178 protein-coding genes, 2 tRNA genes and 5 pseudogenes (1 of these 185 cut by a window edge) are annotated in these 230,686 nt (G+C 69.4%); 116 read left to right on the top strand and 69 right to left on the bottom strand.

Going from position 1 to position 230,686, the window contains the following annotated elements:
- From BLW75_RS00430 to BLW75_RS00455, 6 genes are all read left to right on the top strand, one after another.
- The coding region (locus tag BLW75_RS00430; protein ID WP_091596388.1) for an MCE family protein at window positions 1-756 on the top strand (756 nt) is incomplete at its 5' end.
- Complete coding sequence (locus BLW75_RS00435; protein ID WP_034315119.1) at window positions 756-1,760, top strand: MCE family protein; 1,005 nt, start codon at window positions 756-758, stop codon at window positions 1,758-1,760. The genes BLW75_RS00430 and BLW75_RS00435, both read left to right, overlap by 1 nt.
- A complete protein-coding gene (locus BLW75_RS00440; RefSeq protein ID WP_034315117.1) occupies window positions 1,757-2,734 on the top strand; it encodes an MCE family protein in 978 nt (325 codons plus the stop codon). The genes BLW75_RS00435 and BLW75_RS00440 overlap by 4 nt, the downstream gene beginning before the upstream one ends.
- Window positions 2,734-3,834, top strand: coding sequence for an MCE family protein (locus BLW75_RS00445; protein WP_034315115.1), 1,101 nt, complete (start codon window positions 2,734-2,736; stop codon window positions 3,832-3,834). The genes BLW75_RS00440 and BLW75_RS00445 overlap by 1 nt, the downstream gene beginning before the upstream one ends.
- Window positions 3,835-3,839: 5 nt before the next feature.
- Complete coding sequence (locus BLW75_RS00450) at window positions 3,840-4,343, top strand: hypothetical protein (protein ID WP_034315210.1); 504 nt, start codon at window positions 3,840-3,842, stop codon at window positions 4,341-4,343.
- A gap of 11 nt (window positions 4,344-4,354) precedes the next feature.
- Complete coding sequence (locus BLW75_RS00455) at window positions 4,355-4,996, top strand: hypothetical protein (RefSeq protein WP_034315112.1); 642 nt, start codon at window positions 4,355-4,357, stop codon at window positions 4,994-4,996.
- Between the two features lie 253 nt (window positions 4,997-5,249).
- On the opposite strand, the gene BLW75_RS00460 is transcribed toward BLW75_RS00455, so the two are convergent.
- The 4 genes from BLW75_RS00460 to BLW75_RS00475 all read right to left on the bottom strand — a co-directional run bounded on the left by BLW75_RS00460 (window position 5,250) and on the right by BLW75_RS00475 (window position 10,606).
- Complete coding sequence (locus tag BLW75_RS00460) at window positions 5,250-6,494, bottom strand: PucR family transcriptional regulator (RefSeq protein WP_034315110.1); 1,245 nt, start codon at window positions 6,492-6,494, stop codon at window positions 5,250-5,252.
- Between the two features lie 36 nt (window positions 6,495-6,530).
- Window positions 6,531-7,721: a PucR-like N-terminal domain-containing protein gene (locus BLW75_RS00465; protein ID WP_034315108.1), complete on the bottom strand. Its 1,191-nt coding sequence runs from the start codon at window positions 7,719-7,721 to the stop codon at window positions 6,531-6,533.
- Window positions 7,722-8,061: 340 nt separating this feature from the next.
- Entirely contained in the window at window positions 8,062-9,051 is a 990-nt protein-coding gene (locus BLW75_RS00470; RefSeq protein WP_034315104.1) for an alpha/beta fold hydrolase, read from the bottom strand.
- Window positions 9,052-9,388: 337 nt separating this feature from the next.
- Window positions 9,389-10,606 carry a PucR-like N-terminal domain-containing protein gene (locus tag BLW75_RS00475; protein ID WP_091596394.1) on the bottom strand — a complete coding sequence of 406 codons (1,218 nt, stop codon included), beginning with the start codon at window positions 10,604-10,606 and terminating at the stop codon, window positions 9,389-9,391.
- 314 nt (window positions 10,607-10,920) lie between these two features.
- Between BLW75_RS00475 and BLW75_RS00480 the strand changes: the two genes are divergently transcribed.
- A complete protein-coding gene (locus tag BLW75_RS00480) occupies window positions 10,921-12,117 on the top strand; it encodes a PucR family transcriptional regulator (RefSeq protein ID WP_034315101.1) in 1,197 nt (398 codons plus the stop codon).
- A 186-nt stretch (window positions 12,118-12,303) separates the two neighbouring features.
- Here BLW75_RS00480 and BLW75_RS44055 read toward each other — a convergent pair.
- From BLW75_RS44055 to BLW75_RS00495, 3 genes and pseudogenes are all read right to left on the bottom strand, one after another.
- A pseudogene (locus BLW75_RS44055) lies at window positions 12,304-12,591 on the bottom strand (GtrA family protein); the annotation flags it as partial.
- 7 nt (window positions 12,592-12,598) lie between these two features.
- A complete protein-coding gene (locus BLW75_RS00490; protein ID WP_034315095.1) occupies window positions 12,599-13,813 on the bottom strand; it encodes a lipase family protein in 1,215 nt (404 codons plus the stop codon).
- Between the two features lie 155 nt (window positions 13,814-13,968).
- Window positions 13,969-14,541, bottom strand: a complete 573-nt coding sequence (locus BLW75_RS00495; protein WP_034315092.1) for a hypothetical protein — start codon at window positions 14,539-14,541, stop codon at window positions 13,969-13,971.
- A 488-nt stretch (window positions 14,542-15,029) separates the two neighbouring features.
- Between BLW75_RS00495 and BLW75_RS00500 the strand changes: the two genes are divergently transcribed.
- The 7 genes and pseudogenes from BLW75_RS00500 to BLW75_RS00530 all read left to right on the top strand — a co-directional run bounded on the left by BLW75_RS00500 (window position 15,030) and on the right by BLW75_RS00530 (window position 24,097).
- Window positions 15,030-16,259, top strand: coding sequence for a DUF6801 domain-containing protein (locus BLW75_RS00500; protein ID WP_034315089.1), 1,230 nt, complete (start codon window positions 15,030-15,032; stop codon window positions 16,257-16,259).
- A gap of 73 nt (window positions 16,260-16,332) precedes the next feature.
- Window positions 16,333-17,448: a DUF6801 domain-containing protein gene (locus BLW75_RS00505; RefSeq protein WP_034315086.1), complete on the top strand. Its 1,116-nt coding sequence runs from the start codon at window positions 16,333-16,335 to the stop codon at window positions 17,446-17,448.
- Window positions 17,449-17,820: 372 nt separating this feature from the next.
- Window positions 17,821-20,048 (top strand): annotated as a pseudogene (locus BLW75_RS00510) (heavy metal translocating P-type ATPase).
- 50 nt (window positions 20,049-20,098) lie between these two features.
- Window positions 20,099-21,982 carry a serine/threonine-protein kinase gene (locus BLW75_RS00515; RefSeq protein ID WP_034315082.1) on the top strand — a complete coding sequence of 628 codons (1,884 nt, stop codon included), beginning with the start codon at window positions 20,099-20,101 and terminating at the stop codon, window positions 21,980-21,982.
- Window positions 21,983-21,991: 9 nt separating this feature from the next.
- The gene (locus BLW75_RS00520) at window positions 21,992-23,836 is read left to right on the top strand and encodes a serine/threonine-protein kinase (protein WP_034315079.1); all 1,845 of its coding nucleotides are present in this window, start codon (window positions 21,992-21,994) and stop codon (window positions 23,834-23,836) included.
- 79 nt (window positions 23,837-23,915) lie between these two features.
- A tRNA-Val gene (locus BLW75_RS00525) sits at window positions 23,916-23,990 on the top strand.
- Window positions 23,991-24,025: 35 nt separating this feature from the next.
- Window positions 24,026-24,097 (top strand) — tRNA-Val (locus BLW75_RS00530).
- Between the two features lie 153 nt (window positions 24,098-24,250).
- Here the strand turns inward: BLW75_RS00530 and BLW75_RS00535 are convergent.
- The gene (locus BLW75_RS00535; protein WP_034315205.1) at window positions 24,251-24,856 is read right to left on the bottom strand and encodes a TetR/AcrR family transcriptional regulator; all 606 of its coding nucleotides are present in this window, start codon (window positions 24,854-24,856) and stop codon (window positions 24,251-24,253) included.
- Window positions 24,857-24,944: 88 nt separating this feature from the next.
- On the opposite strand from BLW75_RS00535, the gene BLW75_RS43300 reads away from it, so the two are divergent.
- Together BLW75_RS43300 and BLW75_RS43305 are read left to right on the top strand one after the other, a co-directional pair.
- Window positions 24,945-25,154 carry a VOC family protein gene (locus BLW75_RS43300; protein WP_241783738.1) on the top strand — a complete coding sequence of 70 codons (210 nt, stop codon included), beginning with the start codon at window positions 24,945-24,947 and terminating at the stop codon, window positions 25,152-25,154.
- Window positions 25,136-25,363 (top strand): VOC family protein, encoded by a 228-nt coding sequence (locus tag BLW75_RS43305; protein ID WP_241783736.1) that lies wholly within the window; start codon window positions 25,136-25,138, stop codon window positions 25,361-25,363. The genes BLW75_RS43300 and BLW75_RS43305 overlap by 19 nt, the downstream gene beginning before the upstream one ends.
- Here BLW75_RS43305 and BLW75_RS00545 read toward each other — a convergent pair.
- The 4 genes from BLW75_RS00545 to BLW75_RS00560 are packed head-to-tail and all read right to left on the bottom strand — an operon-like array spanning window position 25,338 to window position 33,460.
- The gene (locus tag BLW75_RS00545; RefSeq protein ID WP_034315076.1) at window positions 25,338-26,828 is read right to left on the bottom strand and encodes an MFS transporter; all 1,491 of its coding nucleotides are present in this window, start codon (window positions 26,826-26,828) and stop codon (window positions 25,338-25,340) included. The two genes, BLW75_RS43305 and BLW75_RS00545, sit on opposite strands and share 26 nt — an antisense overlap.
- Window positions 26,825-31,021 (bottom strand): type I polyketide synthase, encoded by a 4,197-nt coding sequence (locus BLW75_RS00550; protein WP_034315074.1) that lies wholly within the window; start codon window positions 31,019-31,021, stop codon window positions 26,825-26,827. The genes BLW75_RS00545 and BLW75_RS00550 overlap by 4 nt, the downstream gene beginning before the upstream one ends.
- Entirely contained in the window at window positions 31,018-32,760 is a 1,743-nt protein-coding gene (locus BLW75_RS00555; RefSeq protein WP_034315072.1) for a fatty acyl-AMP ligase, read from the bottom strand. The genes BLW75_RS00550 and BLW75_RS00555 overlap by 4 nt, the downstream gene beginning before the upstream one ends.
- Before the next feature lie 37 nt (window positions 32,761-32,797).
- Window positions 32,798-33,460 carry a hypothetical protein gene (locus tag BLW75_RS00560; RefSeq protein ID WP_034315069.1) on the bottom strand — a complete coding sequence of 221 codons (663 nt, stop codon included), beginning with the start codon at window positions 33,458-33,460 and terminating at the stop codon, window positions 32,798-32,800.
- Window positions 33,461-33,905: 445 nt separating this feature from the next.
- On the opposite strand from BLW75_RS00560, the gene BLW75_RS00565 reads away from it, so the two are divergent.
- From BLW75_RS00565 to BLW75_RS00575, 3 genes are read left to right on the top strand one after another with little or no spacing between them, the layout of a single operon-like run.
- Window positions 33,906-34,952, top strand: a complete 1,047-nt coding sequence (locus tag BLW75_RS00565; RefSeq protein WP_198935772.1) for an alpha/beta hydrolase — start codon at window positions 33,906-33,908, stop codon at window positions 34,950-34,952.
- The gene (locus tag BLW75_RS00570; RefSeq protein WP_034315067.1) at window positions 34,949-35,782 is read left to right on the top strand and encodes an SDR family NAD(P)-dependent oxidoreductase; all 834 of its coding nucleotides are present in this window, start codon (window positions 34,949-34,951) and stop codon (window positions 35,780-35,782) included. Before BLW75_RS00565 ends, BLW75_RS00570 begins: the two co-directional genes overlap by 4 nt.
- Window positions 35,779-37,005, top strand: a complete 1,227-nt coding sequence (locus BLW75_RS00575; protein ID WP_034315064.1) for a glycosyltransferase — start codon at window positions 35,779-35,781, stop codon at window positions 37,003-37,005. The genes BLW75_RS00570 and BLW75_RS00575 overlap by 4 nt, the downstream gene beginning before the upstream one ends.
- Here the strand turns inward: BLW75_RS00575 and BLW75_RS00580 are convergent.
- Window positions 37,002-37,436: an SRPBCC family protein gene (locus tag BLW75_RS00580; RefSeq protein ID WP_034315062.1), complete on the bottom strand. Its 435-nt coding sequence runs from the start codon at window positions 37,434-37,436 to the stop codon at window positions 37,002-37,004. The two genes, BLW75_RS00575 and BLW75_RS00580, sit on opposite strands and share 4 nt — an antisense overlap.
- A gap of 254 nt (window positions 37,437-37,690) precedes the next feature.
- On the opposite strand from BLW75_RS00580, the gene BLW75_RS00585 reads away from it, so the two are divergent.
- The 5 genes from BLW75_RS00585 to BLW75_RS00605 all read left to right on the top strand — a co-directional run bounded on the left by BLW75_RS00585 (window position 37,691) and on the right by BLW75_RS00605 (window position 43,074).
- A complete protein-coding gene (locus tag BLW75_RS00585) occupies window positions 37,691-38,494 on the top strand; it encodes an LLM class flavin-dependent oxidoreductase (RefSeq protein ID WP_034315201.1) in 804 nt (267 codons plus the stop codon).
- 159 nt (window positions 38,495-38,653) lie between these two features.
- A complete protein-coding gene (locus BLW75_RS00590) occupies window positions 38,654-39,637 on the top strand; it encodes a TerC/Alx family metal homeostasis membrane protein (RefSeq protein ID WP_034315059.1) in 984 nt (327 codons plus the stop codon).
- A gap of 256 nt (window positions 39,638-39,893) precedes the next feature.
- Window positions 39,894-41,120 carry a PP2C family protein-serine/threonine phosphatase gene (locus BLW75_RS00595; protein WP_034315056.1) on the top strand — a complete coding sequence of 409 codons (1,227 nt, stop codon included), beginning with the start codon at window positions 39,894-39,896 and terminating at the stop codon, window positions 41,118-41,120.
- The gene (locus tag BLW75_RS00600) at window positions 41,117-42,640 is read left to right on the top strand and encodes a sensor histidine kinase (RefSeq protein ID WP_034315053.1); all 1,524 of its coding nucleotides are present in this window, start codon (window positions 41,117-41,119) and stop codon (window positions 42,638-42,640) included. The genes BLW75_RS00595 and BLW75_RS00600 overlap by 4 nt, the downstream gene beginning before the upstream one ends.
- Entirely contained in the window at window positions 42,637-43,074 is a 438-nt protein-coding gene (locus BLW75_RS00605) for a response regulator (RefSeq protein WP_034315049.1), read from the top strand. The genes BLW75_RS00600 and BLW75_RS00605 overlap by 4 nt, the downstream gene beginning before the upstream one ends.
- Window position 43,075: 1 nt before the next feature.
- Here the strand turns inward: BLW75_RS00605 and BLW75_RS00610 are convergent, their stop codons facing one another.
- On the bottom strand, window positions 43,076-43,378 hold the full coding sequence (locus BLW75_RS00610) for a hypothetical protein (RefSeq protein ID WP_198935771.1): 303 nt from the start codon (window positions 43,376-43,378) through the stop codon (window positions 43,076-43,078).
- An 88-nt stretch (window positions 43,379-43,466) separates the two neighbouring features.
- Here BLW75_RS00610 and BLW75_RS43310 point away from each other — a divergent pair, with 88 nt between their 5' ends.
- The 4 genes from BLW75_RS43310 (at window position 43,467) to BLW75_RS00625 (ending at window position 46,486) form a co-directional block, all read left to right on the top strand.
- Window positions 43,467-43,649, top strand: coding sequence for a hypothetical protein (locus tag BLW75_RS43310; protein ID WP_241783735.1), 183 nt, complete (start codon window positions 43,467-43,469; stop codon window positions 43,647-43,649).
- A gap of 27 nt (window positions 43,650-43,676) precedes the next feature.
- Window positions 43,677-43,871 carry a hypothetical protein gene (locus tag BLW75_RS43315; protein ID WP_167373456.1) on the top strand — a complete coding sequence of 65 codons (195 nt, stop codon included), beginning with the start codon at window positions 43,677-43,679 and terminating at the stop codon, window positions 43,869-43,871.
- Window positions 43,872-44,042: 171 nt separating this feature from the next.
- A complete protein-coding gene (locus BLW75_RS00620) occupies window positions 44,043-44,822 on the top strand; it encodes a hypothetical protein (RefSeq protein ID WP_091596565.1) in 780 nt (259 codons plus the stop codon).
- Window positions 44,819-46,486 carry a serine/threonine-protein kinase gene (locus BLW75_RS00625; protein ID WP_034315047.1) on the top strand — a complete coding sequence of 556 codons (1,668 nt, stop codon included), beginning with the start codon at window positions 44,819-44,821 and terminating at the stop codon, window positions 46,484-46,486. The genes BLW75_RS00620 and BLW75_RS00625 overlap by 4 nt, the downstream gene beginning before the upstream one ends.
- A gap of 28 nt (window positions 46,487-46,514) precedes the next feature.
- Here the strand turns inward: BLW75_RS00625 and BLW75_RS00630 are convergent, their stop codons facing one another.
- The gene (locus tag BLW75_RS00630) at window positions 46,515-47,306 is read right to left on the bottom strand and encodes a DUF2382 domain-containing protein (RefSeq protein ID WP_034315192.1); all 792 of its coding nucleotides are present in this window, start codon (window positions 47,304-47,306) and stop codon (window positions 46,515-46,517) included.
- Between the two features lie 371 nt (window positions 47,307-47,677).
- Here BLW75_RS00630 and BLW75_RS00635 point away from each other — a divergent pair, with 371 nt between their 5' ends.
- Entirely contained in the window at window positions 47,678-49,279 is a 1,602-nt protein-coding gene (locus BLW75_RS00635) for an ABC-F family ATP-binding cassette domain-containing protein (RefSeq protein ID WP_091596397.1), read from the top strand.
- 4 nt (window positions 49,280-49,283) lie between these two features.
- On the opposite strand, the gene BLW75_RS00640 is transcribed toward BLW75_RS00635, so the two are convergent.
- The 3 genes from BLW75_RS00640 to BLW75_RS00650 all read right to left on the bottom strand — a co-directional run bounded on the left by BLW75_RS00640 (window position 49,284) and on the right by BLW75_RS00650 (window position 53,152).
- Entirely contained in the window at window positions 49,284-50,105 is an 822-nt protein-coding gene (locus tag BLW75_RS00640) for a class I SAM-dependent methyltransferase (protein WP_034315187.1), read from the bottom strand.
- Between the two features lie 286 nt (window positions 50,106-50,391).
- Window positions 50,392-51,405: a YdcF family protein gene (locus tag BLW75_RS00645; protein WP_091596400.1), complete on the bottom strand. Its 1,014-nt coding sequence runs from the start codon at window positions 51,403-51,405 to the stop codon at window positions 50,392-50,394.
- Window positions 51,406-51,532: 127 nt separating this feature from the next.
- A complete protein-coding gene (locus BLW75_RS00650; RefSeq protein WP_034315044.1) occupies window positions 51,533-53,152 on the bottom strand; it encodes an ABC-F family ATP-binding cassette domain-containing protein in 1,620 nt (539 codons plus the stop codon).
- Window positions 53,153-53,215: 63 nt separating this feature from the next.
- Between BLW75_RS00650 and BLW75_RS00655 the strand changes: the two genes are divergently transcribed.
- The gene (locus BLW75_RS00655; protein WP_034315041.1) at window positions 53,216-53,572 is read left to right on the top strand and encodes a DUF6412 domain-containing protein; all 357 of its coding nucleotides are present in this window, start codon (window positions 53,216-53,218) and stop codon (window positions 53,570-53,572) included.
- A 66-nt stretch (window positions 53,573-53,638) separates the two neighbouring features.
- Complete coding sequence (gene yidC / locus BLW75_RS00660) at window positions 53,639-54,439, top strand: membrane protein insertase YidC (RefSeq protein ID WP_034315039.1); 801 nt, start codon at window positions 53,639-53,641, stop codon at window positions 54,437-54,439.
- A gap of 78 nt (window positions 54,440-54,517) precedes the next feature.
- Here the strand turns inward: yidC and BLW75_RS00665 are convergent, their stop codons facing one another.
- Complete coding sequence (locus BLW75_RS00665) at window positions 54,518-56,866, bottom strand: excinuclease ABC subunit UvrA (protein ID WP_241783733.1); 2,349 nt, start codon at window positions 56,864-56,866, stop codon at window positions 54,518-54,520.
- A 57-nt stretch (window positions 56,867-56,923) separates the two neighbouring features.
- Here BLW75_RS00665 and BLW75_RS00670 point away from each other — a divergent pair, with 57 nt between their 5' ends.
- On the top strand, window positions 56,924-57,892 hold the full coding sequence (locus BLW75_RS00670) for a helix-turn-helix transcriptional regulator (protein WP_241783731.1): 969 nt from the start codon (window positions 56,924-56,926) through the stop codon (window positions 57,890-57,892).
- 25 nt (window positions 57,893-57,917) lie between these two features.
- Here BLW75_RS00670 and BLW75_RS00675 read toward each other — a convergent pair whose 3' ends face one another.
- Window positions 57,918-58,382, bottom strand: coding sequence for an Lrp/AsnC family transcriptional regulator (locus tag BLW75_RS00675; RefSeq protein WP_034315034.1), 465 nt, complete (start codon window positions 58,380-58,382; stop codon window positions 57,918-57,920).
- 160 nt (window positions 58,383-58,542) lie between these two features.
- On the opposite strand from BLW75_RS00675, the gene BLW75_RS00680 reads away from it, so the two are divergent.
- The 6 genes from BLW75_RS00680 (at window position 58,543) to BLW75_RS00705 (ending at window position 71,114) form a co-directional block, all read left to right on the top strand.
- Window positions 58,543-61,992, top strand: a complete 3,450-nt coding sequence (locus BLW75_RS00680) for an indolepyruvate ferredoxin oxidoreductase family protein (RefSeq protein WP_034315032.1) — start codon at window positions 58,543-58,545, stop codon at window positions 61,990-61,992.
- Between the two features lie 146 nt (window positions 61,993-62,138).
- Window positions 62,139-63,296 (top strand): HAF repeat-containing protein, encoded by a 1,158-nt coding sequence (locus BLW75_RS00685; protein ID WP_091596403.1) that lies wholly within the window; start codon window positions 62,139-62,141, stop codon window positions 63,294-63,296.
- 82 nt (window positions 63,297-63,378) lie between these two features.
- Window positions 63,379-64,287 carry an aminoglycoside phosphotransferase family protein gene (locus tag BLW75_RS00690; RefSeq protein WP_034315180.1) on the top strand — a complete coding sequence of 303 codons (909 nt, stop codon included), beginning with the start codon at window positions 63,379-63,381 and terminating at the stop codon, window positions 64,285-64,287.
- Between the two features lie 33 nt (window positions 64,288-64,320).
- Complete coding sequence (locus BLW75_RS00695) at window positions 64,321-64,848, top strand: hypothetical protein (RefSeq protein WP_034315027.1); 528 nt, start codon at window positions 64,321-64,323, stop codon at window positions 64,846-64,848.
- Between the two features lie 367 nt (window positions 64,849-65,215).
- Window positions 65,216-68,512 (top strand): fibronectin type III domain-containing protein, encoded by a 3,297-nt coding sequence (locus BLW75_RS00700; RefSeq protein WP_034315024.1) that lies wholly within the window; start codon window positions 65,216-65,218, stop codon window positions 68,510-68,512.
- Window positions 68,513-68,690: 178 nt separating this feature from the next.
- On the top strand, window positions 68,691-71,114 hold the full coding sequence (locus tag BLW75_RS00705; RefSeq protein WP_034315178.1) for a glucan 1,4-alpha-glucosidase: 2,424 nt from the start codon (window positions 68,691-68,693) through the stop codon (window positions 71,112-71,114).
- A gap of 134 nt (window positions 71,115-71,248) precedes the next feature.
- Here BLW75_RS00705 and BLW75_RS42070 read toward each other — a convergent pair whose 3' ends face one another.
- Window positions 71,249-71,527 carry a hypothetical protein gene (locus BLW75_RS42070; RefSeq protein WP_143055277.1) on the bottom strand — a complete coding sequence of 93 codons (279 nt, stop codon included), beginning with the start codon at window positions 71,525-71,527 and terminating at the stop codon, window positions 71,249-71,251.
- Window positions 71,528-71,709: 182 nt separating this feature from the next.
- Here BLW75_RS42070 and BLW75_RS44135 point away from each other — a divergent pair.
- Window positions 71,710-71,838, top strand: a pseudogene (locus BLW75_RS44135) (helix-turn-helix domain-containing protein); the annotation flags it as partial.
- A gap of 58 nt (window positions 71,839-71,896) precedes the next feature.
- Window positions 71,897-72,250 (top strand): hypothetical protein, encoded by a 354-nt coding sequence (locus BLW75_RS00710; protein WP_034315021.1) that lies wholly within the window; start codon window positions 71,897-71,899, stop codon window positions 72,248-72,250.
- A 4-nt stretch (window positions 72,251-72,254) separates the two neighbouring features.
- On the opposite strand, the gene BLW75_RS00715 is transcribed toward BLW75_RS00710, so the two are convergent.
- Complete coding sequence (locus BLW75_RS00715; protein ID WP_091596406.1) at window positions 72,255-72,890, bottom strand: DUF1345 domain-containing protein; 636 nt, start codon at window positions 72,888-72,890, stop codon at window positions 72,255-72,257.
- Window positions 72,891-73,072: 182 nt separating this feature from the next.
- Between BLW75_RS00715 and BLW75_RS00720 the strand changes: the two genes are divergently transcribed.
- Both BLW75_RS00720 and BLW75_RS00725 read left to right on the top strand, forming a co-directional pair.
- Complete coding sequence (locus BLW75_RS00720) at window positions 73,073-74,296, top strand: hypothetical protein (protein ID WP_034315015.1); 1,224 nt, start codon at window positions 73,073-73,075, stop codon at window positions 74,294-74,296.
- The gene (locus BLW75_RS00725; protein ID WP_241783727.1) at window positions 74,293-74,715 is read left to right on the top strand and encodes a hypothetical protein; all 423 of its coding nucleotides are present in this window, start codon (window positions 74,293-74,295) and stop codon (window positions 74,713-74,715) included. Before BLW75_RS00720 ends, BLW75_RS00725 begins: the two co-directional genes overlap by 4 nt.
- On the opposite strand, the gene BLW75_RS00730 is transcribed toward BLW75_RS00725, so the two are convergent.
- Window positions 74,697-75,095, bottom strand: coding sequence for a winged helix-turn-helix transcriptional regulator (locus BLW75_RS00730; protein WP_034315013.1), 399 nt, complete (start codon window positions 75,093-75,095; stop codon window positions 74,697-74,699). The two genes, BLW75_RS00725 and BLW75_RS00730, sit on opposite strands and share 19 nt — an antisense overlap.
- 98 nt (window positions 75,096-75,193) lie before the next feature.
- Between BLW75_RS00730 and BLW75_RS00735 the strand changes: the two genes are divergently transcribed.
- On the top strand, window positions 75,194-76,057 hold the full coding sequence (locus BLW75_RS00735) for an alpha/beta fold hydrolase (RefSeq protein ID WP_034315010.1): 864 nt from the start codon (window positions 75,194-75,196) through the stop codon (window positions 76,055-76,057).
- Window positions 76,047-76,694 (top strand): 5,6-dimethylbenzimidazole synthase, encoded by a 648-nt coding sequence (gene bluB, locus BLW75_RS00740; protein WP_034315007.1) that lies wholly within the window; start codon window positions 76,047-76,049, stop codon window positions 76,692-76,694. The genes BLW75_RS00735 and bluB overlap by 11 nt, the downstream gene beginning before the upstream one ends.
- A 332-nt stretch (window positions 76,695-77,026) precedes the next feature.
- Here bluB and BLW75_RS00745 read toward each other — a convergent pair whose 3' ends face one another.
- The 3 genes from BLW75_RS00745 to BLW75_RS00755 all read right to left on the bottom strand — a co-directional run bounded on the left by BLW75_RS00745 (window position 77,027) and on the right by BLW75_RS00755 (window position 79,264).
- On the bottom strand, window positions 77,027-78,037 hold the full coding sequence (locus BLW75_RS00745) for a HEAT repeat domain-containing protein (protein WP_034315005.1): 1,011 nt from the start codon (window positions 78,035-78,037) through the stop codon (window positions 77,027-77,029).
- Window positions 78,031-78,696, bottom strand: coding sequence for a HEAT repeat domain-containing protein (locus BLW75_RS00750; RefSeq protein ID WP_034315003.1), 666 nt, complete (start codon window positions 78,694-78,696; stop codon window positions 78,031-78,033). Before BLW75_RS00750 ends, BLW75_RS00745 begins: the two co-directional genes overlap by 7 nt.
- A gap of 67 nt (window positions 78,697-78,763) precedes the next feature.
- A complete protein-coding gene (locus BLW75_RS00755; RefSeq protein ID WP_034315001.1) occupies window positions 78,764-79,264 on the bottom strand; it encodes a MarR family winged helix-turn-helix transcriptional regulator in 501 nt (166 codons plus the stop codon).
- A gap of 196 nt (window positions 79,265-79,460) precedes the next feature.
- Here BLW75_RS00755 and BLW75_RS00760 point away from each other — a divergent pair, with 196 nt between their 5' ends.
- From BLW75_RS00760 to BLW75_RS00800, 9 genes are read left to right on the top strand one after another with little or no spacing between them, the layout of a single operon-like run.
- On the top strand, window positions 79,461-80,507 hold the full coding sequence (locus BLW75_RS00760; RefSeq protein ID WP_034314998.1) for a 2,5-dihydroxypyridine 5,6-dioxygenase NicX family protein: 1,047 nt from the start codon (window positions 79,461-79,463) through the stop codon (window positions 80,505-80,507).
- Window positions 80,504-81,301: a maleate cis-trans isomerase family protein gene (locus BLW75_RS00765; protein ID WP_034314996.1), complete on the top strand. Its 798-nt coding sequence runs from the start codon at window positions 80,504-80,506 to the stop codon at window positions 81,299-81,301. The genes BLW75_RS00760 and BLW75_RS00765 overlap by 4 nt, the downstream gene beginning before the upstream one ends.
- Entirely contained in the window at window positions 81,279-82,550 is a 1,272-nt protein-coding gene (locus tag BLW75_RS00770) for an FAD-dependent oxidoreductase (RefSeq protein WP_034314994.1), read from the top strand. Before BLW75_RS00765 ends, BLW75_RS00770 begins: the two co-directional genes overlap by 23 nt.
- Before the next feature lie 34 nt (window positions 82,551-82,584).
- Window positions 82,585-83,973, top strand: coding sequence for an MFS transporter (locus BLW75_RS00775; RefSeq protein ID WP_034314991.1), 1,389 nt, complete (start codon window positions 82,585-82,587; stop codon window positions 83,971-83,973).
- Window positions 83,970-84,836 carry an FAD binding domain-containing protein gene (locus tag BLW75_RS00780; protein WP_034314988.1) on the top strand — a complete coding sequence of 289 codons (867 nt, stop codon included), beginning with the start codon at window positions 83,970-83,972 and terminating at the stop codon, window positions 84,834-84,836. The genes BLW75_RS00775 and BLW75_RS00780 overlap by 4 nt, the downstream gene beginning before the upstream one ends.
- Window positions 84,833-87,238, top strand: coding sequence for a xanthine dehydrogenase family protein molybdopterin-binding subunit (locus tag BLW75_RS00785; RefSeq protein ID WP_034314986.1), 2,406 nt, complete (start codon window positions 84,833-84,835; stop codon window positions 87,236-87,238). Before BLW75_RS00780 ends, BLW75_RS00785 begins: the two co-directional genes overlap by 4 nt.
- A complete protein-coding gene (locus BLW75_RS00790; RefSeq protein WP_034314984.1) occupies window positions 87,235-87,735 on the top strand; it encodes a (2Fe-2S)-binding protein in 501 nt (166 codons plus the stop codon). Before BLW75_RS00785 ends, BLW75_RS00790 begins: the two co-directional genes overlap by 4 nt.
- Window positions 87,732-88,373 carry an SRPBCC family protein gene (locus BLW75_RS00795; RefSeq protein WP_034314982.1) on the top strand — a complete coding sequence of 214 codons (642 nt, stop codon included), beginning with the start codon at window positions 87,732-87,734 and terminating at the stop codon, window positions 88,371-88,373. Before BLW75_RS00790 ends, BLW75_RS00795 begins: the two co-directional genes overlap by 4 nt.
- Window positions 88,360-89,829, top strand: coding sequence for an isochorismatase family protein (locus BLW75_RS00800; protein ID WP_091596409.1), 1,470 nt, complete (start codon window positions 88,360-88,362; stop codon window positions 89,827-89,829). The genes BLW75_RS00795 and BLW75_RS00800 overlap by 14 nt, the downstream gene beginning before the upstream one ends.
- 60 nt (window positions 89,830-89,889) lie before the next feature.
- Here BLW75_RS00800 and BLW75_RS00805 read toward each other — a convergent pair whose 3' ends face one another.
- Window positions 89,890-90,600 carry a sulfite exporter TauE/SafE family protein gene (locus BLW75_RS00805; RefSeq protein WP_241783725.1) on the bottom strand — a complete coding sequence of 237 codons (711 nt, stop codon included), beginning with the start codon at window positions 90,598-90,600 and terminating at the stop codon, window positions 89,890-89,892.
- Between the two features lie 178 nt (window positions 90,601-90,778).
- Between BLW75_RS00805 and ald the strand changes: the two genes are divergently transcribed.
- The 5 genes from ald to BLW75_RS00830 all read left to right on the top strand — a co-directional run bounded on the left by ald (window position 90,779) and on the right by BLW75_RS00830 (window position 96,830).
- Window positions 90,779-91,894 (top strand): alanine dehydrogenase, encoded by a 1,116-nt coding sequence (gene ald, locus BLW75_RS00810; RefSeq protein ID WP_034314976.1) that lies wholly within the window; start codon window positions 90,779-90,781, stop codon window positions 91,892-91,894.
- Between the two features lie 65 nt (window positions 91,895-91,959).
- Window positions 91,960-93,423 (top strand): MocR-like pyridoxine biosynthesis transcription factor PdxR, encoded by a 1,464-nt coding sequence (pdxR, locus tag BLW75_RS00815; protein ID WP_034315168.1) that lies wholly within the window; start codon window positions 91,960-91,962, stop codon window positions 93,421-93,423.
- 100 nt (window positions 93,424-93,523) lie between these two features.
- A complete protein-coding gene (locus BLW75_RS00820) occupies window positions 93,524-95,182 on the top strand; it encodes an amidohydrolase (RefSeq protein ID WP_034314974.1) in 1,659 nt (552 codons plus the stop codon).
- Window positions 95,179-95,391 carry a DUF3311 domain-containing protein gene (locus BLW75_RS00825; RefSeq protein ID WP_034314972.1) on the top strand — a complete coding sequence of 71 codons (213 nt, stop codon included), beginning with the start codon at window positions 95,179-95,181 and terminating at the stop codon, window positions 95,389-95,391. The genes BLW75_RS00820 and BLW75_RS00825 overlap by 4 nt, the downstream gene beginning before the upstream one ends.
- Window positions 95,391-96,830: a sodium:solute symporter family protein gene (locus BLW75_RS00830; protein WP_034314970.1), complete on the top strand. Its 1,440-nt coding sequence runs from the start codon at window positions 95,391-95,393 to the stop codon at window positions 96,828-96,830. The genes BLW75_RS00825 and BLW75_RS00830 overlap by 1 nt, the downstream gene beginning before the upstream one ends.
- Before the next feature lie 187 nt (window positions 96,831-97,017).
- On the opposite strand, the gene BLW75_RS00835 is transcribed toward BLW75_RS00830, so the two are convergent.
- A complete protein-coding gene (locus BLW75_RS00835; RefSeq protein WP_241783723.1) occupies window positions 97,018-97,614 on the bottom strand; it encodes an OmpA family protein in 597 nt (198 codons plus the stop codon).
- A gap of 241 nt (window positions 97,615-97,855) precedes the next feature.
- Between BLW75_RS00835 and BLW75_RS00840 the strand changes: the two genes are divergently transcribed.
- Entirely contained in the window at window positions 97,856-98,053 is a 198-nt protein-coding gene (locus tag BLW75_RS00840) for an Rv0909 family putative TA system antitoxin (RefSeq protein WP_034314965.1), read from the top strand.
- Here the strand turns inward: BLW75_RS00840 and BLW75_RS00845 are convergent.
- The 3 genes from BLW75_RS00845 to BLW75_RS00855 are packed head-to-tail and all read right to left on the bottom strand — an operon-like array spanning window position 98,036 to window position 101,472.
- The gene (locus BLW75_RS00845; RefSeq protein WP_034314963.1) at window positions 98,036-99,733 is read right to left on the bottom strand and encodes a cobaltochelatase CobT-related protein; all 1,698 of its coding nucleotides are present in this window, start codon (window positions 99,731-99,733) and stop codon (window positions 98,036-98,038) included. The genes BLW75_RS00840 and BLW75_RS00845 overlap by 18 nt on opposite strands.
- Entirely contained in the window at window positions 99,730-100,662 is a 933-nt protein-coding gene (locus BLW75_RS00850; RefSeq protein ID WP_034314960.1) for an AAA family ATPase, read from the bottom strand. Before BLW75_RS00850 ends, BLW75_RS00845 begins: the two co-directional genes overlap by 4 nt.
- Before the next feature lie 9 nt (window positions 100,663-100,671).
- Entirely contained in the window at window positions 100,672-101,472 is an 801-nt protein-coding gene (locus BLW75_RS00855) for an IclR family transcriptional regulator (protein WP_034314957.1), read from the bottom strand.
- A 143-nt stretch (window positions 101,473-101,615) separates the two neighbouring features.
- Here BLW75_RS00855 and xsc point away from each other — a divergent pair, with 143 nt between their 5' ends.
- The 3 genes from xsc to BLW75_RS00870 all read left to right on the top strand — a co-directional run bounded on the left by xsc (window position 101,616) and on the right by BLW75_RS00870 (window position 106,184).
- Window positions 101,616-103,424: a sulfoacetaldehyde acetyltransferase gene (xsc, locus tag BLW75_RS00860; RefSeq protein ID WP_034314954.1), complete on the top strand. Its 1,809-nt coding sequence runs from the start codon at window positions 101,616-101,618 to the stop codon at window positions 103,422-103,424.
- Window positions 103,425-103,760: 336 nt separating this feature from the next.
- A complete protein-coding gene (locus BLW75_RS00865) occupies window positions 103,761-105,125 on the top strand; it encodes an aspartate aminotransferase family protein (RefSeq protein WP_034314952.1) in 1,365 nt (454 codons plus the stop codon).
- A gap of 66 nt (window positions 105,126-105,191) precedes the next feature.
- Window positions 105,192-106,184, top strand: a complete 993-nt coding sequence (locus BLW75_RS00870; protein ID WP_034314949.1) for a phosphotransacetylase — start codon at window positions 105,192-105,194, stop codon at window positions 106,182-106,184.
- Here the strand turns inward: BLW75_RS00870 and BLW75_RS00875 are convergent.
- Window positions 106,162-107,157 (bottom strand): YeiH family protein, encoded by a 996-nt coding sequence (locus BLW75_RS00875; protein ID WP_034314945.1) that lies wholly within the window; start codon window positions 107,155-107,157, stop codon window positions 106,162-106,164. The genes BLW75_RS00870 and BLW75_RS00875 overlap by 23 nt on opposite strands.
- A gap of 72 nt (window positions 107,158-107,229) precedes the next feature.
- On the opposite strand from BLW75_RS00875, the gene BLW75_RS00880 reads away from it, so the two are divergent.
- The 3 genes from BLW75_RS00880 (at window position 107,230) to BLW75_RS00890 (ending at window position 111,111) form a co-directional block, all read left to right on the top strand.
- Window positions 107,230-108,117, top strand: coding sequence for a LysR family transcriptional regulator (locus tag BLW75_RS00880; RefSeq protein WP_034314940.1), 888 nt, complete (start codon window positions 107,230-107,232; stop codon window positions 108,115-108,117).
- Window positions 108,118-108,310: 193 nt separating this feature from the next.
- Entirely contained in the window at window positions 108,311-109,690 is a 1,380-nt protein-coding gene (locus BLW75_RS00885) for an amino acid permease (protein WP_034314937.1), read from the top strand.
- Between the two features lie 185 nt (window positions 109,691-109,875).
- The gene (locus tag BLW75_RS00890) at window positions 109,876-111,111 is read left to right on the top strand and encodes an acetyl-CoA hydrolase/transferase family protein (RefSeq protein WP_034314934.1); all 1,236 of its coding nucleotides are present in this window, start codon (window positions 109,876-109,878) and stop codon (window positions 111,109-111,111) included.
- A gap of 60 nt (window positions 111,112-111,171) precedes the next feature.
- Here the strand turns inward: BLW75_RS00890 and BLW75_RS00895 are convergent, their stop codons facing one another.
- The 6 genes and pseudogenes from BLW75_RS00895 to BLW75_RS00920 all read right to left on the bottom strand — a co-directional run bounded on the left by BLW75_RS00895 (window position 111,172) and on the right by BLW75_RS00920 (window position 118,247).
- Window positions 111,172-112,710, bottom strand: a complete 1,539-nt coding sequence (locus tag BLW75_RS00895) for a hypothetical protein (RefSeq protein WP_143055278.1) — start codon at window positions 112,708-112,710, stop codon at window positions 111,172-111,174.
- 112 nt (window positions 112,711-112,822) lie between these two features.
- Window positions 112,823-112,918: pseudogene (locus tag BLW75_RS00900) on the bottom strand (ANTAR domain-containing protein); the annotation flags it as partial.
- A gap of 117 nt (window positions 112,919-113,035) precedes the next feature.
- Window positions 113,036-114,040: an aldo/keto reductase gene (locus BLW75_RS00905; RefSeq protein ID WP_241783721.1), complete on the bottom strand. Its 1,005-nt coding sequence runs from the start codon at window positions 114,038-114,040 to the stop codon at window positions 113,036-113,038.
- A gap of 426 nt (window positions 114,041-114,466) precedes the next feature.
- Window positions 114,467-116,035 carry a tyrosine 2,3-aminomutase gene (gene cmdF, locus BLW75_RS00910; protein ID WP_241783719.1) on the bottom strand — a complete coding sequence of 523 codons (1,569 nt, stop codon included), beginning with the start codon at window positions 116,033-116,035 and terminating at the stop codon, window positions 114,467-114,469.
- Window positions 116,036-116,052: 17 nt separating this feature from the next.
- Window positions 116,053-117,513 (bottom strand): MFS transporter, encoded by a 1,461-nt coding sequence (locus BLW75_RS00915; RefSeq protein ID WP_241783717.1) that lies wholly within the window; start codon window positions 117,511-117,513, stop codon window positions 116,053-116,055.
- An 8-nt stretch (window positions 117,514-117,521) separates the two neighbouring features.
- Entirely contained in the window at window positions 117,522-118,247 is a 726-nt protein-coding gene (locus BLW75_RS00920; protein ID WP_034314926.1) for an SDR family NAD(P)-dependent oxidoreductase, read from the bottom strand.
- 94 nt (window positions 118,248-118,341) lie between these two features.
- Between BLW75_RS00920 and BLW75_RS00925 the strand changes: the two genes are divergently transcribed.
- Complete coding sequence (locus BLW75_RS00925) at window positions 118,342-118,905, top strand: MarR family winged helix-turn-helix transcriptional regulator (protein ID WP_034314923.1); 564 nt, start codon at window positions 118,342-118,344, stop codon at window positions 118,903-118,905.
- Window positions 118,906-118,923: 18 nt separating this feature from the next.
- On the opposite strand, the gene BLW75_RS00930 is transcribed toward BLW75_RS00925, so the two are convergent.
- The 7 genes from BLW75_RS00930 to BLW75_RS00960 are packed head-to-tail and all read right to left on the bottom strand — an operon-like array spanning window position 118,924 to window position 126,474.
- Window positions 118,924-120,123 carry a 3-deoxy-7-phosphoheptulonate synthase gene (locus tag BLW75_RS00930; RefSeq protein ID WP_091596418.1) on the bottom strand — a complete coding sequence of 400 codons (1,200 nt, stop codon included), beginning with the start codon at window positions 120,121-120,123 and terminating at the stop codon, window positions 118,924-118,926.
- A 28-nt stretch (window positions 120,124-120,151) separates the two neighbouring features.
- Window positions 120,152-121,561: an amidase family protein gene (locus BLW75_RS00935; RefSeq protein WP_091596421.1), complete on the bottom strand. Its 1,410-nt coding sequence runs from the start codon at window positions 121,559-121,561 to the stop codon at window positions 120,152-120,154.
- A complete protein-coding gene (locus BLW75_RS00940; protein WP_091596424.1) occupies window positions 121,558-122,574 on the bottom strand; it encodes a class I adenylate-forming enzyme family protein in 1,017 nt (338 codons plus the stop codon). The genes BLW75_RS00935 and BLW75_RS00940 overlap by 4 nt, the downstream gene beginning before the upstream one ends.
- Entirely contained in the window at window positions 122,571-122,873 is a 303-nt protein-coding gene (locus tag BLW75_RS00945; RefSeq protein ID WP_034314918.1) for an acyl carrier protein, read from the bottom strand. The genes BLW75_RS00940 and BLW75_RS00945 overlap by 4 nt, the downstream gene beginning before the upstream one ends.
- Window positions 122,870-123,277: a hypothetical protein gene (locus BLW75_RS00950; RefSeq protein ID WP_034314916.1), complete on the bottom strand. Its 408-nt coding sequence runs from the start codon at window positions 123,275-123,277 to the stop codon at window positions 122,870-122,872. Before BLW75_RS00950 ends, BLW75_RS00945 begins: the two co-directional genes overlap by 4 nt.
- 27 nt (window positions 123,278-123,304) lie before the next feature.
- Window positions 123,305-125,041: a prenyltransferase/squalene oxidase repeat-containing protein gene (locus tag BLW75_RS00955; RefSeq protein ID WP_034314913.1), complete on the bottom strand. Its 1,737-nt coding sequence runs from the start codon at window positions 125,039-125,041 to the stop codon at window positions 123,305-123,307.
- The gene (locus tag BLW75_RS00960; RefSeq protein WP_244175770.1) at window positions 125,038-126,474 is read right to left on the bottom strand and encodes a phenylacetate--CoA ligase family protein; all 1,437 of its coding nucleotides are present in this window, start codon (window positions 126,472-126,474) and stop codon (window positions 125,038-125,040) included. The genes BLW75_RS00955 and BLW75_RS00960 overlap by 4 nt, the downstream gene beginning before the upstream one ends.
- A 267-nt stretch (window positions 126,475-126,741) precedes the next feature.
- Here BLW75_RS00960 and asnB point away from each other — a divergent pair, with 267 nt between their 5' ends.
- The 8 genes from asnB to BLW75_RS01000 all read left to right on the top strand — a co-directional run bounded on the left by asnB (window position 126,742) and on the right by BLW75_RS01000 (window position 133,883).
- Window positions 126,742-128,571, top strand: coding sequence for an asparagine synthase (glutamine-hydrolyzing) (gene asnB, locus BLW75_RS00965; protein WP_034314907.1), 1,830 nt, complete (start codon window positions 126,742-126,744; stop codon window positions 128,569-128,571).
- A 20-nt stretch (window positions 128,572-128,591) separates the two neighbouring features.
- Window positions 128,592-129,656, top strand: a complete 1,065-nt coding sequence (locus BLW75_RS00970) for an ornithine cyclodeaminase family protein (RefSeq protein WP_034315154.1) — start codon at window positions 128,592-128,594, stop codon at window positions 129,654-129,656.
- Between the two features lie 85 nt (window positions 129,657-129,741).
- A complete protein-coding gene (locus tag BLW75_RS00975) occupies window positions 129,742-130,728 on the top strand; it encodes an iron-containing redox enzyme family protein (protein WP_034314905.1) in 987 nt (328 codons plus the stop codon).
- Entirely contained in the window at window positions 130,728-130,964 is a 237-nt protein-coding gene (locus tag BLW75_RS00980; protein WP_091596430.1) for a CDGSH iron-sulfur domain-containing protein, read from the top strand. Before BLW75_RS00975 ends, BLW75_RS00980 begins: the two co-directional genes overlap by 1 nt.
- 28 nt (window positions 130,965-130,992) lie before the next feature.
- Window positions 130,993-132,009 carry a pyridoxal-phosphate dependent enzyme gene (locus BLW75_RS00985; protein WP_091596433.1) on the top strand — a complete coding sequence of 339 codons (1,017 nt, stop codon included), beginning with the start codon at window positions 130,993-130,995 and terminating at the stop codon, window positions 132,007-132,009.
- A 17-nt stretch (window positions 132,010-132,026) separates the two neighbouring features.
- On the top strand, window positions 132,027-132,962 hold the full coding sequence (locus tag BLW75_RS00990; RefSeq protein WP_034314901.1) for an ornithine carbamoyltransferase: 936 nt from the start codon (window positions 132,027-132,029) through the stop codon (window positions 132,960-132,962).
- 32 nt (window positions 132,963-132,994) lie between these two features.
- Entirely contained in the window at window positions 132,995-133,615 is a 621-nt protein-coding gene (locus BLW75_RS00995) for a LysE family translocator (protein ID WP_241783713.1), read from the top strand.
- 73 nt (window positions 133,616-133,688) lie between these two features.
- Entirely contained in the window at window positions 133,689-133,883 is a 195-nt protein-coding gene (locus tag BLW75_RS01000; RefSeq protein WP_034314900.1) for a hypothetical protein, read from the top strand.
- Here BLW75_RS01000 and BLW75_RS01005 read toward each other — a convergent pair.
- The 4 genes from BLW75_RS01005 to BLW75_RS01020 are packed head-to-tail and all read right to left on the bottom strand — an operon-like array spanning window position 133,856 to window position 137,213.
- Entirely contained in the window at window positions 133,856-134,650 is a 795-nt protein-coding gene (locus tag BLW75_RS01005) for a MerR family transcriptional regulator (protein ID WP_034314898.1), read from the bottom strand. The genes BLW75_RS01000 and BLW75_RS01005 overlap by 28 nt on opposite strands.
- Window positions 134,651-134,679: 29 nt before the next feature.
- On the bottom strand, window positions 134,680-135,468 hold the full coding sequence (locus tag BLW75_RS01010) for an alpha/beta fold hydrolase (RefSeq protein WP_034314896.1): 789 nt from the start codon (window positions 135,466-135,468) through the stop codon (window positions 134,680-134,682).
- A 57-nt stretch (window positions 135,469-135,525) separates the two neighbouring features.
- Window positions 135,526-136,686 carry a cytochrome P450 gene (locus BLW75_RS01015; protein WP_034314893.1) on the bottom strand — a complete coding sequence of 387 codons (1,161 nt, stop codon included), beginning with the start codon at window positions 136,684-136,686 and terminating at the stop codon, window positions 135,526-135,528.
- Window positions 136,683-137,213 (bottom strand): MarR family transcriptional regulator, encoded by a 531-nt coding sequence (locus BLW75_RS01020; RefSeq protein WP_034314890.1) that lies wholly within the window; start codon window positions 137,211-137,213, stop codon window positions 136,683-136,685. Before BLW75_RS01020 ends, BLW75_RS01015 begins: the two co-directional genes overlap by 4 nt.
- 121 nt (window positions 137,214-137,334) lie before the next feature.
- Here BLW75_RS01020 and BLW75_RS01025 point away from each other — a divergent pair, with 121 nt between their 5' ends.
- A complete protein-coding gene (locus BLW75_RS01025) occupies window positions 137,335-137,745 on the top strand; it encodes a hypothetical protein (RefSeq protein WP_034314888.1) in 411 nt (136 codons plus the stop codon).
- A gap of 105 nt (window positions 137,746-137,850) precedes the next feature.
- A complete protein-coding gene (locus BLW75_RS01030) occupies window positions 137,851-138,651 on the top strand; it encodes an SAM-dependent methyltransferase (protein ID WP_034314885.1) in 801 nt (266 codons plus the stop codon).
- Window positions 138,652-138,755: 104 nt separating this feature from the next.
- Here BLW75_RS01030 and BLW75_RS01035 read toward each other — a convergent pair whose 3' ends face one another.
- Window positions 138,756-139,196, bottom strand: a complete 441-nt coding sequence (locus BLW75_RS01035) for a hypothetical protein (protein ID WP_034314882.1) — start codon at window positions 139,194-139,196, stop codon at window positions 138,756-138,758.
- A gap of 296 nt (window positions 139,197-139,492) precedes the next feature.
- Entirely contained in the window at window positions 139,493-139,903 is a 411-nt protein-coding gene (locus tag BLW75_RS01040) for an ArsR/SmtB family transcription factor (RefSeq protein WP_091596436.1), read from the bottom strand.
- 127 nt (window positions 139,904-140,030) lie between these two features.
- Here BLW75_RS01040 and BLW75_RS01045 point away from each other — a divergent pair, with 127 nt between their 5' ends.
- The 11 genes from BLW75_RS01045 to BLW75_RS01095 all read left to right on the top strand — a co-directional run bounded on the left by BLW75_RS01045 (window position 140,031) and on the right by BLW75_RS01095 (window position 167,248).
- The gene (locus BLW75_RS01045; protein ID WP_034314879.1) at window positions 140,031-140,435 is read left to right on the top strand and encodes an arsenate reductase ArsC; all 405 of its coding nucleotides are present in this window, start codon (window positions 140,031-140,033) and stop codon (window positions 140,433-140,435) included.
- A 33-nt stretch (window positions 140,436-140,468) separates the two neighbouring features.
- Complete coding sequence (arsB, locus tag BLW75_RS01050; RefSeq protein WP_034314877.1) at window positions 140,469-141,536, top strand: ACR3 family arsenite efflux transporter; 1,068 nt, start codon at window positions 140,469-140,471, stop codon at window positions 141,534-141,536.
- Window positions 141,533-142,597: an ArsO family NAD(P)H-dependent flavin-containing monooxygenase gene (locus BLW75_RS01055; RefSeq protein ID WP_034314874.1), complete on the top strand. Its 1,065-nt coding sequence runs from the start codon at window positions 141,533-141,535 to the stop codon at window positions 142,595-142,597. Before arsB ends, BLW75_RS01055 begins: the two co-directional genes overlap by 4 nt.
- 397 nt (window positions 142,598-142,994) lie before the next feature.
- A complete protein-coding gene (locus BLW75_RS01060; RefSeq protein ID WP_091596439.1) occupies window positions 142,995-146,423 on the top strand; it encodes an amino acid adenylation domain-containing protein in 3,429 nt (1,142 codons plus the stop codon).
- On the top strand, window positions 146,420-149,872 hold the full coding sequence (locus BLW75_RS01065) for a non-ribosomal peptide synthetase (RefSeq protein WP_034307990.1): 3,453 nt from the start codon (window positions 146,420-146,422) through the stop codon (window positions 149,870-149,872). The genes BLW75_RS01060 and BLW75_RS01065 overlap by 4 nt, the downstream gene beginning before the upstream one ends.
- Before the next feature lie 13 nt (window positions 149,873-149,885).
- Window positions 149,886-155,207 (top strand): type I polyketide synthase, encoded by a 5,322-nt coding sequence (locus BLW75_RS01070; protein WP_034307986.1) that lies wholly within the window; start codon window positions 149,886-149,888, stop codon window positions 155,205-155,207.
- Between the two features lie 111 nt (window positions 155,208-155,318).
- The gene (locus BLW75_RS01075; protein WP_034307985.1) at window positions 155,319-158,351 is read left to right on the top strand and encodes a non-ribosomal peptide synthetase; all 3,033 of its coding nucleotides are present in this window, start codon (window positions 155,319-155,321) and stop codon (window positions 158,349-158,351) included.
- Window positions 158,348-163,774, top strand: a complete 5,427-nt coding sequence (locus BLW75_RS01080; RefSeq protein ID WP_034307984.1) for a non-ribosomal peptide synthetase/MFS transporter — start codon at window positions 158,348-158,350, stop codon at window positions 163,772-163,774. The genes BLW75_RS01075 and BLW75_RS01080 overlap by 4 nt, the downstream gene beginning before the upstream one ends.
- Entirely contained in the window at window positions 163,771-165,042 is a 1,272-nt protein-coding gene (locus BLW75_RS01085) for an ATP-grasp domain-containing protein (protein ID WP_034307982.1), read from the top strand. The genes BLW75_RS01080 and BLW75_RS01085 overlap by 4 nt, the downstream gene beginning before the upstream one ends.
- A complete protein-coding gene (locus BLW75_RS01090) occupies window positions 165,039-166,316 on the top strand; it encodes an ATP-grasp domain-containing protein (protein WP_034307980.1) in 1,278 nt (425 codons plus the stop codon). Before BLW75_RS01085 ends, BLW75_RS01090 begins: the two co-directional genes overlap by 4 nt.
- A complete protein-coding gene (locus BLW75_RS01095; protein ID WP_034307978.1) occupies window positions 166,313-167,248 on the top strand; it encodes a TauD/TfdA family dioxygenase in 936 nt (311 codons plus the stop codon). Before BLW75_RS01090 ends, BLW75_RS01095 begins: the two co-directional genes overlap by 4 nt.
- Before the next feature lie 242 nt (window positions 167,249-167,490).
- Here the strand turns inward: BLW75_RS01095 and BLW75_RS01100 are convergent, their stop codons facing one another.
- Window positions 167,491-168,837 (bottom strand): MFS transporter, encoded by a 1,347-nt coding sequence (locus BLW75_RS01100; protein WP_034307976.1) that lies wholly within the window; start codon window positions 168,835-168,837, stop codon window positions 167,491-167,493.
- A 46-nt stretch (window positions 168,838-168,883) separates the two neighbouring features.
- Here BLW75_RS01100 and BLW75_RS01105 point away from each other — a divergent pair, with 46 nt between their 5' ends.
- From BLW75_RS01105 to BLW75_RS01125, 5 genes are all read left to right on the top strand, one after another.
- On the top strand, window positions 168,884-169,234 hold the full coding sequence (locus tag BLW75_RS01105; protein WP_034307973.1) for an ArsR/SmtB family transcription factor: 351 nt from the start codon (window positions 168,884-168,886) through the stop codon (window positions 169,232-169,234).
- 133 nt (window positions 169,235-169,367) lie between these two features.
- Window positions 169,368-170,279 carry a trypsin-like serine peptidase gene (locus BLW75_RS01110; protein ID WP_241783409.1) on the top strand — a complete coding sequence of 304 codons (912 nt, stop codon included), beginning with the start codon at window positions 169,368-169,370 and terminating at the stop codon, window positions 170,277-170,279.
- 106 nt (window positions 170,280-170,385) lie between these two features.
- Window positions 170,386-171,042 carry a helix-turn-helix domain-containing protein gene (locus BLW75_RS01115; RefSeq protein ID WP_198935686.1) on the top strand — a complete coding sequence of 219 codons (657 nt, stop codon included), beginning with the start codon at window positions 170,386-170,388 and terminating at the stop codon, window positions 171,040-171,042.
- Between the two features lie 119 nt (window positions 171,043-171,161).
- Complete coding sequence (locus BLW75_RS01120) at window positions 171,162-182,108, top strand: calcium-binding protein (protein WP_091596447.1); 10,947 nt, start codon at window positions 171,162-171,164, stop codon at window positions 182,106-182,108.
- A 31-nt stretch (window positions 182,109-182,139) separates the two neighbouring features.
- On the top strand, window positions 182,140-182,343 hold the full coding sequence (locus tag BLW75_RS01125; protein ID WP_034307971.1) for a hypothetical protein: 204 nt from the start codon (window positions 182,140-182,142) through the stop codon (window positions 182,341-182,343).
- Here BLW75_RS01125 and BLW75_RS01130 read toward each other — a convergent pair.
- Window positions 182,318-183,055: an alpha/beta fold hydrolase gene (locus tag BLW75_RS01130; RefSeq protein ID WP_091596450.1), complete on the bottom strand. Its 738-nt coding sequence runs from the start codon at window positions 183,053-183,055 to the stop codon at window positions 182,318-182,320. The two genes, BLW75_RS01125 and BLW75_RS01130, sit on opposite strands and share 26 nt — an antisense overlap.
- A 118-nt stretch (window positions 183,056-183,173) precedes the next feature.
- On the opposite strand from BLW75_RS01130, the gene BLW75_RS01135 reads away from it, so the two are divergent.
- Entirely contained in the window at window positions 183,174-183,512 is a 339-nt protein-coding gene (locus tag BLW75_RS01135) for a winged helix-turn-helix transcriptional regulator (protein WP_034307969.1), read from the top strand.
- 109 nt (window positions 183,513-183,621) lie between these two features.
- Window positions 183,622-184,572 (top strand): DMT family transporter, encoded by a 951-nt coding sequence (locus BLW75_RS01140; RefSeq protein WP_241783407.1) that lies wholly within the window; start codon window positions 183,622-183,624, stop codon window positions 184,570-184,572.
- 36 nt (window positions 184,573-184,608) lie between these two features.
- Here BLW75_RS01140 and BLW75_RS01145 read toward each other — a convergent pair whose 3' ends face one another.
- From BLW75_RS01145 to BLW75_RS01155, 3 genes and pseudogenes are all read right to left on the bottom strand, one after another.
- Entirely contained in the window at window positions 184,609-186,078 is a 1,470-nt protein-coding gene (locus BLW75_RS01145) for a pentapeptide repeat-containing protein (protein ID WP_143055279.1), read from the bottom strand.
- 870 nt (window positions 186,079-186,948) lie between these two features.
- Window positions 186,949-188,022: a family 43 glycosylhydrolase gene (locus tag BLW75_RS01150; protein WP_241783405.1), complete on the bottom strand. Its 1,074-nt coding sequence runs from the start codon at window positions 188,020-188,022 to the stop codon at window positions 186,949-186,951.
- A gap of 299 nt (window positions 188,023-188,321) precedes the next feature.
- A pseudogene (locus BLW75_RS01155) lies at window positions 188,322-188,570 on the bottom strand (lycopene cyclase domain-containing protein); the annotation flags it as partial.
- Between the two features lie 339 nt (window positions 188,571-188,909).
- Between BLW75_RS01155 and BLW75_RS01160 the strand changes: the two are divergent.
- On the top strand, window positions 188,910-189,878 hold the full coding sequence (locus BLW75_RS01160; RefSeq protein WP_034307966.1) for a hypothetical protein: 969 nt from the start codon (window positions 188,910-188,912) through the stop codon (window positions 189,876-189,878).
- A 183-nt stretch (window positions 189,879-190,061) separates the two neighbouring features.
- Here BLW75_RS01160 and BLW75_RS01165 read toward each other — a convergent pair whose 3' ends face one another.
- Together BLW75_RS01165 and BLW75_RS01170 are read right to left on the bottom strand one after the other, a co-directional pair.
- Complete coding sequence (locus BLW75_RS01165; protein ID WP_241783403.1) at window positions 190,062-190,361, bottom strand: hypothetical protein; 300 nt, start codon at window positions 190,359-190,361, stop codon at window positions 190,062-190,064.
- 180 nt (window positions 190,362-190,541) lie between these two features.
- Window positions 190,542-193,328, bottom strand: coding sequence for an ATP-binding protein (locus tag BLW75_RS01170; protein ID WP_091596459.1), 2,787 nt, complete (start codon window positions 193,326-193,328; stop codon window positions 190,542-190,544).
- Between the two features lie 237 nt (window positions 193,329-193,565).
- Here BLW75_RS01170 and BLW75_RS01175 point away from each other — a divergent pair, with 237 nt between their 5' ends.
- The 3 genes from BLW75_RS01175 (at window position 193,566) to BLW75_RS01185 (ending at window position 197,769) form a co-directional block, all read left to right on the top strand.
- Window positions 193,566-195,086 (top strand): S8 family serine peptidase, encoded by a 1,521-nt coding sequence (locus BLW75_RS01175; protein ID WP_034307962.1) that lies wholly within the window; start codon window positions 193,566-193,568, stop codon window positions 195,084-195,086.
- Between the two features lie 43 nt (window positions 195,087-195,129).
- Window positions 195,130-196,587, top strand: a complete 1,458-nt coding sequence (locus BLW75_RS01180; RefSeq protein WP_034307961.1) for a trypsin-like serine protease — start codon at window positions 195,130-195,132, stop codon at window positions 196,585-196,587.
- A 330-nt stretch (window positions 196,588-196,917) separates the two neighbouring features.
- Window positions 196,918-197,769 carry an alpha/beta fold hydrolase gene (locus BLW75_RS01185; RefSeq protein ID WP_034307960.1) on the top strand — a complete coding sequence of 284 codons (852 nt, stop codon included), beginning with the start codon at window positions 196,918-196,920 and terminating at the stop codon, window positions 197,767-197,769.
- Window positions 197,770-197,982: 213 nt separating this feature from the next.
- Here BLW75_RS01185 and BLW75_RS01195 read toward each other — a convergent pair whose 3' ends face one another.
- The 5 genes from BLW75_RS01195 to BLW75_RS01215 all read right to left on the bottom strand — a co-directional run bounded on the left by BLW75_RS01195 (window position 197,983) and on the right by BLW75_RS01215 (window position 204,050).
- The gene (locus BLW75_RS01195; RefSeq protein WP_034307957.1) at window positions 197,983-199,128 is read right to left on the bottom strand and encodes a cytochrome P450; all 1,146 of its coding nucleotides are present in this window, start codon (window positions 199,126-199,128) and stop codon (window positions 197,983-197,985) included.
- Window positions 199,129-199,141: 13 nt separating this feature from the next.
- Window positions 199,142-200,734 carry a hypothetical protein gene (locus BLW75_RS01200; RefSeq protein WP_034307956.1) on the bottom strand — a complete coding sequence of 531 codons (1,593 nt, stop codon included), beginning with the start codon at window positions 200,732-200,734 and terminating at the stop codon, window positions 199,142-199,144.
- Between the two features lie 86 nt (window positions 200,735-200,820).
- Window positions 200,821-201,861 (bottom strand): polyprenyl synthetase family protein, encoded by a 1,041-nt coding sequence (locus BLW75_RS01205; protein WP_034307955.1) that lies wholly within the window; start codon window positions 201,859-201,861, stop codon window positions 200,821-200,823.
- Between the two features lie 264 nt (window positions 201,862-202,125).
- The gene (locus BLW75_RS01210) at window positions 202,126-202,569 is read right to left on the bottom strand and encodes a hypothetical protein (protein WP_091596462.1); all 444 of its coding nucleotides are present in this window, start codon (window positions 202,567-202,569) and stop codon (window positions 202,126-202,128) included.
- A gap of 746 nt (window positions 202,570-203,315) precedes the next feature.
- Window positions 203,316-204,050: a hypothetical protein gene (locus BLW75_RS01215; protein ID WP_034307952.1), complete on the bottom strand. Its 735-nt coding sequence runs from the start codon at window positions 204,048-204,050 to the stop codon at window positions 203,316-203,318.
- Window positions 204,051-204,231: 181 nt separating this feature from the next.
- Here BLW75_RS01215 and BLW75_RS01220 point away from each other — a divergent pair, with 181 nt between their 5' ends.
- The 6 genes from BLW75_RS01220 (at window position 204,232) to BLW75_RS01245 (ending at window position 209,563) form a co-directional block, all read left to right on the top strand.
- Complete coding sequence (locus BLW75_RS01220) at window positions 204,232-204,969, top strand: helix-turn-helix domain-containing protein (protein WP_091596465.1); 738 nt, start codon at window positions 204,232-204,234, stop codon at window positions 204,967-204,969.
- Between the two features lie 106 nt (window positions 204,970-205,075).
- The gene (locus tag BLW75_RS01225; protein ID WP_034307947.1) at window positions 205,076-205,936 is read left to right on the top strand and encodes an NAD(P)-dependent oxidoreductase; all 861 of its coding nucleotides are present in this window, start codon (window positions 205,076-205,078) and stop codon (window positions 205,934-205,936) included.
- A complete protein-coding gene (locus BLW75_RS01230; RefSeq protein ID WP_034307945.1) occupies window positions 205,933-206,331 on the top strand; it encodes a nuclear transport factor 2 family protein in 399 nt (132 codons plus the stop codon). Before BLW75_RS01225 ends, BLW75_RS01230 begins: the two co-directional genes overlap by 4 nt.
- Complete coding sequence (locus BLW75_RS01235) at window positions 206,331-207,401, top strand: maleylacetate reductase (RefSeq protein WP_034307943.1); 1,071 nt, start codon at window positions 206,331-206,333, stop codon at window positions 207,399-207,401. Before BLW75_RS01230 ends, BLW75_RS01235 begins: the two co-directional genes overlap by 1 nt.
- The gene (locus tag BLW75_RS01240) at window positions 207,398-208,264 is read left to right on the top strand and encodes an intradiol ring-cleavage dioxygenase (RefSeq protein ID WP_034307940.1); all 867 of its coding nucleotides are present in this window, start codon (window positions 207,398-207,400) and stop codon (window positions 208,262-208,264) included. The genes BLW75_RS01235 and BLW75_RS01240 overlap by 4 nt, the downstream gene beginning before the upstream one ends.
- A gap of 81 nt (window positions 208,265-208,345) precedes the next feature.
- Window positions 208,346-209,563, top strand: coding sequence for an MFS transporter (locus BLW75_RS01245; RefSeq protein WP_034307938.1), 1,218 nt, complete (start codon window positions 208,346-208,348; stop codon window positions 209,561-209,563).
- A gap of 468 nt (window positions 209,564-210,031) precedes the next feature.
- Here the strand turns inward: BLW75_RS01245 and BLW75_RS01250 are convergent, their stop codons facing one another.
- Window positions 210,032-210,541 (bottom strand): GNAT family N-acetyltransferase, encoded by a 510-nt coding sequence (locus BLW75_RS01250; RefSeq protein ID WP_091596468.1) that lies wholly within the window; start codon window positions 210,539-210,541, stop codon window positions 210,032-210,034.
- A gap of 418 nt (window positions 210,542-210,959) precedes the next feature.
- On the opposite strand from BLW75_RS01250, the gene BLW75_RS01255 reads away from it, so the two are divergent.
- The 7 genes from BLW75_RS01255 to BLW75_RS01280 all read left to right on the top strand — a co-directional run bounded on the left by BLW75_RS01255 (window position 210,960) and on the right by BLW75_RS01280 (window position 217,452).
- Window positions 210,960-211,406 (top strand): SRPBCC family protein, encoded by a 447-nt coding sequence (locus BLW75_RS01255; RefSeq protein ID WP_034307931.1) that lies wholly within the window; start codon window positions 210,960-210,962, stop codon window positions 211,404-211,406.
- A 356-nt stretch (window positions 211,407-211,762) separates the two neighbouring features.
- The gene (locus BLW75_RS42085; RefSeq protein WP_143055280.1) at window positions 211,763-212,041 is read left to right on the top strand and encodes a hypothetical protein; all 279 of its coding nucleotides are present in this window, start codon (window positions 211,763-211,765) and stop codon (window positions 212,039-212,041) included.
- A gap of 153 nt (window positions 212,042-212,194) precedes the next feature.
- Complete coding sequence (locus BLW75_RS01260; protein WP_091596471.1) at window positions 212,195-214,366, top strand: DUF6461 domain-containing protein; 2,172 nt, start codon at window positions 212,195-212,197, stop codon at window positions 214,364-214,366.
- Between the two features lie 252 nt (window positions 214,367-214,618).
- Window positions 214,619-214,933 (top strand): type VII secretion target, encoded by a 315-nt coding sequence (locus BLW75_RS01265; RefSeq protein WP_034307929.1) that lies wholly within the window; start codon window positions 214,619-214,621, stop codon window positions 214,931-214,933.
- A complete protein-coding gene (locus tag BLW75_RS01270) occupies window positions 214,933-216,300 on the top strand; it encodes a WXG100 family type VII secretion target (protein ID WP_034307927.1) in 1,368 nt (455 codons plus the stop codon). Before BLW75_RS01265 ends, BLW75_RS01270 begins: the two co-directional genes overlap by 1 nt.
- Entirely contained in the window at window positions 216,297-216,596 is a 300-nt protein-coding gene (locus BLW75_RS01275; RefSeq protein ID WP_034307925.1) for a hypothetical protein, read from the top strand. The genes BLW75_RS01270 and BLW75_RS01275 overlap by 4 nt, the downstream gene beginning before the upstream one ends.
- 109 nt (window positions 216,597-216,705) lie before the next feature.
- Entirely contained in the window at window positions 216,706-217,452 is a 747-nt protein-coding gene (locus BLW75_RS01280) for a polysaccharide deacetylase family protein (protein WP_091596474.1), read from the top strand.
- Here BLW75_RS01280 and BLW75_RS01285 read toward each other — a convergent pair.
- Window positions 217,415-218,491 carry a sensor histidine kinase gene (locus BLW75_RS01285; RefSeq protein WP_241783401.1) on the bottom strand — a complete coding sequence of 359 codons (1,077 nt, stop codon included), beginning with the start codon at window positions 218,489-218,491 and terminating at the stop codon, window positions 217,415-217,417. The genes BLW75_RS01280 and BLW75_RS01285 overlap by 38 nt on opposite strands.
- Before the next feature lie 37 nt (window positions 218,492-218,528).
- Here BLW75_RS01285 and BLW75_RS01290 point away from each other — a divergent pair, with 37 nt between their 5' ends.
- Window positions 218,529-219,152 (top strand): response regulator, encoded by a 624-nt coding sequence (locus BLW75_RS01290; RefSeq protein ID WP_034307923.1) that lies wholly within the window; start codon window positions 218,529-218,531, stop codon window positions 219,150-219,152.
- Here the strand turns inward: BLW75_RS01290 and BLW75_RS01295 are convergent.
- Window positions 219,147-222,122, bottom strand: coding sequence for an AfsR/SARP family transcriptional regulator (locus tag BLW75_RS01295; RefSeq protein ID WP_158005368.1), 2,976 nt, complete (start codon window positions 222,120-222,122; stop codon window positions 219,147-219,149). The genes BLW75_RS01290 and BLW75_RS01295 overlap by 6 nt on opposite strands.
- A 256-nt stretch (window positions 222,123-222,378) precedes the next feature.
- On the bottom strand, window positions 222,379-223,176 hold the full coding sequence (locus BLW75_RS01300) for a hypothetical protein (protein ID WP_241783399.1): 798 nt from the start codon (window positions 223,174-223,176) through the stop codon (window positions 222,379-222,381).
- Window positions 223,177-223,488: 312 nt separating this feature from the next.
- Here BLW75_RS01300 and BLW75_RS01305 point away from each other — a divergent pair, with 312 nt between their 5' ends.
- On the top strand, window positions 223,489-223,866 hold the full coding sequence (locus tag BLW75_RS01305) for a hypothetical protein (protein WP_034307917.1): 378 nt from the start codon (window positions 223,489-223,491) through the stop codon (window positions 223,864-223,866).
- Window positions 223,867-224,019: 153 nt separating this feature from the next.
- Here BLW75_RS01305 and BLW75_RS01310 read toward each other — a convergent pair whose 3' ends face one another.
- The gene (locus BLW75_RS01310; RefSeq protein WP_034307915.1) at window positions 224,020-224,835 is read right to left on the bottom strand and encodes a serine hydrolase; all 816 of its coding nucleotides are present in this window, start codon (window positions 224,833-224,835) and stop codon (window positions 224,020-224,022) included.
- A 210-nt stretch (window positions 224,836-225,045) separates the two neighbouring features.
- On the opposite strand from BLW75_RS01310, the gene BLW75_RS42090 reads away from it, so the two are divergent.
- A complete protein-coding gene (locus tag BLW75_RS42090) occupies window positions 225,046-225,249 on the top strand; it encodes a hypothetical protein (RefSeq protein WP_143055281.1) in 204 nt (67 codons plus the stop codon).
- A gap of 760 nt (window positions 225,250-226,009) precedes the next feature.
- Here the strand turns inward: BLW75_RS42090 and BLW75_RS42650 are convergent.
- Entirely contained in the window at window positions 226,010-226,246 is a 237-nt protein-coding gene (locus BLW75_RS42650) for a hypothetical protein (RefSeq protein WP_034307912.1), read from the bottom strand.
- A gap of 1,087 nt (window positions 226,247-227,333) precedes the next feature.
- Between BLW75_RS42650 and BLW75_RS01320 the strand changes: the two genes are divergently transcribed.
- Together BLW75_RS01320 and BLW75_RS01325 are read left to right on the top strand one after the other, a co-directional pair.
- On the top strand, window positions 227,334-228,632 hold the full coding sequence (locus BLW75_RS01320) for a serine hydrolase domain-containing protein (RefSeq protein ID WP_241783397.1): 1,299 nt from the start codon (window positions 227,334-227,336) through the stop codon (window positions 228,630-228,632).
- Window positions 228,633-228,682: 50 nt separating this feature from the next.
- On the top strand, window positions 228,683-230,686 hold the 5' end (the start) of the coding sequence (locus BLW75_RS01325; RefSeq protein ID WP_422108414.1) for a non-ribosomal peptide synthetase. Its footprint extends 15,585 nt past the window's final position; 2,004 of the gene's 17,589 nt are visible here — the first part of the coding sequence; its start codon is at window positions 228,683-228,685; the stop codon falls past the right edge of the window.

Genomic DNA, 230,686 nt, shown 5'->3' on the forward strand with positions numbered 1-230,686 from the left:
CTGTTCCGGGTCGAGGACACCTGGATCGGCAACCGCACGACCGCCGCGATCAAGATCAAGACCCTGCTGGGGCAGAAGAATCTGGTCCTCGACCCGGTCGGCAACGCGGAACTGGATCCGGACGAGCCGATCCCGGTGCAGCGAACGAGCTCCCCCTACGACGTCACCACGGTGTTCAACGACCTCGCGAACACGGTGGGCGCGATCGACACCGACCAGCTGGCGAAGGCGTTCGGGACCCTGTCGGAAACGCTCGGCGCCTCCACCCCGCAAGAGGTCCGGACCGCGTTCGACGGCATCACCGCACTGTCCAAGACGCTCGCTTCCCGTGACGAGGAGCTGGTGAAGCTGTTCGAGAACACGAACAAGGTGTCGAAGACGCTCGGGGACCGCTCGCAGCAGATCGAGGCGTTGATCCGCGACGGCAACACCCTGCTGACGGAGCTGAACGCGCGCAAGGACGCCATCGCGAAGCTGTTCAGCGGGGTGAAGAACCTGTCGATCCAGCTCAAGGGCCTGGTGGCGGACAACCAGAAGACGCTCGGCCCGGCGCTCGACCAGCTCGATCGCGTCGCCACCGTGCTGCTGCGGAACCAGGACAAGCTCGACGAAAGCCTGCGGCTTGCCGGTCCCTTCTACCGCCTGCTCGGCAACGCGGTCGGCAACGGCCGTTGGATCGACACCTACATCTGCGGGCTCGTCCCGACCGGCGGCACGCCGGGCAGCTGCATGCCTTCGAGGAAGGGGGGACGCTGATGGGGCGCCACTTCACATTGTCGGATCTCGGGGCGCAGGCCCGGCGGCGGGCCTGGGTACGGCGGCTCGCGCTCGCCGTCGTCGCCGGGCTCCTCGTGACGGCCGCCTGGCCGCTGCTGACCAGGCAGGCCGACCGCGTCCTGACCGGGTTCTTCACCGCGACCGTCGGGGTGTACCCGAACACCGAGGTGCGGGTGCTCGGCGTCCCGATCGGCTCGGTGACCAAGGTCGAACCGCGCGGCACGAACGTCGAGGTGACCATGACGGTCCGGCCCGACGTCAAGCTGCCCGCCGATGTCGGCGCCGTGGTGATCACGCCGAGCCTGGTCGCCGACCGGTACGTGCAGCTCACCCCGGTGTACGTCGGCGGGCCGGAGCTGGGCGACGACGGGCGGATCCCGCCCGAGCGCACCGTCACCCCGGTCGAGGTCGACGAACTGCTGGGCAGCCTCAACCAGCTGATGACCGCACTGGGGCCGAAGGGTGCCAACCGGGACGGCGCGGTCAGCGACGTCCTGACCAAGGCCGCCGCGTACCTCGACGGCAACGGCGGCAAACTCGGCGAGGCGATCAAGAACCTCGGCGAGTTCGCCAGGACGGCGAGCGATTCCAAGGACGACCTGTTCAACTCGATCGACAACATCGGCAAGTTCACCGCGATGCTCGCGTCGAACGACGACAAGGTGAAACAGGCGATCCAGCAGATCTCCTCGCTCAGCAAGATCCTGGCCGATCAGCGCGACCAGTTCTCCGGCGCGATGACCGAACTCACCGAGGCGCTCAGCGTGGTGCAGGGCTTCATCAAGGACAACCGGGGCAAGGTCAAGTCCGATGTGGACAAACTGGCCGAGATCACCAAGCTGCTCAGCCGGCAGAAGGCGTCGCTGAGCGAAGCGCTCGACGCCGCGCCGAACGCGCTGGCGAACGTGCTCGGCGCGTACAACCAGGGCGCGGGCACGCTGGACGGCCGAGGGAACCTCACCGAATTCTCGGGGGCGAAATGAAAATCCGGCTCGCCGCGGTCCTGGTTCTCGTGCTGGCCGCCACCGGGTGCAGCGGCGGTGTCGACGTCTACGACATCCCGCTGCCGGGCGGAGCCGCGCTGGGTGAGCGCCCGATCCACGTCACGGCGAGTTTCACGAACGTGCTGGATCTCGTGCCCCAGTCCGGGGTGAAGGTCAACGACGTCCCGGTCGGCCAGGTGCGGACCGTCGAGCTGGCGCCGGACGGCCGCAGCGCGGTGGTCGGCCTGCTCATCAACGGGGACGTGAACCTGCCTGCCAACTCCGTCGCACGGCTGCGTCAGGCGAGCATCCTCGGCGAGAAGTTCGTCGAGCTCGCGCCGCCGCCCGAGGGGACGCCGAGCGGGCGGCTGGTCGACGGCGCGGTGATCCCGCTGGCCAGTTCTTCGCTGACGCCGGAGATCGAGGAGGTGTTCGGCGCGCTTTCCCTGCTGCTCAACGGTGGCGGCGTCGCTCAGGTGCAGAACATCACCCGCGAACTCAACGACGCGCTCGGCGGCAAGGAAAGCGCGGCGCGCAGTCTGCTGTCCAATTTGGACAAGTTCGTGCGCGGTCTCGACGAACACAAGGCCGAGATCACTCGCGCCATCGAGAGCGTCAACAAGCTCGCGGCGACGCTGAACGCGAACACCGAGGAGATCAAGGCGACGCTGAACGGGCTCACTCCCGGGATCGAGGTGCTGAACCAGCAGCGTCAGGCGCTGGTCGGGATGCTCAAGTCGCTGGACGGGCTCACCTCGGTCGCGGTCGACACGGTGAACCGCAGCAAGGACGACCTCGTCGCCGACCTCAAGGCGCTCGAACCATTGCTGCGGAAACTGGCCGATTCCGGGGACAAGCTGCCGAAGGCGATGGAGATGATCTTCACCTTCCCGTTCCCCGACGCCGCGCTGGAGGCCATCCGCGGCGACTACCTGAACACGTTCCTGACCTTCAAGAACAGTGGTGGCCGCTGATGCTGACCAAGTTCGTCCGCGTGCAGCTGGTGGTCTTCGTGACCATCGCGGTCCTCGGCGTCGCGTACGTCGGCGCGACGTACGCGGGCCTGGACAAGCTGGTGCTCGATCGCGGGTACACCGTCAAAGTGCGGCTCGCCACCGGTGGCGGCATCTTCAGCAACGCCGAAGTCACCTATCGGGGCGTCCCGATCGGCCGGGTCGGCGAACTGCGGCTGACGGCCTCCGGGATGGAGGTCGACCTCGAGCTCGAGCCAGGCGGCCCGGAAGTGCCCGCGGACACCGAAGCCGTGGTCGCCAACCGATCCGCCGTCGGCGAGCAGTACGTCGATCTGCGGCCACGGCGTGGCGACGGCGCCATGCTGCAGGACGGTTCGGTGATCAGCGAGGCGGACACGAAGATCCCGCTACCGGTGGACATCGTCCTGTCCAGCGTGGACTCTTTCGCCAATTCGGTGCCGAAGCCCGCCCTGCGGACCGTGGTCGACGAGCTGTACAAGGCGACGTCCGACGCAGGCCCGGCGCTGGACCAGCTCGTCGGGCGGGGGATCGAGTTCGTGCAAGAGGCGAGCGCGCATGTCGGACCGGTGACCAGGTTCGTGACCGACGCGCAGACCGTGCTCGACACCCAGGTCTCGCAGGCGGACGCGATCCGCTCGTTCGGTGCCAACGCGAAACTGCTCGCCGCGACGTTGAGAAGCTCCGACGGTGATCTGCGGCGGTTGATCCCGGCCGTCCCGGCGGCCGCGAACGAGGTCAGCACGCTCCTGCGGGAGTCCGGCCCGAGCCTCGGCATCCTGCTGGCGAATCTGCTGACCACCGCGGACGTGCTGGAAACGCGTCAGGACGGTATCGAGCAACTGCTGGTCACGGCGCCGAAAGCGGTCGCCGCGGGACACGCGATCATGGGACCGGACGGCGCGCGTGTCGGCCTCTCGCTGACGTTCTTCGATCCGCCGCCGTGCGTCACCGGTTACGGGACCGCCTACCGCGACGGACTCGACACGTCGCCGCGCCCGTTGAACACCGCGGCGCGCTGTGCCCTGCCCAAGGGCAACCCCACGAACGTGCGCGGCTCGCAGAACGTGCCGGGAAGGTGAAGGCCATGACTCGAATCGCCGCGTTCCTCGCCGCCGTTGCCACGGCTTCGGCGGCTTGGTTCGGTTACTCGTGGTGGGACGCGAGCAACGACGACGGCGTCGCGCGCGCGACGGTCCGTGAGGAGGCGTTGCAGGTGGGCAGGCAGGCCGTCGCCGCTCTGACCACTTTGGACTATCGGCAGGCCGAGCAGGGCTACCAGAACTGGCTGAACCTGTCCGGCGGTGCGTTGCACGACGAACTGGCGCGGGACCGCGAAGGCGGGCTCGGCCGGATCGGCCAGGCGAAAACCGTCACCACCGGCCGGGTCGTCGACGCCGCGGTGACCGAAGTGGACAGTGGCGGCGGAACGGCCGAGGTGATCGCTTCGGTCGAACTCGAGGTGCGGCCCGAAGGCGGGGAAGCGGTGACCAAGCACAACCGGTTCCGCGCCGGCCTGAACCGGACACCGGACGGGTGGCGCGTCACGTCGCTCGGCCAGGTGCCGGTGACCGACACCGGAAAGCGCTGACGGAGGACGGGATGACCACGAAACGAGCCGTCAAACCGGCGCGGCGCGCGGTGAAGGTCGCCGGGAAGATGGGTGGGAGCACAAAGGTTCTCGAAGTGCCCGCCGAGGACGTTCCCGAGGAAGTTCTCGAGGAGGCCCCGGCCGTTGTCGCTCCGGTGCGGCGGCGGGGCGCGATGGTGTTCGGCGCGGTCGCGCTGGTGATGGCGGGCTTCGCGGGGTGGTTCGCCATCGAGGCGAGGGACGCCACGGCGGTGCTGGCGCACAACACGGCGCTGACCGACGTCGCCACCACCGCGGAGGTGAGCGACCAGATCGGCAAAGCGCTCGGCACGGTCTTCTCCTACCGCTACGACGATCCCGCCAAGAGCGAGCAAGCCGCGAAAGAAGTCCTCACCGGGCCGGCGCTGGGGCAGTACGACCAGCTGTTCGCGCAAGTCCGTGGGCTCGCGGCGGAGCAGAAACTGGTCGTGACCTCGACCGCGGTGGTCTCGGGGGTGAAGGTACTCGACGGGGACCGGGCGTCGCTGCTGGTGTTCCTGGACCAGACCGGCGTGCGCGGGGACGGGCAGCGCAGTTCCGGTGCGGCTCAGTTGAGCGTCAGCGCGGAACGAGCCGAGGGTAAGTGGCGGGTGACCGCGCTGGCCGCCGCCTGACTGGTGCGTTCTGCGAGGGGTGTGGGGGAATAGGGACACTCGACGTCCCTGTTTCCCCACACCCCTCACTCAATGTCACTAAGGCCCCGCGAGGGAGACCGAGCGTGACGCGCGGCCCCCGGGAAGGTTCCCAATGTCGCCTTTGAGACGCTCAGCGTCTCAAAGGCGACATTGGGAACACGCGGGTCGGCTTGGCCACTTCGCCGAGCGCCTCCAATGTGGCATTGGGGGCACCCCGAGCAGCCCGCAAATCTCACGAAGGGGCGGCCCGCAGGGCCAGGATCATCTCGAACCGCCGCTCAGGATCCCGCAGCCCGTCCGAGAACAACGCCTCCAGTTCCTGGGCGCGAGACCGCACGGTCTGCGGGTGCACCGCCAGCCGTTCCGCCACCTCGCGGACGTTCCCGCAAGTCTCCAGCCACGCCAGCAGCGTCCCCGCCAGCCGCGAATGCTGCTTCCCGGTCAACCCGGCCAGCGGCCCGAGGCGTTCCCGGACGAGTTCGGTGGCCAGAAACGGTTCCTTGTGCAGCCACAGACGCGAAAGATGATCGACGCACCACGTCACGGGCTCGTCGGCGAGCGCGCCGGAGCCGACGAGCCGCACTGCCTCGCGCGCGGCGCGCAACGAACGTGCCGCGAAAACGGGTGGGACGGCGGGGCCGATCGCGGCCCGCCAGCCGGTCAGTTCTTCGGCGAATCGGTCCCGTTCGTCCGGTTCCGGGGCAGGGAGCAGGAGACAGGGGGAGGCACTCTCGAAATCGGCCAGCGCGCTCGGCGCGGCTGCCGGCGCTTCGTCCGACGGCCGGTCGAGGGCGACGGCGACGAGCAGGTCCGGTAGTTGCCAGCGGGCCAGGTCGGCGGCGTGTTTGACGGCCTCGGGCGGCGACGGCGGCTCGGCGAGCAGGAGTTCCATCAACCGGTGCCGCCGGCGCTCCAGTGCGCCGGCGGCCTTTTCCCGTGCCTCGGCATGACCCTCGACCGAGAGCGCCGACAGTTCGTCGATGTAGGCGAAGATGGCTTCCGCGAGCAGGCACAGCGTCGCCGAAGGAACTCCCGCGCGACGGCCCGCTTCGGCCACCCGGCGCCACGTCACCCTGGCACCGACGCGGTACGCCGCCTGGAGGACGTCGACGTTGCGGCCCTGCTGGAATTCCTGGACGCCCAGGCTCAGGAACACGCTCCGGCGGTCCTCGGACGGCGCTTCCGGGTTCCCGATCCGTTCCACGAACTGCAGGAACGCCATCTGGACGCCGGTCTTGAGCGCTTTCCCGAACGCGCCGTCCAAAGGCCGCGCGTAGTCGGGGATGGTCCGCTGGATCTCGCGGACCACCTCCCCGGCCACGTCTGCCAGCACCGGTCTGAACACCGTCGCCAGTTCTCTCGGCAGCAACGCCCAGAGCTGCACCGAGCGCCCGCTCGGCCCACCCGGCCGGGCAGGCGTGAGCAGCGGACCGTACGTCGCTTCGACCCCGCTGCGGGCGTCCTGCGGTCGGGTCACCTCGTCACCTCGTTGTGAGTGGGAAACGCTGATCTGTCAGTCCTCGGCGAGCAAGGCCTCCGCCCGCAGGGCGATCTCCATGTCGAGCCGGTCGTCGGCGTTGTTCAACCGGTCGCCGAAGAGATCGATGAGCTGGTGCATGCGGTACCGGACGGTCTGGGGGTGGACCTTGAGTTTCTTCGCGATCTCCGGAGCGCTGCCCCGGGATTGCAGCCAGATCAGCAACGTCTCGCCGAGCCGCGCCCGCTGTTTGGGGGTGAGGTCGTCGAACGGGGCGAGGCTGCGCGTGCACAGTTCACGGACCAGGAACTCGTCCGCGAGCAGCCACAGGGTGGACAGGTGATCGCTGTACCGCGTGACCGGATTGTCCGGAAGAACCCCCCGCTGGATCAGCCGCAGTGTGCGACGGGCCCACAGCAGGGAGCGCGGCGCTTCGGTGAGCCGCACGGCCGGTCCGATCACCGCGCGCCAGCCGGGGAGCCGTTCGGCGAGATCCTTCAAGTGCTTGTCCGGGTCTCCGGTGACCAGGCAGGGTTTGGGGCCTTCGAAGTCGACGAGGACGTCGGCGTCCAGGTCTGCGCTGTCGGGGTCCAGCGGGCCGAGCCGTCGCTCCAGTGCGACGACCGTGATCTCGGTGGGCAGCGCCCACTGCGCGTTGGCGGCGTGGGACGCGATGGACTGTGGTGAGGACGGGGGATCGGAGAGCATCAGTTCGAGCAGCCTGCGCCTGCGTCTGGCCCTGGTGCCCGCGGCCCGCTCCTGCGCGGCCGTGTAGCCCTCGATGGACAGTGCGGAAATCTCGTCCACGTAAGCGAAAATCGCTTCGGCCGCGGTGCACAGGAGATCGGCGTCCGCTCCGATCGCCTGCCCGAATTCCGAAACGTGCCGCCATGCGACGCGGCCGCCGACCCGGTAGGCCGTCTGCAGGCAGTCGAGGCTGCGGCCCTCGTTGAATTCGACCTTCCCGAGGTTGCGGAACACCGCCGACCACTTGTCGAGCGGCGCTGTCCCCTGACCGACGGTATCGAGGCAGTGCAGGATCGCCTGCCGGATACCCTGCGTGATGATCTGTCCGAACGCGCCTTCCAACGGCTGCGCGTACTCGGGAACGGCTCGTTGCACCTCCTGCAGGATGGCTCGTGCCAAGGGGTCGGCCCGCGGCCGGAACCGCTCGCCAAGGTCTCTGGGCAGTGACGCCCACAGTCCGTTCGCACCGGTGCTGCGCACAGGTCGGTTCTCCACTGGGGTTCTCGGTGCCGGCGTGAAGGCGCGCGGTCGCTGGACCGGACCCGGTGGCTGGCGGAGCGGGGTGGCGGGGTGACGCACGCCGGGTTCGGGCCGTGCGGACCGCAGATCGTGCCGCGAGAATCCGGTATCCAAGTCGGTCATGTTTTTTATCCTTGCTGGCAACAAAATCAGCCTCTTCAACGGTGAAGCCGATCCAGATTTTGTGGCTCACGCAACATAAAATCCGGCCGAGAGGACTGTCAACGGCTGGCGGGAGCTTGATCGGCCACCTGGATGGACTACACCCGAACGGGTGGTCCGATCCGATGGTGGGTGACATTTAGGCAGGCCTGAGATGGCGTCCGGATGACAATTTTTCCGGGACGTTTCCGGGCGCTTCCGCCGCCTCGCTGGCGCGGATGAGCACCTCGACGACCTCGTCCAGGGTCAACCGGGCCGGCGCGGTCCCGGTGAGGAAGCGTTCGAGCTCGTCACCGAACCGGGCCGGGGCGGCCACATGTGGAAAGTGTTTCGCATTTTCGAACACCGTCAATCGGCTGTCCGGCAGCACTTCGGCGGTCGCACGGCCGTGGGCGACCGGGATGAGCGGGTCGCGCGCGCCCCAGACGACGAGGGTGGGCACCTCCCGGGCGAGATAGAGCTTGTCGATCGCGCTCGCGCGCTGACCCCTGAGGTCGATCAGGCTGCGCGCGATGGACAGGAATGCCCGCCGCCTGCCCGGGGCGGCCAGTGACGCGAAGTGACGGATCAGCTCCCGGGTCTCGGGAGAGAGCTTTCCGCCGCACGAGCGGCAGGCGGCGGCGATCCCGCGGGCGATCGCGACGGTGGCCGGGTTGACCGCGAGGGTGAGTGCCGCGTTCGCCCCAGGCAGCGCCGTCGCGCGCAGTACCGGGGACACCTGCGGGCCGAGCCCGCCGCTGTCCACGAGCACCAGCCGGGCACACATCTCGGGGAACTGGTAGGCGAACTGCATGGCGATCCCGCCGCCGAGGGAATGCCCGACGATGGTCGCGTGCCGGTTCCGGGTGAGCGCGAGGACGTCGCGGACCACGCTGGCCATCGCGCCGAGGCCGTAATCGGCCCGAGGGGCGGCGGAATCGCCGTGGCCCGGCAGGTCGGGAGCGAGGACGTGGCGCCCGAACCCGGTTCGCTCGAAGTGGTCGAGCAGCGGGACCCAGGTCTCGCTGCTGCCCGAGATCCCGTGCAGCAGCACGAGCGGTTCGCCCGCAGCGTCCTTTGTGGACGGAACGTATTCCCGTAGCCGGATTTCCCGTCCGTGCAGGGTCAGTGTGCGCGCTTCGAGGGCCATGTCCCGCCTTCCGTTGTCAGGCGTCAAAATAACGTGTAGAACGCCGGGTGCGTCAGCGTGTCGCCGAACACGTCCGGCAATTGCGACCCGGGTGACAAGAATGCCGGGACCGACCCCGAGCCGGATGCCAAAACCGTGCGGGCGGGGCAATTGCGCGTCGACTTTCTCCCACTGTCCCGGTATTCAGGAAAGCGTCGGTAAACACCCGTAACGACGGAGAACGCGATGGCCTGCCGGGCGGACTTCCACGTCGATCAGCCGAGGGCGAAGCGTGCCCGTCGCGGCCTCCGCTGGGTGCTCCCCACCGTCCGGGCACCGGAACGCCGGGTCCGGCGGGTCAGTTCCCTGGCGTCTCTTCGGCGCGGTGGGCGCGCATGAGCTGCCGCGCACGGAGCGCGAGTTGCATGTTCAGCCGGTCGTCGGCGTCTTTGAGGCGGTCGCCGAACAGGTCCTCCAGTTGGCGGAGGCGGTTCCGCACGGTCTGCGGATGCACGCCGAGCCGCTGCGCGATCTCCGGTGCCCCGCCGCGCGTTTCCAGCCACGCCAGCAGGGTCTCGCTGAGTCGCTCCTGCTGTTTTCCGCTGAGCGAGGTGAACGGGTCAAGGCTCTGCTTGGCGAGTTCGGCGCCGAGGAAGTCCTCGGCGAGCAGCCACAGCGTGGCGAGGTGATCCCGGCACCAGATGATCGGCCCGGGCGCGTCCTCCCTGTTCAGCAGTAGCGCACGGCGGGCGGTGCGGAGGGCGGCCGGGGCGTCGGCGAGCGGCACGACGGGGGAGACCGCCACCCGCCAACCGTCCAGCGTGTCCTTCAGCGGGGCGAGATCGGTGTCCGGATCCGCGGTGAGCAGGTACGGCTCGGCCGTGTCGAGGTCGGCCAGCACGGTGGTGTCCAGGAGATGGACAGGGAAGGCGGGCGCGCCGGGAGCGCGCTGCAGCGCCACCATGGCCGCGGCCCCCGGAACCCGCCAGCCGGCGCCGTCGGCGAGGCTGGCGATGCTGCACGCGGACCCTTCCGGCGCCTGAGAGATCAGTTCGAGCAGACGCCGTCGCCGGAGCGGAATCGCGCCCGCAGCTCTGGCTTCCGCCTCCTGGTATCCCTCGATCGTCGTGGCGCACAGTTCGTCGACGTAGACGAAGACGGATTCGGCCGCGAGCGCGATGACGTCGAGTCCGACGCTGAGCCCGCGCACGATGGGCCGCATCGCCCGCCATGCCGCCCGTGCGCCGATGGTCACGCTGTCGTGCAACGGTTCCAGGCTGCGGCCCTCGGTGAATTCGATCCGCCCGCGCATGCGGTAGAAGTCGATCCAGCGGTCGTGGGGCACGTCCGGATCGCCGATGCACTCGACGTAGTGCCGCACCGCCCGTTCACAGGAGACGACCAGGACACGGCCGAAGACACCGCGCAACGGTCGCGAATACGCGGTGACCGAGTGCTGCACCTGCTTGACCATGGCGGCCGCGGCGTGACCGGTATACGGACGCAGTTCTTCGCCGAGCGAACGCGGTAGCGCCGCCAGCATGCCGAAACCGCGGTACTGGACCACCAAGACCACCCTTTGATTTTCCTCGAAACAGCGACGGGAAACATGAATCCGTTTGCATAACCACGTCGGATCGACGGGAACGGTGCGGGCCGTTTGTACTGGATCGGCGGACGGCGTGTACCCCGAATGTGACGTTGAATTTGCCACGGAAAGTCGCGACGCTCAGCCATGTGACAACGAGCGGGCGTTTCGGTGTGATGTCTTTTGACACGGATGTGGCAACGGTTCTACGCTCCGTGCATTCGAGTGCGCCGGTGGCGCGCGGACGAAAGGGAATGGGTGCCCGTAATCGTCGGTCTACTTCACAGCGGGGGATCGCACACGTGAGCTGGCAGCCCGTCGGCGTGTTGTGGGAACGCCTGCCGAGGGAACTCGGTGACGCCATCCGCCCGCGGATCCCGGCGATCGCCCGGCACTGTGTCGAAGGCGTGGTGTCCGAGGTGGGCGAATGCGCCGAAGTGTTCAGCGACGGCGAGGCCCGTGCCGCGGCCGTCGAGCTGACCAGGCGCGGTATCGAACGCGCCATCGACCGGGTCGGCGTCCCCGAACTCCTGCAGAACGACCTCCTGGCGGATTTCCGCGCGCAGGGCCGGATCGCGTTCCAGCAAGGCCTCAGCCGGGAGGCCGCGCAGGCGGCGTTCCGGGTCTCGAGCCGGGTGCTGTGGCGCTCGATCGCCTCGATCGGCCGCCAGCTCCAGCTGCCCGGCGACGTCCTCTACGGCGCGGCGGAATGCCTGTTCGGTGACGTCGTCGAAGTGACGATGGCGTTGACGGACGGGTACAACGCCGCGCAAGCCGAGGCGACGGGGCCCGCCGAGCAGCGGGCCCGGCTGTTCCGGCTGCTGACCGGTGGCTCCGGGTACAGCCAGGCCGACGCCGGCGCGCTCGCCGTCGCCATCGGCTGGCGGATCCCCGAACGGATCACCGCGATCGTCTTCACCGCGGCGCCCGGTGCGCCCTCGTTCCCGCCGGGCCTGCTGCCCCCGGCGGTTCCGGTGGACCTGGTCTCCGACGCGCCCGGCGCGCTCGTGGCCTGCCCGGAAGCCGACCTCGGCGGGCTGCGAAACCTGCCGTCCGGCTGGTCGGCGACGGTCGGGGTGTCCGTCCCGGTCGCGCAGGCCGCAGAGTCGTTCCGGATCGCGCGGCGCGCGTCCGAACTCACCCAGCGGGGGATGATCACGACGGTCGGCCCGGTGCTGTGGTGTGAGGAGCACATCACCACGCTGCTGATGCTCGCCGACGAGTTCCTGCTCGACCGGCTGGCCGGAGAGGCGCTCGAACCGTTGTCGGGGCTGGCGCCGCGTCAGCACGACGAACTGGCGGCGACCCTGCTCACGCAGGTGCAGACGCGGGGGAGCGCCCCCGAGATCGCCCGCAGGCTCGCCGTGCATCCGCAGACGGTGCGGGCGCGGCTGCGGCGGCTCACGGAGCTGTTCGGCGAACGTCTGGAGGATCCGGATCAGCGGCTGCGGATCGAACTGGCGCTGCGCGCGGAACGGCTGCGCCCCGCCGACGTCTGACGCACCACCGGGAACACCCAGCGGCGGTAGCCCCACCAGCGGAACGCCGAACCCCGCCGCGGTGCCCAGCAGCATCCCGCTGACGAAGTCGGCGATCTCCTGGACGAGAAAGCTGACTTCGGGCACCTCGAGCCGCAGGACGTAGCGTGAGATCAGCGGCGGGCACAGGGTGATCGTCACGGCGATCGCGTTCACGACGAGGAACAGCATCGCTTCCGGGAAGCCGCGTCTGCCGCCGCGGGTGCGGAACGCCCAGTGCCGGGACAGCAGGTACGCGAAGGCGGTCGCCACGACGGTCGCGATCGCGAGCGCCGTCACCGGTTTCTCTTGCAGGACGGTGAGTTTCAGCCCGTAGCCGACCACGAGCGTGAGCCCGAACGCGGCGAGGCCGACGGTGGCGAACCGGAGCAGCTCACGCTGCTTCCCGGCTCGCGCACCGTCGTCCACAAAGGATCGCGGAGCGGTTCTGAGCACCGCCCGCTCAGCAGTTCGACGTCGCCGGGGCGCCCGCGACCCGGTCCTTGAGGAAGGCGAGCACGTCGGCGTTGCCGGTGTAGACCGCCGTGATGTGGTCGGTGTCGAAGGTCTTCCAGGTCGTCTTGACGCCGGCGGCGCAGTAGGCCTTGCGCAGCGCCTCGGCCTGGGCGAACTGCACGAGCTGGTCCTGGGTGGCGTGGTAGAGGAACACCGGGACCTTCGGCGGAGTGCCGCCGAGCTTGTTCTCGTTGAGCCGCTTCACCCATTCCGGCCGCACGTAACCAGCGCTGGTCGTGTAGTCGGCGATCTTCTGGTTGGCGTACGTGGTGAGCAACTCGAACGTGCACGCGCTCTTCTGCATCTCCGCCAGCTTCACCCGGCCGTTGTCGCTGAGGAACGAGTCCAGTTTCAGTTCGGGATAGGCGTGGTCGAGGCCGACCAGCGCGTAGGCGAAGACGCCGAAACCGAACTTCCCGTCGAGTTGCAGGGTGACCTGGACGAGGTCCGCGGGCACACCACCGGCGGCGACGCCGACGAGGTTCAGCTCCGGCGCGTAGGCCGGTTGCAGTTCGCCCGCCCAGGCCGCTGCCCCGCCGCCCTGCGAGTACCCGCGGAAGAGCACCTTCGCGTCGGTGGACAGCTTCGCCTCCGGCAAACGCTGCGCGGCCCGGACCGCGTCGATCATCGCCGGCCCTTCCGAACGCCCGACCACGTACGTCGTCTTCGGATCCTGGCGGTAGCCCTCGTAGTCGGTGAGCGCGACGGCGAATCCGGCGTCGAGCGCGTCGTCGAGGCCGGACTGCTCGTAGAAGGCGCCGATGTCGATCATCTTCGACGGCGTGCAGTGGAACGCCGGACCGTGCGTACCGGCGCCGAACGAGACGATCGGCGCCTTGGCCGGGTCCACGTTCTTCGGCACCAGCACGGTCCCGGTCACCGCGTCCGGCCGTCCGAGGGCGTCGGTCGACAGGTACATCACCTGCCACGCGTTGACGGAATCCTTACGCGGACCGGCTTTCGAGACACGCGAGCGGATGATGTCACCCGGTTTGCCCGCCGGGAGCGGGGATGGCGGGGTGTAGAACGAGTCGTCGGTAAGCGCCGGGGCGGCGGAACTCGCCGGGCTCCCGCTCAGCACGGTCAGAAGGCCGGCGGACAGGACGATCGCGAGTGCGACGGCGAGCGTCCGGCGGGACGGGCGGGGGAACGGGGTCGGCACGACCGGGCCTCCAGGGCGGATGGACTGAATGTCGGATTCGGGTTGTTCGCGAGCGGGACGGCCCCGGACATCGGCGCGTCGCGAAAGCCACTTTCGCAACCTTGATGGTTGTGAAAGTGGCTTTCGCGACACCGCTTCCGCGCCGGGCACGGTACTCAGGCGCTGCCGCCGTAGACTTGGCGGCAGGTCGTGGACTCGGCGAACGCGAGCTCCAGCTCGGGGTTGGCGCGCAGATGCTTGATGGGGCCTTCCGGCTCGCTCAACCCGCTCATCGTGCTGTCGGCGTCGGCGACCACCTTCTGCAGACTCGCCTGGTCGGTGACCTTCGCGTCCTGCATCCGCGTCAGGGTGGCGGACACCTTCGACTTGGTTTCGCCGAGCGTGGTGGTGGCCTTGTCCACAGCGGACTGCCCATCCGGGACCGGTGGCACACCGGCGTTCCGGATCCCGCCCGCCATGTCGTCGAGCGCGGCGGAAAGCGAGTTCAGGAAACCCACCATGGCGGTCTTGGTTCCCTGCGGGTCGGCGGGGTCGAACGCGGGCGGCTTGGACAGCTTCGCCGAGCCCGTCGCGACGCCGGAGCACACCTTGTCCACCCAAGCGAGCGCGGCCGGGTCGGCGTGCCTGCCGGCGTCGGCGGGTTCGTCGGACCCGCAGGCGCTCAACAGGACCGCCGCGGCGGTCGTGGAGACGGCGGTGATCGCGATTCGCGCTGCCGTGCGGCGCATTCTTTTCATGGTTTCCCCGTCGAATTCGGCGAAAGAGGGCCTGCCCCGCCCGCGACGAGCGGGATTCCGCGATGGTCGGCGGTGACCGGCTTGGTGAACCGCGAGGTTACTCACGAAAGATTCCGGCAAGCAAGGCGGCGGGGACCTCGAAAAGGCTGATTGGCACGCGCGAGATAGTTTTCAGTCGTGCGATTGTCACTCGCGTCAGCGGTTCCGCGGGCGGCCTGACCTGGCTCTGAACTGGGGAAACCCATGTGCCGCTTCTAGGAACCATCCGGTCGTACCGTGCCTGCGTGACAATTTACCCGCGACCGGCGAACTTTTCCGGTGAAGCACTTGATAGCAGTGTGGAAGCGTCGTTAGTTTACTGTTCGGTTGCGATCCGTCAGACATCGTCGCTACCCGGAGAATTCTCTCGGGCCGATATTCATTGCTCTGGGGAATTGTACGCCGTTTCGTATCATCGTTGATACCACGGAAGGACGATCGTGAGTCACCGTAGAGGAACCAAGAAGGCGGTCGCCGCCGCCGCTGCCGGTGCCGTGGGGCTTGCCGCCGCGGTACTCGTGGTCGGGGCGCAGTCCAGTGTCGCCGATCCGATCTCGCTCCCGCTCAACTACCACTGCGACCTGCCGCTCGTGGGGTCGCAGTCGCTGAAGGTGGTGATCAACACCGATCTTCCGCTGTCGGTCAAGACCGGTCAGCCGACCGGCACGTTCGACATCAAGGCCGTTTCCACGATCAACGCGGACACGGTCAGCGGGCTCAACCTGATCGGTGCGACCACGCTGGAAGGCCAGGCCATCGCGGCGGCGACCGTGGCGGCACCGGGGCTCAACCTCCCGGTCAGCGTCCCGAACGACATCGCCAAGCAGAACATCCCCACCTCGGGCGAGATGACGGTCAACGCGTCGGGCAAGACGCCTTCGCTGACCTTCAACCAGCCCGGCGAGGCGAAGATCACCGTGGGCGACCTGCGGCTGAAGGTCACCCCGCGCAAGGCCGACGGTTCGGTCACCGGCATCACGCCGGACGGCACGATCGACGCGCCGTGCAAGCAGGATCCCGGCCAGAACAACACCCTGGCCACGATCAAGATCGGTGACGGCGGTGGCGGCACGACCACGCCCACCACCCCGACCACGCCCACCACCACCCCCACGACGCCGACCACGACGCCGACCACGCCCACTACCACCACCCCCGGTGGCGGCGGGATCAAGTACGCGTTCGGTATCAAGGGACAGACGGCGCTGAAGTCGCTCGGCAGCACCGCGGCGATCAACGGTGGTTTCGACGCGGACGTGGACCTCGCGTCGAAGACGTTCACCGGTGACCTGAAGCTCGACCCGTCGTCCACCCAGTTCAAGCTGTTCGGGTTCATCGACGGCCGCTCGGAGATCAAGGTCGAGCAGGTCGGCAAGCAGACCGGTGAGCTCGTCGGCACCGGGTTCAAGGCGCACATCAAGTTCAACGTGTTCCTGCCGAGCGTGCAGATCTTCGGGATCCCCATCAGCAACGACCCGAAGTGCGGCACGGTCAGCCCGTCCACCAGCGAGATGACCACCGGTCCGGACTTCGACCTGCTCAAGGGTGGGAAGCTCACCGGTACCTACTCGCTGTCCGCCCTGCAGAACTGCGGTCAGCTGAACGACTGGGTCAGCGCGTTCGCCAAGAGCGACGGCAACACGCTCGATCTGAACCTCACCAAGAAGTAAGTCAGGCAGCCGGTCCCCGTCGCGTTCCGTGACGGGGACCGGTGCCGTTTCCGTGCCGTCCAGGAAGGCGACCATGCCCCTTCGCATCAACGTCCGGATGCTGCTCGCGGCGGGCCTCACCGTCCTGCTCACGGCGGGCTGCCTGCTGTTCGTCGCCGTCCGCAGCGCGGCGGCCGGTACACCCGTCGACAAGAAACTGTCGTTCACCTGCCCGTTTCCGCTGATCGGACTGCAGAAGCTCGAGGTGAACATCACGGCCGACTTCGAGGTGCCGACGGCGCCTGGCGGCACGCTCACCACCTCAGGACTGACCATCACCGTGACCGTGCCGGACAAGGCGGCGCGCGGGCTCAACCTCGTCGGCGCCACCACCATCGAGGGCACCGCGGCGGCCGGCGTGACCCTGGTCAACGGCGACGCGACCCCGCTTCCGGTGCGCCTCCCGCTGAACGTCGCCAAGACGGACATTCCGCCGTCCGGCACGTTCAGCCCAGTGGCGACCGGCTCCGTGCCCACCATCACGCTGGCGAAACCGGGGAAGACGACGCTGACCGTCGGCGACTTCACCACCCGCCTCACACCGAAGAAGGCCGATGGCTCCTTCACCGGGCTCGGTTCCTTCACCTCGGACTGCACGCTCGACCCCGGCCAGGATCCGGTCCTGCTCGCCTTCGAACTCGGCGAGAAGCCCGCCGGGCACCGGTTCGCGATCGCCGGGAAGACCGGGATCAAGGCACTCGGTGCCGACGCGACGCTGACCGGCACCTTCGAGCTGAGCCCGACTGCGGCGACGGTGTTCAGCGGCGGCCCGGTGTTCGACAAGGCGCACACCGACTTCCGGCTGTTCGGCTTCCTTCCGGGCTCGGCCGATCTGGAGTTCGTCGCCGACGGGCCGCAAGGCGGCGACCTCGCCGGGACCGGTTTCGTCTCACGACCCCGTTTCACCACCGTCCTCCCGCTGGTGACGCTCGTCGGCATGCCGGTCAGCACCGGACCCGGCTGCCGGACGTCGGCCCCCTCGACGGCGGAACTGCGCACCGGCGACGGCTTCACCATGGCGAAGGGTGGCGCACTTCGCGGCACCTACTCGCTGGCGCCGCTGACCGGCTGCGGCGCCTTCAACTCCTACGTGAGTACGCTCGTCCAGGGGGACGGCAACACCTTCGAACTCGCGCTGACCCCGCGCTGATCCCGCACCTGCGCTCGCGTGAAGTACATGAAGGACCCCTTCATGTACTGGGGAGAGACCTCGCGTACAGAGGTTTCGCGTGATCCCACGGACGACACGCGTGACTGGACGGACGACACGCGTGATCCGACGGACGACACACGCGCGGCCAGGGTTCCGCCGTGAGTCGTCCGTCCAATCACGCGTGTCGTCCCTTCAATCACGTGTGTCGTCCATCCAGACACGCGAGACCGGCACCTGTTTCCACCACCACCGCAGTAGTCGGGCCGACGGCGGCTCCGGTTCCCAGCGGCGGTAATCTCCCTCGTGACACGACCCGGACACCTGGTCCACCACCGAGGAACCGCTGGTGAATCCTGGGAGTGCCACGAAATGACGATTTCCGCGCCGGAGTCCGCCGTCCGCACGGTGGAACTGACCGTGTCGGGGATGACCTGCGCCGCCTGTTCGGCGCGGGTGGAACGCACGCTGAACAAGCTGGACGGGGTCCGCGCGTCGGTGAACTACGCGACCGAGCGCGCCACCGTGCAGGTGCCCGAAGCGCTGGCCGACGACGTGCTCATCGAGCGGGTTCGCAAATCCGGCTACACGGCGGAGATCCGCGGCGAAGAGGATCCGGACATCGGCTTCGCCCGCGTCCGGGATCTCCGTCGACGGCTGGTGGTCGCCGCGTTGCTGGCGATCCCGCTGGGCAACCTCTCGATCACCCTCGCGCTGGTGCCGCGGCTGCGGTTCCCCGGCTGGGAACTGCTGTGCCTCGCCCTGGCCGTTCCCGTGGTGTTCTGGTCCGCGCTGCCGTTCCACCGTGCCACGCTGCGGAACCTTCGCCATCGTTCGTCCAGTATGGACACTTTGGTGTCACTGGGCGTGCTCTCGTCCTTCGCGTGGTCGGCGTGGTCGGCCTTCGCCGGCGGTGCGGAGCCCGGGTATTGGATCGGCTTCGGTCCGACGGCGGCCGGTGCCGACGCGATCTACCTCGACGTCGCCGCCGGCGTGACCACCTTCCTGCTGGCAGGCAGGTACTTCGAGAGCCGGTCCAGGCGCAGTGCCGCCGGGCTCCTGGCCGCGCTGGACGCCCTGGCGGCCAAGGACGTCCGGGTGCTGCGGGAAGGTGCCGAGCGCATGGTCCCCGTCGGCGAACTGGCCGTCGGGGACCTGTTCGTGGTCAAGCCGGGGGAATCGATCGCGGCCGACGGTGTCGTCCACAGCGGACTGTCCACTGTGGATGTCAGTGCGGTGACGGGTGAGCCGGTGCCCGCGGAAGCCGCCACCGGAGACCGGGTCGTCGGCGCTTCGGTGAACCGGGACGGCAGGCTCGTCGTCCGCGCGACCGCGGTCGGCGCGCACACCCAGCTGGCCCAGATGACCGCGCTGGCCGAACGCGCGCAGGCCCGCAAGGCCGCGGTGCAACGGCTGGTCGACCGGATCTGCGCGGTGTTCGTCCCCGCCGTGCTCGGCGTGGCCGCGCTGACGCTCGCGGCCTGGCTGCTCGGTGGGGCACCCGCCCGCGAAGGATTCGCGGCGGCCGTCGCCGTCCTCATCATCGCCTGCCCGTGCGCCCTCGGGCTGGCGACGCCGACCGCGCTGATGGCCGGGGTCGGCCGCGGCGCCCAGCTCGGCATCCTCATCAAGGGGCCGGACGCGCTCGAGGCGAGCCGCACGGTGGACACCGTCGTACTCGACAAGACCGGCACCGTCACCACCGGGAAGATGACCGTCACCGCGTGCCATCCCGCCGACGGGTTCACCCGTGGCGAGCTGCTGCGGTTCGCCGGGGCCGTGGAGGCCGGTTCGGAGCACGCGATCGCGGCGGCCGTGGTGACCGCGGCGCGGGCGGAACTGCCGGACCTTCCCCCGGTCGAAGGATTCGGCGCGCTGCCAGGGCTCGGTGCGAAGGGCGAGATCGAGGGGCACGAGGTCCTCGTCGGCAACGCGCGTTTGTTCGCCGGACGCGGGATCGCCGTCCCCGACGACTTCACGGCGGAGGACGGCACCACGGCGATCCTCGTCGCGGTCGACGGCCGGGTCGCCGGGCAGTTGGCCATCCGGGACGTCGTGAAGCCGTCGGCACGAGCCGCCGTCGACGCCCTGCACGCGCTCGGCCTGCGGACCGTGCTCCTGACCGGCGACAACGAAGCCGCCGCCCGCGCGGTCGCGGACGAGATCGGCGTCTCCGACGTGCGTGCCGGCGTGCTGCCCGCGGAGAAGGCCGCGGTCATCGAGGAGTTGCGGGCCGGGGAGCGCGGGTCGCGATGGTCGGCGACGGGATCAACGACGGCCCGGCACTGGCCACCGCGGATCTCGGCATGGCGATGGCACAGGGCAGTGACATCGCGGTGCGCTCGGCCGACATGGTTCTGGTCCGTGAAGACCTGCGCGTGGTCCCCGACGCCATCCGGCTCGCCGACCGCACCCTGCGGATCATCCGGGGCAACCTGGCCTGGGCGTTCGGATACAACGTCGCCGCGATCCCGCTGGCGGCGCTCGGCCTGCTGAACCCGCTGATCGCCGGGGCGGCGATGTCGCTGTCCTCGGTGCTCGTCGTGTCCAACAGCCTCCGGCTCAAGGACTTCGGCCGGGCGGACCGACGCGCCGCGTGACACTTGCGGGTGGTTTTGTACCATCGCCCCTCGGGACAAGGGGGGCCTTCGTGAAGCCGTTGAACACCGGCGAACCCACCGGCGTGGGGCGCTACCGGGTGTTCGCCGCGCTCGGTGAGGGCGGGATGGGGCGGGTGCTGCTCGGGATCTCCGCCGACGGGCGCCTGGTCGCGATCAAGCAGGTCCACCCGGGTTTCGCGCACGACCCCGGCTTCCGCGAGCGGTTCCGGCGGGAGGTCGAAACGTCCCGCCTGGTGTCCGGTGCGTACACCGCACCGGTCATGGACGCCGACCCGAACGCGCCGACACCGTGGCTTGCGTCGGTGTTCGTGCCTGGGCCGGCGCTGTCGGACGCGGTCTCCGCCGGCGGTCCGCTGCCGCCGATGGCCGTCCGTCATCTCGCCGCCGGGCTCGCGCTGGCGCTGGGCGACATCCACCGTGCCGGGCTGATCCACCGCGATCTGAAGCCGAGCAATGTCATCCTCACCGGTGACGGTCCCCGGGTGATCGACTTCGGGATCGCGCGCGCCGTGGAAGGTGACTCCGAGCTCACGCATACCGGCGCGGTCATCGGTTCGCCCGGGTTCATGTCGCCGGAACAGGCCGAGGGGAAACCGCTGACCCCGGCGAGCGACATGTTCTCGTTCGGCGCGCTGCTGGTGATGGCCGCGACCGGACGCGGCCCCTTCACCGGGACGTCCACTCCGCACACCCTGTACAACGTCGTGCACCTCCAGCCCGACCTGCGGCAGCTGGCGCCGGAACTGCGGCAGCTCGTCGAGCCGTGCCTGGCGAAGAACCCGGCGGACCGGCCGTCGCCCGCCTGGGTGCTGGAGCGGCTGGGCCCGATCCCGCCGGTGACCAGCCCGTGGCCGCCGGTGGTGTCGCATCTCATCGAGACACAGCAGGCCGAGGTCCGGCGGCTGCTGAACCCGCCGCCGCCGAAACGATCCCGCCGCGGCCTGTATGCGGGACTGGCCGCGGCCGCCGTGGTGCTGCTGGCCGGTGGCACCGTCGCGGCGATCTCGCTGTCCGGGGACGACCCGCCGCCGGCCGCCATCGCGCCGAGTTCGTCACCGCAGCCGGACGAACCGGTCGCCACCCCGGTCAACCAGGACCCGCTCGGCCCGGACAACCTGCGCCGGGTCGACCTGTGCAAGGTGCTCGCGGGCCGGGACGTGCCGGGGTTCGGCAAGCTGAGCACGAAGATCGACATCCAGTTCGACTCGTGCACGTACGCCTCGCCCGCGGGCAAATGGCTGGAGCTGAGCGTCGGCGGTGACCTGGTCGAAGGCGAAGCCGGCGGCGAGTTGGAAGGTCTTCCGCTGCGGATCAAGGGCTCCGACGACTCGTGCGCGGTCGCCGTCCCGGTCAGCGGCCTGCCGAACACCAAACTCAGCGTCGACGTCAACTCGATGTCCACAAAGGATGAAGCGTGTTCGGTGGTGAAGGCCGCGCTCGCCGACGCCGTCAAGTGGATCCGCGCCGGAGGCCACGAACGGGAACTCCCGGCGGGCACCCTGGCTCCGCTGGACCCGTGCGCGCTGCTCGGCCCCGCGACCACGGACCGGCTGATCGGCCCCGTCGTCGAAACGATCCGCGAACACCTGCACCAATGCCGGTACGACGCGGCGGGGAACGTCCGCCTGGCCTTCGTGCGCGCGTACCCGCCCGCGCAATTAAAGGACTCGTACTACACGGAGACCGCCACCCTGGATCTCGGCGGTGCCAAGGTGTACCTGGCCAAGGTGGACGACGGGATCGCGCGTTCCACCTGCTCGCTGACCTGGCAGCATCGGTCCGTCAGCGAACGCGTCGGGGAGAACGTCGAGCTGACGGTCGGGACCAGTGGTACCAAGATGACCGCCGACGAAGCCTGCGAAAAGGCGAAGGGCTTCGCCGGGGCGCTGCTGCCGAAACTTCCGAAACCCTAGGGCTGACCAGTGAAACCGTTGAACCCCGGCGAACCCCGGCAGATCGGCCCGTACCGGATCATCGCTGAACTCGGTGAAGGCGGGATGGGCCGCGTCGTGCTCGGCCTCGCCCCGGACGGCAGGCTCGTCGCCGTCAAACAGCTGCACGCCCAGTTCGCGCACGATCCACGCTTCCGTGAACGGTTCCGGCGCGAGGTCGCCACGTCGCGGCTGGTCTCCGGCGCCTACACGGCCGCCGTCATGGACGCCGACGCGGAAGCGGAAACCCCTTGGCTCGCCTCGGTCTTCGTCACCGGACCGTCCTTGAAGGAGGCCGTGGACGGCGCCGGGCCGCTGCCCGTCGAGTCGGTGCGGCTGCTGGCGTCCGGGCTCGCCGCGGCACTGACCGAGATCCACCGTGCCGGGCTGATCCACCGGGATCTCAAGCCCAGCAACATCATCCTGACGAGTGACGGCCCCAGGGTGATCGACTTCGGCATCGCGCGGGCGGCCGAGGACGCGCAGGATCTCACCGGGACCGGTGCGATCATCGGGTCGCCCGCCTTCATGTCCCCGGAACAGGCGGGCAGCGGGCAGATCACCGGCGCGAGCGACGTGTTCTCCCTCGGCGCGATCCTGGTCATGGCCGCGACCGGCCGGGGCCCCTTCACCGGCCCGACCGCGCCGCAGACCCTGTATAACGTCGTGCACGCCGCAGCGGATCTCAGCGCCGTCCCGGACGAGATCCGGCGGATCGCCGAGCCCTGTCTGGCCAAGGATCCCGCGCGACGGCCGACTCCGGAGCAGATCCTCGACTTCCTCGGCCCCGTGCCGCCGGGCTCGGCGCCCTGGCCGCCCGCCGTGCACGCCCGGATCCGGCACCAGGACGCGGAAGTTCGCTCGGTGCTGGCCCTGCCGCTGCCGATCTGGCGTCCGCCGCCCAAGAAGATGGCGCCGCGCACGAAGAAGATCCTGTTCGGCTCGCTCGCCGCGGTCGTCCTGCTCGTCGTTTCGGGGATGGTCGCGCTCGGCCTCACCATCGCCGACTACGCCAAACCGGAGAACCCCGGGACGACCTCGTTGTCGGTGAGCGAGGCGCTCGGCGCGGAACGCCTGCGCCTGGTGGATCCGTGCAAGGTGCTCGCGGGCCGGTTCGTGCCGGAGTTCGGCACCCTGAAACCGGAGACGGGCCCGATCTACCCGGCTCGCTGCAAGTACACCGGTCTCAAGGGCGTCAGCTTCGAGTTGCGGCTCGGCGAAGGCGTGTCCGCCAGCAGTCTCGAACGGACCGACCGCACGGCGGAGGGACTTCCGTTGCTGCGCAGCACGATCAGCGGCGGATGCGACTCGGTCGCCCAGCTGCCGGCGGACCGGCGGCTCGGCGTCGTCGTCTCCCATTCGAGCCGGGAAGGCAACCCCTGCAAGGCCGCCGACGACATGCTGACCGCCGCGCTCACCCGGCTGCGCACGCACGAGGTCGACCGCGCGGGTGAACCGGCGAGCCTTCTCCCGCTCGACCCGTGCACGATCGCCGATCCGGCGGTGCTCGACAAGACCATGCCCAACGCTCAGTCCGCCCCGCGGACGTTGCGGATCTGCGAGTGGCTGGGCGGCGGGGAGACTCTGACCATCGAATTGCAGCGAGGTTCTTACGCGCCGGAGGGTTCGCCGGTCGACCTCGGCAGCGGTGTCACCGGCGACATGCGGGAGTTCGGCGGCTCGAACTGCGCCGTCACCTGGCAGCATCGCCCGCTGCCGGACCGCGAAGCCGAACACGTCGCCGTTCGCCTGCTGGGCCGCGAGGGCGGCGGAAGCCCGTGCGACCGGGCGAAGGAGATCGCGGGCTCGATCGCCTCGCGGCTGCCGAAGCCTTGAGCTTCGCGGAAAGGGGAACCCCTGTGACGGCCCGGAAACGGGGTCCGCTAAGCTATCGCCAGTACGAACGAAACGCCACGCGCGTTTAGCTCAGCGGGAGAGCGCTTCCCTGACACGGAAGAGGTCACTGGTTCAATCCCAGTATCGCGCACCAGGTTCGCTTCCCCGGTGAACCGAAGTTCGTACCGCGGGCGATTAGCTCAGGGGGAGAGCGCTTCGTTCACACCGAAGAGGTCACTGGTTCGATCCCAGTATCGCCCACCGCAGTGAAGGCCCCACCCGGCGAGGGTGGGGCCTTTTCGCGTCTCGTGAGCTGGTCGGGCAGCTGCACACGTAATGAGGCCTGGAGCGCGCGGTGATGTCGCGGCCGCGGCCCCGGTCGACGTTGCGAAAGCCACTTTCGCAACCCCTTCCTCAAGCGGGCAACGAGCCCGGAAGCCTCAATGCCTCGATCATCGGCGTCAGCGTCTCCATGGTCGCGGCGAGGTCGGCCTCCGGGTCGGGGGAGTGGGCGAGCCAGACGGCGGCCTCGTTCATCGCGCCGGAAAGCAGGCGTACCAACGGTTCGACGGGCCGCTTCGCCAGGACGCCCTCGGTCATCAGCTCGGTCAGGGCTTCGGCGAGGTGGCGGGCGGACGACTCCGCGTCCAGTTCGCGCCAGTCCTGCCAGCCGACCACGGAAGGACCGTCGAGCAGCATGATCTGCTGGGTCTCCGGATCGGTCGCCGCGGTGAGGAACGTGCGGCAGCCGGCGAGTAGCCCGGCCCACGAATCCGGCGCGGCGTCCGCGGCCCGCGCGATCTGTTCGCCGACGTCGTGCTGCACGACGCCCAGCACGTGCCGGAACAGTTCCGCCTTGCTGCTGAAGTGGTGGTAGAGCGCGCCTTTGCTCACGCCCGCGGTCTGCGCGATGGTCTCCAGCCCGACCTTGCCGTAGCCGTGCTCGGCGAACAGCCGCCGGGCGGTGGCGGTCAACGCCTCCATCGTCTCTTCGCGTTGCTGCTGCTTCGTGCGGGCCATGGCCCGCATCTTGACATACCGACCGTCGGTTGGCTAACTTCAAAAAAACAAACCGACGGTCGGTATTGTTCGCGAGCAAGGTGGCATCATGCGTCTGACCAGCTTCTACCCCGTTCTCATGACCGAGAAGATCGCCGAGACACGGGACTTCTACCGCGACCACTTCGGCTTCGAGCTCACCTTCGAGGCCGACTGGTACGTCAGCCTCAAACGCGGTGACTGGGAACTGGCGATCCTCGCCTCCGGGCACGACACCATTCCCGCCGGAGCGGGTGAACCGTGCAGGGACTCTTGCTGAACTTCGAGGTCGAAGACGTCGACGCCGAGCACCGGCGGCTGGTCGTGGACGCGGGGCTGCCCGAGGCGCTTTCCCTGCGGAGCGAGGACTTCGGGCAGCGGCACTTCATCGTCGCCGACCCCAACGGCGTGCTGATCGACGTGATCCAGGAGATTCCGCCGACCGGGGACTTCGCCGGGCAGTTCACCGACGAGGCGCGCCCGCGCTGACGACGACGGCCACCACGAACAGTCCACAAGCGACAGCCGCCGACACTTGCAGCCCTGTGGTGCAGGCGGCCTTCGCGGCATCGTGCAATTCGCCGGCTAATCGCGAGGAGAGACCCGACGTGGCTGTCTCTGCCTGAGCCGGTCCCGACAGAGCGAGCAACCGCGCCTGTTCCGGCACGCCGGACGGGACGGCCAAGTGCCCCGCGTACACCGCGGCGGCCAGGGAGCCGAACACCGTCGTCCCGAAGCCGGCGCCCAGTTCGTAGCCCGTCTTCTCGACCGCGGCGGCGCCGCCTGCCTGGTCCGCCGAGGTCGCCGAAAGCAGGGTGTCGGTGCTCGACGTGAGCGCGAGCGCCATCCCCAGGCCCAGCCCGGTCAGCCCGGCACCCAGCAGTACCGGTGACGTCAGCGCGGCCGGCCCCGCCGCCGGGACCAGCAACGACACCGCCGCGACGGTGAACCCGGCCGTGCGGACCCGGGCGTTGCCGAAGCGTCCCAGCATCGACGGGGTCACGACACTGCCGACTGCCGAAGCGCCCAGCACCAGGAGCAACCGGCCCGCCGCCGCGGTGGGCGAAAGCCCGAGCACCACCTGCAGGTACTGGGCGAACAGCAGACCGAGCCCGACGAGTGTGCTCATCACCAGCAGCACCCCGCCCACCGCGGCCCGCACGCCCGGCCGCCGGAACAGGGTGAGGTCCAGCAGCGGCGGATCGGTCCGGCGCTGGCGGCGCAGGAACAGTCCGATGAGGACACAGCCGGTCACGCCGGAGGCGACGGCGGTGGGCCACGCGCCCGGATGCCCGACGGCGAAAGCGACCCCGAGGACACCGCCCGCGGCGAGGGTGGCGCTGAGCGCGTCCCACGAGCCCCGGCCCGGCGGATTCCGGGGAAGCCACCGCAGCGCCAGCACCACCGCCGCCAGGATCACCGGCGGATTCAGCAGGAACGTCGCACGCCAGCCCCACGCCTCGACGAGCACTCCGCCGAGGATCGGCCCGAACACCGATCCGGTGCCGGCGATCCCGCTGCACACCGCGATCGCCGTGCGGCGAGGCCGCTGCTCCGGGAACAGTTCGCGCAGCAGCGACATCGTCACCGGCATGATCATCGCGCCGCCACAGCCGAGCAACGCGCGGAACGCCAGCAATGCCGGGACGTTCGGCGCGAACGCGCAGCCGAGCGACGCGAGCCCGAACACGACGTACCCGGCGACCAGCACGCGACGCCGTCCGTACCGGTCACCGAGGGTGCCGAACGGCAGCAGGAGCGGCGCGGCGGTCAGCGGGTAGATCGCCACGATCCACACCTGAGCCGACGCGCCGGGCCGCAACTGCCGGACGAGGTCGGGCAACGCGACGTGCAGCACGGTCGCGTCGACCGCCACGAGGAAGAGCCCGGCGCCGAGTATCGCCAGCAGCGGCCAGGCGCGGTCGACCGCTCGCTCGGCCCGGGCCGTGGTCACAGGAGTCCCGTCAGATGCCTCGCCACGACATCGACGCAGGGCGGGTCGACGACCGACAGGTGATGCGCCTCGACCGGCACGATCTCCAGTCCCGGGCACAGCTCCGCCCAGCCCGCCGCGAGATCCGTGCGCGAGTATCGGGGTTCCATCGCCAGCCCGGCCGCGTACTGTTCGGTCGCCCGGTAGAGCACGACCCGCCCGTCGTAACGGCGGGGCGTACCGCGTTCGGCCGCCAGTGTGTCCAAAAAGGACTGACGCTGGTGCCGGAGCACGCCGGGGCTGAGCAAGCCGGCCTCGGCGACGCGCTGCATGGTGAGCTCGATCTGCTGCTCTTCGGGCAGCGGCGCCAGCTCCTCGTGGCCTAGCCGCACTTCGCGGCCGTAGGTGCCCTCGACATAGCCGGTGAACCGCAGGAACCGCCGGGCGGACGACGCCCTCGGGTCGAGGTCCGGCTCCGGGAGCGGGAGCATGGTGTCGATCAGCGCGACCAACTCGACCTCTTCCCCTTCCTCGGCGAGCCGCGCGGCGACGCCGTAGGCCAGCGCCCCGCCGAACGACCATCCCGCCAGCCGGTACGGCCGGTCGCGGCGCTGTTCCCGTACCAGCGGCAGCAACCGCTCGACACGGTCCTCGATGCTGACCCCGGGAACGCGTTCGAACCCGACGCACGGCACCGAGGTGGGCAGCCGGTCCAGCAGCGGCCGGTACACGGTGCAGGTACTGCCGCCGGGGTGGAACAGCAGCAGAGGCGCGACTCCCGCTTCGCCGGGAGCGAGGAGGTGCACCGGACCCCGCTCCTCCCTCGTGTCGAGGATGGCGCGAGCGACGTCGGCGATCGCCGCGAGCGAGTCGTGCCGTCGGAGTTCGGCGGCGGTGACAGGGGTGTCGAGTTCGGTGCTGAGCCCTTCGGCGAGCAGTTCGGCCAGCCGGTCGGGTGTGCCGGTCTCGGTCAGCCGAACGTGCGTGCCGGTCGCCTCGATCCCGGTGTGCTCCTGCCACAGACGTAAGACCAGGCGATCCGCCGCGTCCCAGGCGCGACCCCGGGACGGCAGTGGTTCCTCGTTCTCCCTGGGGGCGAGATCGCGGCTGAGATCGGCGAGGGTGGCGCCGCGGAGCACCTTGACAGCGTCGGGTTCCGTACCGAACTCCCGGCGGACGGTCTCCTTGATCCGGTTCGCCATCAGGGAATCCAGCCCGAGTTCCACCAGCGGGACGTCGGCGTCGAGGCGGTCGGGACGCAGCCCCATGACGGCGGCGACGATCTCCGTCAGCCGGTCGCCGCCGGCGGTCGGCACCGGTTCGGGGTCCGGTGTCCGTGCCGCGAACGACGGCGGTTCCTCGGCGGTGGTGTACCAGTGGCGTTCGTGCCGCCACGGCATCGGCGGGACGTCGACCAGCCGGGCACCGTCGCCGGGATCGGCTGTCGTGATGCGGGTGCCCGCGCAGTACAACTCGGCCGCGGCGGCGCCCAGCGTGCGGACCTCGTCCTGGCCTCGGCGCAGGGTTCCGGTGACGAGGGCGTCTTGGACGCCCTCGGCTTCGAGCGTCCTCGCCACCGAGCCCCGCAGGATCGGATGTGGCGACACCTCGAGGAAGACGCGGTGCCCGTCCGCGGCGGCGGCCGCCACGGCCTGCCGGAACCGCACCGGACGGCGCAGATGCGCGGCCCAGTACCCGGCGTCGAAGTCCGGTAATTCCCGCGGATCGGCCAGAACCGTGTCGTACCAAGGCACCGTCGGACGGCGGCCGCCCAGTTCGACGAGCGCCTCCCGGAGCGCGGGCAACACCGGGTCGACACGGGCGGAATGCCCGGCGACCTCGACCGGCAGCCGTCGCGCGGTCAACCCGGCGGCTTCGAGTTCCGCGACGAGCAGGTCGAGCACGGTCGCGTCCCCGGCCACGGTCAGCTGCCCCGGCGCGGATTCGACGGCGAGTTCGATGTCGGGGTACAGCTCCAGTTCCTCGGGCGCCAATTCGACCGCCGCCATCGCGCCACCCGGGCCGAGAGTGCCCAGGAGCCGGGCGCGGGTCGCGACCAGATGGACGGCCTCGTCGGGGGTGAGCACGCCGCTCACCACGGCGGCGGCCGCGGAGCCGAGCGAGTGCCCGACGACGGCCGAGGGCCGGACCCCGAGCGCTTCCCACTGGGCGGCCAGCGCGACCTGTATCCCGAAGATGGCCGTCTGGGTTTCGGGCAGGGACAGGGGATCCGTGCTGGTGAGCAGTGCCCGCAGCGAGCGGCCGGTGTGCTCGGTGAACAGGTCGTGCAACTTGTCGACCTGCGCGGCGAACGCGGGTTCGGCGCGCAAGAGTCCTTGCCCCATACCCGGCCACTGCGAGCCGTGACCGGAGAACACGAAGACCGGGCCGTCGGCGCTCCCCGCGGTGCCGGTGACGGCGCCCGCGGGCAGCGGATCGGCGCCGGAACCGACGGCGCGCAGCAGGACCGCCAGTTCGGCGGTGTCGCCCGCCACGACGGCGGCCCGGTGCGGTCCGCCGTTGTCACGCCGGGACAACGTGTGGGTGACGTCGGCGAGCGAAAGCGACGACGTGGAATCCAGCCAGTTCGCCAGCTGCGTCGCCCGTTCGGTGAGGCGGTCGCGGGTGCGGGCGGACAGCAGCCCGATCCGGACGTCGGCGCGATCCGGCACCGGTTCCAGCGCCGGCGCCTGTTCGAGCACGACGTGCGCGTTGGTCCCGCCGAACCCGAACGCCGACACTCCCGCCGTGGCGCGGCCGGAGTGGCGTGGCCACGGCGTCGGCTCGGTGACCACCTTCAGTCGCAGGTCGTCGAACGGGATGTGCGGATTGGGAGCGGTGAAGTGCAGCTGTGGCGGAAGTTCGTCCCTGGTCATCGCGAGGACGACCTTGATCAGCCCGGCGATCCCCGCGGCCGCCTCCGCGTGCGCGATGTTCGTCTTCACCGAGCCGATCAGCAGCGGGGCGTCGGCCGGGCGGTCCTTGCCGAGCACGGCGCCGAGCGAGCGGGCCTCGATCGGGTCACCGAGCAAGGTGCCGGTGCCGTGCGCCTCGACGTAGTCCACAGTGGACGGATCGAGCCGGGCGCCGTGGTACGCCGTGCGCAGCATGTCCTGCTGGGCGATGGGATTCGGAGCCGCCATCCCCTGTGACCGGCCGTCGGAGTTGACCGCGGTGGAGCGGATCACCGCCAGGACCCGGTCACCGTCGTACTCGGCGTCCGCCAGCCGCTTGAGCACGACGACGCCGCAGCCCTCGGCACGCGCGATACCGTCGGCCTCCGCGGCGAACGTCTTGCACCGCCCGTCCCCGGCGAGCAGGCCGGCGGCGGCGAACGCGGCGGTCGGACCGGGCAGCAGCATGAGGTTCACCCCGCCGGCCAAGGCCAGATCCGCCTCGCCGTCGCGCAGTGCTCGCACCGCGTGGTGCACCGCGACCAGCGACGAGGAGCAGGCGGTGTCCACCGCCATACTCGGCCCGCGCAGGTCGTAGACGTAGGAGAGCCGGTTGGCCGCGATGCTCCCGGCCGCACCGGTCGCGGTCCAGAGATCGACGCCTCCGCGCGACATCGTGAGATGCCCGTAGTCGTGGGTCGAGATCCCGGTGAACACGCCGGTCCGGCTGCCGCGCAGGGAGGCCGGGGCGATCCCCGCGTGTTCGAGCGCGGCCCAGGCGACCTCCAGCAGCATCCGCTGTTGCGGGTCCATCGTGGACGCCTCGCGCGGGGTGATGCCGAAGTGGTCGGCGTCGAAACCGGCCACGTCGTCGAGGAAGCCGCCGACGATCGGGGCCGCGTCGGCGTCCCATCGGCCGGGTGGTGCGGTCCGGACGGCGTCCCGTCCGCTGCGCAGCAGATCCCAGAACTCGTCGAGGCCGTCCGCGCCCGGCCAGCGGCAGCCGAGGCCGACGACGGCGATCGGGTCGGTCCGGCGACGGTCGGTGCCCGTCTGCTCCGGTTCGGGCTCCGTGCCGCCGGTGAGCGAGCGGGCAAGGTGATCGATGGTCGGGCTTTCCCACAGCAGCGTGGCCGGAAGCGGGGTGCCGAGCAGTTCTTCGAGGTCGGCGGCGATGCCGACGGCCTGGCGGGAGGACAGGCCGTAGTCGCTGAGCGGGCGGTCGGCTTCGAGCCGGGCCACGTCGACGCCGGTGTGCCCGGCGACGGTGTCGAGCAGCCAGCGGCGCAGCGCCGGGGTGTCGAACGTCGGGTTTCTCATCGCACCAAGGCCTTTCCGTAATCGCCGGCGAGGTAGCGGTCGCGGCAGGCGCTCCGCGCGATCTTGCCGCTGGAGGTCCGCGGGACCAGCCCCGCCGGGACGAGCACGACGTCACGCAGGGCGAGGCCGTGCGCGTCGGAGACCAGCCGCCGGATCGACACGGCGAGGGCGCGTTCGTCCTCCGTGGTCAGCGCGCTGTGACCGCGGTGCTCGGCGACGACCACCGCGGCTTCGGTGTCGGTGCCCTCGACGGCGAACGCGGCGACACTGCCGGGGCGGATGTCGCGGTCGGCCGAGGCGGCGGTCGCTTCGACGTCCTGCGGGTAGTGATTGCGGCCGTCGACGATGAGCAGATCCTTGATCCGTCCCGCGATGTAGACCTCGCCGTCGTGGCGGACGCCGAGGTCGCCGGTGCGCAGCCACGGACCCACCGGCAGATCCCCGTGGTCGCCGGTCAACCGGGCGCCGAAGGTTTCGGTGCTCTCCAACGGTTTCTGCCAGTAGCCGGTGCCGACGTTGGGGCCGTGGACCCAGATCTCGCCGACCGCGCCGTCTTCGAGCGCGACGCCGGTTTCCGGGTCGACCAGCGCGACGTGCTGCCCCACCGGGACACCGCAGGCGACGAGCCGGAGCCCGTCGTCCGCCTGCCGTGCCGTTCCCGCGCCCAGCGCGACGCGGTCGAACGTCGTGACCCGCGGGGGGACGCCGGGGCCGGTGGTGACGAAGACGGTCGCCTCGGCCAGCCCGTACGCGGGCCGCGTCTTGTCCGGGGTGTACCCGGATTCGGCGAAGGTGTCATGGAACCGGTCGAGCACTCCGGGGTTGATCGGCTCGGCGCCGTTGACGATCGCGGCGACGCGGTCGAGGCGGAGCTTGGCGCGGTCTTCCTCGCGCACCCGGCTCGCGGCGTAGTGGAACGCGAAGTTCGGAGCGGCGCTCCAGCTCGCGTTGTGGTCGCCGAGCAACTCCAGCCAGCGCACCGGGCGCTCGATGAAGGCCAGCGGGTCCATCAGCACCGACCGCATGCCCATGGCCAGCGGCGTGATCAGGCCGAGGACGAGACCCATGTCGTGGAACAGCGGCAGCCACGACACCGTGGTCCCGGCCGGGTCGATCCCGAGACCGTGCACCGCCTGGCTGACGTTGGCGAGCACGTTCTCGTGGGTCAGCACCACTCCCGCCGGACTGCGGGTGGAACCGGACGTGTACTGCAGGTACGCCACGTCGTCCGGCGCCGGGGCCGGGGCGGGCCACGCGCGGCCGGGTCCGGGGGTGGGCTTGTCGGCCGCGACGACGGCGACGTCTTCGCCGCCGGGAAGGCCCACCAGGAACTCGCGGACCGCGTCCACCGACGCGGACGTGGTGACCACCGCGGTTGGGGAGCAGTCGGTCAGCACCGCGGCGAGCCGTCCGGCGTGCCCGGGCAGCCCGGGGTCGAACAGCGGCACGGCGATCGCACCCGCGGTGATCGCGCCGAGGAAGGCGACGACGTAATCGGCGCTCTGCGGGCACAGCACCGCCACCCGGTCACCGGGCCCGACCGGCAAGGCCGCCGCGACGGCGTCGACGCGCTCTTGGAGCTGCTTCCAGCTCAACGTCTTCCGGCGTCCGGCGCGATCGGTCGCGAAGTCGGCGAAGGTCAGCGCGGGCCGGTCGCCGTCGGCGTCCGCCCAATGCCGGAGGCAGGCGGGGAGGGTGGGGGCGGCCGTGGCGGGCAGGTTTTCGGGGGCCAGGGACATGGCGTCTCCTCGGGGTTCGGCGGGGGTGGTGCGGGGATCAGCGGCCGAGCGGACCGGCGGCGTGCCGCCAGGCGTCGACGGCGAGGGCGTCGAGATCGAGGCCGGTCGTTCCGGCGTCACGAAGCACGACCAGTACGTCGTCGGCGGCGATGGCGACGGTGCGCAGACGCAGTCCCGGCAGCTCGGGGGGCTGTCCGGGTAGCGTCAGGAGTTGTTGGTAGGAAAGGGTTTTCGCTCCCGGAACGACGGGAGCGGGATGGACGGTGACGGTCGACACCGCGGTACCGGCCGCGTCGTCGACCGTCACCTTCGAGCACCGCCCGGCCTGACCGGCCCATGCCGTCAGATCGGGTGGGTTCGTCGTACGCGCGACCAGTTCGGAGACCTGGCCGCCGGGCACGGCGGACTGGAAGCCTTGGCCGGTGGCGCCGGCGCCGATCAGCCTGCCGTGAACGACGTCCTCGCATCCTCCGACGTCGACCCTGCCGCTCCGCCCGCGGTCCGAGGTGGACAGTGCCGACGCCACGTCGAAACCGTCACGCGCGGACGCGCCGGGGACGAGTTCCGGCGGCAGCAGGGCGGCCGGCGGCACATTGGGGGAAGGCTGAGCGGGTGCCGCCTGAATCGATTCTCCGGATGCGCCGGAAATGGTCGCCAAGGCGACGGCGGACAGGATGAGCGCGCGAATTCGGGCAGCCATGAATAGCCCTTTCGGAAGGGTCCTGATGGGGTCTGGTCCCTTCGGTGGGACACGGGGCGCCGGGTCGCGTGAGGGGACGCCGAACCCGGGCGGCACGACGAAGGCTACGACGGGAAATCGAATACCGGAAGGTGTCAAGAGAACGTAAATGTCCTTCGTGTACAGGGTGTGAGCTGCGGATTTCGGAATTTTCGCTGGTGTGCGAGCCGGTCTGGTACTCCCGTGCCACAGTTCTTCACTGTCCGTGAGCGACGGGTCACCCTGATGGGGGATGCGGAGGCATTTCTTGTTTCCCTGGCATTCATATTGTCCTCCCGGATTGTGGGCAGGACAATTGCCTGGAAGGGGTCCGTCCGCTTACCGTGTCGCCACCTTCGATTTCTTTCTCGGGTAATCGCCGTCACATTTTCGAATTCGATCGAACGACCGGGACAAAGGATTACGTATGCGCACTACTTCGAGGCGGCTGCGGGCCGTCGCGTCGCTGGCGGTCGCGGCGTGCTTGCTGCCGAGCGTCGCCGCGGCACCTGCGCGGGCCGAAAGCGGGATCCCGGACGCCCGTGCCGACGACGGCTCGCACGTCGTCGCCCAGACCACTGTGGACGGTGACCCGCGGATGCTGGATCTCACCGTGCGCTCGGTCGGGGTCGGGAGTTACGCGATGGTCCGGCTGATCCTGCCGTCGCGGTGGGAAGCCGAACCGGAGCGAAAGTGGCCGGCGGTGTATCTGCTCGCCGGGGAGACCCGCCTGCAGGACTACCGCGGCTGGACCGCCAATACCGACATCCGGAAACTCGCCGACGACGCCGGCGCGCTGGTGGTGATGCCGGGTTCCGGTTCCGCCGGGTTCTATTCCGACTGGTGGAATTACGGAAAGGACGTGGTGCTCAATCAGTGGGAGACGTTCACGGCGGTCGAGATCCCGCAGCTGATCGACCGTGGCTATCGCGGGGACGGACGACGGGTCGCGGCGGGGCTCTCGCTCGGCGGATACGGCGCGGTGGAACTCGCCGCCCGGCGGCCGGGAGTGTTCCGCTTCGCCGGGTCGTTCAGTGGCAATCTCAACCCCACCGGCCCGTACGGCGAGCTGCTGACCAGTGCGATCGTCGCCTCGGCCCGTCAGGATCCCGAAGCGCTCTGGGGCGACCGGCGGCGCGAGTCCTCTCGCTGGGACGCGCACGATCCGCTGGTGAACGCCGACCGCCTCCGCGGCACCGAGCTGTACCTGTCCACGGGCAACGGCCTGCCGGGGCCGTTCGACGGGAAGCTCCCGATCGACGTGCTGCCCGGCGCGATGCTGCTCGAATTCCTGTGCTCCGGCCAGACCACCGCGATGGCGGACCGGCTGAACCGGCTCGGCGTCCCGGTCATGACGGACTTCTACGGGCCGGGCACGCATCACTGGGCGTACTGGCAGGACCAGCTGCACAAGACCTGGCCGAGGATGCTGCGGTCGCTGTCCGCACCGGTGAAGGCGGGGGAGGCGTCGTGACCCGTCCGTCCTTTGTGGTCACCGGAGCGTCGAGCGGGATCGGCCGGGCGTGCGTGACCGAACTCGTCCGGCGGGGCGCCCACGTCTGGGCCAGCGTGCGCACCGACGCGGACGAAACGGAACTCGCCCGTGTTCACGGCGAGGCCGTCACCGTACTGCGGATGGATCTCCGCGATCCGGAGTCGATCGCGGCGTGTGGTGAGATGGTCGCGGCGGCGGGTCCGCTCCGTGGTCTGGTGAACAACGCGGGGATGGCCAGGCCGGGACCGCTGGAACACGTCCCGCTCGAAGACTTCCGGCAGCAGTTGGAGGTCAACGTCACCGGTCAGCTGGCCGTCACGCAGGCGATGCTGCCCGCGCTGCGCGCCGCGCCCGCCGCCAGGGTGGTGACGGTCGGGTCGATGGGCGGGCGGATCGCCGGGCCGATGGTCGGGCCGTATCACACGTCGAAGTTCGCCCTGGTCGGCTTGACCGACAGCCTGCGCGCCGAACTGGCCCCTTCCGGGATCGGCGTCGTCCTCGTCGAGCCCGGTGCCGTCGCCACGTCGATCTGGCCTCGTGCCCGCGCCGCCGCCGAAGAGGTGCGCGCCGCCCTGCCGGAAGCCGCGCGGGAGAGGTATGCGGCGCAACTGGACGAGGCCGAACGCAGTGCGGAGCGGTCCGCGCGGAACGGTGTGCCGCCCGAGCGCGCAGCACGGGTCGTCGTCCACGCGCTGACCGCCCGGCGGGTCGCGCCGCGGTATTTGGTCGGCAGGGACGCGCATGTCGCGGCGGTACTGGCGAAACTGCCGTTCCGCCTCCGCTACCGGTTGACGGCGGCGAAGCGATGAGCCGGCAGGTCGTGATCGTCGCTCCGGGTTCCCGCGGAGACGTCCAGCCGTGCATCGCCTTGGGGTGTGGTCTCGACGGTGATCGGGTGCGGGTGCTGGCGGCCGAGCGGTTCCGCACTTTGGTGACCGGGCACGGTCTGGATTTCGCGCCGCTCTCCGCCGACCCGAGCGAGATCCTCGGTTCGGACGGGGGACGCGAATGGACCGAGGGACGCACGCCCGCGGCCTTCCTGCGCGGGCTGCGCGGTGCCCTCGCGCCGGTGATGGAGCGTCTGCTCGCCGATGTCCGCGAGGGAGCGGCCGGGGCTGATCTCGTTCTCGCCCCGACGCTCGGATTTCTCGGCACGCATCTGGGTGCCTCGCTCGGTGTCCCTCACATCGAGCTGCACTACCAGCCCAGCGTGCCGACCCGGGCGTTCGCGCATCCGCTGGTGCCGTGGGCCGCCAAGGCCGGGCCATGCGGCAGGCGGTTGAGTTTCCACGCTGTCGACGCCGTCGCCTGGCAGGTGCTGAGGCCGGAGGTGGACCGGTGGCGCGAGCGGTCACTTGGCCTGCCCGCGGCAGGACTCCGCGGACCCCGGCGCTCGGAAACCCCGGTGCTGTGCGGTTTTTCCGACGCGGTCGTGCCGCGGCCGAAGGATTGGCCCGCGAGGGTGCACGTCACGGGGTACTGGTTTCTCGAGGCGCCCGCCGCTTGGCGGCCGGACGCACGCCTGCGGGATTTCCTCGCGTCCGGGCCGCCTCCGGTGTACGTCGGTTTCGGCAGCATGCGGCCGTCGGAGGCGGAGCGGATTTTCGCCGCGGTCCGCACGGCGTTGCGCCGCGCGGGGCTGCGCGGCCTGCTCGGTACCGATGCCGCCTCCGACGACGATGATCTGCTGACGATCGGCGACGTCCCGCACGCGTGGCTGTTCCCGCGCACCGCCGCGGTCGTGCACCACGGCGGCGCGGGCACGACCGCGGCCGCGTTGCGCGCGGGCGTGCCTTCGCTGATCTGCCCGGTGTTCTCCGATCAGCCGTACTGGGGCGACCGGGTGTTCCGGCTCGGCGCGGGGCCGCGACCGTTGCCGCTGCGGGATCTCACGGCGGACTCGTTGACCGCGCGGCTGCTTGAGCTGTCCGGCAACCTGCTGTTCCGGCGCGGTGCGCAGTACGTCGCCGGGCGGCTGCGGGAGGAGGACGGGGTGGCGCGGGCGCGGGACGTCCTGCGGGAAGTGACCTAGCGTTGCTCCGCGAGGTGGGTGACGAGGCGGCTGAAGCAGGACTGCCAGCCTTCGTTGTGGCTGTCGCGTTCCGCCACGGTCTCGAAGATCGCTTGGTGGAACGACATCTCGGTTTTCCCGTCGAGGTCGGAGAGGGTGACCGTGACGAGCGTGTCGTGCCCGCGGGAGCCTTCCGGCTCCTCCCAGGCGAAGCTGAAGACAAGCCGCTCCGGCGGGACGATCTCGTGGTAGACGCCCGACGCCCACAGGTCGGTCTCGCCGTCGCTCATACAGATGCGCCACTTGCCGCCCTCGGTGAGATTGACGGTGCAGGAAGTGGCAGTGAACCCGATTGGGCCCCACCACTGCGCGAGGTGGTCCGGGTCGGTCCAGACGCGGAAGACGAGCTCGCGGGGAGCGTCGAGGAGGCGGGTGATCGTCAGGTCGGTCATCGAAGTCTCTTCCGCAGGGGCAATCAACCAAGAGGTTAATCAACGTACTGGTTGAATTTTAGGGGTCATGTCAAGCGCTGAGGCGTAACTCGCGTGATCAGAGGCGTAACTCGCGTGCTTGAAGGCGTAACTCGCGTGGTGCCGTGTGTTACGCCTCCAAGCACGCGAGTTACGGCTGGAAGCACGCGAGTTACGGCTTGGCGCACGTCCGGAACTCGCCGCGAGTGTCGGTGCCGGTCCGTACGGTCGAGGTCATGACTCTGCGCTCGGCACTCTGGCTGCCGATTTTCGACGAACTGGCCGATCCGGCGATCATCGCGCGTCTCGCCGCCGAAGCCGAGGAAGCGGGCTGGCACGGCCTGTTCGTGTGGGACCACGTCCGGTGGAATGAGCCGGTGCGGGCGGTCGCCGATCCGTGGATCACCCTCGCCGCCGTCGCGTCCGCCACCGAGAACCTCGCCATCGGTCCGATGGTCACGCCGTTGGCCCGCCGCCGTCCGGTCAAGCTCGCCCGCGAGACGGCCACCCTCGACCAGCTGAGCAGGGGAAGGCTGATCCTCGGCGCGGGGCTCGGCAGCGATCGCTTCGGCGGGGAGTTCTCGAAGACCGGCGACGAAGTGGACGATCGCAAACGAGGCGAGATGCTCGACGAGTCGCTCGAGATCCTCACCGCCGCCTGGTCGGGGGAGCCCGTGCGGCACCACGGCGTGCACTACACGGTCGACGACGTCACCTTCCTGCCTCGGCCGGCGCGGCCGATCCCCGTGTGGCTGGCGGGCTTCCCCGGGAAGGCGAAGCCGATGCGCAGGGCCGCACGGTACGACGGGTTCTTCCCCGTGAACCTGCCGCACGCGGACGAGTTCGCCGAGGCGGTCGAGAAGATCACCGCGCTGCGCGAGGGTGACGGGAAGCCGTACGACTTCGCCATCGGCGTCCCCGCGGGCACGGATCTCGCGCCCTACGAACGGGCGGGCGCGACCTGGTGGATGGCCGAATTTCCGTGGGACGACCTGTCGGTCGACGCGGTGCGCGGCGTCTTGCGGGAGGGCCCGGCTTGACCCGCCCTTTAACAACTCTTTACCAAGTGCGATACTGGACCGGCGAGGGGAGTACTTCCCAAAGGTCTGCCCGGTCAATACGGACGCTCCGCTGGTGTCCCCGGGAGACCGCCCCGCAGGGGTGAAGGAGACCTCGAACTTCGAGTTCGAGGAGGCTTCATGCCCGAGTCCGTGGCAACCGTGGGATCGCCGGGGTTGTGGGCGATCAGCATCGCCGTCCTGCTCGCCCTGCTCGTCGCCGATTTCGTGGTGACCCGCCGTCCCCACGAGGTGTCGATGCGGGAGGCCGTCGGGTGGTCGGTCTTCTACCTCGCGCTCCCGGTCGTGTTCGGGCTCTGGCTGTGGCTCGAGTTCGGTGGCGGCCAGGCGCTCGAGTTCATGACGGGTTTCGTGGTCGAGAAGTCCCTGTCGGTCGACAACCTGTTCGTCTTCATGCTGCTGCTCGCCGCCTTCGCGGTCCCCGCGGCCGTGCAGCAACGCGTGCTGTTGTACGGCATCGTGGGCGCGCTGGTGCTTCGCGGCGTGTTCATCGCGGCCGGCGCGGCGATGTTGTCGGCGGGCACCTGGGCGTTCCTCGTGTTCGGCGTGATCCTGCTCGTCTCGGCGATCAAGATCCTGCGCGAGGCCATGTCCGGCGGCAAGGACGAGCTGGATCTTTCGCAGCTGCGGTCGGTCCGGTTGCTGCGACGGCTGATGCCGGTCACCGACGACTATCGCGGCACCCGGCTCACCGTGCGTGAACACGGGCGCCGCGCGCTCACCCCGCTGGCGGTCGTGGTCGTCGCGGTGTTCGCCACCGACGTGGTGTTCGCGGTCGATTCGGTGCCCGCGGTCTACGGCATCACCGAAGACCCGTACCTCGTGTTCGCCACCAACGCCTTCGCGCTGATGGGCTTGCGCGCCTTGTACTTCGTGCTCCACTCGGCACTCGCGAAACTGGTCCATCTGAACCACGGCCTCGCGATCATCCTCGCCTTCATCGGGGTGAAGCTGGTCCTGCACTGGGCGCACGGGATCTGGCCGTCGGTACCGCAGGTCCCGACCCCGGCCTCGCTGGGCGTGATCGTCGCCGTCCTGGTCACGGTCTCGTTCACCAGCCTGTACGCACGCCGCCGTGAAGCCGACCGGACGCCCCAGGAGTGAGCGATGATCACCACACTCGTCGTCGGTTTCCTGCTCGAACTGACTGTCGCCGCCCTCTTTCTGACCGCGGTGTTCCTGGTCTTCGGGGCGATGCGGCCACCGCGGCCGCCACGCGGCCCCTGATCGTGAGACAGCGGACAAGCCGGGTGTCCGGACCGGCGGCATGTCCGGTACAGCCGGTAGGCTCCGGGAGGTTGAGAAGACAGCCGTCTTCTGTTCGTGCGCCGGATAGTCCGGTGAGGAAAGGTGGCTGTCCGTGTCCAACGCCGTGCGTTACGGCGAGCAGGCTCCGCCTCGTAGGTCTGCGCCCCAGCCGACCCGGTTGCATGTCCTGCTGATCGAGGACGACGACGGCGACGCGCTCCTGGTCGAAGAGATGCTCGCCGACGCCGCCGGCAGCCTGGAACAGGTCGTACTCGACAGGGTGACGACGCTCCAACGGGCACTCGAGCGCCGGATCACGGCCGATTGCGTACTGCTGGATCTCCAGCTTCCGGACGCCACCGGCCTGACCGGCCTGACCAGGCTGCGGCAGCATGCTCCGTCGACCGCGGTGATCGTCCTGACCGGGCAGGAGGACGAAGCCACCGGAGTGGCGGCGCTGGGTGCCGGCGCCCAGGACTATCTGGTCAAACAGCATGTCGACGGCAGCCTCCTGGCACGGACCCTCCGGTATTCCTGGGAGCGCAGCCGCGCCGAACGCGTCGAGCAGCAACTGCTCCAGCATCAGTTGCTGGCCAGGGAGAACGCGCGTCTCGAACGCGGCCTGCTGCCGACCCCGCTGGTGACCGATCCCCGCCTCAAGCTCGCCGTGCGGTACCGGCCGGGGCGGAACGGGGCCTTGCTGGGTGGTGACTTCTACGACGCCGTCGAACTTCCCGACGGCACGCTCCAGCTGATCATCGGGGACGTGTGCGGACACGGTCCGGACGAGGCGGCGCTCGGTGTCGCGCTGCGGATCGCGTGGCGTTCGGTCGTGCTCGCCGGGCTGCCGATGGCGGAATCCCTGGCGATGGTGGAGAAAATGCTGGAACACGAGGCATTGGACCCGCTGTTCGCCACCGTCTGCATGATCACGGTCGCTCCGGACCGCCGGTCGCTGAAGATGGCGCTGGCCGGTCATCCGCCGCCACTCCTGATCGACGAATCGGGCGGCAGGCTGCTGTCCAGGGAGAAACTCGGCCCGCCGCTGGGCGTCGTGCCGGGTATCGGCTGGCAGGAGCTCACGGTGCCGATCGGGCCGCGATGGTCACTGTTGCTGTACACCGACGGTCTTTTCGAAGGACGTGTCGAAGGCAGCGGGGAACGGGTCGGGCTCGAACGGATGGCCGCCGCCGCACTGAACAGCCTGAAGGCCGAAGACGGTTCCGACTCGGCGCTCGACCACCTGATCAGTGAGATGGACGTCCTGCACGGCGGGCCGTTGGACGACGACGTCGCGCTGGCGCTGCTCACGTTCGACTCCGGGGAGCCGGCCCGATGAAGTCCGTTTGGTCGATCAGCCGCTGGGCCGCGCTGTCCGGGGTGATCGCCGGCCTGCTGCTCGGCGGCGCGATCGTCGCCGGGTCGCTGGCCTTGACGAACCTCACCGACTCGCGCGCCAGGCTGCTGGACGTCACCGGTCCGCAGGTACTGCGGTCCAACTCTCTCGCGACCGCGATGCTGAACCAGGAAACCGGTGTCCGTGGCTACATCCTGGCCGGGCGGAGCGAATTCCTGGAGCCGTACCGGGAGGGATTGCGAGCACAGGACGCGTCAGTGGCCGAGTTGCGCCGGCTCGGTGTCGTTCCGGGGACGGCGGCAGGCGACGATCTGGACCGGGTGCTGAACGCCGCCACGGCCTGGCGCAGGACGATCATCGAGCCCTTGCTCGCCGGCGCTCCGGCCACCGTCGAGCTGGTGGACGCGAGCAAACCGCTGTTCGACGAGGTCCGTGCTTCGCTGAGCGTCCTGCAGAACCGGCTGGAGACCGAACGGCTGGACGCCCGCGACGACCTGTCCGCCTCGGCCGACGTCCTGCGCGTGATGCTCATCGTGATCGCGGTCCTGCTCGTCGGCGCACTGGCACTGGTCTTCCTGGTCCTGCACCGGAAACTGATCCGGCCGATCCGGGGACTGGCCGTCGAGGTCCGTGACGTCGCGCAGACCGATATCCACCGCGCGGTTCGGGGTTCCGGTCCGAAGGAGATGCGCGAACTCGCGTCCGATGTGGAGTCGCTGCGGTCGCGGATCCTCGACGAAGTCGCGGAGCTGGAGCGGGCGCAGGAACTGATCGTGACCCGGACCCGCGAGCTGGAACGGTCGAATTCGGACCTGGAGCAGTTCGCCTACGTGGCCTCGCACGACCTGCAGGAGCCGCTGCGCAAGGTGGCCAGCTTCTGCCAGCTGCTCCAGAAGCGGTATCAGGGGAAACTGGACGAACGCGGGGACCAGTACATCGGCTTCGCCGTCGACGGCGCGAAACGGATGCAGGCGCTCATCAACGATCTGCTCGCCTTTTCGCGCGTCGGCCGCCGTCCGGGGGACAGCGTCCTTCTGGAGTCCGGTGACCTGCTGGCGACCGCGCTGGGCAACCTCGAAGACGCGATCACCGAGTCCGGTGCCCGGGTCACCCACGGCGAACTTCCCGTGGTGCGCGGCGAGAAGACCCTCCTGACGGCGGTTTTCCAGAACCTCGTCGGCAACGCGATCAAGTTCCGCGGTGAGGACCCGCCGGAGGTCGAGGTCGTGGCGGAGCGTGACGGTGAGAACTGGCGCTTCTCCGTCACCGACAACGGAATCGGCATCAACGACGAGTATGCCGAGCGGATCTTCGTGATCTTCCAGCGTTTGCACGGCCGCGGCGACTACCCGGGTACGGGGATCGGTCTCGCCCTGTGCCGCAAGATCCTCGAACACCACAGCGGGACGATCTGGCTGGACACCACCGTCCAGGCCGGGACCCGTTTCTGCTTCACCCTGCCCGCAGCGCAGCATGCCGACGAAGGAAACGAGCGACCATGACCGAGTCACTGGAACCGATCCACATCCTGCTGGTCGAGGACGACCCCGGCGACGTCCTCATGACGCAGGAGGCGTTCGAGCATCACAAGATCCGCAATACCCTTTCGGTCGTTCCCGACGGCGAGCAGGCACTGCAGTTCCTGCGCCGTGAAGCACCGTACGAGGACGCGCAACGGCCGGGGCTGATCCTGCTCGACCTCAACCTGCCCCGCAAGGACGGCCGCGAAGTGCTCAGCGAGGTCAAGGCGTCGCCGGAACTTCGCACCATCCCGGTCGTCGTGCTCACCACGTCCGAGGCCGAAGAGGACATCCTCCGCAGTTACGACCTGCACGCCAACGCCTACGTCACGAAACCGGTGGATTTCGACCGGTTCATCGACGTGGTGCGCCAGATCGACAACTTCTTCGTCACCGTGGTGAAACTGCCGCGCTGACTCAGGGGAAGCGGATCACGGTGATCCCGGCGAGCACGAAGAAGACGAGCACCACCAGAGTGCCGCCGTGCCCGCCGGATGAACTGGTCACCACCTGGTCGACGGCACCGGTCAGCCGCACGCCGCAGTCGGCGACGACGGTGTGCCTGCCCGCCTCGATCCGCGTGAACTCGATGGCCGCGGTGAAGGCGCCGGTGCCGTCGGCGTAGGCGCCTCCGACGCGTTCGCCGTCCGACGTCAGTGTGACCCGCTCGCCGGGCACGCACCCCTTGCCGGTCGCGGACAGTGGGTCGCCGGGGTGCACGCTCGGCCGGTCGAGGATCAGGTCGTCCGCACCCCGCGGGGTGCTGCTCGGCGAGGGGACGTCCGTCGGCGGCGGGGGAGTATCCGTTGTGGACGGTGGCGTGGTCGTGGGCGGCGTCGTCGTGGTGACCGGGGTGGTGGTCGTTCCGGGTCTGGTCGGGGTGGTCACCGGGACGGTCGGCTTCGTCGCCGGGGGCACCTTCGTCGTCGTCGGCGGCGCCGTCGTCACGGTCCCGGTCACCCGGAAGGTCGCGTTCCCGGTCAACGGCTGACCGGTCCGCGCGTTCGTGCAGGTTCCCGTGACCGTGTGGCTGCCGGGCGTCGCGTTACCGGGAACCGTCGCCCCGACCTGTCCGCTGGGGGCGCCGGCCGAGGTAAGGGCCGTTCCTTCCCAGGTGAAAGAAATCGGTCCTTTGCACGGAGAGAAATTCCAGGAAATGGTGAACGAACTCCCCGCGGGGCCGCTCGAAGGTTTCAAACCAACCGTGGACTGATAAGGGGACTGCTGCGCGTTTCCCGCTCCCACCTGGGAAACCAGGAACAACAACCCGGTCACGGTGCCGAATATCAGGCGAACCACGATACGCATTGGGACGTCCCTCTCCGGTAAGTGCTCGCTGTAGCATTCCGGACCAGCCGGATCAGGAAAACAGGGGATGCGCAAAATGGGACGTGTCATCGCGGCAGGGGTTGCGTTGGGTCTGTGCGCGGTCCTCTTCGGCTCGCCACCGGCCGTCGCGGACAGTGCCGGACTCGACCTGGCGGTCACCTTCGACGACCGGCCGATCACCAACGCCACGGTCGTGATCGATCCGGCGAAACCACTCGAACTCACCGTCACGGCGACCAACAGCGGCGGCACCGCGGTCAAGGTCCGTAGCGTGCGGGTGTCCGGTGTGGCGCTCGCCCTGACCTTCTTCGCCTACGACACCACGATGCCGTTCGAAGTCCCCGCGCACAGTCGCGTCACGAGGACCCTCGTACTGGACATGGCCGACCTCTCCGGTCAGGCGATCGGGTTGCTCCCGTCGACGGTCGAACTCCTGGACGCCCAGCGCGGCACCCTCGGCGAGGCGGCCACGGTCGCCGACATCCGCGGATCCTTCTGGTCCGTCTACGGCGCTTTCGGGCTCGCGATGCTCGTGCTCACCGTGCTGGCGTGGCTGACGGCCCTCCTCGCGCTCGCCCGCCATCGCCTTCCCGTCAACCGGTGGCGTCGCGGCCTGCGTTTCCTGCCCGCCGGATTCGGCACCGGGCTCGTCGCCGTCGTCTCGCTGTCGGTGCTGCGGCTCGTCCCGCCGGAGCCCGCGATCGAGATCCCGGTGGTCCTCGGCGCCGCCGCCATCGCGTTCCTGCTCGGTTACCTGACCCCGCATCCCGCGCCGGGGCCCGTCGGCGACGAGACGGCCCGCCTTCCCGAGTCCACCGAGGAATTCAACCGATGAGCACACCCCCCGAGGTCGTCGCCGCGCTGCCGCAGTACGAGATCGGACCCGCGATCGGCCAGGGCGGGATGGGGGTCGTCTTCGCCGGCGTCCACCGTTCACTGCGCCGCGACGTCGCCATCAAACAGCTGCCGTGGGACGTGCTCAACCACGCCGCCGGCAGTGAGCTCTTCGACCGCGAAGCGCGGGTGCTGGCCAGCCTCGACCACCCGCACATCGTGCCCGTGTACGACTACGTACGCACCGGCCGCGAGCACCTGATGGTGATGGAACGCCTCGACGGCGGCACCGTGCACAGCCGCTTCCACAGCGGGCAGATCGGCGGGGAGCAGGCCTGCGCGATCGGGCTGGCGATGCTCGCCGGGCTCCACGCGGCGCACGAAGCGGGTGTGCTGCATCTGGACGTCAAGCCGAAGAACCTGCTCTTCACCACCCAAGGCGTGATGAAGGTGGCCGACTTCGGCATCGCGAAGGTGATCAGCGAGGGCGCCACCCTCGTCACCCACGGAGGCGAGGTCCTCGGCACACCCGCCTACATCGCGCCCGAGCAGGCGATGGGCAACGCGCTGAGCCCGGCGGCCGACGTCTACTCGGCGGGCACGGTGCTCTACGAACTGCTGTCCGGGAAGCTGCCGTTCGACAACACCCGCGGCGCGATCAGCATGATGCGCCAGCACATGTTCACCGATCCGCGCCCGATCGACGGCGTGCCGTCGCCGCTCGCCGGAGTGGTCATGCGCAGCCTCTCGCGCGAGCTCGACTCCCGGTACCGCGACGCGGAGACCTTCGCGGCCGACCTCGCCTCGGCCGCCACCGCCGTGTACGGACCGGGCTGGCTGGAACGCTCCCGGGTGCCGGTGCGGCACCTCACCCCTCGGGTGATCTCCGCGTTCGGCACGCGGATCCCGGCCGGAGACGGCCCGACACGGCCGGTGCGGCGTCCAGCGCCGGATCCGACGCTGTCGGCGACCCGCGCGAGCTTCGAGCCAGAGTCCCGGCCCGGTGCGGTGCTTTGGTTCCGAGTGGCCGCGGCGGTCGCCGCGATCGCGCTCGTGGTGCTCACCCTGCTCACGCCGGAACGCCTGCCGCACGAGGCCACGACACTGAAGATCGACGGCGTCGCCGCCTCGTCCGCGGCCGTGGATCTCAGCAAGACGTTCGCCGTGACGGGGGCGGGGCGCCCGGAACAGGTGACCCTCGCCCTTTCGGCCGCCGGGATCCCGCTCGGATCCGCGTCGGCGGTGCCGAAACCCGAGGGCGACGGTTTCCGTGCCGATCTCGCTTTTCCCGGGATCACCCGCTGGATCGTCGGCGGAGCCGTCACCGCGACCATGACGGCCGACGGCGTTCCGATGACCTTCGCCGTCGTCACGCGGCAGCATCCGCTCGCCAGCGCGCTCGGCGCGGGCAGCCTGATCCTCGCCCTGTTCGCGTTGGCGTACCTGGAATCCGGGCTGCGGACTATCCGGAACGGTCACCGCTGGAGGGGCGCTCTCGTCGGCGGCCCGGCGCTCGGCCTCCTGTTCGGCGCGTCGGCGTGGCTGTGCGTGTCGGTCCTGCGAGTGCACGAGCCCGCCGTGCTGTTCGGTGTCGGCTGCTCGCTCGCGGGCGCGGTGGCGACCGGTTTCGTGGTCGCGGCCGCCCGTGCCCGGCGCAGGCGCTGAAGCACGGGGGCCGCTCCCGGTTTCGGGGTCACGACTTGCGGTGCTCGCCTTCGTCGTCGGTGACCTCGAACTGTTCCTTGCGCACCTTGCCGGAGACCGTGTGGTCCTCGGTGACGGTCTCGGTCTTGAGCCTCGCCCGCTCCACCGCGACGGTTTCCTTGTTCACCACCGGTTTCTCGGCGTGGAGCACGACTTCCTGTTCGTCCTCGGCGATCTCGGCGCGCTCACCGCGCGGGTTCGTGATCGGCTCGCGTTCGATGCGCACCTCCTCGTGGCTGACCGGAACGGTGACCTGCTGTTCCTCGGTGACGACGTACTTGCGCAGCCGGACGTGTCCGGTCTCGACCTGCTCGGTGCCGACGTTCAGCCGCTCCTCGGACCGCGTCATGGCGGCGTCCCGGTTCTTCCTGCCGGTGTCCGCTCCCTTGTCCGTGCCCGCCCTGGTCCGGCCGGCGTCGCCCCGGCCCTGTGCCCGGTCGTCCATCCGGCCGTCCGGCGAGGTCCGCGGCATCGGCAGCCCGTAGTGCTGATAGAGCCGCGCGCTCTCCTCGGCCGACAGATGGCCGTCAGCCTCGATCCGGGGTGCGTCGGTGACCGCTTCCTTGTCGACGCGGACGTGCACGCCGTCCCGGTCCGTGTGCGCTCCGGAGAGTGGGACGAAACTTTCCTTGGTACCGAACAGGCCCGTCTTGACGGTGATCCATTCCGGCTGGCGCGTCGCGTCGGCGAGGTAGACGTTGCCCACCTTGCCGAGCTTGTTGCCGGTCGGGTCGACCACGGCACTGTCGATGAGTTCCTGCGGCTGCATGGTCTTCGCCATCGGTCCCGCTCCTTTCGGAAGATGCCTGCTGAGACACCCACCGTCGAACGGGCCGGTGATCATGGCAACCGTCGTGGTGCACCTGTGGGTGACCCCGGAAAGTGGTGGTTTGAAGCCGCGATCGCGGGCTAGGAGCGGCGTGTCGCCGCAGGTGAAAGGGAGTGCCGGTGGGGTGACCGGCAGTCGTGGGGGATGGCGCGAACGTGTGGTCCCGAAAATCGGATGCGGTGCGCTCCGGACCTGACCTACCCTCGTGATCGTGATGCAGCAACTGCTGTTCCTCTGAGGAACGACGCCTCCACCGGTGCCGCGAGCCGCGGTACCGGAGTTCGTTCTTCCTGCTCATCACTTTCACCGGAGGCAGTTCCTTCATGTCATCCCCTCTTTCGTCCGCGCCCGTGCGCGCGGCGCACGTCCGCCTGTCCGGCGTCCATCTGTCCTTCGGGGGACGGCCGGTCCTCGCCGGGGTCGACCTTGTCGCCGCCGCCGGCGAGCGTGTCGCCATCGTCGGGGAGAACGGTCGCGGCAAGACCACACTTCTCCGGGTGCTCGCCGGTGACCTGGCCGCCGACCGCGGCGAAGTGCACCGTTCCGGTTCGGCCGGCGTCGCCGACCAGCAGATCCCGCTCGGGGCGACCGACACCGTCGGCGCGTTGATCGACCTCGAACTGGCCGCCGTCCGCGGCGCGCTGGCCCGGCTCGAGGCCGCCACCGAGGCACTCAGCGACGGACGTCCCGGAGCCGACGACGCCTTCGCCGCCGCACTCGAAGAAGCCGAAGCCCTCGACGCGTGGGACGCCGACAGACGTGTCGAAGTGTCACTGGCGGCCTTGAACGCCGTCGACGACCGCGACCGTCCACTCGGAACACTGTCGGTCGGGCAGCGGCACCGGGTCCGGCTGGCCTGCCTGCTCGGCGCCGGGCACCCGGTCCTGCTGCTCGACGAGCCGACCAACCATCTCGACGCGGCGGGGCTCGACCATCTGACCGAGCGGTTGCGCGCGCATCCGGGCGTGGTCGTCCTGGTCAGCCATGACCGGGCCCTGCTCGCGGACGTCGCCACCACGGTGATCGACCTCGACCCGTCGAGCGACGGACGGCCGCGCGTTTATGGCGGCGGGTACGCGGCTTATGTCGAGGCCCGTCGAGCCGAACGCGCCCGCTGGGAATCGGCGCACGCCGACCAGATCGCCGAGCGGCAACGGCTGGCCGACGACCTGTCCGCGGCGCGGAACCGGTTGCGGGACAACTGGCGGCCGCCCAAGGGCACCGGCAGGCACGTCCGCGCCACACGCGCACCCGGGCTGGTCCGCGCGGTCCACCGGCGGCAGGAAGAACTGGCCGAGCACGTGGTCGCCGTTCCGCCGCCACCCGCCCGGTTCGCCATGCCCGAGCTACCGGCGCACGGAGGCGCGACGCTCCTCCGTGCCGCCGGGGTGACGGTGGCCGGGCGACTCGCGCGTCCGGTGGATCTGGCGCTGGAAAGCGGCGACCGGCTGGTCGTCACCGGCCGCAACGGCGCGGGTAAGTCGACGCTCCTGTCCGTGCTGGCCGGGGAGCTGGAGCCGGGGACCGGCACGGTCACGCGTTCGCGGTCCGCGCGGATCGGCAGGCTGGGCCAGGAATCCGAGCTGCCGGGCAGGCGGACGGCGATGGAGCTGTACGACGAACAGCTCGCCAGGACCGGGATCCCCGGGCCGGGGCTGGGCGAGCTGGGCCTGCTCGCCGGCTACGACCGGCACCGGCCGGTGGCCGAACTGTCGGTCGGCGCGCGGCGGCGGCTGGACCTGGCGCTGGTACTGGCTCGCCGTCCGCACGTCGTGTTGCTTGACGAGCCGACCAACCACCTGTCCGCCGCCCTCGTCGACGAGCTGACCGCCGCACTCGAAACGACCCCGGCCGCGGTGGTGATCGCCACGCACGACCGGCAGTTGTCGCGGGACACGGAGTCCTGGCCGAGGCTCGCGTTGTGAGCCGTCAATCGCGGTGGGCGAGGGTGTAGCGCACGGTCTGCGCGAGCACCACGCTCCCGTCGTGCTCGCGGAGTGGTTCGAGCTCCGCGAGCACGGCCTGGCGCACGGCGTCGAGGCGGTCTTCCGGGATCAGCTCCCAGAACATCCGCTGGCCGTGCGACCAGGACCAGGTGATCCAGTGCCCGGGGTCGGCGAACTTCACCGGATAGACGCGTTCCACGGACGTGACATCGGTGAAGCCCGCCGACTCCACGGCCTGGCCGAATCCTTCGATGGTGGCGAACAGTCCCGCCCTTACGGCCAGTGTCCAGGCCAGTTCCGGCGGAACGAACGGTTTGAACACCTCGCGCACGGCCGCCCACCGGGGATCGTCCGCGCCGAACGTGGTGACGCCCAGTCGGCCGCCGGGTGCGAGGAGGCGACGCCAGGACCGCAGACCGGCGACCGGGTCCGGCAGGAAGAAGACCACGAACGACGCGAGCACGACATCGAAGGCGGCGTCGTCCAGTGTCGGTTCTTGGGCGTCCATAAGGGAAACCGAGGCGTTGACTCCGCGCGCCTCGATGTCCTTCGCGGTGCGCTCGACCATTTCCGCGGAAAGGTCGATACCCAGCACCGATCCTTGCGGGCCGACCCGCTCGGCCGCCGGGAAGAGCACCGCGCCCCGTCCACAGCCGACATCCAGCAAGCGCTCACCGGGGACGAGCCCGGCCCGGTCGAGCAGTTCGGTGGCGAACGCGCCGAAGAAGTCGACGCCGAGCGCGTCGTAGGTCTCCGCCGTCCGGTCGAACAGCCGCGCCATCGCCTGCCGGGTGTAAGCGCTCATGCGCAGGACGATGACGCGGTGAAAACGGTGTTGTCAAACGGATGCGGGAGATTTGTCACGCCGCTCCGGGCGATTATGCCCGAAATGTGCGCCGGGGTGCCGGTTTCTTGTGCCGACACACACGCTCGACGAAGCACAGCGCCGATACCGGTGGTTTCGCGTGATCGAACGGACGACACGCGTGATCCGGTGGACGACACGCGTGACTGGACGGACGACACGCGCATGGCCAGGGGCCGCCGAGAGTCGTCCGCTCAATCACGCGTGTCGTCCGTCCGATCACGCCTCAGGAGAAGGCGCGGGAGATCTGCGAAAGCACGATGAGACCGCAGATGACCAGGTTCTTGTACTTGTGGTCCACCAGGATGGCCACGAATTCGCGAAGGGTGGCGCTCGGCCAGAAGTACCAGGCCGTCGGCGATCCGATGACCTGCCCGTTCACCTTGGCGCGGCGGGCGGTGAGGGCGGCGCGGAGCACGTGGAAGTTGTTCGTGACCACCGTGCACCGGTAGTCCGCCTTTCGCCGCTCCATGATCTCGGCGCTGAAGGTGAGGTTTTCGAAGGTCGTCCGCGAGCGGTCTTCGAGGAGGATCCGCTCCTTCGGCAGCCCGTTCTCGACCAGGTAGCCGGCCATGGCGTGAGACTCCGGGAGGTCCTCGTCGGGTCCTTGCCCGCCCGAGGTGACCACCATCGGCTCCCGGCCACGGCGGGCTTCGGCGTCGATGACGCGTTTCGCCCGGTTCAGGCGGCTCGCCAGCAGCGGCGGCACCCGGTGCCCGTCGAGCAGTCCCGAGCCCAGCACCACGACGAAGTCCACGCCCTTTTCGGTGCGGATGCGGCCGTAGACGATCGAGTACAGGAGGAAGCAGACGAACAGGAACGAGAAGTAGACGACGAGCCCGTTCAGGATGCCTCGAACGATGTCGAGAGGTTCCCAGGCGAGTTGAGTGACCGTCGCGTTGAAGATGATCAGCGCGCAGACGCCGAGCCCCGTCAGCAGCGAAAGGACGTTGGCCAGCCTTCGTCCCTCGCGGCGGAGCATGGTGATCCCGTTGCAGATCAGGAAGACCGTCAGCGCGAGGACCGTCGGGATGATCAGCAGGATCACGCCGACCGCGACGAACCCCGCCGCCTCGGGCGACACCGAGGCGAGCAGCGCGATGAACGTCACGCCGAGGAACAGCAGCGCGAAGAAGAGGTAGAAGCCGTTCCGCAACCGGCGCCGGTCACGAAGGAAGCTCACCAGGAAAACCGCGCAGCACAAAGCCGCGATGGCGAAGGGGATTGCAGCGGCCTTCACGAGGACTCCAGCCTGGGGACGACGCGGGCGCTCGGGTGTCGGCACGCGGTGCGGCGGCATTCAAACACACGACGGTACGGCGGGGCGCATCCTCCTCGGGTGTGTCGCCTTTCCTAGCCGGAGTGAGTCATCGGGCGCGTTGCACCGGCCGTTCGTCCCATACCGGTTCCGCGGTTTCACGCACGTGTCCGTCCGAGCCGAACACGAGGTACCGATCGAAGGAGCGTGCGAACCACCGGTCGTGTGTCACCGCGATCGTGGTGCCTTCGTAGGCTTCCAACGCCTGCTGCAGCGCTTCCGCCGAGGCGAGGTCGAGGTTGTCGGTCGGTTCGTCCAGGAGCAGGATCGTCGCGCCGCCGATCTCCAGCAGCAGGATCTGGAACCGCGCCTGCTGGCCGCCGGACAGCTTCTCGAACCGCTGGTCGCCCTGTCCGTCGAGTTCGTACCGGCGCAGGATGTTCATCGCGGGCCCGCGGCTTCGCGCGTAGTCGGTCCAGAGGATGTCGACGAGCGTTTTTCCGAGCAGTTCGGGATGGGCGTGTGTCTGCGCGAAGTGGCCGGGCACGACGCGGGCACCGAGTTTCCACAGCCCGTCGTGCGCGACGTCCTCACCCGCCAGCAGCCGCAGGAAATGCGATTTGCCGGAGCCGTTCGAGCCGAGCACCGCGACCCGTTCGCCGTAGAAGACCTCCAGGTCGAAGGGTTTCATCAGGCCGCGGAGTTCGAGCCCTTCGCAGGTGACGGCGCGGACACCGGTCCGGCCGCCGCGCAGGCGCATCGTGATCTTCTGTTCGCGCGGGGGAGCGGCGGGCGCTCCGGCCTCCTCGAACTTCCGCAACCGTGTCTGCGCGGCGTGATAGCGCGACGCCATCTCGTCGCTGCGGGCGGCGTACTGCCGCATGTCGGCCACGAGTTTCTTGAGCTGGGCATGCTTTTCGTCCCAGCGGCGACGGAGTTCCTCGAAGCGCTCGAACCGTTCCGCGCGCGCCTGGTGGTAGCTGTCGAAGCCACCGCCGTGCACCCAGACATCGCCGCCGGCGGGCCCGGGTTCGACGCTGATGATCTTGTTCGCCGCCCGGGCGAGGAGTTCCCGGTCGTGCGAAACGAACAGCACGGTCTTCTGGGTCTCACGCAGCCGCTCTTCCAGCCACTGCTTGCCGGGGACGTCGAGGTAGTTGTCCGGCTCGTCGAGCAGGAGCACGCCGGATCCGCCGAGGAGCAGCGCCTCCAGCACCAGCCGCTTCTGTTCGCCGCCGGACAGCGTGCGCACCTCGCGCCAGCGCGCCTTTTCGTACGGCAGGTTGAGCGCCGCCGTCGTGCACTTGTCCCACACGACTTCGGCTTCGTAGCCGCGAGCGTCACCCCAATCGCCGAGCGCCTGTGCGTACGCCATCTGGTTCGCTTCGTCGTCGCGTTCCATCAAGGCGAGTTCGGTGTCGTCGACCGCGCGGGCGGCGGCGCGGAGCGACTCCGGCGACACCGACACGAGCAGATCCCGTACCGTCCGTTCGTCGCGCACGGAGCCGACGAACTGGGGCATCACCCCGAGCCCGCCACTGATGGTCACCGAGCCGCCGGTGGGGGACAGCTCCCCCGAGATCAGCCGGAGCAACGTCGTCTTGCCCGCCCCGTTGGCCCCGACGAGCGCGCAGACGCTGCCCTCTCCGACCCGGAACGAGACGTCGTCGAGGAGCAGTCGCCCGTCGGGCAGGTGGTACTCGACGTGCGCGACCTCGACGTGACCCATTTCGACAGACTGCCCGCGTCCTCGGGAATCACGCAACGCAATATCTCCGGTAGTGTCGGTGACGTGGAGCGAACCTACTTCGGCGTGCGGCTCAAGCTGATGCTTGCGCTGTTCCTGCCCGAGTTGTTCGTCGTGCTCCCGGTCGTCGGCGGGATCAACCCGCTGAGCCTGGCCACCGCGCTGACGGCGTCGGTCGCGGTCGCCAACCCGCTCGGCCTCGCCGCCGCCCTGACCGCGTCACTCGTCGCCGTCCTGCTGGCGCTTGCGGCGCACTTCCGCCTGGAACCGGCGGCCGCCGCGATGCGGGTGCGCGCCGTCAGCCTGCGCGAACGCGCGCAGCTGTTCTTGAGCCTGCGCGATCCCGACGCGCGTGGCCGCGTGCGGCCCCGAGCTCCGTCACTGGGCATCGCGGCTGCCTGACCTTCCGTTCGAAGGTGAGGCAGTCACTCCTGCCCACACACCTTCGACCGACGGAGTGACCTGGTCATGTTCGATGTCTTCCTGTACCCCGTTTCCGCCATTCTCTGGTTCTGGCACACGGTTTTCGGCGCCATTGCGAGTCCGGACTCCGGCGTGGCCTGGGTGCTTTCCATCGTGTTCCTCGTCTTCACCCTGCGCCTGCTGCTGGTCAAACCCGCCCTCGGCGCGCTGCGCGCGGGCCGCCGCATGCAGGCGCTCGCTCCGCGGATGCGGCAGCTCAAGGAGAAGTACGGCAAGGATCGCGGGCGGATGGCGGAAGAGATCCGGAAACTGCACACCGAAACCGGGGCGAACCCGCTGGGCGGTTGCCTCCCGGCGCTGATCCAGCTGCCGGTGTTCCTGTCCCTGTACTGGGTTTTGCGCGATTTCACCCCGGGTGCGCAGTCGAATCACGTGTTCGACCACGCCGGGGTGCGATCGTTCTTGAACGCCGACCTCTTCGGCGCGAAGCTCGGCAACTGGCTTTCCCAGCCGGCGGCGGAGCTGGCCGCGTTCGGCACGGATCACGTCCACATGATCGCCGTCGGGGTGCCGCTGATGCTGGTCGCGAGCCTGGCCACGTTCTTCTCCCTGCGCTCGGGACTCGCCCGGCAGACCGCGGCCGCCCCCGAGACGGCGGGGATCACCAAACTGATGATGTACCTGGCGCCGGTCGGCATGCTGGTCTCGGGAGCGTTCTTCCCGGTGCCGATCGGGGTGCTGCTGTACTTCCTGGCCACCAACGTGTGGACGCTGGGACAGCAGCATTTCCTCACCAAGATCGTCGACAGGGAGGAGGAGACCGGTAGCCGGGCCGCGATCGAGTAGCGGACTGTCGGCCAGATCACCCGGAACAAGGCGAAGAACTGTTCGGTACCGGCGTGTCGGGCAAAGCCCGATGGGGAATCATCGCGCTCGCCCGGGAACTGTTCCCGGGCGGGTGGGTGTTCCCGGCGCCGTCCGGCGCCGGGAACGCGTTCGCAGATGACGCCCGGTGATCGACGCGGAGTCCTCGGCCAGTGCCGACGGCGTGCCCTCGAACACCACCGTCCCGCCCTCGGCTCCCGCGCCCGGCCCGATGTCGATGACATGGTCGGCGTGCGCGATCACCCGTTGGTCGTGTTCGATCAGGACGAGCGTCGCGCCGCCGTCGACGAGTTCGTCGCAGAGGGCGAGCAACCGGTCGACGTCGCTGCCGTGCAGTCCGGCGGTGGGTTCGTCGAGGACCAGGCGCAGCTCGTCCGCGGGGCCGGCGTCGGCGAGATGGCGGGCGAGCAGCAGCCGCTGCCGCTCGCCGCCGGACAAGGTGTCGAGGCTCTGACCGATGGTCAGGTAACCGAGCCCGACCCGGTCCAGCCAGCGCAACCGCTGAGCGGTCGCGGGGTGTTCGCCGAAGAGCGCGGCGGCGTCCGCCGGGTTCATCGCCAGGACGTCGGCGATGGTCCGCCCGTTCAAGCGGGCGGCGAGCGCGTCCGGGTTGAACCGGGTGCCGCCACAGGCGTCGCAGCCGGTCTGAACGTCGTCGAGGAACGCCAGATCGGTGATGATGACGCCCTTTCCCTTGCAGACCGGGCACGCGCCGCGGCCGTTGGCGCTGAACCACGACGGATGTTTCCCGGTGGCCTTCCCGAAAGCTTCGCGAATGGGCTCGGCGACACCCAGCACCGTGGCGGGCGTGGAACGGATGCCACCGCGCAGCGGGGCCTGGTCGACGACGACGAAATCGGGATGTTGCCGGGGGAGTTCGCCCGTGATCAGGGTGCTCTTGCCGGAACCGGCGACCCCCGAGACGACGGTCAGGACGCCGAGCGGCACGTCGACGGTGACGTCACGCAGGTTGTGGCTGCGGGCGCCGGAGATCGTCACGACGCCGCGCGCGGCGCGCGTCTGATCCCGGAAGTGAAGCGGGGTACCGAGAATCCGCCCGGTCTCGGTGCCGGCCGCGACGAGTTCTCCGGGACTGCCTTCGAACTGGATCCGCCCGCCGCCGTCACCGCCGCCGGGCCCGAGATCGATGACGTGATCCGCGGCCGCGATGACCGCGGGATGGTGCTCGACCACGAGGATCGTGTTGTGCGCGTCCCGGAGTTCGGCCAGCAGTTCGAGGAGACGGTGCACGTCGTGCGGGTGCAGACCGGTGCTGGGCTCGTCGAACACGTAACAGACGTCGCTGAGCGCGCTGCCGAGATGGCGCACGATCTTGACGCGCTGGGCTTCGCCGCCGGACAGCGTTCTCGACTCCCTGGACAGGCTGAGGTAACCGAGACCGACCGAGTCCAGGGCGTCGAGCCGTTCACGGATCGCCTGCAGCAGTGGTGCCACCGACGGATCGCACACTTTCGCGACGACGTCCCGCAATTCGCCGATCGGCAGCGCCGACCAGTCCGCGATGGAGCGCCCGTCGATCAGGCTGCCGCGCGCCGCCTCGGAAAGGCGGGTTCCCGCGCACTCCGGGCAGACGCAGCGGGTGACCACTCCGGCGAGCCCTTCCTGTTCCTCGGCCGTGAGCCGCGACGGCGTCTTGCGCAGGTACGTGTCACGCAACCGAGGGACGATCCCGTCGAAGAGACCGTGCTTGGGATAGTCGGGACCGGGGGAGTCGAGGGGGAGTCCTTCGGCGTGCAACAGGGTTTCGACCGTCGTCGCCGGTAGGCGTTCCCAGGTGACATCGGGGTCGACGAGTCCGGAGTGGACGAGCCGTTTCCACCGATACGTCCCGGGAGCGAACGTCGGGAAGCGCACGGCACCTTCGCGCAGGCTGCGCGAGCGATCGATCAGCCGGTCGAGATCGATCTCGTCGACCACGCCGAGCCCTTCGCAACGCGGGCACATCCCGACCGGATCGTTGAACGAGTAGGCGGGCGAAAACCCCGCGTTCGGTTCGCCGACGCGCGAGAAGAGCAGGCGGAGCAGCGGCGCGATGTCGCTCGCCGTACCCACGGTGGACCGCGCGTTGCCGGTGAACCGCCGCTGATCGACGATCGTGGTGAACACCAGCCCGTCGATCCGGTCGACGTCGGCGGGCGGATGCTGGGGCAGCCGGTTCCGCACGAAGGCGGGGTAGCTGCCGGTGACCAGCCGTTCGGCTTCGGCCGCGATCGTGTCGAAGGCCAGCGACGACTTCCCGGACCCGGACACGCCGGTGAACACCGTCAGCCGGTGTTTCGGCACCCGCACCGAAACGTCGCGGAGGTTGTGCGTGCGGGCGCCTTCCACGGTGATCCACCGGCCACGGTCAGCTTGAACTTTCACCATGAACCGAGGTTACGATGAGATGTGGCCGGTTTTCGGCCACAACTATCTGGAGGCGTCGTGACGGCACCACGGGAACGGATGCTGCGGCTGTTGTCGCTCCTGCAGTCCGGCCGGGCGTGGCCCGCCGCCGAACTCGCGACGGCCATGGAAGTCCCGCCGCGCACGCTTCGCCGGGACATCGACCACCTTCGCGGTCTGGGCTACCCCGTGGAGAGCAGCCGAGGCCCTGGCGGCAACTACCGGTTCGTCGCGGGAACCGCGCTGCCGCCGCTCATGCTGGAACACGACGAGGCGATCGCCACCGTGCTCGGGTTGCGGCTCGCCGCGGCGGGCGGCACCGGAGTCGACCTGACCGCCGAATCGGCCGACCGCGCCGCGGCGAAACTCCGGCGCGTCCTGCCGGCGGCACTGCGCAGGCGGACCGACGAAATGCTCGCCGCGGTCGAGTTCGGGAGCGGAGAGCAGCCGCGGGTCACCCAAGATGTCCTGAACGTCCTCGCCGCGGCGATCGCGGCTCGCCGGTGCCTTGAGTTCGCGTACACGGCGAAAGACGGCCCGTCGTCACGGACGGTCGAGCCGATGCGCCTCGTCCAGCTCGGCAAGCGGTGGTATCTGTACGCGTGGGACCTCGGCAGGCGGGACTGGCGGAGCTTCCGCCTCGACCGCATCGCCGGGCCGAAGACGACGGAGGTGGCGTTCGAACCGCGTGAGCTCCCGGTCGACGACGTCGCGGCTCACCTCCAGGACCGCTTTCACAGCCCGAAATCGCTCCGGATCACGCTGACCCTGGATGTCGGCGCGGACGAGGCCGCGGCCCGGCTGCATCGGGTCGACGGGAGTCTCGAAGCCTTGGGCGACGACAGGTGCCGGTACGTCGCCCATGTCGACTCCTTCGAGTGGCTGGCCGTCGTTCTCCTGCTCACCGACATCGGGTTCACGGTGGAGGAACCCGCGGAATTCGGCGAGTACCTCGCGCGGACGGGGGAGCGGCTGATGCGGGGGAGCGGCGCGTCTCGTGAATGGTAAGGACGGTTAGAACCGTCCTTACCACTCACGAGGGGTGGGGCCACTGCTGGCCGCGCGTCCAGGAGTCCAGCACCATGAGCGTCTTCGTGCCCGTCACCTGGTGATGCCGCCGGATCTCGTCGATGGTCTGCTGCAGGTGGCCCATGTCCCGCACCCGCAGCCAGACGAGCGCGTCGGGATCGCCGGCGATGGTGAACACCGCCTGGGCCTCGGGCATCCGGGTGGTGGTGCGGACGATCTCGCCGACCTTGGTGGTCCCGGTGAACCGCAGTTCGGTGAACGCCTCGATGGCCCAGCCGAGTTTGGCGTGGTCGATCTGGACGGTGTAGCCGACGATGACACCGTTCTCCTGCATGCGGTCGATCCGGCGTTTGACGGCCGCGGTCGACAGCGTGACACGGGCCCCGATGTCGCCCAGTGTGCGCCGGGCGTCCTCCCGCAGCAGTTCGAGGATCTCGCGATCGGTCTCGTCGATGAGCTGGTCCGCCATGGGCCAGGATGGTACGCAGACGCAACGGATCTCGGCTACCGGAGAAGATGGGCCGGATTTTTTGCGTGCCGGGTGCCAATAGACTGCCGCCTGTTGCGGCGGCCCGCGAGGTCGGGTCTCCTGTCGTGACGTCGTGGGGGTGCCGAAGGAGGCAGGTCTGGTGGAGCAGTTCACGTTGGAGGACCGGTATCTGCGGGAGGACGGCACCGTCTACCTCAGCGGCGTCCAGGCCCTGGTCCGGATGCTGTTCGACCGGGTGCGGCACGACCGCGCCGCCGGGGCCTCACCTGCCGTGTTCGTCTCGGGTTACGAAGGATCCCCGCTCGCCGGGTACGACCTCGAGCTCGGCCGCCGCTCCGTCCTGCTCGAGAAGCACGACGTCGTGCACCGCCCCGGCCTGAACGAGGAGATCGCCGCGACGGCCGTCATGGGCAGCCAGCTCACCGCGTCGGTCGGCTCGTCCCGCGGCGGGGTCACCGGATTCTGGTACGGCAAGGCACCCGGCCTGGACCGCGCGACGGACGCCCTGCGGCACGCCAATCTCGCGGGCACCGATCCGGCGGGCGGCGCGGTGGCGCTGGTCGGCGACGACCCGAACGCCAAATCCTCCTCGGTGCCGTGCGCCTCGGAGCTCGCATTGGCCGACCTGGCCATGCCGGTGTTCTTCCCGTCCGATTCCCAAGACGTGCTGGACTTCGGCCTGCACGCGGTCGAACTGTCCAGGGCGAGCGGGCTGTGGTCGTCGATGAAACTCGTGGCGAACGTGGCCGACGCCGCGAGCACCGCCCACGTCCGCCCGCGGTGGACGGCGCCGGAGCTGGCGCTGCCCGCGTACCGGCACAAGCCCAGCTCCCGGCTGCTCGGCACCACGCTGATGGCGCTCGAACGCAGCCTGTACACCGAACGCCTGCCGCTGGCCGTCGAGTATGTGCGCGCGAGCGGGGTCAACCGGATCGTCCACGAAGGACCCGCGGACCGCGTCGGCATCGTCACCGCCGGAAAGTCCTATTTGGACCTCATGCAGGCGCTGCGGCTGCTCGGCCTGGACGCCGAAGCGTTGTCCCGGCACGGCATCCGGATCCTCAAACTCGGCGTGATCCACCCACTCGAACCGTCGATCGTCCGCCGGTTCGCCGACGGCCTGAGCGAGATCGTCGTGGTGGAGGAAAAGCGTTCCTTCGTGGAGTCGGCGATCAAGGAGGTGCTGTACGGCACCACCGGCGCGCCCGCCGTGTACGGCAAGACCGGCCCGGACGGCCGCACGCTGTGCACCGAACTCGGCGAGCTCGACCCGGACGCCGTCGCCAGGGTGCTGGCCGCCCGGTTGAGCGACCACCACGAGATCCCCTCGGTGACCGCGTGGCGGCAGCGGCGCCGCCGTGAACGCATCTCGGTGCCGTTGCTGACCAGGACGCCGTATTTTTGCTCCGGCTGCCCGCACAACTCGTCGACCAAGGTGCCCGAGGGAACCGTGGTGGGCGGCGGGATCGGTTGCCACGCCATGGCGCTGTTCATGGAACCGGAACAGGTCGGGGACGTGGTCGGCCTGACCCAGATGGGTGGCGAGGGCGCGCAGTGGCTCGGGATGGAGCCGTTCGTCGACGCCTCGCATTTCGTGCAGAACATCGGTGACGGCACATTCACCCATTCCGGCAGCCTCGCCGTCCGGGCGGCGGTTGCCGCCGGGGTGAACATCACCTACAAGATCCTCTACAACGCGACCGTCGCGATGACCGGCGGGCAGGACGCCGTCGGCGGGCTCTCGGTGGACCGGCTGGCGTCGTTGCTGCTGGTCGAAGGCGTCGCCAAGGTGATCATCACCAGTGACGAACCGAAGCGGCTCCGCGGTGCCCGTCTGCCTGACGGCGTCGAGGTCCGGCATCGCGACGAATTGCTGGCCACACAAGAGGAATTGGCCCGCGTTCCCGGCGTCACGGTGCTCATCCACGACCAGGAATGCGCCGCCGAGAAGCGCCGCAAACGCCGTCGCGGCAAACTGGAAACCCCCGCCACCAAAGTCGTGATCAACGAGCGGGTGTGCGAGGGCTGCGGCGACTGCGGCGAGAAGTCGAACTGCCTGTCGGTGCAGCCGGTGAGCACCGAGTTCGGCCGCAAGACCACGATCCACCAGTCTTCGTGCAATGTGGACTATTCGTGCCTGGCGGGGGACTGCCCGTCGTTCATGACGGTGGTGCCCACCGGGCGCAAGCACCGGGCGCGGCTCGCGGACATCACCGCGGCCGAACTGCCCGAGCCCGAGACCTCCGGCACCGACTTCACCGTCCGGATCACCGGGGTCGGCGGGACCGGTGTGGTGACCGTCGCGCAGATCCTCGCCACGGCCGCCGTGATCGAAGGCAAGCAGGTCCGGACACTGGACCAGACGGGGCTCGCGCAGAAGGGCGGCGCCGTCGTCTCGGATCTGAAGATCACCGCCGACCCGACGCCGCAGGCCCCGAAACTCGCGGCCGGGGAATGCGATCTCTACCTGGCCTGTGACGTCCTCGTCGGCGCGGACCCCGCGAATCTGACGGTGACCGACTCCGGCCGGACCACGGCCGTGGTCTCCACGACCGAGGTGCCGACCGGCCGGATGGTCGTCGACACCACCGTTTCGTTCCCCGACGCCGCGGCGGTGCGGAGCGCGATCTCCGACAGCGCGGCGCGGACCGTGGCGCTCGACGCGCGGGCACTGGCGGAAACCCTGTTCGACGACGACCAGTTCGCCAACATCCTCCAGCTCGGCGCGGCTCACCAGACCGGCGCCATTCCGCTGGGCGCGGCCAGCGTCGAACGCGCGATCGCACTCAACGGGGTCGCCGTCGCGGGCAACCTCCAGGCGTTCCGGCGCGGCAGGCAGCTCGTCGCCGATCCCGACGGGCTCCAGGCCGCGATCGCCCCGCCCGCCGTCGCCGCGACCCCCGCCCCGTCGGCCGCCACGCTGCGTGCCCGCGCGCTCGTCCAGGCCGAGCCAGGGTCGGAACTCGCGCGGCTGCTGGACATCCGTGTGCCCGAACTCGTCCGGTACCAGAACGTGCGGTATGCGCGGGAGTACGCCGAGTTCGTCGAGCGGATTCGGGTCCTGGAAGGGGATTCGACCGCCATCACCGAAGCGGTGGCGCGAAACCTGCACAAACTGATGGCCTACAAGGACGAGTACGAGGTCGCCCGCCTGTCGCTCGATCCCGCCGTGCTCGCCGGGATCGAGGCGGAGTTCGGCGTCGGCAGCCGGTACGCCTACCGTCTGCACCCGCCCGTGCTCCGCGCGCTGGGAATGAAGCGGAAGATCGCGCTGGGTCCGAAGTTCCGCCCGGTGTTCGTCGCGCTGCGTGCCGCGAGGAAACTGCGCGGCACCCGCTGGGACCCGTTCGGCAAGGCCCATGTCCGGAAGGTGGAGCGGGAACTCGTCTGGCAGTACCGGGAAACGATCCTCACCGCTTTCGGCGCCGAGGGCACGGACCGGGGCAGGCTCCTGGCGCTGGCCGAACTGCCCGATCTGGTCCGCGGTTACGAGGACGTCAAACTGGCGAACGTCGAGGCTTACCGGCGGGAACAGACCGCGCTCCTCACCGACCTCGTGCAGGGGGAACGGCTCGGCGCGAGCACCTGACGGCCGGAATTTGTCGCCGTGGTGCGCTTTTTTGTATTTCCGGACGACGTTTCCGGCGGCGAGACCGCCGGGTCGTTCGGGTGCATTACTGTCGCTTCGGGGTCCGCGCATGACACACCACTGATCGGGATCGGGGAGTCATCGTGATGAGGAATCGTGTGCCCGTGGCGCGAAGACGGGTCTTTTCGCTGGTAGCGGCACTTGTCGTGGTCGCCGGCGCGGCGACGGGGACCGCGCAGGCCACCCCGGTGGGGCCGGTGGATCTCGGGACGTTGCCCGGGGACGACGAGAGCACGGTCCTGGCGGTCAACGAGGTGGGGGAGATGGTCGGGCTGTCACTGGCGGGCCCGGCCCCGAAACGCAGTCATCCGGTCCGGTGGGACGCCACCGGCCAGATCATGGCGCTGCCGACGCCGGGCGGCACCGAGGGGCAGGTCCGTGCCATCAACGGCCTCGGGGTGTCCGCCGGTTACGTACTGACCGCGACCACCGCCGTGCCTGCCCGCTGGGACGCCGCGGGCCAGGCGACCCTGTTGCAGCTTCCGCCCGGCTATCACAACGCCACCGCGTGGGCGATCAGCGACACCGACGTCGTCGTCGGGAGCTGGCTGACGCCGGACGACCGATACCACGGGTTCCGCTGGGATCCGGATGGCGTGGTGACGGACCTCGGGACGTTGCCCGGCGAGACCTGGAGCATGGCCGACGGCATCTCCGCCGACGGCACCATCGTCGTCGGCAGCGCCGTTCGCTCCGCGGCGAACCAGGCCGTGCGGTGGGTGGACGGCGGGCCGATCACCGAACTGGCGCCGCAGAGTGTGAGCAGCGGGGCGAGCCGGATCAACGGGGACGGCGTGGCCGCCGGATCCTTCCGCGTGACCAGTAGCGGGCCCCCGGTCCCGGCGAAGTGGGATCGGGACGGCGTGCTCCATCCGCTGGACTGGCCCAGCCCTCACTCCGTCTGGATCTACGGGATCGGCTCCACCGGCTATGTGGTCGGTTCCGGCTACCTGAACCCGCCTCGCCGATCGGCCCTGATCTGGGACCTCGACGGCGACGTCGCCGCGCTGCCTGACGACGGGCTCGGCGCCGACGCCGAATCGGTGAACGCCCACGGCACCGTGGCAGGCACTTTCCGGAGCCAGGCGACTGTCTGGTTCCTCGACGGCGAACGCAGGCAGCTCGGCACGCTGCCCGGCGGCACCCGCTCGCAGGGGTACCGGATCACCGACAACGGCCGTGTGGTCGGAACCGCCTCCAACGCCGCCGGAAAGTCCCGCGCGGTGTACTGGACGCTCGGCTAGCGGCCCGGAGCCGCCGAATATCCACTGGACGGCACCACGAGACTCGGTGTGGGAACACCTCAATCGAGCGAAGGAAGCCGTCTTGGGCAGTACGCCGGATCTCGGCCCGCCACCGCGGCGGATCACCGTCGACGTGGCACAGGTGCGCCGTCTGGTCGCCGAGCAGTTCCCGGACTGGGCCGGTCTCCCGGCCCGGCCGGTGGCCGAGTCCGGTTGGGACAACAGGACTTTCCGTCTCGGCGACGAAATGGTGGCGCGGCTGCCGAGCGCCGCCGAATACGCCCTGGCCGTGGACAAGGAGCAACGATGGCTTCCGGTGCTCGCTCCGCGGCTGCCGCTGCCCGTCCCGACCCCGCTGGCGAAGGGGAATCCCGGCGCCGGCTACCCGTTCTCCTGGTCGATCAATCGGTGGCTCCACGGCGAACCCGCGAGCGCGGACGGGATCTCCGACCCGGTGCGCTTCGCTCTCGAGCTGGCGGGTTTCCTGGAGGCGTTGCGGAACATCGATGCCGCGGACGGCACTCAGCCGGGTAAGCACAACTGGTTCCGCGGTGGCACCCTGCGCACCTTCGACCCGCTCGCCGAGCGCGCGCTCACGGCGCTGGACGGCGAAATCGACGTCGGCCCGGCCCGCGACCTCTGGAAGTCGGCGCTGGACGTTCCCTGGGACGGCGTCGATCGGTGGTTCCACGGCGACGTCGCGCAGGGGAATCTTCTGCTCGACGGCGGGCGACTGGCGGCCGTGATCGATTTCGGTACCTGCGGAGTCGGCGATCCGTCCTGCGACCTGGCCATCGCCTGGACCTTGCTGACAGCCGACGGCAGGCGGGCGTTCCGAGAGCGGCTTTCGATCGACGGCCCGGAATGGGAGCGTGGGCGTGGTTGGGCGCTGTGGAAGACCCTGGTCACCTGCGCTCGGACGCGGGGCCGCGCCGACGGCGAAGCGGTGAACGCGCGTCGCGTCTTGGCCGGGATCCTGGCCATTCGCTGATGGCCCGTCGTCGATCCGTGGTTGGATCGGCGGATGTCCGCCATCGTCGTCGCCGTGATCGCGGCCGTCGCGTCGGTCTCCGCGGCCGTGGTCGCCGGGATGTTCGCGCTGGCCGCGCGCCGTCTCGAAGCCCGAGTGCAGAGCGCCGACCAGGTTCGCGAACGGATCTCCGAGCAGAAGCGTGCCATGTGCGAGCCCGTCGTCGACATGCTCGACCGGATGTTCACCAGCGACGACCTGCCCACGGAAGAAGAGTTGACGCACAAGCGCCGCTTCGACACCTGGGTGAACGTGTACGGCTCCGACGGCATCGTCCAGGCGTACTCCCGGCTCATGCAGGCACTGCCGGCCGGGGCGCCTGCCGACATCCAGTTCCGGCTCTACGCGGACTTCCTGATCGAGGTCCGCAAGGACATCGGCGATCCGGGTACCGCGGTCGACCGGATGCAGATCCTCGGACCGCGGTCGGCGAACCTCTCCGACCGCCGGAGCCTGACCGATCCCGACCTCGACACGGTCTGCAGACGGCTCGGCTGGGTCCCGCCCTGGCGCGCCAAGTAGGCCGACTCGACCGCGGCCATGTTGGCCAGTAACCACCCCCGTCGAAGTGAGGTCGGTCGTTTTGGGGGTGCGGCTGACAGATTCGCGAACGGTGAATCGACCGCGTATGACAAAGACCAAGAATGGTCACGCGGTCTCTGTGATTTTGCTTGCCTGGTGTACCTCACAGGTGTGTTAATTCCCTGTGGCATACCCGTGAATATGTGCACGCGCCTGCCGGGAAGAGCCCGCGAAAGCGGGCATTAATCGTTTGTCCGGTGGTTTCGGCGGGCGTGGTCCATGTGTTGGAGAGGTACCTGTGAAACACAGAAGACGTAGTCGAAGACTGGCCACTGGGGGCATCGCCGTCGTCAGCACGGCGGCCTTGGTGGCACTGGGACTCGCGATAGGGTCGGGCACCAGCGCCGCGGCTCCGGGAGAGCTCACGCAGAATTACTCGTGTCCGTTTCCGTTGATCGGAAATCAGAACGTCTCGGTCACCATCAAGACCACGCAGCCTTCGACGATCGAGACCGGGAAACTGACTCCCGCCATCGAGATCACCGCCGTGTCCAACGCGGGCAAGACGGCGACGGAAGGTCTTCGGCTCGTCGGTGCCGAGTCCATCAAGGGCACCGCGAAGGCGACCTCGACCGTGACGATGCCCGGCAGTCAGGGCACGATGACGGTGAAGGTCGACTCCGACGTGCCGAACCAGCCCATCCCGCCCGCGGGCAACGACCTCGTCGTCAACGCCACGGGCAGCGCGCCCGCGCTGAGGTTCGACCAGCCGGGCACCGCGTCGCTCGCGGTGACCGGGCTCCAGCTGGTGATGACCCCGCTGAAGGCGGACGGCACGCCGACCGGTCTCGGCACCTTCACTGCGGACTGCACGCTGGCGGCGGGGGCCGAGACCGTTCTGCAGACCTACACGGTGACCGGCTCTCCGGTCGCCCCGGAAGCCGTTGTCGGCACAGGGAACCACCCGCCGCTGCGGCAGGTCTACAGCTGCCCGTTCCCGTTGATCGGGAACCAGGACGTCACGGTCGACATCAACGCCACGCTGCCCGACACGATCCCGGTCGGCCAGTTCACGCCCAAGATCGACATCACGGCCGTCTCCAACGCGGGCAAGACCGCGACCGAAGGGCTCCGGCTCGTCGGCGCGGAGAAGATCAAGGGATCGGCGCTGGCCACCTCGCTGGTTTCCAGCCCGCAGGGACATCTCGCGGTCGGCGTGCCGACACCCGTCCCGCTGCAGCCGATCCCCCCGACGGGCAACGACCTGATCGTCAACGCGAGCGGTGCGGCGCCGTCGTTGCGCTTCGACAAGCCGGGGACGGCGACGCTTTCGGTGCACGATCTGGTGCTCACGATGACGCCGTTGACGGCTTCCGGCGCGGAGACCGGCCTCGGCACGTTCGTCGCGGACTGCACTCCCGCGAACGGCCAGGCCAACGTGCTGCACACCTTCACCGTCACCGCGGCCGCGGACACGACCCCGCCCTCGGCTCCCGGCGCGGTGACGGTCGGCGAGGTCACCCAGAACAGCGTCGCGTTGTCCTGGGGCGCCGCCACCGACGAGGTCGGCGTGACCGGCTACGACGTCTACAACGGCGCCACGCTGGTGAAGACGGTGACCGGAACGTCGGCCACGGTCGACGGTCTGGCCCCTGACACGGAGTACTCGTTCACGGTCAAGGCGAAGGACGCGGCGGGCAACGTCTCGCCCGCCACCGCGCCCGCCGCCGCCCGGACCGCGAAGGCCCCGGACACGCAGGCGCCGACGACTCCCGCGAACGTGCACTCGACCGGAACCACCCAGACCAGCGTGACGCTGGCCTGGGACGCGTCGAGCGACAACGTCGGTGTCACCGGCTACGACGTCTTGCAGGGCACCGAGGTCGTCAAATCGGTGGCGGAACCGCGAGCCACGATCGACGGTCTGACCGCCGATACCGAGTACACCTACACGGTGGTCGCGAAGGACGCGGCGGGCAACGCTTCGGCGGCCAGTGCCGCGGTCACGGCGCGGACGCAGACCGCGCCCGACACGCAGGCTCCCGGTGTGCCGGGCAACCTGCGCTCGACCGGTACCTCGGCCTCCAGCGTCGGCCTGGCGTGGGATGCGGCGAGTGACAACGTCGGTGTCACCGGGTACGACGTCTACAACGGCTCCACGCTGGTGAAGTCGGTGACGGAAACCAGCGCCACCGTCGACGGTCTCGCCGCCGACACCGAGTACGCCTTCACCGTCGTCGCCAAGGACGCGGCGGGCAACAGGTCGGAGCCCAGCGCGGCGGTGACCGCCCGAACCGCCACGGCCCCCGACACCGAAGCGCCCAGCGTTCCGGCCGGGCTCGCCACGACCGACGTCACCCAGTCCAGCGTCGCGCTGTCCTGGAACGCGTCGAGTGACAACGTCGGTGTCACCGGGTACGACGTCTACAACGGCTCCACGCTGGTGAAGTCCGTGACCGGGACTTCGGTCACTGTGGACGGTCTCGCGCCGGACACCGAGTACTCATTCACCGTGGTCGCGAAGGACGCCGCGGGCAACGCTTCGGCGGCCAGCGCCGCGGCGACTGCGCGGACGCAGACCGTGCCCGACACCCAGGCGCCCGTGGCGCCGGGCAACCCGCGCTCGACCGGGACCACGCAGACCAGCGTGAGCCTCGAGTGGAACGCGGCGACGGACAACGTCGGTGTCACCGGCTACGACGTCTACAACGGCTCCACGCTGGTGAAGTCCGTGACCGGGACTTCGGCCACTGTGGACGGTCTCGCGCCGGACACCGAGTACTCATTCACCGTGGTCGCGAAGGACGCGGCCGGCAACCTCTCGACCCCGAGTGCCGCCATCACCGTCCGGACGCAGGCCGCGCCCGACGCGGTGGCTCCCAGCGTGCCGGGCAACCCGCGCTCCACGGGAACCACGCAGACCAGTGTGAGCCTCGAGTGGGATGCGGCGACGGACAATGTCGGTGTCACCGGGTACGACGTCTACAACGGCTCCACGCTGGTGAAGTCGGTGACCGGGACTTCGGCCATCGTGGACGGTCTCGCGGCCGACACGGAGTATTCGTTCACCGTGGTCGCCAAGGACGCCGCGGGGAACAAGTCGGCCGCCAGCGCGCCGGTCACGGCGAAGACGCGGCCGAACACCTCCCCGGTCGTCAAGTACAGCTACGACCTGACCGGCAAAACGCAGCTGAAGAAGCTCGCGGGCCCGATCGACCTGCGCGGCGGCATCAACGCCGCGATCACGCTGGCGAACGGGACCTTCGACGCCGACCTGACGCTGAACCCGACGAGCGCGAACCTCACGCTCTGGGGATTCGTCCCGGTCAAGACGAAGATCGAGTTCGCTTCGGCGGGCAAGACCACGGGAACCCTCGCCAACGGGGTGCTCAAGTCGACCTCGGCGGTGACGGTCAAGCTGCCGCGGATCAGCGTCTTCGGCTTCCCGGTCTCGGCGAGCCCGGCCTGCCAGACGAAGACGCCGGCCCAGATCCCGCTCCAGTCGAAGGCCGGTTTCGACCCGCTGGCCGGTGGCAAGCTCACCGGTTCCTACACCCTGCCGCCGTTGCAGGGCTGTGGGTTCCTCAACGACATCGTCAGCGGTGTCGCCTCCGGCCCCGGCAACACGGTGGAGGTGAATCTGAAGCCGCGTCCGGTGGGTTGATCCCACGAAAACCCTGATCCGGCCCCGTCGCACACGCGGCGGGGCCGGATTCATGACCGGACCACCGGCGCGAGTGGTCCGGGTTACTCCGATCGGCCCTGCCGGTGAAGATGGCCAGCGAATAAGTTGCCGCTAACAACAAATCCTGCCGTCGAAGAAGCCTGTGGGAAGGATCGACATGAAATCTCCGAAGCGGCGTCGCGCGACAGTCGCGCTGCTGACCGCGGCGGCGCTCCTGGCATCCACGCCGGTGAGCGCCGCACCGCCGGCGGACGCCCCCGGCGCACCGGGTACCGGGGCGGCCTGGACGACCGGGGGCAAAGAAGGTTTCGGCACCGCGACCAACGCGGCGTCGAAGGTCTGGTTCACCCTCGGCCAGGGCATCAATCACGAGATCTACTACCCGACCGTGGACGTCGCCAACGTCCAGGACCTGCAGTACGTGGTGTCCGACGGTGCCGGGTTCACGCAGCTGGAACGTGACCACACCACCAAACAGCTGATGCTCACCGACCCGCGCTCCCTGAGCTACCGGCAGGTCAACACCGCGACCAACGGTCGGTACCGGATCACCAAGACCCACACCGCCGATCCGGCCCGGTCCACCGTGTTGATCCAGACCAGGTTCGAGGTGCTCAGCGGTGGTCCGTTGCAGTTGTACGCGCTGTACAACCCGTCACTGAACAACAGTGGCATGGGGGACACCGGCGCCACGTCCGGCGGGCAGCTGGTCGCTTCGGACGGGCCGGTCTCCACCGCCTTGGCCGCCTCCACCGGTTTCGTCAAGGCGACCAGCGGCTACAGCGGGACCGCGAGCGACGGCTACGTCGACTTGAGCGGTGATCACGTTCTCGGCACGCAGTACGACTCGGCGTCGACGCCCGGGAATCTGGTGCAGCTGGGGCAGATCCCCGTGGGGACCGACACCACCTTCACCCTCGCGATCGGGTTCGGCGGTGATCGCGGCGCCGCGTCGGCGAACGCGTCGGCCTCGCTCACGAGCGGTTTCGGGGCGGCGGACACCGCGTACCGGTCCGGCTGGAGCGGCTATCTCTCCTCGCTGGCCGCGGTGCCCCGTTCGATCACCGGCGCCGACTTGACCACGCAGTACAACGTGGCGCTGATGACCCTCAAGGCCCACGAAGACAAGACCTACTCGGGCGCGAACGTGGCCTCGCTCACCAATCCTTGGGGTGAGGCGAAAGACGCGAACGGCACGGGGGACTGCGGGTACCACGCGGTCTGGTCCCGTGACCTCTACCAGGTCTCGACCGCGCAGATCGCGGCGGGCGATTCGGCGGCGGCCCACCGTTCGGTCGACTACCTGTTCACCGTCCAGCAGCGGCCGGACGGTTCGTTCCCGCAGAACACCCGGCTCGACGGCACCAATTGCTGGACCAGCCTGCAGATGGACGAGGTCGCCTTCCCGATCGTGCTCGCGTGGCAGCTGGGCCGGTCCGACGCGGGGATGTGGGCGAAGGTGAAGAAGTCCGCGGACTTCCTGGTCGCGCACGGTCCCTCCACCCCGCAGGAACGCTGGGAGGAGAACGGCGGCTACTCGCCGTCCACCATCGCCGCGGAGATCGCCGGGCTGATCTGCGCCGCCGACATCGCCGAACGCAACGGCGACACGACGGCGGCCGCCCGGTACCGCGAAACCGCGGACCGGTGGCAGGCGCAGGTCAGCGCCTGGACGTTCACCACGTCCGGTCCGCTCGGCGACGGCCGGTACTTCCACCGCATCGACGGCAACGGCAATCCCAACGACGGCCAGAACGTCTTCCTGCAGAACGGCGGCGGGAACCACGACGAACGCGCCATCATCGACGCCGGTTTCCTCGACCTGGTCCGCCTCGGCGTGAAGCCGGCGGCCGATCCGGACGTCGCCGCCTCACTGTCCGAAGTGGACTCCACGCTGAAGGTGAACACCCCCAACGGTCCGATGTGGTACCGGTACAACCACGACGGTTACGGGGAAACCGCTTCCGGCGGTCCGTACACCGGCGCCGGCGTCGGACGGCTGTGGCCGCTGCTCACCGGTGAGCGCGGGGAGTACGAGCTGGCCAACGGACGCCCGGCGACGACGCATCTGGCGGCCATGGCCGCCTCGGCGAATCCCGGTTTCCTGATCCCGGAGCAGGTCTGGGACCGGCAAAGCGCCGGTGGCTTCACCTTCGGCGAAGGCACCGGCTCGGCGACGCCACTGGCCTGGTCGATGGCGCAGTTCGTGCGGCTGGCGCATTCGATCGACGCGAGTGCCCCGGTCGAGACGCCGTCGGTGGTCAAGCAGCGCTACAGCGCGGCGTGCTCCGCCGTTTCGGCGAAGTTCACGGTGAACGCCGCGACTTCGTGGGGCCAGAACATCTTCGTCGTCGGCGACCGGCCCGAACTCGGTGCGTGGGACCCGGCGAACGCGGTTCCGATGGGGGCGGCCGACTATCCCTTGTGGACGGCGAACGTCACGCTGCCGAAGGGAGCCGCCTTCCAGTACAAGTACATCCGCAAGGAGGGCGGCGCCGTCACGTGGGAATCGGGCGCCAACCGGGCGGGTACCGCTTCGAGCGGCTGCACGATGGCCTTGAGCGACACCTGGCGGCCCTGAGTCCTCGTGAGTGGTAAGGACGGTTCTAACCGTCCTTACCACTCACGACCGGCTTGACCGGCTCGGTGTCGTGTACTTGCCCGCTCGAGTACGTGAAGGCCCCCTTCCTTGCGCCAGGCGCAGTGAAGGGGCCTTCACGTACTTCGTTGTCCTGCAGCCGGGTGCCGGGCCTGGCCGGAGGTGTTGCGAAAGCCACTTTCGCAACCTTCAACGTTGCGAAAGTGGCTTTCGCAACCCAGCCCCATCGGAGACCAAGCCCCGTGGGCCTCGACGAGCGTCGCGAAAGTGGCTTTCGCGACGTCGTGAGGCAGGCGTGCTCCCTGCTGCCCCTCGGCGAGGCCGGACTTGTCGTCCGGCACCATCTTCCAGCAGTCCCCGGGCGACTTGATCTCCTGGTCGGTGGCCTGGGCCACGCTCCCCAGCGGGGCCACTGGGCAAGCGAAACCGCCCAGAACGGGACGCTGGGAGGAGATCCCGCCGCTGACCTGCGGTGACGTCGAGCCGGGAGACGTGACCTCGCGAATTCGCGCGGCGACCGGCCCGCGATGGGACACTGTTGTCCGTCCGGGACATGGCGCGGAGGGGGCGCAGTGGGATGGCGAGTGAGGCGGCTGCCACGCTGGCGGCACTTCTCACCGAGTACAAGGAGCGGAGCGGGCTGAGCTACGAACAGCTCGGGCGCAAGGTGCATTCGAGCCGGTCGACCGTGCACCGCTACCGATCGGGGCGCACAGTACGCGGTCCGGTTCTTCCTTTCCGGTCTCTACGCGCAATACCGCCGCATGTACTTCTACAACTGGGGCAGCGCCAAGATCCCCATCGTGCTGCAGCCCGCCGGCGGTCCCCAGACCAAGGCGGCACGACATGTGGAACGCCTGCACACCTGGCTGGCGGGCAGCCGGATCCATTCCTGCGGGCAAGGGCGCGCGGCCGGATTGCCCGATCACCTGTGGCAGTGCCGCTTCGATCAGGGTGGCAAGGCCTTCCTGATCTGGTGGGCCATCGACCGGTCCGAGCGGATCCCGGCGGCTCAGGGCGCCACGTCGGTCGAGGACCTCGACGGAACCGTCACGCCGGCGCAACCCGGTGCCGAGGTCACCGTCACCGGCAGTCCGGTCCTGCTGAAACTGGGCTGAGGCTTCAGCCGCTGTTCAAAGTGGACACGACCGCCGCCACGGTCACCGTGTTGAACACGAAGGCGATCACCGCGTGGGTCGTCACCGTCCGGCGCATCTCCCGGGAGACGACGTCCACATCGGTCGTCCCGAACGTCGTCATCACGGACACCGCGAAGTAGATGTAGTCCGACCACTCGGCGGATCCGGCGCCGGGGAACCGCAGGGCGTCGCCGTGCTCGACCACGTCGTCCGCGTGGTAGGCGATCGCGAACGAGACCAGGACACAGATCCACGCGACGACGACCAGCGCCACCGCGACTCCCACGCGCGCGCCCGACGGCAGGCTCTCGCCGCCGAGCCCCGGCATCCACGCCATCGCCACCGCCAGCGCGGCCGCCGCGATGATGATCGACACCCCAGGCCCCGGGGCGGTCCCGAAGACGTACCGCTGCGCGAACGTGCCGCGCCTCTCCCGGCTCGCCCAGTCCTCGATCTGCTCCGAGGTCGCCGCACCGAACGCGGCCACCGTCACGACGAGGTAGCCGACGAGATACGCGAGAAGAACCAGAACACCCGCGTCGACCATCGCGATCGACAGCACGTCCTCTCGGAACACCACCGCAAACGCGGCGATGACCAGCGCGAACGCGAAGCTCAAGCCGCTCCTGCGGCGCTCGGACAGCCAGATCCGAGCCGTTGGGCGAGACAGCGTGATCTCCTTTCGCCGATGATCGGGTCAGTTTCGCACGCGGTACTCCATTCCAGTGATGTGACATTTCGTGGCAACCTGTCAGACTTCGGGAGCGTCGGAGAGACGCTTCCGAAGTACGAGGGGGACGAATGGGGCAGGGATTCTCGGTCGAGCCGGACGCGGTACGCGCGCTCGGTGACCTGGTCCTGCGGGCAAGCGCGGGCGCGGACAGCTATCGACGGTGGTTCGACCGGCTGGTCAGTGCCGGGGCGGGGTTCGACACCGAACGCGGCGAGGGTTTCCTGGCCGCCGCCTGGTCGAAACTGGACGAGTGGCAGCGCGCGGGGTTGAGCCAGTCGCGGTTCGCGGCCGATCTCGCCGGGGGCGGCGGGCACGAACTGCGGTGCGTCGCGCACTGGTACGGCGTGGTGGACGCACGCGCGGCGGAGTTGCTGGACGGACTCAATCCGGAGCCGGACGCCCCGCGGATCCCGGTGGACGAGGTGCGCGACCCGGCGGCAGCCGCGGTGTTCCGCGACGCCGTCCCGGTCGGCTACGGCGGACCCGACCCGAATGCCATCACCGACCCGGCCTGGTGGCCGGTGAAGGCCGAGCAGGAGCGTGAGAAGCTGCTCGACCTCGGTGGGTCGCTGGGCGACGTCGCCGAGGTGATCAAGATGCTCACCGGGTCGGACAAGGACTTCATCACCATGCTCGCCGACCTGCTCGTCGGCGACTGGACCGTGCTGCAGGAGCAGGCGGTGCTCTACCACGACGCCGCGATCGGGCTGGAGAACATCGCGGCCAACATCAACCAGGGCCGGTTCGGGATCCAGGGGGTGTGGAAGGGCGAGGCCGCGGACCGGGCGAAGAACTGGCTGGCCGACTACCGTGCCTGCGTGCTGCAGCTGGCGCAGTACTTCCACGGAGCGTGCCGGGCGATCCAGGCGCTGGCGAAGCTCGCGTACCACATGATGCAGGAGATCAGGCACGGTTACAGCTCGGCGATCGACATCGTGCTGCTGATCCTCACCAAGGGCAAGAAACTCGGGCTGGAACGGGGGGTCCGTGTGGCGGAGGTGATCAGCGAAGCGCTGTCCCAGCTGGGACAGCGAGGCAAGCTCATCAACATCTTCCAGGACCCCGAGCTGCGCGACATCATCCATCTGGTGCTGTCCTTCAACGAGATCGTCGGGATCATCCAGACCTGGATCAGTGCCGCGCTCGGGCTGGCACACGCCTTCGCGGGGGAGAAGACGCTCGACGAACTGCTGGAAGCCACCATCGCGATGGGCGAACCGCCGCAGTGGCCGCAGGGTTACGAGCACCGGGACGCCGAGTGCCCGGCCAAGAGCAGGAGGGTGAAGCTGTGACGGGACACGAGCTCTTCGGCTCCGAGCAGGGCGAGCGGGCACGGCAGACGGCCATGCGGCTGCTGGCGGCGACCGGCGGCGCCGCCGGGGACTTCGCGGGGGAGGTGCTCGCCGGGCGACGGCGGCCGCACGAACTGCTGGCCCACGGCCCGGTCCTGGACGAATTCGTCCAGGAGGCGCGCGGCTGGTGGCGGATCATCGACGCGTTGCCCGCCGAGGAACGTCAGCGGCTTGCCGGCGAAGCCTGGTCGTCCTTGGAACGGCAGGTCGGCGAGCTGGCCACTTTGGACGCCGACGAGGCCGTCGCGGAGCTGGAGAAGCTGTCCGCGCCCGCGCAGGATCCGCCCCCGCGGACCCGTCGTCCCCGTGACGACGAGGACGACGACTGGTCCGAGCGGTCCTATCTGGAGCCGCTCTGAGCGGGGGAGTCGTCCGCCATCGCGTTGGCCTCGTCGATCCGGGCCATATGCTCTTCGGCCCAGTTCCGGAGCGCCGCCAGCGGGACGTCGAGCGACCGGCCCAGGTCGGTCAGCCGGTAGTGCACGCGCGGCGGCACGGTGGGCTCCACCCGGCGGGTGACGAGGCCGTCACGGACCAGGCTGTGCAGGGTCACCGACAGCATTTTCTGGGACACGCCGGGAATCCGCCGCCGTAATTCGGCGAACCGCACCTCGTCCGGAGCGGCCTCCGCGAGGACCTTGACCGCCATCGACGTCCACTTCGTGCCGATGCGGTCCAGCAGACGGCGGGTCGGGCACTCGGGGTCGAACAGGTCACCGCGCTTCTGCCGGGAGGTCACCTGGAGCTCACCACCTGTGGGGAAAGTGCCGTCTTGGCGGCACGCCGGAAGTTACCTACGGTTTTCTGGTAACCAATGGTAACCACTACGGAGGCGACGTGCCCCAGCTACGCCGGATCGGCATCAACGGCATCGAGGTCACCGTGGCCGTCGCGGGCAGGGGGCCCGCGGTCCTGCTGTTGCACGGCTTCCCGCACACCTGGCGGCTCCGGAGCGAGATCATCGGCCCGCTGGCCGAACACCATCGGGTCATCGCGCCGGATCTGCGCGGGCTCGGCGACAGCACCCATGCCGTGGACGGCTATGACGCGAGCACGCTGGTCAGCGACGCCGAAAGCATCCTCGAAGCCCTCCGCGAACCCGCTGCGGACGTCGTCGCCATCGACGCCGGCACGCCGGTCGCCGTCCTGCTCGCCTTGCGGCGGCCGGAGCTGGTGCGGCGGCTCGTCGTGATGGAGTCGCTGGCGGGTTCAATACCCGGCGCGGAGGACTTCCTGGCGGGCGGCCCGCCTTGGTGGTTCGGCTTCCACGCCGTTCCCGGCCTCGCCGAGAGAGTCCTGGTCGGACACGAGGCGGAGTACATCGACTGGTTCCTCGCGGCGGGAACGCTCGGACGCGGCGTGCCGCCGGAGGTCCGCGACGCCTTCGTCGACGCCTACACCGGACAGAACGCCCTGCGCTGCGCCTTCTCCTACTATCGCGCCCTGCCGGTCACCGCGCGCCAGATCGGTGATGCGGTGGCGGCCGGCAGGCTGACGATGCCCACGATGGCGATCGGCGCCCACCCGGTGGGTCGCGCGCTGGAAAGGCAATTGCGTCCCGTCGCCGACGACCTCACCGGTCACCTCATCGAGGACTGCGGCCACATCATCCCGCTGGACCGGCCCGCGGAACTGCTCCGCCTGCTGACCCCGTTCCTCGCCGCGAACCGGAGCGGGCACGATCAGGCACATGACGCATGAGACAGAGGACGGTTCGTTGTACGGCACGATCTTCCGGCGACGGGACACCAGGGGCGAGTTCACCGGAGAGCCGATTCCGGAAGAGGTGCTGCGCCGAGTGCTGAGCGCGGCGCACGCCGCGCCGAGTGTGGGCCTGTCGCAGCCTTGGGATTTCGTCGTCGTGTCCGATATGGACCTACGAAAGCGGTTTCGCGAGCACGTGCTGGCCGAACGCGAGGTGTTCGAAGACCGGTTGGACGTCGAACGGGCCCGTGTCTTCGCGAACATCAAGATCGAAGGCATCGTCGAATCCTCCGCCGGGATCGTGGTCGGCTACGACCCGGCACGCGGCGCGCCCGACGTGCTGGGGAGGCACGCGATCGCCGACGCCGGCCTGTATTCGGTATGCCTGGCCATTCAAAACCTGTGGCTGGCGGCGACCGCCGAAGGGCTCGGCGTCGGCTGGGTCAGCTTCTACCGCGAAGAGTTTCTGCGGGATTTGGTGGGATTCCCCGGAAACGTCCGTCCGGTGGCGTGGTTGTGCGTCGGGCCGGTGCGGGATCTGCCCACCGTCCCCGATCTGGAGCGGCACGGCTGGCGGGAACGGCTTCCGCTCGACGCCGTGGTGCACCACGAACGGTACGAGCCGCGTGGATGAGCAAGCGCCCGATTCAGGTGATTGACTCAGGGGTAAGGCAAAGGTGGCGTGTTACGAAAGTGGCTTTCGCAACGTCAATGGACTGCCGAGGCCGCGCTGGCGGACATGGTCACCTTCAACGGCGCGCCGATCCGCTGCTTCTCCTGACACGCTCCTGCTGCCACTCTTGCCGTTTCGCCGCTCGGGTGTTCCCAATGTCGCATTAGAGACACTCAGCGTCCCGAATGCGACATCGGGAACACCTGAACCCAGCGCGCCGCCGCAAGCGCCGCGTGAGCCGGCGGGGCCACGGGCAGACCGCATGAAGTGTCCCTTGTGGACCAGCAAGGCCGCTATCCCTCAACAGGCCGGTCCCGGCCGGCGAGGGCGGACGCGACCAGCGCGACCGCCGGATCGGCGTCCCCGGCGAGCCGCTTCAGCATGCCGCCCGCCTTGGCCCCCGGAATCTCTGCCAGGGCTTGGACCACGCGGATCCGGACCGCGGAATCCCCGGCATGCGCCGCGAGCGCGTCGGCCAAGGCGGCCATGATCCGTTCCTCCGAGTGTGGGTTCTCCACCAGCGCGCCCAGGACCTCCGCGGCTTCGACGTCGTTCGTGCCGTCGACCACCATGCCGACGAGGGCCGGGATGGCCGCCGTCGTGCCCCTTCCGCCCAAGGCGAGAGCGGCGGGCCCGCGCACCCTCGCGTCGGAGTCCCCGAGTGCCTCCGTGAGCGCCTTGCCCGCTTCCTCGCCGGGGATCTCGGCCAGAGCCAGCACCGCGCGCTGCCGGATGTCGGCGTCGTCCGCACGCAGTCCCGCCGCCACCTCGGCCACCCCGTCGCCGCCCGCCCGCGCGAGAGCCCAGCGCAGGGCTCCGGCGACGTTCGGGTCGGCCTCGGTCAGGATCGCGCCGGCGATCCGGTCGGCGGGAACCGGCAGGTCTTCGGCCGGATTCAGGACGGCCTGCTGGCGGCGCGCCGCGTGAGGCGAAGTGAGCCCTCGCAGGAGTTCCACGATGCGGAGGGCGTCCTGCCAGTCCGAGGGCGCGGACGCGTCGACCGTGCGAAGCCGCGAGAGCAGCTCCTGCTCCCGGTTCAGCCGGTCTTCCGCCTGGCGGATGAGGTCGCCGACCAGCGTCGACGGCGTGAAGGTCGGGTCCTCCAGCGCGCGTGAGATCTGGCGCAGCGACAATCCCAGCGAGCGCAGGCTCTCCACATGGAAGATCCGGCGGATGTCCTCGTCCTGGTACTCCCGGTAGCCGCCGACGGTGCGTCCCGTCGGCCGCACCAGCCCGAGGGAGTCGTAGTGGCGCAGCATCCGGGAGCTCACTCCCGAACGCCGCGCCACCTCGCCGATCAGCACGCCGATCCTCCGGCCTGCTGCGGGCCGAGCGCCATGATCCGCTTCGCCTCGTCCGCGGTCACGTCGAAACCCGCTTCCGGGTCGCGCCGGAGCCGCTCCGTGGCGAAGGCGTGCGCACGCACCGCGTCATCGCGGCTCTCCGAGGCCTTCCGCAGGGCAGGCTCGCAGGCGTCCCCGAGCGCGACGAGCGCCCGGCTGAGACTCAGCCGCCTGTTCCGGTCACCACGGCCGAGCTCGATGGCCAGTTCCGCGGCCAGCCCGGCTTTCTCCCCCTCCGGCACGAGGATGACGGCCGCACGCCAGGCACTTCGCGCTACCTCGTCGTCGGCGTCGTGCAGCAGGGATCCGGTGATCGCGGGCCAGGCGGTGCGGTCCCCGATCTTCGACAGGGTGTGCAACGCCTGGCTCCGTGCCTGCGTCCGCTCGGACCGAAGCTCCGTCAAGAGCCTGGGCACCGTGTTCACGGGCGGGAGCCGGGTCAGTGCCCAGGTGAGCATGTCGCGGACGAAGAAGTCGGGCTCGACAGCGCAGCGCGCGACGAGTGCGTCGGTGAAGCGCGCGTCGGGCCGGGTGCCCGCGGCCATGGCGGCCTTGAGCCGCGTCGACGAGTCCTCGGCGCCGAGCGCGTCGAGCAGCGTTGTGTCCGTGGTCGGGTTCATGGGGAACCACCTCCTGCGCTTCAGTGAAGACCTTGTCACGATGTCAAGGTCAACCCCCTTGTCGGCCTCAGCGCAGCTTGTCGACCTCGGCGATCCGCTCCCAGCGGGCACCGAGCGCGTTGAGCAACGCCGCCATGTCCACGTCGTCGTCGCCGTCGAGGAGCGCCTTGTCCAGGCGGCGGGCGCGGCGGTTCACCTGGCTCAGGACCGACTTGCCCTCGTCGGTGAGCGAAAGCAGTTTGCGGCGCGCGTCGTGCGGGGATTCGACGCGCTGGATGAGACCCCGCCGTTCGAGCCTGCGGCACAGATCGGCCATCGTCGAGGTGTCGAGCGCGACGGCGCCCGCGAGGGAACTCTGGTCGCTGCCGGGATAGGCGCGGACCGCCGACAGGACCGCGAACTGCGGGCCGGTCAGCACCGGATCCACATGGCGGTTCCACGCGGCGAGGTACGCCTGGTACAGCCTGCGCGCGCCGTAGCCGGGAGCCGCCAGCAGGTCCGACGGCGTCGCGGGAGTGACGGCCGGCGTGTCGTCCCTGCGCCGGCCCGTGCGCGCCGATTCACCCATCGTTGCTCCTTGTCGGCTCCAACCCGCTGCCCGGGCCCCCGCGGTGATCCTACGTGTCCGGACGGTCGCTCACGGGCAGGCCGCCGAGATCTGTCCGCGGTCACCTCTTGCGTATCCGGATAGTACGTGTTCGTATGAAGGCCGGTCTTCCGTACCCGGATAGTACGTGCTCGGATCAATATGGAGGTGGTCGGCGATGGACCGGAACCTGTTCAACGACATCTGTTTGCGCCAGTTGACGTTCTCGGGGGTGCACGAGGGCGAGACCGTGGTGGTGCTGACCCGCGGCGGGGAGCGCGCGGAGTACGCAGACGCCTTCCTGTGGGCCGCCCAGCAGCTGGGTGCCTCGGCGTACCACATGCGGCTGCCGTCGCCGGTCAGCGCCGCGGGCGCGTGGGCGGTCGGCGACTCGGGGCTCGGGAACATCCCGCTGGCGGTCGAGGCGCTCAAGAGCGTGGACATGGTGGTCGACTGCACGTTCCTGTTGTTCAGCAAGGAACAGTTCGCCATCCAGGACGCGGGCACCCGGATCCTCACCGCCGTCGAACCGCCCGAGCTGCTGGCCAGGCTCATGCCGACGAAGGAACTACGCGAACGGGTGGAGATCGGCGCGGAACTCCTCGCCAAGGCGGGCACGATGCGGATCACCAGCCCGGCGGGCACCGACGTCACCTATCAGCTCGGCGTGTACCCGACGCTGTCCGAATACGGCTACACCGACACCCCCGGCCGCTGGGACCACTGGCCGGCGGCGTTCGTGTTCACCGGCGGGGCCGACGACGGCGTCGACGGGAAGATCGTGCTTTCGCCGGGGGATGTCCTGCTGCCGTTCAACACCTACGTACAGACGCCGGTGGAGATCACCATCGAGCAGGGCTTCATCCGGGACATCCGCGGCGGCGCCGGATCGTCCGGGCTGGACGCGGATCTGCTGCGCTCGTACATCGAGAGCTTCGAGGACCCTCGCGGCTACGGCATGAGCCACGTCGGCTGGGGGCTCGACGAGCGCGCCCACTGGCACGGGCTGACCCAGTTCCCCGGCGGGATGGGCATGGAACTGCGGAGTTTCTACGGCAACGTCATGTTCTCCATCGGCCCCAACAACGAGCTCGGCGGCCCGAACGACACGCCCTGCCACTTCGACATCCCGATGCGCGGCAATTCCCTTTACCTCGACGACGAACTGATCGTCGACAACGGTGAGCTGACCGTCGCCGAGATGCGTCCGGCGGCCCGACGATGAGCGACCACCACATCGGGATGATCGTCCCCAGCTCGAACCTCACGATGGAGACCGAGCTGCCGCGGATGCTGCGGGCCAGGGAGGAGTCCGAGCCGGCGGACCGGTTCGTCTTCCATTCCGCGCGGGCCAGGATGCGCCACGTCGAACCCGAACAGTTGCGGGCGATGAACGCCCAGGCCGGACGCGCGGCGGCCGAACTCGCCGACGCCAAGCCCGACGTGGTCGCCACCGCGTGCCTGGTGGCGATCATGGCCCAGGGGCCCGGCTACCACTGCACCGCCGAGGACGACATCACGCGCGTGCTGCGCGAAGAAGGTTGCGAGTCGCCGGTCGTCTCCAGTGCCGGTGCGCTGCTGTCCGGGCTCGGCGCGCTCGGCGCCCGCAAGGTCGCGATCATCACGCCGTACATGAAGCCGTTGACCAAGGCGGTGGCGGACTACATCGAGGACGCCGGGTTCGAGGTCGCCGACGCGCTTTCCCTCGAGGTCCCCGACAATCTCGCCGTCGCCCGGCTCGACCCGGCGGGACTGCGGGAGCATCACCGGAGACTGAATCTGTCCGATGTGGACGCACTCGTGCTTTCCGCCTGCGTCCAGATGCCTTCACTGTCCGCGATCCAGCCGGTGGAGGACGAGATCGGGATCCCGGTCCTCTCGGCGGCGACGGCGACGACGTACCGGATCCTGTCGGAGCTCGGTGTGGAGCCCCGGGTGCCCGGCGCGGGCAGTTTGCTCAAGGGCGCGAAAGCAAGGACGAAGACGGGAGGCGGGCATGGCCGCGAGTCAGTCGTTTGAGGTCGTTGTCGTCGGCGGCGGGCTCGGTGGGCTCTGCGCCGCGTTGTCCCTGCGGCAACGGGGTCTGCGTGTCACCGTGGTCGAGGCCGCCCCGGAGCTGGGCGAGATCGGCGCCGGCATCCAGACCGCGCCGAACGCGAGCCGGATCCTCATCGGGCTCGGGCTGCGCGCCCGGCTCGAGCGGGTGCGGACGGAGCCGCAGGACCAGGTGCGCCGTCGTTGGGCCGACGGGAGCATCATCGCCCAGCTGGCGCTGGGCAGGCGCGTGACCGACCAGTACGGCGCGCCCTACTGGCATTATCACCGCGCCGACCTGCACGGAGTCCTGCTGGACGCCTGCCTCGATCCGGAGGTGCCCGGTCCGGTGGTGCGGGTGGCGACCGGTGCGCGGGTGGTCGACCTCGACCGGACGGTCCCGGAGCGGCCCACCGTCATCACCGCCGACGGACGGCGGTTCACCGGTGACATCGTGGTCGGGGCGGACGGCATCCGGTCTTCGGTGCGGGATCTCGCCGGCTTCGACGACACCCTCGCGTTCTCCGGCGAGATGGCCTATCGGGCCCTGATCTCCGGCGACCTGATCGCCCAGGACCCCGCGACGCGGTTCCTGGCCGACCGCTACCACTCCACGATCTGGTACGGCCCCAACAAACACCTGGTGCACTACATGATCCGCGGCGGGGAGTACCTCAACGTGGTCGCGATCGTGCCGTGCACCGAAACGGTGGCCAAGGACTGGAGCGGCCCGGCCACCGCCGCCGAACTCGCCGCCGAGTACCACGACTGGGACGATCGGGTACCGACGATGCTGGCCAAGGCGAAGGACGAGGACGTCTCGGTGTGGGCGATGTACCGCCGCCGCCGCGATCCGGTCTGGGTCGACGGCCGGGTCGCCCTGCTCGGCGACGCGTGCCACGCGATGCTGCCGTATCAGGCGCAAGGCGCGTCCCAGGCGATGGAAGACGCCGCGGTACTGGCCGAGGAGCTGGGGCGCGTCACCCGCGACGGGATCGACGGTGCTTTGATCCGCTACGTGGACCGGCGCGCCAAGCACGCGGGGATGGTGCAGGACGCCTCGCTGCAGAACATGGACTTCTATCACCTGCCCGACGGTCCCGAACAGCGCGAACGGGACGAGAAGCTGCGGCGGTTCGACGGCGAATCCGACGTGTCCTACGACTGGCTGTGGAACGGCAGCCCGCTCACCGACCCCGACACCGAGTCCATCCACTACCAGTTCGCCCGCTGAGGCGCGCTGGCCGTCAATCGCAACGGAGCGGTTCATGCGTACTGGTGATCAGATCGTCCAGGACCTGCCCTGGCGTTGGAGCGTGCAGGGAAAGATCTTCCTCATCGGCGGGCTGGGCTACATGTTCGACGCCTGGGACGTCGCGCTGAACGGATTCCTCACCCCGCTGGTCGGGACGGAATTCGGCCTGTCCGCCGGCGGGAAGGGCCTGGTGGCCACCGCGAACCTGATCGGCATGGCCGTCGGCGCGGTCGTCTGGGGCACGATCGCGGACCGGATCGGCCGGAAGCGGGCGTTCAGCGTCACGCTGCTGCTGTTCGCGCTGTTCTCCGTGTTCGGGGCGTTCGCCCCGAACGTCGAGACGTTCCTGGCCCTGCGTTTCCTGGCGGGGATCGGCCTCGGCGGCTGCATTCCGGTCGATTACGCGATCGTCAGCGAGTTCTCCCCGCGCAAGCATCGCGGCCGGGTCCTGTCCGCGATGGACGGCTGGTGGCCGATCGGGACCACGCTGGCCGCCGTCACCGCGACCCTGCTGCTCCCGGTCGAGGGGAACTGGCGCTGGATGCTGGTGCTGATGATCCTACCGGCGCTGCTGCTGTTCTGGGTGCGGCGCGGCGTCCCGGAATCACCGCTGTATCTGGTGCGCAAGGGCCGCGAGGCGGAGGCGCGGGCCGTGATCGACGACCTCGTGCGGCGTACGGGCGCGACCCCGGAGCCGTACTCGGTCCCGCCCGCGGTGGTCGAGGACACCCGCGGCGGCGCGGTCGCGGCCGCGTTCGACCAGCTGCGCCGGGTGTGGGCGTTCAACCCGCGGATCACGGCGGTCGCGTGGTCGCTGTTCATCAGCGTCATGCTGGTCTACTACGCCGCGCTCAGCTGGATGCCGTCGATCCTGCGGGCGCAGGGATTCGGCGAGATCGCCGCCTTCGCGTCGACCGCGCTCATGAACGCGACCGGCATCGTCGGTGTCGCGGTGGCCGTGCTCCTGGTCGACAAGGTCGGCCGCAAGCGGATCATCATGGTCGCCGGTCCGCTCACCGCGTTGTCGCTCGTGGTGTTCTCCCTGCTGCTCGACACGCCTGCCGCGGCGGTCGTGGCGATCGGCGCGTTCGGCCTGTTCGCGCTGGTGGTCATCCCGGTGATGTACGCCTACGTGTCCGAGCTGTACCCGACGGAACTCCGGGCCTCGGGGTTCGGCTGGGCGTCGTCGTCGAGCCGGGCGATCACCGGTTTCGCGCCGCTGCTGTTCGGGAGCGTGCTGTGGCCGGTGCTCGGGTTGCCCCTCACCTTCGCCGTGCTGGGTGTCCTCGTGGTGGCCGCGGTCCTGTTCATGAAGGTGGGCGCGCCGGAGACCCGCGGCCGCGAACTCGACCGGATCGTCGACCCGGCCGAGCCATCCGCCGAGACCAGGCCGGCTCTGTGAAGCCCGCCGCGTTCCGGTACCACCGGGCCCACGACGTCACCGACGCCGTCGGCCTGCTCGGTGAGCTTGCCGCGGCGGGCGAGGATCCGAAGCTCATCGCGGGTGGGCAGAGCTTGATGCCGATGATGAACTTCCGGCTCGCCCGGCCGACGGCGCTGGTGGACCTGGGACCGTTGCGCCGCGAACCGGCGTTGAACTCCTTCCGGCGTAACGGTTCCAGCCTCACGATCGGCGCGCTGCTCACCCATCGGGCGGTCGAGGTCGCCGAGCTGGGACCGGATTTCGACGTGCTGTCCCGCGCGATGCGGTGGGTGGGGCATCTGCCGATCCGGTCCCGCGGCACGGTGGCGGGCAGCGTCGTCCACGGCGACGCGACCGCGGAATGGTGCCTGCTCGCCCTGCTGCTCGACGCGGTGATCGTCGCCGAAGGCCCTCGCGGGCCCAGGGAGATCCCGGCCGAAGAGATGTTCCACGGCTTCTACACCACGGCCGTCGAGCCGGACGAAGTCGTGACCGCGGTGCGCTTCACCCGTCCGTCGCCCAGGGCCGCGTTGACCGAGTTCGCCCGCCGTCACGGCGATTTCGCGATCGTCGACGCGGCGGTGAGCATCGACGCGGAGCGCGGGGGCCGGGTCGTGCTCGGCGGTGTGGCTCCGGCGCCCGTCCGGGTGCTCGAGGCCGAGGCGCTGCTCGACAGTGGTGTCCCCGGACCGGACCTGTTCGCCGAATGCGGGGAGGCCGCGGCGGCGGCCATCGATCCGCCGGACGACGCGGCGGGAAGTGCCGCCTACCGACGGCGGCTGGCGCGCACCCTCGTCACCCGGGCTCTGCACGAGGCCTGGGAGAAAGGAGAAACGCGATGACTCCGCGGTTCGATGGGCGCAACGGCCGCTGGGTCGGTGCGTCCGTGCCCCGGCGCGAAGACCCCCGGCTGCTCACCGGCCGGGGCCGCTTCGTCGACGACATTCAGCTGCCCGGGATGCTGCACGCGGCTTTCGTCCGCTCGACGGTCGCGCACGGCACGGTCACCGGGATCGACCTGTCTGCCACTTTGGCGGTCGACGGCGTTGTCGCCGCCTACGCGGCGCGGGATCTCGATCTCGGCGACATCGTCGCCCTGCTCGACCGTCCGCCCGAGGAGTTCTCGCCGACCGCGATGCCGATCCTCGCCAGGGAGAAGGTGCGGTTCACCGGCGAACCGGTGGCGCTGGTCGTCGCGCGAGATCCGTACAGCGCCGAGGACGGCGTCGAAGCCGCGGTGGTGGATTACGAGCCGCTCGGCGCGATCGTGTCGGAGGAATCGGCGTTCGCCGCGGACGCGCCGCTCGTCCACGACGAGGCGCCCGGCAACGTGCTGGTCGACGTGTCGATGTTCGACACCCCCGGTGTCGACGCGGCGTTCGAGGCGGCCCGCGCGGGCGGCGGCCGGGTGGTCGAGGTCGTCACGAAGAGCGGACGGCAGAACGCGCTCCCGCTCGAAACGCGGGGAGTGGTCGCCTCCTGGGACGATCATGACGACCAGCTGCTCGTCCAGATGTGCACGCAGGTGCCGCATCAGGTGCGCACGGCGATGGCCCGTTCGCTGCGGGTCCCCGAACGCACCGTGCGCGTCACCGTCCCGGACATGGGCGGGGGTTTCGGCCAGAAATGCGTCGTCGGCCGTGAGGAGATCGCGGTCGCGGCGGCGGCCAGGCGGCTGAACCGGCCGGTGAAATGGATCGAAGATCGGCGCGAGGCGCTCACCGCCGGATTCCTTGCCAGGGAACAGCGTTACCGCACGCTGGCGGCGTTCGACGAGGACGGGCGGATCACCGCGCTCGACGTCGACGTCGTCTGCGACATGGGCGCGTACTCCTGTTACCCGTTCACGGCGGGGATCGAGCCGCTGATGGCGTCGGCCGAGATGCCGAGCGTGTACCAGGTGCCCGAATACCGCGTCCGTGCCCGCGCCATAGCGAGCAACAAGGCACCGACGGCGCCGTACCGCGGCGTCAGCCGTCCGCAGTACGTGATGGCGATCGAACGGATCATGGAACGCGCCGCCAGGGAATTCGGCCTCGATCCGGTCGAGATCCGGCGGCGCAACGTGATCACGCAGTTCCCGTACACCGGCGTCAACGCCATCACCTACGACCCCGGCACCTACCGCGAATCGCTCGAACTCGCCGAAGCGGTGATCCGGGACGAGGGCTGGTACGAGATCCGGGACCGTGCCTCCGCCGAGGGCAGGCATATCGGCATCGGCTACTGCTGCTTCTCCGAGCGGACCGGGTACGGCTCGGGCGCCTTCGCCAAGCGGAAGATGGCGGTGGTCCCCGGTTTCGACATCTCCGAGATCAGGATGGACACCACCGGCTCCGTCGTGGTCACCAGCGGCACCATGAACCACGGCCAGTCCCACGAGACGACGCTGGCGCAGATCGTGGCCGACCGGCTGGGGCTGCACCTCGACCAGGTCAAGCTCCGCCAGGGCGACACCGAGCGCATCGCCTACGGATGGGGGACCTTCGCCTCCCGCTCGGTGACGATCGGTGGCTCGGCGGTGTCCCTGGCGGCCGACAAGCTCGGCGAACTGCTGTGCAAAATCGCCGCGCACCTGCTCGAAACGAGTCCCGACAACGTTCGGCTCGACGGCGACGGGGGCGTCGTCCAGATCGACGACCCGGAGCGGCGCGCGTCGTTCGAGGAGATCGCCGACGTGGCCTACCTGCGCAGTCACCTGCTGCCCAAGGACGTCGAACCGACGTTGACGGCCACGGCGAGTTTCGACGTGCCCGGCGACGGCACCTTCTCCAACGCCACGCACGCCGTGGTCGTCGAGGCCGATCCGGGTACCGGCCAGATCAAGATCCTGCGCTACGCCTGTGTCGAGGACTGCGGCGTGGTGATCCATCCGCAGGTGGTCGACGGCCAATGCCGTGGCGGGATCGCGCAGGGCATCGCCGGCGCGTTGTTCGAGGAGGTCACCTACGCGGGCAACGGGGAACCGTCGGCCGCGAGCTTCATCGACTACCTCGTCCCGACCGCGACGGAGATCCCCGACATCTCCGTCACCCACCTCGAAACCCCTTGCGCCTTCACGGAAAACGGCGCGAAGGGCGCGGGAGAGGGCGGCACCATCGGCGCGCCCGCCGCGGTGCTGAACGCGATCAACGACGCGCTGCGCCGGACGGGGGTCGAACTCGACACGACCCCGGTCCATCCGCAGACCGTGCTCGCCGCGCTCGACGCGGGGATCCACCAGGAAGTGAGCGTCCCATCATGAGTGACCGGCACCTGATCGTCCTCAACGTCAACGGCGAGGCGCACGAGGCCCTCGTCGAACCGCGCAAGACCCTGCTCGACGTCCTGCGTCACGACCTCGGGCTCACCGGCACCCACGTCGGTTGCGAGCACGGGGTGTGCGGCGCCTGCACTGTTCTCGTCGACGAGGAACCGGTGCGGGCGTGCCTGATGTTCGCCGTCCAGGCGGAATCGGCCGAGGTCCGCACGGTCGAATCGCTGGGGCAGGACGGGGAACTTTCCGATCTGCAGCGGTCTTTCAGCGAGCACCACGGCCTGCAGTGCGGGTTCTGCACGCCCGGATTCCTCATGCTGGCCGAAGGATTCCTCGCCCAGCGGCCGGACGCGGGGCGCGAGGAGATCCGCGAGGCCGTCTCGGCGAACCTGTGCCGCTGCACCGGTTACCAGACCATCGTGGACGCGATCGAGGCGACCGCGACCCGCCGGTGCCACGCCGCGAAGAAGGAGGCGACAGCGTGATCCTGGAGAACCAACTGTCCGTCCCGGCCGGACCCGACGCGGTCTTCGCCTTGATCAACGACGTCGAACGGGTGGCCGGTTGCCTGCCGGGCGCGACCCTCGACGGGCGGCAGGACGACGCCTATCTCGGCCGCGTCAAGGTCAAGGTCGGCCCGATCACCGCCGCCTACTCGGGCACCGTGCGGTTCACCGACGTCGCCCCCGCCGACCGCAGCCTGCGGCTCGTGGCCAGGGGAGCGGACGCCCACGGCAACGGTGACGCGGAGGCCGACGTCACGCTGACCGTGCGCGAGGCGCCCGGCGGCGCCACCATCGAGTTGCGGACCGATCTGTCGATCCGCGGCAAGCTCGCCCAATTCGGCAAGGGCGCGATCGGCGCCGTCTCCACCCGGCTGCTCGACCAGTTCGCCCGCAATCTCGCGGACCAGTTGGAAGGCCGGCCCGCGCCGGTGGCGAAACCCGCTCCGGCGGACGGCGGCGAGGCTCTCGACGGTCTGGCGATGCTGGTGCCCGACAACGTCAAACGCTATGGCGTGATCGCGGCCGCCGCGGCCCTCGGCTTGTTCCAGGGCTGGCTGCTGGGCCGGATCCGTACTCAGGACGAACTGATCAAGGAGTTGCAGCGTGCCCGTCGATGAAGGCCTCGACAGCGTGTACGACCGAGCCGGTTTCGGCGCGAGCGTGCCGCGCGGATCGCGCCCGGCCCTGGTCGTGGTCGACCTGACCCGCGGGTTCACCGAACCCGGCTTTCCGTCCGGAGCCGACCTCACCGCCGAAGTGACCGCGACCGCCGCTCTCGTCGCCGAGGCGCGCCGGCGGGGCATACCGGTGATCTACACCGCGATCAGCTACACCCCCGCCGAAGCGGACGGCGACGCCGTCGCGTGGCTCCGGAAAGCCCCCGGGATGCGGGCGCTGCGCGAAGGAAGCGAGGCGATCGCCCTCGACCCACGGCTCGAACAGCGTGAAAGCGACCATCTCATCCTGAAGAAGGGCGCGTCGGCGTTCCACGGGACCTCGCTGGCCGCGCTCCTGACGAGTCTGGGCACGGACACCGTTGTCGTCTGTGGCGCGACGACTTCGGGATGTGTCCGCGCGACCGCGGTCGATGCGGTCCAGTCCGGCTTCAACACCCTGGTCGTCAGGGAAGCCTGTGGTGACCGTGCCCGAGGTCCGCACGATGCCGCTTTGTTCGACCTGCAAGCGAAATACGCGGACGTCGTCGGCCTCGACGATGCCTTGGCGTACCTTTCGGATCAGGATCTCCGCACGGTCGGTCGACCCGCGTTGGCGGATCTCGGCGACGTTCCGGCGACCAGCCGGTGGGTACGCTCGGGGCCGGTCCGGCTGCACGTGCTCGACTACGGGCCGTCCGACGGGGCTCCGGTGCTCGTGCTGCCGGGTATCACCAGCCCGGCGGTCACGATGGACTTCGTGGCCAGGGAACTCACCGACCTCGTTCGCCCGCTCGTGCTCGACGTCCGCGGGCGCGGCCTGTCCGACGACGCGCCGGATTACGACCTGGCGAGCTACGCCGCGGACGTCGAGGCGGTCGTGGACGGGCTCGGGCTGCGCGACCCGATCCTTTTCGGACACTCCATGGGCGCACGGATCGCCGCACGGGCCGCCACCAGCCGGCCGTACCGGGGCACGGTGCTGGCCGACCCGCCGCTGAGCGGCCCCGGACGGGCGCCGTACCCCACCACCCTCGACGCTTTCCTCGGGCAACTCGCCCAGGCCCGCCGGGGCACCGACGCCGACGAGGTCGCCCGGTCCTGGCCGCGATGGCCGCGCCGGGAACAGGAACTGCGTGCTCGCTGGCTTTCTTCGTGCTCCCGTTCCGCGATCGCCGCGACCCACGCCGGTTTCGAAAGCGAGGACTTCTTCGCCGACTGGCCGAAGGTGCCCGCTCCGGCCTACTTCCTGTATGGCGGCGCGAGTCCGGTCGTCACCGCCGCCGGTGCCGCCGAAGCGGCCGAGCGCAATCCGTCGGCGGAACTCGTCGAGATCGCGGGGGCCGGGCACATGATCTTCTGGGACGAGCCCGAAGCCGCTCTTGGCGCTTTGCGGGAGGCGTTGCGGAAACTGTTGTGAGCGGGTTGCGAAAGCCACTTTCGCAACGGGTCGGTGCGCGGTCGCGAGCCGAGCCGCGCCTCACGCGGCATGCGCCAGCGTCAGCGCGCCACCCGCCGCCGAAAGCACCAGAACGGACCAGCGGACGGACCGTTCGCCGACCCGGCGGCTCAGCGCCCGTCCCAGCAGATCACCGGCGAGGGCCGCGCCCGCCACCGCGAGGAGCACGCTCCCGGGCACCTCTACCCAGCCGAGACTGGGCAGCGCGACCAGCCCGAGCAGGAAGAAGTAGATCGACAGCGTTCCGCGTGTCTCGTCCGCGCCCCAGCCCGCGCTCGCCCCGTACACGGCCACGGCGGGACCGGACAGCCCGGCGACGGAGTTCATCGCCGCGCTCAGCACGCCCGCGCCGACGGCGCCCGTCCTGCCCGCCAGCCGTTTGCTGGTGATGCCGCTCGCCAGGATGCCGACCGCGAGGAGGCAGCAGCCACCCGCGGTGAGCAACAGCGGACGCGCGGGAACGCCGCGCACCACGAACGCGATGACCGGGGTGAACACCACCGCGGGCACCGTCAGCCACGCGACCTGCGCCCATCTGATCGCACGCCAATGGGTGATCGCGACCGCGAGATAGACCGGGAAGCCGAGCAGCAGGGTGAGCCGGACGGCGTCGAGCGGGCCCAGGGCCAGGGCAAGGAACGGTACGCACAGCAGGGAAAGCCCCATCCCGGAAAGGCGCTGGGCGACGACCCCGGCCGCCGCCGCGAGCGAGGTCATGGCCAGGGTTCCCACCGGTCCATTGTGGAGCGAGTGCTCGAACGCCGGTAGCCGTCATCCGGGAAGGACGTCATAGCTCACCACTATGACCCGCTGACTGGACCCGTCGATCGCGCGGGTTCTGGCACTTCTGGCCGTTCCAGCCGTGCCGCACGCTCAGCGTCATTGTCTTGGGAACAGACGGGAGCGTGAGATGAAGATCGGTGTCCCTCGTGAAGTCAAGAACCACGAGTACCGGGTCGCGGTGACGCCCGCGGGCGTGCACGAATTCACTTCGGCCGGGCATGAGGTGTTCGTCGAGCGCGGAGCCGGCGAAGGGTCCTCCGTACGCGACGAGGACTACGCCGCAGCTGGGGCGAAGGTGCTCGACAGTGCCGACGACGTCTGGGCGGCCGGAGAGCTCGTGCTCAAGGTCAAGGAGCCGATCGCGGAGGAGTACCACCGCCTGCGCCGCGACCAGCTGCTGTTCACGTACCTGCACCTCGCCGCGAGCGAGCCGTGCACGCGGGCGCTGCTGGACGCGGGCACGACGTCGGTGGCCTACGAGACCGTGCAGCTGCCGAACGGTTCGCTGCCCCTGCTGTTCCCGATGAGCGAGGTCGCCGGACGGCTGGCCCCGCAGGTCGGCGCGCAGACGCTGATGCGCGCCAACGGCGGCCGGGGTGTGCTCATCGGCGGCGTCTCCGGGGTGGCCCCGGCGCGGGTGGTCGTCCTCGGCGCCGGTGTCGCGGGCATGAACGCGGTCGCCGGCGCGGCCGGGACCTGGGCCGACGTCGTCCTGTTCGACAAGAACGTCGACAAGCTCCGTGCCGCCGACCGGATGTACCAGGGCCGGATCCGCACCGCCGCGGCCAACGCGTACTCGATCGAAGAGGCCGTGCTCGAAGCAGACCTCGTGATCGGCGCGGTCCTCGTGCCCGGAGCCAAGGCGCCGAGCCTGGTCTCGAACGAGCTCGTGTCCCGGATGAAGCCGGGCAGCGTGCTCGTCGACATCTCCGTCGACCAGGGCGGTTGCTTCGAGGACACGCGGCCGACCACGCACGCGGAACCGACGTTCACCGTGCACGACTCGGTGTTCTACTGCGTCGCCAACATGCCCGGCGCCGTGCCGCACACCTCGACGTACGCGCTGACGAACGTCACGCTGCCGTACGCGCTGGAGCTGGCGAACAACGGTCTCTCCGGCGCCCTCGCGCGCTGTCCGGAACTGCGCGGCGGGGTCAGCACGGTGGACGGGCGGCTGACGTCCGCGCCGGTCGGTGACGCGCTCGGAATCGGCTCCGTTTCGCTCGACGACGTGCTCGGTTAGGTGGTGCGGGCCGGGATCTGGAGCTAGGTTCAGATCCCGGCCCTGACGCCGAGAGGGAGGTGCCGTTGCCGCGAACGTTGATCGAAATCGACCGGACGTCCGCCGAGCCGCTCTACCGGCAGGTGCGGCGCGCGATCGAGCACGGTATCGCGATCGGCACCTTCGACCCGGCGCACCGGCTGCCGAGCTCGCGTGAGCTGGCCGCCGAACTGAGCGTTTCCCGCAACACCATCAACCTCGCCTACCAGGAGCTGGTCGCCGAAGGGTTCGTGGAGAGCCGGGAGCGCAGCGGGCTGTTCATCAACGCGGAGATGCGGCCGCATTGCGCGGTGCAGGAACGCGGCACCACCCCGGCCATCGACTGGAGCGCGCGAGTGCGGCGGTACCCGGACGCCGGGGTGCCGCATATCGAGAAACGCCCGGACTGGCACACCTATCCGTACCCGTTCCTCGCCGGCCAGGTCGACGTCACCGCGTTCCCTGCGCGGTCGTGGACCCGCTGCCTGCGCGACGCGCTGTACCGGCCGCACGTGTTCCCGAGCCTGCAGGACAGCGTCGGCTCGGACGACCCGATGCTGGTCGACCTCATCTGCCGCCAGTTGCTCACCGCACGGGGGATCGAAGCCGACCCGTCCGAGGTGCTGATCACCGTCGGTTCGCAGCAGGGGCTCGACCTGCTCGGCCGCGCGCTGCTCGGCCCGGACAGCGTCGTGGCGATGGAGAACCCGGGCTACCTCGACGCCCGGCACATCTTCCTGCGCACCGGCGCCGGGCTGCGTGGCGTCGACGTCGACCAGAGCGGCCTGCGCCCGCCGGAGACACTCGACGGCGTCGACCTGCTCTATCTCACGCCGAGCCACCACCATCCGACGAACGCGACGCTGAGCATCGGCCGCCGCCGTCGGTTGCTCAGCCTCGCCGCGAGTGCGGGCACGGTGCTCGTCGAGGACGACTACGACAGCGAATTCCGGTACCACGGCAGCCCCACGCCCGCGCTCAAGGCGCTCGACGGCACCGGCGACGCGATCTACCTCGGCACCTTCTCCAAGTTCCTCTCACCCGGCCTGCGGCTGGGATACCTGGTCGGCCCGCGCGAGCTGGTGCGGGAGCTGCGGGAGATCCGGCGGTACGTGCTGCGGCATCCGCCCGGTCACCTCCAGCGGGCGCTGGCTCTCCTCATCGACAGCGGCGAGTACCACCGCTCCCTGCGGCGCTACCGCACGAAGCTGATGCGGAAATGGGAGGCGACCTGCGCCGCGGTCACCGAACACCTGCCGTGGACGCAGACGGCGTACCCGCCGGGCGGGGTCAGCCTCTGGATGACCGGGCCGTCCGAACTGGACTGCCGGGCGCTGATCGAACGCGCCGAGCGCGACGGCGTCCTGATCGAGCCCGGGGACATCTTCTTCGTCGGGGAAGACCCGCCGCGCAACCACTTCCGGATCGGCTTCGCGGCGGTGCCGTTGCGCGACATCGACCCCGGTATCCGGCTGCTCGGCGAGGCCTGCCGCGACCTGCTCGGCGGCTGAACCCGCATCTGGTACCACCGCGCCGGAGCGTTCTGGACCTGTTCAGGCGGCCAGACGTGCCGCACTGTCTGGGGATCCCTCGTGAGCCCGGGAGGCCTGTGTGGAGTTCCTTCGAGAAGATCCCCAGCGGGTAGCCGATTTCGTCGCGCTCGGCGGCACCGTCCTCACCCTCGATGCGGTGGGGAGACGGATCCGCGCGCTGGCCGCGACCGGCGGGCGGATCACCGCGCTCGGTTCCGAACGGGAGATCTCGCGGCTGATCGGCCCGGAAACCACCGTGCTCGACCTGGCCGGGCGCACGGCGATCCCCGGCTTCGTCGAGTCCCACAACCATCCGGCGTTCTTCGGGATGACGCTGGCCGCGCCGGTCGACGCCGGCAGCCCGCCCAACGACACCATCGCCGACATCGCCGGCCGGGTCGCCCAGGCGGCCAAGGACCTCGGTCCGGGGGAGTGGATCCGCGGTTTCCGGTACGACGACACGCTGCTCGCGGACGGGCGTCATCCGACGCGCGCGGACCTCGATCCCGTCTCTGCTCGCAATCCCGTGGTCCTGACCCATGTTTCCGGGCATTTCTGCACCGCGAACTCGCTCGCCCTGCGCGAAGTCGGAATCACCGCCGCGACCCCGGATCCGCCCGGCGGGCTCATCGTGCGCGACGCCCGCGGCGAGCCGACCGGGGTGCTCGTCGAGACGGCGGCCTTCCTCGTCACGTCCCGGCTGCCCGGCCAGAGCGCGGGAGAACTGGCCGAAGCCCTGCTCCTGGCGGACGAGGAATACCTCGCCAACGGCGTGACTTCCGTGCATGACACCGGGATCGGCCTCATCGGCGGAGCAGCGGAACTCGAGGCGTACGCCTTGTTGCGGCGGGCCGGAAAACTGCGCGTCCGGGTGCGCGGCTACCTGTTCGACGGTCTTCTTCCTGGGCTCGACGAAGGTGAACCGGAGGCTCCGGAAGGCACCGCGGACGACAAGTTCGCGATGACCGGGGTCAAGATCGTCGCGGACGGGTCGATCCAGGGCAAGACCGGTTGCCTCGCGGAGGGCTACACCTGCGACCCGGACGAGCACGGCATGATGCTGCTCGAACCCGCCGACCTCGGCCGCCGGATCGCCGCGCTCGACGCGGCGGGCTGGCAGGTCGCCGTGCACGGCAACGGGGACGCGGCGATCGACGCGATCATCGACGGCTATTCGCGGCTGGGCTCGCCGCGCGGCACCGGCAGGCGGCACCGGATCGAGCACTGCCAGACGGTGCGCGAAGACCAGCTGGACCGGATGGCCGCCCACGACGTCCTCGCGTCGTTCTTCGTCAAACACGTCTACTACTGGGGAGACCGGCATCGTGACGTCTTCCTCGGCCCCGAGCGGGCCCGCCGGATCAGCCCGCTGGTTTCGGCACGCTCGCGCGGAATCCACTTCGGACTGCATTCGGACACCCCGGTGACCCCGGTGCCGCCGTTGGAAGGGATCTGGTGCGCGGTACGCCGGATCACCAGGCAGGGCAAGGTTCTCGGCCCGGAACAGGCCGTGGACGTCGACGCCGCGCTGCGCGGCTACACGATCGACGCCGCGTACCTGGCGGGCGAGGAGGACGTCAAGGGCAGTTTGGAAGTCGGGAAGCTCGCCGATCTCGCGGTGCTGTCCGGTGACCCGACCACGGTCGACCCGGACCGGATCCGCGAGCTGACCGTGGACGTCACCGTCAGCGGCGGCGAGGTCGTCTGGCGGCGCGAGACGACGGGAGCGAGGCGATGATCCGCAGCTGGCCGAGTGTCCTCATCGGACTGTTCGTCCCCGCTTTGGCTCTCCTGGCGGGAATCCTGCTGCTCTCCGGATCGACGGCATCGGTGCTGGGCATCCCGGTGCTGTTCTTCTGGGTGTTCTGCTGCTGCCCGCTGACCACCCTGTGCCTGTGGATCAGCTGGCGTTTCTTCGACCGCGCCCACTACCCGGAGGACGACTGATGCTGATCGCGATCGTGGCGGTGGTGATGGCGGGTTCGATCGGGCTCGCGGTGTGGGCCGGTCGGTCGACGCGCGGCGGCGGGATCTCCGAGTTCCTCGTCGGCGGCCGGTCGTTCCCGGCGTGGCTGGTGTACTTCCTCGCGGTCGGCGAGGTGTACAGCATCGGGACGATGATCGGGTTCCCGAGCGGCATCTACGCGCACGGCGCGAGCTACGGGATCTGGTTCCTCGGCTACATCCTGCTCGCGTACTCGCTGGGCTATTTCCTGGCGCCGCTGGTGTGGCGGGCGGCGAAACGGTACGACGCGATGACCGTGCCCGACGTGTTCGGACGGCATTTCGGCAGCAGGCGGCTGGAGTTGATCACCTGCGTCACGATGCTGATCGCGCTGATCCCGTGGGGGCAGTACCAATTCATCGGTCTCCAGGTGGTGCTCGGCAATCTGGGACTGCCGCTGGATCCCGTGCAGTGCGTGGTGCTGGCCGGCATCGTGGCGTTCGTCTACATCGCCGTCTCCGGGGTGCGGTCGCCCGCGTTCGTTTCGATCCTCAAGGATTTCTTCATGCTGCTCGGCGTCGTGCTCGTCGGGGTGGCCGTGGTGATCGCCGCCGGCGGCACCGCGAAGGTCAGCGGACCCGAGGTGCTGAGCGCGGCGCAGACCACCATGGGCGGTTCGGAACTCACGTTCGCGATGACCACGATCCTCTTCCAGAGCATCGTGTTCTACCTCGGTTTCGGTGGCGCCTACGTGTTCCCGGCCCGTTCCGAACGTGCGGTGAAGAGCTCGACCGTGTGGATGCCGATGTACATGCTGATCTACCCGTTCCTGGTGCTGGCCGCCTATTACGGCGTGCGCGCGCATCCGGATCTGGAGAATCCGAACACGGTGTTCATGGTGACCGCCAAGGGATTGCTGCCGGATTGGCTGCTGGGCCTCGTCGCCGCCGGCGCCGCGCTGTCGGGCGTGCTGGTGCTCGCCGCGACCGCGCTCACCATCGGTGGCATGGTCTGCCGCAACATCGCGCCGAACGTCCCGGCCGCGGCGCAACGCCGGTGGACGGTCGTCGCGGTGGCGAGTTTCCTGGTGTTGGCGGCGGTGCTGACGCTCGTGGCGTCGACGTTGATGCTCACCATCCTGAACCTGACCTACAACCTGCTCGCCCAGGTCGTCCCCGGCTGGCTCGCCATCCTGTTCGTGCGGCGGGTGCGGACCGCCGCGGTGGCCGCCGGGATGATCACCGGAGTGCTCACGGCGATCGCCCTCTACGTCACCGGCGTGACGTTCGGCGGTTTCAACGCGGGTCTGGTGTCGCTCGGGGTGAACCTGGCCGTGGTGGCGATCTGGAGCCTGGCGGCGCCGGACAAGGCCCGGGTTCCGGTGGCGCGGTCGGCCGACAGCACCCCGGACGCCGAGGCGGTGCCTTCGCTCAGCGGGTGACACGGCGTATCTCGCGTGATCAGAGACGTAACTCGCGTGTTCGGAGGCGTAACTCTCGTACCGCGTGAGTCACGGCTATCTCGAAGTCGAATCGCGTCCAGCCCGAGCCGAAGCGGTCGGTGAGCGATCGGATGGTGACAAACGCGGGTGGGCGGATCGCTCCGCCCACCCGCGTTTCCGTCGAAGGTCACTCCGCGACGGTGATCTGCGTGTCCAGCGCCTTGTCGCCTTGCGCCTTTTCGTTGCCGGTCGCCTCGGTCTTGACGCGGTCCTTGGCCACGCCCGCTCCTTCGAGCGCGGTGGTGATCGCTTCGGCGCGCTTTTCGGAGAGCGCCTTGGACTTTTCCGCGTCGGGGTAACCCGCGTGGGTGGCGACCATGATCTTCACGTCGTTGCCCTGCATGGCCTTGGCGACCTCGCCGAGTGCCGCCTTGCTCTTCTCGGACAGTTCGGCGCTTTCCGTGGTGAAGGCGATCGGTGACTGCTGGAGAGCCTGTTGGATCGCCGCGGTCACCTTCTGCGCCGCCTCGCCACCCGCCTGAGCCGCGTCTGCTCCCGAGGAAGCCGGGGCCCCGTCGCCGGATGACGGCGCGGCGGCCGCGCTTGAAGCGGTTCCGTTCGCGCCAGATGTTCCAGCCGCACCGTTCTCGCCTTCGGAGCCGCACGCGGCGACCAGGCCGGCCACGATCGCCACGCCCGATACCGTCCGGGCAATATTCCTGCGCATGAAGTTCGAACTCCCTTTGGCCGTGTCCGCATTGGCTGACCCCAGGGATACGAACACGAAAGAGCTAAAAGCGCCAATCGTGGTTCGGTGGAGCGGTGGCGAATACACCCGAGTGAGCTACTTCGGCGATGCGCGTTCCCGGTGGTCGAGTCCGATTTCCTTGGCCGCAAAGGGCAAATGAGGTGAAGTTCACGCGACTCACCCAACCGTCCGGCTCAAGTTGCGATTGAGCGCGAAGGGACTTTGATGGGTGTCATGCGCCGGTAGCCGGCGTATTCACAATAGGTGAGGAGTTCTCATGGGTATCGACTTCGAAGGTATGAAGGACAAGGTGAGCGGGGAGCACGTCGACAAGGCCGCCGATTTCGCGAAATCCCGCTTCGGTGATCACTCGGACAAGATCGACTCGGCCGCCGACAAGGCGAAGGACTACCTCGGCGAATCCGGTGGCGAGCAGCAGGGTGAAGGGCAGCAGGATTCACCGCAGGGTCAATAGTCCGAGGACGTCCCGGAACGGTGCGTACCCGGACGTGACGGACGTGTCGAGAACCCGGGACCGGCGGTAGAAGGGGCTGAGGTCGAGCCCTACGCCGACCCCGCGGATCTCGACGGTGTTCTCCTCCCGCAGCACCGTTTCCCGCAGATGCTCGTCCAGGTAGTGCGGATCGTTCGCCAGGCTCGTCGCGCCGTCCATGGGGCTGCCGTCGGAGAGGACGAGCAGGATCCGGCGTGCCGCTGTTCGCGCGCGCATCCGCTCGCAGGCCCAGGCCACCGCTTCGCCGTCGATCCCTTCCCGGAACAGATCGGCTTTCAGCAGTGCCGCGAGATCCGGGCGCGCCCGGCGCCACGGGGTTTCGGCGTCCTTGAACACGAGGTGCAGGCGTTCGTTGAGCCTGCCGGGATGGCGCGGCCGTCCCGCTCGTCTCCACTCCCGCCCGGGGCCGCCGCCGTTCCAGGCGCCGGTCGTGAAGCCGAGCACCTCGCAGGACGCACCGGCGAGCTCGATCGAGCGCGTGAGGAGGTCGACCAGCGCGGCGACGGGTTCCGCGTGCGCGGTCATCGAACCCGAGCAGTCGAGCAGGAACGTCACAAGGGTGTCCGCCACCGGCTCGATCCGCTCGGTGCGGAAGATCCGGCGTTCGGTGGGAGAGCTGATCAGCTGCGCCAGGGTGCGGCCGTCGAGATGGCCTTCTTCCTGGCCGGCGTCCCAGCCGTCGCGCGCGGGCTCGGCGAGTACCGCCTGGAGGTCGCGTGCCAGCCGTCCGGCGCCGACGCCCTGCCTGGCGACCCGCCGGTCGAGCCGTTCGCGGAGTTCGGCCAGCAGTCCGGGGCGCACCAGGTCCGACGCACGCCGTTCGCGGTCGTACGCGGTGGTGAAGACCCGGTACGTCGCACCGGATTCGCCCAGGGTTCGGCTGGTGCCGGCGGTCGCGGCGGGAATCTGCTCGCCGAGGCTCGCGTCGAAGTCGATCACGAGGCTGAAGCGCGGGTCGGTGGGATCGGCGGGATCACTGCCGTCCTCGGCGTCCTGTTCGGTCCCGGTGAGCAGGGCGCCGGTCGTCCGGGCGATCGCCAGCGCGTGTTCCGCGAACGCCTTCTGGTCCGTCCGATGCCGACGAAGGCCGGCGAGGTCGTGGCCGAGCGAAGGCGCCAGTGCGAACCTGGTCGCCTCGATGAGGTCCTCGGTCTCCTCGACCACCGGTTCGCCGGTGATCCGCGACCGGCAGATCTGCGCGACCGTGTACAACAGCAGTCCGCGTGCGGTCTCGGTCAGACCGGAGCGGTGGAACTCCAGTGACCAGCGCAGATGACGGAGGCGCAGGTTCCGTCGCATCCCCGGCAGCTCCGCGGGCGGGAGCGATTCGACGCGGAACTGTTCCAGCAGCTCGAAAATCCCGCGTTCCGCCGGGTCGCGTGGGCACAGGGTCCGGTGCAGGGCGGCGTCGGAGGCCGTCAGGCGCAGCGCCATCCCGTCCGCGATGCCGCGGGACGACAGCAGATCGTCGTCGGCCGACGGACGAAGATGCGGTGCGTGCAGGGGGAGCGGTTCGCGTCCGCGGTGCAGCCGCCGTGCCCGGAAATGGAGCGCCGGATCGCCGCTGAGGGCCCGGATCGCGGCCGCGCACAGCTCTTCGACCTGGTTGCGGCGCCGGGTTTCCGCCTGCGCCGTGGTCATGCCGAGAGCAGGTGGAGCTCGTCGTCGAAGCAGCGCTGGAAGTATTCCGCCACCAGATCTCGCTCGGCTTCGTCGCATTTGTTCACGAAGGACAGCCGGAAGGCGGTCGCGGGATCACCGAAGATCTCGATGTTCTCCGCCCAGGTGATCACCGTGCGCGGCGACATCAGAGTGGACAGGTCGCCGGCCTGGAAACCCTTGCGGGTCAAGGCGGCCACCGCGACCAGTGACGCCGCGAGCGGCTCGGAAACGCTGGGGACCCTCGCCCGCACGATCGCGATCTCCTCGGCGGCGGGCAGGTGGTTCAGCGAGGCCACGATGTTCCAGCGGTCGATCTGCGCGTGGTTCAGCCGCTGCGCGCCGTGGTAGAGACCGTTGAGGTTGCCCAGTCCGACCGTGTTGGCGGTGGCGAACAACCGGAAGGACGGATGCGGCCGCAGAACGCGGTTCTGATCCGTGAGGGTGAACTTTCCGTCGCGTTCGAGCACCCGCTGAAGCACGAACATGACGTCCGGGCGGCCGGCGTCGTACTCGTCGAGCACGAGCGCGACCGGACGCTGCAGCGCCCACGGGAGGATTCCCTCCTGGAACTCGGTGACCTGCTTGCCTTCGCGCAGCACGACGGCGTCGCGGCCGACGAGGTCGAGGCGGTTGAGGTGACCGTCCAGGTTGACGCGTACGCACGGCCAGTTGAGCCGTGCGGCGACCTGCTCGATGTGGGTCGACTTCCCGGTGCCGTGCAGGCCCTGCACCAGTACCCGGCGGTCGCGGGTGAATCCGGCGAGCAGGGCCAGGGTCACGTCGGGGTTGAAGCGGTACGCCTCGTCGATCTCGGGGACGTGCTCGCCGCGCTCGCGGAACGCGCCGACGACGAGGTCCGAATCGATGCCGAAGACTTCGCGTACCGGGAGCCGTAGCTCGGGGACCATGAGAACTCCTTACGACGGAACACTTTCCGGTTCGGACGCGCCCTCGGCGTCGACGCGGCTGATCGCCTCGGCCGCGCGCTGCAGCGCGGGGAGTGTCTGGAGCGCCTTGTCCGGCGTCAGCCGCATGACGGGCGCCTGCACGGCGACGCAGAGGTTGGCACGCCCCGGCACGAGGACCGCGACGCACACCAGGCCGGGCAGGAACTCCTCGTCGTCGAGCGCGAACCCGTCGCGGCGGATCCGGGCGAACTCGGCCTCGAGCGCGTCGAGATCGGTGAGGGTCTTGTTCGTGTACTGCTTGAGCGGCGCGTGCGCGAGCAGCTTCCGCCGCTGCGACGGGCTCATCTGCGCGAGGATCATCTTGCCGCTGGCCGAACAGTGGATCGGCACGCGCGAGCCCGGCCGGAGGTAGAACCGCAGCGGTTCCGGCGTCTCGACCCGGTCGAGGTACACGATCTCGTTGCCCGACAACGTGGTCACGTTGCAGCTCTCGCCGAGTTCGTCGACGAGGTGGCGCAGGACGGCGTGCCGGGCGCCGTGGTGGGTCGCGTTGAGGAGCAGGTTCTCCGCGAGCCGTCGCAGCCGGTGGCCGGTGCCGTAGTGGCGGCCGTCGGCCTGGCGGACCAGCAGACCCGCCCCTTCGAGCTGCTGCAACATGCGGTGCAGAGTCGGTTTCGGCAGGCCGGTCTCCTCGACGAGGCCCTGCAGGGAGACCAGCTGGTCTTTGGCGGCGATCAGCTCGAGCAGGGAGAACAGCCGCATGGTCGGCGTGTCCCCGTTGATCGGATCGGGTTCGCGAAGCAGCTCCATGTTCCGGAAAGTAGCACAGGGCGTCTCGGTTTTCAGAATCCGGCGTTGACGCTCGGCGATCCGCGTCCTATCGTCGTTCGCATCCTGATTTCAGGAACGCCACGTATCGTTTTTTGTAATCTCGCCTGTCGAAGGAGCGGAACATGACGGAACGGAAGACGGGTGACGGCCGCGTGGTCGTCAGCGGCCGGAAGAAGATGACCCCGTCCGAGGCCTTCGTCGAGACGCTCGTGGCGAACGGCGTCACCGACATCTTCGGCATCATGGGGTCGGCGTTCATGGACGCGATGGACATCTTCGCGCCGGCGGGCATCCGGCTGGTACCGGTCGTGCACGAACAGGGCGCCGGGCACATGGCCGACGGCTACGCCAGGGTGAGCGGCAGGCACGGTGTCGTCATCGGGCAGAACGGCCCCGGCATCAGCAACTGCGTGACCGCGATCGCGGCCGCCTACTGGGCGCACAGCCCGGTCGTCATCGTGACGCCCGAGGCGGGCACGATGGGCACCGGCCTCGGCGGCTTCCAGGAGGCCAACCAGCTGCCGATGTTCCAGGAGTTCACCAAGTACCAGGGGCACGTCAACAACCCGAAGCGGATGGCCGAGTACACCGGCCGTTGCTTCGACCGCGCCCACTCCGAACTCGGCCCGACGCAGCTCAACATCCCGCGTGACTTCTTCTACGGCGAGATCGAGGCCGAGATCCCTGAGCCTGCCCGGCTCGACCGCGGCCCTGGCGGCGAGCGGAGCCTCGACGAGGCCGCGGCGCTGCTGGCCACGGCCGAGTTCCCGGTGATCATCTCCGGCGGCGGCGTCGTGATGGCCGACGGCGTCGAGGAGTGCAAGGCGCTCGCCGAACGTCTCGGCGCGCCGGTGGTGAACAGCTATCTGCACAACGACTCGTTCCCGGCGAGTCACCCGCAATGGTGCGGACCGCTGGGGTATCAGGGTTCCAAGGCCGCGATGAAACTGATCTCGCAGGCGGACGTCGTGATCGCGCTCGGCTCGCGCCTCGGCCCGTTCGGCACGCTGCCGCAGCACGGCATGGACTACTGGCCCAAGGACGCGAAGATCATCCAGATCGACGCGGACCACAAGATGCTCGGCCTGGTCAAGAAGATCACCGTCGGCATCTGCGGCGATGCCAAGGACGCGGCGGTCGCGCTGACCAGGCGCCTGGCGGACCGGACGCTGGCCTGTGACTCCACAAAGGACGCTCGCGCGGCGAAGATCAAGGCGGAGAAGGACGCGTGGGAGGCCGAGCTCGACGCCTGGACCCACGAGACCGACCCGTTCAGCCTCGACATGATCGCGGAGCAGGAGGGCGAGGAAGGCAACTGGCTGCACCCGCGGGAAGTGCTGCGGGAGCTGGAGAAGGCGATGCCGCCGCGGGTGATGGTGTCGACCGACATCGGCAACATCAACTCGGTCGCGAACAGCTATCTGCGCTTCGAGGAGCCGCGCAGTTTCTTCGCCCCGATGAGCTTCGGCAACTGCGGATACGCGCTGCCGACCATCATCGGCGCCAAGGCCGCCGCGCCCGACCGGCCCGCGATCTCCTATGCCGGCGACGGCGCGTGGGGGATGAGCATGGGCGAGATCATGACCGCGGTACGCCACGACATCCCGGTCACGGCCGTGGTGTTCCACAACCGGCAGTGGGGCGCGGAGAAGAAGAACCAGGTCGACTTCTACAACCGGCGGTTCGTCGCGGGCGAGCTGGAAAGCGAGAGTTTCGCGGGGATCGCCAAGGCGATGGGCGCGGAAGGCGTCGTCGTGGAGAAGCTCGACGAGGTCGGTCCCGCGTTGCAGCGCGCCGTCGACGCGCAGATGAACGAGGGCAAGACCACCGTCATCGAGATCATGTGTACCCGCGAGCTGGGCGACCCGTTCCGCCGGGACGCGCTGTCCAAGCCGGTGCGATTCCTGGAGAAGTACAAAGACTACGTGTAGGCCTCGGGTTTTGCGTGTGAAGGCCCCCTTCCCTCGGCTCAGCCGAGGGAAGGGGGCCTTCACACGCTTTGGGGTCGGGTGTTGATGAAGGAATCGGGACGCTCCATGTCCAGATTCCTTCATCAACGCCTCACTGCTGGCGTCGGATTGGTCGTTGGGCAGGAGCGCGTTGCGAAAGCCACTTTCGCAACGCGCCCGGGGAGGCGCGGCGCCGGTGCCACCCAGGTGCCGACCCGGTCAACTGGACCCATCGAACGCCGCCGCTCTGGTGCTGGGCCGGTGCCGGGCGGATTGCGAAAGTCAACGCACAGACTCGTGTCTCGAAGGAGGTCTCCGGTGGACGTCACCCAGCTGCGAGCGCAGGCTCGACGGCATCTCGGCCCGCACTTCACCCGCAAGGACACCTGGGCCTCGGATTTCCCGGTGTTCGTGCGCGGCGAGGGAAGCTACCTGATCGACACCGAAGGACGCCGCCATCTCGACGGTCTCGCCGGGCTCTTCTGCGTCAACATGGGCCACGGGCGCGCCGACATCGCCAAGGCCGCGGCCGACCAGGTCGGCACCCTGGCCTACGCGAGCAACTGGGGTTCGGCGCACACCCCGGCGATCGAGGCGGCCACGCTGCTGGCCGAGCTCGCACCCGGCGACCTCGGGACGACGTTCTTCGTCAATTCGGGCTCGGAGGCGGTGGAAACCGCGCTGAAGTTCGCCCGGCAGTATCACCGCAGCCAGGGGCAGCCCGAGCGGACGAAGATCATCAGCCGCGACATGGCCTACCACGGCACGACCATCGGAGCCCTCTCGGTGACCGGGCTGGCGAAGATCAAGGAGCCCTTCGGCCCGCTCATGCCGGGTGTCCGGCATGTGCCGAACACGTTGGGGCTGCTGGGAGACTGCGGTCCGGCGGCCGAATTGGACTGTGTGACGGCGATCGAGCGGGTCATCCTGGAGGAAGGGCCGGAGACGATCGCGGCGCTGTTCGCCGAACCGGTGCAGAACGGCCGCGGCGCACTGGTGCCGCCGAAGGGATACTGGCCCGCTTTGCGCGCCCTGTGCGACAAGTACGGCATCTTGCTCGTCTCGGACGAGGTCATCTGCTCGTTCGGCAGGCTGGGGCACTGGTTCGGGCACGGTGTCACCGGGGTCGTGCCGGACCTGATCACCTTCGCCAAGGGATCGACGTCGGGGTACGCGCCGCTAGGCGGGGTGATCGTGCGCGAGAAGCTCGTCACCGAGCTTTACGACTCGCCGAAGGGTGGCGTCTTCACCCACGGCGCCACCTGGGGCGGGCATCCGGTCGCCACCGCCGTCGCTGTCGCGAACCTCACCGCGATGCGGGACGAGCGGGTGCTCGACAACGTGCTCACCGAGGGCCCGGAGCTGTTCGCCGCGCTGAACTCGCTCGAATCCGCGCACCGCTGCGTCAAGGACGTCCGCGGCACCGGGTTCTTCTACGCCATCGAGCTGATGGCCGACCGCGACAGCGGCCGGGAGCTGACCGAGGCCGAGTCGTTGAAAGTGCTTCGCGAGGTGCTCCCGGAGGCGTTCCGGCGCACGGGCGTCATCCTCCGCGGCGACGATCGCGGCGCGACGATGCTGATGATCTCGCCGCCGCTCGTCGCCGATCGCGAGGTGCTCACCGAGCTTCTCCACGGCGTCGACGCGATGCTCAACGACGTCGAGAAGGCCGTCCAGCCCTGATCCTCTTTCACCACGTGGGGGTCGCCGTCTTCCGGCGGCCCCCACTTCGTCCGTGGAGGTACTTCGATGAGCCTGACCACCGAGGTCACGCCGGACGCCACGCTCGACGGCTGGCGGGAGGCGTTGCGCGGCCGGAATCTCCGGCTCGCCTTGCCGGACGGCGACGACGAGCGCGCCGTCCGCGCCGCGATGACGCTCCGGGACGAGGGAGTCGTGCGCCCGCTGCTTTTCGGTGACGGGGCGCGCCTTCGCGCGGCGGGGGCCACGGAAGACCTGGTCGTGGACATCGCGGACGCCCTCGCCGACGACCGGATCGAGACGGCGCTGACGGCGGGATTCGCGCGCCGCCAGGAGAACCTCGACGCCGCCCGGCGAGATCCGGTTTTCGTGGCGGCCGCGGCCTTGCGGGCGGGCGCCGTGGACGCCTGTGTCGCCGGCGCGACCCGGCCGACCGTCGACGTCCTGCGCGCGGGACTGCGGGTGGTGGGCCTCGCACCGGGAGTGTCCACTTTGAGCAGTTGCTTCCTCCTGCTGCTCCCGGACGGTCGGCGGCTGACCTTTTCGGACTGCGCCGTGGTGCCCGAGCCGGGGGCGGCGCAGCTGGCGGACATCGCCCTAGCCGCCGCGGCGACCCATCGCGGCCTGACGGGGGAAGACCCGGTGGTCGCGATGCTGTCGTTCAGCACGCAGGGGAGTGCCGCCCATCAGCGCGTCGACGTCGTCCGCGAGGCGACTTCCCTGGTGCGGCAACGGGAACCCGGCCTCCCCGTGGACGGCGAGTTGCAGTTCGACGCCGCGCTGGTGGCTTCGATCGCGGCGGCCAAGGCACCCGGATCGGCGGTCGCCGGCCGCGCGAACGTCCTCGTCTTCCCCAATCTGGACGCGGGCAACATCGGCTACAAGATCGCCGAACGTCTCGGCGGAGCCGTCGCGCTCGGCCCGATCCTCCAGGGTCTCGCCGCGCCGCTCAACGACCTCTCTCGCGGCTGCTCCGCCTCCGACATCGAAACGCTCGCGCTCCTGACCGCCGTTCAAGCTAGCCGAGCAGGGCAAGGGTGACGTAGGCGATGGTGCCGACGAGCAGCGTGGAGAGCAGGCCGAGCAGCAGCGCCCGGCCGCCGGTGCGGACCAGGGTGCCGATCCGGACCGCGCAGCCCAGCCCGAAGAGCGCTCCCGCCAGCAGCAGCGTGCAGACCACCTTGGCGGCGTCGAGCGCGACACCCGGCAGGATCCCGGTGCTCCGCACCACCACCATCGCCAGGAAGCCGAGGACGAACAGCGGGACGAGCGGCGCGCGCTTGCCACCCGTGGACGGGCGGCGACGGCGTTCGTGCACGCTGACCGCGGCGACCATCGGCGCCAGCAGGACCACTCGGCTCAGCTTCACCACCACGGCGACCGCGACGGCGGCGGTCCCCGCCGGGGTGGCGGCCGCCACGACCTGCGCGACCTCGTGCACGCTCAACCCCGCCCAGCCGCCGATCCGCAGCGCGTCCATGCCCAGCCGGCCGCCGAGCAGCGGGACCGCCGCGATCGCCAGGCCGCCGTAGAAGGTGACCAGGGCGACCGCGGTCGCGACGTCGGAGTCTTCCCGTTCGACGACGCCTTCCATCGCCGCGATCGCCGACGCGCCACAGATGGAGAAACCCGTCGCGACCAGCATCGCGAGACCACGCGGAACGCCGATCAGCCTGCCGAGCCCGAGCGTGCCGAGGAACGTGAGACCGACCGTCAGGACGACCGCGAGCAGTGTGCCAGGACCGAGCGAGAGCACCGAAGGGAGCGCGAGTTGCAAGCCGAGAAGGACGACACCGGCGCGCATGAGCTTCTTCGTCACCTTCGCGATGGCTTGCCGGGTGCCGTCCGAAAGCACCGGCAGCGAGCCGGCGAGCACCCCGAGTACGACCGCGAGTGTGAGGGCGCTGAGCACGGGAACGGCGGTGCTCAGCAGGTACGCGACGGCCACACCGAGGGCGGTGACGGCGAGACCGGTCAGATGCGGCTTCGTCCGCCGCGCATACGTGGTGCTCATGGTGACGAGCGTCGTCCGGAGAGGACAGTGGCGGTAGCCGGGAATACGGCGGGTAGGTCATGCCGTCCGGCTATGACAGCGCCGGAGCTGGACTCGTTGCGCCTGCTCGTCCTCGTCGGCGAACTGGGCAGCATCGGACAGGCCGCAGCCGTCCTCGGGCTCGCGCAGCCGTCGGCGAGCAAACGTCTGTCCTTTATGGAACGACGGCTCGGCCTGGTGCTGATGGACCGGACCCGCCGCGGTTCCGCGCTCACCCCGGACGGTCGCGCGATCGCGGGCTGGGCGCGCCGCGTGCTCACCGAACTCGACGGGCTGCTCGACGGCGCCCAGGCCCTGCGGACCCGGCACGAGGCCGGACTCCGCGTCGCGGCGAGCATGACACTGGCCGAGCATCTGCTCCCGGGCTGGATCGGCGAACTCAACCGCGCGAATCCCGGCCTCTATCTCGGCCTCCAGGTCACGAATTCTGATCAAGTGGCCGTACTGGCCCGCGAGGGCAAGGTCGACCTCGGCTTCGTCGAGTCGCCCGGCGCGCTGCCCGGTCTCGTGTCACGGAAGGTCGCGGGAGACCATCTCGTGGTGGTCGTTTCCGGCACCCATCCCTGGGCGCGTGCCCGCCGGCCGCTGACCCCGGCGGAGCTGGCGACCACGCCGCTCGTGGTGCGGGAACAAGGTTCCGGAACCAGGAAAACCGTCGACGCCGCCTTGCGCGAGGCCGGGGTGGGCCCGGTGAAACCGTTGCTGGAGCTGGGTTCCGCGTCCGCCGTCCGTAACGCCGTGCTCGCGGGCGCCGGCCCCGCGGTGATCAGCGCGCTGGACGTCACCGGACACGATCTCGTGGTCGTCGCGGTGGAAGGTGTCCACTTCGGTCGCGTTCTGCGCGCGGTGTGGCCCGCCGGACGTCGTCTCGACGGCCCGGCGGCGGAACTGCTGGCCTTGGCGACGCGCAAGCCGTCCTGAGTGGAACTGGACCCCTTTCCCACATCGTAACTGGCACTCGCTCAGCGCCCGACTTGTTCCTACGGTGACCGGAACCACAATGGAGCTCCCAGCGCCACCGCCCCGGCGGTGGGTGCGAGAAGGAGGAGACGTGACTTCAGCGTCCGACCCGGCACAGAGCAGCGGCCTGAAACCAGGGCTCAAGCAGCGACATATGAACTTGATCGCCCTCGGCGGTGTCATCGGGGCGGGGCTGTTCGTCGGCAGCGGCGTGGTCATCCAGTCGGCCGGTCCGGCCGCGGTGGTCTCGTTCCTCATCGCGGGCCTGATCACCGTGCTCATCATGCGCATGCTCGCGGAGATGACGATCGCCAAACCCGCGCTCGGCTCGTTCTACGTCTACGCGAGGGAAGCGCTCGGCAACCGCGCGGGCTTCGCCGTCGGCTGGATGTACTGGTACTTCTTCGTCATCGTCGTGGCGGTCGAAGCCGTCGCGGGCGGCCGGATCCTGCAGCTGTGGGTACCGGACGTGCCACTGTGGGTGCTCAGTCTCGGCCTGCTCCTGATCCTCACCGGCACCAACATGGTCTCGGCCCGGTCCTACGGCGAGTTCGAGTACTGGTTCTCCTCGATCAAGGTCGTCGCGATCGTCGTCTTCCTGGTCGTCGGCGCCCTCTACCTGTTCGGTTTCTGGCCGGGTGCCCAGGGTGGCGTGTCGAATCTGGTTTCCCACGGCGGCTTCGCGCCACTCGGGATCGGCGCGGTTCTAGCGGCGGTGGTGCCGTGCATCGGTTTCTACACCGGCGCGGAGATCGTCACCATCGCCGCCGCCGAGTCCGCGGAACCGAAGAAGGCGATCGCGAAGGCCATGCGGTCGATCATCTTCCGGGTGGTGCTGTTCTACGTGGGTTCGGTGTTCCTCGTCGTCGCGATCAAGTCCTGGGACGATCCGGCGACCGCGGTGAGCCCGTACGCGGCCGTGCTGGAGGTGCTCGGCATCCCCGCCGTGGCCACGATCATGAACGCGATCGTCCTGACCGCGGTGCTCTCCTGCCTGAACTCGGCGCTGTACACCTCGTCCCGGATGCTGTTCGCGCTCACCGGCAACGGTGACGCGCCGAAGGCCTTCACCAAACTTTCCCGCAGCGGTGTGCCGCGGCGCGCGATCCTGGCCGGGACCGCGATCGGGTACGTGTCCGTCATCGCCGCCTACACCTCGCCGGACCTGATCTTCCAGTTCCTGGTCAACTCCTACGGCGCCGTCGCGCTGTTCGTGTACCTCTCGATCGCGCTGGCGCAGGTGCGACTCCGCCGCAGGCTGGAGCGAGAGGATCCGGACAAGCTCACGCTCAAGATGTGGCTGTTCCCGTGGCTGAGCTACGCGACCATCGCGCTGATGGCCGCGGTGATCCTGGCGATGGCGCTGCTGCCGTCGACGCGTTCGCAGTTCTGGCTCAGCGCGGTGACGCTCGCGTTGATCCTCGTCGGATTCGAGATCCGCAGGCGACGGGGGAGGCCCGCGGCCGCGGTGCCGTCCGGGCCCGCGGATCCCGAACCCGCGCGGGACGCGGCCTCGGCCGCCGTCCGGGAGTGACCCGGCGGACACCGTGAAGCTCGGCCCGCCCGCGGGTTCTCCTGCGGGCGGGCCGTTCCCGTTCGCCGGCTCACGGTGATCCCCCTCGAAAGCTTCTCGGGATCGTGGACGTGATAGGCGCCGGTGACGCAGCCGTGCGGTCATCCTCCGGACCCGCCGCACGATCCCTCGGGCATGATCGGCTCATGCGCGTTCTGTCGGAGAGTCAGCTCGGTTCCGTCCTCGCGGGCGTTCCCGCGGCATGCCCCCGGGTGGTGGTGAGCGGGAACTTCGCCACCCCTATGCGGGCGCTGAAGGTGCTGGACGCGGCGCTGGCGGAGTACCGGTTGTTCGCGCTGAACGCGCAGGCCGGACTGCCGGACCGCGAAGGGGTGCTGCTGGAGACGCCGTTCGTGGGTGCGGGGATGCGCGGCCGCGCCGGACTGCGGTACTTCCCCTCGCGGTTGTCGCTGGTGCCGCAACTGCTCAAGACCGCGTTGCCGCCGGACGTCGTCCTGGTGCACACCTCGGTGCCGGTGGACGGCGTGGTATCGCTGGGCACGGAGGTGAACATCCTGCCCGCGGCCGTCGAGGCGGTACGGGCGCGCGGTGGCGTGGTCGTCGCGCAACTCAACCCGGAGATGCCGTTCGTCCACGGCGACGGGCTCCTTCCGGTCAGCGAAATCGACTACGCCCTCGACGCCGCCGAGCCGCTCCTGTCGCCGGCTCCGCGGCAGGTGGGGGACACGGCGCGGACCATCGGTGAGCGCGTGGCGGGTCTGGTCGAGGACGGCGCGACCCTGCAACTGGGCATCGGCGGGATCCCGGACGCGACACTGGCCGCGGTGACCGGACGACGCGGACTCGCGATCTGGTCCGAGATGTTCAGCGACGGCGTACTCGCGCTCGACCGCGCCGGTGCACTCGATCCGGCGGTGCCGGTGACGGCGTCGTTCGTGTTCGGTACGGCGGAGCTGTACCGATGGCTCGACCGCAATCCGCGGGTCCGCTTGCTGCGCACGGAAAAGACGAACGATCCCGCCGTGATCGCCCGGCAGCGCGGCCTGGTGTCGGTGAACAGCGCGCTCGAGGTGGACCTGTTCGCGCAGGCCAACGCGAGCCGGGTGCGAGGGGCGATCTACTCGGGGTTCGGCGGGCAGACCGACTTCGTGGTCGGGGCACTGCATTCACCCGGCGGGCGGGCGATCATCGCGCTGCCGTCTTGGCATCCGAAGGCCGACGTCTCGACGGTCGTGCCGCGGCTGGCCGGGCCGGTGACGTCGTTCCAGCACAGCTTCCTGGTGAGCGAACACGGCGTCGCGACCATCTGGGGCAACGATTCGAGTGAACAGGCGCAGCAGATCATCGACCACGTCGCGCATCCGACGGCCCGGGACGAACTCGTGACGCGGGGCAGGGAACTGGGCTTCACGCTTTCGTAGTGCGGTGCGGGATCGCGCCCTGAGCACCGGCGCCCGACCCGACGGCACCCCGCTCGAACGTCAGTTCTGGGCGCCTTCCTTGTCCGGGTCGAGGTCGATCCGGTCCCGCCTCGCGCCCTCCGGTCTGCCCGGCCCCTCCTTTTCCCAGCCGGCGAGCGAGCCGATCGAATCGCCGAGCCGCTCCTTCTGGTCGGCGTCGGTCCGCGCGTATTTCCGGGCGGCCTCCTTGATGCGGTCGCCCGCCGCCAGGTAGCGCGCGGTCGTCTTCTGGAAGAAGGATTCGACGTCGTCCCGCACTTCCTTCAAGGCGTTGTCGCCGTCAGTGGGGGTGACTCCGCGGCCTGCCAGCTGACCGTCGGCGTACGAGGTCTTCGCGAGCTGCCCGAGCAGGCCCGAGTAGACCTCGGCGACTCCGTAGCAGGCTTCGGCGAGCTCCAGCACGATCGCGACGTCCACGGCGAAACGCTGGGAGCCGTCCGGTCCGCCTTTGCCGTCGCTCTTCGCCGGAGGCTGGGTCATGTCGTAGAGCTCGAGGTCTTTGCGGTCGGCCCGGGCGATCTCCTGCGCGATGGTCTTGACGGCGTCGCGGTACTCCGTCTCGGCCTTGTCCAGCTCGCTGTGGAGTGCGCGGACCTCGGTGTCCAGCTGGGCGAAGAAGGTGTCCAGCTGCGGGAATTTCAGGTCCGAGTTCATCGGTGGCGCGGTGACGTTCAGCGCGAAGTCGATCAGGGTCAGTGCCGTGCCGACGCCACCGGGTGTCTTGCCACCCAGAGCGCCGACCACGGTGCCGACGATGTTCCAGACGCCACTGACGGCGTTCACCGCCAGCTTCTCCTTGGGCGCTTCCGTCGACGCCGGGGCGGCCTCGGTGAGCCCTTTGGTGGCCGCCGCGACGAGATGCAGGATGTTGTTCCTGGCGGCGTGGATGGTCGTCGCGCGGAACGAGTAGCAGTTGGCCAGCCACTTCACGATGATGGCCTGGTTCCTCCGGGTGGGTTCGACCGTCGCGAGGAAACCGTCCTTGAGGGTGTTCGCCGCGAGTCCCATCCAGCCGGTCATCCAGTTCCGGGTGGGCGCCTCGTTCCCGCCGGAAAGGCGGGTGATCAGCAGGGAGAAGTCGTGGTCGCCCACCGAACTTTCCGTCCTCATCTGCTTGTCGACGGACACGAAGGCCTGGTGGGCCTCTTCGAGCGACGACAGTTCCGGCCCGCCCGCGAGATCGGGGACCCCGGTCGACAGCTGCTCCCGTTTCCGCCACGCCCAATCCGCGACCTGGGTGAGGACGTCGAACGCCCGGCACTCGGCGTACCTCGCGTCCGGCACGCTCCAGCCGTCGCAGGCGTCCGCCGACGGCCGGTTCGCCGCGGTGCCGTCGTCGACCGCCCACGCGACGATCGGGCAGGTCGTCAGGTGACCTCGCGACTCGACCGGGACCTGCCAGCGAGCGGGCTCCGGCGCCCCGGGGAACTGGCTCGTGCCACCCCGCAGCCAACGGCCGGCGTCGCGCAGCCAGCGTCGTTCCAGTGCCTGCCAGTACTCGTTGAGCGCTGCGGAGAGGGAAGCGGCGTACTCGCTTCCGCTCAGGTACTTGCCGGTCATGACGGCCACCCCGTTTCGCGTCCCGCTGCCGGAGTGCGGGAACGCGGACCACGCTAACAGGGTTGTGTGACGCATGAGGTCAGATTGTCACTTTTCAGGGTGCTGATCAGTTTCGCAGCAGGTCGAAGGCCTCGTCGGCGGATAGGCCGCGGCGAGCCATGAGGATGCCTTTGGCCTGTCCGATCACGTCGCGTGAGTCGATGCGCCGCGTGGCGGCCAGGGAGTTCCTGGCCACCCTTCCCGAGCTTCGCGGGCCGCACCGGCAAGACCTGCCACCGCACGATGGCTCGCTCTCGCGGCCGGCTTGTACCGGGTGCCTGAACCGTCAGAGGCCGTTCAAAGGCATGGCGTCTTCCGGGTACCGCTCGCCCTTCGCGGTGCCCGCCGGTACCGCCGCGTCGAGCAGAGCGATGTCCTCCGGGCCAAGCCGCAGAGAAGCCGCTCGAAGGTTCTCTTCGAGCGTGCGACGGCGCTTGGTACCCGGGATCGGCACGATGTCGTCGCCTTTGGCCAGCAGCCACGCCAAACACACCTGCGCGGGACTCGCGCCGACACGGGTGGCGACGACCGCGGCCACTTCGACGACGGCCGCGTTCGCGGAGAAGTTCCCGCCCTGGAACCGGGGATCCCTCCTGCGGTAGTCGTCGCAGGCGTACTCCTCGGCCGGTTTGGCGGTCCCGGTGAGAAAACCGCGGCCCAGCGGGGAGTAGGCGACGAGACCGATTCCCGATTCGCGCAGGAGGGGCTGGATCTCGGCCTCGATATGGCGCTCCCACAGGGCGTATTCGGTCTGCAGGGCGGTCACACGGGTGACGGCGTGCGCGCGGCGGATCGTGGCCGTTCCGGCTTCGGAGAGACCGAAATACCGGACCTTGCCCGCGGTGATCAGCTCGCCGACGGCGCCGGCCACGTCCTCGATCGGGACCTTGAGGTCGACCCGGTGCTGGGACAGCAGGTCGATACGGTCGGTGCCCAGCCGGACGAGCATCGCGTCGACGGTCCGGCGGATGTGGCCGGGCCTGCTGTTCAGCGCGCCCCGCGTGCCGTCGGGGGCGTACTCCCAGCCGAACTTCGTGGAGATGAACGCTTCGTCGCGCCGGTGGCGCAACGCGGAGCCGAGCAGTTCTTCGTTGCCGAAAGGGCCGTAGACCTCCGCGGTGTCGAAGAACGTGCAGCCGAGGTCGAGCGCCCGGTGGACGGTGGCGATCGACTCGGCGTCGTCCGCGGAGCCGTAGGCCTGGCTCATCCCGAAGCAGCCGAGCCCGAGCGCGGACACGATGGGGCCGTCGGCCCCCAGAACGCGGGTGGGCAGAACATCGTCGTACGGCACCGAGACCCCTCTCTGGTTGGAGCGAACTGAGTGTCTGGCGGGTTCGCACATTCGGTCGTTTCCCCGGCGCACCTGCGGCTCCGCCGCCAGGTTCTGACTCGTCGAAGCGGTCGCGACGTTCTCGGCTGTCCGCAAGGGACGCCTCTGCCGGACCGGCGCCTGCTTTGCGAAGGGGGTCGTGAGTGGTAAGTGCGGTTAGAACGACACCTGCCACTCACGACCCTACGCGAAACCGTACATACAGTCATCAATCGGGCAATAGACCTGCGGAAAGTGTCCTTTGTGGACAGACGGGCATGGTCGGCGCCTTCCGGCCGTCCGAAGGCCTCACTTCCCCGCGTCCGACGCGGGGAAGAAGTCTTCGCCTGGTCATCGGTCCTGCCCGCGAACACGACACCTTTGCCTCTCCCGCAAAGAGAACCACCGTCACCGAGGCGTGGCTCCGTGACGAACGACCGCGTCGAGGAAATCCCCGCGCGAGAGCGCGGCGGCCAGCGCTCCGATCTCGTCGCTCAGGCAGCGGTCCCGGTCCAACGCCGGGACCGTCGCCCGGACCTGGTCGTGGGTGATCCGGCCGAGCGGCCCGAGGCGTGAGTACCGGCCCGACACGTCGACGGCCTGCGCGGCCGCGAGCAATTCGACCGCCAGGATCCAGTTGTTGTTCGCCAGCACCCGGCGGGCGTTCCTCGCCGCGATCAGGCCCATGCTGACCACGTCCTGGTTGTCGGCGTTGGCGGGGACGCTCTGGGCGCTCGCCGGGCCGATCGTGCGGTTCTCGGCGACCAGCGCGCTCGCCGGATACTGCGCTCCGGCGAGCCCGCTGTTCAGACCGGGATCGGCGGTGATGAGGAACTCGGGCAGCCCGTCGTTGAGATGCCGGTTGAGCAGCCGATGGGTCCGGCGTTCGGAGAACACGCCGAGCTGGGTGAGCGCGATGGTGCAGTAGTCCAGCACGAAAGCGACCGGCTGGCCGTGGAAATTCGCGCCGTGGAAGATCTCTTCTTCGCCGGATTCGCCGAAGAAGAGAGGATTGTCGTTGGCGGAATTGAGTTCGACTTCGAGGGTGGCTCCGGCGTGCCGGAGGGTGTCGCGGACGGCGCCGAGCACCTGCGGAATCGCCCGCAGGGTGTACGCCTTCTGCAGGTAGACCTCGCCGTCACCGCGGCGGGCCTGCCGTGCCAGTTCGGCGTGGCCGACCGCGAGTCCGCTGCCCCGCAGCAGCAGGCGCAGGTTCGCCGCGGTGTCGATCTGACCGCGGTGAGGCCGGGCTCGTTCGTGCCCGTCGGCGAGGAACGGGCTCGTCGAGCCACGCAGCACCTCCACGACGAGCGCGGCGACGATCTCGGCCTGCCGCACCTGGTCCAGCGCGCGGCCGACCACCAGGGCGCCGAGCCCGGTCATCGCCGACGTGCCGTTGATCAGCGCGAGGCCTTCCTTGGCCCGCAATTCGAGCGGCACGAGCCCGTGCCGCTCGAGGACGGGGCCTGCCGGTGTCCGTTCGCCGTCTTCGAGGACATGGCCCTCGCCGATCAGGGTGCAGGCGATATGCGAGAGCGGCGCGAGGTCCCCGCTGGCTCCCAGCGACCCGATCTCCGGCACGGCCGGGATGATGTCCAGGTTCAAATAGGACACCAGCCGTTCGAGGACGGCCGGGCGCACGGCCGAGTAGCCCTTGGCGAGCGCGTTGAGCCTGGCCGCGAGCATCGCCCGGACCTCGTCCCTGGCGAACAGCGGTCCGACGCCGGTGCTGTGGCTGCGGACGAGGTTCGTCTGCAACGCGACCTCGTCGCCCGCCCCGACCGGATGGTGCACCAGCTCGCCGTATCCGGTGGTGACGCCGTAGACGGGAACGCCCTGGTTCACCAGCTCCTCGAACGACTTCCGGTTCTCCTCGACGATGGCCAGCGCGGAAGGTGGCACCGCGCACGGCGCTCCGCCCTCGGCGATCAGGCGGACACCGGCCAGGTCCAGGCTTTCGCCGTCGAGTTCGACCACCTGTCGCTCCCTCTCCGTCACAGTTCGGCCGCCGTCCTCGATCGGCCGAGCACCCAGCTCAGCACCGCTGTCGCCACGGCGAGCATCGCCAGCACCGCGCAGGTCACGACGAACGCGTCGCCGAACTCGGCCGCGGGGATCGACGCCGTGTCCTGTGGATTGCGCCCCAGCGCGGCGCGGTAGACCGTGCCGATACCCGCGATCCCGACGGCCATCGCGGCCTGGGTGACGGTGTTCAGCACGCCCGAACCCGCCCCGGTCAGATCGGCGGGCACCTGGGCCATGGCGATGCCGACCAGCGGTGAGACCACCAGTCCCTGCCCGATCCCGGACAGCCCGATGGTGACCGCGAGCGCGATCGCCTGGGTGCCGGCGCCGGTCTGCACGATGAACGGCATCGGCAGGAAGCTCGCGGTCATCAGGAGAGCGCCGGTGATCAGCACCCGGGTTCCGTAGCGCTCGGCCAGCCGGCGTCCGGCCACCGACGCCACCGCGAATCCGACGCCCAGCGGCACGAACACCACGCCGGTGGCCAGCGGGTCCAGGTGCAGCGCGGACTGGAGGTAGTACGTCAGGACCAGGAAGTAGCCCGCGTTGCCGGCGAAGAACACCGTCACCGTCGCCATGCTGGCCGGAAACCCGCGCCCGCGAAGGACACGAGCCGGCAGCAGCGGATCCCCGCCGCGCGCGGCCAGCCTGTTCTCGTAGCGGAACAGGCAGAACGTCAGCAGCGCGGCGGCGGCGAAGCAGAGCCAGATCCACGGCGGCCAGCCGTGTTCCGGGCCGAGCGACAACGGGATCAGCAGGATCGGCAGCACGGACGCGGTGAGCACCGTCCCCACCATGTCCAGCGGCGCGGCGACCTCGCTTCTGCTTTCCCGGACCGTCGACGGTGCGGCCAGCAGGATGAGCAGCCCGATCGGCACGTTGATCAGGAAGATCGTCCGCCATTCCAGCCCGGCGACGTCCACGTTCAGGAGCAGGCCGCCGCCGATCAGCCCGGCGACGACCCCGAGCCCGATCACCGACCCGTAGGCGCCGATCGCGCGCTGCCGGTCCTGTCGCCGGGCGAAGGTGCCCTGGATGATCGACAGCACCTGGGGCATCAGGACGGCCGCCGCCGCGCCCTGCAGGACCCGCGCCACGATCAGGAGATTCGCCGTGGGGCACACCGCGCACAGCACCGAGGCGACGGTGAACGCCGCGACGCCGTACTGGAAGACCTTCTTGCGGCCGAAGCGGTCGCCGAGTTTCCCGCCGGTCACCATGCCGGCCGCGTAGGCGATCACGTAGCCGTCGATGACGAATTGGATCTGGCCGAAACTGGCGCCCAGATCCGCTTGGATCGGCGGGCTGGCCACGTTCACGATGAACATGTCGATCTGGCCCATGAACGTGGCCAGCAGGACCACCCCGATCCCGGCCCAGTCACGAGGACTCGGCACGGTGGAGGGGGAGGTGTCCGCGACGGCAACCATTCTCGTCCTTACCTGGTCGTGTGCGCGCCGCCGTTGACCCCGAGGGTCTGCCCGGTGATGTGCCGGGCGCCGGCGGAAGCGAGGAAGTACACCGTTTCGGCGATGTCGACGGGAATCCCGGCACGGCCGGTGCAGGTCGCGTCGACCAGTTGCCCGGCCCGTTCGGCGGGGAGCTTGTCCCGGAAGAACTCGGTCTCCCGGATGTAGCCGGGCGCGACCACGTTCGTGGTGATCCCGCGGGCGCCGAGCCGCCGGGCGAGGTCGACGTTCCACGACGCCAGCCCTGCCTTGGCCGCGCCGTAGGATCCGGCGCCCTGATCGGCGGCGATGGACCCGATGTGGATCACCGCCCCGCCTTCGGCCAGCCTGCTCTCCACCGCGGTGGTGGTCAGCACCGCGCTGATCAGGTTGGCGTCCAGATTGGCCCGCCAGTGCGCGAGGACTCCGGCGAGCCCGTCCTGGTCGGGGAGATCGAAATCGGTGTTGCCACCGGCGTTGTTGACCAGTACGTCGATCGGCCCGTCCAGCTCGGCGAGCGCGGTGGTCACCTGTTCGGGATCGGTGCTGTCGCAGACGAGCGGCCGGACCGACGAGCCCAGCTCGGCCGCCGCCGAGACCAGTACGTCCTTGCGCCGTCCGGTGATGTGCACGACGGCGTCCGACGCCGCGAATCGCGCCGCCACGGCCCTGCCGATGCCGGTGCCCCCACCGGTGACCAGGATTGTCCGAGTCATCTAGCCTCCTTCGTGTTCGCCGGTCCAAACTCACGTTTAGGCCTAAATGATAGGCTGTGCGCCGAGCAGCCGACAACCGCGGTGGAGGTCTGGGATGAGTACAGCGTCCGAAATGGACCCCACGCCGGACGCCGCGGACGAGATCGAGGCGGCGTGGCAGCGCGAGCGGCCCGGAACGTCGACGGAGTCCATCGGCATCGTGACCAGGGTGTGGCAGCTCGCCAAGTTGTTCGGCGAGGACCGGCGCCGCGTCCTTCTCGACTCCGATGTCGATTCGGCCACCCTGGACCTGCTGAGCGTGCTCCGGCGCAGTTCCCCGCCGTACTCGCTGACGACCAGGGAGCTGGCGAGGTTGACCCTGGTCACGGCGGGAGCGATCTCTCAGCGGGTGGCCCGCGCGGAACGCGAGGGACTGGTCGAGCGGCACACCGAACCGCCCGGCCGGAGTGTGTACGTGACACTGACCCCGGCCGGGCACGCACTGGTGGAGCAGACCGTCGATCGGGTGCTGGAGCGGGAACTCGAACTGGTTTCCGGGCTGAGCGAAGAGCAGCGGGCCCAGCTCGCCTCACTGTTGCGGGTGCTGCTCGCCGAGGTCCAGAGCCGGTGCGACGATCACGGTGTCTCCCACGTCGGCGATGTCGGTACGGCGCTCTGAACCCGCCACGCCGGGGATTCAGAGCAACCGGGTGAAATGCCGGACGACCTGCTGCGCCTGAACCGGGTTCAGCCGGGGATCACAGGCGGACTCGTACCTGTCCAACTCCAGCGCGCCGGTCAGCTCGGCCGCCGTGCCCACGCATTCGGTCACCGGATCGGGGCTCACTTCGAGGTGGAGCCCGCCGGGGTGGACCCCGTGCTCTCGCAAGATCCGGCAGAAGTGCCCGACCTCGGCCTGGATCTCGGTCACCACCCGGGTCTTCTGCCCGGCCGCCGTCTTCCTGGTGTTGCCGTGCATGGGATCGCAGAGCCAGGTCACCTGCCCTGCCGCCGTGCCGAGCGCGGCCACCAGCGCCGGGAGCCTGCCCGCGATCTTCTCCGCGCCCATGCGGACGATGAGGCTCAGCCTGCCTCGGCGATGCCCGGTGGCCAGCCGGTCGACGATCGCGATCAGTTCCTCCGGGGTCGCGTTCGGGCCGATCTTCACTCCGACGGGGTTGGTGATCCCTTCGGCGAACGCGAGATGCGCGTGGTCGAGCTGCCGGGTGCGCTCACCGATCCACACCATGTGGGCCGAGGAGGCGTAGGTGCCGCCGCGGGCCTGATCCTGCCGGAGCAGCGCGTGCTCGAAATCCAGCAGCAGGGCTTCGTGGCTGATGTAGGTCGGCGCCAGCATCGAGCTGATTCCGCTGCCGCCTTCGGAAAGCAGCAACTGCCGCATGAACAACGCGTCCAGGCCCTTCGCCGTGAGGTCGTAGGCGGTCAGCATGCGCGCCGGATCGGCTCGCCTCGCCGCGGCGGTGGGACTCACGCCGTTCACCGCGTCGCCGCGGTAGACGGGGATTTCCGTGCCGTCCGGCAGGACTTCCGTAGCGCAGGAACGGGGTTTGGCGAACTGTCCGGCGAACCGGCCGATCCGGACGGTCGGCACTCCGGCGGATTCGGCGGTTTCGCAGAGGTGGTGCAGCTGGGAAGCCTTGGCCTGGACCCGGTGCCGCGCCGAGTCGGAGAACAGCTCGGCACAGTCCCCGGCCTGGATCACCACGGCTTCCCCGCGGGCCACGAACTCGAGTTCGCCTGCCAGCGCGTAACACGAATGCGCGTCGACGAGCGGCGGCCGGGCGCGCAATTCGTTCCGCACGGCGGCCAGCTCCTCCGGCGCGGACCAGTCGGGTTGGTGGGCGGCGGCGATTTCCAGCACTGCGTGGGGGAGCATCACGGTCTCCTGATGTGGTGGGTGGTGATCACGCGGGACGAAGGTCCGGCGGTTTCAGGCGCCGCTGTACCCGCCGGGCCAGCTCGATCAGCCGTTCTTCGCTGCCGGGCGGGCCGACGATCTGCACCCCGAGCGGCGCGCGGTTCACCCGGCTGAGCCGGGCGGGCACGGCGACGGCGGGCAATCCGGCGAAACTGGCGATCGGGGTGTACCCGATCCGCCGGTCGTAATCGGCTTCGCCAGGGGCGGGAATGGTGGTGGCCACGGGACGGCTGGTCCGCAGATCGGGCGGGGGAGAGGGATCCAGCGGCAGCAGCCAGGCGTGCGTGTGTTCACCGAAGCGGACGGCGTTCCGCTGACGGCAGGAGTGCATCGCGTCGAGGATCTCGGTGTACTGGCCGTCGGTCACCCGTGCGCCGACTTCCAGCGCCTGCTCGGTGCTTTCGTGCACCGGCACGGTGATCCAATGCCGCCACTGCCGGTAGCCGTCCCACGCCTGCCGCGCACACAGCTGCCAGGCGTCGCCGCGGCGCTGCCAGAGCTCGTCGTCCACCCGCAGGTCGGCCAGGTCGTGGCCGTCGTCGGTCAGCGCGGCGCCGACCAGATCGAGGGTTTCCAGCATCTCCGGGGCGCACGAGCCGTCTCGCACGTTGGCGGGCACGCCGATGCGGTACCGGGCAGGCGTTGGCCGCCCGGCCGAGCCGAGCAGGGATCCCATACCGAGGCGCTGCCACAGGAACGCGAGGTCTTCGGCGGTGCGCGCCACCCAGCCGACCGCGTCCATCGGCGGTGACAACGGGAAGATGCCGTGCAGCAGCCCCGGATCGTGGGTCATGCGCAAGCCGACGGTGCCGCAATGCCCGGCGGGCCACCGCACCGAACCGAGGACGTCCGTGCCCATCGCGAGATCACACAGATGGGCGGCGACGGAGACACCCGCGCCGGTACTCGAACCGGCGGGGTCGATATGCGGGAACCAGGGATTCACGCAGCCGGATCCGACGCCGATGTTCAGTTCGGTGCTCACGACCTTGCCGATCACCAGCTCCTCGACACCGGCGAGCCGGGAGAGCGCCCGTGCCGTAGCGGCCGGATGATGCCGGTAATGGCGCAGCCCCAGCGAAGTGGGCAGGCCGGCGACGTCGATGGTGTCCTTGACGCCGACGCGGATCAGCGGCGTGCCCGCGCTCGGCGTCCTCCTCGTGGTGACCGCCCGGTATCGCGCGTCGGCCACGGAGTACCAGGTTTCGTTCTGCTCCGCCCATTTCCGGTCGTCCCACTCGCCCCGGTCATGCAGACCACATCGTTCGGCGAGGGGCAGCTCCAGCAGATCGGGCAGTTCCGGCCGGTCGTCCGGGTAGGTGATACCGGCGTTCTCCGCGTAGCCGTTCAGCGACGAGGCGGGATCGGACGGGAGTGGCCGGGGCGCCGCGCTCATCGGCTCACCCCTTCCAGCGCCGCCACGGGTTCTTGCTGTGTGAGCGCGTACAAGGCGGTGACCGCGATCTTCCCGGTCGCGGTCCGGGGGATGCGCCGGACCTGGTGCATCGCGCGCGGTGGGGTGACGTCGTGCATGACCGTCCGCAGCCGCTCGACGAGCTGACGGCGGGAGAGCTCCCGATCGAGGCTGTAGAACAATTCGTAGTGCTCGGCGCGGACGGGATCGCGTACGGGCAGGCAGGCGACGTCCAGGCCGTCGACCGAGTTCCGCAGCGCGGTCGCGAGTTCTTCCAGGTTCACCCGCTCCCCGTTCACCTTGATCAGCGCCGAGGCCCGCCCGTGGAACTCGAACGAGCGCTCGTCACGGTGGATCACGTCGGGCAGCCGCCACGTTTCCGGCCGGACCGTCATGTCGCTGCGGCGGGCCAGCCGCGGGCTCCGGATGTGGAGCCACTGTCCGGCACTCTCACCGGGATCGGCGAACTCGACGTCGGGCAGGAGCCGCCAGCGCCCCGCCTCGGCGCCCGAGGGCGCGATGTCCCGGTACGCGATCCCGCCGGTTTCGGTCGACCCGAACAGCTCGACCGCGCGGAAACCGGTGCCGGACAACGCGGCCACTACCTCGCCGGTGGCCTGCACCGTCGGCCCGGTCCCGTGCAGGGCGACCGCCGAGGGCAGCTCCTCGAGCTGGCCGAGCAGATGTCGCAGCACCAGCCAGCTCGACGGCAGGCAGACGAACAGCGTCCGCTTCTTCTCCACCTCCGGTGGCAATCCGGTGGGCGCGTGGGTGAGGTGATGCACGGGAACGCCGCGGATCTCCGGCAGGACCTGCGCGAACAACCGGCCGAACAGATGCTCCACCGGCGCGAAGCTGACGATCTGCTCGATCTCGCCGACGAGTTCGTCCGCGATGAGCTCCGCCTCGACCCGCAGCTGGCCGGGGGTGCGCAGCCACACGGCTGGTGATCCCGTGTGCCCGGAGGTGCGGAACTCGATTTCCGTCGAGGTCATCGAGGCCCTCCGAACACGGCCTGGTCTTCCAGCTGGGAGTGGACGAATTCGGCGATGCGGTCCAGCTGCGCGAAGGTGTAGCGGACATCGTGTTCGACGAAGTCGACCTCGATGTCGAATTCCTTTTCCATCGCGGTGACGCATTCCATCGCGCCGAGGCTGTCGTAGCGGTCACCGAGCGTTTCCGGGAGTGGCGCGTCGGCGGGCAGGTCGTCGATCTCCGGGCCGAACAAGGCGGCCAGTACGGCCCTCGTCCGGGTCTGCAGGGTTTCGAGGGTGGGCACGGAGGATAAGGTCATCGGTTTCCCCTCAGTGTGGCGTCCGCGCGACGGAGTCGTCCCTCGGCGCCGAAGTACACGGATTCCTTGGGTGTGGGCCGGAATTCCAGGTAGAAGAACGGAGTTCCGGTGGTCATGCCGAGCGAGTCGGCGAGTACGGCGGCCAGTTCCTCGTAGAAGGCTTCGTCCCGTCCGACGGACACGCAGCAGACGACGCTCGCGTGGTGCAAACCTTCGTCTTCGTGCGGAAGGGCTTCGATCGGCAGGCCGCCGACGAACACCGTGCCCTCCTCGGTCCGTTCGAACCGCACGACCACGTGCCTGCGGTCGCTGTCGTGTTCGGCGAACCACCGGGTCAGCCGGACGGCGATGGCCCGGCGTTCCACAGTGGACAGCGCCGTCGTGCGAATGGTGATGGTGGGCATGTTTTCCCCAGGATGGAAGGATTTCCCTCAGGACAGGGTGAGCGCGGGAAGGTCCGCCCGCCGCCCGGCGCTCCGTTCGCGAAGCAGCGCGCCGAGACAGTCGGCGAGCACTCCGCCACCGGTCGGAGCGAGCGGCGTCCACCCGGTGCCGTCCGGCCGGGTGAGCCGGTCCAGGAAGACGTTCAGCCGGGTGAAATCCACGGGAAGCCGCTGCCGGTCCGCGGTCACCACCGCTTCGTAGGTGCTCAGCAGATCCGGCATCCGCGAACCCTCGTTGGCGAATCCGCCGCTGCGCACCCGGTGCCGGTCGAGCAGGCCGGCCAGTTCGCCGGGCGCGGTCCGGCCCAGTTGTTCCAGGACCCGCGACGCCTGCAACCCGGCCCGGAGCGTGGGAAGCGCGCCCGGCACGTGCCGATACCCTTGTTCGTCACGGCAGCCCAGGACGAACTCCGCCAGCCGCTCGGCGGACAGCACTTCGGCGACCGGGATCCCGAGCAGCCGCAAGGTCTCCACCGCCGCCGCGGTGGAGACCAGATCCGATCCGCGGCCTTCCCAGTAGCCGAACCCACCGTCCGGGTTCTGCAGCATCGCCAGCCAGTCCGCGATCTCGCGCGGCGCGGCGGGATCGGCCACGGCCGCGCCCGCCGCGATCGCCCAAAGCGTGCACCGCACTTCGCTGCCGCGGGCGGGCATGTACATGACCCCGCCCTCGTTCGGCAGACGGCAGCCTGCCAGCCAGGTACGCCACTCGTGCTGTCGCGGGTCGTCACCCGGCGACAGCAAGGCGGTGGCCGCGGTGCTCAGCGCGTCCCCGGCGTGTTCCGGTTCGCGATAGGTGAACCCACCGGAGGGGCAGGCCAGCTCGCGCAGCCGGTGGAGTACCGGGCCGGCGTGCGGGCCGGTGTCCGCGCCCAAGGCCCGCAGCGAGCCGATCGCGCAGAAGGAGGCCCAGACGTCGGCGACGTCGTAACCGGCCCATCGGACGAACGCGCCGTCGGGCGACCGGCGGTCGAGGATCCAGTCGAGACAGCGTTGCCGCTCGGCCGGGGCCGAGCCCAGCGTTTCGAGCGCGGCCGTCGCCCGGTAGGTGGCCCACATGCACGGGGTGTCCGCCGACGGGCCGAACCGGAACCCGCCTTCGGCCTGTTGCTGCTCCCGCAGCCAGCGCACCAGCGCGGGACGGTCCCAGGGAAAGGGCGCATCCGGTTCCACGGCCCGTAAAGCCCGCCAGGACATCACGCCGTAGAAGCAGGCTCGGACGTCGGATGCCATCGTTCCGGCGTGCTCGGGCGACCAGCCGAGACCGCCGTCCGGCGCCTGCAGCGCTCGCAGCCAGCTCACCAGCCGATCCGGGTCGGGCGGGGCTTCCCGGCACACTTCCACCATGGTGCGCACCGAAAAATGCGTGGCCCAGACATCGGGGGCCTGGCCGGGCAGCATGGCGTACGCGGTACCGGACCAGGTCCGGCGCAGCCAGTCGAGTGTCGTGCCGAGCTTGGGGATCTCGGCACCGAGCTCGGCCATCGCCTGGGTGCAGTAGAACGTCGCCCACGCGTCGGACGCCATGCCCTTGCTCCAGGCGTAACCGCCGTCGGTGTTGCGGCGGCCGCCGAGGTAGTCCAGCGTGGCGGCGCGGCCGGGCAGGTCGGCGGTCCGATCCAGCCACGAGGCCGTGCGGACGGCGGCGTAGGTGCACCACAGATCCGCTTCACCGGTGGTGACGGCGCTCCCGATCGGTGCGTGGGGAGCGAGGCGCACGGTCATCCGCGCGCCCCCACTACCCGGAAGTTCGATCGTTTCCAGCTCTTCTGCGACGCCCCGCTCTTGGTACTGGCGGGCAACTGGTTGACGAAGAGTACTTCGTCCCATTCCAGGCCGAGCACCTCGCGGGAAGAGTGCTGGAGCCGGTCGGCCATCGTCGCTTCCCCCGCCCGGTCCCAATGCACGTCCCGTTCCAGGATCAACCGGGCGAACGCCCCCGGCGCGTCGGTCTCCATCAGGTAGCCGGTCGCCTCGGTCTCCCCGTAGACCACCTCTTCGACCGCGCGCACGGTGAGTTTCGCACCGCGTACGGCCACGGCGTCCGAACCGCGCCCGACGACTTCGATCACCGGGGCGTCGTCACCGCAGCCGCAGTGGGCACCCATCCGCACGTCGTCCCCGGTGTCCAGCCGCAGCACGCACCGGGCATGAAGGTTGAGCGGGGTGACCACGAGTCGTCCGGTGCCGCTTTCCGGTAGGGGGCGGACCGTTCCGTCGTCGTCGGCGAGTTCGAAGTAGTTGGTCGCGGTCAGCAAATGCAAGCGATCCCGGGTGCAGCCGGCGGCGAGGGTGCCGGTCTCCGTGCTGCCGTAGCTCGCGTCGAGTACGGAGGCGTCCCACCACCGGCCGAGACGAGTCCGGAACGGCGCGGTGCTGACTTCGCCGAGCAACATCATCCGGTGCACGTCGGCGCTCAGTTCCGCCAATAGCCCGCGTTGTTTGACCAGCCTGCTGAACTGCAGTGCCACTCCGGGCGCGGCGAAAACGGTGGTCGGCCGGAACGACCGGCACAGTCCGATCAGCCGGTCCCAGTCGGAGATCCCGGTCGCGAAGGGATAGGCCCGGGTGTGCGGTCGCCCGAGGTACTCGCAGACACCGACGATAAGGTCCGCCACCGGCACGATGTCCGAGGGCAGCATAATCAATACACGTTCATTTTCCGGCAACAGATCTCGCCATGCTTCCGCCACCGAAACGGTGTTCCAGATTATGTCCTCCGCCAACCTCGGCGTCGGCGTCGGCAGCCCGGTGGTGCCGGTCGTTTCATAATACTTCGCCGCCGCGTCGACCGAGGCCGCAAGGAATTCATGCGGGTTTTCCTTGAGGTGCCGCTTGCTGGTCGTGCCGAGTTCTTCGAACCTGGCGAAGGAGTACGCCGGCAGGCCGTCGTAGGCTTCGGTCTGTCCTGCGCGCCGCCAGGTTTCGGCAAGTTTTCGCAGGTAGAAGTCTTTTTCCGGCAGTCTCCGCTGCTGCTCGCGGATCTCGTTCCCTGCCTGCTCCATCAGCCGCAAGCGATCGCTGCTGTTGATGATCAAGGACAATTCCTCCCCAGGAAATAAAGCAATCGATGATCCGCTCGTGTCCCCATGGCGATTCAATCGCCGGTGGAGTTTAGCACTAAACACCGAACTGTCGCAAGTTGTCCTGCGAGCCATCGCCGGTCGTCCCAATCGCCGCCGACGTCACTCTGGTGGCGGTACGGGCCCTGTTGGGCGCTGAGTACAGTCCTCGCCAGATGAATTACCGGCAGTCGTCGGCGTGCGCTCGTCTGCACTATATCGCCGCCCTGGTCGGTGAAACACCCACTTTCGTTCGCCCGGTCGCGCCGAGCCAATAAGACGTGTCGCGAAGGTGAACGACTCATCGTGGCTGCGTACAGGCGAATCAAACAGACCCAGCATGCCTCTAAGACAGGGAGCGTCATGTGCGGAATCGCCGGCTGGATCGATCTCAGCCGTCCCACCGAGTGGAAGGAAGCGGATCTCGAACGCATGACCCGTACGCTGGTCCGCCGCGGCCCGGACGACGAAGGGCTGTGGGCGGACAGGCATGTGGGACTCGGCCACCGCAGGCTGGCCGTTCTCGACGTGCGCAGGGGCGTCCAGCCGATGATCGCGGGCTCGGCCGAGCAGCCCCACGCCGTGCTCTGCTACAGCGGAGAGGTCTACAACTTCCGTGAGCTGCGGTCGGAACTGGCGGCGCGCGGGCACGTCTTTCGAACCCACGGCGACACCGAAGTGGTGCTCAATGCCTATCTGGAGTGGGGCGAGAGCTTCGTCGAACGGCTCAGCGGGATGTTCGCCTTCGCGTTGTGGGACCCCCGTGCGCGGAGGCTGCTCCTCGTTCGCGACCGGCTGGGCATCAAGCCCCTGTACTACGCCCGGGCCGGCGACGCGGTGCTGTTCGCGTCCGAGCCGAAGGCGGTGCTCGCCCACCCGGAGTTCACCGCCCGCATCGACCACCAGGGGCTCGCCGATCTGCTGGGGCTGGTCAAGACTCCCGGCGTGACCCCGTTCCGCGACCTGTACGAGGTGCCGCCGGGACACGTCCTCACCGTCGACGGCAACGGCAGCCGCTTGTCCCGCTACTGGGCATTGCCGACCATTCCGCACGAAGACGACATCGTGGACACGGTCGCCCACGTTCGGGAGTTGCTCTTCGACATCGTGCGCGAGCAGTTGATCACCGACGTACCGCTGTGCACCCTGCTGTCCGGCGGCCTGGACTCGAGTGCGCTGACGGCCATCGCCACCGACGTCCTCGGCAAAGCGGGGGAGGGGCCGGTCCGTTCGTTCTCCGTCGACTTCGTCGGCAGCGCCGACCATTTCCGGGCCAGTGAGTTCCGGCCGGAACGGGACAATCCGTACGCGCTCCAGGTCGTCGACCATCTCGGTACGGCACACCAGACCATCGAACTGGCGGACGAAGCCCTTACCGAGGACCGGAATCGCGACGCCGTCCTGGGCGCGCACGACCTCCCGCTCACCTTCGGCGACGTCGACACCTCGCTGTACTTGCTCTTCTCGGCCATCCGCGAACAGTCGACCGTCGCACTGTCCGGCGAATCCGCGGACGAGGTGTTCGGCGGCTACAACTGGTTCCACGATCCGCGCGTGGTCGGTACGGCGGACTTTCCCTGGCTCAGCACCATGCAGTTCGTCCCCGAGCGCATGCTGACCGCCGAGTTCCGCGAGCACACGAGGTTCGGGGAGTACCGGGCCGATCGCTACCGGGAGGCGATCGGCGAAGTCGAGTACCTGCCGGGAGAAGACGCGCAGGACCGGCGGATGCGCGAGTTCGGTCATCTGCACCTCACACGCTGGTTGCCGGTCCTGCTGGACCGCAAGGACCGGCTCAGCATGGCCGCCGGTCTCGAGGTGCGGGTGCCCTTCTGCGACCACCGGCTGGTCGAGTACGTGCACAACATCCCGTGGAAGATCAAGACCTACGACGGCAGGGAAAAGAGCGTGCTCCGAGGCGCGTCGGCGGGGCTGCTGCCCGGCTCCGTCCTGAACCGGAAAAAGAGCCCGTATCCCACCACGGCGGACACCCGGTACGAACGGGATCTGCGCCGGCGAGTGGGCACCCTGCTCGCGGAAAACCGGTCACCGGCACTGGACATCGTCGACGCGGGAGCCCTCCGCGAGTTGTTGAGCAGGCCTGAGGGCTACTTCGACACCCAGCTCCGGCGCAACCCGCTGGAAACCGCCTTGAGCCTCGCCCAGTGGTACCGGGAGCAGTGGAGCTCGTGATCGTCCCGACGGGAGGAAAGATGGAGAACCGGTGGCTCGCGGACGTACTCGCCAGGCCCACTCCGGAGTCGGTGCGGTTCCTGGGCCGGACCGAGGTCGTGGACTGCCTGGCGCGGATCGACGTCGTGGCCGCGGTCAAGGACGCACTGGTGAGTCATCACCACGGCCGGACGATCCTGCCGAGTGAGGCGTACCTGTCCTGGACCAATCAGCACGGCGCCTACAGCCGCTCGATCGGCATGCCGGGCGCGGTGCTCGACCAGGGCGACGAAGCCGCCTACGGCATGAAGATCATCAACGCCAGTGTGTCGAATCCGGAGTTCGGCCTGGAACGGGCCGGTGGCCTCGGGCTCTGCTTCGATCCGCGGACGGCGCGGGTCACCGCGGTGATGGAGGTCGGCGTGCTCAGCGCCGTGCGGACGGCCGCCGTGACCGCGATCGCCGTCGAAGCCACCGGATACGGGTCGGTTCGCTCGCTGGCCGTCGTGGGGTGCGGAACCCAGGCGCGGGTGCATCTCGCCCTGTTGCTCGCGAGATGCCCGGAGCTGAGGCGGATCACCTTGTGCGACGTGCGACGGCCGGTGGCCGAAAGCCTCGCCGGTGAACTCGTTTCCCGGCACCCGGGAGTTTCGTTCTCCGTCGCGGCCACGCCTGCCGAGGCGATGGCCGACGCGGAAATGACACTGTTCCTGACCACCGTCTCCGAGGGGTATGTGCGGCCGGATTGGGTGCGTCCCGGATCGCTTCTGCTCAACGTCTCGCTCGGCGACCTGACCGATGAGGTCCTCACCGGCGCCTCCGCCCTCGTCGTCGACGACGTCCAGCTGATCGTCGAGAATCCGCGGCGGCCTCTGGGGCGACTGATCAACGAGGGAAGGATCGCCGCGAAGGCGCGGGCGGACCGGCCCTCGATCACCGCGACGATCGGCGAACTGCTCGCCGGCGACATGCTCTCGGAGCGGCCGGACACCGGCTACGTCGTCGTGAATCCTTTCGGGCTCGGCATTCTCGATGTCGCGCTGTTCGGTGCGGTACTGCGCCGGGCAAGCAGCGCGGGTATCGGGCAGGTCTTGGAGCTCGTCTGACCGGGCCGTCGTGGCCCGGCGGAACCTTCACCGTCATCGATTTCACAGGGGAGTTCAGGTGCGGTTGCCCAACCATCGTGGCCCGGTGAGCGAAATCCTCATCCGTGCCTTCCAACACCCGCCGGAGGCGGAGGACGAATCGGCTCTGGAGGCGATTCCGGCGAGTGAGATCGAAACCCTCTCCGACGAGGATCTGCAGCTGAGCCTGTTCCTGTGTTACGGGCTCCAGTACTGCCTGTTCGGCGAAACGGCGCAACACTGGGAATGGGAGACCTCCCTGATCGGCTTGCGGAAGCGGCTCGAAGTCCGCTTCGCCCGTGAGCTCAGGGAAACGGCGGGACAGCTCCCGGTGGTGGACGTGGAGAAGCTTCCCGAGTTTCTGATGGACCTCGGGAAGCCGAGCCCTGGCCGCTCTCTTTCGCGCTACCTCAAGCAGGACGCGACGATGGAGCAGTTCCAGGAGTTCCTCATGCACCGCTCCGTCTACAGTCTCATGGAAGCGGACCACCACAGCCTCGTCATCCCGCGTGTCCGCGGCGGCGGCAAACCGGCACTGGTGGAGATCCAGGCCGACGAGTACGGGGGCGGGATCCCTGGCCGCCTGCATTCCCAATTGTTCGAGCTGACGCTGAACGAGCTCGGAATGCTCACCGAATTCGGCTCGTACTTCGAGGACGTCCCGGCTTGTTCGCTGACGACGGTGAACGTGATATCGTATTTCGGGACCTACGGTCGGCACCGAGGTGCGATGCTCGGAAATCTCGCGATGACGGAAATCGGCTCGCACTACGTGAATCGCAATTTCCGGAACGGGCTGCAACGACTGAACGGGTCGGACGATTCGTGGCTGTTCTTCCAGGAGCACATCGTGGCCGACGCCGTCCACGAGCAGCTCGCCGCCTACGACATGTGCGGCCGATTCGTACGGGACAATCCGCGCGAGGTGTCCGACATGGTCTTCGGTGCCGTCGTGACGGCCGAGTTGGGCGCGCGGGCCAACGAACACATGCTGTCGTCCTGGGAACGCGGTGAGTCCTCTCTCCGCGGCGCGGCCTCCGTGGCCGCCGGCTGATGGACGGGCAGGGAGCGCAGCGGCCCGCGCCGGCCACCGTCGTGGTGTGCCAGGACGGCCCGGTCATCATCCGCGGGGACTACGACCTGCGCAGCCAGACCGACGAACCGATCGATCCGCAGCGCAAGACCATCGCGCTCTGCCGGTGCGGACGTTCACTGCAGAAGCCGTTCTGCGACGGCAGCCATATCTGGGCGAAGGGCGTCGGCAATGGAGATCGAACGAACCGGACGTGACCAGTGATCCTGGTACGAGGGGGAGGAAATGACGTTGCCCGCTGAACTGCACGGCCCGGTGCCGGGCAGAACCCCGATGTTGAACGCCGTGACGAGGTATCGCGGCAGAACGACGAATCTCTGGTTGAAACTGGAACAGGAGAATCCGTTCGGGTCCATCAAGGACAGAGTGGCGTACTCGCTGCTTTCCTCGATCTTCGAGTCGGGTGTGCTCTGCGGAGGGATCATCGAGTCGACGTCCGGAAACCTGGGCGTCGCGCTGGCGAGGTATGCCCAGATCTGCGGCGTGGAATTCACGGCCGTCGTCGATCCGCGGACGTCGCGCAAGCTCGTGCGGCAGATGCGGAGCGCGGACGCGAAGATCGTGGAAGTGACCGAACCCGACGAGACGCGCGGCTACCTGCTTTCCCGGCTCGCCTACATCCGCGACCGGATGGCCGTCGAGGATCTGCTCGTGTGGCCGAACCAGTACGAGAATCCGGCCAACCCCCGCGCGCATTCCGAGGGGACCGCGCCGGAGATCTTCGCCACCGTTCCCCGTGGCGAACTCGATGTCTTCCTCGGAGTGTCGACCGGCGGGACCGTTCGCGGGTTCACGGACTACGTCGAGCGGAACAGGCTGTCCTGGCGGTGCGTCGCGGTGGACGAGGTGGGATCCGTCGCGCTCGGTGGTCCGCCGGCGACTCGCAGCCTGAACGGGATCGGCGCGAGCCGGAGCTCGTCCTTCGTGGACGGGCGGGCCTGCCTGAACGTGAAGGTGACCGCCGCCGAAGCGGTGGCCGCGTGCGACTGGGTCGCGAGCGAACTGGGCGTCCGGGTCGGCGGCAGCTCGGGAGCCGCCGTGGCCGGTGCCGTGCGGTGGATCCGCGAGGGGCTCGGCGCGGAGCACGTGGTCGTCGTCTGCCCGGACGGCGGCGACCGATACGAGGACACGATCTATTCGCCGGGCTGGCGCCGAGCGAAGGAACTCACCGCGCGGGCGGAGATGGAATTCCCCGAGGTGTGCTCGGCGCGGGTCGTGGACAATTCGCTGGTCTTGCTCTGAAGACGGGGGTACTTCGCATGGTTGGATTTCTTTCTCTCGATGACGTGGACACCGACGAACTGCACAAGATCGTCGGACGGTCGGCCACAGTGCTCGACCAGCCGGACCCCTTGGAGAAAAGGTTGTCCGGCAAGGTACTCGGTGTCTACTTCGCCAAGACTTCGACGCGGACGCGGACCGCGTTCTCGACGGCCGCATTGCGGCTCGGGGCTTCGATCGTCCAATACGGTCCCGGCGATCTTCAGCTCAACACCGGTGAATCCCTGCACGACACCGGACGGATGTTCGGCGCGATGCTCGACGGACTGGTGATGCGCACCGCGGGCCCGCTCGAGGACATGCGGGTGGTGGCCCGCAGCGGGGGATTGCCCGTCGTCAACGCGATGGCCGCCCAGGAACACCCGACTCAGGGTGTTTGTGACGCCGCGGCGATGCTCCGGCACTTCGGCCGGGTGGACGGCTTGTCGGTGTTGTACGTCGGCGAGGGGAACAACACCGCCGTGGCGCTGGGGAAGATCTTGAGCACCTATCGCGACGTCACGGTGGTTTTCGCCACCCCGAAGGGATATGGGCTCGACGCCGCGCTGCTCGATTCGTTGCGGGAGAAGGGCGCGGAGTCGGGTACACGTTTCGTCGAGACCCACGATCTCGATACGGTCGACATCACGGCCGACGTCGTCTACACGACTCGCTGGCAGACCACGGGAACGGCGAAGCCGAGCGCGGACTGGCGGGAGGACTTCCGTCCGTTCCATGTGGACGACGAGGTCATGGCCCGGTGGCCGGAGGCGGTTTTCATGCACGACCTGCCCGCGCACCGCGGCGACGAGGTCAAGGGATCGGTGCTCGACGGAGATCGTTCGATCGCCTGGGAGCAGGCGCGGATGAAGTACGGCAGCGCGGTCGCGATCCTGGAATGGATCTATCGGGACTCCGGGCAATCGGCTCGGTGAACGTTTTCGGCTGAACAACGCGGGGGGACCGCTTGACGCTTTTCACTTTGCTCGCTTTCACGGCCGCGGCGGCGGTCATCGTCATCGTTCCGGGGCCGGATCAAGCGCTGCTGCTCCAGACGAGTGCCGCCGCCGGGCGTCCGGCGGCGGTGCGCACCGCCGCCGGGGTCCTGCTCGGCATCGTCCTATGGGGTGTCGCTTCGGTGGTGGGGCTGTCGGCGCTGCTGGCCAACGGCAGTGTGGCCTTCCGGATCGTCACCGTGATCGGAGCGGCTTATCTGATGTGGCTCGGGATCATGGCCTTGCGGTCCGCGTTGTCGCCGCCGTCCCCCGCGCCGAAACGGGAAGATCGCGGGAACACGGGTTTCTTTCTGCGCGGGCTGCTCATGAACTGCCTTAACCCGAAGATCGGCCTGTTCTATCTCTCGATTCTTCCGCAGTTCCTCCCGGGCTCGGCGGCCTCGGCCCTCGGCGCCGAACTCGTGCTTTTCGCCATCTATGTCACGGTGAGCGCCCTGTGGCTGTTCGGGTTCGCGTTCGCGGCCGGAAGCCTCCATCCGTTCCTGAATCGGCCGCGGGTCAAGAGATCGTTGGATTCGGTGGTGGGCGTGATCTTGCTGGGACTCGGAGTCATCGCCTTGGTGGGAGTGTGACGGTGTGGTCATACGACAGGATGAGGTAGGACGTGCCCTCGACGCGGTCGAACAGGCACGGAGTGTGCTGAGAGTGTCCGGTGATCCGCTGATGGCCGCGGTCGACAGTGCCCTCACCTGCGCTGTCTCCCTGATCGAACTTCGGCGGCGCGGCACGGAATGCGACGTCGACACGCTCCACAGCGCCCTGGGCGCGGCTCGTGCGCTGGTCGGCGAAGTGACCTTCGCCGTTCGCGACAGCTATCCGGGGCCGAACTCGCGGGGATGAACTGCCACGCGTTCGAGCTTCGTCCAGCCGGTCCAGCCTCGCGTTCTCAACAGCTCGATCAGGCGGCGGGCCGGCGGAGCGGTGTCGAAGGCCAGTGTGTCCATCAGTTCGGCGAACGGTGGGGCGACCTCGGTATCGCCGACATGGGCCTCGTTCCGCTCGTCGGCCATCCGCGTGATGTACATGGCCAGCTCGTCGGCCAGTTCGACCAGTTCGGGATCGTCGCCCGGCCGGTCGAGAGCCTGCCCCAGGGTGAGATAGAAAGCGAGGAGCGGTGGGTCGGTGATCTGCTCCCGCTTGCGCGCCGCCCACTCCGGGACCCGCTCGGGTGAGTGTGCCGCCAGCAGGATCCAGCCGTCCCGTTCGACCTCGACGATCCGCTCGTCGACACCGTGCGCCCGCAGCCGATCGAGGATCTCGACCACCTCCGGGGGCAGTACGAGACCGTCCCCGGAGGCGAGCCGGGCGATCCGCTCGCGATGCAGCTGCCGCTGCCGGATCTCGGCTCGCAACCGCTCGTCGATGTCGGTGACCGCCGCGGCGAATTCCTCCTTCCCGGCCCGGAGCAGGTCCCGCACTCGCGACAGCGGGACCCCGGCTTCGGCGAGAGTCCTGATCCTGATCAGCTCGACCACGGCACCGGCGTCGTACCTCCGGTAGCCGGAGTGGTCGCGTCCGGGCTCCGGCAGCAGTCCCTTGGCGTGATAGTGCCGCACCGCGCGCACCGTCACCCCCGCGTACGACGCCAGCTCACCGATGGTCAACATCCGCCCAGTGTCCTCGACCGGTGTGCTGGTCAGCAGGTCGCCTTGCCGGCGTCGCGGATCAACCGGGCGATCTCCGGAGCGTGGGTGACGACGAGCCGGTGGTGGGCGTCGAGCCACGACGTCGAGAGGTGCGGCCGTTCGCGGGCGAGCCGTTCGGCTCCGGCCCGCCAGTTCTCGTTGCGCCACCGCGCTCGATCGTCGTCGCCGTTCCCGGCCATCGAGGTCGACATGATCAGGTGGATCGGGCAGTCGATCTCCCGGTACCGGTCGAGGATGCCGGAACGCACCGCTTCGATCTCGATGTTCAGGTCGAGGAAGTCCTGAGGGGCCAGCAGCACCTGACGCGCGGTGCCCGCGACCCGCTCGAACTCGTGTCGCAGTCCCTCCGCCATCGCACGGAACTCCGGCAGATCGGCCTCGGTGAGGAACGGTTCGGGCACCGGGTTCGCGCCGTCGACGAGGACGAGCCCGGATACGGCGTCCGGATGGTCGGCGGCGTAGTGCACGGCCAGGTCCGCGCCCAGCGAATGTCCCACGAGCAGGGGCGCGTGGTGATCCGACTCCGCCATGACGGCGCCGAAATCGCCGAGGAACGCTTCGAAGGTGTACCGGTCGGCGGCCGAGGTGAGGCCATGGCCCCTGAGGTCGAAGGCCACCACATCGTGGTCGCGGCGCAGGAGCTCGATCAGCTCGCACAGGTCGGCCTGTGTCGTGAGAAGCCCGGGACACAGGACCAGTGGCCGTCCCCGGCCGCCGCGGGAGACCTGGATCGCGACGCCGTCGTGGTGGACCGTGAAGTGGCTGTCCTGCGTGCTCATGGCAGCATGCTGACGGGTTGACCCTGCGTCAGGGTCAACCCGTCAGCGACGAAGGTGTCACCAGGTGATCGGGACGGTGACGGGGCCGCGGAGGGTGAGGAACATCGGCCGCCAGGCGAGTTCGTCGAACGGCACGGCGAGCCGCAGCCGTGGTGCGGCGGCGAGCAACGCGGTGATACCCACCTGAAGCTCCGCGCGGGCCAGTGCGGCTCCGAGACAATGGTGTGGCCCGTGCCCGAAAGTGAGGTGACCGGGCTTCCGGGAAAGATCGACCAGGTCCGGTTCCGGAAAGCGCCTGCGATCGTGGTTGCCCGCGCGCAAGGGCGCGAGGACGAATTCGCCCGCACGGATCGGAACTCCGCCGATTTCGGCGTCCTCGGCGGCGACTCGCCCTTGGTCCGTGGCCGAACCCTGGTCCTGTCGCAGGAGTTCCTCGACCAAGACGGGGATCCCGGCGGGATCGCGGGGGAGTGCCGGTTCGACGGCCAGCCGCAGTACGGCTTGCGCCAGCGTGTTCGCCGGCGGGACGTATCCGGCGATCATGATCGCGAAGGCGAGCTGCGTGATCTCCTCCGGGCGCAACGAGTCGCCGGAGTCGTCGCGGGCTTCGATCAGGCCGGTCAGCAGATCGTCGCCGGGTGCGTTCCGCTTGGCCTCCACCAGTTGCGCGAAGTAGTCGCCCAGTTTTTGGGCCGCTTCGGCCATTTCCTCGTAGTTCGGCGCGGTGAACACCGCGACGATGCTGTCGGTCCAACCCCGCAGCTCGTCGCGAGCCGCCTGCGGGACACCGAGAAGTTCGTTGAGTGCGGCGAGCGCGAAGGGGATCGCGTACTCGTTCACCACGTCGGCGGGAGGGCCTTGCGAGATCAGTTTCGCGGCCGACTCCGCCGCGATGGCTTCCAGTCTCGGGCGCAACAGCTCGATCCGGCGCGGGGTGAGTGCCTTGGCGGCGATCCGCCGCAGCCGCGCGTGCTCGGGGCCCGACATGGTGAAGAGCAATCCTCCGCCGTCGGCCGAGCCGGTCCCGGGTACCCAGGGGCGGAATCGTGAATCGCCGAGCAATCCCCGGATGTCGGCATAGCGGGTGACGAGCCAGGCGTCCTCACCGGAGGCCAGGCGTACCCGGCCGACGGGCTCCTCGTCCTGACGGCGGATGAACTCCACGGGACACCGCAAGGGTTCCGTGTCCGTGAACGGGTATTCGGCTGCCCCAGTCATGTTCTCTCTCCGTTCCTCGGTCTTCCGGTCGTCTTCTCGGCCAGCGAGTGCAACGGTGTCAGTGCGGCATCCTCGTCCACCCCCAGCGCGCGAGCGGTCAGCAGCCGGTACAGCTCCTCCGCCGCCCGTGTGAGCCGTGCTGCGCGGTCCGCGACCGAGTCCCGGTCCGGATCGAGCTCGGCGAGCGCCGCGGCGAGGATCTCTTCGGCGGCACGTTGCTGGCGCCGGGCGATCGCCTCGACCAACGCGTCGACCGGGACGACCAGGGTGCGGCGGCGATCCGCCGGATCAGGGCGTGTCACCACCGCGCCCTCCGCCCGCATCCTGGCGACGGCTCCGGAGACGTGGCTTTGCGCGAAACCGGTCCGTGCGGTCAATTCCCCGATCGACATGCCCGGCCCCTCGACGAGCACCGAAATCAGCACGTCGTAGATCTCCGGGGTCTCCGGATCCGTGTCGTCACGCATGCCCCGGGCGGCGAGCTCCATCAGATGCTTGCCGAGAAGATACAACTCACTGGCCTTCACATCGATAACGATACATCTAAAACGATGCTTTTGTCTCGATACGTTGCGCGCCTGGGGAACCACCCGGGGTCGCCGGTCGTCGAATCGCCGTCTCGTGTCGCAGAAAAGAGAGGATGCGTCGATGCGCGAAAGCAGCAGAAGGATCGGCTCGGCCAAGCGAGCGCTGGCCATGATCGGAGCACTGACCGTCGCGAATCTCGCCTTGCCCGCCGTCGCGAGCGCCGCACCCGCCGCGGGGTGCTCGGCGTTCCTGAACTCGACGGTCAGTGGTGGCTACAAAGCCACTCTCGCCTGCAACGGCATCGGGCTTTCCTTCATCGACGGGCTTGGCACCACGCTCACCGACGCCGGCGAAGAGGCACGCGCGCTGGCACGGATCGCGCTCGGCGGCGGCGACACCTGCAGCGCCTTCCTGCACGCCACGGCTCCCGGTGGCTACAACGTCACCCTCACCTGCGTTCACACCGGCCTGGTGTCCGGTTCCGGCACCACCTTGACCGACGCCTCGCGAGCCGCTCGCGCGTCCATCTGAGGCACGGGCCCCGGCCGGTGGGGTCGATGGTTTCGGGTGAGGTATCGCAGTCGGTACCGTACTGGCGACAGTGGTGTACCGAGCCGAAGCAGTGCGAGGTGTGGGGTGTCCGTGGCGGGTGGACGGGTTCCGGAGGGTGTCGACATCCGAGTGCCCAGTGCGGCGCGGGTCTACGACTGGCTGCTCGGCGGCAGCCACAATTTCGACGCCGACCGCGCTGTCGGGGAAAAGGTCATGGCGGTCCTGCCCTCGGGCCGTCAGGTCGCCGCGTCCAACCGGGCGTTCCTTCGCCGCGCCGTGCAGTACATGGTCGGGCAGGGCATCACCCGGTTCCTCGACCTGGGATCGGGGATCCCGGCGGTCGGCAACGTGCACGAAATCGCCCAGGACATGGACCCGGAATGTCAGGTGGTCTACGTCGACTACGACAAGGTCGCCGTCGCCCACAGCCGCCTCATCCTGGACGGCAACCCGAACGCCGCCGTTGTCGAAGAAGACCTCTGCGAGCCTCGGGCGGTCCTGAATTCGCCGGCGGTGCGGGCGTTGCTGGACGTCGACCAGCCGATCGGGCTGCTGATGGTGGCCGTGTTCCATTTCATCCCGGACAGCCTGCGCCCCGCCGAGATCGTCGCCCGTTACCGGGAGGCGCTGCCGGCGGGCAGCCTGGTCGCACTGTCGCATCTGACCGCCGACCACGCGCCACGGGAAATGGCGGCGGTCACCGAGGCGATGAAGAACAGCAGGGATCCCATGTACTTCCGCCCCTACGCCGACGTCGCCGCTCTCTTCGACGGACTGGAGTTGGTCGACCCCGGTGTGGTGAGCGCGCCACTGTGGCACCCGGAACCCGGACTCCGAGACATCGAACCGGACGACGTCTACGCCGGGGTCGGACGCAAGGTCTGACCCCGGCGAGCCGATACGACGACTGCTGCCGCGGGCTTTGGTCACCTATCCGACGATTGCCTCGTCCTCCGGATGATCGGACAGGAGACATTCACGCGGTCGAGTCACCACCAGCGGACGCGGCGGTCGATGCAGGTGTCCCACAAAGGATCGGACTGGCAGATCGTCACGATGTCCTTCTTCTTCGGGATCTTCTTGTTGTAATGGGTGCACTTCGGACCTGAAGTCGTGTCCCGGTAGTAAGGCTTCGCCGGTGGCGAGCTCACCGTTTCCTGGAACGAAGCGTATGCCCAGTAATCGTTCGCCTCCTTGTCGCATACGGTGAAATCGCGGTCCTTCAAGTCGACGACGACCCTGGCGAGGAGCGGCCCGCCGACCTCCTGGAGGTCGAAATACCGGTAGCGCTCGCTGTCCTGGGCTACGGAGGCTTCGGTCTGCCCCTCCGGTTCGCCGGCCGGCGCCGATGTCGTGCCTGCCGAAGCCGATCCGGCGCCCAAGGTCATCAGTGCCGCGGCCGCGAAACCGCCATATCGCAGTTTGAACATGGTCGATCCCCTCATCTTTGCGGAATTACGCCCGCTGTTCCGTTGGGCGTGGGAATCATCCTCGTTGAGGGGGCCTGACCGCGTACACGCCTTTTCGTCAGGGCGAAAACCGTGGGGTTTCCCGGCACCCGGCGCCGGGCGTCGAAACGAAGGGCGGGGCACCTTCCGGGTCAAAGACGCTGGGGCGGGCGAAATCGCCACCGTCTTGAAGCCTGTTCGGACGAAAGCGGTGAGCGGTCATGCCGAGTATGGCTGAAAGCACGGTCGCCGAGCGCTACTCTGATCGGCAGGCGCCGCTAACAGCGCGTGGCCCGCTGCCCGGCCGAAAGCGGCGCGGTCCGATCGGCCAGCGGCCCGCCGGTCGTCAGCAGTGCCTCCAGGGTCCGCAATGGCTCGGGGACGATGCTGTACCAGCTCCACGTTCCCCGGCGCTCTCGCTCCAGGATGCCCGCCGTCACCAGCACGCGCAGGTGATGGCTGAGCGACGGCTGCGGCATGTCGAACTCCTCGGCGAGGTCGCAGAAGCACGCCTCGCCGCCCGGTGAGTACCGGACCATGGACAGCAGCCGGATCCGCACGGGGTCCGACAGCGCCTTGAACAGCTTCGCCGCGTGTTCCGCCTCGTCCTGGGCCACGACCGCCGCGGGCTCGGCCATCAGCAGGGTGATGGGCACCGGCTTCCGGGTGCGGCCGTTCTCGGTCGCCATGCGCCCTCCTCGGTTCGTGTGACCTGTGACGACGAGCGTACCCACTGGATTGACAAACGTCGATACAGGCCGTTGAATTGGATTCACGGACTTCGATCCAGTTCTCGCCCCTGCCCTGAGGAGAGCCATGGCCCGCACGCCTGAGGTGTTGTTCGTCTGCGTGCACAACGCCGGCCGTTCGCAGATGGCCGCCGCGTTGTTGCAGCACTATTCGCTCGGGCGGATCGCGGTGCGGTCCGCGGGTTCCGAGCCCGCGGAGAAGGTGAACCCCGCAGCCGCGGCGGCGCTGGCGGAGTGGGGTTTGGACATCACCGCCGAGGTACCGGGCAAGCTGTCCACTGAGGACGTCGAAGCGTCCGATGTGGTGATCACGATGGGTTGTGGTGACACCTGCCCGGTGTTCCCCGGCAAGCGATACCTCGATTGGCCGCTGGAGGACCCGGCCGGGCAGGGTGTGGAGGCCGTTCGCCCGATCCGCGACGAGATCGACCGCCGCGTCCGTGGCCTGGTCGCCGAAATCCTCGACGCCTGATCCCCTCGCTTCCGACTTCTGGAGACCCAGCCCGTGACTCGAACCGCCGACAGGGCCGAGACCGACGTCCTGCACAAACTGTCCTTTCTGGACCGCTTCCTCCCGGTCTGGATCATCGTCGCGATGGGGGCCGGGCTGCTGCTGGGCAGCGTGATCCCTGGTCTGCAGGGTGTGCTCGACGCGGTGAAGATCGGGCAGGTGTCGCTGCCGATCGCGCTCGGTCTGCTGCTGATGATGTATCCGGTGCTGGCGAAGGTCCGCTACGACAAGCTCGACACCGTGACCAAGGACAAGCGCACGATGGTGCTTTCCTTGGTGCTGAACTGGATTCTCGGCCCGGCGCTGATGTTCGCGCTCGCCTGGTCGATGCTGCCGGATCTGCCGGAGTACCGGACCGGGCTGATCATCGTCGGCCTCGCCCGGTGCATCGCGATGGTGATCATCTGGAACGACCTCGCCTGCGGTGACCGCGAGGCCGCGGCGGTACTGGTCGCGCTGAACTCGGTGTTCCAGGTGATCATGTTCGGCGTGCTCGGCTGGTTCTATCTCGATCTGCTGCCGGGATGGCTGGGCTTGGACAGCACCAGTATCGACTTCTCGCCGTGGGAGATCGCGCTCAGCGTGATCATCTTCCTCGGGATCCCGCTCGCCGCCGGCTACCTGTCCCGCCGCGTCGGGGAGCGGAGCAAGGGCCGCGATTGGTATGAGGGCACGTTCCTGCCCAAGATCGGGCCGATCGCGCTCTACGGCCTGCTGTTCACGATCGTGATCCTGTTCGCCTTGCAGGGTGACAACATCACCTCCCGCCCGCTCGACGTCGCCCGGATCGCGCTGCCGTTGCTGGTGTACTTCGCGATCATGTGGATCGGCGGTTACCTGCTGGGCAAGGCTTCCGGGCTGTCCTACGAGCGCACCACGACACTGGCGTTCACCGCCGCGGGCAACAACTTCGAACTCGCGATCGCCGTCGCCATCGGTGTCTTCGGCGTCACCTCGGGGCAGGCCCTGGCCGGGGTCGTCGGTCCGCTGATCGAAGTCCCGGTGCTGGTCGCGCTGGTCTACGTCAGCCTCTGGCTGCGGAAACGCTGGACCACCGAGTGACCGGAACCGCGCAGGTAGTGGTCATCGGCGGGGGACAGGCCGGTCTCGCCGCGGGCTACTGCCTTCGCCGCGCCGGCCTGGACTTCGTCATTCTCGACGCCCAGGCCCAGCCGGGCGGTGCCTGGAGCCACGGCTGGGACTCGCTGCGCCTGTTCTCCCCGGCGCGGCACAGTTTGTTGCCGGGGTGGCCGATGCCGCCCTATCCGGGCCCCGGCTATCCGACCGCCGGGCATGTCGTCGAGTACCTTGCCGCGTACGAGAAACGCTACGCGCTGCCGATCCGCCGCGCGGAGACGGTCACCGCCGTGTCCCACGACGGCACCCGATTCGCGGTGAGCACCGATACGGGGAAGTGGAGCGCCGAGGCGGTCGTGAGCGCGACCGGCACTTGGTGGCGTCCCTTCCTGCCGCTGATGCCCGGCGGGTTCACCGGTCGCCGGCTGCACACGGTGGACTACCGCGGTCCGGAGGAGTTCGCGGGCCAGGACGTCGTGGTGGTCGGCGGGGGCAACTCCGGCGCGCAGATCGCCGCCGACCTCGCCGGAGTGGCGAACCTGACCTGGGTCACCCGCCGCCCGCCCCGCTACCTGCCCGACCACATCGACGGCAAGGCCCTCTTCGACGTCGCCACCCGGCGCCGCCAAGCCCTCGAAACCGGGCAGGCCGACACCGCGGGCGTCGCCGGGCTGGGCGACATCGTCGCCGTCCCGTCCGTCCGCGAGGCTCGTGACGCGGGCCTGCTGCGGCGCCGCGAGATGTTCGCGCGACTCGACAGCGATGGTCCTGTGTGGACGGACGGCACCCGCCGGCACGCCGACGCGGTCATCTGGTGCACCGGCTTCCGGCCCTCGCTGGGCCACCTGGCCCCGCTGCGGCTGCGCACCACCCGCGGCCGCATCCCCACCGAGGGCACCCGCGCCGTCGCGGAGCCCCGGCTGCACCTCCTCGGCTATGGAGACTGGACCGGCCCCGCATCGGCCACGATCATCGGCGTCGGCATGACGGCCCGGGCCGCGGTCGACGATCTCGAAGCCGGCGGTGGACGCCGCGCAATCCTCTGAACGCTTCACGTCACCGCGTCCGGTAGTGAAAGTCGTATTTCTGAATCGATTGTGGAATCGACTCGCGGGTTGTTCGTGAACGAATTCGATGACACGGTGTCGGTTAATATCCGACGTGTCACCGAATGTGATCAACCGAGTGTTGTTGGTGGCCGAACGATGGTCACGAAGTGGTGTCCAGGGAACGGATTTGGTCGTAGGTCGTGGAGAACTGCGGCGTATGGTCCAATATGGATGGATCGTTCGGACTAAATCCGCGGAAATCGTATTCCTCGGCGCGGCCGGCCGTCATAACCTTGCGTGATTCTTCACCTGAATCTGCACTGGGGAGCAAGATGAAGTCCACGCCGTTGTTGTCGCGCGCCCGAAAAACCTCGGAGCGACTGCTCGACGCCCGATGACACAATCCGGCTGCGTCGGCCGATTCGATACGCATGCCCGGCAGTCGCCCGACCGGATCGCGGTCTTCGAGCACGGCACCGAGCTCACCTACGCCCGGCTCGCCGGGCTCGCGGGCGGTCGCGCGCTGCGGTTGCGCGACGCCGGTGTCCGGCCGGGGGAGCGGGTCGGGCTCGTCACCGGGCACGGCAGCGCCGCGATCGCGGCGATCCTCGGCACCCTCGCCACGGGCTGCACGTACGTCCCGCTGGACCCGACCTTCCCCCGGGAGCGGCTCGAGTACCAGCTCGCGGCCGCGCGGGTGACCGCCGTGCTCGCGGACCCGGAGTACGTCGAGCTCGCGGAGTTCTTGTGCCGCACCGGATCCGCGCGGCTGGTGCGTTCGAGTGCGGAGACCGCGCCGCTCCCGGTGCCCGAACCTGATCCGGACGGGTTGGCGTACGTGCTGTTCACGTCCGGGTCCACCGGCAGGCCGAAGGCCGTCGGGCAGACCCACCGCAACCTCCTGCACGTCGTCGACAACCAGATCGACGCGCTCGGCATCACTCCGGCCGACCGGCTCAGCCTGCTCGCGTCGTTCGGCTTCGACGCGGCGATCCCGGACCTCTATCCGGCGCTGCTCACCGGCGCCGCGCTCGTACCGGTCGACCTGCGTGCGCACGGCGTGGCCCACGCCGCGCGCGAACTGGCGCGGCACGAGGTGACCGTCTACCACTCGACGCCCACGGTCTACCGGCACCTGCTCGACGTCCTCGGCGAGACCGGCCTCCCGTCCGTGCGGACCGTGCTGCTCGGCGGCGAACAGGCGACCCACGCCGACGTCCGCCGCGGCCGGTTCGCGCCGGAATGCGTCTTCGTCAACGGTTACGGCGCCACCGAGGTGACTTTCGCCGCGCACTACCGGACGACCGCCGCCGAGCTGGACCCGGACGCCGAGGGACCGCTGCCGATCGGGCGTGCGCTGCCCGGGTTCACGCTCACCGTGCTGGACAGCGGCGAACTCGAAGTGCGCGGACGACACCTCGTCGACGGCTACCTCGACCAGCCGAGCCCGGCGTTCGTGGAGACCGCCGACGGCGGCCGCCGCTACCGGACCGGCGACCTCGGCAGGCTCCTGCCGGACGGGAACCTCGTCTGCCTCGGCAGGCTCGACCGGCAGGTCAAGGTCCGCGGCTTCCGGGTGGAGCTGACCGAGATCGAAGCCAAGCTCGCCGAACAGCCTGGCGTCGCCGAAGCCCGTGCGATCGTACGAGACGGCGACCTGCTCGCCTACGTGACCGCGACAGGCCCGCGTCCGGACGGCCGGGTGCTCCGGGCCGCGCTGGTGGACGCCCTGCCCGGCTACTCGGTACCCGCGGCCGTCGCGGTGCTGGACAGCTTTCCGCTGACAGTCACCGGAAAGCTTGACGAACGGGCGCTGCCGGATCCGCGCTCGGCCGCGACCCTCCCGGCCGAGCGGCTGACCCCGGCCGAGGAACGCGTGCACCGGATCTGGTGCGAAATCCTGGGCCGTGACCGGATCGGCAGCACCGAGGCGTTCTTCGACGCAGGTGGCGACTCGCTGCGGCTCGGGCGGGTGCAGGTGCGGCTGGCCGACGAGTTCGGGGTGGACGTCCCGCTGCTCGCCCTGTTCGAGCGCACGACGATCGCCGGGCAGGCCGCCTGGCTCACGAAGTCCACTTCGGACACTCCGCCGCCGGTCGCCGGGGAGGAGCCTGCCGGGGATCTCATCGCGGTCGTCGGCCTGGCCTGCCGGTTCCCCGGCGCGCCGGACGCCGCCTCGTTCTGGTGGAACCTCTGCGCGGGTGTCGACTCGATCCACGACTACGCCGACGAAGAACTGGCGGCGCTGGGGATCGGACCGCGCCTGCGTGCCGACCCCGCGTACGTGCGTGCCGGAGGCCGGATCGAGGGTGTCGAAGAGTTCGACGCCGGATTCTTCGGGTTCACCGCCGACGAGGCCGCGCGAACCGACCCGCAGCACCGGCTCTTCCTCGAAACGGCGTGGCAGGCACTCGAGGACGCGGGACGCGACCCGGCCGCCGAGACCGGGCCGGTCGGGGTGTTCACGGCCGCCTCGGTGAACCGCTATTTCCTGTTCCACCTGTTCGGCAATCCGGCCGTGACCGGCGACGTCGACCCGGACGACTGGGAGGGGCGGCTGACCGGCCGCCAGCTCACCGACCACCTGCCCGGCCAGGTCGCCTACCGGCTGGGGCTGACCGGGCCGGCGGTGGCCGTGCAGAGCGCGTGCTCCAGCTCGCTCGCGGCGGTGGCGCTGGCCGCGCAGAGCCTCGCGGACTACCGGTGCGACGTCGCGCTGGCAGGCGGGGCGAGCGTGACCTGGCCGCGGTACCGCAGTGGCGGGCTCGCCTCACCGGACGGCCGGTGCCGCGCGTTCGACGTCGCCGCGGCGGGCGCCGGGTTCAGCTCGGGCGCCGGCGTGGTCGTGCTGCGACGGCTGTCCGACGCGCTCGCCGACCGCGACCACGTCTATGCCGTGCTGCCGGGCTGGGCGATCACCAACGACGGCCCGGACCGCGCGGGCTACGCCGTGCCGGGTCCGGCCGGGCAGGCGGCCGCGGTGGCCGAGGCGCTGGCCGTCGCGGAGGTCGCCCCGGACGAGATCGCGCTGCTCGAAGCCCACGGCAGCGGCACCCCGCTGGGTGACGCGATCGAGGTGGCCGCGCTCAACCGCGTCTACGGGGACACACCGCCGGAAACGTGTGCGCTGGGTTCGGTGAAGACGAACATCGGGCACCTCGACGCGGCGGCCGGTATCGCCGGGCTGATCAAGGCCGTGCTGTCCGTGCGGCACGGTGTCATCCCGCCGAGCCTGCACTTCACGGCCCCCCACCCGGAGGTCGACCTGGCGGGCGGCCCCTGGTACGTCCCGGCGAAGGCCGCCGACTGGCCCGTCCGCGAGCGGCGGGTGGCCGGGGTCAGCTCGTTCGGCATGGGCGGCACGAACGTGCACGTGATCGTCGAGGAGGCCCCTGTCGTCCCGCCACGGCCGGCGGCGAGCGGCCCGTTCGTACTGTCGGTGTCCGCCCGTGACCCGAAGGCGTTGCGAGAGGCGGTGTCCCTGCTGCGCGACCGGCTCGCCACGGACGCGCCGGACCTCAGGGACACGGCGTTCACGCTTTCGGCGCGGCGGGCCTTCGCGTGCCGGGCCGCCGTGGTGGCGGACTCGGTCACGTCGGCGGTCGCCGCGCTCGATGCGGTGCTGGCGAACGGAACCGACGTCGAGGGCCCGGCCGGGGCGGAGCGAGACCTGGCCGCCCACTGGGCCGCAGGCGGCGAGATCGAATGGGGAGCGGACGGCGATCCCGGCCGCGTCCCCCTGCCGGGTTATCCGTTCCAGCGGGAACGGCACTGGATCGAGCCACCGCATCACCACACAACCGACCAGGAGATCCCTCGGTGACCGACACCTTGCCCGTCGTGGGAGGCCATGGCCCGCCACTGTCCTACCCGGACACCACGATCAGCGGGCTGATCCTCGCCCAGGCCGCGCGCACCCCGGACGCCGTCGCCGTCCGGCAGGGTGACGCCCGGCTCACCTACCGCGAACTGGTCGCGTCGGCGACCGGCGTCGCGCGGTTGCTGCGGGCCCGGGGTGCCGGGCCCGGCACTCGCGTCGGCATCTGCGCCGACCGGCGGCCGGAGCTGATCCCGACCGTCGTGGGTGTGCTGCTGTCCGGAGCCGCCTACGTGCCGCTCGAACCCGGCGGCCCGAAGGCGCGGCTGGCCGAGATCGCCGCGGACGCCGGGATCTCCCTCATCGTCGGTGATCGCGCGCGGGCCGAATTCGGTGCCATGGCAGGCATCGAGGCGCTCGATGTGCCGCCGCCTTCGGCGGAACCCGTCGAGTGCCCCGCCGGTCCGGACGACCTCGTCCACCTGCTTTTCACCTCCGGCTCCACCGGCCGTCCCAAGGGTGTGCTGACCAGTCACCGCAACGTGGTCGCGTTCGTGACCGGGTTCGCCGCCGCCCTCGGGATCCGGCCCGGCGCCCGGGCACTCGGCATCGCCTCGCCCGCCTTCGACGCCTTCACCATGGACGTGTTCGTCCCGCTGGCGCACGGCGGATCGGTCCAGCTCGCCGGTGCCGCCGATCGGGCCGACCCCGAACGGCTGCGGCGGTTCCTCGTCGAGCACGACGTCGAGTGGGGTTTCGTCACGCCGACGCTGCTGTCCATGGTGGATCCCGCGGCCGTTCCCGGCTGGCGCGTCATCGCCTGCGGTGGGGAGCCGGTGCCCGCGGAACTCGCCGCGCGCTGGCTGCCGGGACGGCGGTTCTTCAACGCCTACGGCCCGACCGAGACCACCGTCGTGGTCGTCACCGACGAGGTCACCGGCATCCCCGCCGATCCGCTGCCGCTTGGCCGACCGACACCGAACCACCGGGCGTACGTCGTGGACGCCGAGCTGCGGCCGGTCGCGCCCGGCGAGATCGGCGAGCTGCTGATCGGCGGCCCGGGCCTCGCGAGTGGCTACCTCGGCAGCCCGGAGCTGACCGCCGCGAAGTTCGTCGACGACCCGATGACGCCGGGGGAACGGCTCTACCGCACCGGTGACCTGGCCCGCGAGCTGCCCGACGGCCGTCTCGAGTTCGCCGGCCGCGCCGACCGGCAGGTGAAGGTCCGCGGCCAGCGGATCGAGCTCGGTGAGGTGGAGGCCGTACTCGCGACCCATCCCGACGTCGACGCCGCCGCCGTGGAGGCCGTCCCCGGGCCGGGCGGCACCCGGCTGGTGGCCTTCCTGGCACCGGCGTCCGCACCGTCCGATGTGGACATTCTGGGGCAGAGCCTGCTCACCGCGGCGATGCGCCCGGCCGCCGTCCGAGTGCTCGACCGCCTGCCGGTCAACCCGGTCACCGGCAAGATCGACCGGCCCGCACTGCGCGACCTGGCCGAGACGGCGCTGGCGGCAGGCCGGGAGGACCTCGGCCCGCTCGGCACCCCGGCCGAACGCGCGGTCGCGGCCATCTGGCGGCGAGTACTCGGCGACGGCGCGGGGACGGATTTCCTGGCCTCGGGCGGCAACTCGATCGCCGCGATGCGCCTGGTCGCGGCGCTGCGGGCGGAGCTGGCCGCGGACGTCGCCACGGAGGACGTGCTCGCGAGCGGCACGCTCGACGGGCTCACCCGGCGGGTCGCGGCCGCGCCGCCGCTGACCGGGCCGGGGCTGACCACGGGGCACGCGGCCGCGCTTTCCCCGCAGCAGCGGCGGCTGTGGTTCCTCGACCAGCTCGCCCCGGACGCCGCGCCGTACAACATCGCGATGGCGTTCCGGCTGACCGGCGCGCTGGACGTCGACGCGCTGCGCCACGCCCTGCGCGCGGTCGCCGAGCGGCACGACGTGCTCCGCTGGCGGATCCGGGCCGTCGACGGCGTTCCGCTGGCGGATCTCCTGGCACCGGCGGATGTTCCGCTGCCGGTGGAGCCGGTGACCGAGGACGGTTTGCGGGCCCGGCTGGCCGCGGACGCGGCGACGCCGGTGCGTCTCGACCGCGAGGCTCCCTGGCGCGTGCGGCTTCACCGGCTCGGCGAGACGGAACACGTGCTCGGCTTCACGCTGCATCACGCGGTGTTCGACGGCTGGTCGCAGGACCTGCTGTGCGCCGACCTGTCGGCGGCCTACCGGGGCGAGCCGCTGCCGCCGCCGGTGGCGTCCTATGCGGACTACGCGGTGTGGCGAGCAGGACGCGACGAACGCCGGGAGGCCGTGGACGTCGCGTGGTGGAACGAACATCTCGCCGGTGCACCGACCACGGTGGACCTTCCGCGGGACCGGCCGCGCCCGGCCGTGCAGACCTACCGAGGCGCCAGCCTGCGTCAGTCCTTTTCGGACGGTGTCGTCGAGTCGGTCCGGGCACTGGCCGCCCGCACCGGCACGACCCGCGCCGGGGTGCTGCTCGCCGCGTTCGGCCAGCTGCTGAGGCGGCTCACCGGCACGACCGACCACCTGGTCGCCACGGTCGTCGCGGACCGGCAGCTCGCCGAGTGCCAGGACATCGCGGGATTCTTCGTGGACATCGTGCCGGTGCGGCTGCGGGCCGACGACGCCGCGGACTTCGCGACGCACGTCCGCGACGGCGGCGCGGAGCTCCTCGCCGCGACCGCGCATCCGGCCGCGCCGGTCGAGCGGCTCGTCGAGGCGCTCGGCGTGCCCCGCGATCCCGCGCACGCCCCGCTCGTGCAGGTGATGTTCAACGTCCTGAACTTCACCGAGCCTCGGTTGGACCTGCCCGGCGTGCGGTCGGCGTGGCTGCCGGTCGACAAACCGGGGTCTCCGTTCGACCTCACGGTGTACGTCCACGACGACGGCGTCGAACTTCTGTACAACCCGGACTTGTTCGACCACGCCCGGATGGCCGGGCTCGCCGAGGACTACGTCGCGCTGCTCGGCGCGCTGGCCGCGGCACCGGACGCACCGGTCGGGACGAGCGTGCCGGAGCTGCCGCGGGCGGACGTCCGCACCGCCGCGCCTGCCGCGTCGACCCGCGCCAGGGCGCGGCCGCCGTCGGTGGCCGCGGATCCGGCGGCGGCCGCGACCGAAGCCGTGATCGCGCGTGCCTGGTGCGACGTCCTCGGCGTCGCCGAAGTCGGGCACACCGACAACTTCTTCGACGCCGGCGGGAATTCGCTCGCCCTGGCCAGGGTGCACGCCCAGGTCAGCGCCCGGCTCGGCCGCCGGATCCCCTTGGTCGACCTGTTCAGCCACCCCACCGTCCGCGCCCTCGCCGCGCACCTGCACTCCGGCGGCGCCGCCGTCCCGGAACTGGCCCGCGCCGCCGAGCGCGTCGCCGCTCGCCGAGGCCGGACCCAGACCAGAAGACCCCGTCGCACCGCCGGCCCGGCCGGCCCCTGATAGGAGCACCACCGTGACCCACCTTCCTGAAACCGGCGCCGGCGATCCCGGAGCCGAACCGATCGCGATCGTCGGACTCGACATCCGCGTGCCCGGCGCGCGTGACGCGCGGCAGTTCTGGCGCAACCTCGTCGACGGCGTCGAGTCGATCGTGCCCGCCACCCGTGACGAGATGATCGCCCGCGGCGCCGCACCGGACACAGTGGACGATCCGAGCTGGGTGAACGCCACCGCGATGGTCGACGGCTTCGACGAGTTCGACGCCGAGCTGTTCGGCATGACCAGCCGCGAAGCCGAGATCACCGACCCGCAGCATCGGCTGTTCCTCCAGTCGTGCCACGCCGCGCTGACCGACGCGGGCTACGACCCGGCCCGGTTCGACGGCGCGATCGGCGTCTACGGCGGATCCGGGGGCACCGGATACCTGAACGAGAACCTGATGCGCAACGAGCGGCTCCTCGCCTCGCAGCACGGCGGCATCGGCATCTCGACCGGCAACCAGCCGAGCTACCTGACGACCTCGGTGTCGTACAAGCTCAACCTGCGCGGCCCGAGCCTCGCGGTGTTCACCGCCTGCTCTACGTCCCTGGTCGCGGTACACCTGGCCTGCGAGGCGCTGCGCAACGGCGAATGCGACATGGCGCTGGCAGGCGGGGTCAACCTGGAGATGCCGCACGGCGTCGGCTACATGGGCGTCGACGGCTTCACTTCGCCGGACGGCCACGTGCGCACGTTCGACGCCGGTGCCAACGGCACGGTCTGGAGCAGCGGTGTCGGCGTCGTGCTGGTGAAGCGGCTGTCCCAGGCGATCGAGGACGGCGACCACATCCGGGGTGTCGTGCTGGGCAACGCGATCAACAACGACGGCGCCACCAAGGTCGGCTTCTCCGCGCCGAGCGTGTCCGGGCAGACCGAGGCGATCGCGCAGGCCGTCGGCATGGCCGGTGTCGATCCGCGCACCATCGGCTACGTCGAGGCGCACGGCACCGGAACCGCGCTGGGCGACCCGATGGAGATCACCGCACTGTCCACTGTGTACGGAGACAGGGTCGCGGACACCGGCTGGTGCGCCATCGGCTCGGTGAAGTCCAACATCGGCCACCTGTCGCAGGCGGCCGGTGTGGTCTCGCTGATCAAGGCCGTACTCGTCATGGAGCACGGGCTGATCCCGCCGACCATCAACTACCACGAGCCCAACCCGGGTATCGACTTCCCGGCGAGCCCGTTCTACCCGGCGCGCGAGGTGACGAAGTGGGAGGCGGGCCAGGCACCGAGACGAGCGGGCGTCAGCTCGTTCGGCGTCGGCGGCACCAACGCGCACGTCGTGCTGGAGGAGGCACCGGCCCTCGAGCGGTCCCGGTCCCCGCACCCGGCGCACCTGCTGCGGGTGTCGGCCATCACCGCGGAAGCGCTCTCCGCCGCGGTCGACCGGCTGGCCGAGCGGCTGGCCGGGGACGTCGACCTCGACCTCGCCGACGTGGCCCACACACTGGCCGCCGGGCGCACCGAGTACCCCCACCGCGCGGTCGTCGTCGCCCGTGACACGGAGGACGCGGTCGATGGGCTGCGGGATCCGCGGCGCCTGGTGTCCGCGCAGGCCGCGGAGACGAACGTGGCGTTCCTGTTCCCCGGCCAGGGTTCCCAATACGCCGGGATGGGCGCCGAACTGTACGAGGCCGAGCCGGTGTTCGCCGCGGCCGTCGACGAGTGCCTGCGGCTGCTCGAATCCGAACTGCCGGAGCTGCGCGAGCTGATCTTCGGGCGCGGTGGCGAGCAGGCGCTGCGGGAAACCCGCGTGACCCAGCCCGCGCTGTTCGTCGTCGAGTACGCGCTGGCGAAGCTGTGGCAGAGCTGGGGCGTGCGGCCCGCGGCGATGATCGGTCACTCGGTCGGCGAGTACGTCGCCGCCACCGTCGCCGGGGTCTTCACCCTGCCGGACGCCCTGAACCTGGTCGCCACGCGCGGCCGTCTGATGCAGTCGATGCCCGCCGGGGCGATGCTGGCCGTCCAGCTCGACGAGGAGAGTGTCGCCACTCGGCTGCCGGGCACGCTCGCGATCGCCGGAGTGAACGGGCCGGGCACGTGCGTCGTGGCCGGGCCGTCGGACGCGATCGCGGATTTCGCTGCGTCGCTCAAGGCCGGCGGCGTCCAGTGCCGCGAGCTGGTGACGTCACACGCGTTCCACTCGCCGATGATGGATCCGATCCTCGCCGAATTCACCGAGGCCGTCGCCGCCGTCACCCGCACCGCGCCCGCGCTGCCGTTCCTCTCGAACGTCACCGGTGACTGGATCACCGGCGCTCAGGCCACCGACCCCGCCTACTGGGCCTCCCACCTGCGTCAGGCCGTCCGGTTCGGCGACTGCGTCAAGAATCTGTTCGCGCGCGGCGGCCGCTGGGCGCTCGTCGAATGCGGGCCGGGTCATCAGCTGTCCGGGCTGGCCCGAGGCCAGGTGCCGAAGGGCATGCCCGCGGCGCAGCCGAGCCTGCCGGGCCGCACCGAGCGGATCGGCGACGTCGAAACCCTGTATGGCGCGGCCGGTCTCTTGTGGACGAACGGCGTTTCCCTGGAACCACGGATGTTCGGCGCGCCCGGCCACCGGGTGCCGCTGCCCGGCTACCCGTACGCGCGCAAGCGGTACTGGGTCGACCCGGACCCGATCACGGCCGTCCAGTCCGCGCGGCGGAGCGGTCCGTTGCCCCTGTCCGAGTGGTTCGCGGTCCCGGCGTGGCGGCAGGCGGAGCCGGACCTGAGACGCGAGCCCTTCGCGAACGCGCTCGTCTTCGCCGCCGACGACGTCTTGCCCGGATTGCTGCGCGACGCAGGCGTGACGGTCACCGAGGTGCGTCCCGGTGAGGGGTTCGCAGCGACGGAGACCGGGTTCACCGTCCGGCCCGGGGCACGCGAGGACTATGACGCGCTCGTGGCCGCGCTGCCCGCCCGGCCCGAGCGGGTCGTGCACGCCTGGACGCTGGCCGGGGAAGAGCGCGGCATGGCCGCACAGGACCACGGTTTCTTCAGCCTGCTCAACCTCGTCCAGGCCTGGGGAGAGCCGGTGCGGATCGACGTGGTGAGCACCGGAACCGCCGATGTCACCGGTACCGACCTGACCCGCCCCGAGCACGCGACCCTGGCCGGGATCGCCCGGGTGGTGCCGCTGGAGATCCCGGGCACCGTGGTGCGCCGGATCGATGCGGATCGCTTGCCGGACACCATCGCCGAACTGTTCCGCCCGGCCGACGCGGCGGCCGAGGTCGCGTTGCGCTCCGGCCGTCGCTGGGTGCTGGACTACACCCAGCTCGAATTGCCCGCGGCCACCGAGCCGGTGTTGCGGGACGGCGGCCGGTACCTGATCACGGGTGGGACCGGCGGCATCGGCATCACGCTCGCCGAGGACCTCGCCCGCCGGGTGCGGGCGAAGCTCGTGCTCCTCTCCCGCGCCGGGCTGCCGCCGCGGGCGGAGTGGGACGCGCACCTCGCCGCGCACGGCGGCGCCGACCGCGCCGGGCGCACGATGCTCGCCGTGCGGCGGATGGAGGCCGCGGGCGCGGTGGTGCACGTCGCCGCCGCCGACGTCACCGACGCGGCGCGCCTGCGCGAGGTGCGTGAGCTGGCCGAGCGCGAGTTCGGCGGCCTCGACGGGATCGTGCACGCCGCCGGGTTGCCCGGCGGCGGCGTCGCCGAGGTCAAGGAGCGGACCGCGGCCGAGGCCGTGCTGGCCCCGAAGATCGCCGGGACGCTGGCTCTGGCCGAGGCGTTCGCCGACCTGCCGATGGACTTCGTCGCGCTGTGCTCGTCGATCACCGCGGTGGCGGGCGGCATCGGGCAGGTCGACTACTGCGCCGCCAACAACTTCCTCGACGCCTATGCGCGGGGCGGCCACGGCTGGCGGGCGCGGCTCGTCTCGCACGCCTGGGGTGGCTGGGAAGAGGTCGGCATGGCCGCGGAAGTGGCCGCGCCGACCACGATCCGCACCGCCCGGTCGCGGGCACTCGGCCCGGTCGAGCATCCGGTGCTCACCACGCGTACCGAGGACGGCGCGCACGGGCTCGTCTCGGCGGCCACGCACTGGTTGCTCGACGAGCACCGGATCGCCGGGGTACCGGTGGTGCCGGGCACGGGACACCTGGAGACCGTCCGCGCGGCGGTGGCCGCGGCACTGCCGAAGCCCGGTGACGGGTACGTCGTCGAGCTGCGGGACGTCGCGTTCCTCGAGCCGTTCGGCGTCCCCGACGGTGCCACCGCGGAGTACCGCGTGGAGTTCGACGGCGACGACTTCACCGTGACCAGCCACGTCGCCGGCGCGAGCCGGACGCACGTGCGCGGTTCCGCGGGGTGGGTCGCGGGCGGTTCGACGTCCACAGTGGACATCGAGGCGGTGACCGGACGGACCGAGCCGATCGACGACGGGAACGGCTTCGGCTCCGGCCGCACCAGCATGGTCACCTTCGGCCCGCGCTGGGCGGCACTTCGCGAGCACCGCATCGGCGCACAGGAGGAGCTGGCCACGATCACGGCACCCGACGCGGCGGCGGGGGACGTCGGCTCGTGGGGTCTGCACCCGGCACTGCTGGACGTCGCGACCGCGTTCGGCCGCGGCCGGGGGAGCGGCACCTACCTGCCGATGAGCTACGGCCGGATCGTCGTGCACGACGCGCTCCCGGCGAGTTTCCGCAGCCACCTGCGCTACCGCGACTCCGGCGGCGACCAGGTGGTGGCGGCCGACCTCTCGCTGTGCGACGAGACCGGCCGCGTGCTCGTCACGATCGAAGACTTCGTGCTGCGGCAAGTGGATCAGGAGGCCGTCGGCGGCGGCCTGACTTCGGTGTCCGCTGGGTCCACTGTGGACACTGCGGTCACGTCGACCGGGATCCGGCCGGTGGACGGTGCCGAGGCGTTCGTCCGGGCGCTGGCCCCCGGGCTCGGTGGTCAAGTGGTGATCAGCACGCTGCCGGTGCGGGAGCTGATCGAGCACCAGGCCACCGTCGAGGAGCTGGACGAACCCGACGATGCGCCGGTGAAGGTGTCGGAGGACGACTACGTCGCGCCGCGCACGGACCTGGAGGCCGAGATCGCCCGCCAATGGACCGAGCTGCTCGGCGTGGAGAGGATCGGCATCCACGACGACTTCTTCGCCCTCGGTGGCAACTCGCTGGTCGCCATCCAGCTCATCGCCCAGGTGCGCAAGGCCACCGGCACGCGGCTGGCGATGAAGACGCTGTTCGAAGCGTCCACAGTGGCCACCCTGGTCGAGCGAATCGAGGAGTTGCGCGCCGACAAGGCCGAGGCGCCTGCCGAATCCGCCCGGACCACCATCCCGAAGCTCGAGCGCTGAGCCGTGGGTCAGGCCTCGTGAGTGGTGAGGACGGTTAGAACCGTCCTCACCACTCACGACCACCTGGACCGATGCGGCACTTTCGCTTGACCTCTCACTGAACAGGAAATCATGAGCGACACGAAGGAATGGACGTTCCCGGCCTCGTTCGGGCAGGAGCGGATCTGGCTGTCCGGCCAGCTCGACCCGGCGTCCCCGGTGTACAACCTGCACTGCCAGGCCCGGCTGGACCGCCCGCTGACCGCGGAGCAGTGGCGCGCCGCGCTCGGCGTCATCGTCGGACGGCATGAAGCGCTGCGTACGTCGTTCCGCATGGACGGCGGCGCGCTCATGCAGGTGGTGCACGCCGAGGTGCCGATCGAGCCCGAGGTGCACGACCTGCGGAACCTGCCCGACGGCGCCCGCGACGACCGGTTCGCCGAACTCGTCGGCGCCGTCACGAGCGGGGCCATCCCGCTCGACTCGCCGCCGCCGTGGCGGGCCCAGGTGTGCCGCATGGCCGACGACGAGTGGGTGCTCACGTTCGTCGTGCACCACACCGTGTTCGACGCCGGCTCGGTGCTGGTGCTGGGGACCGAACTCGGCGAGGCGTGCGACGCCGTGTTCGAGGGCCGTGAGCCGAAGCTGCCCGAGCTGTCCATCCAGTACGCGGACTACTCGGCCTGGCAGCGCGGGCAGCTCGAAACGTCGAGTGATCAGCTGGACTACTGGCGGACGCAGCTCGCCGGGTTGCCGCCGGTGCACGGTCTGCCCACCGACCGCCCGCGGCCGTCGGAGCTGACGTTCGCCGGTGACCAGGTGGACTTCGCCCTCCCGGACGGACTGATCGACCGGGTCGGCGAGCTGGGCCGGGAGCTGTCGGCGTCGCCGTTCATGGTGCTGCTGGCCGGCTACGCGGCCCTCCTGTCACGACTGTCCAGAGTGGACGACATCGTCGTCGGCGTTCCGGTGGCGGGCCGCGAACTTCCCGAGCTCGCCGACCTGATCGGCATGTTCGTCAACCAGATGGCCGTGCGGGTCGACTGCTCGGGCGCACCCGCGTTCACCGAGCTGGTCGAGCGGGTCCGGACCACGCTCCTGGAGGCGATCGACCACAGCCAGGTGCCGTTCCAGGCGGTCGCCGAAGCGGTCGGGGCCGAACGCGACCCCGGCGTGCAGGCGCTGTATCAGCTCGGGTTCAACTTCCTGCCCGATTCGGGGCTGGAGCCGATCCGCTCGGCCACCGCGAAGGACGACATCGCGATCGACCTGACCGCCGTGAACGGCAGGCTCGTCTACCGCACCGACCTGTTCGACCGCGAGACCGCCGAAGCCGTGGCCGAGCGGTACGTGCGACTGCTGACGGCGGCGCTGGCCGATCCCGCTCACTCGATCGCGGATCTGCCGCTGCTGTCGGACGCCGAGCGTGAACTGGTCCTGAACAGCTGGAATCCAGTGTCCACTTCGGACGCCGTGACGGTGCACGCCCGATTCGAGACTCAGGTCCGGCGGACCCCGGACGCGCAGGCCGTCGACTTCGGCGGGGTGCGCCTGACGTACGCCGAGCTGAACACGCGTGCCAACCGCGTCGCGCACCGGCTGCGCGAGCTGGGCGCGGGTCCCGGCACCGTCGTCGGCGTGTGCGTGCCGAACTCGGCGGACCTGCTGACCGGTGTGCTCGGCGTCCTGAAGAGCGGCGCGGCCTACGTCCCGCTCGATCCGGCCAACCCGGCCCCGAGGCAGGCGCTGATCCTCGCCGACGCGGGCGTCCCGTTCGTACTGGTCGCCGGAGAGACCACATTGGACACCAAGACGCTGGCCCTCGACGACCCGGCCGAGTGGTCCGCCGCGGCCACCGAGGATCCGGAACCGGCGGCCGGGCCGGGCGACGTCGCCTACGTGATATACACGTCGGGTTCGACCGGGCGTCCCAAGGGCGTCGAGGTCGAGCACCGAGCCGTCGACACGTACCTGGCGTGGGCGCGTGAGGCGTACCCCGGTCTTGCCGGGCGGGCGTTGCTGCACACGTCGCCGTCGTTCGACCTCACCGTGACGACGCTGCTCGGCACCCTCACCGCCGGGGGCGCGGTGGTCGATGGCGGCCGTCCGACGTTCGTCAAGGCGACCCCGACGCACCTCGCCGTCCTCGCCGAGGAGCTGTTCCCGGCCGGTGAACTGGTGCTCGGTGGTGAAGCGCTGACCGCCGAGGCCGTCCAGCCGTGGCGGGACCGGCACCCTGGCACGGTCGTCGTCAACGAGTACGGCCCGACCGAGGCCACCGTCGGCTGCGTCGTGCACCGGATCGAACCAGGGGACCAGTTGCCGTCCGGACCCGTCCCGATCGGCCGTCCTGTGCCCGGCACCCGTGTGTACGTCCTCGATGAGCGGCGGCAGCCGGTGCCGCCGGGTGTCCCGGGCGAGCTGTACGTCGCCGGGTCGCAGCTCGCCCGCGGTTACCTCGGGCTGCCGGGCCTGACCGCGGAGAAGTTCACCGACGGCCGGTCCGGCCGGATGTACGCGACGGGCGACCTCGTCCGCTGGCGTCGCGGCGGCACGCTCGACTACCTCGGCCGCATCGACGAGCAGGTGAAGCTGCGCGGCTACCGCATCGAGCCCGGAGAGGTCGAAGCGGCACTGCGTGAGCTGCCGGAAGTGCGGGACGCGGCCGTGGCGGTCCGCGGTGACACGCTCGTCGGCTATGTCGTCGGCAGTGCCGAGGGCGCGGCCGATGCCCTGCGGAAGACGTTGCCGGACTACCTGGTGCCGACGCGGTTCGTGACGCTCGACGCGCTGCCGATGGCGGCCAGCGGCAAACTCGACCGGGCCGCGTTGCCGGATCCCGAACCCGGCGAGGCGCCGGCGTACGTCGCACCCCGGACCGCGGCCGAAGAACTCGTCGCCGAGGTGCTCGGCGAGTTGCTCGGCATCGACGACCTCGGCGCGCACGACGACTTCTTCGCCCGTGGCGGCAACTCGCTGCTGGCGATCCGCGCGATGGCCCGGATCCGCAAACAGGTCGAGGTCGACATCCCGGTGCGGGGGCTGTTCACCCTCACCACGGTCGCCGGGCTCGCCGCCGAGATCGAGCGGCGGCTCTCCGAAGACCTCGACCAGCTCAGCGACGAAGAGGTCCAGCGTCAGCTGGCCGAAGGCGAGAACTCATGACCGCGATCGACGAAACCAGTGCGGCCGCGCGCCGCGCCCTGCTCGAACGGCGGCTGCGACGGCGCACGGAGACGGCCGCGACCATCACGCCGCGCCCCGCCGATGCCGTCGTCCCGCTGTCGTATCAGCAGGAACGCGTCTGGTTCATGGAGCAGTTCGCGCCGGGCACCGGGTCGTACCACATCCCGGTGCCGATCCGGCTGACCGGCAGGCTCGACGTCGCCGCGCTCCAGTCCGCTTTGGACACCCTTCCGGCGCGGCACGAGGCGCTGCGGATGCGGTTCCCGGAAGGGGAGGACGGGCAGCCGACCGTCCACATCGAACCTTCGGTATCGGTCGCTCTGTCCATAGTGGACGCAGGCGGTGAGGAAGCCGCCCGCGCCGCAGTCGACGCCGCCGCGGCCGAGACGTTCGACCTGGCAACGGGTCCGCTGCTGCGGGCGACACTGGCCAGGGTGTCCGACGAGGAACACCTGCTCGTCCTGTGCACGCATCACATCGTGGGCGACGGCTGGTCGGTCGACCTGCTGCTGCGTGACCTCGCCGCGCAGTACCACGCCCTGAGCACCGGCGGCACGGCCGAGCTGCCCGCGCTCAGCATCGGGTACGGCGACTTCGCGCACTGGCAGCGCCGCACGCTCACCGGTGGCGAACTCGACCGGCAGCTGGAGCACTGGAAGGCGCAGCTCGCCGGGGTCGAGCCCCTGGAGCTGCTCACCGACCGGCCCCGGCCCGCCAAGCAGAGCTTCGACGGCGCGATCCACGAGTTCTTCGTCGAGCGCGAGCTCGCCGGCGCACTCGGCGAGTTGAGCCGCGGGCAGGGCGTCACGCTCTTCATGACCCTGCTGGCCGCCTACCAGGTCCTGCTGGCGCGGTACTCGGGGCAGGAGGACTTCGCGATCGGCTCGTCGTCGGCCGGCCGCGGCCTGCCCGAGCTGGAGGGCGTGGCGGGCATGTTCATCAACATGCTGCCCCTGCGTGCCCAGCTGGCGGACGACCCGACGTTCGCCGAACTGCTCGAACGCACCCGGCGGCATGTGCTGGACGCGTTCGAGCACGCCGACGTCCCGTTCGAGCGGCTGGTGAACGCGCTCGGCGTGCCCCGCGACGTCAGCCGCTCGCCGGTGTTCCAGGCGATGTTCGTGCTGCAGAACTACGAGATGGGCCGCATGGGTGCGGCCGGACAGTCCGAGGTGGACTTCCGCTGGCTGCCGATGGACCTGCCCGCGACCCGGTTCGACTTCGAGTTCCACGCGATCGAGGTCGAACGCGGGCTGATCGGCAAGCTCGTGTACAACACCGCGCTGTTCACCGAGGACACGGTCGCCGGGATGGCCGGGCGGCTGGTCACGCTGCTGCGCTCGATCGTCGCCGACCCGGACCGGCGGCTGTCCGAACTGGACATCCTCGACGCCGGGCAGCGCGAACTCGTTCTGGAGCGCTGGAACGCCACGACGGCCGAGTTCCCCCAGACCACGCTGCACGCGCTCGTCGAGGAGCAGGCCGCTCGGACGCCGGACGCGCCCGCGGTGACCTTCCGCGGCGCGTCGCTGACCTACCGCGAGCTGGACGAGCGAGCCAACCGGCTCGCGCACCGGCTGCGTGGGCTCGGCGTCGGACCGGGCGTGCTCACCGGAGTGTTCGCGGAGCGGTCGTTCGAGCTGGTCGTCGCGCTCCTCGGCGTGCTGAAGGCCGGGGGCGCGTACGTCCCGCTCGACCCGGAGTACCCGGCCGACCGGCTGGCGTTCATGCTGCGGGACGCGGCCGCTCCCGTCGTGCTGACCCAGGCGGCGTTGCGCGAAACCCTGCCACCGGGTGACGCGACCGTTGTTGTCGTAGACGACACCGCCGACCTCGCCGAGACGACAGGGCCGCCCGAGCCACTCGCCGGCCCGGAAGACCCTGCGTACGTCATTTACACCTCGGGCTCCACCGGCCGGCCGAAAGGCGTGCCCAATGGTCACCGCGGCATCGTCAACCGGCTCGACTGGATGCAGCGCGCGTACCGCCTCGACGGCACCGATTCGGTGCTGCAGAAGACCCCGGCCGGGTTCGACGTGTCGGTCTGGGAGTTCTTCTGGCCGCTGATCACCGGCGCGCGGCTCGTGCTCGCCGAACCCGGCGGCCACAAGGACGCCGCGTACCTGCGGGAGCTGCTCGCGTCCGAAGGCATCACCACCGCGCATTTCGTGCCGTCGATGCTCACGCTTTTCCTTGCCGAACAAGGCGTCGAGAGCTGCACGGCGTTGCGGCGGGTCGTGTGCAGCGGCGAGGAACTGCCGCTCGACGCCGCCCGCGAGTTCGTCCGGCGGTTGCCGGACTGCGAGCTGCACAACCTCTACGGACCGACCGAAGCCGCCATCGACGTCACCTCGTGGCACTGCACGCCCGCAGCGCTCGCCGAGGTCGCGTCGGTGCCGATCGGGGCACCGATCCAGAACATCCGGATCTACGTCCTCGACCGTGGCGGGCGGCCATGCCCGGTCGGCGTCCCCGGCGAGCTGCACATCGCCGGCGTCGGCCTCGCACTGGGCTACCACAACCGCCCGGAGCTGACGGCCGAGCGGTTCGTGCCCGATCCGTTCCACAGTGGACGGATGTACCGCACCGGCGACCTCGCGCACTGGCGCCCGGACGGGACGATCGCGTTCCTCGGCCGGATCGACCACCAGGTCAAGCTGCGCGGCCTCCGCATCGAGCTGGGGGAGATCGAGACGGCCCTGCGCGCCCGGCCGGGCGTGCGCGACGCCGTCGTGATCGTCCGCGAGGACACGCCGGGGGACAAACGGCTGGTCGGGTACGTCGTCGGCGACGCCGAACCCGGCGCGTTGCGGACGGCGCTCAAACAGAGTCTCCCGGACTACATGGTCCCGCCGTCGTTCGTCGCGCTCGACGAGCTGCCGCTCACCCCGAACGGCAAGCTCGACCGCAAGGCGCTGCCCGCTCCGGTCGCGTCCCGGGACGCGACCAAGGAACTGGTCGCACCGTCGACCCCGGTCGAGACCCTGCTGGCCGAAATCTGGCGGGACGTGCTCAAAGTGGACGAACTGGGCGTCGACGACGACTTCTTCGACCTCGGCGGCCATTCGATGCTGGCCACCCAGGTGGTGGCACGGATCGGCAAGGCGGGCGCCGGCCAGGTCGGCGTCATGGACCTGTTCCAGCACCGCACGATCCGCGAGCTGGCGTCCTTCATGGACGGTGACGACGCCGACCGGCCGCGGCATCTGCTGTACGAGCTGACCAAGCCGACGACGCGGCGGACGCTGACCTATGTCTGCTTCCCCTACGGCGGCGGCAGCGCGATCGTCTACCAGCCGCTGGCCGACGCGCTTCCGGAGGGCTACTCGCTCTACTCGGTCGCCATCCCCGGCCACGACGTTGGCTTGTCAGAAGAGGCGCTGCCCTTCGACGACCTGGTCGAGCGGCTGGCCGACGAGATCCTCGAGCGCGTCGACGGCCCGCTGGCCATCTACGGCCACTGCGGGGTCGGCAACGCGCTCGCCGTCGCCGTCGCCCGGCTGCTCGAAGAGCGCGGCCGCGAGCTGGAAGTCGTCTACATCGGCGCGATCTTTCCGTTCGCCCGTATGAAGGGCCCGGTGGGCACGCTGCGCACCCGGCTGGAGAAGCTGCGCAGCAACCGGTACTACTCGAACTGGCTCAAGGGCATGGGCGTCGACACCGACGACCTCGACCCGGCGCAGGCCGACCGGATCATCACGAACATGCGCGCCGACAGCCGCGCCGCCGAGGAGTACTTCAGCGGCCTGCTCGACGCCCGGGTGGCCAAGCTGCGCGCGCCGATCGTGTCGGTGGTCGGCTCCGAGGACCCGGTCACCGACTTCTACGCCGAGCGGTACCGGGAATGGGAATTCCTCACCGACACCACCGGGCTCGTGGTGCTAGACCAGGCAGGGCACTTCTTCCTGCGCTACCGGGCCGAAGAACTCGCGGAGATCGTCACGCGCGTGCACCCAGCGCTGGACGATCCCGGCGAGCTCGACGTCCGGGTCCGCGGCGAGGACGCGGGCTGGGCGGTGCACGAGACCCATAAGGCCACTGTGGACGAAAAGCCCGCGGTGCGGCCGAGCATGGGCCGGTTCGTCACGATCACCATCGGTCAGCTGGTGTCCTCGACCGGCTCGGCGCTGACGTCGTTCGCCGTGCCGATCTGGCTCTACACCCGCACGGGATCGGTCGCCGACCTCGGCCTGCTGTGGGCGCTCGCGCTGCTGTTCGGTGTGCTCGTCCTGCCGGTGGCCGGTGCGCTGGTCGACCGCGGCGACCGGCGGCGGATCATGATCGCGGCCAGCAGCGTCGCTGGCGGGATCCAGCTGATCCTGGCGTTGCTGCTGATCACCGGGCACGTCCAGTTGTGGTTGTTCTACGTGCTGATCCCACTCGGGTCGGTGGCCGCTTCGTTCCAGCGCATCGCCTATCAGTCGTCGGTGGCGCAGCTGGTGCCGAAACAGTACCTCGGGCACGCGATGGGCCTCGCCCAGCTGTCCACCGGATTCGCCCAGCTGCTGATGCCGGTGATCGCGGCCGGGCTGCTGGCGACGATCCAGCTGTCCGGGATCCTGATCCTGGACATGGCGAGCTACGCGTTCGCGATCGTGGGTCTGCTGCTGGTGCGGTTCCCGGACATGCTGGGCTGGCGCCCGCGCGAACCGCTGCTGACCGCGATCGCGGGCGGGCTGCGGTACTCGTGGAACCACCGCGGCTTCCGCACGATGCTGCTGTACTTCGCGCTGGCGAACGTGTTCCTCGCCCCCGCGCTGGTGCTGCTCTCGCCGCTCGTGCTGTCGTTCGGTTCGGTCACCGACGTCGCGCAGGTGGCGCTGGCCGAGGCCGTCGGCGCGGTGGCGGGCGGCATCGGGATGGCGCTGTGGGGCGGCCCGCGGCACCGGCGGATGGTCGGCGTGCTCGTCGGCAACGTCGGGATCGCGCTCGGCAGCCTGGTGATGGGCCTGCGGCCGTCGCTGATCGTCGTCGCGGCCGGCGTGTTCCTCCTCGCCGCCGCGATGTCCGTGTCGCAGGGCATCTACGCGACGCTGGTGCAGGTCAAGGTGCCGCAGCGGTTCCACGGCCGGGTGTTCGCCATCAACCAGACGATCACGTGGTCGACGCTGCCGATCGGGTTCGCCGTGCTGGCGCCACTGGCCGTCGGCTGGTTCTCGCCGCTGCTGGCGCCGGGCGGCGCGCTGACCGGTTCGGTCGGCGCCGTGCTCGGCACGGGGGAGACCCGGGGCATCGGGCTCGCTTACGTCGTCTTCGCGCTGATCCTGCTGCTGATCAACGTGGGTGGGTTCTCGCTACGGCTGCTGCGCCGCTTCGACACCGAAGTGCCCGATTCGCTGCCTGACGACCTGGTGGGGGCGCAGGAACGGGAGCGCAAGCTCGCTGGGAAGGAAGCCTCATGAGTACGACAGTGCTGGTCAGGGAGGCCCGCGGGCACTGGGTCGGCGAGGTCGCGCCCGCGATCCGGGCCGCCGGGCACCGCGTGGTGCTGCTCGCTCCGCCGATGGACGCGGCCGAGCGGGCCGCGCTGGACGGTGTGGTGGACGACGTCGTCGCGCTGGACGACGTCCACGATCCGGAAGCCGTCGCGGCGAAGGTCCGGGAAATCGACGGTGGCGCGTTGGCCGGGATCTTCACCGGCTCGGACGGCGCCATCGCGAGTACCGCCCGTGCCGCGGAGCTGCTCGGGGTGGCGCGCTGCCCGGCGTCGGTGTTCGCCTTGTGCGCGAACAAGTTCGCCGTCCGGGAGGCCCTCGCGGCGGCCGGGCTGCCCGGACCCGCGCACGCCCTCATCTCGTCGGCTGTCGAGGCGGCATCGGTCGCTTCTGCGGTCGGGCTCCCGGCGATCGTCAAACCGGTCAACGGGGCGGGAAGCAACCTCGTCCGCACTGTGTCCACTGTGGACGAACTGGCGGCGGCGTACGAGCTGCTCGCCGCGCGACTGCCCGAGTCCGCGGATCCGCGCTACCACCGTCCACTGGGGACACTGGACCCTTCGGCGACGTTCCTCGTCGAGGGATTGCTGTCCGGCCCGGAGTACGCGGTGGACGTGCTGGTCCGTGACGGGGTGGCCGAGCCGGTCGAGATCCTCGACAAGCCGCTGATCGACGAGCGGAAGTTCGAGCTGGCGCTGTCGTGCCCGCCCGCCGGGCTCACCGCCGACCGGGCCGAGCTGGTCACCGCGGCGGCGGTCGCCGCCGTCCGCGCCCTGGGTCTCGACAACACCTGCGCCCACATCGAGGTGATCGACGACGCCGACCGCGGCCCGACGATCGTCGAGGTCAACGCCGGACGGCCTGCCGGGTCGATCATGCCGCTGCTGGCGAAGCTGCGCACCGGCATCGACGTGTTCGCCGAGCTGGCGGCGCTCGCGGTGGGCGCTCCGCCGCCGGTGCGGGAACCCGCGAAACTGCCGATCCCGCTGGGCATGCTGATCCTCTACGCGGCCGGTTCGGGCCGGTTGACCGGTATCGGCGGGCTCGAAGAGATCGCCGAGCTGCCCGAGGTGATCGACGTCGTCACCACCGTCTCGCCGGGGGAGGTGCTCACCGACGAACAGGAGACCTACGCGGTCAACCTCGTCGTGGCCGGGTTCGCCGATCACGACGACCTCGCCGCCCTGCACGCCGAGGCGAGCAAACTCGTCCGGCTGGAACTGGAGGAAGTGTGAACACCGCGTTCGTGGTCTGCGAGACCACAGGGCAGTGGATCGCCGACTTCGTGGCCGCCGTACGCGCGGCTGGGCTGGGCGCCGAGCTGGTCACGCAGCCCCTGGAGCCGGCCGAGCAGGCACAACTGTCGGAAGTCGTGGACGGCTTCGTTTTCGTCGACGACGTCCGTGACGCCGAAGCCGTCGCCGAGGCGATCCGGGCGCGGACCGCGCGTCCGGCCGGGGTGTTGACCGCCGCCGAGGGGATCATCGCGAGTGTCGCGCGTGCGGCCGAGCTGCTCGGCGTCGCGCGCTGCCCGGCGTCGGTGTTCACCGTGACGCACAACAAGTTCGCGGTCCGGCAGGTGCTGGCCGCGGCCGGGTTGCCGGGGCCGCGCTGCGCGCTGATCTCGTCGGCGGACGAGGCGTCGTCGGTGGCCGCGGCGGTCGGGCTCCCGGCGATCGTCAAGCCGGTGAACGGCGCGGCGAGCAATCTGGTGCGTACGGTGTCCACTGTGGACGAACTGGCGGCGGCCTACCGGCTGCTGGCCGAACGGTTGCCGCTGTCGGAGGACGTCCGGTACCACCGGCTCGTCGGTGGCGGACCGGCTCCGATCGACCCGCTGAAGGTCTTCCTCGTGGAAGGCCTGCTGCGCGGCCCGGAATACGCGGTCGACGTCCTGGTGCGCGACGGCGTCGCGGAGCCGGTGGCCGTGGTGGAAAAGCCGCTGATCGACGAGCGCAAGTTCGAACTGGGCATGGTCTGCCCGCCGCTCGAACTGTCCGAAAAGGACACCGAACGGCTGTTCGCGGCGGCGACGGCCGCCGCGCTCGCCCTGGGCCTGGACAGCACCTGCGCGCACCTGGAGCTGATCGACGACGCCGACCTGGGCCCGACGATCGTCGAGGTGAACGCGGGCCGCCCGGCAGGCGGCGCCCAGCCGGTGCTGCTGAAGCTCGCGACCGGCATCGACGTCATCGCCGAAGCCGTGTCGCTGGCATTGGGCACGCCACCGCCGGCGCGAGGTGTGGGCCTGCCGGTGCCGGTGGGCTACCTGATCTTCTACGCCGAGGGCACCGGGCGGCTGGTCCGCGTCGACGGCACCGACGAGGTCGCCGACCTGCCCGAGGTGCTGGAGGTCGTCACGATCGTGCGCCCCGGCCAGCTGCTCACCGACGACCAGGAGATCTACGCGGTGAACGTCCTCGCCGCGGGGTTCGCTGACACCGAAGACCTCGCCGCGCTGCACGCCGAGGCCGCCAAGCTGATCCGATTCGAACTGGAGGAGTCATGACCGCCGAACTCGCGGCGAACCTCGGTCACATCGAGGGCAACGAACACACGAAGATCACCGTATATGCGGCCACGGGCCTGGACTGGGTGCGCGAGCACCGCGAAACACTGCAGGACCGGCTGCGCGAGCACGGCGCGATCCTGCTGCGCGGGATGCCCGCCGATCTGGCGGTGTTCAACCAGGTCACCGAGGAGATCGGTGGCTCACTGCTGACGTACACGGAACGGTCGACGCCGCGTTCGGCGGTCTCGGGCAACATCTACACCTCGACGGAGTACCCGGCGGCCGAGTCGATCCCGATGCACAACGAGAACTCGTATTCGGCGCACTGGCCGGACCGTCTGTTCTTCCTGTGCGACACGGCGGCCGAAACCGGCGGCGCGACGCCGATCGCCGACAGCCGGGCGATGTACCGCCTGCTGCCGTCGGACCTGCGCGAGCGGTTCGCGGGCGGCGTCACCTACACCCGGGCGTTCCGCGAAGGCCTCGGGCTGACCTGGCAGGAGGCGTTCCAGACCGACGACCGCCAGGTGGTGGAGGACTACTGCACCGGCAACGGGCAGACGTACGAGTGGACCGACGAGGGCCTGCGCACGCGGCACGTGCGTCCGTCCTTCGTCGAGGAACCGCACACCGGTGCGACGGTGTGGTTCAACCAGTCCAACCTGTTCCACGTTTCGAGCCTGGGGGAGGAGGTCAGCGAGGCGCTGCTGGAGCTGTACCCCGAGGAAGACCTGCCCCGCAACGCGTTCTTCGCCGACGGCTCGCCGATCCCGCGGGCGGACCTCGTCACGATCAAGGCGGCGTACGACGAGGTCAGTTACGCGTTCCCGTGGCAGCCGGGCGACATCATGGTGATCAACAACATGCTGATGGCGCACGGACGCGAGCCGTTCACCGGCAAGCGGCGGATCCTGGTCGCCATGACCTGAGCCGGCTCGGCGCTCGAGGGCGACGGGCCGGTGCCGGTAGCCCGCGGGGGCGCGTACAACGCCGGCCGTGACGGCCCGTCGGCGGCGTTGGTGTCGCGAAAGCCACTTGGGCAGGCCGCTGGCGTTGCGAAAGCCACTTTCCCAACGTTGACCGTTGCGAAAGTGGCTTTCGCAACATGCGCTCAACCCCGCCTGGGCAAGCCGCTGAGGTTGCGAAAGCCACGCCGCGGTCGACTCACCTCTCAATGACGGACGTCGACGGGCCAGCGGTGGTGGTTCTGGTCGATGACGAACTCGTGGCTGTGCCGCCACGTGCCGTCGTCGGTTCGGACGGCGTCGGCCAGGTGTGCGGGATCGACGGGCCCGTGGTGGGTGTGTTCGAGAAGAAGGGGGTCGCGGCGCGGCCAGGTGCGGATCGCGACGGCGAGTCCGAGTAGTGCGAGGGCGCCGAGGGAGAGCCAGGTGGTGGTGAATCCGGCGGTGGTGGCGAGCCAGCCGGCGAGGGGGTACGCGAGCAGCCAGCAGGCGTGTGACAGCGAGAAGTGGGCGGCGAAGATCGCGGGCCGGTCGCCGGGGTGGCTGGACCTGCGCAGGACCCGGCCGACGGGGGTGAGGACGAGACCGGTGCCGAGGCCGATGATCGCCCAGACGGTGAGCGCGGCACCCCAGCGCCAGCTGCCGGTCTCGGCGGTGGACAACGCGATCGCGCCGGTCATCCCGGCGAGGAGGGTTCCGCCGCCGGTGAGCATGACGGTGCGTTCGGGGATCCGGTCGAGGGCGCGGGGGAACAGGAGCGCGCCGAGGATGGTGCCGATACCGTTGCCTGCCAGGAGAAGCGCGACGTCGGTCGGGGGTCGGCCGAGGGTGTCCTGGACGTAGTTGACCGTGTTGACCATGACGACGGAACCGACTGCGGCGACCGTCACGGCCAGGCCGAGCGTTCCGCGAAGGCGCGGGGTCGCGGTGAAGATCTTGATCCCGGCGAGGGTGCGGTCCCGGATTCCGCCGCGGTGGCTGCGGGTCGCTTCGGGGATGCGGGTGCTCAGCACGAGCGCGGCGGAGGCGGCGAACCCGATCGAGGTTCCGGTGAACAGCCAAGAGAAGGACACGAGGCTGAGCACGGCGGCGGCCAGCAGGGGACTGAGGAGGTTCTCCATCGTCGAGGCCAGCTGCGAGAGCGAGAGCGCCTTCGTGTAGTCGCGTTCGTCGGGCAGGATGTCCGGCAGGACGGCCTGGAAGGTCGGGGTGAACGACGCCGACGCGGATTGCAGGACCACGATCAGGACGTAGACCTGCCAGACCTGGTCGACGAAGGGCAGGGCGAGGACGACGAGCGCGCGGACGGCGTCGAGGGAAACGAGGAAGAGCCGTCGTGGCACCCGGTCGGCGTAGGCCCCCGCGAGCGGCGCGACCGTGACGTAGGTGATCATCTTGATCGCCAGCGCGGTGCCCAGCACCGCACCGGCGCCGGCGCCCGCCAGGTCGTAGGCCAGCAGGCCGAGCGCTACGGTCGTCAATCCAGTGCCGAACAGCGCGACCAGCTGTGCCCCGAACAGATGCCGGTAGTCCCGATGACCGAACAACGACACGCCCCGCCGCTCCTCCTGGTCGCCCCTCCTTCCATGATAGGTGCTCATGTACGCACATGACGAATCAGGCGACCAGTGGACCCGGCTGCCTCCCGATGACCGGATCGAGGTCGCGTCCACGTCGCTGCGGATGCTGGCCGATCCGACCCGGATGCGGATGCTGTGGTTGCTCAGCGGCGAGGAGTACGACGTCGCGTCCTTGTCGGCCGCGGTCGCCATCGCGCGTCCGGCGGTGTCCCAGCATCTGGCCAAGCTCAAGCTGGCCGGGCTGGTCTCGCAACGCCGGGACGGCCGTCGGATTCTCTACCGCGCTCGCGGCGGACACGTCCGGCGTCTCTTGGCGGAGGTCATGAACGCGGCCGACCATCACCTGCACGGGATCCCCGACCACGATTGAGCCGGCGGGATCAGCTCAACGCGCGGCTGCTCGGGGCTCGCCGTCGATGCGGTCGGCGTGGAAGAGGGCCGGCCGGATGATCTTCGGGCGTCCGGCCGAACAACCTTCCTGGCGGCCGGGGCGTCCACTGATCATGGACTTGAAGCTCGCATCTCGCCGAATCGTCGCGTCGACGGGGATCCTCGCCGTCGTACTGGCCGCCGCGGCCGGGCCGGCGTCGGCGGCCGGCGACCAGGTGGTGACTCGGGTGAGCGAGGCCGATCGGGCCGCGGCGTTGGCTCATTGGACTCCGGAGCGGATGCGCCAGTGGGTGGGTGACGACGCGCTGCCGCCTGCCGAGAAGATCGGCCGCGAATGGGAGCGGCCGGTCCCTGCCGGGGTCGGGCGATTGTTCTTCACCGCGGAACCGGGCGTCGACGGATCGTGTACGGCGACGGTGATCCCCAGTGCCAGCAGGGATGTGGTGCTTACCGCGGGTCACTGCGTCAACGGTGGATTCGACCGCCACGACAATCCGATCAAGATCGTCAACGTCGTGTTCGTTCCCGGCTACTATCACGGCGAGGCGCCGCACGGGGTGTTCGCGGCGCGTGCGTTCGCCTGGTCCGCGACCTATCCCGGGCCGTCCAGCGGAATCGACGATGACGCGGTGCTCGCCCTGGACCCGGTCGGCGGCCGCCACGTCGCCGATGTCGCGGGCACACAGGACATCTCGTTCGAGGCGCCACCGTCCACTGTGGACGCGACGCTCCTCGGTTACCCGGTGTCGAAGGCGGCGGGCGGTGAGGCGTTGTTCTCCTGCGCGCGACCCGCCGCGCTCGACGTGAACTCGGTCAGCACCTCGTGGAAGACCGATTGCGACCTCGCCGGAGGTTCCAGCGGTGGTCCGTGGCTGCGGAACTTCGATCCCGCCACGGGGAAGGGGACCATCTTCAGCGTCACGAGCCGGGGAACGATGAACGAGGAGCTCGTGACCCTGGACCTGAGCGGCGCCGCGCTGAGCGAACCTGTGCGAAAGTTGATCGAGAACGCCCCGGACCTCTGACCTGGTGCGGCCGGTACGGCCGTTCGCCGTAACGCCTCGTCGCGGGTGGACGACAACTCAGGCACGAAGAGCCGATCGGTACAGGCGACCGCGGTGGAGGTCACTGATGCTCACGGACGATGTGACCGGCACCGTCGGGGGACTCCCGATGGGCATGGCGCGTGTGCCCGGTCGTTCGGTGCTCGAGGGTGCGTTCGCGTTGCTCGAGGTGCTCGCCGCCGCCGACGCCGGCGCGGGCCTGGGGTTGACGGAAGCGGCCCACCGGGCGGGCCTGCCGAAGTCGACGGCCCATCGGCTGCTGGAGCAGATGTGCGGGATCGGCGCGGTCGAACGGCTGTTCCGCGGGTACGTCGTCGGCCCGCTGGCCGGCAGGCTCGTCCAGGGCCGGGGCCGGCTGCACGCGAGGATCCGCGCCGCGGTGGGGCGACCGGCGATCCGGCTGGCGAAACTGGCCAGGGCCGACGTCGCGGTATGCGTGCTGTCCGGGTCCGACGTCGTGGTGGTCGCGGCGGTTTCGGGACACTCAGCGAGCGTGCCCGCCGTCTCGCCGGGCACGGTGCTGCCCTCCTCGGCCGCAGTGGCCGGGGTGCTGCTCGGCGGTGTCGAGTACGGTGCCGCGGCGCCGATCCGATGCCCGGAAGGCCGGACCGTGGCCGCGATCGGCTTGCTGTCCATCCCGGGGAGCGACCTCGCGGTGATGCGGCGGCTGGTCGACGCCGCCGCGCTGGAAGCCGGTCGCGAGTTGACCGAACCCGCCCATTGACGGCCGGGAAGTCACCAGTCCGCTGAGTGGACCGCCCTCTTCACGTGGATTTCACGGTTGGTCAGCCTTCTCCGAGTGAACGGCGCGTCGTCGCGCGCCCGTGAACGGGGAGGTGCCCGATGGGCTCACGTGCCGGCTCCAGGTTGCTCGCGTTGGCGACGGCGTTCGTCGTCGCGGTCGGGATGGGCGTGGCGGTCACCCCGGCTCCGGCGCGGGCGGCGAGCCCGGGCGTCGGCACGTTGGTCAACGCGTTGGCCGGGCCCTCGAACAGCTTCGCCACCTGGAGCAAGGGTCTCGGCACGATCGGGCAGCTGGCGAAGGCGCTGCCCGCCGTGCAGACCAGCCCCGGCGCCGCGCTGGGGTTCGACACCCTGGCCCAAGAGGCGTTCACCACCGGCGCCAAGAAGCTCTCCGCCGCGGTCGACGACGCCGATCTGGACATCGATCAGCCGATCACGCTGTCGGCCGACCGGGCCGGGACGCTCAAGACCACGCTGAGCACCGTGGGTGAGGACAAGCGACTCGACCTCACCCTGACCGTCTCCCGCGTACTGCAGAACCAGGCGCTGAACATCCCGCTCCCGATCGGCGAGGGTGGTAACGCCCCTCAGTCGGCGTTCTCCTCCACCGGCGGCGTGCGGCTCACCGTCGGCACCACGCTGAAGCTGACCCTGATCTGGGACAAGGCGCACGACAAGGCCTACATCCTCAACGACGGTACGACGCCGTCGTTCACCGTCGACGCTTCGGCGGGCTTCCCCGACGCGAACGCCATCAAGGCCGTCAACGCCGCCATCGGTGTCCTCGGGGTGAAACTCGTCGAGTCCGACACCTCACTGGACCTCAAGGCGCACTTCGCCGCCACGATCAACGACCCGGACAACGACGGGCGGCTGGCGTTCGTCAACAACGACGGCACCGCGGGCGAGCTGGCCCAGAACGGTTCCCTGGCCGGTCTGGTCAGCTTCGGCTTCGCCAGCCCGGCGGGTTCACTGAACGGCTCGCTGCACCTGGCGGCCGCGCCCGCCGCTTCCTTCTCCCTCGACCTGCCCGCGGTGGACGCCAAGATCGGCCTCAGCTGGCCGGACATCGCCACCGGGTCGCCGCAGATCACGCAGGAAGGCATCGGCACCGTCGGCCCGTTCCTCAACCTGACCCCGCGCGACCTGGCCACCGGCCTCGCGCAACTGGCGACGACGCTGACCTCGATCCAGCGCGCGAAGTGGGGCGACGCAGCGAACCCGATCGGCAACCTCGACCTGCCGTTCCTCAAAGGTACACTCGCCGACGCGATCCAGCTCAACGAGTCGATCAAGAAGTTCCTGCAGGACAACACGAAGTCCGCGGCGGACCCGACTCAGGCAGGCGAGCCGCTGTTCGTGTCGCTGCAGCAGATGCTCGACAAGCTCAACACCGCGGCGAACCTGCCCGGCGGCGGCAAGATCGGCATCTCCGACGTCCACTTCCCGCCGGGTTCGACCAAACTCGACTTCAAGATCACGTTGTCCCGTAAGGCCCCGGCGACGGCGGTGGACCTCAACGCGGCCGCTGCCGCGGCGTCCGGACCGGCGGGAAACCCGGCGAAGACCAGTTACACGCAGGCCACCCTCAAGGACGAGAACCAGACCTGGAAGCCGGGGGAATTCGCGGGACGGCGCGTCGTCGCCGGTGCGGCGGGAGCGACCGTCGAGAACAACGACGGGAACACGCTCTTCCTGCAGGCGCCGGGTTGGACACCGGTGATCCCGGCCGCCAACGCGCCGTACACGATTTCCGGGATGCAGGGTGACGTCGGCATCGTCCAGCTCGGCAACGACCTGAAGACCGGCGGCCGCGGCGTGGGCGAGGCCAACGCCGTCAACGCCACCGCGAAGGTCAAGCCCGGTTACGACGCCGCGGTCACCCTCGTGCTCGACCTGCGGAACCCGACCGTGCACAACCCGCCGATCGAGCAGAAGAACCCGGACGGCAGCAGGATAGTGGTCGGCGCGACGCCGACCGGCCCGGATCGGGTGCTGCTGCGCACTTCCGGCGCTCCGTCGCTGTTCACCGCCGACTTCCCGATGGACGCGGGCATCGACCTGTTCGCCAACGCCGGATTCCTCCAGGTGCAGCTGAAGGGCGCGGCACACGTCTGCCATCCGAACGCGGGTGCCGACTGTGCCGGGACACCGGGCGCGGACGATCACATGGTCCAGGTGAAACTCAAGGACTTGGGTGACCTGACCTTCGGCGCGGTCGTGGACAAATTGCTGCACGACCCGGGAGCGCTGCTCGACTTCCAGGTGCGTGTCCGCGGTGCCGGTGGCGTCGACGCCAGCGCGCCGGGTACCGGCGACTTCCTGAAGGGTGCCACCGCACACGCGGGATTCACCTGGAACGACCTGACCAGGCCGACCGGGCCCGACGGGCCGCAGTTCAGCACGAGCGACCTGTCCGAACTGGCGAACTTCGACTTCGACCCGGCCAACCCCAAGGCGCTCTTCTCGATCCTCCTCAAGACCTTGCAGACCCTCAACGCGTCGATCAGTGACGCCTCGCCGTCGGGCGCCGCGGTGTTCGGGACCAAGATCCCCCTTGTCGGCCGTTCGCTGAAGGACCTGGTGAAGGCCGACCAATCCGGTTCCGGCCCGACCGTGAGCTACGGCCCGAGTTCTGTGAAGGACACCGCGCGCACTGTCGAAAAGGGCAACGCGTTCCCGCCCTCGCTCGTCGGTCGCACGGTCGTCGCCGGCACTCAGGTGGGCATCGTCGGCAGTGTCACGCCGGACACGCTCGTCCTGGCCGGACCATGGGCGAGCCAGCCTTCTCCCGCGACGTCGTACGTGATCCGGTCCGAATTGGACGACGTGATCTCGTTGCTGGAGGCGGCACCGTCCGACAACCTGCAATGTCTCGTCCAGACGATCAACACCCGGTTCAAGGACAGCGTCCCGGTGACGTTCGAGTACGCCGAACCCGGCGGAACGCCGTCCTTGATCATCCGGCTGGACTGGAAGCGCGCGTACCACACCAGCACCCCGGTGCAGTTCGACTTCAGCCTGCCGTCCGGCGGCCAGCGGGTCGCCGGTGTGCAGGGCGACGGCTCGGTGTCGCTCGGCGTCGGCGGGCAGGTCAAGATGGGCCTGGTCGTGCCGCTGCAACCCGGCGCCGGACCGGCCGACGCGAACGCGCTGCGGGTGCTCGACGATTCGAAGATCGGCGTCAAACTCGACGCCACCGTGGAGAACGGCACCATCGCGACCACGCTGGGCCCGCTGAGCGTTTCGCTCGGTGACCCCAAGTCGGCGGACAAGGCGACCGCGAAGGCTTCGTACTCGATCGACCTGGCCAAGGGTGGCGGCACCGGCGCGCCGGTCAGCTTCACCGACTTCCTCGGCGCTGTCGGCCCGACGATCAACGCCGGGAGCACCGCTGTCAACTGTGGTCTCGACGGCGGTACGCCGCTGGCCCTGTGTGCCAAGTTGCCGTTGTACATCAGCGAGGACGGCGGCGCGACCTACAGCAAGGTGATCACCGACGGCACGAAGTCGAACAACTTCGCCTTGCGCCTGCCCAAAGCGACCGCGGCCGACGACTACTTCAACCTCGGCGGAGCGCCGATCGACGGGCATCCCCGGCTGGAGACCCCGGATCCGGCCCTGCTGGCGGACGCGCTCGCGGCCAAGCTGATCGACTTCGGCAGGCTCGACGGCCTCGACAGCTACCTCAACCTGGTGGAGCAGGCCCTCAACACCGCCAGCTTCGGCGGCAAGCTGCCGCTGCTCGGCGACGACCTCCAGCAGGGCGCGGACTTCATCGGCAAACTGCGCACGGCGATCCACAACGCGCTGGACCAGTTGCCGGCGAACGGCCACTTCACCGACATGGCCGCGGTGCGCGGCTGGGTCAACGACCAGCTCGGCGGCAAACTCGCCGCCGCTGGCCTCAACCCGGACACGGTCACCGTGGACACCGTGTGCAAGACGCCGCTGGGCTCCGTCGGCACTCCCACGGTCAAGCTGCACGAAGGCGCCACGGCGGCGGACAAGACCTACCGCTACGTCGTCGCGTCGTACGTGACGATCGACGGTGCGAAGAAACAGGCCAAGGCGAGCGACCCCGGCCAGATCACCACCGGCCCGGCCGCACTGTCCACAACGGATTCGCTCGATATCGCCTGGGAACCGGTCACCAACGCGTCCGGCTATCAGGTGTTCCGCGAAGAAGGCGGCGCCTTCAAACTGATCGCGGACGTCACCGACGCCAAGTTCACCGACGTCGGTGCCGCTTCGATCGGCGGGCCGCCGGAGAACCCGGCCGAGAACCCGCGGCCGCACGATTGCTCGTACAACGACCTCGACGCGGTCACCATCAGCCTGAACGTCAGCCAAGGCGACTTCAGCGGCGACCTGCTGAACTGCGCCGGGCTGCCGTCCGGCCACGAATGCCTCAAGAAGACCGTGCCGCTGGACCTGGGCATCCCCGGCTTCTCGTTGAAGGCCGACGGCGGCGCCGGCCCGGAGGTCCAGCTCGGCTGGCGGCTGCATCTGGCCATGGGCATCAGCCGGAGCGAGGGATTCTTCGTCGACACCAAGGACTCCGCGCAACCCGAGTTCGCGGTCGGGCTGAACGTCAGGCTGCCGGACAAGATCAACGCGCAGCTCGCGTTCATCAACATCACCGCGGAGAACTGCACCAAGCAGAAGAGCGCGGACGACTGCGACCACGCGGCCGCCCCGGCGAACGACGCGGGTGTCCCGCCGCTGTTCGGCGGCGCGTTCAAGATCGACCTGGTCGCGCCGGACGACCCGACCAACGGCAGACTGCGGCTGACCGATCTGCAGAACGCGGGGCTGGACCGCCTCGCCGACGTCAAGCTGCACGCGAGCGCGGACATCAACTGGCTGCTCAAGGCACGGCCGGGTGAGGACGCCGGATTCCCCGGTATCCAGGCGAACTTCCGGTTGCACTGGGCGTGGAACAACGTCAAGCCGGGGACCAACAGCGCCGACGGCGGCAACTCCCCGCTGACGCTGGCCTTCGACAAGGTGGCCATCGACAGCGGCGAGATCTTCGGCAAGATCCTCAGCCCGATCGTGAACAAGATCAAGCAGGTGACCGGTCCGCTGGACCCGGTGATCAAGACGTTGTACGCGCCGATCCCGGTGCTTTCGGACCTGTCGCACCTGGCGGGCGGCGGCGACGTCACGATGGTGTCGATCGGCAAGGCGTTCAGCACGATCGCCGGTGGCCCGGATCTGAAGTTCGTCGACACCATCGCCGGGGTCGTCAACTTCATCAACAACTTCCCGACCTGCACCGACAAATGCCTCATCCCGCTCGGGTCGTTCGAACTCGGCGGCCAGAAGGCGCTCGACACCACGGTCACACCGGACAACACCGAGAGCCTGATCAGCGCGAAGAAGGACGCCGGTGGCGGCACCGGGTTCGCCCCGATCCTCGGCGCGATCAACGGCAAGAACTCCAACCCGAAGTCGGTCGGCCCGATGACCACACAGGCGTCGGCGGCCGGGTTCAGCTTCCCGGTGTTCGAGAAACCCGCTTCGCTGTTCAATGTGCTCTTGGGTGGGGACGTGGATCTGGTCAAGTTCGACTCCGGTCCACTGCGCCTCGGCTTCGACTGGCGTCAGCAGTTCGGGCCGGTGTACGCGCCGCCGCCGGTGGTGATCACCTTGCACGGTTCCGCGTCGGTGACGCTGCGCATCGTCGCGGGCTTCGACACCTTCGGCATCCGCAAGGCGTTCGAAGCGGCTCGCGCCGGCGAACTCGACCTCGCCACCGTGGGGCAGGCGTTCCTGCAGAGCCTGTTCTTCTACACCACCGAAAACGGGAAGCCGATCCCGGTGGTGTCGTTCACCGGCGAACTCGCCGCCGGGGCGGCGGTCACGGCGGTGGTCATCACCGTCGGCATCGAGGGCGGGGTGGGGCTCACGGTCTCGTTCCTGTGGAACGACCCCAACCACGACGGGAAGTTCCGGATCACGGAGTTCCTGCAAACGGCGCTGAACAACCCGATATGCCTGTTCACCGTGTCGGGGCGGCTCTATGTCTTCCTCAAGCTCTACGTGACGGTCGGCTTCGGCCCATTCTCGGTGTCGTTCAGCTTCACGATCGTCGACGTCACGCTGCTCGACTTCACCGCCACACCGAACTGCACGCCACCACCACCGAAACTCGGCGGGCTCAGCGGTGACGGCAAGACACTCGTGGTGTACGCGGCCGCGCTCGGTCACACCGCCCAGCGCGGTGGCGGCGCGGGTGACCCGTACGAATCGGACAAGCAGGAGAAGGACACCGTCAAGATCACGTCGCTGCACGACTACGCCGACCCGGCCAACCCGGCGTTCACCGGTGTGGCCGTGGACATGCTCGGGATCCGGCGCGAGTTCCGGAACGCGAGTATCGAGCGGGTGGTCGTGGACGGCCGCGGTTACGGCAAACCGATGAGCGTGACCTTCATCGGGGATGCCAAGCAGGACACCGCGAAGGACGGCCCGCCACCGCCGACGGCGCAATTCGACCGGGACGCGATCGTGTTCGGCGGCGAGAAGAACGACCAGATCAAGACCGGTATCGGCAACTCGTGGGTCGATGGCGGCAAGGGCGACGACACCATCGTCACCGGCGACCGCACCGTGCTCGCCGCGGACCGGAAGAGCTATGTCCAAAATGGAGCGAAGGCGCGGGTCGCGGGCGGCCCAGGCGTCGACAGCATCACCGTCGGAAACGGCGAGGACATCGTCGCGGGCGACTCGAGCCTCGGCGCGCCTCCGGTGACCTCGATCGGCTTGAAGGAACTGAAGAACGACGGCCGCGACGGCGGTGACCCGCTCGCGGACGGTGCGGGCGGTCCGACGGTCTCCGTGCCGAACTGGGCGATCCTGCCCGATCCGGCGGGCGGGACCGGGAGCGGCGACGCAGGCGACACGATCAAGGTCGGGCTCGCGAAGTCGACCGCGTTCGGCAACGGCGGGGACGACACCCTCGGTGTCGCGGCCGACGATCCGCTGAAGGACGTGCCGACGCTTCCGCGGTCGCTCTTCGTTTCCCCGGGCGCGATCCTCATCGGTGGCGACGGCAGCGACCGCTTCGCCGGCGGCACCGGACCGGACGAGATCTACACGGCAGGCAAGCTCGACCCCGGGATCGACGGCTACGGCTCGGACGATGCCAACACCACGGGCGGCCCCGCAGGTGGGCCGATCAACACCGTCGACACCGGCACCGGTGACGACAAGGTGTTCGGCGGCAAGGGACAGGACCGGGTCACCGGTCACTCGACGAAGACGCAGAAGGACGACTTCCGCGGTGGCGGCGGCAACGACATCCTGTTCGGCGGCTACGGGGCGGACACCCTCTACGGCGGGCCGGATGACGACTACGTGATCGCCGAACCGTCCACTTTGGATTCCCCGGACCCGGCGAAGACCGACGACTACGGGCCGCTCTATTTCGTCGCGCACACACCGCTCCCGCAGGGGGTGAGCCCGTCGCACAAGACGCTGGTCGGCGGACTCGGCCGAGACCACATCATCGGCGGTGACGGCGGTGCGGACGTGTACGGCGACAAGCAGACGACACCGTGCAAGGCCGGTGCGCCGCTCCCGTCGACCCCGGTCGACGAGACGGTGAACGACGCGCTCGACGGCAACGACCGCGTCATCGGCGGCGCCGGAGTGGAGAACGTGCGGGCCGGCGGCGGTGACGACAATGTCGACGCCGAGGCGAACGAAGATCTCGTGTGCGGTGAGAAGGGCAAGGACGTCCTGCACGGCGGCCGCGACGCGGACCAGGTCTGGGGTGGCTCGGACGAGGACGCCGTCTACGGCGACACCGGTACCGACACCCTGTACGGCAACGACGGCGTCGACACGATGTTCGGTGGCGACGACCCCGACACCATCGAGGGCAACAACGGAAAGGACTGGATCTCCGGTGGCCTTGCCGGTGACGTGATCGTCGGCGGCACCCGGGCGGCCGGACAGCCCGACGACGGCGACAAGCTGTTCGGCGACGGCGGCACCGACACGATCATCGGCGACAACGGCGATCCGGCGTCCCCCGGCGGGCCGGTGTTCGACCTGGCCACCAGCGCGGATGCCGCGCTGGGCGGAGACGACACCATCGGTGGTGGCCTGGACACCGACGCGCTCTACGGCGGGTTGGAGAACGACACCGTCTCCGGAGGGAAGGATCCGGACCGCATCGAAGGAAACCCCGGCGCCGACACGCTGAACGGCGAGACCGAGGCCGACGACATCGTCGGCGGCAGCCACCAGACGCCCGGTGACCCGGCGGCGAAGAACGCGGCCGGTTACCCGGACGCGGGTGACACGATCTCCGGCGGCGACGCCGACGACGTGATCACCGGTGACAACGCCACGATCACCGGTACGGGTGGCGCGGACTCCGGCGACCCGGTCACCCGTGGCCGCGGGCTGTCGGCGGGCAGGCACGTGGTGCTGTTCGACCTCGGCCACGCCCCGAACCCGGCGAACTCAGGCGGTGACACGATTTCCGGTGGCAACGCCACGGACGTCGTCTACGCACAGTCCGGAACGGACACCGTGCACGGCGACGCCGGGGACGACTACGTGGAAGGGGATCAGGACGCCGACAAACTGTTCGGCGACTCCGGGCAGGACGATCTCGTCGGCGGTTCCTCCGCCGTGGAGATGGGCGCCGGCCAGGGCACCGTGGGCCAGCTCGACACCGGAGACGTCATCTCCGGCGGCGAGGACGCGGATGTGATCACCGGCGACAACGCGATCGTGACCAGGGACGCGGGCATTCCGAAGAGCCCGATCACCCAGGGCCGGTTCGACACGGACCTGCCCGGAGCGCTCCCGATGACGCATCGCAGCATTCAGCTGTACGACCTCGGTGACACGCCGGTGCCGAACACCTCCGGCGGCGACGACATCGCCGGTGACAACGGGTGCGACGCGATCCTCGGCCAGTCCGGCAACGACCGGATCAAGGGCGGCAACGACGGCGACCACGCCGAAGGCGGCCCGGGCCGCGACTGGATCGAAGGGAACAACGGCGACGACGACCTCGTCGGCGGCAGCTCGACGATCCACGGCGACGACACCGCGCTGACCACCCAGGGCCAGCCGGACACCGCCGACGTGGTCTTCGGTGGCACGGGCGACGACGTGGTGCTCGGCGACAACGCCATCACCGACCGGATCGCGCCGCCTTCGCCGTATCTGCTGCGAGTGGGCAGCAACGGGACGTTCGAGACGCAGCGTTCGCTGCGGCTGCTCGATCTCTCGTGGAGCAACGGATTCCTCGGTGCGCCGGCCCGTCCGGTGGCAGGCGGGGATCAGCTGTCCGGTGGTGTCGGCGTCGACGTGATGTTCGGCCAGGACGGCGACGACCAGATCTCCGGTGGCGCGCACGACGACTACGCCGAGGGCAACGGCGGGCACGACACGATGTTCGGCGACCGCACGCTCGCGGAGGCCGGGATCGCGATCACCCCACCGGAGCCGGCGTGGCCGGGTGCGGCGTCGGACGACCTCGGCGACGTCTCCGCGCCGAACGGTCAGGACGACCTGATCGGCGGCAGCTCGCTGGCGGTCTTCCGCGACACGGCCGACGACGTGCACGGTGACGGCGCCGCCGACTTCATCCTCGGCGACAACGGCACCGCGGTGCGGGACATCGTGGACCAGACCGGCAAACCGGTGGCGCTCGGCGACGACCTGTCGAAGGTCTCGCTGCCGCTGACGAACCGGATCTACGCGAAGCGCTACTCGGCGTCTCCGCCTGCCGGTGCGGCGTTCGTCCGCCACGGCGTCAACGGCGCACCGACCCGTTTCTGCACCACCACACAGGCCACCTGCGAGGCACTCGGCGCTTCCGGCGGCGACAACCTGTGGGGCGACGCGGGGGAGGACACCCAGTACGGCCAGGACGGCGACGACCTGATGTACGGCGACACCGGCACGACGACGGCTCCGGGTGACGGCGCCGACGACATGTACGGCGAGCTGGGCGGAGACCGGATGTGGGGCACCGGCGGCGAAGACGCCATGGTCGGTGACCGCGGCGGCATCGTGGACGTCTACCAGAACGGGTCGAACCACTTCGTGATCGACAACCCGCAGGTACCCGCCATCCGCTACGAGGGCTTCCTGGCAGGCTCGGTCACCCGGCAGGTCGATCTTCAGCACGACGTCAACGGCGACACCTTCGCCGCACCCGGCAACGCCCCGGCGATGCCGCACCGCGGTGACCTCGAAGGCGGCGACGACCGCATCCGCGGCGGCGACGACCACGACTCGATCCACGGCGGCTTCGGCGACGATCTGGCCAACGGGGATTCGGGCGGTGACATCGTCTTCGGCGACGACGGCGCGGACGTGCTGTGGGGCGGCAAGGGCGGTACCGACCCGGCCAACCCGAACGACCGGGGTGTCAACGACTCGCTCGTCGACCACCTCATCGGCGGGAAGGGCGCCACGTCCGGTCCGTCGGTCGACCCGAACACCGGCGCGCTGGGTTCGGACCTCCTCGATTGGCGCCCGCGTGGCACCTACGGCGCACCGGGGCAGACGACCTGCACCGCGAACGCGTGGCCGCAGACGTTCGGCAACGGCAAGAACGCGGTCACCGTCGACCCGTGCTCGTGGTTCGAGATGACGAACCTCGACAACGCCGACGTCGCGGACAACCAGCACCACCAGGGCATCGACTGGATCTACGGCGGCTGGGACCGTGACGTGCTGCAGGCCGACGTCGCCGACAACGGGCCGAACCAAGGAGACCGGCTGCTCGACTGGGGCGGTGCGTACAACCTCTACACGCACTGCAACGCGGCCTACGGCGGCTACAACGACGTCCGGCAGCACAGTCCGACGCATCAAAACTTCCTGCAGCGGTGGGCGTACTCGCTGGGCGCCGGACAGGCGGCCGGGGACGTGACCACACAAGGCACGTCGGCCTACGACGAACTGGCGCTGGTGTACCAGCCGGACATGAAGGACCACGGCACGGGACCGGCGTTCCCGACCACCCCTGGCCATTTCGACAACCCGAACGCTTGCGCGCCCTGAGGCCACGCGACCTCGCCAGTGAGGAGAAGTCATGTACAGCGGGATCGTCGGTGCCGGCCCGCCGGCCGTGTCCACCTACACCCCGGTCGACGGCGACACGTTCACCCTGGGCCTCGGTCTCTGCCCGGGAGAGCGACATCGCCTACCTGAGACCGAACGCGATTCCGACACCGAGGAGATCCGCCGCGGCGAGGTTTCGATCACCCCGATCACGGCGGACCGGCTGCGCGGTTGAGGGAGCGCTGCCCGGCCACCGTGTCGCGCAGAAGCTGGGTGAGTTCGACGGGTGTCGTGACCATGCAATCGTGGCCGGTCTGCAGTTCCCTGGTCTGCTCACCCGCGGGGACCGGTCGCCGGGTGATGCCTGCCGGGCGTCCGGCGACGCAGTGGATGTGTGTGCGCGGAATCGTGCGCGCGGCCGGGTTGTCCAGCCGGACGGGTTCCGTGAGACACCGGACCGGTTGATCCGACAGCATCGAGCGCAGCCAGGCGATGTCGTGGGGATCGGTGACTCCGAACAAGCCCAGGGGCGGCGGTTGCTGCGGCATCGGCGGAATCCGCCAGCCGTCCATGGCGAGGTCGACGAGTTGCTTGGTGACCGGAAGGACATCGACCGCGGTTTCGCCGTCTTCGGGCACCATCGCGTCGAGGAACACCAGATGGGCGATCCGCTCCGGGAGCTGGTTGGCGACTCCCGATATGACCATCCCGGCGTAGCTGTGCCCGACGAGCACGACGTCGTCGAGGCGCTCGTGTTCGATCAGGCCGGTGACATCGTCGATGTGGGTGTGGAGGCCGATCTCGGGGACCAGCAGATGTGCCTTGTCGCCGTAGCCGGTCAGGGAGGGCGCGAACACCCTGTGGCCGTCTGACTCGAGCAGCGGGGACACCCGGTCCCAGACCTGTCCACTGTGCCAGGCGCCGTGTATCAGCAGGAAAGTGGCCATGCGCGTGTGGTTCCTCCTCGTGCCTCGGTACCCTTTGGTAACCGGAAGCATCTTGATCCTCACGACGCGCACCGGGCAATACGGCACTTTCGGGTGCCCCGGTTCTCGGGAGGTAACCATGCAGGACCCGTGTCAGGCCCGCGAAGTGCTCGGGATCGTCGGGGACAAGTGGGCGCTGCTGATCGTGCGCATGCTCAAGGACGGGCCGCACCGTTTCACCGAGCTCAAACGTGCCATCGAGGGCATCAGCCAGCGCATGCTCACCGTGACGTTGCGCGACCTCGAACGCGACGGGATCCTGACCCGCACGGTCCACAGCGTCATGCCGCCACACGTCAGCTACGAGCTGACGACGATGGGGCGGACCCTGCGCGAGGCCACCGCGCCGTTGCTCGACTGGAGCCTCACGCACCTGCCACAGATCGACGCCGCCCGCGCGGCATACGACAACCGCTGACGGCAGGCGTAGGCCGTTCGGAATCCGCAGGTGACCGACGTGGGCAGTGGGGCAGGGCGACTGCTTGCCGAACGCGGAAGGCCGTGAACCGCTTTGGCATGCTGCCGGCATGGCGACAACGGAAACCGAGCCTGTTCAGGCGTCCGCGGGCAAGGGCAGAGGGCTGGTCCTGGTGTGTCTGGCCGGCGTGCTCTGGGGCACGATCGGTCCGGCGATCCCCGTCGTCCACGAGGCTTCGGACCTCTCACCGCTGACCATCGGCGGGTACCGGGCACTCTTCGCCATGGTCGTCTTGGTGATCGCCGCCGCCGTGATGCGGCGGTTGCGCGACTGCGCACGGCTCGGCAGGCGGCATTGGCGGCGAGTGACGGTGGTCGGGGTCTCGACGGCGATCTTCCAGTTGTTCTTCTTCGTGGCGGTCCTGTGGACCGGGGTGAGCATCACCACCGTGGTGTGCCTCGGGTTCGCGCCGGTGCTGTTGCTGATCACCGGCAGCGTCCGACGTCGTCGCCGTCCTTCCGCCGGCCAGTTCCTCACGGTCGCGGTCGCGGTGGCGGGGCTTCTGCTGGTCAGTGTCCTCGGCAGCCCTGTCGGCGAAGCGCCGTACCCGGTTTTAGGCGTGTTCGCCGCACTTGTGTCAGGAGCCGCTTACGCCCTCTCCGCCGAAGCGGCCGCGCCGCTGTCCCTGCGGCTCGACACGCTGACCATGACCACGACGACGACCTGTGTCGCCGCGATGGTCCTCGTTCCCGTCGGACTGGTCATACCCTGGGCGAGCGGCGAGGGGATCTTGACGACCGATCTCGGGTCGTGGGCGCTGATCGGCTACCTGGGGGCCGTGACGATGGCGCTCGCCTACGCGCTCCTGTTCGCCGGCCTGAGGACCACACCCAGCGGTGCCGTGGTGGTGGCGACACTGCTCGAGCCGGTGACCGCCGTCGTGATCGCCGTCGTGTTCCTGGGGGAGAGGCTGACGGTGGCCGGTGTCGTGGGCGTCGTGCTGATCATGGCCGCGATCGGCAGTCTGGGACGGCACTCGAAGGAGCCGGCGCCGCAGTGATCTGCCGATGAGCGCTCGCAGTTCACATCGATACGGTCAGGCCGGCTGACGATCGTCAGGCTCGGGTTCGATGCGCTGAAAGGTATGCCAAGTGTCCCTCAGGCCCTTGACGGTGGTGTGGTCGGACGAGAGGCGCCATCCCGGCGGCCGTAACGTCTTGTCGACACCTTGGATCCGCTCGAGTGATTCGGCAATCTCGGAATGGTGGGATACGACGGCCTGTGCGATCAAGGCGTTGTCAAAAAGGGCGGTTTCGCCGAACGTCGCCTTGGTGAACCAGATGGGATCCGCGAACCTTGCTTTGCGAAAATCGGCGACCCCGGCGAAGGTGGCCGAACGGAAAGAGTGGTCGATTTTTGTTCCGAGTAGTAATGATTTGTGTCTCAACGGGGATTCGATGTCACCGAAAGTCGCTTCGGTAAAACCGGCATGACTGGAAAACGTGATCTTGTCGAACTGTGCTGGTCCGATGAATGTTGCCCTGGTGAACGAGGTAAAAGAGGTAAAGGTCGCCTCGCTGAACCAGGTGTCAGCGGCGAACGTCGCATCGCTGAAACTGTTGCCGCGGGGTTTGGCGTGGCCCCCGTCGCCGAATCCGAAGGGACTGTCATCTTCGAACGCCGATCCGGTGAAGCCGGCCGGTCCGGCGAACATGACGTTGTCGAATCGGGTGGGTCCGGTGAATGTCGCCTTATTGAACTGGGCGGGGCCGTTGAATGTCGTCCAGTCGAACTGGGTGTCCCCGGTGAATTTCGCGCCGTCGGCCAAAAAAGTGCGGACGGCGCATCCAGTGAGCGTGAAATCGATGAGAGTCGCGCCGGTAAGGTCGAGATCGATTCCGGCCCAGAAGCTCGGCATGGAATAGGTGGCCCCGTCTTGGCCACGGTATCGGGGAATCAAATGGCCATGGAGCAGGCGCTGAGCGGTGAGCCGAACTTGACGCTCCTGTAGATGATCCTGATCGCTCAACCCAGGCGGCGTGTCGGTCGGCGCGGCATAAGGCATGCGCAGATAGGCGCACAACACGCTGACCACGGTCTGCCGTTGTGGTGGGTCGTCCTGGGCCAGGCGTTCAAGGGCATACATCGCGCCCAGCCGGACCGCCGCGTGATCCGAGCCCAACTGCCCGACCGACGTGCTGTACAGCTCGGTCACCCGCCGTGCGTCGGCATCCTTCTTCGTGTCGTCCGCGACGCGTTCGGAGTGCAATCTATTGGTCTCGGCGACCTGCTCGGCATGGTCTTGGGTGCGATCGCGCTGGCTGAGTTCGGCTTGCCGATGGCGTAGTTCGGCGTGTCGCGCCTCCAACTCCAGCTCCTGTGTCCGCTGTCGCCGAACTGCCAGGTACAGGGCGAACAAGCCGCCCCCGGCCACGACAACCGACGCCGAGATCTTCACCGCGTCCAGCTGCGCTGTGGCTTTCTTTTCAGGGTCGGCCAGGGTCAGGCTGTCGATCCAGCTCCACAGCAGCCACCCCACCACCCCCGCCGCCGCCAGTACGACCACGGAGACCAGTGGCACCGTCCAGGGCGACAACAACGGACGCGGCACAGGTGGGCGGGAGCGCGGCAACGATGGGGGTGTTCCTGTGGAGTCGTCAGTCACATCCCGAATCATCGCGCAGAACGGTCGTCAATTCGACTGGCTCCACCGTGCGTCCCACCATCGGCGTGCCCTTGTTCCAGGAACAGATGATGCGGCCGAGGCCGGCCAGTCGCGCCACGCGATGGGCGCGAAGCGATCCGCGATGAAGACAGAACGTACGCGGGACCGCTTTCTACGCCGGCGCCGCGTCCACCGGACAGAACAGGCCCTTCCTCACGAGGATCACCGGATCGAGTGAGCAGCAAATGCGCCTAACGCGGGCCCTGTCTTTGGTCGGATGTCCGATGTTAGGGAGACCCGATGACCACGACCGCCGAGGACGGACGCCGCCCTGCCGGTCCTGAGCCGCAAGCGGCGACGAAACCGAGCCGGCGAGCCGAATCGGGCCGCGCAGGGTTTGCCGGTTCCAGTGGGACGGCACCTGGCATCAGATCTTCGTCGCGCTCCCAAATCGGGCGTGCGACGGCCCAGCGGCTGTTTCCCGCGGAGCGCACCTACCCGATGCCCCAGAGACTGGATGACTTCGTCACCAGGTAGGTGACGGCGACTGGTGAGGATCGCTCACCGTACTCCGAGCATTTCGATACACGCTTAGTACTGCGGTGGCCGATCGGGCCACCGCCATGGCGCGGTCGCCGGGTACGGCGTGGCCCTTGGCCGGCGTGGTGAACGGCGCGTTCAGAGTGATGGGCATGCTGAACGCGCCGTTCACGACAAACCGGGGTGTGGTGTGAAAGTCCTTTTCAGTCCACGTCCGGATCGGAGAGCCTTTTAATTGAGGTAGAAGCCGCCGTCGTTGCGGAGGACCACCGCCACGATCGGGAACCGCCTGGTGCCGTTCCACCAGTGGTAGACCGCGTGGTACTGGCCGTTGGCCGCCTGGAAGAAGTCCATCCCGCCCGGGCCGGGGTGGTTGCCGGGCATGCCGCGGTAGGGGTTGAGGCCGCCGGTGCCGGTGTAACCGAAGTACGGCCGCTCGGCCCCGTTCTGCCGGGGCGTGCAGCGCGTCGACGGGAGCGGGCCGGTGCCGCACCTGGCGATGCCGGTCGCATACCGCACGCTGTCCCAGTTGTTGCCGGAGTAGGCCAGGTACCAATAACCATCGGCGGACTTGAACATCGACGGGTTCTCGACCACGTGCGTGCCGCCGCTCATCCGGGTGGTCTCCCAGCCGATGTCGGTGCTCTTCAACGCGTCCCGGCGGGTGGCCCAGTCCGCCATGCCGTTGGAGTGGGTGCGCACGACCGAGATGCCGGTCTCCGGGTACGAGGTGATCGCGTCGTCCCGGTAGGCGACGTACATGTCACTACCCGAGACGAACGGGTTCGCGTCGATGGCCCAGCGGCCGTTGCCCGGGCACGCCCACTCGACGGGGTTGGTGAACGGCCCCCGCGCACTGCCCGAGACGGCGCGGCCGAGGCATTTCTGGCCGCTGCCCCGCTTGGACGCGGTGTAGTACATGAAGTACGTGTCACCGAAGCGGACAACGCCGGGCGCCCAGATGTTGCCCTCGGCCCAGCTGCCCGGCCCGTTGGGCAGTGCGTCGGCCGACGCGCAGGTTCCCACACCGACGGTGTTGCCGGAGCCGTGGACGAGCACCGGCACGAACAGTTTGCCGGTCACGCCGCACCGGGCGCCGACGTCGGCGCCGACCGTGGTGCCGTAAGTGACGTACGAACCGTCCTTCGCCTGGACGGTGTCCGGGTCGGCGAGCGGGAACGTCGACTCGGCGGCCGCGGTCGAGACACCGTCGGCCGCGGCGGCCGTGTCGACCGCCGTGACGGCGGCCGCGGTGCTCGTGGCGAGCACGCCGGCCACAAGTAATCTGGTCATCCACTTGCGCATGCTGAATCCCTTACTGGGCAAGGAGAGTGGCGTCGGTCAGGAGGAGCACCCGGCCACCCGCGGTCGAGGCGGCAAGCCCGGCCGCTGCGATGCGCCTGGGGTGACCAGTTGCTCTCGCCGGTTACTTGTGGACGGACAAGTGCGCCGGTTGCAAACTATGTGACCCCCAGTCGCCGACGCGACCGAAAGCCAGGAAACTGCCGGTCGATGCGCCCGTACGGCCTAGCCGGCGGTGCCGTACGAGCCGCCGCGGCGCCGCGCGGTGATCCGATCCGGCCGCCGGGCCGCATGACCGCGAGGGTAGGCATCCCGCAGATCGGGATCACGACGAAGAACAGGATCTCTTCCAGTGGAAGGGAAAACGGCGCGTAACTCCAGACCTCGCCGGCGATCGCCATCACGCCCCGGACGAGAAAGACCATGGCCACCGGGAGCAGCGCGCGGGCAAGGCGTTTCGGCTGCCGGTGGACGCGGGCGCCGACGATCTTCAACGGGAGCGTCACCGGGCCGCATGCCGCCAGTACGACCAGATATTCGACCTTGCCCACTCAGCCCACCGCCGATGGGGGAGCGGGGGCGGGATGCCGCGTCCGAGACCGCCGCGAACGGGCGAGCGCCACAGGCGACCCCGAGCCGACGGCGCCGGGACACCGTTGCCCGGCCGGCGAAGACGTCGTGGCCGGTGTCTTCGATCCGGTCGAGTATCTCCCAGTACAGGGGTGGGGCGGGCGTACCGGATATCGGTCACGGTGTCCGGACCCGCTCGCGCGGAACCTGCGGTGATGCGAGCGGCGCATATCGGTTGGGTAACGCCCGTGGGGTCGGGGCAACTCCGTGCGGTTCGTGGCGTGCTCTGGATGAAGATCGAACTTCTGACTGGAGGACCCATGGGGTTGAGGTTTCGAGCGCGGCTGGCGAGAGCGGCGGTCGTCGGTGTGATCATCGCTGGCGGAGGGATCGTCGCGGCGTCGCCGGTCTTCGCCCAGGCGCCAACGCAGGACCAGTGCGCCTGGACGTCCTCGTATCTCCCGTTGCCCGCAGGAGTGACCGGCGGGTCGGTGGACGCCGCGGGCTCGAACGGCTACTTGGCGGGTCAGGCGTCCGACGGAAGGTTGCTGCTGTGGCGCAACGGCCAGCCTGTCGCCGTGAACGCCCCGGTCAGCACGTCCATCAGTGTCGCCGGGGTCAACGGCAGCGGTGAGATCGTCGGGTACGACGGGCGTTCGAGGTCGGCTTTCGTGTACCGCGACGGCTCGTTCCAGACGTTGCCCGCCCCCGCGGGGACCGTGGTTTCCGCCGCGGGCGTCAACGACTCGGGTGATGTCGTCGGTTCGGCCTACGCCTTCCCCGATCCCTACCGCACTGTCGTGTGGAAGCGGAACCAGCCGGGCACCTATCAGATCGTCGCGGACGGCGTGGCGATCGGCATCGACAACGCGGGCACCGTGGTGACCGAGAAGGGTTCGGTGTGGTCGCCGGACGGCACCACCCGCCGGCTCGCCGGTTCGCCCGATCTTCAAGTCCGGGTCTTCCAAGGCGGTTACGCGCTCGGTCAGGCTTTCGGTGACTACACCGGCCTGCACAAGTGGGACACCACGGGGGCTTTGGTGCACCGGTACGAGGCGAAGGATCGTCCCTCTCCGAGGAGCGTCAACTCGAACGGGTTGATGGTCGCTTCGTACACTCCGATCGGCGGCACCGAGCGGGAACTGGGTGTGTGGCGCGGGGCGACGTTCCTCGGAAACATCACCACCGAATTCGGGGTCCGCGTGGTGACGGAAACCGACGAACTCGCCGGGAAGCGCCCTTCGACGGACGGCCAGACGTGGCTGCCTGCCACCTGGAAATGCTCCTGACGAACCAGGGCCGTGACGGCCTTTCGTGATTGCCGGGTCCGGAGGCGGCACTGCCGCCTCCGGACCCGGCGTCGTCAGTGCTGTGTACTCGGTTTCAGAAAGATATCTCGGCTTGGGTCGGCTTTCCGCATGTTCCACGCTGGTTGCAAGGCTGCTCGCTGTGCGCTGCCACCGATACGGCTGTCAGCAAAGCTCCGGCTCGGTCTCTCGCTTGAGCCTCGTGAAACGCGTGGCCGCGAACAGTGCCGCCACCGCGATCATGCCGAACGTGGCCAAGAGGCGGTTCATGTCGACGGCAGGTTCCCAGCGCGGCTTGCCGTCCTTGATGACGTACGCGCCCACCGGCTTGGCCGACAGGCCGAACCCGCCACCTTCGCCTGGACGCCCCTTCTCGTCGCGGCCGTCGCCACCACCGCCACCGGTGCCGACCGTGCGCGTCCATCGAGAGGTCGTGCGAGGTCGCCCGGCGGACGAACTGCTCAAGCGCGCGGATCGGGCGCGACTGCTGGTCAAGGCCCGCGAAACAGCGGATCGGTGACCGGTTTCGTCGGGCCCGACACCTTGCCCGCCGCGAAAGAACGGAATCCGCTTCTTCGCGGTCATGCTCTGGCCCGGGGAGGTGACAAGCCAGGATCTTGCGGCCACCGCCCCGGATCACCGGGTTCAGAGCCGGACGTCGTGCCTAGAGGGCGCGGCGAGTTTGCGGAGTACGTTGGCGACGTGGTCCTCGACGGTGCGCCGCGAGATGAACAGGGCTTGAGCGATCTCCCGGTTGGTGTGGCCGTTCGCCAGCAACCGTGCGACGTCGTGTTCGCGCGGTGACAGCTGCGTGCCGTAGCTGCGGCGGCCACGGACGGAAGGTATGACGGTGCCGGTGCTGCGGACGTGGTGACGGCACCGGGCGGCGTCGACGGTGGCGCCGAGGGCGTCGAACGTGACGGCCAGCTCACGGAACACCGCGGGCTCGGCGCCGGTGACGCGAGCGGCCTTGTCGGCGCACTGCGCGGCGCGGTACCGCTGCCCGAGTTCGTCGTAGCGCAGCTGCGCGTCACGGTAGTGCCGCTCCGCGTCGTCCCGTTCTCCCACCGCGGCGGCCACGTGCGCCCGGCACACCGTGAGCGCGGTCCACGCCGAGGGCGCGTCGATGCCGTTCAGCCCTTCCTCGGCCTCCGCGACGAGTTGCCGCGCGTCACCGGTCTCGTCGTCGGCGAGGTAGCACGCGACGGCCTGGGGGACTATCTCGGCGGTCCACGCCCAGGAGCCCTTCGCACGGAGAAGGGCAAGCCCGCGTTCGGCGTGGCCGCGAGCCGCGGTGTCCTCCCGGCTGAGGAGCATGGCGGCCATCCCGCCCGCCGCGGCCACCGCCACCGGGATCACCGCCGTCGGATGAATGTCCAGGGCGGCGTGGAATCCGTGTTCGGCGGTCAGCCAGTCGCCGCGCGCGGCGGCCAGCCAGCCGACGACCAGGTGCAGTTCGTTCGTGATGTGCGGAAGATGGGAATAGACCTGGATCAGCGCCTGCGCGCGCTCGGCGAGCCCGGACCACTCGCCCGCCAGCCAGTCCAGCCGCGCCGCGGTGGCTTCCGCTGTCGCCACCACATAAGGGGCGCCCGCGCGGGAGGCCAGTGCCAACCCCGTCCGCAGGAACGTTCGTCCCTGCCCGTCCCGGCCTATCCATGAGCACGCGTCGGCCAGGTTGGTGTGGGCCCGCGCGAGATGCCTGATCTCAGCGGGGTCGTCGATGTCGTCGGGCGCGGGCAGCAGGGGGATCCGGTCCCAGCCGGCCGGGTCACCGACGATGAGCCGCCCACCGAGCACAGTGGCCAATACCGCCGTGCGCGCGGGGCGCCGCGGCAGCTGAGCGAGCAGGTCCTCCAGCCGGGGAAGCCACTCCCGCTGTTCGGTTGCGGTGACGATGTCGAGGTAGGGCACGGAGAGCAGCGCCATCCCGGACGCGACGCGCTCGGGCTGGTCGCCGAGAAGTTCTATCGCGTGGGCGATTTCGGCACATCCGCGGTCCAACCGGGACTCGCGCACCAGCAGGGTGCCGAAGCAGAGGCGCACTTCGCCGCGTACGTCGGTGACCAATCTGGGGTCCGACTGCAACGCCTCGATCCGGGTGAGCACGTCGGCGTCAGGCAGCCCGGCCAGTGCGTACCCGCAGAGTTTCGCGGCCAGCCGGTTCAAGTCCTCGGCGGGCACGTCGCGGTCGGAGACCACCCGGGAGAGCAGGTCCGCCGCGGCGGACATGTCGTTCGCCTCGGCCGCGACGTCCGCGGCGCTTTCGCTGTACCGCAACCACTCTCGCGGCATTCCGGCTTCGGCGCAGTGCTCGGCGAGCCGCGCGACCGGCCATCCGGCCACGTCCACCAGCACGCGCGCCGCGGCGCCGTGCAACTCCCGCCGACGAGGCCCCGGCAGGGCCGCGTACACCGCCCGACGCGCCATGTCGTGCCGGAGGCCGTACCGGTTCGGCGGGCCTTCCGTCAGCACACCCGCGCGGACCAAGCTCACCACCGGATGCACTCCGGGAGACCTCGCGACCGCGGTGAGGATCTCCGCCGGCGCCGCGTCGCCCAGCACGGCCGCCGCCTCGGCGACCGCGCGCTCCGGTTCGCTCAGCCGGTTCAGTCGTTCGAGCAGCGACTCCTTCACCAGGACAGGTACGCCGACGGTGGCCAGGAGCCGGCGCGCCACCGCATCCTCGCCCCTGGTGTCCCCGAGCCCGCCACGCAGCGCGCGGGCCGTTTCGGCCACCACGAAAGGAATGCCACCGGTCCGGTGCAGAACCGCGGTCGCGAACGACTCCGAAACGCCGACGCTTGTCACGGTTTCGATCAGCGCTCGCACCTCCGGCTCCTCGAACGGTCGCAGACCGAGATGCACGGTGGTGACTTCGAGCGGCGGGTGCACGACCGGACCCAGCGGGGCATCACCGGGAAGTTCCTCACGCCGATAGGTCATGACCAGTGACAGTCCGGGCGGTGGATCCGCGAGCAGAAATCTCAGCACCTGCCGGGTGTCCTCATCCGCCCAGTGCACGTCTTCGACCACGAGCACGGCCTGCCCGAGCGCCCGCACCAGCGCGCAGACCGCGCGGAACATCCGATGGCGCTCGGCTTCCGGACGGTCCAGCGGTGGCGGCGCAGGGGGCAGGAGGTCGGCCAGTTCGGGCAGGTGTCCGCGGAGTGCTCCGGTCACCGGATCGGGATGGCCCACCCTGTCCCCGGCTCGTCCGAGGCAATCGAGCAACGGTCCATAGGGGAAGGGTTCCTCCAGCGGCTGACACGTACCGACGGCCATCCACAGGTTCCTGCCGCGCACCGCCTTCGCGAGCGCGCCGATCAAGGTGGTCTTTCCGGCTCCCGCCTCACCTTCCAGGAAAGCCACCGCGGGCGGACGGCCGACGACGTCGGACAAGGTGGCCAGTTCCGCGGTCCGGCCGATCATCGGGATGGATCGTCCGCGCGTCGACGGAGACACACCCATTGCCACCTCCGCGCTGGTCACGCCGGTTCCAAGAGGCCGCAACGATACGTCGGACCGTCGCCACCGCGTAACCCTGATCACGGTAATGCCGTACCCCTCCGGGGTCTCACCACGATTGTTTCCCCTCCGCCCGCGCCGAATGGTGAAGCGGTGCGCCAGGCGCACACGGGAGATGGAGGAGAGATGCAAAAGGCCCGAATGACGTTAGGTTTGTTCGGCATCGCGGCCGCACTGGTGGCGGTGAGTCCCGCCGCGTCGGCCGCGACGCCCGAAAGCGACGTCGTGCAAGCCCGGCAGCCCCTTGCCGGTCGCTACATAGTCGTCCTCCGGGACGGCGCGCAGGCAGCCTCGCAGGGCGGGGCCGCGTCGTTGACCCGGCGCTACGGCGGTGCGGTGGTCGACACCTACGCGCTGACTCTGAACGGTTTCTCGGTCCGAGACCTGAGCGAGCGGCAGGCCCGGCGCCTGGCCGCCGACCCGGCTGTGAAGACGGTGCACCAGGACGGCGTCGCCCGTGCCGCCGGAGAGCAGCCGAACCCGCCGTCGTGGGGGCTGGATCAGATCGACCAGCGCACGAAGGCCTTGGACAAGAAGTACGTCTATCCCAACACCGGCGAGGGTGTCACCGCCTATGTCGTCGACTCCGGCGTGGGGATCCGGCACACCGAGTTCGAGGGAAGGGCCGCCCACGGCCGCGATTTCATCGACAACGACAACGACGCGAGCGACTGCTTCTGGCACGGCTCGCATGTGGCGGGCACCATCGCGGGCAAGACCGTCGGCGTCGCCAAGAAGGCCAAGGTGGTCGCGGTCCGCTCGCTGGGCTGTGGCGGTTCCGGACCGGACTCGGCGACCGTCAGCGGACTGGAATGGGTGGCCGCCAACGGGAGCAAACCGGCCGTGGTCAACCTGAGCCTGGTTATGGACACCGTCGGTGTCGGCGACGCTCAAGTGAAAGCGTTGGTGGACAAGGGGTTCGTGGTCGCGGTGGCCGCGGGCAACAACGGCCAGGACGCCTGCACGGCCAGCCCCGGCCGCACCCCCGAAGCATTGACCGTCGGCTGGATCAACCAGGGTGGCGGCCGTAGCGGGAACTACGGGAAGTGCGTCGACCTGTTCGCCCCGGGCGGCAACATCCACTCCACCGACCACACCGGCGGCTACCGTACCGGCAGCGGTACCTCGATGGCGTCGCCACACGGGGCGGGTGCGGCGGCGCTGTACCTCGCCGCGAATCCCGGCGCGACACCACAGCAGGTACGCGACGCGCTCGTCCGCAACGCCTCACCGGGTCTGGTCACCGATCCCGGCGCGGGCTCGCCGGACGCGCTGCTCTACACCGGGTTCATCGGCGGAGGCACGCCGCCCAGGTGCGGTGCCGAGTCCAATGACGAGGACGTGGCCATCCCCGACGCCGGAGCCGCCGTGGGCAGCACCGTGACCCAGCGCAGCTGTGACGGCAAGGCTTCGGCGACACTGGCCGTCCGGGTGGACATCGACCACACCTACTCCGCGGACCTGGCGATCGACCTGGTCGGACCGAGCGGGGCCACGTGGCCCCTCAAACGAGCCGGTGGAATCGGCGACGCCGGCGGTGTGCACCAGACCTTCACCGTGGACGCCTCCGGCGAGAACGCCAACGGCACCTGGAAGCTCCAGCTGCGCGACATCCACCGCTTCGACACCGGCACCTTGACCGGCTGGTCGATCACGTTCTGATCCGGAACCGCCCATCGGACAACCCTGCGAACCGAGGAGCACGATGAGAACAGCACGTCTGATCACAGCCGTCGCCATGGCACTGGCCGTGATCACCTTGCCCGCGATCGAGACGGCGAACGCCGAGCCCTCCGCGACCGCCGCGACACCCACCGACCAGCTGCGGGCCCCGGACCTGGGGACCCGGGTGGTCAACGGACAACGGACGACCGTGCGGGAGAACCCCTACATCATCGCGGGCCTCCGAGCGGGTGGCGGCGGCCCACAGGGGCAGTCCTGCACCGCTTCCGTCGTCGGCAAACGCAAGATCATCACCGCGGCGCACTGCATGATCGACGTCGGCGGCGCGAAGAGCTACCTCTACGGTGACGACGACCTGAACACCCCAGGTGACGAAACGTTCCGCACGCCTGTCGCCTCCTACAAGGTGCACCCCCGCTACACCGGCCCGAACTCCTGGCAGACCGGCTACGACGTCGCGGTCATCACCACCGAGGCCGATCTGCCCGTGCCGGAGAACCAGTGGGCCAAGGTGGCCGGATCGGGTGATGCCGGACTGACCGCACCGGGGAAGTCGGGCACCGCCGTCGGCTACGGACGCACGTCGGCCGGTGGTGGATCCGGCACGCTGTACAAGACCACGATGCCGGTCAACGACGCGAACACCTGCCAGGTGTTCAACGTGCGGGTGAACCCCGATCTCATGGTGTGCGTCGGGTATGACGACGGGCGAACCGCGACCTGCTCCGGCGACAGCGGCGGGCCCTTCATCGTGGACGGCGTGATCGTCGGCGTCGTCTCGTGGGGCGCGAGCGGATGCGACCGCTACAGCATCATGGCCCGGCTCACGAACGAGATGGGCGACTGGGCCCGAGGTGAGATCGGCGGCACGCAGCCCGGTGACGGGAAATTCGGCGTCTCCCTCAGCCCGTCGGCGGGCAAGGTCGAGCCCGGCAAGTACATCTCGACCTCCGTCGTGACCAAGGCCGGCGACACGGGACCCGAAAAGCTCGACCTGGCCGCGACCGGACTGCCCGCCGGCGCGACGGCCACGTTCCAGCCCGGCTCGTCCCTCGATTCCGGCGACGTCGCCAAACTCACCGTGGAGACCGCGGCGAGCACTCCGAAAGGCACGCACCGGATCACCGTCACGGCGAAAGGCGCGTCCGGTACCAAATCCGCCGACTACACCTTGACCGTCGGCGAGGGTGGAACCACGGAAGGACCCAAACCGGCCGTCTCACCCGGTGCGGGAACGGTGAAATCCGGTTCGTTCGTCGACGCGACCGTCACCGTCACCGGAGGAACGGGCACCAGCACACTCACCGCGACGGGCCTGACCCTCAACCCGATGTTCCAGCCGTCCACTGTCGCACCGGGCGGTACGTCACGCATGTCCATAGCCGCGCCGTTCCAGCCCGGTACCTACAAGATCACCATCACCGCCACGGACAGCACCGGTAAGACCGGTACGGCCGAATACAGCCTCACCGTCCAGTGAGCTGACCCGGCCTTGTGGAGCCCGCGACCACCATGCGGTCACGGGCTCCACAAGGCCATATCGAGGGGTAAGTCAAAGGTGTCGTCGTGAGTGATAAATGTCGTTCTAACGCTCCTTACCACTCACGACCCAGCCCACATGAGCGTCAACCGGGCGTTCGACCACCCCGAACTGTCCCATGTGGACACTCAGGGCGTCGCCACGAAGGCTTCCTTGCGCCCCTCGATGACCGGCTTCTGAACGAACTTCTGCCGGTGATGGCAGGAAACTGCGCCTTTATGTCATTTTCGGTACTCGGCAAGAGACCGGCTCGTAGGTCACGGTGGTCTGATGAGTGAAACCACCGAAACGGGCATCGTGAGGACCGCGGTACAGGTGGACGGTGAACCGGCCAGCTACCTGACCGTGGAGCAGGACGGTCCGGCGGTTCTGCTGTTGCACGGGACGTATTGGAGCCGGGTGTGGCTTCCGGTGCTCGAGCGCGTCGCCGAGGCGGGACTGCGACCGCTCGCGGTCGATTTCCCCGGAATGGGGCGCTCCGAGGGGGAGCTCACGCTGGAAACGGCCACGGTCCCGGCTCTCGCCGACTGGGTGACGCGATTCGCGGACGCGCTGGGGATCTCCGGCCCGGTCGCCGTGGCGGGCCATGACATCGGCGGTGCCGTCGCGCAGCATCTCCTCACCGGAGGTCGGCTGGAGGTGTCCAGGCTGGTCTTGGTGAATTCGGTTCTCTACGACTCTTGGCCGGCGCCACACGTGGCCGAGCTGCTCGATCCGGAGGCCGGCGCGGCCATCACCGCCGAGGATTTCCTCACGGCCCGCCGGGAAGCCGTGGCCGCGGATCTGGCCGGTGCCGCCACCGAACAGCGGATCGCCGAATACGTGGACCCGTGGACCGAGCCGCGGGTACGCCGCTCGTGGCTGGCCATGGCGGGCGCGGCCGACAGCCGCTACACCCTGGAACTCCTTTCCCCGCTGCGACGGACCACGACGACGCCCAAGCTGCTGATCTGGGGCGAGGACGACCGGTTCGAAAAGGTGGAGTACGCGGAAAAATTCGCGGGGGAGGTTCCGCGAAGCACACTCGTGCGGATTCCGGAAGCGCGACACATCCCCACTGAGAACGCACCAGGCCGGATCGCCCGCGCACTCACCGACTTCCTCGCCGGTGATGCGCGCTGAGGACACTCAGGACCGTCCTGTCCGCCTGGTCGAGTCGTCCGGGTCGTCAGTGGATCGTGCGCCGCACCGGTCGGGATCCGGCTGGACCGCCGCCACCCCGGTCGCGGCGCGCGAGTGCTACCCGTATCGGCGCGGCAGCAAGGCTTCCCAAGCCGACGACGACGCGGTCGCGGTTTGATCACCGAGCCCCAGGCGGAAGACCCGCCTCGCGGCTCAATCCGGGAAAACCAGTTCCAGTTTCGTGAGGCCTCGCAGCACCAGGGTTTCGCGGTACTCGAAGGGATCAGGCGCCAGCACTGGAGCGCGCTCGAACAGCTTCGTGAGTGCGATCTGGCCCTCGAGCCTGGCCAGCATGGCACCGAGGCAGAAATGGATGCCCAGACTGAAAGTGAGGTGTCCCTTGGCAGACCGGGCCAAGTCGAGCCGGTCCGGGTCGGGGAAGACACTCGGATCCCGGTTCGCGGCGGCGAGCAGCAGCACGATCTGCTGGCCTGCTTCGATCTCCATGCCGGAGAGGACGACGTCCTCCAGTGCGGTGCGCAGGGTCAGCTGCACCGGCGGGTCATAGCGCAGCAGTTCCTCGACCGCGGCCGCCGGGTGAGCGTGCAGGTACGGGATCTGGTCGGGGTTGGCGAGGAGGGCACGGGTGCCATTGCCGATCAGGCTCACGACGGTCTCGTGTCCCGCGACCAGCAGGACCGAGCAGATGGACAGCAGCTCCTGGATGGTCAGGCCCTCCACCCCGGCCAGCGCGCTGAGCAGGTCGGAGGCGGGCTTGGCCCGGCGCCGTTCGGCCAAGTCGGTGAAGTAGTTCGCGAATTCTTCGCGCGCTCTCGTCCTGGCCTCGCGCTCCTCGGACGAGAGGATGACGTCCGGGTCCTGTCCGCGGGCCAGCGCGCTGGACCAGCTACGAAAGCGCGCCTGATCCTCGGCAGGTACCCCGAGGAGCTCGCTGATGATGATCACAGGCAGCGGGTATGCCAAGGCGGCGATGATGTCCACCGGGCCGCTGAGACCAGTCAGGAGCTCGTCGGTCGTCTCGGCGATACCGGGGCGAAGACGTTCGACGAAAGGGGCGGTGAACGCTCCGCTCACCAGCCGCCGTAGCCGGGTGTGGTCAGGCGGGTTCATCGTGGCGAATGATCGCTTGCTCCCACCGGTGTCCCGCCAGCTCCTATCGCCGTGACCGAACCGGGAGTCGCGCAGCACCTGCGCGCACAGCTGGTAGGAAGTCGTCACCCAGAGCCCCGCGGGCGTGCGGGCGAGCTTGTCCATCCGGCGGTACTGCCGGTACGGATCGGCGCGGAAGTCCGCGGACAACGGATCGAATCCCAAGAGATCGGACGCGGCCGAGGTCATGGCAGCACTCCTCTCACCGGGTCGCCAGGTCGACGTCGTCTCCGCCGGCTCCCAGCCCCAAGTTGCAGTAGGTCAGTGCTCCCCAGATGGTCACGGTCAGCACGCCCGTAGAGGGACGGTTGTCCACCAGCCCCTTGAACAGCTGGTCACCCACGCACACCATGCAGTCGCTGCCGACGTGGTTCTTCCCGACGTCCACGCCGGGGATCCGGCGGTGCTCGGTCATCGCGTGGAACAGGCGGACGGTCAATTCGCGCATGTCTTCGGGCACCTCCCGACCCCCGTGACGCGCGTAGACCACGCCTAAGGAGGCCAGACCCCAGACACCGTCGGTGTAGCGCCGCGGGCCCACTCCGTCGCTGCCGAGTGGGACACCCGGCAGCCGTCCCCGGATCTGCGCTGTGGCCGCGACCTCGTCCAGGATCGTCCGCTGCTCCTCAGGGCGCAGGTGTTCGGTGCGAGCGCGGCTCCACTGGGTGAGGCGGTCCACCAGTTCGGGGGTGATGTGCGGGCGGGTTTCCCGCAGCACGCCCAGCATGGCTCCCAACAGGCTGATCTCCACCACGCGGTCGCTGGTGTCTCCTCGGCCACGCCATACGGAGGTGTGAGTGGACAGCCACGATCCGACGCGCGAACGGACCTCGGTGATCTCCTGCGGCGTCATGTCGCCCGCCAGCTCGGCCAGCTCATCGACCACGTGATTCAGCCGGATGTTCAGGCGCGGGGTGTGCGCGCCCAGCGCCAGGCCGCGCATGCGGGCCTGGTGGGCCGACGGAGCGTGCGGGTTCACCCACGTGTTCACGTGCTGTGCCGAGCGGACGAGCAGATCGGTCAGTTCCAGCGGCCAGCAACGCCAAGCGGCGAACTGCCGAATCGCGTACTCCGTGGGAGCTTTGCCTCGCACAGCCCGGTCCCACCATTGATGCGGGTGTGGGCCTCGGTACGTCGTCCATACGGTGCCCGCCATGTGGTGAGCCGCCACCACCGTATGGATCCGATACAGCGCCTCGTCATTGTCGGCGTCGTCCCCCGCGGCGTCGACGGCCAAGTACACACTGGCAAGGCCCCACATGACCACGCCCTTGCACCATGCTTCTCCCAGGGCCGGCAGCTCCCACTCGTCCACACTGGCCGAACGCAGCCACTTGAAGCCCTGGTGCACCATCGCGGCACAGACCTCGCCCAGCACGCCAATCCACTCAGCTCCGCCGGGGGTGCGACACAGCCCTCGGAATGCTCCGTGCCGATACGCGCCATCAATGACCGCGAGCACCGCGAAGTCGTCGCCGAGGCCCAGGATGGTGAGCGGCGCAAGCCCGTGCACCATACGGTCCTGCTCGAAGGACAGAAAATCGCGAATACCCAGCACCCAGTCCCGCTCGCTGCCCTTGATCACCTTTCCCAGCGCCGCCATCTTCTCGCGTTTGGCCTCGACGTCCGGCTCACGGTCGATCGCCGCACATGCGTCATAAACGTCGACCATGAACGCGTCCTTCCTCGCGCCGTACAACCAGTCGGACCAGATGTAGCCATATGTCGCCGGCGCCACCCCGTTGCCTTGGCAGGAACCCGATGTGCGATCGGAGTCAAGAGCGTTCGACGTCATGAGGACTCCTCTGTGAGGTACGTGCACTGCGCGGGAATCGATTGTTTTAAAACGCTTCCTGGCTTGCCGGTTCCCGGCTTGACGTCCTAGTGATCGCGGTGGGCGACGAGTTGCGCGAGGGTCACCAGGTCCTTCACCGTTGTCAGGGCAGGTGTGACGCTTTGCAGGTCGGCGAGCGCCCCAGCGAGCGCGGCATCGGCCTGGGACTGCGCCCATTGTCGTCCACCCGCTGTCTCGACCAGCTCGGCCGCGTGGACCAGCTCGGCAGAGGACAAGGGACGGTCCAGCGCGTACAGGTCCGCCAACTGTTCGCCGGCAGCAGTGCCGGAAGCGAGGCTGAATACCACCGGAAGTGATTTTTTCCGGTTGTCCAGGTCCGACTTCGCGGGTTTGCCGGTCTTCGCCGGATCGCCCCAGATTCCCAGGATGTCATCCACGAGCTGGAAGGCCAGCCCGACTCCTTCACCGAACCGGCGCAGACATTCGACCTGTCGCGGGGTGCCATCGCCGAACAACGCCCCCAACGCGCAACAGCATCCCAGCAACGCCGCGGTCTTCCCCCGCGCCATCGCCACGCATTCGGACAGAGCGACGTCATCGCGGGTCTCGAAGTCCATGTCCGCGCACTGCCCGGCCACCAGACGCCGCACAGCCGAGCTGAGCATCACCACCCCTTGTGCGGCGCCCGGCCGCCCACTGTCCGCCAGCACCAGCGACGCTTCCACCAGCAATGCGTCGCCCGCCAAGACCGCGGCCGGAACGCCGAAAACAGCCCACGCCGACGGCCGATGACGCCGCGTCCGATCGCCGTCCATCACATCATCGTGCAGAAGTGAAAACTCGTGGACGAGCTGCACCGCGACAGCGGCGGGGACCGCGTCATCGACCGCTGCGCCACACGCCAGCGCCGAATACATCGCCAACGCCGGACGGATCATCTTGCCCTCGCCACCGGCGGCCGGCAGGCCGGTGGCGGTCAGCCAGCCGAGGTGATACCCGACCACTCTCCGAACCTCCTCGGGAAGCCGGTCGACCACCTCGCGCAATGCCGGGCCGATCACACTCTTGACGTCCGGAAGCGACTCGTTGGCCTCTCCGCCGCGACGAGCAATACCGGTCGCCGTCACATCAGCACCTCCGCACTCGCTTCAGCCCATTAACCGCCATCGCGATCGACAGCGACAGGCGACCGGACGACGGGTGCGTTGAACGTGTTGAACGCCGGCCCTTCGAACCATGACCGTGGACCGCTGCCGAGTGGAAACCTGTCGGCCGGCCGTAGGCAGTCGGGGCGATGGCCGATCCGACCGCGGATTGGCTGGTGCCACAGGCCCGGAACCAGGCGCGACCCGGTTTCTCATGTGGGACAGGGGATTTTCTGCCGGACGCGGCTACGCCCGCTCGAAGACGAGGTCGAAGTCCTTACGCCAGGTTGATCCCTGATCCTCGGACGCCTCCCAGCGACCGACGATCCGGTCGGGCCCGACGTCGGCGATGAACCGCTGGAACATGTCGGGGTCCTCCCGGCTCAGGTTCCAATGCGAGCCGTCGAAGGTCATGCCATAGACCCGGCAGACACCTCGTTCGTCGTGGTAGAGGGCAGTGTAGGCGTCGCGCGCGTCGCTGCGACCGAGAACCAAGACCATCTCACTCGTGGCCTTTCCGACATCGCCCCCCATCGTCCAGCGGAAGACCACGAACGCGTCGCCGAGCCACTCGACCGTCGCTGAGCCTGGCACCTCCTGGTCGGTCGGCTCCAGGAACCAAGCGTTTCGCAATGTCGTCTGCCATGAGCCAACCAGGACGTCCAACTGCTCCACGGCCTCGTTGCGCATCGCTTCCTCCTTGACGTCGACGCTGGGTCGGCTCCCGCTCAGCGGCGAACTCGCCGGTCAAGGATGTCCAGGAGTGGCCCAGTGAGCTACCGGCACGATAATGCCACCGCCCAAACGCTCATGCCGGGAAGCGGCCGTCATCGGGCCCCTGATCTCCGGGCGCTCAATCACCGGAAGCGGGCTGGATCCCAGCTCGGTCGTTCCGCAACCATGGACTCGGCGGAAATTGCGGCGGGAGCGGTGTCCTCGGTTGGCCGGGCACAGGAATCGGAGCGTCCGTGGTCGGCGCGCACCTGGGCTATGAGGGTGGCCGGCTCGGGCGCAGTGAGCGGCAGTTCTCTCCATTCCGAACCTTGGCGGGTGATTCGTTCAGCGCGAACGACGTACCGGAAGTCGTTGCCGACGACGGTGCGGCCGCTCTAGGAGAGGGGCCGACCGGCGCGCGGGGAGAACTGCCGGTCGCGTCGAGCCGACCGATGACCGCCTGTGCATTGCCCGGCGGGCGATTTATTCCGGTCTACCGGCAGGCCGTTTCCTTTCCTGGTGACGGCGAACAGTGCGGAGCAGGGCAGGCCATCGGACGGCTGGAACGCGGGCAGTGTGAACACGGCTGGTTCCCGTCCGCGGTCATGTGCTCGGTGAGTCGCAACGCCTCTTCGTCGCTGCGGACGACGTGTTGCCAGTCCTCCTCGGCGGAGCGATCCTGGCTCGACGAGAGGTTGATGGCTTCTGCGAGTGCGGTGTCGTCAGCGGTTGAAGGCGAGGGTGATCCAGTTCGAGAATTCGCAGGCGAGGTGCATCCGGTGCTGGGTGACCATGGTGGGCATCGTGACTCGGGGGAACTCGACGCACAGGTGGGCGTGGAAGCCGTCGGCGTGGTCGCGGAACTCGTGCCGGACGCCGCCGATGGCCAGGCCTGTGCCGGTTCGGGCGACACCGGAGGCATCGAGAGGGAAGTGCGGGTTCCGGTGGGTGATGATTTCCGCGGTGTCGGAGTAGTCGATCAGGAACCGGGTCGCGAGCGGGCTGCCACCGGTCGTCTCGATGACTTCTTGTCGTCCGTCGGGCGCGGTGTCGATCAGGAAGTGGTCCGGGTTGGCGACGATCATGCTGTGGGCGTAGTCGTCCCGTCCGGTGTCGTTGAACCAGGCGAGGAACTCCGCGGCGGTGCCGACTCCGGTGACATCGAGGTCGCAGGTGCTGGTGACGCGGCGCCCCCGCGAGAGGCGGGTGGAAGTGCGCGCGACGGCGTCGGCGCGACGGATGTCGCGGGTGAGACGGCGACGGATCTCATCCGGTTCGAGGTCGAGTTTGGCGTCGGCGAAGGCCATGCGTGCGCGGTCGAGGTCGCCGGACGGGACCGGCAGTCCGATCTTCGCGGCGGCCTTGCGCAGCCGCTTCGCCTCCCACCCCCGCACGTCCTCGCCGGTGACGGGACGCCCGGCCAGAACGGCCTTGATCGTGGGTTCGCTACTGGGCATCTGTGCCTCCGGACGGCTTCGGGTCGAGCGACAACTGTTCAGCGATACTGTTTAATGTGACTGAACATAGCTGTCAAGAGAGGCACGCCACAGGACACTCGACCGGGGAGCGGTGGTCAGTGCTGGTTTCGGGCTCGGCGGTAGTGTTCAGTGATAGCGAACCGAGGTGTAAGGGGGCGTGATGGAGGACAGGATCGGGCCCGCGCTGCGGAAGGCCCGGGAAGAGCGCAAGCTGGGGCTGCGGAAGGTGGCGGCCGCGGCGGGGATCTCGGCGAGCTTGCTCTCGCAGGTCGAGACCGGCCGATCCCAGCCCTCGGTGAGCACGCTGTACGCGCTGGTCAGCCACCTCGGCATCTCGCTCGACGAACTTCTCGGCATCAGCGTGGGGCAGGCCGAGCCTGTGGCGGGGGAGCCGGCGGAGCGGCCGGTTCCACGGGTGCCGTCCGGGGTCGTGCAGCGCGCCGCCGACAATCCGGTGCTGGAGATGGCCAACGGTGTCCGCTGGGAGCGGCTTGCCGTCGGCGGCCAGGCCGATGTCGACGCCCTGCTGGTCACCTATCAGCCGGGGGCCGCCAGTTCGGCCGACCGGAAACTGATGCGCCACAGTGGAACCGAGTACGCCTACCTGCTCTCGGGCGAGCTGACCCTGCTGCTCGACTTCGACCGGCACGTGCTCGTCGCGGGTGACTCGCTGTGCTTCGACTCCACCCGCCCGCATCTGTATCTCAACCACGGATCCGAACCCGCGCGCGGCGTGTGGTTCGTGTCCGGCAGGCGAGATCTCGACCATACCCGTGAGTGGGTGGAATCCCAGGTCGGCGGCTTTTCCGGTGGTGCCTCCTCGCGGCCTTCGAACGTCGTCGAGGCCCTTGCTTTGCTGGGACCCAGCGTGTCGGTAAGCCCCGCCGAAACCGAGTGAAACCCGGGCGCTGACGCTCATCTCGTCCGCTGTCACTTGACGATCGCGCTCAAGTGTTCAATATTAGTGAACACTTGAGCAAGCAAGGCGACGGAGAGGAGATGCCGTGCTGATCGGATTCGCCGGGCTCGGACGGATGGGCCTGCCGATGGCCGGCCGGCTGGCACAGGCGGGACATCGGGTCCTGGCCCATGATCCCGGCCTCGGCAGCTTCCCGGAGGGCATCACGGCGATCGCCTCGGCGTCCGGACTCGCCGAGGCCGAACTGTCCATCAGCATGCTGCCGGACGGCGCGGCGACGCGGGAGCTGGTCCTGGCCGGGCTGGCCGGTGCCGGGCGAAACCATCTGCACATGGTCATGGGCACCGTCGGTCCCGCACTGGTGAAGGAACTGGCCGCCGCCGGGCCGGTGGACGTCATCGACGCGCCGGTGTCCGGGAGCGTGTCGATGGCCGAGGCCGCCACGCTCACCACGATGGTCGGCGCCACGGCGGAGCAGTTCGAACGGGTGCGGCCGGTTCTCGCGGTGATGACGGCGGCGCAGTTCCACACCGGCCCCACCGGGTCCGGGTCCGCGGCGAAGCTGGCGGTCAACGCCGTGCTCGCCACCCTCAGCCAGGGTGTGGCCGAAGGCCTGCTCATCGCCGAGGCGGGCGAGTTGGACCTCAAGATCTTCTACGACGTTCTGCGCGCGAGCGCGGCAGGCGCGCCCTATGTCGGCTATAAGGAGGCGGCGTTCCTGACCCCGGCCTCCGCCGGGGTCGCGGCCCCGATCTCGTTGATCCGCAAGGACCTCGGACTCGCTCTCGAACTCGCTGCCGGACTCGACCTGCCAGGTGCGGAAGCCGCCTACGCCGTGCTGAACGAGGCGACGGTGACAGGACACGGCGATGAAGACATGGCCCAGGTGCTCGCGGCCCTGCGGCTGCGCAACCGGCCGCTGACCAAGGAGGAAGCACTCTCATGACCAGCGGCGTCACCACGGCCGACATCGAATCGACCATCCGCTCCCTGGAGGAGGCCCGGTACGCGGCGGTGATCGCGGGTGACGCGGACGCTTTCGCCGCGCACGCCCACCCCGATCTCGCCTACACCCACTCGAACGCGGTCACCGACACGCTGGAGTCCTATGTGGACAAACTTCGGTCGGGCTTCTACGTCTATCACCGCATCGACCATCCCGTCGACCGGATCCTGGTGTCCGGGGACACCGCGGTCGTGGTGGGGGAGATGCTCGCCGACATCACCGCGGGCGGGACCCGGAAAACGCTGGCGAACAAGGCCCTGGCCGTCTGGGTACGCGAGGACGGCCGCTGGCTGCTACTGGCCTACCAGCCCACAGTCCTGCCGGAGCCGGTGTGATGAGCGCGTTCACCTACGACGTGTTGCCCGGCCGGGTGGTGTTCGGGCCCGGCGTCGCGCGCACCAGGCTTCGGGTCGAGGCCGACGCGTTCGATGCCCGGCGGATCCTGCTCATCGCGGCCGAGTCCGAGGCCGATCTGGCCCGCGACTTGTGTGCCCCGTTCGCCGACCGGATCGCGGTCACGTTCTCCGAAGTCCGGCCGCACGTTCCGATCGAGGTCGCCGAACGGGCCCGTGAGGCCGCGGCGGGAGCCGATCTCATGCTGTGCGTGGGCGGCGGATCGACGACAGGGACGGCGAAAGCCGTCGCGCTCACCACCGGGCTGCCGATCATCGCCGTCCCCACCACCTACGCCGGTTCCGAGGTCACCCCGGTGTGGGGACTGACCGAGAAGAGCCGCAAGACCACCGGCACCGACCCGCGGGTGCTCCCGCGAACGGTCGTCTACGACCCCGAGCTCACCCGGACGCTCCCCGTCGAGCTGTCTGTCGCGAGTGGACTCAACGCGATGGCCCACTGCGTCGAGGCGTTCTGGGCACCGCGGCGCAACCCCGTCTCGAGCGCCGTCGCCGAGGACGGGATCCGGCACCTCGCCGCCGGGCTGCCGTCGGTCGCCGCCGACGGGGCCGACAGCGAGGCCCGCGGCGAACTCCTCCTCGGCGCCTACCTCGCCGGATCCGCGTTCGCCGCGGCGGGATCCGGGCTGCACCACAAGATCTGCCACGTGCTGGGCGGGGCGTTCGACCTGCCGCACGCGCGGACTCACGCGATCGTGCTCCCGCACGTGCTGGCGTTCAACGCTCCGTACGCGCCCGAAGCCGTGTCTCGTATCGCGTCCGCCCTCGATTCGCCCGAACCGGCCCAAGGGTTACGGCGACTCGGCGAGAAGCTCGGTGTTCCCGCCGGTTTGCGGGATCTCGGCCTGCGCGAGAACGACACGGAGACGGTGCTGGACGACATCCTCGCGCTCGCGCCCGCCGACAATCCGCGCCCGGTCACCGCCGAGGGCATCAGCAGGCTTCTGCGTGCGGCGTGGGCAGGAACCGATACCGCGAAGGAGACGACATGAACCCCGCCGACCGCGAACAAGCGGTAACCGACGAGGTCGTGGCCAGCTTCGCCGGAACCACCGACACACGGCTGCGGGAGGTCATGCAGAGCCTGGTCCGGCATCTGCACGCCTTCGCCAGAGACGTCCGCCTGAGTGAACAGGAGTGGGAGGCGGCGATCGGGTTCCTCACCCGCGCCGGGCACATCACCGACGAGCGACGCCAGGAGTTCATCCTCCTGTCCGACGTCCTCGGGCTGTCCATGCTGACCGTCGCCATCAACGAGCCGAAGGTGGACGGGGCGACCGAGGCGACGGTGTTCGGTCCGTTCTTCGTCGACGACTCACCGGAAATCCCGCTCGGCGGCGACATCGCGCGCGGCGCCGCCGGAACACCCTGTTTTGTCTCCGGGCAGGTCCGCGGCACCGACGGTACCGCGATCCCGGGCGCGCGGGTGGACGTCTGGGAGGCCGACGAGGACGGCTTCTACGACGTCCAGTACACCGACGACCGCTCAGCCGGCCGCGGATGGCTGCGAACCGGAGAGGAGGGCGAATACCGGTTCTGGTCGGTCTTGCCCGCTCCCTACCCGATTCCGCACGACGGCCCCGTCGGCGATCTCCTCACGGCCGCGGGCCGGGGGCCGATGCGGCCCGCACACCTGCACTTCAAGGTCACCGCGGCGGGCTACCGGACCCTGATCACCCACATCTTCCTCGCCGGCGACCCGTACCTGGAAAGCGACGCCGTGTTCGGCGTCAAGGAAGGTCTCGTTGTGGAGAGCGGGAAACACCACGGTGGCACCGCTCCCGACGGCTCCCGGCCCGAAGGTGAATGGGCGAGCCTGACCTTCGATCTCGTGCTCGTCACCGAGCCGGCCTGACCTGGCTCTTCCGTCCGGCGGCCCCTTCGCGGTGGCCGTCCGGTTCCCCCTGCTCGGAAAACCTCAATGTGGAGGTGCAAGATGCGAAGTACCCGGTGGATCGTGTTGGGCGGGTGTTTCCTCGCGTATCTGTTCGACGCGCTGGAGATCGTCCTGCTGTCCTTGTCGCTCCCGGCGATCCGGCACGACATGGGCCTGACGGCGACCCAAGCGGGCCTCCTCGCGACCGCGACGTTGCTGGGCATCGGAGTCAGCAGCGTCGCGGGTGGCTACGTGGCGGACAACTTCGGCCGGAAGAAGGCCCTGATCGCCTCGTTGGTGATCTTCGGGGTGTTCACCGCGGCCCTGGCCGTCGTCCCGAACTTCACCGTGTTCTTGATCCTGCGGTTCCTCGCCGGAATCGGGCTCGGCGCGGTGTGGAGCGTCGTGTCCGCCTACGTGGTCGAGACCTGGCCGCCGCGGCATCGCGGGCGCGCCGCCGCCTTCGTGATCAGTGCCTTCCCGGCCGGAGGCGCGCTCGCGGCCGTCGTGTCCGGGTATTTCCTGCCGGATTGGCGCCTGATGTTCCTCGTCGCCGGCACCGCGGTCGTCATACCCGTGCTCGTCGTCCTCGTCTTTTTCCGCGAATCGGCCGACTGGATCGCGCACAAGGTCCAGCGCACCGAGCACGCCGTCACCGTTCGGAACGTCCTGAGCGGATCGCTGCGCCGGACCACCCTGCTCGGCACCCTCATGGCCGCCCTGGCGCTCACCGGCTACTGGGGTGCCACGACCTGGTTGCCGACCTACCTCACCGCTGAACGCGGCCTCCCCGCAGGCGACGTCGCGTTGTTCGTGACCATCCTGAACGTGGGAATGTTCCTGGGCTACAACGGATTCGGGTTCCTCGCGGACCGGATCGGCCGTCGGCGGACGATCGTCCTGACCCTCCTAGGGGTCGCGCTCAGCCTGCCCGTCTACGCCTTCACCACCGACCAGACCGCCCTGCTGTGGCTCGGCCCGTTGTTCGGTGCCTTCACCGCCTTCTTCGGCATCTTCGGCTCCTACCTCGGAGAACTGTTTCCCACCAAGGCTCGGGCTACGGGCGCGGGCTTTTGCTTCAACGTCGGCCGCGGCGTCTCCGCCTTCGCTCCCTTCGGCCTGGCGGGGATCGCCGGTGCGGTCGGCTTCAGCGCAGGCCTTCTGGTCTGCGCCGGGTTCTTCGGCCTCGCCGCCCTGTCGACCTTGCTGCTGCCGCGCACCGGAGTCCACGAAGCGGATACCGCCACCGACCGGCGGGAAGTCGAGGCCGGCGCATGAGCACCCACCATGAAGGCCGCCTTCCATCACGGCCCTCGCGACATCCGGATCGAACAGGTCCCAGTGCCCGGAACCCCGTGCGGACGAGGTGCTCGTGGCGGTCCGGCGCAGCGGGATCCGCGGCACCCTGCCGGCGGCCATCTCGGTCCGATGATCCCCGGCCACGAGGTCGTCGACGGCCGACGCGCTGCTGGGTCAGTTCCGGACCGACGGTGCCTGCATCGCGGACAGGCATGGGATGTGGGACGTGACGCTCGACCCGCTGCCGGGCGGTCGCCGGCGGCGCGGATGGTGACCGGAGGCGCCGAGTCTTCTTTCGGATTCAGGTTCGGCTCACCGCTATCGAAGCCGGTCTGAGGACGACGCCTGCGTGAATCAGGTGAGTAGGACCATGCTGGTTCCGGTCCAGCGGATCAGGCATACATTGAGCCTTTTCCCACCTCACTCTGAACAGGTTGGGAGGAGTGCTCATGGCGTTCCGGGACGATGCTCTGAGCGGAGCAGACCGTAGACGAGCACATCGACATACTCGCCGTGCTGGAAGGACCTGCCGTGCATGACCCCTTCCCGGCGGAAGCCCAGGCGTTCGAGGGCTTTCTGCTCGCCGAGGTTACCGCCATTGGTGAGGGCTTCGATTCTGTTCGCCGTCGTGCGGCCGAACAGGTAGTCCACGAGCAGCCTCTGCGCCACCGTGCCCACCCCCTGTCCACGATGCTCGGGTAGCACCCCCACGCCGATCTCGTAGGTGACACCCAAAGGGAAGCCGCGGGGCTTCCAGGTGACGATGCCGATAACCGTGTCGTCGGCCCGCGCGATCGCAACCGCCGCGGACTCGGCGGAGATGTACCCGTCGATCTCCCATCGCTTGCGGCGTGCCCTCGGATCACCGAATCCGGGCCACTCGAACTCGCCGAGCGCATCCGGATCCGTGCAGAGGCGGTCGAGAAAGGCGAGGTCGGCCTCGGTGAACGCCCTCAAGTGGACTTCGTCCGGGCGGTTCGCTGGAGTCATGAAGGCCAGTATCGCCCCCTGAACATCACCCGTCAGGCTGTGCGCACTTCCCAACCTTGTCGCGAGAGGCTGGAGTTTGTCGGTCCCAGGTGCTGAATGCGGCGAAGCTCCTGATAGAGGAGGTCACGACCAAGATCACTCGCTCGACCAGGAGCTTCGCCATGCTTGTCTGCCCACCCGCGATAGACCTGTCCAGTTCGCATTCGGACAACGCGAAATCCGTCAACGGCAGGGGCGCTCAGGCTACTCTCGAACGCCGTTGTGGAAACCCCTTCCCACGGTGCAGGAGGGTGAAACATGTCCGGTCGGCCGGCGGGCCGATCGGGCTTGGTGAGCACCGGGGTTCAGTGCGGTTTCGCGGAAGGAGGGCGGGGTATCCGGGCCCATGACCGAATACCGGCACACCGCCACCATCGAGATGCCCGCCGCGGACTTGTTCGCCTATTTGCGAGAGCCGCGGAACCTGCCTCACTACTTTCCCCAGATGAGTCGCGCCGAGCCTGAGGGCGGCGAGGCCGTGCACGTCGAAGCCGACGTCGACGGTGAGCATGTGGAAGGCGAGGCGTGGCTGAAGGTCGACGAGGCCAACCGTTCATTGCGGTGGGGCTCCCAAGGGCCGCATGACTATCAGGGGGAATTGTCGATCGAGGACGCCGGTCCCGCGGCGTCTCGCCTCACTGTGGCGCTGCACAGTGTCCGGGACGCGGATGACGAGACAGTGCAGCGTGGGCTCGAGGAGACCGTTGCCGCGCTGGCGCACACCGTGACCGCGGATGCCGATGTGGATGCCGCCGAAAAAGAAGGGGGCTGGGCTGGGCACCGGGAGTCTTGACGACTTCCCGATGCTCCTCACGAAGCGTTGTCTTCGATCAGTAGGAGTGGAGGGTCCATCGTTGGCGTTCCGGAGGTTTCGACGATTTTCGCCGAATGCGCGCCGCACAGGACGACCGTGAACTTCCACTGCTGTGTCGTCCCGTCGTGGTACTGATCTGGACCATCGAATCGCCGTTGCGCAGTTCGCCGTCCGCGGGGCGAGGCGCTTCCCCGAGTGGCGGTTCTTCAGGGCGTAGACGTTGGTGCCGGAATGAGGCCCCTGGCCGGCCACGACTCGCGGCCGGCGAACCACCCGAGGGCTCTGAGTCGGGAGGCGGGGGTGTACCGCACCGACTGTTGGGGCATGCTGACGGCGTGTCTTCTGCGGATGGGGAACGCGCGGACGTGGTGTCACGTCGCCGGCGCGGTTGGGTGGTCGTGTACTTCGTGGGGCTTGCGGCTCTGTGCTATTTGGGCACGGTCGGGATTCACCACATGCTCGGCCGCACGGACATCTGGGTTCACGGGCTCGCCGGACTGGGGCCGGTCATCGGCGTGATCGCCGTCGAGTGGTGGAAGCGACGACGTCGGCGTCGTCAAGCGGCTGGTCATGATCATGCCGCGCCCCGTGTCGACCGTGACATCGCCGGTTAGCTTCGCATACCGGAAGGGGTGGCTCTCCGCTCCAGCGGGGATCGCGCATGGCGTGCAGTACCGCCTGCGGGAGCCAATGGCACTTCGGAGGTCGGCGGAATTGTCGGTCGTCCTCGCTAGCGTGTGCGCGTTGTCGAGCCTTGGGGGTTTGAGGTGGAGGAGCACACGGAAGTACCGGCGGGGCTGGCGGACGCGCTCGCGTCGGTGGTCGCCGACCTGATCCCGACGCTGCGCGGGCGGATCCCGCACGGTCCCGCGGCGGCGCTCGGAAGGCTGGGCGCTCCGGATGCGAAGCCCGGCGTTTTCGGCCTCCAGGCGGGACGTCCGGTTGCGAGGCGAGGGGAATCGGCGGCGTTGAGCGGGCTGCGTTCGCTCGGTGATCCCGTCTCCGAGCGGTTGCTCGGCGCGCTGGAACTGACCTTGGACGCGTTGGCCGTCTCCATCCCGCACGAGGTCGAAGTGGCGGTGCCGGGTCCGGACGCGACGCCGCAGGCCTTCGGCTTCGGCATGATCGGCGGGCCGAGCGCCGAGACCGTCACCGCGGTGCGCCTGCTCGATCAGCTGCGGCCTGGGGTCTCCGCGCTGATCGTGGCACTGGTCGAGGAATTGGCAGGGCACGAGGCCTTGGTTTCACTGCTGGAGCCCCCGTCGGAGCTCACCGGCGAGGAGGAACTGGCGGCGGCGCACGGAGCGGCGCATCTCGCACTGGCCGTCGCGGTCGCCGCGCCGGTGCTGCGGAGGGCAGGCGCTCCGCTCCTCGCTGGGACGTCCGCCGCCGTCGTCGGCGTCGCACTGGGCGCTGTTTCGGCTTTGTTGAGCGCAAGTCCGATGCCTCCGGCTTATGCGGCAGCGCTGCTGGCGAAACGCCGGGCCGAATACGTGCTGCCGGTGTCGGCGTCGGGTTCGGCCGAGGTGCGCGGGCATCGGTTCACTCTCGCCGAGCGCTCTGTCCTCGGCGAGGCCGACTTCAGCGGAAACGGACTGGCCGTCGCCATCCCCGGCGGGGTCGCCGTCCGGACCGGGCAGGGGGAGGGCCAAGTGCCCGTGTCGATACGAATCCTCGAAGGAGCGCCGGACGAAGTCGAACTCGACTGGTGGGACGAGGTCGTCGAGTTCTCCTGGCGAGCGGAGCGGGGCGACGCCACGTTGAGCGAAAGCGCCTCGCGGCACCTGAGAACACCGCCGTGGCCGGGCGATTTCCGGGTGCGGGTGCACGCGATCGGCCGAGATGGCGAGGAGCGCGAGCGCTATGAGCTCATGCTGTGGCAGGGACCGCCGGGCCCGGACATCGTGCACAAACGCGGTGACAGGCTCGGCTCTATCGTCCGCGGTGAACCTGTGCCCGACATCGTGGCGCCCCCGGAAGCCGCCTATCGGTGGATTCGCGGCAGCCTGATCGGTGAAGCGGCGACGGTGACGGTGGTCGGGGACGCCTCACCCGCCGAGGTGCTCCGCGCCTTCGGTGCGGACCCGGCCGAACCGGAGTCCGCACAGGAGTTGGCGTCGGCATTCGACCTTGACCCCTGGGTGACCGTGCTTCCGGTCGAGGGCGGGGTTCTTGCCGCCGAGTTCAACGGTTTCCAGGGTTCGCTCCGGCCGGTGCTGGTGTCGTTGTCACGGGAGGGGAGGACGGCCGGCCTGTTCTGGAACGTCAACGCCGTCACCCGGCTGTCCTTCGCCGACAACGGGACCGTCCTCGCGTCGTCCGAACTCGGACACGCGGAGGACATCACCGACCCTGAGGTGAACCGGGCGTTGGCCGGCCTCGACTTCGGCAGTTATCGCGACAGGCTGGAAAAAGGCATGCTCGCCGTCGAGCGGTACACCGGATACCGGCTGCGGAAGGAGGACCTTGATCGGATGGTGGAGGAGGACGTCGCCTATCGCATCCTGCCGCACCTGCCCGAGCTGTACCCCGAGGCGCGTGATCCCGACGGTTCGCGCGCGTTCCCCGGTCATGGACCTCTCGGCGCGGACACCGATCGGCTGGCCTTCGTACCCGAGGAGACATTGCGGGAGCTGGCCTGGCAGGCCGCGTCGGCCGTAACCGAGCATGCCGGTGTCGCCGGAGACCCTGTCATCGCGGCCGTACTCACGGAGCGCCGGTTCGGCCCGGAGGCAGAACTCGCGGCCAGGCGATCGCAGTTACAGGACCATCGAGAGCACGCGTGGTTGTGGCAGGCACTGCACAACGCGACCAATCCGGACCCGCTGGCCGCCGCGATCGGCTCGCTGTCGGCGGCGCGATACGCGGCCGGCCCGAGGGGGGAGGACCTGCTGGAACACGCGCGGCGAATAGCTCGAGAGTCGCCGCCGCCGATCTGACGGGTCCGAGCATCGCGAACCTCTGTTACTGCGCACTCGCGGCACTCCGGCGACTGCGTATCGATCGCCGGATCCGTGGACGGCGGGCTGGTCAGGGCCGCGCCACACGGGTGTGGTGGTGGTCGCCTGGTCTCCCGGCGCAGGCCACGACCACACGAAGCCGCTGAAGGCTCGGTGCTTTCATGCGAATGAAAGGCGTGTGAAAGCCGCGTTCCTAACCTTTCTCGTGGGGCAGGGACGAGAGGGGATCGCGTGGGGTACGAAGTCGATCCAGCGAAGTTGCTGGAGGTGAGTGACGAGCTCGGGACCATCGGCACCGGACTGCGGTCGGTGAGCGGACAGGTGGCGCACACCGTGGTGGCCCAGCTGGACTTCGGCGGGGACCGCTACCAGAGCCACGGCGCCGCATACCTCGCCGCGAGCGGAGAGCTGGCGACTCTCGCCGTCAAGCTGGTCGGAGACATCGACGAGGTCTCCCTCTTGCTGCGGGAGTCCGCCGGTGTCTATGGGGAGACCGAGTCGGACTTCGCGTCGCGACTCGACGGCCTGCGCGAGGTGGGCGACTGATGGCCTGGTGGGACGAGGCCAAGGCGAGGTACCGGCCGGCCGGGCCGAACGGACACGTCAGCCCGACCGACGAGGAGATCAGGGCCATCCTCGACGACCCCGACGTCTCCGATGAGACGAAACGGGAGCTCATCGCCGCGTGGAGCTACGACTACGCGACGGGTTACCTCTGGGGAGACGTCATCATCCAGGAACGGACGGGGTACGACCCGGACACCGTGCCGGACGAGGTGAAGGAGTACATCGAGGAATACGACGCCCAGGAGTACGTGGACAACTACGCCGCGAACGCCATCAACAACGGCGCGTTGAGCCAGGCGGTCAACGACGCCGCGACCATCGCGACGTACGGCGAGGAGCACCCCGGGGGCCCCGGCGCGCTGCCCGGGTCCGGCAACCCCGGCGCGGACATGCAGGCCGCGATCGACCAGGCGGAGAACGAGCGCAGGTACGCGGACGACCTGGAAGAGCAGCGCGAGAACGCCCGGCAGCTTCAGGCCTACGCGGACAACTTGAAGGCCACCGGCGGCACCGGCGCCGCGAGCTCGGAGGAGATCTTCGACTCCGGCGAGGTCGGGCTGGATTTCTTCAAGCTGTTCTGGGGGAAGTACTGCCGGTACTCCAGCGGTGGGTCCCGGGTGGGTGCTCGTGGTTCGGGCAACGGCGGCACGTCCTTGACCGGTAACCCGTTCGCGGACAAATGGATCTTCAAGGCCCGGTACAACGAGCAGCGTGAGGTGGGGTTCAGGCGCATCGGTCTCCAGGCCGACCAGTACGCACAGGCGGTCGGCCGTCTCCAGCACCACGTCGGCGAGCTCGTCACGGCCCAGGGCGACCTGTTCGCCGATTGGGAGGGGGAGGCCGCGGACGCCGCGTCGTCACGCTACGACGACGCGGTGGGCCAGGCCAGGGCCTTGATGAAGGAGCTGGAAGACGCCGGCAAGGTGCTGAACGAGGTCCGCGGCGCGCTGGAGCAGATGTGCGTGACCAAGGCGCAGACCGTGAACGGCCTGTTCTCGTCGACCATCAACGGGATCGCGCCGGACATCGTCGATCGGCTGGTCACGGTCGCCAAGGGAGGGGCGAGCGACGAGGACATCCTTTATGTGGCCTCGCAGTTCGGCATACCGGCCGACCAGGAGTGCCTGAACATCAGCGACGACGTCAAGGCCGAAGTCCGGCAGTCGGCGGCCGAATGGTGCGACGGCAATCTGGTGCCGGTGGTGGAGACGAAGGTCGAGGCGTTCTGGGACGTCTGTGACGCCACCGACGAGGGGTTCGAGGAGGTCCTCGGCGTGATGCGGGAAATGCTCGAACAGGGCGCGCAGGCCGGTTCCGGCGGGCGGAGGGAGGTGATGCCGCGATGATCGGGGAGATCATGCGGGAGGAGCGCATCGAGCGGATGCGCGCGCGGTTCGCGGACCGGATCGACGGCAACCGGGACCGGATCGCCGCCAGGGCCGAACGATGCTACGCGGCGGAGAAGGCCGGCGCGGAGAAATCCGCGGCACTGACGCAACGCTGGCACAAGCGCGTCGCCGCGATCCGGCGCAGGGCGGAGGATCGCCGCGATGCCTTCCCGCCACCGAGTTCACGACGGCCTCGGGAGTTCGACTTCGAGCCTGACTGGGACGACGATCCGGGCCCTCGGCGGCGCCGGTAGCCCATCCGGCGACCGTCCTTTTCAGGTGGTGCCCAAGGGCTGACCGAGAGCGAAGGTACTAGGACCTCCGCCGCTTCCGCCTTGGCCGGCGATCGGTCAGGGTGCTCCCATGCGCGTCCTCCCTGCTTCACCGCGTGCCCGCAAGGGCGTGGTGCTCGGCCTGATCACCGCGGTCGTGCTGGCGGCGTCGGCCTTCGGCCTCGATCGGCTGGTCAACGCCCGGACCTTCCAGTTCTACGGCGGCCTGACCCATCGGGTCGAGGTGCCGGACAAGGTCGTGGCGCTCACTTTCGACGACGGGCCCGACCCGGCGGGCACCGGCGAACTCCTCCACGGCCTGGGCACGGTCGGGGTACCCGCCACCTTCTACCTGACCGGGCGGGAACTGGAGCGGCACCCGGACCTCGGCACGCGGATCGCCGCCGCCGGGCACGAGCTCGGCAACCACTCCTACTCCCACGAGCGGATGGTGTTCGTGTCAGCCGAGACGGTGGCCACCGAGATCGAGCGGACCGACGCGCTGATCCGCCGGACCGGCTACCGCGGCGAGATCACGTTCCGCCCGCCCAACGGGAAGAAACTGCTGGGCCTGCCGCGCTATCTCGCCGAGCATCGGCGGCGGACGATCATGTGGGACGTCGAACCGGACTCCTATCCCGAGGTGGCCGCCAGCGCCTCCGGCATCGCCGAGTACACCGCCGAGCATGTCCGGCCGGGCTCGATCGTCCTGTTGCACGGGATGTACCAGAGCCGGACCACGACCAGGCAAGCGGTGGTCCCGCTGGTCGAACGGTTGCGCGGGCTCGGCTATCGGTTCGTCACGGTGTCCGAGCTGCTGGCCCGGCGGCCGGGATGACCGCACGGACCACCCACTGCCGCCCACGCGGGCCGAATTCCAGCCGACCGCCGTGTTCGGCCAGCTCACCGGCGACGCTGGCCAGCCCGAAGCCACCGCCACCCGGTCTCGTGGTGGCGGGCAGTTCGTTGCCGACCTCGACATGCACGTCGTCGTCGTGGTTCCGCACGGTGATCCGGACGCGGGTGCCGGGACCGGCGTGTCTCAGCGCGTTCGTGGCCGCCTCCGCGATCACCCGCTCGGCCAGCGCTCCGGCCACCCCGTCCGGCACGCCGGTGGGTTCGTCCAGCACGAGCCCGGCGGCGCGCAGCCGCGCGAGGAGCTCGGGCAGTTCGGTGGACGCGGGTGGCGGATGCTCGTCCTCGGCGAGGTCGCGGAGGGTCTGCCGGACCTCGGTGAGCGCGTCCCGGCCCGCGGTGAGGATCGTGTCCACGCGCTCGCGGGCCGGTTCGCTGAGATCGGCGGTCGCGCGCAACGCCTCGGCTTGCACGAGCATCACCGTGGTGGTGTGGGCGAGCGTGTCGTGCAGCCGCCGTGCGGTGAGCTCCCGGCGTTCCGCGGCCGCGCTTTCCGCGCTGTGGCGGGCTTGCTGTTCGACAAGCCGGGTGCGATCGGCCACGTGCCGCCGCCGTTCCATGCCCATCGTCCACGCCACGCCGAAGGCCACCAGCGCCAGCAAAGTGCCGTCCACCAGGCCCTTGAATTCGCCCATCACCACCGCCACGGCGGCTGCCGCGCCCGCCGCGACCATCCGGTGCCCGGCACGGTTCGGCAGGGCGGCCACGGTGTAGACCCCGAGCAGGACCGGCACGTAGGCCACGTTGCGAGCGGGTCCCAGGAGCAGCTGAGCCACGGTCGCCGCGGCGACGACCGCGAGCACGACGCCGGGTGCCCGCCGCCGCGCGGCCAGCGGCAGCAGCTGCGCGGCGGCGACGGCCACCGCCTCCCAGCTCTCCGTACCCAGCCCGCTCGCCGAGAACAGCAGTGCGACCAGCAGGATCATCCCGAGGTCCAAACGCGCGCGGAGATGATTGAGCACGTCCCGACAGTAGAGTGTGCGCCATCGAGGTGATCCCATGGTTCGTGTTGTCGTGGTCGACGACCACGCCCTGGTCCGCGAAGGGCTGGCGATGGTGCTGGCCGCGCAGCCGGGCTTGACCGTCGTCGCGCAGCGCGCCGGCGGGCCAGAGCTGCTCGACTTCCTCGTCACCGCACGGGAACCGGCCGACGTCGTCCTGCTCGACCTCTACCTGCCGGGCATGGACGGCCTGGAGACCCTGCGCCGCCTCCGGGAGCAAATGCCCGCCCCGCCGCCCGTGCTGATGCTGACCACCATCGGGAGGCGCCACGAGATCCGGCAGGCGCTGGCCACCGGAGCCGCCGGCTTCGTGCTCAAGGACGCCACCGGGGCCGAACTGGCCGCCGCCGTCCGTGGCGCGCACGACGGAATGACCGTGATCAGCCCGTCCGCGGCGGCCACGTTGTGCGGTACCGGTGATCCCGGCCTGACCCCGCGCGAGCGCGAAGTGCTGTCGCTGCTCGGTTCCGGACTGTCCAACCGCGACATCGCGGGACGGCTCGGGCTGGCCGAACGCACGGTCAAGGTGCACGTCGGCAATGTGCTGGCCAAGCTCGGCGTCACCAGCCGGACCCAGGCCGCGCTGCGTGCTCAGGTCCTGCTCGGCTCGCGGGATTCATGAGCCGCCCTGGTTTTCGAGCTTCGCCCTGATTTCGGTGGCCAGGGGAACGTCGAGGTCGCGGTAGAAGTCGAGTACCTGGAGCCAGTGCCGGCGGGCCTCGTCGTGCTCGCCCAGCTCGGCGTGGACGTCGCCGATGCCGGCGTGGGCGTGCGTCAGCTGCTCGCGATGGCCTGCCTCGGTGGCGACGGCCAGCGCGTCGCCGTGACAGCGGAGGGCTTCGGCGTGGCGTCCCGCGGACGTGTGGGTGGCGCCCAACGCGTTGAGTGTCTCGGAGATCAGTTCGGTGTCACCGATGGCACGAGCGAGTGTCGCCGCTTCCTCATGGTGGCGCAAGGCCTGTTCGCCGTCGCCCCGCCGCCGGTACACCACCCCCAGAATCCTCAGACTGTCCGCTTGCTGGGTGCGGAAACCCGCTGCCCTGGCGAGAGTCAAGCAGCGCTGGGAGTGGTCGAAGGCATCGTCGTCGTGTCCGATGTGGAGATACATCTTGGCCAGGAGATTGACCGCGTTGCATTCGATGTGTTCGTCGTGATTTTCCCGGCACAGGGTGAAAGTCACGTCGAGATGGTGTCTGGCTTCTTCGGGAAGGCCGAGGCTCAGCAGATTCTGGGAATGGTTGATCCTGACCGCGCAGTGCAGATACCAGCTTTCGTCCGGATCGGTCAGCGTGAGTGCTCGCTCGAACCTCCGCCGGGCCTCTGCCAGCTCACCCCTCTTCCCGTACACACAGCCGAGAAAGCTCAGCGTCGCGGCCTGGAATCCCTGGTCCCCGGTGCGCTGGAACGCGGCCATCGCCCACTCGAGATGGTCGATCGCTTCGCGGTCCCGGCCCCGGCGGGACATCGTGACACCGAGTGCGCGTCGCGCCTTCGCTTCCGCGCGTTCGTCTTCCAGCGCACGGGCGGAGTCGACCGCGCGAGTGTGCAGGGCGACGGCATCGTCGTAGTAGCCACCGGTGTCGAGGTAACGCCACACGGTCTCGGACAGGTGGATCACGGACGCCGGTCCGCCTTGCCCGCAGACCTCCAGCAGATTGGCCCGCTCGGCGTCGAGCCAGCGCCACGCGTGGTCGTAGGCCGAGAACAGCGGTACTTCCCCGTGGGGTGCCGGCGCTTTCGGCCGCGGGGCGTAGTCGTCTCGCGCGATGACGTCCATCGCGGCCGAAGCCGTGAACAGGTAGTGGTCGAGCAACCTGCTCAGCGCGGCTGCGCGTTCGTCGGCGCTGTCGGTGGATTCGGCCAGTTCGGCGGCGTACGCCCGCAGCAGGTCATGGGAACGGTAGCGGCCGTCGGACGACTGATCGACGAGATGAGCCCTCCGCAGCACGTCCAGCGCGCGGCGCGTCTCCCTCAGCCCGGTGCCGGCGAGGGCCGCCGCCGCATGGTCGTCCGTGTCGTGCCCAGGATGCAGGCCGAGCAGCCGGAACAGCCTGGCCGCCACCGCGTCCAGCTTCCGGTACGACCACGAGAACACGGCCCGCACGGCGGTCTGCGGATCACCGTCGACGTCCAGCAGATCGAGCGCGTCCTGCTGGCCGGAAAGCTCGTCGACGAATTCGCCGAGGCCGCGAGCGGGCCGTGACCGGATCAGCTCGGCGGCGATGCGCAAGGCCAAGGGCAGCCGAGCGCACCGTTCCACCAGCGCCGCGACCGCTTCCGGCTCGGCGTCCACCCGGTCGGCGAGCAGTTCGCGGAGCAGAACGCGGGCGTCCTCGTTCGGCATCCGATCGAGATCGAGCCGATGGGCGCCCTCACGGGCGACGAGACCGGCCAACGCGTCTCGGCTGGTCGCCACCACGAAACACGACGGGCTACCGGGCAACAAGGGACGCACTTGCTCGACCGTGCGGGCGTTGTCCAGCACGATCAACATCCGGCGGCGGGCGACGAGGGTGCGAAACCGCGCGGCGCGCTCGGCGAGATCCTGCGGAATCGCCGCACCGTCCAAGTCCAGCGCGCGCAGGAACCCCGCCAGCGCGTCTTCCGGCGAGACCGGCTGATCGGGGCCGTAGCCGCGCAGGTCGACGTACAACTGGCCGTCGGGGAACCGATCCCGCACCCGGTGTGCCCATCGCACGGCAAGCGCGGTCTTGCCCACTCCGGCGGTTCCGGCGACGACCGAGACCACCGCGGACTCTCCGGTGGCGAGGAGGCCGTCGAGCTCCACGAGTTCGGCGTCCCTGCCCACGAAGCCACGCACATCCACCGGCAACTGAGCGGGGACACTCTTGGCCGGCCCCTTCTTGACCGGCCCCAGCGTCTCTCCCGCGAGCATGCGCTGGTGCAGCTCACGCAACTCGGGCCCAGGGTCCACCCCGAGTTCTTCGACGAGTGTGTCCCGTGCCGCGCGATACGCCCGCAACGCTTCGGCCTGCTGCCCGGAGCGGTACAGGGCGGTCATGAGCAGGCCGTGCAGCCGCTCGCGAACCGGATACCGGCGCACCAGGTCCGTCAGTTCGCCGATGATCGCCGCGTTCAGTCCGCAGGCGAGTTCGGCCTGGTAGAGCGTCTCCAGCGCGACCGACCTGAGCTCGGTGAGCCGCTGCGCCCAGTCGGCGAGCAGTGGGACGTCGACGTCACGGAACGGGTCGCCGCGCCACAGGCCCGACGCCCCGCGCAGGATGTCGACCGCCCGCTGGGGTTGCTCGTCCGCGATTTCTCGCGCCTCCTCGAACAGCGATGCGAACCGCTCCGAGTCCAGCTCTCCCGGCAGCACCCGCAGCCGGTAGCCCGCCTCGCCGAACGACAGCCGATCCGGCTCCCCGAGCACACCGCGGAGGCGATGAACGTGTAGCTGCAGCCTTTGCCCGTGCCGCGGGTCGCGCCGGTCACCCCACAACGCGCCGGTCAGCACGTCCACCGGCACCGCCTGGTTCGCTCGCGCGAGCAGCACACCGAGCAGGATGCCCTGCAACCGTCCCGCCGGCGCCTCGTCCCGCCCGTCGCGTCGGACCCGCAGTGGACCCAGCACCTGAAACTCCACCGCACCCTCCCAGCCGCCCGCTCACCGCCACCAGTGTGGCGTACGGCCAGGGTGGTTCACGGAGCGGCGGCGGTGCGGGGCGGACAGCGACGGATCCACCCGTCCCGCCCGTGCCGCGAGGTCCTCGTGGCACTGACGCTGCTCTTCTGCTGGAGAGCGCTCACGCTCGCCGATGCGCATGGCCTGCTTCGAGGTCTGAGCCATGGCACGGGCCAGGCGAACGGCGCCTGGCCCGTGCGTTCCGTCAAGCCAGGCGGACCTGGAAGACGGCGACCCGGGCGTCATGCCCGTCCACGCGCATGTCCACGGTCTTGGTGTCGATGAACTGCTCCTGGACGACGCCGTTGCCGGCCAGCCAGTTGATACGGTCGATCCCGGTGCCGAAGCACCGGCGCTCCGCGTCCAGGCCGGTGGCCCTGTAGTAGTTCGGGTTGTTGGTATCCGCGGTCCAGAAGACCAGGCGCCCGACGTTGTGGTGCGCGAGCACGCGACTGGCGTGGATTCTCTTGTGCTCGTTCCACTCGTCGCGCAGGTCGGCGCGCTGGTCGCCGTTGTACGCGTTCGCGATGTAGTGCGAGTTGATCAGCGCGAACTGGAGCGTCGGGTGGCTCTGGTGACGCACCACGACCTCGTTGATCCAGCGCGGCGGGGTCACCCCGCTGATGCCGCCGTGCACATACGTGGTCTTCGCGCTCGCCACCTCCCACGGCTGCGGGATCGAGATCGGGATCCGGAACGACGTGTTGTGCCGCAGGAACGCGTTGTTGTACAGGGGACCGAAGTAGTGGTCGATCATCGCGGGCTCACCGGTGTCGCCCTCGTTGATCTCCTGCCAGCCGACCAGAGGCCGCACCAGGGAGTCACAGTTGCGGACGGCGTCGATCGCGGCCTCGCGCGCCCCGAGGTTGTCGCGGCCGATGTTGGCGGTGACGATCGGCAGCCGGATCCATCCCGTCGCGGCGGAAGCCGTGCCGGCACCGGCGGTCAGGACCCCGAGCGCGGCACCACCCCCGAGAGCGAGCGCCTTGCGTCTGTTGAGCATTCCGGACACAGCAGATTCCCTTCTCGCGCTGTCACTGCGGGACACAGCCCGTCAAAGTGTCACAGAATGCGGTGCGATTGTGACCCCTGCGCGCCAAAACTGCCGCTTGCCGGTCAGTCGCTGATCAAGCTCGGCGCCGAACCGTGGACCACACAAGCGTCAGCTCCGCCGGTGCCGAACACCTCGGGCCGCGCCTGGACACAGCCCGGTATCGCTGGGCGAACCGCGGCTCTGGTCTGTCAGCGCTTCGGAATTCCTGCCACCCCCAGGCGGGTTTCCGTAGGTGTCGGCGGCACCTCTATCGTCACCACCGTGAAGATCTGGGCGGAGCGGCCCGCCGCGAACGACGTCGAGGCGGTCGTGCGCCACTATTTCGACCTCGTGCGGGCGGGAAAGATGCCTGAGGCGGGGAAGCTCGTCGACCACACCTCGGCCCGGCACGTGCTCAAGGCGCTCTGGTCCGGCTCCGTCGGAGCGAGTACCGATGTGGATCCTGTCCACGATGAGTGGGAACACGACCTGTCGTGGCTCGGAGAACTCGGCCTCGGGAGTTTCGCCTGGGGCGAGACCGGTAGCCATCTCTATGTCGAAATCACCTATCGCGAGGAGGTGATCGACGTGGCATTGGGCTTCTGGGTCAAACCCGTCGACGCGGGCTGGGCGGTCTCGGGGCCGTCCACTCTCTGGTAGGAGAAGAAAGCAGCGCGAACTCGGCGCCGGTCCGCCGGCACTGCGACCAATTCGAGAAGAAGGTCTCGCCGGTAGCCGAAGGAATTCGAGGTCCTTCGGCCCTGAGTGACAGCGTCGGACCCGGTGAGATCCACCGGGTCCGACGTTGCCCGGTCAGCCCTTGAAGTAGCCCTTGAACAGGATCTCACTGATCTTGGTAGTGGTCTCCTGGCCGGTTTCGTAGCCGTTCTGGATGACCTTGGTGTTGTTCATGAGCGAGAGGGTGTATCGCTCGTGCGGCCCGACGAAGCCGACCGAGTTCATGATCCAGGAGCCGTCGTCGTTGTCGTCGGACCAGCCGTTCTTGTTGCCAGGGCGGGCGGCGGCACCGGCGCCCCAGACTCCCCATTGCTGGTTGACGTCGACGGCGCGCATTTCGCGGACGATGTAGTCGCGGTGCTGTCGCGGCAGCTTCGTCAGGACGTGGTTGACCAGCCGGTCCAGATCGTTCGCGGTGGTGAGGATCCAGCCCCAGTGGTGCGGGTGCTGGTCGGTGAACCGCATGTCGGTCATCCCGTACGACGGGAAGCGCTTGGCGAACTCGGCTTCCCCGCCGTACCGGGTCCACAGCGTGTGTGCGGCGGCGTCGTCGCTGGAGTTGAGCATCCGGTGCATCAGGTCCCGGTCTTCAGCGGTCAGCTGGACGGCGCCCGAATCGTTGCGCAGCAACAGATCCACCACCATCGCCAGCTTCGGGGTGGAGCAGGCCCAGATCAGGGTTCCGGCGGCCTGGCTCCGGTAGACGGCTCCGGTCCACCTGTCCCGGAGGACGATCCCGGTGTCACCGGGCCTGCTGTCGGCGTACGCCTGGGCTCGTGCGATGCGGGCCTGAAGTTCCCGGTCGAAGCGGGTCGTCGCGCCGGCGGGCGCGACCGGGGTCAACGCGACTGCCACCAGTATCGCGGTCAGGATGACGGAAAGTCTCTTCATGTGCTCCCCAGGTTATCGGTTGTTCCTGAGCTTGAAGGCGTTCGCCGGCGCCCGAGGTTGTCACGACTTGCCGGATAGTGACGCCGGTCACTTCATGGCTCAATCTTGTCTTCTCTGTGAAAACCGAAATCCGATCGCCGGCGGAAGTCCGTTGTCGCTACGGGCACCATTGGCTGCGCGGCGTGGTCGGGTTTAGGGTGGTGTTCCTGCTTGTCCTTTCGATTCCCGGCCGTCCAGGAGGTCGAGGTGCTGATCGATGGTGAGGGGGTGCGTGGCACCCGGCTGGACGCGCTGGACGCCGCGGTCGTCGAACTGGCCTGGCACGGTCAGGCTGTGTTCGTCACCGGCTGGCCGGACGCCCTGCAGACCCTCACGCTCCGCGCCGCGACCCCGGCTGACGTCGCTCACCTCTAGAACTCACCGGGCTTGAAGTTGCCGGGGCTCAGTCCGAATCGAGGAAGGTGGCGCGGAGCCATCTGATCCGCGGAGCTTCCGAAACGGAACTGAGCGAGTCCGAGCGGCAGCCGGGCGTTCTGGCGATCAGGCGATCGCACTCCTGCCGTCGCAGTCGGGTGCGGCAGGCGCGGGTCGTGATCGTCGGTGTGGGAGGTGCTGGGTGCGGTGGCCGGCGCGGCCGGTAGCCGCTACACCCCGGATCTTGTTCCCGCGCTGAAACGGTCCACCGCACCCAAGTTGCCGATCTGGGGCGAGGACGATGCCTTCGAGACGGTGGAATACGCCGAGAAGTTCGCCTCGGAAAGCCCGCGAACCACGCTCATCCGTATTCCGGAAGCGGACTACATCCCCACGGAGAACGCCTTCGTGGAGTTCTTATGGCGTAGAGGTCCGGACGGAAGCGCATCCTCGTCCTCGTGCGTGCGCGGAACCTCCCTGGTGTCGCGCACGCGACCCCAGGGAGGTTCCGCCGACATCGGCTGTTCGCGGCAACGCGGTGAAGCCACCAGGACACAAGGACTGCCGCTTCCGGACGGCGCCCACGCCTGCCAGGCATGGCTCACCGGTCCGCGAGAGGTGCAATCTCCCGGACTCGTGCGGGCGGACGCCGGAACGCTTGCGCTGCCCTTCGCGTGGGGAGCAGCCACGCGACTTCGCTTCGACCGGCTGATCGACCAGGAACGCGACAACTCCGCGGCGGTGGCGGCTGATCTCGGGATCAGTTCGACCAGGCGACCACGCCGATGTAGCCGAAGTTCTGGTGACCGCAGCCGGTCCAGGTCACGAGGTAGCCTTCGGCGCGTTTCTGCTGGGCGAGTTGAGAGCCGGTCGCGTTGCACTGGGCCAGGGTGGAACCGGTGACCGTCTGTTGATAGTACGTGGCTGCTTGTGCGGGCGTGGTGATGACGACGGGCAGGAGGGTGATCGCCGCGGCGGCGCAGAGTTTCTTCAGCACGGGAGCAGCCAAGCACACCGTCGGCGTGGCTCTGTGGGTAATTTCCGCAGATAACGCCGACTTTCTGGATGGCGAAGCGAGGTCCGGAAATCGCGGGCGGCGCATACGGTGGCCATCGGATTTGGGCCTGGCCGCCCACCCGGCCCGCTCGTTCCGGGCGTGACCATGCACCCGAACCGGCGCCACGTCATGAAACCTCGGTGTGCCGATCGAGCCCCAGGGTGCACGTGTTCGTAGCGCGCCAGTGATTCCGTCGCTGCCGCCTCCTGCGTGCGTCGGCATGCCGTGAGCGACTTCCATGCCGCTCGTACGGACCACCTTCCCCTGTGGTCTGGACCACGGCGGGAAGGGTGGGATCCTCTGTTACCAAGCCTCGGCTGGGTGGGCAACCGACGATGGTCGGGTGAATGGCGATGCCGATTCCGTTACAGGCAACCGGGTGAATTCGCGTTCTTCCGCTTCACTCCAATGTCTTCGATGATCGAAAAAGGCTGTCTCGCCGGTTGCACGAGACGGTGCACGTGCGCATGGTCGTGCTGCTCGCATGGTGAGAATCAGATTCGGCAAGATCACTTTCTTGTTTCCGCAGTTGGCGGCGTCGTCGGCGGGGGAGAAGTGATCTTCGTTGGCGCTTTTCCGCTTTTCCGCGTTTGGCTCGGCGGCGTGAGGGGAACCAGCAGGCGCTGCCCGGGTATGTGCTTGCGTACCAAGGCGGTCTGAGCTGGAAGAATTGGACGAGGGGAGGAAGTTTGCGACTGTTCCGCCGGCGATGAGACCGGCGGCGCAATTTTTTCTTCATTTATTTTTCACGCATCCGTCGACCGGTGGATGCGCTGGCTTGTTCATGCCTCATGCGTGCTCGTTATCCGATGTCATTCCAAGATGTGCGGCGGATTGACGCTGGTTCAATAAAATGAATGACAGTTATTGCCACCCTGTGTAGCGTCGAGCGATTTTCGGTCGAAGCGGCTTTCCCACCATTGGCGGTACAGACGATCTCCTGGCCCGGGCAGCGTGTGGTTTCGGCCCGATGTGGACAGACGTGGCTATCAACTCGTGATTTCCTGTGGACAGAGAGGAATCGGTCATGCGGCCTGCGCCAGAACAGTACGGCCACACTGGACGGAACCCGGTGCCGACGCGGCGGCTTCAAGAAGTACTGACCGGCCTGGCGGGCAGGCACGGTGTTCCGGGAGCACAGCTCGCGGTGCTCGAAGACGGTCTGACCACAGTGGTCCAGACCGGTGTCGAACATCAGGACAGACGGAGACCGATGAGCCCGTCGTCCGCCGTACCGATCGGATCGGTCACGAAACTGGCCACCGCCACGGTCGTGATGGCGCTGATCGCGGACGACGATCTCGAACTGGATCAGCCGGTCGGCGAGCTGCTGGGCGACCCCGGTCTCGCCGGGGGAGTGACCCCGCGTCATCTGTTGAGCCACACCAGCGGCCTGCCCTCCGATCCGGCCGACGTCACCGGGACGTGCCTGCGCGAGATTCGCGCGGCGATCCCCGTATGCCCACCCGGGGCCGCCTTCTCGTATTCGAACCTGGGCTATGCCCTGGTGGGATCGCTGATCGAGGTGGTCACCGGGATGACCTGGCGTGAAGCCGTCGAGGCGATACTCCTGCGTCCACTGAAGATCGAGCCCGCCTACGCCGAAAGCCCGAGAACGGTTTCCGGCCACGGACGCGCCACCGGACCGGCCGGTGCGCGTCCGGTCGAGCAGGCCTTGCCACCGATGCTCGAACCCGCCGGCGCGCTGGCCTTGAGCGCCGCGGACCTGGTCGAACTGGGCCGGGTCCATCTGGGAAAGCCGGGTTTGCTCGACGTCGTGACCGCCGCGGACATGCATCGCCGGGTGCCCGACGCCGAGCCGTTCGGCCTGGCCGACGGCTGGGGGCTGGGAATCGCGCACTACGAAGACGAGGACGAAGTCTGGCTCGGCCACGACGGCACCGCCGACGGAACCTCCTGCCAGTTGCGGATCGATCAGGCGGGTGCCTGCGTCGTCGCGTTCACGGCGAACGGGGCCGCGGGCACGGACATGTGGCACGACCTCGTCGCCGAGCTCCGCGCGCTCGGCCTCTCGCTCCCGGAGCGGCGGCTGCCCGCACCGGCCCGCCCTGTCCCGATCCCGACCGGTGACTTCGGCACCTACCGCAACGGCGCTCTCGACTACACGATCCGTCCCGGCGACCACGGCGGAGCCGAACTCGTCGTCGACGGCGAGGTTTTCCCCGAACTCACCCTCCACGACGACGCCTCGTTCACGGTGCGCGACCCCGTCACCGGTCGCCCGGCGCCGTGCGGCCGGCTGCGCGGAACGCCCGGCGAGGCGACCGCGATCGAAATCGGCGGCCGCCTCGCCCGGCGTCACTGAGCCGCCTTCTCCCTCCCCGTCCCCCTTGCCCGCCTCGGTGGGTTTGCTTGTTGTGCCTGGAAGGTACCGAAAAGATGACCGTGCTCGACACGACGGACGCCCCCGAAGCCGAACGAGCCGTCGCCCTGCCGGATCTGTTCGCCGCGCGGGTGCGCTCCACTCCCGACGCGATCGCCGTGGACGGCCACGGTGGACAGCTGACCTATGCCGAACTCGCCGACCGGGCCGCACGCCTCGCCACCCGGCTGACCCGGCTCGGAGTGCGTGCTGAGGACAGGGTCGGGTTGCTGCTCCAACGGTCCGCCGAACTCGTCGTCGCCGAACTGGCGATCGTGCTGGCGGGCGGGGTATACGTGCCGCTCGACCGGCGCGCCCCCGACGACCGCGCGCGGCTGGTGCTGGCCACCGCGGGGGTCTCGGTGCTGATCACCGACGAGCCGGAACGGGCCGCGCAAGTCCACAGTGGACGAATCGTGGTCGCGGGACGAGCCCTTCCGGCGCCGGACCTGGCGCCTCCGCGTGTCGACGCGGATCAGCTGGCGTATCTCATGCACACGTCCGGCTCGACCGGGACACCGAAGGGAGTCGCGGTCCGGCATCGGGACGTCGCGGCGCTGGCGGCCGACAGCCGGTTCGCGGGTGGTCCGCACCGCCGGGTCCTGCTGCATTCCCCGGCCGCCTTCGACGCGTCGACCTATGAGCTGTGGGTACCGCTGCTCAACGGCGGGACGGTGGTGATCGCGCCTCCGGGCGACCTGGACGTGGAGGCGCTGCGCGAGGTCGTCCGCCAGTACGCGGTCACTTCGCTTTGGCTGACCGCCGGGCTGTTCCGGGTCGTGGCGCAGGAGGCGCCGGACTGTTTCCTCGGCGTGGAAGAAGTATGGACGGGCGGCGACGTGGTCCCGGCGGCCGCTGTCCGCCGCGTGCTGGACGCCTGCCCAGGCCTTACCGTGACCGATGGCTACGGCCCCACCGAAACCACCACTTTCGCCACCGCGCGTGCGATGTCCACAAGGGACGGTGTGCCGGACTCCGTGCCGATCGGCCGCCCACTCGACGGAGTCCGCGCCCACGTCCTCGACGGCGCGTTGAACGCCGTCCCGGCCGGAGAGGCGGGGGAGCTGCATCTGGCCGGGGCCGGCCTGGCCCGTGGTTACTGGGGCGAGCCGGGTGCGACCGCGGACCGCTTCGTCGCCGATCCCGGCGTACCCGGCGGCCGGATGTACCGGACCGGCGATCTGGTGCGGTACAACGACGACGGCGAACTGGAGTTCCTCGGCCGGGCCGACGACCAGGTCAAGGTCCGCGGTTTCCGGGTCGAGCCCGGCGAGATCGAATCGGTGCTCGCCGCCGTGCCGGGTGTGGGCGAGGTCGTGGTCGTCGCCCGCGAGCAACGGCCGGGCGTCAAGCGGTTGGTCGCCTATGTCGTGGCCCGGCAGGGCGAGGCGCTCGCCGACCTGGCGGAGTCCGCGGCGGCGGTGTTGCCGGACTACATGGTGCCGTCGGCGTTCGTCGCCCTCGACGCGCTTCCCCTCAACGCCAACGGGAAGGTCGATCGCCGCGCACTGCCCGCGCCGCAGGAAGAGAGCCGGTCGGACACCGGGCCGAGTTCGGAAACCGAACGTGCCGTCGCCGAGGTGCTCGCCGGCGTGCTCGGAACGGACGATGTCGCGAGCGATGACGACTTCTTCGCCCTGGGTGGCGACTCGATCCTTGCGGTGCAGGCGTTGTCCCGACTGCGCCGGACCTTCGGCGTGACCTTGTCGGCTCGCGCGGTGTTCGACGCGCCCACCGTGACCGGGCTGGCCCGGCTGATCGACGAGGCGCGGCCCGCCGGGAACGACACGATCCCGGCCGCACCGTCGTCCCAGGTGGTCCCGCTTTCGCCCGCCCAGCGGCGCCTGTGGTTCCTCGACGAGCTGACCGGGGACAGCGCCGAATACAACACCGCGGTCGGTCTCCGGCTCTCCGGGCCGCTGGACCTCGACGCCCTGCGCGGCGCCCTGGCCGCGCTCTGCGCCCGCCACGAATCCCTGCGCACGACCTTCGACGAG

Source organism: Amycolatopsis lurida (assembly GCF_900105055.1).
Classification (GTDB): Bacteria; Actinomycetota; Actinomycetes; order Mycobacteriales; family Pseudonocardiaceae; genus Amycolatopsis; species Amycolatopsis lurida.

What these genes read in the sequence shown, in the direction of transcription:
- BLW75_RS00685 (WP_091596403.1), top strand. Translation starts at nt 62,139, where the DNA reads ATGAGGAATCGTGTGCCCGTGGCGCGAAGACGGGTCTTTTCGCTGGTA.
- BLW75_RS00890 (WP_034314934.1), top strand. Translation starts at nt 109,876, where the DNA reads ATGCGCGTTCTGTCGGAGAGTCAGCTCGGTTCCGTCCTCGCGGGCGTT.
- BLW75_RS00710 (WP_034315021.1), top strand. Translation starts at nt 71,897, where the DNA reads ATGTACTTCTACAACTGGGGCAGCGCCAAGATCCCCATCGTGCTGCAG.
- BLW75_RS00775 (WP_034314991.1), top strand. Translation starts at nt 82,585, where the DNA reads ATGCGTACTGGTGATCAGATCGTCCAGGACCTGCCCTGGCGTTGGAGC.
- BLW75_RS01180 (WP_034307961.1), top strand. Translation starts at nt 195,130, where the DNA reads ATGAGAACAGCACGTCTGATCACAGCCGTCGCCATGGCACTGGCCGTG.
- BLW75_RS00825 (WP_034314972.1), top strand. Translation starts at nt 95,179, where the DNA reads ATGATCCGCAGCTGGCCGAGTGTCCTCATCGGACTGTTCGTCCCCGCT.
- BLW75_RS00790 (WP_034314984.1), top strand. Translation starts at nt 87,235, where the DNA reads ATGAGTGACCGGCACCTGATCGTCCTCAACGTCAACGGCGAGGCGCAC.
- BLW75_RS01035 (WP_034314882.1), bottom strand. Translation starts at nt 139,196, where the DNA reads ATGTTCAAACTGCGATATGGCGGTTTCGCGGCCGCGGCACTGATGACC.
- BLW75_RS01015 (WP_034314893.1), bottom strand. Translation starts at nt 136,686, where the DNA reads ATGACTGGGGCAGCCGAATACCCGTTCACGGACACGGAACCCTTGCGG.
- BLW75_RS01160 (WP_034307966.1), top strand. Translation starts at nt 188,910, where the DNA reads ATGGGGTTGAGGTTTCGAGCGCGGCTGGCGAGAGCGGCGGTCGTCGGT.
- BLW75_RS01075 (WP_034307985.1), top strand. Translation starts at nt 155,319, where the DNA reads ATGAGCGACACGAAGGAATGGACGTTCCCGGCCTCGTTCGGGCAGGAG.
- BLW75_RS01175 (WP_034307962.1), top strand. Translation starts at nt 193,566, where the DNA reads ATGACGTTAGGTTTGTTCGGCATCGCGGCCGCACTGGTGGCGGTGAGT.
- BLW75_RS01280 (WP_091596474.1), top strand. Translation starts at nt 216,706, where the DNA reads ATGCGCGTCCTCCCTGCTTCACCGCGTGCCCGCAAGGGCGTGGTGCTC.
- BLW75_RS01130 (WP_091596450.1), bottom strand. Translation starts at nt 183,055, where the DNA reads ATGGCCACTTTCCTGCTGATACACGGCGCCTGGCACAGTGGACAGGTC.
- BLW75_RS00830 (WP_034314970.1), top strand. Translation starts at nt 95,391, where the DNA reads ATGCTGATCGCGATCGTGGCGGTGGTGATGGCGGGTTCGATCGGGCTC.
- BLW75_RS01255 (WP_034307931.1), top strand. Translation starts at nt 210,960, where the DNA reads ATGACCGAATACCGGCACACCGCCACCATCGAGATGCCCGCCGCGGAC.
- ald (WP_034314976.1), top strand. Translation starts at nt 90,779, where the DNA reads ATGAAGATCGGTGTCCCTCGTGAAGTCAAGAACCACGAGTACCGGGTC.
- BLW75_RS00935 (WP_091596421.1), bottom strand. Translation starts at nt 121,561, where the DNA reads ATGAGCGCGGCGCCCCGGCCACTCCCGTCCGATCCCGCCTCGTCGCTG.
- BLW75_RS00855 (WP_034314957.1), bottom strand. Translation starts at nt 101,472, where the DNA reads ATGGAGCTGCTTCGCGAACCCGATCCGATCAACGGGGACACGCCGACC.
- BLW75_RS00535 (WP_034315205.1), bottom strand. Translation starts at nt 24,856, where the DNA reads ATGGCCCGCACGAAGCAGCAGCAACGCGAAGAGACGATGGAGGCGTTG.
- BLW75_RS01195 (WP_034307957.1), bottom strand. Translation starts at nt 199,128, where the DNA reads ATGACCTCGGCCGCGTCCGATCTCTTGGGATTCGATCCGTTGTCCGCG.
- BLW75_RS01230 (WP_034307945.1), top strand. Translation starts at nt 205,933, where the DNA reads ATGACCAGCGGCGTCACCACGGCCGACATCGAATCGACCATCCGCTCC.
- BLW75_RS01140 (WP_241783407.1), top strand. Translation starts at nt 183,622, where the DNA reads ATGGCGACAACGGAAACCGAGCCTGTTCAGGCGTCCGCGGGCAAGGGC.
- BLW75_RS01060 (WP_091596439.1), top strand. Translation starts at nt 142,995, where the DNA reads ATGACACAATCCGGCTGCGTCGGCCGATTCGATACGCATGCCCGGCAG.
- BLW75_RS00950 (WP_034314916.1), bottom strand. Translation starts at nt 123,277, where the DNA reads ATGCCCACCATCACCATTCGCACGACGGCGCTGTCCACTGTGGAACGC.
- BLW75_RS01320 (WP_241783397.1), top strand. Translation starts at nt 227,334, where the DNA reads ATGCGGCCTGCGCCAGAACAGTACGGCCACACTGGACGGAACCCGGTG.
- BLW75_RS00720 (WP_034315015.1), top strand. Translation starts at nt 73,073, where the DNA reads ATGGGGCAGGGATTCTCGGTCGAGCCGGACGCGGTACGCGCGCTCGGT.
- BLW75_RS00845 (WP_034314963.1), bottom strand. Translation starts at nt 99,733, where the DNA reads ATGACCACGGCGCAGGCGGAAACCCGGCGCCGCAACCAGGTCGAAGAG.
- BLW75_RS00580 (WP_034315062.1), bottom strand. Translation starts at nt 37,436, where the DNA reads ATGACCGACCTGACGATCACCCGCCTCCTCGACGCTCCCCGCGAGCTC.
- BLW75_RS01105 (WP_034307973.1), top strand. Translation starts at nt 168,884, where the DNA reads ATGTACGCACATGACGAATCAGGCGACCAGTGGACCCGGCTGCCTCCC.
- BLW75_RS00630 (WP_034315192.1), bottom strand. Translation starts at nt 47,306, where the DNA reads ATGGCGAAGACCATGCAGCCGCAGGAACTCATCGACAGTGCCGTGGTC.
- BLW75_RS00960 (WP_244175770.1), bottom strand. Translation starts at nt 126,474, where the DNA reads ATGGCTCGCAGGACAACTTGCGACAGTTCGGTGTTTAGTGCTAAACTC.
- BLW75_RS00625 (WP_034315047.1), top strand. Translation starts at nt 44,819, where the DNA reads ATGAGCACACCCCCCGAGGTCGTCGCCGCGCTGCCGCAGTACGAGATC.
- BLW75_RS00895 (WP_143055278.1), bottom strand. Translation starts at nt 112,710, where the DNA reads ATGACCGGCAAGTACCTGAGCGGAAGCGAGTACGCCGCTTCCCTCTCC.
- BLW75_RS00445 (WP_034315115.1), top strand. Translation starts at nt 2,734, where the DNA reads ATGCTGACCAAGTTCGTCCGCGTGCAGCTGGTGGTCTTCGTGACCATC.
- BLW75_RS00590 (WP_034315059.1), top strand. Translation starts at nt 38,654, where the DNA reads ATGCCCGAGTCCGTGGCAACCGTGGGATCGCCGGGGTTGTGGGCGATC.
- BLW75_RS00770 (WP_034314994.1), top strand. Translation starts at nt 81,279, where the DNA reads ATGGCCGCGAGTCAGTCGTTTGAGGTCGTTGTCGTCGGCGGCGGGCTC.
- BLW75_RS00560 (WP_034315069.1), bottom strand. Translation starts at nt 33,460, where the DNA reads ATGGCTGCCCGAATTCGCGCGCTCATCCTGTCCGCCGTCGCCTTGGCG.
- BLW75_RS00990 (WP_034314901.1), top strand. Translation starts at nt 132,027, where the DNA reads ATGGTTGGATTTCTTTCTCTCGATGACGTGGACACCGACGAACTGCAC.
- BLW75_RS01010 (WP_034314896.1), bottom strand. Translation starts at nt 135,468, where the DNA reads ATGAGCACGCAGGACAGCCACTTCACGGTCCACCACGACGGCGTCGCG.
- BLW75_RS00435 (WP_034315119.1), top strand. Translation starts at nt 756, where the DNA reads ATGGGGCGCCACTTCACATTGTCGGATCTCGGGGCGCAGGCCCGGCGG.
- BLW75_RS01025 (WP_034314888.1), top strand. Translation starts at nt 137,335, where the DNA reads ATGCGCGAAAGCAGCAGAAGGATCGGCTCGGCCAAGCGAGCGCTGGCC.
- BLW75_RS01210 (WP_091596462.1), bottom strand. Translation starts at nt 202,569, where the DNA reads ATGCGCAACGAGGCCGTGGAGCAGTTGGACGTCCTGGTTGGCTCATGG.
- BLW75_RS01120 (WP_091596447.1), top strand. Translation starts at nt 171,162, where the DNA reads ATGGGCTCACGTGCCGGCTCCAGGTTGCTCGCGTTGGCGACGGCGTTC.
- BLW75_RS01095 (WP_034307978.1), top strand. Translation starts at nt 166,313, where the DNA reads ATGACCGCCGAACTCGCGGCGAACCTCGGTCACATCGAGGGCAACGAA.
- BLW75_RS00785 (WP_034314986.1), top strand. Translation starts at nt 84,833, where the DNA reads ATGACTCCGCGGTTCGATGGGCGCAACGGCCGCTGGGTCGGTGCGTCC.
- BLW75_RS01290 (WP_034307923.1), top strand. Translation starts at nt 218,529, where the DNA reads ATGGTTCGTGTTGTCGTGGTCGACGACCACGCCCTGGTCCGCGAAGGG.
- BLW75_RS00635 (WP_091596397.1), top strand. Translation starts at nt 47,678, where the DNA reads ATGTCATCCCCTCTTTCGTCCGCGCCCGTGCGCGCGGCGCACGTCCGC.
- BLW75_RS00970 (WP_034315154.1), top strand. Translation starts at nt 128,592, where the DNA reads ATGGAGAACCGGTGGCTCGCGGACGTACTCGCCAGGCCCACTCCGGAG.
- BLW75_RS01125 (WP_034307971.1), top strand. Translation starts at nt 182,140, where the DNA reads ATGTACAGCGGGATCGTCGGTGCCGGCCCGCCGGCCGTGTCCACCTAC.
- BLW75_RS00450 (WP_034315210.1), top strand. Translation starts at nt 3,840, where the DNA reads ATGACTCGAATCGCCGCGTTCCTCGCCGCCGTTGCCACGGCTTCGGCG.
- BLW75_RS00470 (WP_034315104.1), bottom strand. Translation starts at nt 9,051, where the DNA reads ATGGCCCTCGAAGCGCGCACACTGACCCTGCACGGACGGGAAATCCGG.
- BLW75_RS01185 (WP_034307960.1), top strand. Translation starts at nt 196,918, where the DNA reads ATGAGTGAAACCACCGAAACGGGCATCGTGAGGACCGCGGTACAGGTG.
- BLW75_RS01115 (WP_198935686.1), top strand. Translation starts at nt 170,386, where the DNA reads ATGCTCACGGACGATGTGACCGGCACCGTCGGGGGACTCCCGATGGGC.
- bluB (WP_034315007.1), top strand. Translation starts at nt 76,047, where the DNA reads ATGACGCATGAGACAGAGGACGGTTCGTTGTACGGCACGATCTTCCGG.
- BLW75_RS00640 (WP_034315187.1), bottom strand. Translation starts at nt 50,105, where the DNA reads ATGAGCGCTTACACCCGGCAGGCGATGGCGCGGCTGTTCGACCGGACG.
- BLW75_RS00585 (WP_034315201.1), top strand. Translation starts at nt 37,691, where the DNA reads ATGACTCTGCGCTCGGCACTCTGGCTGCCGATTTTCGACGAACTGGCC.
- BLW75_RS01235 (WP_034307943.1), top strand. Translation starts at nt 206,331, where the DNA reads ATGAGCGCGTTCACCTACGACGTGTTGCCCGGCCGGGTGGTGTTCGGG.
- BLW75_RS01300 (WP_241783399.1), bottom strand. Translation starts at nt 223,176, where the DNA reads ATGCTCAACAGACGCAAGGCGCTCGCTCTCGGGGGTGGTGCCGCGCTC.
- BLW75_RS00455 (WP_034315112.1), top strand. Translation starts at nt 4,355, where the DNA reads ATGACCACGAAACGAGCCGTCAAACCGGCGCGGCGCGCGGTGAAGGTC.
- BLW75_RS01040 (WP_091596436.1), bottom strand. Translation starts at nt 139,903, where the DNA reads ATGGCGACCGAGAACGGCCGCACCCGGAAGCCGGTGCCCATCACCCTG.
- xsc (WP_034314954.1), top strand. Translation starts at nt 101,616, where the DNA reads ATGACGGAACGGAAGACGGGTGACGGCCGCGTGGTCGTCAGCGGCCGG.
- BLW75_RS00985 (WP_091596433.1), top strand. Translation starts at nt 130,993, where the DNA reads ATGACGTTGCCCGCTGAACTGCACGGCCCGGTGCCGGGCAGAACCCCG.
- BLW75_RS01150 (WP_241783405.1), bottom strand. Translation starts at nt 188,022, where the DNA reads ATGCGCAAGTGGATGACCAGATTACTTGTGGCCGGCGTGCTCGCCACG.
- BLW75_RS01275 (WP_034307925.1), top strand. Translation starts at nt 216,297, where the DNA reads ATGATCGGGGAGATCATGCGGGAGGAGCGCATCGAGCGGATGCGCGCG.
- BLW75_RS00750 (WP_034315003.1), bottom strand. Translation starts at nt 78,696, where the DNA reads ATGAACCCGACCACGGACACAACGCTGCTCGACGCGCTCGGCGCCGAG.
- BLW75_RS00755 (WP_034315001.1), bottom strand. Translation starts at nt 79,264, where the DNA reads ATGGGTGAATCGGCGCGCACGGGCCGGCGCAGGGACGACACGCCGGCC.
- BLW75_RS01245 (WP_034307938.1), top strand. Translation starts at nt 208,346, where the DNA reads ATGCGAAGTACCCGGTGGATCGTGTTGGGCGGGTGTTTCCTCGCGTAT.
- BLW75_RS01045 (WP_034314879.1), top strand. Translation starts at nt 140,031, where the DNA reads ATGGCCCGCACGCCTGAGGTGTTGTTCGTCTGCGTGCACAACGCCGGC.
- BLW75_RS00665 (WP_241783733.1), bottom strand. Translation starts at nt 56,866, where the DNA reads ATGGTGAAAGTTCAAGCTGACCGTGGCCGGTGGATCACCGTGGAAGGC.
- BLW75_RS01200 (WP_034307956.1), bottom strand. Translation starts at nt 200,734, where the DNA reads ATGACGTCGAACGCTCTTGACTCCGATCGCACATCGGGTTCCTGCCAA.
- BLW75_RS00980 (WP_091596430.1), top strand. Translation starts at nt 130,728, where the DNA reads ATGGACGGGCAGGGAGCGCAGCGGCCCGCGCCGGCCACCGTCGTGGTG.
- BLW75_RS00505 (WP_034315086.1), top strand. Translation starts at nt 16,333, where the DNA reads ATGCCCCTTCGCATCAACGTCCGGATGCTGCTCGCGGCGGGCCTCACC.
- BLW75_RS00885 (WP_034314937.1), top strand. Translation starts at nt 108,311, where the DNA reads ATGAACTTGATCGCCCTCGGCGGTGTCATCGGGGCGGGGCTGTTCGTC.
- yidC (WP_034315039.1), top strand. Translation starts at nt 53,639, where the DNA reads ATGTTCGATGTCTTCCTGTACCCCGTTTCCGCCATTCTCTGGTTCTGG.
- BLW75_RS00880 (WP_034314940.1), top strand. Translation starts at nt 107,230, where the DNA reads ATGACAGCGCCGGAGCTGGACTCGTTGCGCCTGCTCGTCCTCGTCGGC.
- BLW75_RS00840 (WP_034314965.1), top strand. Translation starts at nt 97,856, where the DNA reads ATGGGTATCGACTTCGAAGGTATGAAGGACAAGGTGAGCGGGGAGCAC.
- BLW75_RS01215 (WP_034307952.1), bottom strand. Translation starts at nt 204,050, where the DNA reads ATGCCCAGTAGCGAACCCACGATCAAGGCCGTTCTGGCCGGGCGTCCC.
- BLW75_RS00945 (WP_034314918.1), bottom strand. Translation starts at nt 122,873, where the DNA reads ATGACCTTATCCTCCGTGCCCACCCTCGAAACCCTGCAGACCCGGACG.
- BLW75_RS01135 (WP_034307969.1), top strand. Translation starts at nt 183,174, where the DNA reads ATGCAGGACCCGTGTCAGGCCCGCGAAGTGCTCGGGATCGTCGGGGAC.
- BLW75_RS00555 (WP_034315072.1), bottom strand. Translation starts at nt 32,760, where the DNA reads ATGTCCCTGGCCCCCGAAAACCTGCCCGCCACGGCCGCCCCCACCCTC.
- BLW75_RS00575 (WP_034315064.1), top strand. Translation starts at nt 35,779, where the DNA reads ATGAGCCGGCAGGTCGTGATCGTCGCTCCGGGTTCCCGCGGAGACGTC.
- BLW75_RS01270 (WP_034307927.1), top strand. Translation starts at nt 214,933, where the DNA reads ATGGCCTGGTGGGACGAGGCCAAGGCGAGGTACCGGCCGGCCGGGCCG.
- BLW75_RS00930 (WP_091596418.1), bottom strand. Translation starts at nt 120,123, where the DNA reads ATGCTCCCCCACGCAGTGCTGGAAATCGCCGCCGCCCACCAACCCGAC.
- BLW75_RS43300 (WP_241783738.1), top strand. Translation starts at nt 24,945, where the DNA reads ATGCGTCTGACCAGCTTCTACCCCGTTCTCATGACCGAGAAGATCGCC.
- BLW75_RS01220 (WP_091596465.1), top strand. Translation starts at nt 204,232, where the DNA reads ATGGAGGACAGGATCGGGCCCGCGCTGCGGAAGGCCCGGGAAGAGCGC.
- BLW75_RS00440 (WP_034315117.1), top strand. Translation starts at nt 1,757, where the DNA reads ATGAAAATCCGGCTCGCCGCGGTCCTGGTTCTCGTGCTGGCCGCCACC.
- BLW75_RS00565 (WP_198935772.1), top strand. Translation starts at nt 33,906, where the DNA reads ATGCGCACTACTTCGAGGCGGCTGCGGGCCGTCGCGTCGCTGGCGGTC.
- BLW75_RS00650 (WP_034315044.1), bottom strand. Translation starts at nt 53,152, where the DNA reads ATGGGTCACGTCGAGGTCGCGCACGTCGAGTACCACCTGCCCGACGGG.
- BLW75_RS00940 (WP_091596424.1), bottom strand. Translation starts at nt 122,574, where the DNA reads ATGACCTCGACGGAAATCGAGTTCCGCACCTCCGGGCACACGGGATCA.
- asnB (WP_034314907.1), top strand. Translation starts at nt 126,742, where the DNA reads ATGTGCGGAATCGCCGGCTGGATCGATCTCAGCCGTCCCACCGAGTGG.
- BLW75_RS00695 (WP_034315027.1), top strand. Translation starts at nt 64,321, where the DNA reads ATGTCCGCCATCGTCGTCGCCGTGATCGCGGCCGTCGCGTCGGTCTCC.
- BLW75_RS00600 (WP_034315053.1), top strand. Translation starts at nt 41,117, where the DNA reads ATGAAGTCCGTTTGGTCGATCAGCCGCTGGGCCGCGCTGTCCGGGGTG.
- BLW75_RS00620 (WP_091596565.1), top strand. Translation starts at nt 44,043, where the DNA reads ATGGGACGTGTCATCGCGGCAGGGGTTGCGTTGGGTCTGTGCGCGGTC.
- BLW75_RS01110 (WP_241783409.1), top strand. Translation starts at nt 169,368, where the DNA reads ATGGACTTGAAGCTCGCATCTCGCCGAATCGTCGCGTCGACGGGGATC.
- BLW75_RS01240 (WP_034307940.1), top strand. Translation starts at nt 207,398, where the DNA reads ATGAACCCCGCCGACCGCGAACAAGCGGTAACCGACGAGGTCGTGGCC.
- BLW75_RS01085 (WP_034307982.1), top strand. Translation starts at nt 163,771, where the DNA reads ATGAGTACGACAGTGCTGGTCAGGGAGGCCCGCGGGCACTGGGTCGGC.
- BLW75_RS00760 (WP_034314998.1), top strand. Translation starts at nt 79,461, where the DNA reads ATGGACCGGAACCTGTTCAACGACATCTGTTTGCGCCAGTTGACGTTC.
- BLW75_RS01310 (WP_034307915.1), bottom strand. Translation starts at nt 224,835, where the DNA reads ATGAAGAGACTTTCCGTCATCCTGACCGCGATACTGGTGGCAGTCGCG.
- BLW75_RS00675 (WP_034315034.1), bottom strand. Translation starts at nt 58,382, where the DNA reads ATGGCGGACCAGCTCATCGACGAGACCGATCGCGAGATCCTCGAACTG.
- BLW75_RS00915 (WP_241783717.1), bottom strand. Translation starts at nt 117,513, where the DNA reads ATGGTTGCCGTCGCGGACACCTCCCCCTCCACCGTGCCGAGTCCTCGT.
- BLW75_RS00550 (WP_034315074.1), bottom strand. Translation starts at nt 31,021, where the DNA reads ATGAGAAACCCGACGTTCGACACCCCGGCGCTGCGCCGCTGGCTGCTC.
- BLW75_RS00705 (WP_034315178.1), top strand. Translation starts at nt 68,691, where the DNA reads ATGAAATCTCCGAAGCGGCGTCGCGCGACAGTCGCGCTGCTGACCGCG.
- BLW75_RS00850 (WP_034314960.1), bottom strand. Translation starts at nt 100,662, where the DNA reads ATGGTCCCCGAGCTACGGCTCCCGGTACGCGAAGTCTTCGGCATCGAT.
- BLW75_RS00495 (WP_034315092.1), bottom strand. Translation starts at nt 14,541, where the DNA reads ATGCGCCGCACGGCAGCGCGAATCGCGATCACCGCCGTCTCCACGACC.
- BLW75_RS00765 (WP_034314996.1), top strand. Translation starts at nt 80,504, where the DNA reads ATGAGCGACCACCACATCGGGATGATCGTCCCCAGCTCGAACCTCACG.
- BLW75_RS00875 (WP_034314945.1), bottom strand. Translation starts at nt 107,157, where the DNA reads ATGAGCACCACGTATGCGCGGCGGACGAAGCCGCATCTGACCGGTCTC.
- BLW75_RS00605 (WP_034315049.1), top strand. Translation starts at nt 42,637, where the DNA reads ATGACCGAGTCACTGGAACCGATCCACATCCTGCTGGTCGAGGACGAC.
- BLW75_RS01005 (WP_034314898.1), bottom strand. Translation starts at nt 134,650, where the DNA reads ATGTTGACCATCGGTGAGCTGGCGTCGTACGCGGGGGTGACGGTGCGC.
- BLW75_RS00870 (WP_034314949.1), top strand. Translation starts at nt 105,192, where the DNA reads ATGAGCCTGACCACCGAGGTCACGCCGGACGCCACGCTCGACGGCTGG.
- BLW75_RS00955 (WP_034314913.1), bottom strand. Translation starts at nt 125,041, where the DNA reads ATGACCGTGCGCCTCGCTCCCCACGCACCGATCGGGAGCGCCGTCACC.
- BLW75_RS01170 (WP_091596459.1), bottom strand. Translation starts at nt 193,328, where the DNA reads ATGATCGGCCGGACCGCGGAACTGGCCACCTTGTCCGACGTCGTCGGC.
- BLW75_RS00925 (WP_034314923.1), top strand. Translation starts at nt 118,342, where the DNA reads ATGAGTACAGCGTCCGAAATGGACCCCACGCCGGACGCCGCGGACGAG.
- BLW75_RS00920 (WP_034314926.1), bottom strand. Translation starts at nt 118,247, where the DNA reads ATGACTCGGACAATCCTGGTCACCGGTGGGGGCACCGGCATCGGCAGG.
- BLW75_RS01080 (WP_034307984.1), top strand. Translation starts at nt 158,348, where the DNA reads ATGACCGCGATCGACGAAACCAGTGCGGCCGCGCGCCGCGCCCTGCTC.